The organism is Burkholderia sp. Bmkn7, from assembly GCF_041103175.1.
Lineage (GTDB): Bacteria > Pseudomonadota > Gammaproteobacteria > Burkholderiales > Burkholderiaceae > Burkholderia > Burkholderia cepacia.
Map to the genome: position 1 here is coordinate 734,436 of NZ_JBGCUH010000003.1, position 225,988 is coordinate 960,423.

General features: G+C 67.5%; 207 protein-coding genes, 1 tRNA gene, 1 other RNA gene and 2 pseudogenes (2 of these 211 only partly in view). 115 read left to right on the top strand and 96 right to left on the bottom strand.

Going from position 1 to position 225,988, the window contains the following annotated elements; genetic code table 11:
• The 8 genes from murG to lpxC all read left to right on the top strand — a co-directional run.
• Window positions 1–1,028, top strand: partial view of an undecaprenyldiphospho-muramoylpentapeptide beta-N-acetylglucosaminyltransferase gene (murG, locus tag AB3K92_RS24865; protein ID WP_124628025.1) — the 3' portion only. 76 nt of this gene lie to the left of the window's left edge; the window shows 1,028 of its 1,104 coding nt (coding positions 77–1,104); its start codon lies beyond the left edge, outside the window; its stop codon occupies window positions 1,026–1,028.
• On the top strand, window positions 1,025–2,422 hold the full coding sequence (gene murC / locus AB3K92_RS24870) for a UDP-N-acetylmuramate--L-alanine ligase (RefSeq protein WP_021159914.1): 1,398 nt from the start codon (window positions 1,025–1,027) through the stop codon (window positions 2,420–2,422). The genes murG and murC overlap by 4 nt, the downstream gene beginning before the upstream one ends.
• Window position 2,423: 1 nt before the next feature.
• Window positions 2,424–3,365 (top strand): D-alanine--D-alanine ligase, encoded by a 942-nt coding sequence (locus AB3K92_RS24875; RefSeq protein ID WP_021159913.1) that lies wholly within the window; start codon window positions 2,424–2,426, stop codon window positions 3,363–3,365.
• A 19-nt stretch (window positions 3,366–3,384) separates the two neighbouring features.
• On the top strand, window positions 3,385–4,137 hold the full coding sequence (locus tag AB3K92_RS24880) for a cell division protein FtsQ/DivIB (protein ID WP_021159912.1): 753 nt from the start codon (window positions 3,385–3,387) through the stop codon (window positions 4,135–4,137).
• A 26-nt stretch (window positions 4,138–4,163) separates the two neighbouring features.
• Entirely contained in the window at window positions 4,164–5,396 is a 1,233-nt protein-coding gene (gene ftsA / locus AB3K92_RS24885; protein WP_006487138.1) for a cell division protein FtsA, read from the top strand.
• 113 nt (window positions 5,397–5,509) lie between these two features.
• Window positions 5,510–6,706: a cell division protein FtsZ gene (gene ftsZ, locus AB3K92_RS24890; protein WP_021159911.1), complete on the top strand. Its 1,197-nt coding sequence runs from the start codon at window positions 5,510–5,512 to the stop codon at window positions 6,704–6,706.
• 188 nt (window positions 6,707–6,894) lie between these two features.
• The gene (locus AB3K92_RS24895) at window positions 6,895–7,401 is read left to right on the top strand and encodes a peroxiredoxin (protein WP_027788450.1); all 507 of its coding nucleotides are present in this window, start codon (window positions 6,895–6,897) and stop codon (window positions 7,399–7,401) included.
• Between the two features lie 240 nt (window positions 7,402–7,641).
• Window positions 7,642–8,559: a UDP-3-O-acyl-N-acetylglucosamine deacetylase gene (gene lpxC / locus AB3K92_RS24900; RefSeq protein ID WP_027788449.1), complete on the top strand. Its 918-nt coding sequence runs from the start codon at window positions 7,642–7,644 to the stop codon at window positions 8,557–8,559.
• A gap of 80 nt (window positions 8,560–8,639) precedes the next feature.
• Here lpxC and AB3K92_RS24905 read toward each other — a convergent pair whose 3' ends face one another.
• Window positions 8,640–9,116 carry a DUF721 domain-containing protein gene (locus AB3K92_RS24905; RefSeq protein WP_021159908.1) on the bottom strand — a complete coding sequence of 159 codons (477 nt, stop codon included), beginning with the start codon at window positions 9,114–9,116 and terminating at the stop codon, window positions 8,640–8,642.
• A gap of 256 nt (window positions 9,117–9,372) precedes the next feature.
• Here AB3K92_RS24905 and secA point away from each other — a divergent pair, with 256 nt between their 5' ends.
• The 4 genes from secA to AB3K92_RS24925 all read left to right on the top strand — a co-directional run bounded on the left by secA (window position 9,373) and on the right by AB3K92_RS24925 (window position 14,884).
• Window positions 9,373–12,171, top strand: a complete 2,799-nt coding sequence (gene secA, locus AB3K92_RS24910; RefSeq protein WP_369466022.1) for a preprotein translocase subunit SecA — start codon at window positions 9,373–9,375, stop codon at window positions 12,169–12,171.
• Between the two features lie 142 nt (window positions 12,172–12,313).
• Window positions 12,314–13,555, top strand: a complete 1,242-nt coding sequence (argJ, locus tag AB3K92_RS24915) for a bifunctional glutamate N-acetyltransferase/amino-acid acetyltransferase ArgJ (protein ID WP_048026081.1) — start codon at window positions 12,314–12,316, stop codon at window positions 13,553–13,555.
• A 19-nt stretch (window positions 13,556–13,574) separates the two neighbouring features.
• On the top strand, window positions 13,575–14,444 hold the full coding sequence (locus tag AB3K92_RS24920; protein WP_021159904.1) for an ATP-binding protein: 870 nt from the start codon (window positions 13,575–13,577) through the stop codon (window positions 14,442–14,444).
• Window positions 14,441–14,884, top strand: coding sequence for an NUDIX domain-containing protein (locus AB3K92_RS24925; RefSeq protein ID WP_021159903.1), 444 nt, complete (start codon window positions 14,441–14,443; stop codon window positions 14,882–14,884). Before AB3K92_RS24920 ends, AB3K92_RS24925 begins: the two co-directional genes overlap by 4 nt.
• Before the next feature lie 72 nt (window positions 14,885–14,956).
• Here AB3K92_RS24925 and AB3K92_RS24930 read toward each other — a convergent pair whose 3' ends face one another.
• The 9 genes from AB3K92_RS24930 to AB3K92_RS24970 form a co-directional block, all read right to left on the bottom strand.
• Entirely contained in the window at window positions 14,957–15,157 is a 201-nt protein-coding gene (locus tag AB3K92_RS24930) for a DNA gyrase inhibitor YacG (RefSeq protein WP_021159902.1), read from the bottom strand.
• A 28-nt stretch (window positions 15,158–15,185) separates the two neighbouring features.
• Window positions 15,186–15,941: a cell division protein ZapD gene (zapD, locus tag AB3K92_RS24935; protein WP_021159901.1), complete on the bottom strand. Its 756-nt coding sequence runs from the start codon at window positions 15,939–15,941 to the stop codon at window positions 15,186–15,188.
• 109 nt (window positions 15,942–16,050) lie between these two features.
• Window positions 16,051–16,659 carry a dephospho-CoA kinase gene (gene coaE / locus AB3K92_RS24940; protein ID WP_059484638.1) on the bottom strand — a complete coding sequence of 203 codons (609 nt, stop codon included), beginning with the start codon at window positions 16,657–16,659 and terminating at the stop codon, window positions 16,051–16,053.
• A gap of 1 nt (window position 16,660) precedes the next feature.
• Entirely contained in the window at window positions 16,661–17,572 is a 912-nt protein-coding gene (locus AB3K92_RS24945) for an A24 family peptidase (protein ID WP_059493387.1), read from the bottom strand.
• A gap of 46 nt (window positions 17,573–17,618) precedes the next feature.
• Window positions 17,619–18,830: a type II secretion system F family protein gene (locus AB3K92_RS24950; RefSeq protein ID WP_059860620.1), complete on the bottom strand. Its 1,212-nt coding sequence runs from the start codon at window positions 18,828–18,830 to the stop codon at window positions 17,619–17,621.
• Window positions 18,827–20,104: a GspE/PulE family protein gene (locus tag AB3K92_RS24955; RefSeq protein ID WP_021159897.1), complete on the bottom strand. Its 1,278-nt coding sequence runs from the start codon at window positions 20,102–20,104 to the stop codon at window positions 18,827–18,829. Before AB3K92_RS24955 ends, AB3K92_RS24950 begins: the two co-directional genes overlap by 4 nt.
• Window positions 20,105–20,187: 83 nt before the next feature.
• On the bottom strand, window positions 20,188–21,480 hold the full coding sequence (locus tag AB3K92_RS24960; RefSeq protein WP_021159896.1) for an HlyC/CorC family transporter: 1,293 nt from the start codon (window positions 21,478–21,480) through the stop codon (window positions 20,188–20,190).
• A 141-nt stretch (window positions 21,481–21,621) separates the two neighbouring features.
• Window positions 21,622–21,698 (bottom strand) — tRNA-Pro (locus AB3K92_RS24965).
• A 177-nt stretch (window positions 21,699–21,875) separates the two neighbouring features.
• A complete protein-coding gene (locus AB3K92_RS24970) occupies window positions 21,876–22,871 on the bottom strand; it encodes a polyprenyl synthetase family protein (RefSeq protein ID WP_042975355.1) in 996 nt (331 codons plus the stop codon).
• Window positions 22,872–23,081: 210 nt separating this feature from the next.
• Between AB3K92_RS24970 and rplU the strand changes: the two genes are divergently transcribed.
• From rplU to proB, 4 genes are all read left to right on the top strand, one after another.
• On the top strand, window positions 23,082–23,393 hold the full coding sequence (gene rplU, locus AB3K92_RS24975; RefSeq protein ID WP_006025184.1) for a 50S ribosomal protein L21: 312 nt from the start codon (window positions 23,082–23,084) through the stop codon (window positions 23,391–23,393).
• Window positions 23,394–23,417: 24 nt separating this feature from the next.
• Window positions 23,418–23,681: a 50S ribosomal protein L27 gene (gene rpmA / locus AB3K92_RS24980; protein WP_006476999.1), complete on the top strand. Its 264-nt coding sequence runs from the start codon at window positions 23,418–23,420 to the stop codon at window positions 23,679–23,681.
• 188 nt (window positions 23,682–23,869) lie between these two features.
• The gene (gene obgE, locus AB3K92_RS24985; protein WP_042975354.1) at window positions 23,870–24,982 is read left to right on the top strand and encodes a GTPase ObgE; all 1,113 of its coding nucleotides are present in this window, start codon (window positions 23,870–23,872) and stop codon (window positions 24,980–24,982) included.
• 90 nt (window positions 24,983–25,072) lie between these two features.
• Window positions 25,073–26,191, top strand: a complete 1,119-nt coding sequence (gene proB / locus AB3K92_RS24990; protein WP_042975353.1) for a glutamate 5-kinase — start codon at window positions 25,073–25,075, stop codon at window positions 26,189–26,191.
• A 104-nt stretch (window positions 26,192–26,295) separates the two neighbouring features.
• Here the strand turns inward: proB and AB3K92_RS24995 are convergent, their stop codons facing one another.
• A complete protein-coding gene (locus AB3K92_RS24995; RefSeq protein ID WP_027788435.1) occupies window positions 26,296–26,853 on the bottom strand; it encodes a CNP1-like family protein in 558 nt (185 codons plus the stop codon).
• A 65-nt stretch (window positions 26,854–26,918) separates the two neighbouring features.
• Complete coding sequence (locus AB3K92_RS25000; RefSeq protein WP_048026088.1) at window positions 26,919–27,566, bottom strand: RNA pyrophosphohydrolase; 648 nt, start codon at window positions 27,564–27,566, stop codon at window positions 26,919–26,921.
• 228 nt (window positions 27,567–27,794) lie between these two features.
• On the opposite strand from AB3K92_RS25000, the gene AB3K92_RS25005 reads away from it, so the two are divergent.
• Together AB3K92_RS25005 and AB3K92_RS25010 are read left to right on the top strand one after the other, a co-directional pair.
• The gene (locus tag AB3K92_RS25005) at window positions 27,795–29,531 is read left to right on the top strand and encodes a proline--tRNA ligase (protein ID WP_021159892.1); all 1,737 of its coding nucleotides are present in this window, start codon (window positions 27,795–27,797) and stop codon (window positions 29,529–29,531) included.
• Window positions 29,532–29,552: 21 nt separating this feature from the next.
• A complete protein-coding gene (locus tag AB3K92_RS25010; RefSeq protein WP_009688453.1) occupies window positions 29,553–30,155 on the top strand; it encodes a MarC family protein in 603 nt (200 codons plus the stop codon).
• A gap of 85 nt (window positions 30,156–30,240) precedes the next feature.
• Here AB3K92_RS25010 and AB3K92_RS25015 read toward each other — a convergent pair whose 3' ends face one another.
• Together AB3K92_RS25015 and ffh are read right to left on the bottom strand one after the other, a co-directional pair.
• Window positions 30,241–30,792: a hypoxanthine-guanine phosphoribosyltransferase gene (locus AB3K92_RS25015; protein ID WP_021159891.1), complete on the bottom strand. Its 552-nt coding sequence runs from the start codon at window positions 30,790–30,792 to the stop codon at window positions 30,241–30,243.
• Window positions 30,793–30,886: 94 nt separating this feature from the next.
• On the bottom strand, window positions 30,887–32,254 hold the full coding sequence (gene ffh, locus AB3K92_RS25020) for a signal recognition particle protein (protein WP_369466023.1): 1,368 nt from the start codon (window positions 32,252–32,254) through the stop codon (window positions 30,887–30,889).
• A gap of 89 nt (window positions 32,255–32,343) precedes the next feature.
• Here ffh and AB3K92_RS25025 point away from each other — a divergent pair, with 89 nt between their 5' ends.
• From AB3K92_RS25025 to AB3K92_RS25055, 7 genes are all read left to right on the top strand, one after another.
• Window positions 32,344–33,237, top strand: coding sequence for a cytochrome c biogenesis protein CcsA (locus AB3K92_RS25025; protein WP_318826456.1), 894 nt, complete (start codon window positions 32,344–32,346; stop codon window positions 33,235–33,237).
• Between the two features lie 13 nt (window positions 33,238–33,250).
• On the top strand, window positions 33,251–33,571 hold the full coding sequence (locus tag AB3K92_RS25030) for a PP0621 family protein (RefSeq protein ID WP_027788431.1): 321 nt from the start codon (window positions 33,251–33,253) through the stop codon (window positions 33,569–33,571).
• The gene (ampD, locus tag AB3K92_RS25035; RefSeq protein WP_021161899.1) at window positions 33,568–34,158 is read left to right on the top strand and encodes a 1,6-anhydro-N-acetylmuramyl-L-alanine amidase AmpD; all 591 of its coding nucleotides are present in this window, start codon (window positions 33,568–33,570) and stop codon (window positions 34,156–34,158) included. Before AB3K92_RS25030 ends, ampD begins: the two co-directional genes overlap by 4 nt.
• Window positions 34,159–34,609: 451 nt before the next feature.
• Window positions 34,610–37,603: a ribonucleoside-diphosphate reductase subunit alpha gene (locus AB3K92_RS25040; RefSeq protein ID WP_369466024.1), complete on the top strand. Its 2,994-nt coding sequence runs from the start codon at window positions 34,610–34,612 to the stop codon at window positions 37,601–37,603.
• A gap of 365 nt (window positions 37,604–37,968) precedes the next feature.
• Window positions 37,969–39,180, top strand: a complete 1,212-nt coding sequence (locus tag AB3K92_RS25045; RefSeq protein ID WP_014898151.1) for a ribonucleotide-diphosphate reductase subunit beta — start codon at window positions 37,969–37,971, stop codon at window positions 39,178–39,180.
• Window positions 39,181–39,263: 83 nt separating this feature from the next.
• Window positions 39,264–39,590: a hypothetical protein gene (locus AB3K92_RS25050; protein WP_080982133.1), complete on the top strand. Its 327-nt coding sequence runs from the start codon at window positions 39,264–39,266 to the stop codon at window positions 39,588–39,590.
• Between the two features lie 28 nt (window positions 39,591–39,618).
• Window positions 39,619–40,287: a histone H1-like DNA-binding protein gene (locus AB3K92_RS25055; RefSeq protein ID WP_021161894.1), complete on the top strand. Its 669-nt coding sequence runs from the start codon at window positions 39,619–39,621 to the stop codon at window positions 40,285–40,287.
• A gap of 235 nt (window positions 40,288–40,522) precedes the next feature.
• Here AB3K92_RS25055 and AB3K92_RS25060 read toward each other — a convergent pair whose 3' ends face one another.
• From AB3K92_RS25060 to AB3K92_RS25105, 10 genes are all read right to left on the bottom strand, one after another.
• Window positions 40,523–40,996 carry a glycine zipper 2TM domain-containing protein gene (locus AB3K92_RS25060; RefSeq protein ID WP_021161893.1) on the bottom strand — a complete coding sequence of 158 codons (474 nt, stop codon included), beginning with the start codon at window positions 40,994–40,996 and terminating at the stop codon, window positions 40,523–40,525.
• A 19-nt stretch (window positions 40,997–41,015) separates the two neighbouring features.
• A complete protein-coding gene (locus AB3K92_RS25065) occupies window positions 41,016–41,954 on the bottom strand; it encodes a carbohydrate kinase family protein (protein WP_318826457.1) in 939 nt (312 codons plus the stop codon).
• Between the two features lie 85 nt (window positions 41,955–42,039).
• Window positions 42,040–42,543 (bottom strand): thiol peroxidase, encoded by a 504-nt coding sequence (gene tpx, locus AB3K92_RS25070; RefSeq protein ID WP_027783488.1) that lies wholly within the window; start codon window positions 42,541–42,543, stop codon window positions 42,040–42,042.
• A gap of 73 nt (window positions 42,544–42,616) precedes the next feature.
• The gene (locus AB3K92_RS25075; RefSeq protein WP_369466025.1) at window positions 42,617–43,966 is read right to left on the bottom strand and encodes a zinc-ribbon and DUF3426 domain-containing protein; all 1,350 of its coding nucleotides are present in this window, start codon (window positions 43,964–43,966) and stop codon (window positions 42,617–42,619) included.
• Window positions 43,967–44,011: 45 nt separating this feature from the next.
• Complete coding sequence (gene prmA / locus AB3K92_RS25080) at window positions 44,012–44,914, bottom strand: 50S ribosomal protein L11 methyltransferase (protein WP_059493399.1); 903 nt, start codon at window positions 44,912–44,914, stop codon at window positions 44,012–44,014.
• Window positions 44,915–44,916: 2 nt separating this feature from the next.
• The gene (gene accC, locus AB3K92_RS25085) at window positions 44,917–46,284 is read right to left on the bottom strand and encodes an acetyl-CoA carboxylase biotin carboxylase subunit (protein WP_369466026.1); all 1,368 of its coding nucleotides are present in this window, start codon (window positions 46,282–46,284) and stop codon (window positions 44,917–44,919) included.
• Window positions 46,285–46,368: 84 nt separating this feature from the next.
• Window positions 46,369–46,842 carry an acetyl-CoA carboxylase biotin carboxyl carrier protein gene (accB, locus tag AB3K92_RS25090; protein ID WP_021161889.1) on the bottom strand — a complete coding sequence of 158 codons (474 nt, stop codon included), beginning with the start codon at window positions 46,840–46,842 and terminating at the stop codon, window positions 46,369–46,371.
• A 66-nt stretch (window positions 46,843–46,908) separates the two neighbouring features.
• Window positions 46,909–47,361, bottom strand: a complete 453-nt coding sequence (gene aroQ / locus AB3K92_RS25095) for a type II 3-dehydroquinate dehydratase (protein ID WP_011350880.1) — start codon at window positions 47,359–47,361, stop codon at window positions 46,909–46,911.
• A gap of 194 nt (window positions 47,362–47,555) precedes the next feature.
• Window positions 47,556–48,107 carry a TlpA family protein disulfide reductase gene (locus AB3K92_RS25100; protein ID WP_369466028.1) on the bottom strand — a complete coding sequence of 184 codons (552 nt, stop codon included), beginning with the start codon at window positions 48,105–48,107 and terminating at the stop codon, window positions 47,556–47,558.
• Between the two features lie 7 nt (window positions 48,108–48,114).
• On the bottom strand, window positions 48,115–48,759 hold the full coding sequence (locus AB3K92_RS25105; protein ID WP_042976655.1) for a hypothetical protein: 645 nt from the start codon (window positions 48,757–48,759) through the stop codon (window positions 48,115–48,117).
• A 42-nt stretch (window positions 48,760–48,801) separates the two neighbouring features.
• Between AB3K92_RS25105 and mpl the strand changes: the two genes are divergently transcribed.
• The 18 genes from mpl to AB3K92_RS25195 all read left to right on the top strand — a co-directional run bounded on the left by mpl (window position 48,802) and on the right by AB3K92_RS25195 (window position 68,931).
• On the top strand, window positions 48,802–50,391 hold the full coding sequence (gene mpl, locus AB3K92_RS25110) for a UDP-N-acetylmuramate:L-alanyl-gamma-D-glutamyl-meso-diaminopimelate ligase (RefSeq protein ID WP_226204842.1): 1,590 nt from the start codon (window positions 48,802–48,804) through the stop codon (window positions 50,389–50,391).
• Window positions 50,388–50,957 carry a YqiA/YcfP family alpha/beta fold hydrolase gene (locus tag AB3K92_RS25115; protein WP_369466030.1) on the top strand — a complete coding sequence of 190 codons (570 nt, stop codon included), beginning with the start codon at window positions 50,388–50,390 and terminating at the stop codon, window positions 50,955–50,957. The genes mpl and AB3K92_RS25115 overlap by 4 nt, the downstream gene beginning before the upstream one ends.
• A gap of 80 nt (window positions 50,958–51,037) precedes the next feature.
• Window positions 51,038–53,143 carry a ribonuclease catalytic domain-containing protein gene (locus AB3K92_RS25120; protein ID WP_059675911.1) on the top strand — a complete coding sequence of 702 codons (2,106 nt, stop codon included), beginning with the start codon at window positions 51,038–51,040 and terminating at the stop codon, window positions 53,141–53,143.
• Window positions 53,140–54,006 carry a shikimate dehydrogenase gene (gene aroE / locus AB3K92_RS25125; RefSeq protein ID WP_021161883.1) on the top strand — a complete coding sequence of 289 codons (867 nt, stop codon included), beginning with the start codon at window positions 53,140–53,142 and terminating at the stop codon, window positions 54,004–54,006. Before AB3K92_RS25120 ends, aroE begins: the two co-directional genes overlap by 4 nt.
• A gap of 14 nt (window positions 54,007–54,020) precedes the next feature.
• Window positions 54,021–54,758 (top strand): monofunctional biosynthetic peptidoglycan transglycosylase, encoded by a 738-nt coding sequence (gene mtgA, locus AB3K92_RS25130; protein WP_042976647.1) that lies wholly within the window; start codon window positions 54,021–54,023, stop codon window positions 54,756–54,758.
• A 448-nt stretch (window positions 54,759–55,206) separates the two neighbouring features.
• Entirely contained in the window at window positions 55,207–56,817 is a 1,611-nt protein-coding gene (locus AB3K92_RS25135; RefSeq protein ID WP_059675912.1) for a S10 family peptidase, read from the top strand.
• 79 nt (window positions 56,818–56,896) lie between these two features.
• Window positions 56,897–57,295 (top strand): EF-hand domain-containing protein, encoded by a 399-nt coding sequence (locus tag AB3K92_RS25140; protein ID WP_021161880.1) that lies wholly within the window; start codon window positions 56,897–56,899, stop codon window positions 57,293–57,295.
• A gap of 349 nt (window positions 57,296–57,644) precedes the next feature.
• A complete protein-coding gene (locus AB3K92_RS25145; protein ID WP_069253203.1) occupies window positions 57,645–58,544 on the top strand; it encodes an IclR family transcriptional regulator in 900 nt (299 codons plus the stop codon).
• Window positions 58,541–59,566, top strand: coding sequence for a 2-dehydro-3-deoxygalactonokinase (locus AB3K92_RS25150; protein ID WP_369466032.1), 1,026 nt, complete (start codon window positions 58,541–58,543; stop codon window positions 59,564–59,566). Before AB3K92_RS25145 ends, AB3K92_RS25150 begins: the two co-directional genes overlap by 4 nt.
• A 22-nt stretch (window positions 59,567–59,588) precedes the next feature.
• Window positions 59,589–60,266 (top strand): 2-dehydro-3-deoxy-6-phosphogalactonate aldolase, encoded by a 678-nt coding sequence (locus tag AB3K92_RS25155; RefSeq protein ID WP_369466033.1) that lies wholly within the window; start codon window positions 59,589–59,591, stop codon window positions 60,264–60,266.
• A complete protein-coding gene (locus AB3K92_RS25160; RefSeq protein WP_059649683.1) occupies window positions 60,266–61,045 on the top strand; it encodes an SDR family oxidoreductase in 780 nt (259 codons plus the stop codon). Before AB3K92_RS25155 ends, AB3K92_RS25160 begins: the two co-directional genes overlap by 1 nt.
• 110 nt (window positions 61,046–61,155) lie before the next feature.
• Complete coding sequence (locus tag AB3K92_RS25165) at window positions 61,156–62,151, top strand: arabinose ABC transporter substrate-binding protein (protein WP_027788415.1); 996 nt, start codon at window positions 61,156–61,158, stop codon at window positions 62,149–62,151.
• Between the two features lie 68 nt (window positions 62,152–62,219).
• Entirely contained in the window at window positions 62,220–63,731 is a 1,512-nt protein-coding gene (gene araG / locus AB3K92_RS25170; RefSeq protein ID WP_021161874.1) for an L-arabinose ABC transporter ATP-binding protein AraG, read from the top strand.
• 70 nt (window positions 63,732–63,801) lie between these two features.
• Window positions 63,802–64,818 (top strand): L-arabinose ABC transporter permease AraH, encoded by a 1,017-nt coding sequence (araH, locus tag AB3K92_RS25175; protein ID WP_048026113.1) that lies wholly within the window; start codon window positions 63,802–63,804, stop codon window positions 64,816–64,818.
• 29 nt (window positions 64,819–64,847) lie between these two features.
• On the top strand, window positions 64,848–65,654 hold the full coding sequence (locus tag AB3K92_RS25180) for an SDR family NAD(P)-dependent oxidoreductase (RefSeq protein ID WP_021161872.1): 807 nt from the start codon (window positions 64,848–64,850) through the stop codon (window positions 65,652–65,654).
• A 49-nt stretch (window positions 65,655–65,703) separates the two neighbouring features.
• On the top strand, window positions 65,704–66,765 hold the full coding sequence (locus AB3K92_RS25185; RefSeq protein WP_369466035.1) for an aldose 1-epimerase: 1,062 nt from the start codon (window positions 65,704–65,706) through the stop codon (window positions 66,763–66,765).
• Window positions 66,766–66,804: 39 nt separating this feature from the next.
• The gene (pyrF, locus tag AB3K92_RS25190) at window positions 66,805–67,632 is read left to right on the top strand and encodes an orotidine-5'-phosphate decarboxylase (protein ID WP_021161870.1); all 828 of its coding nucleotides are present in this window, start codon (window positions 66,805–66,807) and stop codon (window positions 67,630–67,632) included.
• A 240-nt stretch (window positions 67,633–67,872) separates the two neighbouring features.
• Window positions 67,873–68,931 (top strand): hypothetical protein, encoded by a 1,059-nt coding sequence (locus tag AB3K92_RS25195; protein WP_048026119.1) that lies wholly within the window; start codon window positions 67,873–67,875, stop codon window positions 68,929–68,931.
• Between the two features lie 38 nt (window positions 68,932–68,969).
• On the opposite strand, the gene AB3K92_RS25200 is transcribed toward AB3K92_RS25195, so the two are convergent.
• The 3 genes from AB3K92_RS25200 to thiL are packed head-to-tail and all read right to left on the bottom strand — an operon-like array spanning window position 68,970 to window position 71,041.
• Window positions 68,970–69,470, bottom strand: a complete 501-nt coding sequence (locus tag AB3K92_RS25200) for a CinA family protein (protein ID WP_021161868.1) — start codon at window positions 69,468–69,470, stop codon at window positions 68,970–68,972.
• A gap of 31 nt (window positions 69,471–69,501) precedes the next feature.
• Window positions 69,502–70,053 (bottom strand): phosphatidylglycerophosphatase A, encoded by a 552-nt coding sequence (locus tag AB3K92_RS25205; RefSeq protein WP_369466038.1) that lies wholly within the window; start codon window positions 70,051–70,053, stop codon window positions 69,502–69,504.
• Window positions 70,043–71,041 carry a thiamine-phosphate kinase gene (thiL, locus tag AB3K92_RS25210; protein WP_369466040.1) on the bottom strand — a complete coding sequence of 333 codons (999 nt, stop codon included), beginning with the start codon at window positions 71,039–71,041 and terminating at the stop codon, window positions 70,043–70,045. The genes AB3K92_RS25205 and thiL overlap by 11 nt, the downstream gene beginning before the upstream one ends.
• A gap of 134 nt (window positions 71,042–71,175) precedes the next feature.
• Between thiL and AB3K92_RS25215 the strand changes: the two genes are divergently transcribed.
• The 6 genes from AB3K92_RS25215 (at window position 71,176) to AB3K92_RS25240 (ending at window position 77,528) form a co-directional block, all read left to right on the top strand.
• Entirely contained in the window at window positions 71,176–73,518 is a 2,343-nt protein-coding gene (locus tag AB3K92_RS25215; protein ID WP_269150515.1) for an NADP-dependent malic enzyme, read from the top strand.
• Between the two features lie 376 nt (window positions 73,519–73,894).
• The gene (locus tag AB3K92_RS25220; RefSeq protein ID WP_021159265.1) at window positions 73,895–74,326 is read left to right on the top strand and encodes a ribonuclease domain-containing protein; all 432 of its coding nucleotides are present in this window, start codon (window positions 73,895–73,897) and stop codon (window positions 74,324–74,326) included.
• A 16-nt stretch (window positions 74,327–74,342) separates the two neighbouring features.
• A complete protein-coding gene (locus AB3K92_RS25225; protein WP_021159266.1) occupies window positions 74,343–74,906 on the top strand; it encodes a barstar family protein in 564 nt (187 codons plus the stop codon).
• A 251-nt stretch (window positions 74,907–75,157) separates the two neighbouring features.
• Window positions 75,158–75,847, top strand: coding sequence for a hypothetical protein (locus AB3K92_RS25230; protein ID WP_124590439.1), 690 nt, complete (start codon window positions 75,158–75,160; stop codon window positions 75,845–75,847).
• Between the two features lie 47 nt (window positions 75,848–75,894).
• Window positions 75,895–76,638 carry a hypothetical protein gene (locus AB3K92_RS25235; RefSeq protein ID WP_369466041.1) on the top strand — a complete coding sequence of 248 codons (744 nt, stop codon included), beginning with the start codon at window positions 75,895–75,897 and terminating at the stop codon, window positions 76,636–76,638.
• Window positions 76,639–76,700: 62 nt separating this feature from the next.
• Window positions 76,701–77,528 carry a hypothetical protein gene (locus tag AB3K92_RS25240; RefSeq protein WP_369466042.1) on the top strand — a complete coding sequence of 276 codons (828 nt, stop codon included), beginning with the start codon at window positions 76,701–76,703 and terminating at the stop codon, window positions 77,526–77,528.
• Window positions 77,529–77,585: 57 nt separating this feature from the next.
• Here AB3K92_RS25240 and AB3K92_RS25245 read toward each other — a convergent pair whose 3' ends face one another.
• From AB3K92_RS25245 to speE, 3 genes are all read right to left on the bottom strand, one after another.
• The gene (locus AB3K92_RS25245) at window positions 77,586–78,353 is read right to left on the bottom strand and encodes a 16S rRNA (uracil(1498)-N(3))-methyltransferase (protein ID WP_059818229.1); all 768 of its coding nucleotides are present in this window, start codon (window positions 78,351–78,353) and stop codon (window positions 77,586–77,588) included.
• Window positions 78,354–78,370: 17 nt separating this feature from the next.
• Window positions 78,371–78,787 (bottom strand): glyoxalase/bleomycin resistance/extradiol dioxygenase family protein, encoded by a 417-nt coding sequence (locus AB3K92_RS25250; protein ID WP_021159271.1) that lies wholly within the window; start codon window positions 78,785–78,787, stop codon window positions 78,371–78,373.
• 156 nt (window positions 78,788–78,943) lie between these two features.
• A complete protein-coding gene (gene speE / locus AB3K92_RS25255; protein ID WP_021159272.1) occupies window positions 78,944–79,801 on the bottom strand; it encodes a polyamine aminopropyltransferase in 858 nt (285 codons plus the stop codon).
• A gap of 259 nt (window positions 79,802–80,060) precedes the next feature.
• Here speE and tkt point away from each other — a divergent pair, with 259 nt between their 5' ends.
• Together tkt and gap are read left to right on the top strand one after the other, a co-directional pair.
• Window positions 80,061–82,088, top strand: a complete 2,028-nt coding sequence (gene tkt / locus AB3K92_RS25260) for a transketolase (RefSeq protein WP_048026127.1) — start codon at window positions 80,061–80,063, stop codon at window positions 82,086–82,088.
• A gap of 86 nt (window positions 82,089–82,174) precedes the next feature.
• Window positions 82,175–83,185 (top strand): type I glyceraldehyde-3-phosphate dehydrogenase, encoded by a 1,011-nt coding sequence (gene gap / locus AB3K92_RS25265; RefSeq protein ID WP_006485712.1) that lies wholly within the window; start codon window positions 82,175–82,177, stop codon window positions 83,183–83,185.
• Between the two features lie 75 nt (window positions 83,186–83,260).
• Here gap and AB3K92_RS25270 read toward each other — a convergent pair whose 3' ends face one another.
• Window positions 83,261–84,151 carry a LysR substrate-binding domain-containing protein gene (locus AB3K92_RS25270; protein WP_021159274.1) on the bottom strand — a complete coding sequence of 297 codons (891 nt, stop codon included), beginning with the start codon at window positions 84,149–84,151 and terminating at the stop codon, window positions 83,261–83,263.
• A gap of 151 nt (window positions 84,152–84,302) precedes the next feature.
• Here AB3K92_RS25270 and AB3K92_RS25275 point away from each other — a divergent pair, with 151 nt between their 5' ends.
• The 4 genes from AB3K92_RS25275 (at window position 84,303) to AB3K92_RS25290 (ending at window position 88,774) form a co-directional block, all read left to right on the top strand.
• The gene (locus AB3K92_RS25275; protein WP_111998926.1) at window positions 84,303–85,076 is read left to right on the top strand and encodes an SDR family NAD(P)-dependent oxidoreductase; all 774 of its coding nucleotides are present in this window, start codon (window positions 84,303–84,305) and stop codon (window positions 85,074–85,076) included.
• A 154-nt stretch (window positions 85,077–85,230) separates the two neighbouring features.
• A complete protein-coding gene (locus AB3K92_RS25280) occupies window positions 85,231–86,679 on the top strand; it encodes an MFS transporter (protein WP_060304876.1) in 1,449 nt (482 codons plus the stop codon).
• A 69-nt stretch (window positions 86,680–86,748) separates the two neighbouring features.
• The gene (locus tag AB3K92_RS25285) at window positions 86,749–87,705 is read left to right on the top strand and encodes a 2-hydroxyacid dehydrogenase (RefSeq protein WP_369466043.1); all 957 of its coding nucleotides are present in this window, start codon (window positions 86,749–86,751) and stop codon (window positions 87,703–87,705) included.
• A 10-nt stretch (window positions 87,706–87,715) separates the two neighbouring features.
• Window positions 87,716–88,774, top strand: a complete 1,059-nt coding sequence (locus AB3K92_RS25290) for an L-idonate 5-dehydrogenase (protein ID WP_369466044.1) — start codon at window positions 87,716–87,718, stop codon at window positions 88,772–88,774.
• Between the two features lie 107 nt (window positions 88,775–88,881).
• Here the strand turns inward: AB3K92_RS25290 and AB3K92_RS25295 are convergent, their stop codons facing one another.
• Window positions 88,882–90,081, bottom strand: coding sequence for an MFS transporter (locus AB3K92_RS25295; protein ID WP_369466046.1), 1,200 nt, complete (start codon window positions 90,079–90,081; stop codon window positions 88,882–88,884).
• A 312-nt stretch (window positions 90,082–90,393) separates the two neighbouring features.
• On the opposite strand from AB3K92_RS25295, the gene cynR reads away from it, so the two are divergent.
• Window positions 90,394–91,284 carry a transcriptional regulator CynR gene (gene cynR / locus AB3K92_RS25300; RefSeq protein ID WP_059493445.1) on the top strand — a complete coding sequence of 297 codons (891 nt, stop codon included), beginning with the start codon at window positions 90,394–90,396 and terminating at the stop codon, window positions 91,282–91,284.
• 36 nt (window positions 91,285–91,320) lie between these two features.
• Here cynR and AB3K92_RS25305 read toward each other — a convergent pair whose 3' ends face one another.
• Window positions 91,321–92,043, bottom strand: coding sequence for a FadR/GntR family transcriptional regulator (locus AB3K92_RS25305; RefSeq protein ID WP_081052479.1), 723 nt, complete (start codon window positions 92,041–92,043; stop codon window positions 91,321–91,323).
• A gap of 213 nt (window positions 92,044–92,256) precedes the next feature.
• Here AB3K92_RS25305 and AB3K92_RS25310 point away from each other — a divergent pair, with 213 nt between their 5' ends.
• From AB3K92_RS25310 to AB3K92_RS25320, 3 genes are all read left to right on the top strand, one after another.
• Window positions 92,257–93,579, top strand: a complete 1,323-nt coding sequence (locus tag AB3K92_RS25310; RefSeq protein ID WP_021159282.1) for a C4-dicarboxylate transporter DctA — start codon at window positions 92,257–92,259, stop codon at window positions 93,577–93,579.
• A gap of 106 nt (window positions 93,580–93,685) precedes the next feature.
• Window positions 93,686–94,693 (top strand): allantoicase, encoded by a 1,008-nt coding sequence (gene alc / locus AB3K92_RS25315; RefSeq protein ID WP_369466047.1) that lies wholly within the window; start codon window positions 93,686–93,688, stop codon window positions 94,691–94,693.
• Between the two features lie 14 nt (window positions 94,694–94,707).
• On the top strand, window positions 94,708–95,232 hold the full coding sequence (locus tag AB3K92_RS25320; protein WP_021159284.1) for an ureidoglycolate lyase: 525 nt from the start codon (window positions 94,708–94,710) through the stop codon (window positions 95,230–95,232).
• Window positions 95,233–95,452: 220 nt separating this feature from the next.
• Here the strand turns inward: AB3K92_RS25320 and fur are convergent, their stop codons facing one another.
• Window positions 95,453–95,881, bottom strand: coding sequence for a ferric iron uptake transcriptional regulator (gene fur, locus AB3K92_RS25325; RefSeq protein WP_006400349.1), 429 nt, complete (start codon window positions 95,879–95,881; stop codon window positions 95,453–95,455).
• Between the two features lie 142 nt (window positions 95,882–96,023).
• Here fur and bamE point away from each other — a divergent pair, with 142 nt between their 5' ends.
• From bamE to AB3K92_RS25370, 9 genes are all read left to right on the top strand, one after another.
• Window positions 96,024–96,839, top strand: coding sequence for an outer membrane protein assembly factor BamE (gene bamE, locus AB3K92_RS25330; protein WP_021159285.1), 816 nt, complete (start codon window positions 96,024–96,026; stop codon window positions 96,837–96,839).
• Window positions 96,840–96,901: 62 nt separating this feature from the next.
• Window positions 96,902–97,699 (top strand): 4-hydroxy-tetrahydrodipicolinate reductase, encoded by a 798-nt coding sequence (gene dapB, locus AB3K92_RS25335; protein ID WP_021159286.1) that lies wholly within the window; start codon window positions 96,902–96,904, stop codon window positions 97,697–97,699.
• Window positions 97,700–97,717: 18 nt separating this feature from the next.
• Window positions 97,718–98,386, top strand: coding sequence for a MotA/TolQ/ExbB proton channel family protein (locus tag AB3K92_RS25340; RefSeq protein ID WP_048026132.1), 669 nt, complete (start codon window positions 97,718–97,720; stop codon window positions 98,384–98,386).
• 24 nt (window positions 98,387–98,410) lie between these two features.
• Window positions 98,411–98,872 carry a biopolymer transporter ExbD gene (locus AB3K92_RS25345; RefSeq protein ID WP_059484611.1) on the top strand — a complete coding sequence of 154 codons (462 nt, stop codon included), beginning with the start codon at window positions 98,411–98,413 and terminating at the stop codon, window positions 98,870–98,872.
• 289 nt (window positions 98,873–99,161) lie between these two features.
• Window positions 99,162–101,756, top strand: coding sequence for a leucine--tRNA ligase (gene leuS / locus AB3K92_RS25350; protein WP_369466048.1), 2,595 nt, complete (start codon window positions 99,162–99,164; stop codon window positions 101,754–101,756).
• Window positions 101,757–101,794: 38 nt separating this feature from the next.
• Window positions 101,795–102,349: an LPS assembly lipoprotein LptE gene (gene lptE, locus AB3K92_RS25355; protein WP_059493432.1), complete on the top strand. Its 555-nt coding sequence runs from the start codon at window positions 101,795–101,797 to the stop codon at window positions 102,347–102,349.
• An 18-nt stretch (window positions 102,350–102,367) separates the two neighbouring features.
• The gene (holA, locus tag AB3K92_RS25360; protein WP_027788384.1) at window positions 102,368–103,462 is read left to right on the top strand and encodes a DNA polymerase III subunit delta; all 1,095 of its coding nucleotides are present in this window, start codon (window positions 102,368–102,370) and stop codon (window positions 103,460–103,462) included.
• 135 nt (window positions 103,463–103,597) lie between these two features.
• Window positions 103,598–104,869 (top strand): glutamate-5-semialdehyde dehydrogenase, encoded by a 1,272-nt coding sequence (locus AB3K92_RS25365; protein WP_042974307.1) that lies wholly within the window; start codon window positions 103,598–103,600, stop codon window positions 104,867–104,869.
• A 19-nt stretch (window positions 104,870–104,888) separates the two neighbouring features.
• Window positions 104,889–105,311, top strand: a complete 423-nt coding sequence (locus AB3K92_RS25370) for a CopD family protein (protein WP_011350935.1) — start codon at window positions 104,889–104,891, stop codon at window positions 105,309–105,311.
• A gap of 96 nt (window positions 105,312–105,407) precedes the next feature.
• Here the strand turns inward: AB3K92_RS25370 and AB3K92_RS25375 are convergent, their stop codons facing one another.
• Window positions 105,408–106,256, bottom strand: a complete 849-nt coding sequence (locus AB3K92_RS25375) for a MurR/RpiR family transcriptional regulator (RefSeq protein ID WP_021158790.1) — start codon at window positions 106,254–106,256, stop codon at window positions 105,408–105,410.
• A gap of 294 nt (window positions 106,257–106,550) precedes the next feature.
• Here AB3K92_RS25375 and edd point away from each other — a divergent pair, with 294 nt between their 5' ends.
• From edd to AB3K92_RS25395, 4 genes are all read left to right on the top strand, one after another.
• Window positions 106,551–108,407 (top strand): phosphogluconate dehydratase, encoded by a 1,857-nt coding sequence (edd, locus tag AB3K92_RS25380; protein ID WP_021158788.1) that lies wholly within the window; start codon window positions 106,551–106,553, stop codon window positions 108,405–108,407.
• A gap of 19 nt (window positions 108,408–108,426) precedes the next feature.
• A complete protein-coding gene (gene eda / locus AB3K92_RS25385) occupies window positions 108,427–109,053 on the top strand; it encodes a bifunctional 4-hydroxy-2-oxoglutarate aldolase/2-dehydro-3-deoxy-phosphogluconate aldolase (protein ID WP_011350938.1) in 627 nt (208 codons plus the stop codon).
• 220 nt (window positions 109,054–109,273) lie between these two features.
• Complete coding sequence (locus AB3K92_RS25390) at window positions 109,274–110,635, top strand: GntP family permease (RefSeq protein ID WP_042974304.1); 1,362 nt, start codon at window positions 109,274–109,276, stop codon at window positions 110,633–110,635.
• Window positions 110,636–110,648: 13 nt separating this feature from the next.
• On the top strand, window positions 110,649–111,152 hold the full coding sequence (locus tag AB3K92_RS25395; RefSeq protein ID WP_042974301.1) for a gluconokinase: 504 nt from the start codon (window positions 110,649–110,651) through the stop codon (window positions 111,150–111,152).
• Window positions 111,153–111,225: 73 nt separating this feature from the next.
• Here the strand turns inward: AB3K92_RS25395 and AB3K92_RS25400 are convergent, their stop codons facing one another.
• Window positions 111,226–111,873, bottom strand: a complete 648-nt coding sequence (locus tag AB3K92_RS25400) for a TetR/AcrR family transcriptional regulator (protein WP_021158784.1) — start codon at window positions 111,871–111,873, stop codon at window positions 111,226–111,228.
• Between the two features lie 274 nt (window positions 111,874–112,147).
• Between AB3K92_RS25400 and AB3K92_RS25405 the strand changes: the two genes are divergently transcribed.
• Entirely contained in the window at window positions 112,148–113,569 is a 1,422-nt protein-coding gene (locus AB3K92_RS25405; RefSeq protein ID WP_059706687.1) for an FAD-binding oxidoreductase, read from the top strand.
• A gap of 75 nt (window positions 113,570–113,644) precedes the next feature.
• Here AB3K92_RS25405 and purB read toward each other — a convergent pair whose 3' ends face one another.
• On the bottom strand, window positions 113,645–115,033 hold the full coding sequence (purB, locus tag AB3K92_RS25410) for an adenylosuccinate lyase (protein ID WP_027788377.1): 1,389 nt from the start codon (window positions 115,031–115,033) through the stop codon (window positions 113,645–113,647).
• Between the two features lie 196 nt (window positions 115,034–115,229).
• Between purB and AB3K92_RS25415 the strand changes: the two genes are divergently transcribed.
• The 6 genes from AB3K92_RS25415 to AB3K92_RS25440 all read left to right on the top strand — a co-directional run bounded on the left by AB3K92_RS25415 (window position 115,230) and on the right by AB3K92_RS25440 (window position 121,084).
• Window positions 115,230–116,183 (top strand): LysR substrate-binding domain-containing protein, encoded by a 954-nt coding sequence (locus AB3K92_RS25415; RefSeq protein WP_059484606.1) that lies wholly within the window; start codon window positions 115,230–115,232, stop codon window positions 116,181–116,183.
• Window positions 116,184–116,461: 278 nt separating this feature from the next.
• Window positions 116,462–117,748, top strand: a complete 1,287-nt coding sequence (locus AB3K92_RS25420) for a Glu/Leu/Phe/Val dehydrogenase (protein WP_021163078.1) — start codon at window positions 116,462–116,464, stop codon at window positions 117,746–117,748.
• A 218-nt stretch (window positions 117,749–117,966) separates the two neighbouring features.
• Window positions 117,967–118,860: a glutamate/aspartate ABC transporter substrate-binding protein gene (locus AB3K92_RS25425; protein ID WP_048026334.1), complete on the top strand. Its 894-nt coding sequence runs from the start codon at window positions 117,967–117,969 to the stop codon at window positions 118,858–118,860.
• Window positions 118,861–118,944: 84 nt separating this feature from the next.
• On the top strand, window positions 118,945–119,685 hold the full coding sequence (locus AB3K92_RS25430) for an amino acid ABC transporter permease (RefSeq protein ID WP_027788374.1): 741 nt from the start codon (window positions 118,945–118,947) through the stop codon (window positions 119,683–119,685).
• Window positions 119,685–120,362 carry a glutamate/aspartate ABC transporter permease GltK gene (gltK, locus tag AB3K92_RS25435; RefSeq protein ID WP_042977589.1) on the top strand — a complete coding sequence of 226 codons (678 nt, stop codon included), beginning with the start codon at window positions 119,685–119,687 and terminating at the stop codon, window positions 120,360–120,362. The genes AB3K92_RS25430 and gltK overlap by 1 nt, the downstream gene beginning before the upstream one ends.
• Entirely contained in the window at window positions 120,359–121,084 is a 726-nt protein-coding gene (locus AB3K92_RS25440) for an amino acid ABC transporter ATP-binding protein (RefSeq protein ID WP_027788372.1), read from the top strand. The genes gltK and AB3K92_RS25440 overlap by 4 nt, the downstream gene beginning before the upstream one ends.
• A 99-nt stretch (window positions 121,085–121,183) precedes the next feature.
• Here the strand turns inward: AB3K92_RS25440 and AB3K92_RS25445 are convergent, their stop codons facing one another.
• Both AB3K92_RS25445 and AB3K92_RS25450 read right to left on the bottom strand, forming a co-directional pair.
• Entirely contained in the window at window positions 121,184–126,451 is a 5,268-nt protein-coding gene (locus tag AB3K92_RS25445) for an autotransporter outer membrane beta-barrel domain-containing protein (RefSeq protein WP_369466053.1), read from the bottom strand.
• Window positions 126,452–127,032: 581 nt separating this feature from the next.
• The gene (locus tag AB3K92_RS25450; protein ID WP_081052699.1) at window positions 127,033–127,944 is read right to left on the bottom strand and encodes a class II glutamine amidotransferase; all 912 of its coding nucleotides are present in this window, start codon (window positions 127,942–127,944) and stop codon (window positions 127,033–127,035) included.
• Between the two features lie 205 nt (window positions 127,945–128,149).
• Between AB3K92_RS25450 and pyrC the strand changes: the two genes are divergently transcribed.
• From pyrC to rnpB, 3 genes are all read left to right on the top strand, one after another.
• Window positions 128,150–129,214, top strand: a complete 1,065-nt coding sequence (gene pyrC, locus AB3K92_RS25455; protein ID WP_027788369.1) for a dihydroorotase — start codon at window positions 128,150–128,152, stop codon at window positions 129,212–129,214.
• On the top strand, window positions 129,211–130,113 hold the full coding sequence (locus AB3K92_RS25460; protein WP_369466056.1) for a DUF3025 domain-containing protein: 903 nt from the start codon (window positions 129,211–129,213) through the stop codon (window positions 130,111–130,113). Before pyrC ends, AB3K92_RS25460 begins: the two co-directional genes overlap by 4 nt.
• A gap of 12 nt (window positions 130,114–130,125) precedes the next feature.
• Window positions 130,126–130,536, top strand: an RNA gene (gene rnpB, locus AB3K92_RS25465) — RNase P RNA component class A.
• Between the two features lie 70 nt (window positions 130,537–130,606).
• Here the strand turns inward: rnpB and AB3K92_RS25470 are convergent.
• The gene (locus AB3K92_RS25470) at window positions 130,607–131,071 is read right to left on the bottom strand and encodes an OsmC family protein (protein ID WP_027788367.1); all 465 of its coding nucleotides are present in this window, start codon (window positions 131,069–131,071) and stop codon (window positions 130,607–130,609) included.
• A 410-nt stretch (window positions 131,072–131,481) separates the two neighbouring features.
• Complete coding sequence (locus AB3K92_RS25475) at window positions 131,482–131,787, bottom strand: DUF1090 family protein (protein ID WP_059487098.1); 306 nt, start codon at window positions 131,785–131,787, stop codon at window positions 131,482–131,484.
• Window positions 131,788–132,098: 311 nt separating this feature from the next.
• Here AB3K92_RS25475 and rplM point away from each other — a divergent pair, with 311 nt between their 5' ends.
• The 3 genes from rplM to erpA all read left to right on the top strand — a co-directional run bounded on the left by rplM (window position 132,099) and on the right by erpA (window position 133,520).
• Entirely contained in the window at window positions 132,099–132,527 is a 429-nt protein-coding gene (gene rplM / locus AB3K92_RS25480) for a 50S ribosomal protein L13 (RefSeq protein WP_009687896.1), read from the top strand.
• 10 nt (window positions 132,528–132,537) lie between these two features.
• A complete protein-coding gene (rpsI, locus tag AB3K92_RS25485) occupies window positions 132,538–132,930 on the top strand; it encodes a 30S ribosomal protein S9 (protein ID WP_011883283.1) in 393 nt (130 codons plus the stop codon).
• 218 nt (window positions 132,931–133,148) lie between these two features.
• Window positions 133,149–133,520, top strand: a complete 372-nt coding sequence (erpA, locus tag AB3K92_RS25490) for an iron-sulfur cluster insertion protein ErpA (protein WP_006751888.1) — start codon at window positions 133,149–133,151, stop codon at window positions 133,518–133,520.
• Window positions 133,521–133,627: 107 nt separating this feature from the next.
• On the opposite strand, the gene AB3K92_RS25495 is transcribed toward erpA, so the two are convergent.
• Window positions 133,628–134,776 (bottom strand): anhydro-N-acetylmuramic acid kinase, encoded by a 1,149-nt coding sequence (locus tag AB3K92_RS25495; protein ID WP_048024141.1) that lies wholly within the window; start codon window positions 134,774–134,776, stop codon window positions 133,628–133,630.
• 142 nt (window positions 134,777–134,918) lie between these two features.
• Between AB3K92_RS25495 and tyrS the strand changes: the two genes are divergently transcribed.
• Genes tyrS through AB3K92_RS25510 form a run of 3 tightly spaced genes read left to right on the top strand, consistent with a single transcriptional unit; the run spans window position 134,919 to window position 137,301 of the window.
• Complete coding sequence (gene tyrS / locus AB3K92_RS25500; RefSeq protein ID WP_021163702.1) at window positions 134,919–136,160, top strand: tyrosine--tRNA ligase; 1,242 nt, start codon at window positions 134,919–134,921, stop codon at window positions 136,158–136,160.
• Window positions 136,157–136,615, top strand: a complete 459-nt coding sequence (gene dtd / locus AB3K92_RS25505) for a D-aminoacyl-tRNA deacylase (protein WP_011350959.1) — start codon at window positions 136,157–136,159, stop codon at window positions 136,613–136,615. Before tyrS ends, dtd begins: the two co-directional genes overlap by 4 nt.
• 23 nt (window positions 136,616–136,638) lie before the next feature.
• A complete protein-coding gene (locus tag AB3K92_RS25510; RefSeq protein ID WP_059487104.1) occupies window positions 136,639–137,301 on the top strand; it encodes a histidine phosphatase family protein in 663 nt (220 codons plus the stop codon).
• A 60-nt stretch (window positions 137,302–137,361) separates the two neighbouring features.
• Here the strand turns inward: AB3K92_RS25510 and AB3K92_RS25515 are convergent, their stop codons facing one another.
• From AB3K92_RS25515 to AB3K92_RS25560, 10 genes are all read right to left on the bottom strand, one after another.
• Entirely contained in the window at window positions 137,362–138,501 is a 1,140-nt protein-coding gene (locus AB3K92_RS25515; RefSeq protein WP_369466855.1) for a ParB/Srx family N-terminal domain-containing protein, read from the bottom strand.
• A 152-nt stretch (window positions 138,502–138,653) separates the two neighbouring features.
• Entirely contained in the window at window positions 138,654–139,607 is a 954-nt protein-coding gene (locus AB3K92_RS25520; protein WP_059497173.1) for an oxygenase MpaB family protein, read from the bottom strand.
• A gap of 24 nt (window positions 139,608–139,631) precedes the next feature.
• A complete protein-coding gene (ruvB, locus tag AB3K92_RS25525; RefSeq protein ID WP_021162489.1) occupies window positions 139,632–140,702 on the bottom strand; it encodes a Holliday junction branch migration DNA helicase RuvB in 1,071 nt (356 codons plus the stop codon).
• Between the two features lie 108 nt (window positions 140,703–140,810).
• A complete protein-coding gene (gene ruvA / locus AB3K92_RS25530) occupies window positions 140,811–141,392 on the bottom strand; it encodes a Holliday junction branch migration protein RuvA (protein WP_031402135.1) in 582 nt (193 codons plus the stop codon).
• A 164-nt stretch (window positions 141,393–141,556) separates the two neighbouring features.
• The gene (gene ruvC / locus AB3K92_RS25535; RefSeq protein ID WP_021162491.1) at window positions 141,557–142,099 is read right to left on the bottom strand and encodes a crossover junction endodeoxyribonuclease RuvC; all 543 of its coding nucleotides are present in this window, start codon (window positions 142,097–142,099) and stop codon (window positions 141,557–141,559) included.
• A 154-nt stretch (window positions 142,100–142,253) separates the two neighbouring features.
• On the bottom strand, window positions 142,254–143,819 hold the full coding sequence (purH, locus tag AB3K92_RS25540) for a bifunctional phosphoribosylaminoimidazolecarboxamide formyltransferase/IMP cyclohydrolase (RefSeq protein WP_021162493.1): 1,566 nt from the start codon (window positions 143,817–143,819) through the stop codon (window positions 142,254–142,256).
• 44 nt (window positions 143,820–143,863) lie between these two features.
• A complete protein-coding gene (locus AB3K92_RS25545) occupies window positions 143,864–144,097 on the bottom strand; it encodes a Fis family transcriptional regulator (protein ID WP_006476892.1) in 234 nt (77 codons plus the stop codon).
• Window positions 144,094–145,161, bottom strand: a complete 1,068-nt coding sequence (gene dusB / locus AB3K92_RS25550) for a tRNA dihydrouridine synthase DusB (RefSeq protein WP_042977079.1) — start codon at window positions 145,159–145,161, stop codon at window positions 144,094–144,096. Before dusB ends, AB3K92_RS25545 begins: the two co-directional genes overlap by 4 nt.
• 124 nt (window positions 145,162–145,285) lie before the next feature.
• Window positions 145,286–146,473, bottom strand: a complete 1,188-nt coding sequence (locus AB3K92_RS25555) for a UbiH/UbiF/VisC/COQ6 family ubiquinone biosynthesis hydroxylase (protein WP_369466065.1) — start codon at window positions 146,471–146,473, stop codon at window positions 145,286–145,288.
• A gap of 40 nt (window positions 146,474–146,513) precedes the next feature.
• Window positions 146,514–147,899: an aminopeptidase P N-terminal domain-containing protein gene (locus tag AB3K92_RS25560; RefSeq protein WP_027788358.1), complete on the bottom strand. Its 1,386-nt coding sequence runs from the start codon at window positions 147,897–147,899 to the stop codon at window positions 146,514–146,516.
• A gap of 187 nt (window positions 147,900–148,086) precedes the next feature.
• On the opposite strand from AB3K92_RS25560, the gene AB3K92_RS25565 reads away from it, so the two are divergent.
• Window positions 148,087–148,698, top strand: a complete 612-nt coding sequence (locus AB3K92_RS25565) for a glutathione S-transferase family protein (protein WP_021162497.1) — start codon at window positions 148,087–148,089, stop codon at window positions 148,696–148,698.
• A 118-nt stretch (window positions 148,699–148,816) separates the two neighbouring features.
• Here the strand turns inward: AB3K92_RS25565 and AB3K92_RS25570 are convergent, their stop codons facing one another.
• On the bottom strand, window positions 148,817–150,436 hold the full coding sequence (locus tag AB3K92_RS25570; protein ID WP_021162498.1) for an FMN-binding glutamate synthase family protein: 1,620 nt from the start codon (window positions 150,434–150,436) through the stop codon (window positions 148,817–148,819).
• Window positions 150,437–150,633: 197 nt separating this feature from the next.
• Window positions 150,634–151,398 (bottom strand): NAD(P)H-dependent oxidoreductase, encoded by a 765-nt coding sequence (locus tag AB3K92_RS25575; RefSeq protein WP_369466068.1) that lies wholly within the window; start codon window positions 151,396–151,398, stop codon window positions 150,634–150,636.
• A gap of 74 nt (window positions 151,399–151,472) precedes the next feature.
• Between AB3K92_RS25575 and AB3K92_RS25580 the strand changes: the two genes are divergently transcribed.
• Window positions 151,473–151,847 carry a helix-turn-helix domain-containing protein gene (locus AB3K92_RS25580; protein ID WP_059497181.1) on the top strand — a complete coding sequence of 125 codons (375 nt, stop codon included), beginning with the start codon at window positions 151,473–151,475 and terminating at the stop codon, window positions 151,845–151,847.
• Between the two features lie 65 nt (window positions 151,848–151,912).
• On the opposite strand, the gene mnmA is transcribed toward AB3K92_RS25580, so the two are convergent.
• Both mnmA and AB3K92_RS25590 read right to left on the bottom strand, forming a co-directional pair.
• Window positions 151,913–153,061, bottom strand: a complete 1,149-nt coding sequence (gene mnmA, locus AB3K92_RS25585) for a tRNA 2-thiouridine(34) synthase MnmA (protein ID WP_059487115.1) — start codon at window positions 153,059–153,061, stop codon at window positions 151,913–151,915.
• On the bottom strand, window positions 153,058–153,567 hold the full coding sequence (locus tag AB3K92_RS25590) for an NUDIX hydrolase (RefSeq protein WP_021164203.1): 510 nt from the start codon (window positions 153,565–153,567) through the stop codon (window positions 153,058–153,060). The genes mnmA and AB3K92_RS25590 overlap by 4 nt, the downstream gene beginning before the upstream one ends.
• Window positions 153,568–153,651: 84 nt before the next feature.
• Between AB3K92_RS25590 and AB3K92_RS25595 the strand changes: the two genes are divergently transcribed.
• On the top strand, window positions 153,652–153,783 hold the full coding sequence (locus AB3K92_RS25595; protein ID WP_269114123.1) for a hypothetical protein: 132 nt from the start codon (window positions 153,652–153,654) through the stop codon (window positions 153,781–153,783).
• A gap of 88 nt (window positions 153,784–153,871) precedes the next feature.
• Here the strand turns inward: AB3K92_RS25595 and AB3K92_RS25600 are convergent, their stop codons facing one another.
• Window positions 153,872–154,792, bottom strand: a complete 921-nt coding sequence (locus tag AB3K92_RS25600; protein WP_059497184.1) for a LysR family transcriptional regulator — start codon at window positions 154,790–154,792, stop codon at window positions 153,872–153,874.
• Window positions 154,793–154,872: 80 nt separating this feature from the next.
• On the opposite strand from AB3K92_RS25600, the gene AB3K92_RS25605 reads away from it, so the two are divergent.
• Window positions 154,873–155,796, top strand: coding sequence for a carbon-nitrogen hydrolase family protein (locus tag AB3K92_RS25605; protein WP_021164200.1), 924 nt, complete (start codon window positions 154,873–154,875; stop codon window positions 155,794–155,796).
• A gap of 80 nt (window positions 155,797–155,876) precedes the next feature.
• Here the strand turns inward: AB3K92_RS25605 and AB3K92_RS25610 are convergent, their stop codons facing one another.
• The 9 genes from AB3K92_RS25610 to AB3K92_RS25650 all read right to left on the bottom strand — a co-directional run bounded on the left by AB3K92_RS25610 (window position 155,877) and on the right by AB3K92_RS25650 (window position 165,212).
• Window positions 155,877–156,563 (bottom strand): YafY family protein, encoded by a 687-nt coding sequence (locus tag AB3K92_RS25610; RefSeq protein ID WP_021164199.1) that lies wholly within the window; start codon window positions 156,561–156,563, stop codon window positions 155,877–155,879.
• A gap of 73 nt (window positions 156,564–156,636) precedes the next feature.
• The gene (locus AB3K92_RS25615) at window positions 156,637–157,047 is read right to left on the bottom strand and encodes a VOC family protein (protein WP_021164198.1); all 411 of its coding nucleotides are present in this window, start codon (window positions 157,045–157,047) and stop codon (window positions 156,637–156,639) included.
• Between the two features lie 100 nt (window positions 157,048–157,147).
• The gene (locus AB3K92_RS25620) at window positions 157,148–157,357 is read right to left on the bottom strand and encodes a hypothetical protein (protein WP_369466069.1); all 210 of its coding nucleotides are present in this window, start codon (window positions 157,355–157,357) and stop codon (window positions 157,148–157,150) included.
• A 163-nt stretch (window positions 157,358–157,520) separates the two neighbouring features.
• A complete protein-coding gene (locus tag AB3K92_RS25625) occupies window positions 157,521–158,822 on the bottom strand; it encodes a class I SAM-dependent RNA methyltransferase (RefSeq protein WP_369466070.1) in 1,302 nt (433 codons plus the stop codon).
• Between the two features lie 162 nt (window positions 158,823–158,984).
• Window positions 158,985–161,099 carry a site-specific recombinase gene (locus AB3K92_RS25630; protein ID WP_048024165.1) on the bottom strand — a complete coding sequence of 705 codons (2,115 nt, stop codon included), beginning with the start codon at window positions 161,097–161,099 and terminating at the stop codon, window positions 158,985–158,987.
• A gap of 490 nt (window positions 161,100–161,589) precedes the next feature.
• A complete protein-coding gene (locus tag AB3K92_RS25635) occupies window positions 161,590–162,315 on the bottom strand; it encodes a membrane integrity-associated transporter subunit PqiC (protein WP_369466071.1) in 726 nt (241 codons plus the stop codon).
• Window positions 162,312–163,931 carry an intermembrane transport protein PqiB gene (locus AB3K92_RS25640; RefSeq protein ID WP_027788344.1) on the bottom strand — a complete coding sequence of 540 codons (1,620 nt, stop codon included), beginning with the start codon at window positions 163,929–163,931 and terminating at the stop codon, window positions 162,312–162,314. The genes AB3K92_RS25635 and AB3K92_RS25640 overlap by 4 nt, the downstream gene beginning before the upstream one ends.
• On the bottom strand, window positions 163,924–164,553 hold the full coding sequence (locus AB3K92_RS25645) for a paraquat-inducible protein A (RefSeq protein WP_021156371.1): 630 nt from the start codon (window positions 164,551–164,553) through the stop codon (window positions 163,924–163,926). The genes AB3K92_RS25640 and AB3K92_RS25645 overlap by 8 nt, the downstream gene beginning before the upstream one ends.
• A complete protein-coding gene (locus AB3K92_RS25650; RefSeq protein ID WP_021156370.1) occupies window positions 164,550–165,212 on the bottom strand; it encodes a paraquat-inducible protein A in 663 nt (220 codons plus the stop codon). The genes AB3K92_RS25645 and AB3K92_RS25650 overlap by 4 nt, the downstream gene beginning before the upstream one ends.
• A 258-nt stretch (window positions 165,213–165,470) precedes the next feature.
• Here AB3K92_RS25650 and AB3K92_RS25655 point away from each other — a divergent pair, with 258 nt between their 5' ends.
• The 4 genes from AB3K92_RS25655 (at window position 165,471) to AB3K92_RS25670 (ending at window position 168,728) form a co-directional block, all read left to right on the top strand.
• Entirely contained in the window at window positions 165,471–166,031 is a 561-nt protein-coding gene (locus AB3K92_RS25655) for a cytochrome b (RefSeq protein WP_021156369.1), read from the top strand.
• 8 nt (window positions 166,032–166,039) lie between these two features.
• The gene (locus AB3K92_RS25660; protein WP_042972699.1) at window positions 166,040–166,600 is read left to right on the top strand and encodes a YceI family protein; all 561 of its coding nucleotides are present in this window, start codon (window positions 166,040–166,042) and stop codon (window positions 166,598–166,600) included.
• 64 nt (window positions 166,601–166,664) lie between these two features.
• A complete protein-coding gene (locus tag AB3K92_RS25665; RefSeq protein WP_021156367.1) occupies window positions 166,665–167,246 on the top strand; it encodes a YceI family protein in 582 nt (193 codons plus the stop codon).
• A gap of 204 nt (window positions 167,247–167,450) precedes the next feature.
• On the top strand, window positions 167,451–168,728 hold the full coding sequence (locus AB3K92_RS25670) for an MFS transporter (protein WP_048024169.1): 1,278 nt from the start codon (window positions 167,451–167,453) through the stop codon (window positions 168,726–168,728).
• A 19-nt stretch (window positions 168,729–168,747) separates the two neighbouring features.
• On the opposite strand, the gene AB3K92_RS25675 is transcribed toward AB3K92_RS25670, so the two are convergent.
• The 6 genes from AB3K92_RS25675 to queA form a co-directional block, all read right to left on the bottom strand.
• On the bottom strand, window positions 168,748–170,319 hold the full coding sequence (locus AB3K92_RS25675; RefSeq protein ID WP_369466072.1) for a S41 family peptidase: 1,572 nt from the start codon (window positions 170,317–170,319) through the stop codon (window positions 168,748–168,750).
• A gap of 216 nt (window positions 170,320–170,535) precedes the next feature.
• Window positions 170,536–171,486, bottom strand: coding sequence for a protein translocase subunit SecF (secF, locus tag AB3K92_RS25680; protein ID WP_021163787.1), 951 nt, complete (start codon window positions 171,484–171,486; stop codon window positions 170,536–170,538).
• Between the two features lie 16 nt (window positions 171,487–171,502).
• Window positions 171,503–173,524, bottom strand: coding sequence for a protein translocase subunit SecD (gene secD / locus AB3K92_RS25685; RefSeq protein ID WP_021163786.1), 2,022 nt, complete (start codon window positions 173,522–173,524; stop codon window positions 171,503–171,505).
• A gap of 106 nt (window positions 173,525–173,630) precedes the next feature.
• On the bottom strand, window positions 173,631–173,954 hold the full coding sequence (yajC, locus tag AB3K92_RS25690; protein ID WP_006476868.1) for a preprotein translocase subunit YajC: 324 nt from the start codon (window positions 173,952–173,954) through the stop codon (window positions 173,631–173,633).
• 233 nt (window positions 173,955–174,187) lie between these two features.
• Window positions 174,188–175,393 (bottom strand): tRNA guanosine(34) transglycosylase Tgt, encoded by a 1,206-nt coding sequence (gene tgt, locus AB3K92_RS25695; RefSeq protein ID WP_059487125.1) that lies wholly within the window; start codon window positions 175,391–175,393, stop codon window positions 174,188–174,190.
• Between the two features lie 234 nt (window positions 175,394–175,627).
• Window positions 175,628–176,695 (bottom strand): tRNA preQ1(34) S-adenosylmethionine ribosyltransferase-isomerase QueA, encoded by a 1,068-nt coding sequence (gene queA, locus AB3K92_RS25700; RefSeq protein WP_175850374.1) that lies wholly within the window; start codon window positions 176,693–176,695, stop codon window positions 175,628–175,630.
• Between the two features lie 167 nt (window positions 176,696–176,862).
• Here queA and recG point away from each other — a divergent pair, with 167 nt between their 5' ends.
• The 5 genes from recG to AB3K92_RS25725 all read left to right on the top strand — a co-directional run bounded on the left by recG (window position 176,863) and on the right by AB3K92_RS25725 (window position 183,359).
• Window positions 176,863–179,187, top strand: coding sequence for an ATP-dependent DNA helicase RecG (recG, locus tag AB3K92_RS25705; protein ID WP_369466073.1), 2,325 nt, complete (start codon window positions 176,863–176,865; stop codon window positions 179,185–179,187).
• 124 nt (window positions 179,188–179,311) lie between these two features.
• Window positions 179,312–180,271 (top strand): hydrogen peroxide-inducible genes activator, encoded by a 960-nt coding sequence (locus AB3K92_RS25710; RefSeq protein WP_021163869.1) that lies wholly within the window; start codon window positions 179,312–179,314, stop codon window positions 180,269–180,271.
• 394 nt (window positions 180,272–180,665) lie between these two features.
• Window positions 180,666–180,794, top strand: coding sequence for a hypothetical protein (locus AB3K92_RS25715; protein WP_263869988.1), 129 nt, complete (start codon window positions 180,666–180,668; stop codon window positions 180,792–180,794).
• 120 nt (window positions 180,795–180,914) lie between these two features.
• Window positions 180,915–183,101, top strand: coding sequence for a catalase/peroxidase HPI (gene katG / locus AB3K92_RS25720; RefSeq protein WP_021163865.1), 2,187 nt, complete (start codon window positions 180,915–180,917; stop codon window positions 183,099–183,101).
• A 102-nt stretch (window positions 183,102–183,203) separates the two neighbouring features.
• Window positions 183,204–183,359, top strand: a complete 156-nt coding sequence (locus AB3K92_RS25725; RefSeq protein WP_021163864.1) for a hypothetical protein — start codon at window positions 183,204–183,206, stop codon at window positions 183,357–183,359.
• 157 nt (window positions 183,360–183,516) lie between these two features.
• Here AB3K92_RS25725 and AB3K92_RS25730 read toward each other — a convergent pair.
• Window positions 183,517–183,693 (bottom strand): annotated as a pseudogene (locus AB3K92_RS25730) (transposase); the annotation flags it as partial.
• Between the two features lie 422 nt (window positions 183,694–184,115).
• Between AB3K92_RS25730 and AB3K92_RS25735 the strand changes: the two are divergent.
• The 3 genes and pseudogenes from AB3K92_RS25735 (at window position 184,116) to ubiA (ending at window position 186,303) form a co-directional block, all read left to right on the top strand.
• Window positions 184,116–184,985 carry an LD-carboxypeptidase gene (locus AB3K92_RS25735; protein WP_059649539.1) on the top strand — a complete coding sequence of 290 codons (870 nt, stop codon included), beginning with the start codon at window positions 184,116–184,118 and terminating at the stop codon, window positions 184,983–184,985.
• Window positions 184,986–185,013: 28 nt separating this feature from the next.
• Window positions 185,014–185,222, top strand: a pseudogene (locus AB3K92_RS25740) (DNA starvation/stationary phase protection protein); the annotation flags it as partial.
• A 208-nt stretch (window positions 185,223–185,430) separates the two neighbouring features.
• A complete protein-coding gene (gene ubiA, locus AB3K92_RS25745) occupies window positions 185,431–186,303 on the top strand; it encodes a 4-hydroxybenzoate octaprenyltransferase (protein WP_048022305.1) in 873 nt (290 codons plus the stop codon).
• Between the two features lie 109 nt (window positions 186,304–186,412).
• On the opposite strand, the gene proC is transcribed toward ubiA, so the two are convergent.
• The 6 genes from proC to AB3K92_RS25775 all read right to left on the bottom strand — a co-directional run bounded on the left by proC (window position 186,413) and on the right by AB3K92_RS25775 (window position 193,837).
• On the bottom strand, window positions 186,413–187,225 hold the full coding sequence (proC, locus tag AB3K92_RS25750) for a pyrroline-5-carboxylate reductase (protein WP_059620928.1): 813 nt from the start codon (window positions 187,223–187,225) through the stop codon (window positions 186,413–186,415).
• Window positions 187,226–187,276: 51 nt separating this feature from the next.
• Window positions 187,277–187,975, bottom strand: a complete 699-nt coding sequence (locus tag AB3K92_RS25755; protein ID WP_027788328.1) for a YggS family pyridoxal phosphate-dependent enzyme — start codon at window positions 187,973–187,975, stop codon at window positions 187,277–187,279.
• Between the two features lie 131 nt (window positions 187,976–188,106).
• Entirely contained in the window at window positions 188,107–189,333 is a 1,227-nt protein-coding gene (glcF, locus tag AB3K92_RS25760; protein WP_021163859.1) for a glycolate oxidase subunit GlcF, read from the bottom strand.
• A 285-nt stretch (window positions 189,334–189,618) separates the two neighbouring features.
• The gene (glcE, locus tag AB3K92_RS25765) at window positions 189,619–190,707 is read right to left on the bottom strand and encodes a glycolate oxidase subunit GlcE (protein ID WP_021163858.1); all 1,089 of its coding nucleotides are present in this window, start codon (window positions 190,705–190,707) and stop codon (window positions 189,619–189,621) included.
• 185 nt (window positions 190,708–190,892) lie between these two features.
• On the bottom strand, window positions 190,893–192,386 hold the full coding sequence (locus tag AB3K92_RS25770) for an FAD-linked oxidase C-terminal domain-containing protein (RefSeq protein WP_021163857.1): 1,494 nt from the start codon (window positions 192,384–192,386) through the stop codon (window positions 190,893–190,895).
• Between the two features lie 41 nt (window positions 192,387–192,427).
• Complete coding sequence (locus tag AB3K92_RS25775) at window positions 192,428–193,837, bottom strand: FAD-binding oxidoreductase (RefSeq protein WP_176131696.1); 1,410 nt, start codon at window positions 193,835–193,837, stop codon at window positions 192,428–192,430.
• Window positions 193,838–194,010: 173 nt separating this feature from the next.
• Here AB3K92_RS25775 and AB3K92_RS25780 point away from each other — a divergent pair, with 173 nt between their 5' ends.
• Both AB3K92_RS25780 and hmpA read left to right on the top strand, forming a co-directional pair.
• The gene (locus AB3K92_RS25780; protein ID WP_027788325.1) at window positions 194,011–194,562 is read left to right on the top strand and encodes a cob(I)yrinic acid a,c-diamide adenosyltransferase; all 552 of its coding nucleotides are present in this window, start codon (window positions 194,011–194,013) and stop codon (window positions 194,560–194,562) included.
• Window positions 194,563–194,668: 106 nt separating this feature from the next.
• Window positions 194,669–195,877: an NO-inducible flavohemoprotein gene (hmpA, locus tag AB3K92_RS25785; protein ID WP_369466074.1), complete on the top strand. Its 1,209-nt coding sequence runs from the start codon at window positions 194,669–194,671 to the stop codon at window positions 195,875–195,877.
• Between the two features lie 75 nt (window positions 195,878–195,952).
• On the opposite strand, the gene AB3K92_RS25790 is transcribed toward hmpA, so the two are convergent.
• The 6 genes from AB3K92_RS25790 to AB3K92_RS25815 all read right to left on the bottom strand — a co-directional run bounded on the left by AB3K92_RS25790 (window position 195,953) and on the right by AB3K92_RS25815 (window position 204,844).
• Window positions 195,953–196,342, bottom strand: coding sequence for a type II toxin-antitoxin system VapC family toxin (locus AB3K92_RS25790; protein ID WP_048022315.1), 390 nt, complete (start codon window positions 196,340–196,342; stop codon window positions 195,953–195,955).
• Window positions 196,339–196,608, bottom strand: coding sequence for a type II toxin-antitoxin system Phd/YefM family antitoxin (locus tag AB3K92_RS25795; RefSeq protein ID WP_059497209.1), 270 nt, complete (start codon window positions 196,606–196,608; stop codon window positions 196,339–196,341). Before AB3K92_RS25795 ends, AB3K92_RS25790 begins: the two co-directional genes overlap by 4 nt.
• Before the next feature lie 123 nt (window positions 196,609–196,731).
• Window positions 196,732–197,805: a 3-deoxy-7-phosphoheptulonate synthase AroG gene (gene aroG, locus AB3K92_RS25800; protein ID WP_027788323.1), complete on the bottom strand. Its 1,074-nt coding sequence runs from the start codon at window positions 197,803–197,805 to the stop codon at window positions 196,732–196,734.
• A 396-nt stretch (window positions 197,806–198,201) separates the two neighbouring features.
• The gene (tldD, locus tag AB3K92_RS25805) at window positions 198,202–199,668 is read right to left on the bottom strand and encodes a metalloprotease TldD (RefSeq protein WP_021163847.1); all 1,467 of its coding nucleotides are present in this window, start codon (window positions 199,666–199,668) and stop codon (window positions 198,202–198,204) included.
• Window positions 199,669–199,753: 85 nt separating this feature from the next.
• The gene (locus tag AB3K92_RS25810) at window positions 199,754–200,581 is read right to left on the bottom strand and encodes a carbon-nitrogen hydrolase family protein (protein ID WP_048022322.1); all 828 of its coding nucleotides are present in this window, start codon (window positions 200,579–200,581) and stop codon (window positions 199,754–199,756) included.
• Between the two features lie 63 nt (window positions 200,582–200,644).
• The gene (locus AB3K92_RS25815; RefSeq protein ID WP_369466075.1) at window positions 200,645–204,844 is read right to left on the bottom strand and encodes a YhdP family protein; all 4,200 of its coding nucleotides are present in this window, start codon (window positions 204,842–204,844) and stop codon (window positions 200,645–200,647) included.
• A 231-nt stretch (window positions 204,845–205,075) separates the two neighbouring features.
• Between AB3K92_RS25815 and glnE the strand changes: the two genes are divergently transcribed.
• Entirely contained in the window at window positions 205,076–207,880 is a 2,805-nt protein-coding gene (glnE, locus tag AB3K92_RS25820; RefSeq protein ID WP_059649546.1) for a bifunctional [glutamate--ammonia ligase]-adenylyl-L-tyrosine phosphorylase/[glutamate--ammonia-ligase] adenylyltransferase, read from the top strand.
• A gap of 127 nt (window positions 207,881–208,007) precedes the next feature.
• Here the strand turns inward: glnE and recN are convergent, their stop codons facing one another.
• Both recN and AB3K92_RS25830 read right to left on the bottom strand, forming a co-directional pair.
• Complete coding sequence (recN, locus tag AB3K92_RS25825; protein ID WP_219707377.1) at window positions 208,008–209,657, bottom strand: DNA repair protein RecN; 1,650 nt, start codon at window positions 209,655–209,657, stop codon at window positions 208,008–208,010.
• Between the two features lie 19 nt (window positions 209,658–209,676).
• Window positions 209,677–210,579, bottom strand: a complete 903-nt coding sequence (locus AB3K92_RS25830) for an NAD kinase (RefSeq protein WP_027788318.1) — start codon at window positions 210,577–210,579, stop codon at window positions 209,677–209,679.
• Window positions 210,580–210,710: 131 nt separating this feature from the next.
• Between AB3K92_RS25830 and hrcA the strand changes: the two genes are divergently transcribed.
• The 3 genes from hrcA (at window position 210,711) to AB3K92_RS25845 (ending at window position 213,358) form a co-directional block, all read left to right on the top strand.
• Window positions 210,711–211,733, top strand: coding sequence for a heat-inducible transcriptional repressor HrcA (gene hrcA, locus AB3K92_RS25835; RefSeq protein WP_021162218.1), 1,023 nt, complete (start codon window positions 210,711–210,713; stop codon window positions 211,731–211,733).
• A gap of 147 nt (window positions 211,734–211,880) precedes the next feature.
• Window positions 211,881–212,954 carry a ferrochelatase gene (hemH, locus tag AB3K92_RS25840; RefSeq protein WP_021162217.1) on the top strand — a complete coding sequence of 358 codons (1,074 nt, stop codon included), beginning with the start codon at window positions 211,881–211,883 and terminating at the stop codon, window positions 212,952–212,954.
• A complete protein-coding gene (locus AB3K92_RS25845) occupies window positions 212,951–213,358 on the top strand; it encodes an RNA-binding S4 domain-containing protein (RefSeq protein ID WP_021162216.1) in 408 nt (135 codons plus the stop codon). The genes hemH and AB3K92_RS25845 overlap by 4 nt, the downstream gene beginning before the upstream one ends.
• On the opposite strand, the gene AB3K92_RS25850 is transcribed toward AB3K92_RS25845, so the two are convergent.
• Entirely contained in the window at window positions 213,330–213,491 is a 162-nt protein-coding gene (locus AB3K92_RS25850) for a hypothetical protein (protein ID WP_006476841.1), read from the bottom strand. The two genes, AB3K92_RS25845 and AB3K92_RS25850, sit on opposite strands and share 29 nt — an antisense overlap.
• A 356-nt stretch (window positions 213,492–213,847) precedes the next feature.
• Here AB3K92_RS25850 and grpE point away from each other — a divergent pair, with 356 nt between their 5' ends.
• The 5 genes from grpE to AB3K92_RS25875 all read left to right on the top strand — a co-directional run bounded on the left by grpE (window position 213,848) and on the right by AB3K92_RS25875 (window position 220,286).
• The gene (gene grpE / locus AB3K92_RS25855; protein ID WP_021162215.1) at window positions 213,848–214,393 is read left to right on the top strand and encodes a nucleotide exchange factor GrpE; all 546 of its coding nucleotides are present in this window, start codon (window positions 213,848–213,850) and stop codon (window positions 214,391–214,393) included.
• 10 nt (window positions 214,394–214,403) lie between these two features.
• Complete coding sequence (locus AB3K92_RS25860; RefSeq protein WP_369466076.1) at window positions 214,404–214,814, top strand: thioredoxin family protein; 411 nt, start codon at window positions 214,404–214,406, stop codon at window positions 214,812–214,814.
• A 147-nt stretch (window positions 214,815–214,961) separates the two neighbouring features.
• Window positions 214,962–216,914: a molecular chaperone DnaK gene (dnaK, locus tag AB3K92_RS25865; protein ID WP_021162213.1), complete on the top strand. Its 1,953-nt coding sequence runs from the start codon at window positions 214,962–214,964 to the stop codon at window positions 216,912–216,914.
• A 269-nt stretch (window positions 216,915–217,183) separates the two neighbouring features.
• Window positions 217,184–218,320: a molecular chaperone DnaJ gene (gene dnaJ / locus AB3K92_RS25870; RefSeq protein WP_021162212.1), complete on the top strand. Its 1,137-nt coding sequence runs from the start codon at window positions 217,184–217,186 to the stop codon at window positions 218,318–218,320.
• A 13-nt stretch (window positions 218,321–218,333) separates the two neighbouring features.
• Complete coding sequence (locus tag AB3K92_RS25875) at window positions 218,334–220,286, top strand: chorismate-binding protein (RefSeq protein WP_369466077.1); 1,953 nt, start codon at window positions 218,334–218,336, stop codon at window positions 220,284–220,286.
• 19 nt (window positions 220,287–220,305) lie between these two features.
• On the opposite strand, the gene AB3K92_RS25880 is transcribed toward AB3K92_RS25875, so the two are convergent.
• The 8 genes from AB3K92_RS25880 to hda form a co-directional block, all read right to left on the bottom strand.
• Complete coding sequence (locus AB3K92_RS25880; protein WP_048022338.1) at window positions 220,306–220,755, bottom strand: STY0301 family protein; 450 nt, start codon at window positions 220,753–220,755, stop codon at window positions 220,306–220,308.
• Window positions 220,752–221,132, bottom strand: a complete 381-nt coding sequence (locus AB3K92_RS25885) for a BPSL0067 family protein (protein WP_369466078.1) — start codon at window positions 221,130–221,132, stop codon at window positions 220,752–220,754. Before AB3K92_RS25885 ends, AB3K92_RS25880 begins: the two co-directional genes overlap by 4 nt.
• Before the next feature lie 188 nt (window positions 221,133–221,320).
• Window positions 221,321–222,136: a 3-methyl-2-oxobutanoate hydroxymethyltransferase gene (gene panB, locus AB3K92_RS25890; RefSeq protein ID WP_021162210.1), complete on the bottom strand. Its 816-nt coding sequence runs from the start codon at window positions 222,134–222,136 to the stop codon at window positions 221,321–221,323.
• 44 nt (window positions 222,137–222,180) lie between these two features.
• A complete protein-coding gene (locus AB3K92_RS25895; protein WP_027788310.1) occupies window positions 222,181–222,867 on the bottom strand; it encodes a deoxynucleoside kinase in 687 nt (228 codons plus the stop codon).
• Window positions 222,864–223,406, bottom strand: coding sequence for a 2-amino-4-hydroxy-6-hydroxymethyldihydropteridine diphosphokinase (gene folK / locus AB3K92_RS25900; RefSeq protein WP_369466079.1), 543 nt, complete (start codon window positions 223,404–223,406; stop codon window positions 222,864–222,866). Before folK ends, AB3K92_RS25895 begins: the two co-directional genes overlap by 4 nt.
• Window positions 223,407–223,441: 35 nt before the next feature.
• Window positions 223,442–224,977: a polynucleotide adenylyltransferase PcnB gene (pcnB, locus tag AB3K92_RS25905; protein ID WP_021162207.1), complete on the bottom strand. Its 1,536-nt coding sequence runs from the start codon at window positions 224,975–224,977 to the stop codon at window positions 223,442–223,444.
• A gap of 5 nt (window positions 224,978–224,982) precedes the next feature.
• The gene (locus tag AB3K92_RS25910) at window positions 224,983–225,660 is read right to left on the bottom strand and encodes an HAD family phosphatase (protein WP_021162206.1); all 678 of its coding nucleotides are present in this window, start codon (window positions 225,658–225,660) and stop codon (window positions 224,983–224,985) included.
• 11 nt (window positions 225,661–225,671) lie between these two features.
• Window positions 225,672–225,988: the 3' end of a DnaA regulatory inactivator Hda gene (hda, locus tag AB3K92_RS25915; protein WP_006484992.1), read on the bottom strand. The gene runs 418 nt beyond the window's last position; the window shows 317 of its 735 coding nt (coding positions 419–735); its start codon lies off the right edge, out of view; it ends in the stop codon at window positions 225,672–225,674.

Genomic DNA, 225,988 nt, shown 5'->3' on the forward strand with positions numbered 1-225,988 from the left:
CGCACCGGATGGAGGCGGCGGGCTGGCGCGTCGTGTGGCTCGGCAATCCGGCCGGGATGGAGGCGACGCTCGTGCCGAAGCACGGCATTCCGATGGAATACGTGCGGTTCGGCGGGCTGCGCGGCAAGGGCCTGAAGACCAAGCTGACGTTGCCGTTCAACCTGCTGCGCGCTTGCGGGCAGAGCCTCGCCGCGCTGCGCCGCGTGCGGCCCGACGTCGTGCTCGGGATGGGCGGCTACATCACGTTCCCGGCGGGCGTGATGACCGCGCTGTCGGGGCGTCCGCTCGTGCTGCATGAACAGAATTCGATCGCGGGCCTGACGAACAAGGTGCTCGCGAAACTCGCGAAGCGCGTGCTCGTCGCATTCCCCGGCGCGCTGCCGCACGCGGATTGGACGGGTAACCCGATTCGCGCGGAACTTGCGCACACGGAACCGCCCCAAGCACGCTATGCGTCGCGCAGCGGCCCGCTGAACGTGCTGGTCGTCGGCGGCAGCCTCGGTGCGGCCGCGCTGAACGAAGTCGTGCCGCGCGCGCTGGCGATGCTGACGCCGGGTGAACGCCCGCGCATCGTGCATCAGGCCGGCGCGAAGCACATCGACGCGCTGAAGGCGAATTACGAAGCGGCCGGTTTCGCGGCCGGCGAAGACGTGCGGCTCGTGCCGTTCATCGACGACATGGCGGCCGCGTATGCGGCGGCGGATCTGGTGATCTGCCGGTCGGGCGCGATGACGGTGTCGGAGATCGCGGCGGTGGGCGTGGCGGCGCTGTTCGTGCCGTTCCCGTACGCGGTCGACGATCACCAGACGAGCAACGCCGCGTTCCTCGCCGATGCGGGCGCGGCCGTGCTGGTGCAACAACGCGACCTGTCGGCGGAACTGCTCGCCGACTGGCTGCGCGGCCAGTCGCGGGCATCGCTCGCGGACATGGCGGAACGTTCGCGCTCGCTGGCGAAGCCCGAAGCCACCGACGAAGTCGCGCGCGTGTGCGCGAAGGCGGCCGGCGCGAACCTGGAAATATTGCAATGAAACACATCGTCAAACACATTCATTTCGTCGGGATCGGCGGCGCGGGCATGAGCGGCATCGCCGAAGTGCTCGTCAACCTCGGCTACGAGGTCAGCGGCTCGGATCTCTCGCGCAACGCGGTGACCGATCGTCTCCAGGCGCTCGGCGCACGGATCGCGATCGGCCACGACGCGGCGAACATCGAGGGCGCGAACGCGGTCGTCGTATCGACGGCCGTGCGCTCGGACAACCCGGAAGTGCTGGCCGCGCGCGCGAAGCGCGTGCCGATCGTGCAGCGCGCGGTGATGCTGGCGGAGTTGATGCGCCTCAAGCAGGGCATCGCGATCGCCGGCACGCACGGCAAGACCACCACGACGAGCCTCGTCGCGAGCGTGCTCGCCGCGGGCGGCCTCGACCCGACTTTCGTGATCGGCGGGCGGCTGATCAGCGCCGGCGCGAACGCGCGGCTCGGCACGGGCGACTTCATCGTCGCCGAGGCCGACGAGTCGGACGCGTCGTTCCTGAACCTGTATCCGGTGATCGAAGTCATCACGAACATCGATGCCGACCACATGGACACCTACGGCCACGATTTCGCACGGCTCAAGCAGGCGTTCATCGAATTCACGCAGCGCCTGCCGTTCTACGGCAGCGCGGTCGTGTGCGTCGACGATCCGAACGTGCGGCAGATCATCCCGTTCATCTCGAAGCCGGTCGTGCGCTACGGGCTGTCGCCGGACGCGCAGGTGCGCGCGGAAGACATCGACGCGCGCGATGGCCGGATGCACTTCACGGTGATCCGCGAAGGTCGCGCGCCGCTCGCGGTCGTACTGAACATGCCGGGCCTGCACAACGTGCAGAACGCGCTCGCGGCGATCGCGATCGCAACCGACCTCGGCGTGACGGATGACGCGATCCAGCAGGCACTGGCCGAATTCAACGGCGTCGGCCGGCGTTTCCAGCGCTACGGCGAGGTGCCGACCGCTGACGGCGGCCAGTACACGCTGATCGACGACTACGGCCATCACCCGGTCGAGATGGCCGCGACGATCGCGGCCGCGCGCGGCGCATTCCCGGGGCGTCGCCTCGTGCTGGCGTTCCAGCCGCACCGCTACACGCGCACGCGCGATTGCTTCGACGATTTCGTCAACGTGCTGTCGACGGTCGATGCGCTGGTGCTGACGGAAGTCTACGCGGCCGGCGAGGCCGCGATCTCGACCGCCAACGGCGAAGCGCTGTCGCGCGCGTTGCGCGGGGCAGGAAAGGTTGACCCGGTGTTCGTCGCGACGGTCGACGACGTGCCGGACGCATTGGCGAAGGTCGCGCAGAACGGCGACGTGGTGATCACGATGGGCGCGGGTTCGATCGGCGGCGTGCCGGCGAAGGTCGCGCAGCACACTCAACAGAAGGCATGACATGAGCGGGATTGATCCGAAACGTTTCGGCAAGGTGGCGGTGTTGTTCGGCGGCGAGTCCTCGGAGCGCGAGGTCTCGCTCACGTCCGGCCAGCTCGTGCTGCAGGGCCTGCGGGACGCAGGCATCGACGCGCACCTGTTCGACCCGGCCGAGCGCCCGCTGGCGGCGCTGAAGGACGAAGGGTTCGTGCGTGCGTTCAACGCGCTGCACGGCGGTTACGGCGAGAACGGCCAGATCCAGGGCGCGCTCGATTTCTACGGGATCCGTTACACGGGCAGCGGTGTGCTCGGGTCGGCGCTCGGCCTCGACAAGTTCCGCACGAAGCTTGTCTGGCAGCAGACGGGCGTGCCGACGCCGCCGTTCGAGACGGTGCTGCGTGGCGACGACCTCGCGGCGCGCGCGACGGACATCGTCGCGAAGCTCGGCCTGCCGCTGTTCGTGAAGCCGGCGAGCGAGGGCTCGAGCGTCGCGGTGCTGAAGGTGAAGACGGCCGATGCGCTGCCGGCTGCGCTCGAGGAAGCCGCGAAGCACGACCCGATCGTGATCGTCGAGAAGAGTATCGAAGGCGGCGGCGAATACACCGCATGCATCGCCGGCGATCTCGACCTGCCGGTGATCAAGATCGTGCCGGCCGGCGAGTTCTACGACTATCACGCGAAGTACATCGCCAACGACACGCAATACCTGATCCCGTGCGGGCTGCCCGCCGACAAGGAAGCGGAGCTCAAGCGCGTCGCGCGCCGTGCGTTCGACGTGCTCGGCTGCACCGACTGGGGCCGCGCGGATTTCATGCTCGACGCCGATGGGAATGCGTACTTCCTGGAAGTGAACACCGCGCCGGGCATGACCGACCACTCGCTGCCGCCGAAGGCCGCGCGCGCGGTCGGCATCAGCTATTCGGAGCTTGTCGTGAAGGTGCTGTCGCTCACGCTCAACGACTGACGCAGGAACGGAACGACGTATGTGGAACAACGTTCGCCAACTCAACCTTGCCGCCAGCGCGCTGTACGCGCTGCTGCTGCTCGTGTTGGCGGCGGCCGGTTGCTACTGGCTGATCCAGCGCCCGACGTTCGCGTTGCGGGAAATCCGGATCGACGGCGACACCGAGCACATCAATTCGCCGACGGTGCGCGCGGGCGTGGTCGGCCGGCTGAAGGGCAATTTCTTCACGGTCGATCTCGACGCCGCGCGCGCCGCGTTCGAGCAGATGCCCTGGGTGCGCCATGCGAGCGTGCGCCGGGTGTGGCCGAATGCGCTGGCTGTCACGCTCGAGGAGTACAAACCGCTCGGGACCTGGGGCAGCGACCAGCTCGTGAGCGTCGACGGCGAGCTGTTCACTGCGAACCAGGGCGAGCTGGATCAGGAACTGCCGGCGTTCGACGGCCCGGAGGGCAGTGCGAAGGAAGTCGTCACGCGGTATCGCGACTTCGGGAAATGGTTTGCGCCGCTGAAGGCGGCGCCGGAAGAAGTGACGCTGTCGGCGCGGTACGCGTGGACGGTGAAGCTGTCGAACGGCATGCAGGTCGAGCTGGGCAAGGAACGCAACAGCGAGTCGCTGCATGACCGGAGCCAGCGCCTGGTCGCCGCCTGGCCGGCGGTTACGGAGCGCTGGGGCAACGACATCGAGTACGCGGACCTGCGTTATCCGAACGGATTCGCGATTCGCGCGGCAGGCATGCGGTTCCTGACCGATACCGACAAGCGCAAGAAGTAACGAGAGATCACACGCAAGAGCACTTTATGAGCAAAGACTACAAGGATCTGCTGGTTTCCCTCGACATCGGCACGTCGAAGGTGGTGGCCATCGTCGCCGAGCTGAAGGGCGAAGGTCACTACGAGGTGATCGGTCTCGGCCAGAGCGAGTCGAAGGGTCTGAAGAAAGGTGTGGTGGTCAACATCGAGGCCACCGTGCAGTCGATCCAGCGCGCGCTCGAGGAAGCCGAGCTGATGGCCGACTGCAAGATTACCAACGTGTTCACGGGGATCGCCGGCAGCCACATCCGCAGCTTCAACTCGAGCGGGATGGTCGCGATCAAGGACAAGGAAGTCACGCAGACCGACGTCGCGCGCGTGATCGAGACCGCGAAAGCGATCAACATCCCGACCGACCAGCAGGTGCTGCACATCCTCACGCAGGAATTCATCATCGACGGCCAGGAAGACGTGCGCGAGCCGATCGGGATGAGCGGCATCCGCCTCGAGGTGAAGGTGCACATCGTGACGGGCGCGGTGAGCGCCGCGCAGAACATCGTCAAGTGCGTGCGCCGCTGCGGGCTGGAAGTGAACGACCTGATCCTGCAGCCGCTCGCGTCGTCGCTGGCGGTGCTGACGGAAGACGAGAAGGATCTCGGCGTGGTGCTGGTCGACATCGGCGGCGGCACGACGGACATCGCGATCTTCGCCGAAGGCGCGATCCGCCACACCGCGGTGATTCCGATCGCTGGCGACCAGATCACGAGCGACATCGCGATGGCGCTGCGCACGCCGACGCCGGATGCGGAAGACATCAAGGTCGGCTACGGGATCGCGAAGCAGGCGCTCGCCGATCCGGACGAAATGGTGGAAGTGCCGGGCCTCGGTGAACGCGGCCCGCGCACGCTGTCGCGCCAGGCGCTCGCGGCCGTGATCGAGCCGCGCGTCGAGGAACTGTTCTCGCTCGTGCAGCAGGTCGTGCGCGAATCCGGTTACGAAGAACTCCTGAGCTCCGGCGTGGTCATTACCGGCGGTGCGTCGATGATGCCCGGCATGGTCGAGCTCGGCGAAGACATTTTCCTGAAACCGGTGCGCATCGGCGCGCCGGAGTATGCAGGCGGCCTCTCCGACGTCGTGCGCAATCCGCGCTACTCGACGGCGATGGGGCTGCTCGTCGAAGGCAGTGCCCAGCGCATGCGCGGCCGCAAGGTCGCTGTGCAGTCCGGCAACGCGGGGCAGGTGTTCTCGCGGATGAAGGAATGGTTCCTGAGCAACTTCTGACAAACCGAATCTCGAAATTCGCGCTGGTGCCGGCGGCTGGCGCGCGACAGGGGGTTGCCCGATCTCCTGCCGAATAACGGCCGATTAGCAGTTTTTCTCTTGACGGAGGCAACATGGAATTCGAAATGCTGGAAACCGAGACCAACGGCACCATCATCAAGGTGGTCGGCGTTGGCGGCGCTGGCGGCAATGCCGTCCAGCACATGATCAACCGCGGCGTGCAGGGCGTCGATTTCATCGTGATGAACACGGATGCGCAGGCGCTGTCGCGTTCGCGCGCATCGTCGGTGATCCAGCTCGGCAACACGGGCCTCGGCGCCGGTGCGAAGCCGGAAATGGGCCGTGCGGCAGCGGAAGAAGCGCGTGAGCGCATCGCCGACGCACTGCGCGGCGCGCACATGGTGTTCATCACGGCCGGCATGGGCGGCGGCACGGGCACGGGCGCGGCACCGGTGGTCGCGCAGATCGCGAAGGAGATGGGCATCCTGACGGTCGGTGTCGTCAGCAAGCCGTTCGAGTTCGAAGGCGGCAAGCGCATGCGCGTCGCTGAAGCCGGTTCGCAGCAACTGGAGGATCACGTCGACTCGCTGATCGTCGTGCTGAACGACAAGCTGTTCGACGTGATGGGCGACGACGCCGAGATGGACAAGTGCTTCCAGTGCGCGGACGACGTGTTGAACAACGCGGTTGCAGGCATCGCTGAAATCATCAACGTCGATGGCCTCGTGAACGTCGACTTCGAAGACGTGAAGACGGTGATGGGCGAGCAGGGCAAGGCGATGATGGGCACGGCGACGGTCGCCGGCGTCGATCGCGCGCGCCTCGCGGCGGAACAGGCCGTGGCGAGCCCGCTGCTCGAAGGCGTCGATCTGTCGGGCGCGCGCGGCGTGCTGGTCAACATCACGTCGAGCCGTTCGCTGCGCCTGTCGGAAACGCGCGAAGTGATGAACACGATCAAGAGCTACGCGGCGGAAGATGCGACGGTGATCTTCGGTGCGGTGTACGACGACGCGATGGGCGATGCGTTGCGCGTGACGGTCGTGGCAACGGGTCTGGGCCGTGCGGCGAAGAAGCAGCAGTCGGCACCGATGACGCTGCTGCGCACCGGTACGGACAACCAGCCGGTCAGCGCGGTGTCGCACGGCTATGCACCGGCGCATCACGTCAGCACGGCCGACTACGGCGCACTCGATACGCCGGCGGTGTGGCGCAATTCGCGTGAAACCGCGGCATCGCACGTGCAGGCGCTGCAGGAGAAGGGTGTCGACACGTACGACATCCCGGCTTTCCTGCGCAAGCAGGCTGACTGACGCAAACACAGGCGAAGCCGCGGCGAAACTGCCGCGGTATCGCCGGCGTGACGGATGCTACGGACCTCGACAGGCCGCGTCGGCTGCGACGCCGGGCCGGGAAACGTGCCCTCTCCGCACAAGCGGGGCGGGATGGGCCGTGCTGTCCGCGACACGCTGAAAAACCGTATCGCTATGAGGGACCAGCCATGATTCAAGTGGGCGACGCGCTGCCCGACGCGCAACTGTTCGAGTACATCGACGACGCGCGCGAAGGGTGCACGCTGGGGCCGAACGCCTGCAGCGTGCGCGATCAGGTTGCGGGAAAGCGGGTGGTGATCTTCGGATTGCCGGGCGCTTTCACGCCGACCTGTTCGGCGCAGCATGTGCCGGGCTACGTCGAACACGCCGAGCAACTGCGCGCGGCGGGTATCGACGAGATCTGGTGCGTGTCCGTCAACGACGCATTCGTGATGGGCGCATGGGGACGTGATCTGCACACCGCGGGCAAGGTGCGCATGATGGCGGACGGCAGCGCGGCTTTCACTCATGCGCTGGGGCTGACACAGGATTTGTCCGCGCGTGGCATGGGGATTCGTTCCCTGCGCTACGCGATGGTGATTGACGGCGGTGTGGTCAAGACGCTGGCCGTCGAGGCGCCGGGCAAATTCGAAGTGAGCGATGCGGCGAGTGTTCTCGCGACGTTGACGTCCTGATCGTGCGGTGCGCCGTTGCCTGCCGGCAACGCTGCTCACCGGCCTCAGGGCAGTTGTAACACGGGCTGATGACCGGAAACGCCTCCGTTCCGGGCATCGGCCCGTCCCGTATCGGCAGGGGTAAACAGCCGAAACAGATTGATACGCAGTTTCAAACTGCGTTGAATAGGGAATTACGCTATAATCCCTCCTATCGAATATAACTCCTGATTGATATCTTCAATCACGACGAAGAACATCATGCTGAAGCAGCGCACCATCAAATCCATCGTGAAGACCGTGGGTATCGGTGTCCACTCGGGCCGCAAGATCGAGCTGACGCTCCGTCCTGCCGCACCGGGCACGGGCATCGTGTTCTCCCGCGTCGACCTTCCCACGCCCGTCGACATTCCCGCCGCGGCGACGTCGATCGGCGATACGCGGCTCGCGTCGGTGCTGCAGAAGGATGGCGTGCGTGTGTCGACCGTCGAGCACCTGATGTCGGCATGCGCCGGTCTCGGCATCGACAACCTCTATGTCGACGTGACGGCCGAGGAAATCCCGATCATGGACGGCAGCGCGGCGACTTTCGTGTTCCTGATCCAGTCCGCCGGGATCGAGGAACAGAACGCGCCGAAGCGTTTCGTCAAGGTGAAGAAGACGGTCGAAATCCGTGACGGCGACAAGTTCGCGCGTCTCGATCCGTACTTCGGCTTCAAGCTGAAATTCTCGATCGACTTCCGTCACCCGGCCGTCGACAAGACCGGCCAGGAGCTCGAGGTCGATTTCGCGAATACGTCGTATGTGCGCGAGATCGCGCGCGCACGCACGTTCGGTTTCGCGCACGAGGCCGAGATGCTGCGCGAGATGGGCCTCGCCCGCGGCGGCAGCATGGAAAATGCGATCGTGCTCGACGAGTACCGCATCCTGAACAACGACGGGCTGCGCTATGACGACGAGTTCGTGAAGCACAAGATGCTCGATGCAATCGGCGACCTGTACGTGATCGGCCATCCGCTGCTGGCGTCGTACACGGCGTACAAGTCGGGCCATGGGCTGAACAACGCGCTGCTGCGCGAGCTGCTCGCGAACGAAGATGCGTACGAGATCGTCACGTTCGACGATCCGCAAGCCGCGCCGAAGGGTTTCGCGTTCGACGCGCAGACGGCCTTCGCCTGAACTGCGTTCGGCGCAAGCAACAAAAAAGCAGCCTTCGGGCTGCTTTTTTGTTGGCCGGACGATGCCGGCGGCGCAGGCCGTCAGCGCGGCTTTGCGCCGTGCCGGGCCGCCATTCGCGCAAGCGCGGCCTGCAGCGGCGACGGTTCGAGATGATCGGCCAGATCCCGCAACGCGGCCGCGCCGACCGACGTCATCCGCGCCTGCTTCACGTGCGGCGGCTCCGGCGCATCCTTCGGGCGCACGCGCACGCGCAGCGTCGAGACCGGCCAGCCGCGCTTTTGCAGATCGCCGAGCAGCCGCGGTTCGACCTGCCGCAGCCGCGCGGCCAGCGCATTGTGCGCGGCAAAGAGGGTCAGGGTGCCGTCCTTCACGAAGCCGGGTTCGACGTGGTTCGCCAGGTAATCGGGCAGGAGCGCGGCAAGATCGCGCTGCAGCGACGCGATCTGCTCGACGCCGGCGCGCAGTGCCGCGAACGCGTCGGTGCGGCCGAGCACTTCGGACACGGGTTGCGGGCGATAGGCGGCGAGCGGGCCGAAACGCTTGGAAAATCGGTTCATCGAGACATTCTTCGGGCGCGCACGCGCGCGGACGTTGACGCCGATTGTACCCGCGCGGGCCCGTGCACGGGCGGCTTTCGCCCCGTGGGCCCGGCCGTCGGCGCGCAGTGCCCGTCCGGCCGAGACACGGGCGCGCGCTTCCCCGCGTGCTAAAATTCGATGTTTGAGTCCACTAATTCGCTAAGCCGCCGAGGCTCGGGCGTCGGGGCGCGCAACACGCGCCGGGCGCCGGTGCTGCGACGCAGGATCCGATCCGATGACAACCGGTTTTCTCCAGAAAATTTTTGGCAGCCGCAACCAGCGGCTCGTCAAGCAATACCAAAAGACCGTCGCGACGATCAATGCGCTCGAAACGCAGATCGAGAAGCTGACGGACGACCAGTTGCGCGGCAAGACGGATGAATTCCGCCAGCGGGTCGCGGCCGGCGAGTCGCTCGACAAGCTGCTGCCCGAGGCGTTCGCGGTCTGTCGCGAGGCCAGCCGCCGCGTGCTGAAGATGCGGCACTTCGACGTGCAGATGATTGGCGGCATGGTGCTCCACTACGGCAAGATCGCGGAAATGCGCACCGGCGAAGGCAAGACGCTCGTCGCGACGCTGCCCGTGTACCTGAATGCGCTGGCCGGCCGCGGCGTGCACGTCGTGACCGTCAACGATTACCTCGCGCAGCGCGACGCCGAATGGATGGCGCGCCTCTACAACTTCCTCGGTCTGTCGGTCGGCATCAACCTGTCCGGCATGGAGCACGACCAGAAGCAGCAGGCTTACGCGGCGGACATCACGTACGGCACGAACAACGAGTTCGGCTTCGACTACCTGCGCGACAACATGGTCTACGAGACCGACGCGCGTGTGCAGCGGGCACTGAACTTCGCGGTCGTCGACGAAGTGGACTCGATCCTGATCGACGAAGCGCGCACGCCGCTGATCATTTCGGGCCAGGCCGAGGATCACACCGAGCTGTACGTGCGGATGAACGCACTGCCGCCGCTGCTCGAGCGCCAGATCGGCGAAGAGAAGGCCGACGGCACGGGGGTCGAGAAGCCGGGCGACTACACGCTCGACGAGAAGGCCCGCCAGGTGTTCCTGACGGAATCGGGCCACGAGAAGGCCGAGCGCCTGCTCGCCGAATGGGGCCTGATCGGCGAGGGCGAGAGCCTGTACGCGCCGCAGAACATCACGCTGATGCACCACGTGTACGCGGCGCTGCGCGCACACACGCTGTTCCACAAGGATCAGCACTACGTCGTGCAGAACGGCGAAGTGGTCATCGTCGACGAATTCACGGGCCGCCTGATGGCCGGCCGCCGCTGGTCCGACGGCCTGCACCAGGCGGTCGAGGCGAAGGAACACGTGAAGATCCAGAGCGAGAACCAGACGCTCGCGTCCATCACGTTCCAGAACTACTTCCGGATGTACGCGAAGCTGGCTGGCATGACCGGTACCGCGGACACCGAAGCGTACGAATTCAACGAAATCTACGGCCTCGAGACGGTCGTGATCCCGACCAACCGCCCGCCGAAGCGGATCGACAAGCAGGACCAGATCTACAAGACGGCCAAGGAGCGCTACGACGCGGTGATCCGCGACATCCGCGACTGCTACGAGCGCGGCCAGCCGGTGCTGGTCGGCACGACGTCGATCGAGAACTCGGAACTGCTGTCGCACCTGCTGAAGCAGGCCGGGCTGCCGCATGAGGTGCTGAACGCGAAGCAGCACGAGCGCGAAGCGGCGATCGTCGCGGAAGCCGGCCGTCCGAAGCGCGTCACGATCGCGACCAACATGGCCGGCCGCGGTACCGACATCGTGCTCGGCGGCAATGCCGAGAAGCAGGCCGCGTTCATCGAGGCCGACGACGCGATCCCGGCCGACGAAAAAGCGCGCCGCATCCAGCAGTTGCACGACGAGTGGGAAACGCTGCACGAGCAGGTGAAGGCCGCTGGCGGCCTGCACATCATCGGCACCGAGCGCCACGAATCGCGCCGGATCGACAACCAGCTGCGCGGCCGTGCGGGCCGCCAGGGCGATCCGGGCTCGTCGCGCTTCTACCTGTCGCTCGACGATCCGCTGCTGCGCATCTTCGCGGGCGACCGTGTGCGCTCGATCATGGATCGCCTGAAGATGCCGGAAGGCGAGGCGATCGAAGCCGGCATCGTCACGCGCTCGATCGAGTCCGCGCAGCGCAAGGTCGAAGCGCGCAACTTCGACATCCGCAAGCAACTGCTCGAATACGACGACGTGTCGAACGACCAGCGCAAGGTCATCTACCAGCAGCGCAACGAGCTGCTCGAAGCGCACGACATCACCGAGACGATCTCCGCGATGCGTCACGGCGTGATCGCCGAAGTCGTCCGCCAGTTCGTGCCGGAAGGCAGCATCGAAGAGCAGTGGGACGTGCCCGAGCTCGAGGAAGCGCTGCGCAACGACTGGCAGCTCGACCTCGCGATCCAGGAAATGGTGAACGAGTCGTCGTCGATTACGGCCGAGGAGATTCTCGACGCCGTGATGACGGCCGCCGACGAGCAGTACGAGGCGAAGGTCGCGATGGTCGGCCGCGAATCGTTCAGCGCATTCGAGCGCTCGGTGATGCTGCAGACGGTCGACCGCCTGTGGCGCGAGCACCTCGCGGCGCTCGACCATCTGCGCCAGGGCATCCACCTGCGCGGCTATGCGCAGAAGAACCCGAAGCAGGAATACAAGCGCGAAGCGTTCGAGCTGTTCGCCGCGATGCTCGAGGCGATCAAGCAGGAAGTCACGCGCGTCGTGATGAACGTGCAGATCCAGTCGCCGGAACAGCTCGAGGAAGCGGCCGAGCAGATCGAGGAGCGCGCAGGTCATCTCGAGAACGTCGAGTACCAGCACGCCGATTACGCGGAAGCCGGTGCGCCGGTGGCGAGCGTCACGGCTGCCGCGGCGGCCACGGCAACGGCCGACATGGTCGGCAGCGCGATGACGCACAGCGGCCCCGGCGGCGAAATGCCGAAGGTCGGCCGCAACGACCCGTGCCCGTGCGGCAGCGGCAAGAAGTACAAGCAATGTCACGGGAAGCTGTCATGATCGGCGGCGGCGCGCGTCACGCGTGCCGCGTCGTTCGCAGCTTCGAGTCAGTGATGTGAGTTGTGGCGGCCCGCGTGGGGCCGCCGGTTCTTCCAATCGATGCCGGCACGTGCCGGCATTTTCCATCCGGCAGGTGTGCCCCATGGCTGTCAATTTTCCGTCGATCGATCCCGCCCAACTGCATCCCGTCGCCGGCGTCACGCTCGGCTGGGCGGAAGCGAACATCCGCAAGCCGAATCGCAAGGACGTGCTGGTCATCTCCGTCGACGAAGGCGCGACGGTCGCGGGCGTATTCACCGAAAACCGTTTCTGCGCGGCGCCGGTCACCGTCTGCCGCGAGCATCTGGCGAAGGTACGGGCGGGCGGCGCAGGCATCCGCGCGCTGGTCGTGAATACGGGCAATGCAAATGCGGGCACCGGCGAGCCGGGCCTCGTGAACGCACGCGAGACCTGCACGGAACTCGCGCGTCTCGCGGGCATCGAGCCGGCGCAGGTGCTGCCGTTCTCGACCGGCGTGATCCTCGAGCCGCTGCCGATCGACCGCCTGAAGGCCGGGCTGCCGGCCGCGCTCGCGAACCGCAAGGCCGCGAACTGGTTCGATGCCGCGCAGGCGATCATGACGACCGATACGCTGCCGAAGGCCACGTCCCGCCAGGTGACGATCGACGGTCACACGGTCACGCTGACGGGCATCAGCAAGGGCGCCGGCATGATCAAGCCGAACATGGCGACGATGCTGGGCTTCCTCGCGTTCGACGCGAACGTCGCGCAGCCGGTGCTCGACACGCTCGTGAAGGAAGTGGCCGACCGCTCGTTCAACTGCATCACGATCGACGGCGACACGTCGACGAACGACTCGTTCATCCTGATCGCGTCGGGCAAGAGCACGCTGCCGGCGATCACGTCGACGGATTCGCCGGCCTATGCGGCACTGCGCGATGCGGTGACGGAAGTCGCGCAGGTGCTGTCGCAGCTGATCGTGCGCGATGGCGAAGGTGCGACGAAATTCATGACGGTGCAGGTCGAAGGCGGCAAGAGCGTCGCGGAATGCCGCCAGATCGCTTACGCAATCGGCCATTCGCCGCTCGTGAAGACCGCCTTCTACGCATCCGACCCCAACCTCGGCCGGATTCTCGCGGCGATCGGCTACGCGGGCGTCGCCGATCTCGACGTCGGCAAGATCGACCTCTATCTCGACGATGTGCTCGTCGCGAAGGCGGGCGGCCGCAACCCGGCTTACCAGGAAGAGGACGGCCAGCGCGTGATGAAGCAGAGCGAAATCACGATCCGCGTGCTGCTTGCCCGAGGCGACGCACAGGCCACCATCTGGACGTGCGACCTGTCGCACGACTACGTGAGCATCAACGCGGATTACCGCTCCTGATCAGGAGTGCCTGAACGACATGGACAAGCTTGAACAGTTTCTGACGCGCGCGGAAGCGCTGCTCGGTCGTCTCGAGGGGATGTTGCCGCCCGCGCAGGCAGCGGTCGACTGGAATGCCGCACACGCATTCCGCTGGCGCAAGCGCCAGGGGCGCGGTTATCTGCAGCCGGTGCCGGCCGTGTCGTCGATCACGCTCGACGACCTCCACAATATCGATCGCCAGAAAGGGCTGATCGACCAGAACACGCGGCAGTTCGTGCAGCAGAAGCCGGCGAACAACGTGCTGCTGACCGGCGCGCGCGGTACCGGCAAGTCGTCGCTGATCAAGGCGTGCCTGAACGCGTATGCGAAGGACGGGCTGCGTCTGATCGAAGTCGACAAGGACGACTTGCACGATCTCGGCGACATCGTCGACCTGATCTCGCAGCGTCCCGAGCGTTTCATCGTGTTCTGCGACGACCTGTCGTTCGAGGAAGGCGAGTCGGGCTACAAGGCGCTGAAGGTTGCGCTCGACGGCTCGATCGCCGCGCAGTCGGACAACGTGCTGATCTACGCGACGTCGAACCGCCGCCATCTGCTGCCCGAGTACATGAGCGACAACGAGACGTACAAGCATCTCCCGGATGGCGAGATTCACCCCGGCGAAGTCGTCGAGGAGAAGATCTCGCTGTCGGAGCGCTTCGGTCTGTGGGTCAGCTTCTATCCGTTCAAGCAGGACGACTATCTCGACATCGTCGGGCACTGGCTGCGTCATTTCGGTTGCCCGGATGCGGAGATCGAGTCCGCGCGCGGCGATGCGCTCGTGTGGGCGCTCGAGCGCGGCTCGCGGTCGGGGCGCGTCGCGTGGCAGTTTGCGCGTGACTGGTCGGGTCGCAAGGAGCAAGCATGAGCGCGGATCAGGCGCAGGGCGCCGTGCGGGCGCCGGACGGCCGCAAGGTGACGGAAGTCGCGGTCGGCGTGATGGTGCAGCCGGACGGCCGGTATCTGCTCGCGCAGCGGCTGAAGGGCAAGCCGTATGAAGGTTACTGGGAGTTCCCGGGCGGCAAGCTGGAGGCCGGCGAAAGCGTCGAGGACGCGCTGGCGCGCGAGCTGCACGAGGAACTCGGCATCGAAGTCACTGCCAGCCACCGCTGGCACACGCTCGAGCACGATTATCCGCATGCGTACGTGCGGCTCTATTTCTGCAAGGTGACGGGCTGGACGGGCGAGCCGCACAGCAAGGAAGGGCAGGCGTTCGTGTGGCAGCAACTGCCGGTCGAAGTCGCGCCGCTGTTGCCGGCGGCGCTGCCGGTGCTCGAACTGCTCGAGAAGGAAGCGGCGTCGCAATGACGCCGTGGCGGCCCACCTGAAACGCGGGCCAGATCGGCGGGCGGCACGGCGGACGGCGGCGCTGCGCGCCGCTCAGCTGTCGCGGCGGTTGTCCGTGCCGTCTTCTTCCGATGACGGACCCTCGTCGGAGGAACCGCCGATCCGATACTTTTCCGCGGCCCATGCGCCGAGGTCGAGCTGCTTGCAGCGGGCCGAACAGAAGGGACGGAACTTGTTTTCAGGCGTCCAGCGCACTTCCGCGCCGCACGAAGGACATTTCACGACGGTAGTCATACGAAAGCGTTGAACCGGCACGCGGCCGTTACAGATTGCACAGTGTCAGATGGAACGGCACGTCGATGTCCACCGCGCGCGGCCGCACGTCGCCGTCCTGCATGGTGAACCGTACCCACAGCATGTATTTGTTGGCGCTTGCCTCGGGGATGACGCGCAATTCCGGCGCCACGCGCACCTGCATCAACTGGTAGGTGCGGCCGGACAGCATCTGCTGGTAGCTGCCCTGCATCGCCATGACCTTCGACGCCTGGCCCGATTCGCGCGCGAGGCGCAGCACGATCGCAGCGGCATCGCGCAGCGGCAGCATCGGCAGGATCCATTTCGCGATGTCCTGGCGCCGCTGCTCGGCGGGCCATTGCTGCCATGCGTAGTACGACGGCAGGTCGAACTTGCACGTGCCGCCCGGAATCACCGCACGGCTGCGGATGCTGGCGAGCCACTCGTTGTCGACGAGGTGCTGACCGGTCTTGCCCTGCATCTGCGCGAGATTCGCGAGCGTCTGCTCGATTTCGCCGAGCACGGCTTCGAGCGCGTTCTGCTCGATGCCCGGATTGCCGCGAAAGGGGGCGAGCGTCTGGCGTTGACGTTCGAGCTCCTTCATCAGATCCGATTTCAGGTCCGCGCGGCCCGTTACCTCGGCAATTTCGAACAGCGTCGTCAGCGCGACGTGGTGTTCACGCGGGTCCTCCTGAGCCAAAAAGAACGCGAAGCGCTCGAAGAGATCTTCGAGGCGCAACAGCGTGCGAATTCGCTCGTTGAACGGATACTCGTAAAGAATCAAGCGCGCTCGCCTCTTGGGTAGGGATGGAAACAATGCAGGACATTCTAATGCCCACGCTCTACCCTAGCAACGCGCCAATTTCGTACACCATCACGATCGCGCGCGAGGCTCAGTGCGCAGCGAGCGCGAACCCGAGATAGCGTTGGTGCAGTGCATCGACCTGCGCGGCAAGCGCATCGGGCGTCGTCGCGTCGTTGACGATAACGTCGTCGGCCGCCGCGAGGCGGGCCTCCCGCGACGCCTGCCGCGCGATGATCGCCTCGACCTGCTCGCGCGTGAAGCCGTTGCGCTGCATCACGCGTGCGATCTGCGTTTCGACCGGACAGTCGACGACGAGCACGCGATCGCAGCGCGCCTTCCAGTTGCCGGATTCGACGAGCAGCGGCACGACGAACATCACGTATGGGCCCTGCGCTTCGCGCGCCTCACGATCGGTCTCCGCCCGGATCAGCGGGTGCGTGATCGCTTCGAGGCGCCGGCGCGCGTCGTCGTCGCTGAAGATCAGTGCGCGCATCTGCGCGCGGTCGAGCGAGCCGTCGGCAGCAACGAAGCCGCGGCCGAATGCCTGTTCGATCGCGGGCATCGCGAGGCCGCCCGGCGCGGTGATGCGATGGGCGATCAGATCGGTATCGACCAGCGATGCGCCTCGGGCGGCAAACAGGTCGGCGACGGTCGTCTTGCCGCTGCCGATGCCGCCGGTGAGTCCAATTGCGAACATGTCAGCCTCCGAGCGCCGAATAGAAAGGGGTGCCGAAAAACAGCGTCGCGACACCGCCTGCCGCGAGGAACGGGCCGAACGGAATCGGCTCCTCGAAGCGCATGCGACCGCGCCAGGTCGCGACGAGCCCGACGATCGCGCCCGTCACCGCGGCGAACAGCACGACCTGCGGCAGTGCGGCCCAGCCCATCCATGCGCCGAGCGCGGCGAGCAGTTTCAGGTCGCCGAAACCGATGCCCTCGATGCCGCGCAGCCATTTGAACAGCCAGTAGACCGACCACAGGAACAGGTAGCCGGCCATGGCCCCGATCACGGCCGAGCGCAGCGATGTGAACGTGCCGCCGAGGTTCAGCACGAGCCCGGCCCAGAGGAGCGGCAGCGTCATCGAGTCGGGCAGGTAGCCTGTGCGGATATCGATCGCGCTCATCGCGAGCAGCGCGGCGCACAGCGCGAACGCGGCGAGCGCGGCGACGGTCGGGCCGAATGCCGCGAGCGAGCCGGCGGCGAGCAGCGCGCATGCGAGTTCGACGAGCGGATAACGGATGCCGATCGCGTGGCCGCAGCGTCGGCAGCGCCCGCGCAGGATCAGGTAGCTGACGAGCGGGATGTTTTCCCATGCGCGCAGCACGTGGCCGCAATGCGGGCAAGCGCTGCGCGGGCGCCACAGATCGTAGCGCGGCGGGTAGCCGTCTTCTGGCGTGGCACTCGTGTTGCCGGTCGCTTCGTCGATCTCGGCCTGCCATGCGCGCTGCATCATCACGGGCAGCCGGTGCACGACCACGTTCAGGAAGCTGCCGACGCACAGGCCGATGACGACCGCGAACGCGTACTGCAGCGCGGGCGGCAGCATCGCCAGCGCGAGCAGCGTGCTCTCGGGCGAATCGGTAACGGCGGACAAGGGCGCTGGCGTCATGAGGCTCAAGGTTCGGACTTAAAAGGCGACAGAATCGGTTGCGATGCTACACCACGTTGCCGAGCTGAAGGATGGGCAGGTACATCGCGATCACGAGGCCGCCGACGAGTGCGCCCAGTACGATCACGATCAGCGGCTCGCCGAGCGCGGCGAGCGTATCGAGATGCGCGTCGAGCTGGCGCTCGCACAGCGCGGCGATGTCGGCGAGCATCGTGTCGAGCGCACCGGTCTCCTCGGCGACGGCGATCGGCTGCACGACGTCGTCCGGAAAGCAGCCGGCCGACTGCATCGCGTCCGCGAGACGCGCGCCGCGCAGCACGTGGGCGGCGATGTGGACGGTAGCGCGCTCGAACACGGGATGGCCGGCCGTGCGTTCGAGCGTGGCGAAGGCGTCTGCGAGCGGCACGCCGGCGCCGAGCAGCGTCGCCAGCGATCGGCACCAGCGCGCGGCCGCGAACCGGCTCATCGCGCTCCCCGCGAGCGGGACGTGCAGCAGGCGCCGCGCGACGGCGTGGCGCAGCGGTGCCGACAGCCGTAGCGCGCGATGGGCGGCCAGCGCGACTGCCGCCGTACCGGCAACCAGCACACCGCCCCACGCCGACAGTGCCGAGGACAACGCGAGCAGCGCACGGGTCGGTGCCGGCAGCGCGGCGCCGAAACCGTCGAAGATCTGGCGGAACGTCGGTACGACCCACACCATCAACGCGGCCGAGATCGCGAGCCCGAACAGGATGACGGCCGCCGGATAGGCAAGCGCGGCCCGCAGCTTGCGCCATTGCGCGTCGGCGCGCTCGCGGTGCTCCGCGACCCGGGTCAGCACGACCCCGAGCGAGCCTGACGCTTCGCCGACCTCGATCAACTGGCGATACAGTGTGCCGAACTGCGCCGGATAGCGTGCGAGTGCATCGGCGAAGCGATGGCCGCCGACGATCTCGCGTGCGAGACCGGCGGCGATGCGCGGCAGGCCGTCGCGTGGCCGCGTGCGCGCGAGCATCTCGAGCGACGGCGCGAGCGGCAACCCGGCCTGCAGGAGGCTCGCGAGCTGGCGCGTGAAGCGCGTGACGTCCCGCGTGCCGGCCGTTGGCGGCCGGGCCGGCCCGCGGATGTCGAGCGACAGGACTGCGATGCCGTCGCGTGCGAGCGCGGCGCGTGCATTCGCGGCGTCGAACGCGATGATGATCCCGCGGCGTGGCGTGCCGTCGCGATGGCGGCCGCGCCATGCGAAGCGGCTTTCGCGCGGCGTTGCGCGCATGCTCATGCCGCAGGTGTCGCGGCGATGGCTTCCGCGATGCTCGTCGTGCCGTCCCGGACACGCGCGAACGCCGCGTCGCGCAAACTGCGCACGCCTTCGGCCGCCGCGCATTGCGCGAGTTCGCCGACGCTTGCCCGGGCGACGATGCGTTCCGCCAGCCGGGGCGATACCGGCATCGTCTGATGCAGGCCGATGCGGCCGCGATAGCCGATGCCGTGACAGGCCGAACAGCCTCGCGCGACGAACGGCCGCCATCCCGCGGCGAGAGCAGCCGGGTCGCAGCCGGCGTCGTGCAATACGGGCACCGGTGCGTCCGAGTGCATGCGGCAGGTAGTGCACAGCCGCCGGACGAGGCGCTGCGCGGTGACGAGGTGTAGCGCAGCCGCGAGGTTGTATGGAGCGACCCCGATGTCGAGCAGCCGCGCGACGGCGGCCGGCGCGTCGTTCGTGTGCAGCGTCGACAGCACAAGATGGCCGGTCTGCGCGGCCTTGATCGCGACGTCGGCCGTCTCCGCATCGCGAATCTCGCCGACCATGATGATGTCCGGATCCTGCCGCAGCAGCGCGCGCAGTGCCGTCGCGAACGTGAGCCCCGCCTTTTCGGCGACGCCGACTTGGCTGATGCCGTCGAGCTGGATCTCGGCGGGATCCTCCACCGTGCAGACGTTGTGCGCGTCGCGATCGAGCATCTGCAGCGCGCAGTAGAGCGACAGCGTCTTGCCGCTGCCGGTCGGGCCCGTGACGAGCACGAGGCCATGCGGTGCGCGTATCGCGGCTTCCATCGCGGCCGCCTGTTGCGCGTCGAAGCCGAGACGGGCGAGCGTGAGGTCGGTCGGCAGGGTTTCGAGGCGCCGCAGCACGAGTTTTTCACCGAACAACGTCGGCAGCGAACTGACGCGGTAGTCGCCGCGCGTACCACCGTCGATCGCGATGCGCAGCCTGCCGTCCTGCGGGAGCCGTCGCTCGGCGATGTCCATGCGTGCGAGCACCTTGATCCGCGTGACGAGCGCGTCGCGCAGATGAAGAGGTGGCCGCGCATGTTCGTGCAGCACGCCGTCGATGCGCAGGCGGATGCGCCAGCCGGCTTCGAACGGTTCGACGTGGATGTCGGATGCGTCGCGCACGCGTGCCGCGTGAAGCGTGTCCGTCAGCAGCCGCACGGCCGGCGCGTCGTCGAGCTGGGCCGCGTCGAGCGCGCGCGGTGCGGTGACGGGCGTTGCATCGGAATGAGCGGGTGGCGGCTGCGTGCGCAGCGGCGCCCCGGGAGGAGTGAAATGCATGTGTGCCGGCACGCTGGCCGCCAGTTGACCGTGACCAGCAGATGGTCGCGCGTCGTGGGCGGCGCCGGCAGTCGGCCGTTCGGCTAACGCGCGGCGGCGCGTGCGGTGCGCGAGCCGCGCGGCTTGAAGAGCTTGACGGTGCGCACGGCCTGATCGTCGCTGCGCATCACCTCGAGCATCACGTCGCCGATTTTCAGGCACACGTCGTCTTCCGGAATTTCCTCGAGGATTTCGAGGACCAGTCCGTTCAGCGTCTTCGGCCCGTCGGTCGGCAGTTTCAGGTGCAGCCAGCGGTTCAGTTCGCGCAGCGGCATGCTGGCCGACACGATGCATTCGCCGTTCTCGTCCCAGCCGCCCGCGCGTTCGCTGCGCGGCATCGATGTCGTGAATTCGCCGATCAGCTCCTCGATGATGTCTTCGGGCGTGACGAGCCCTTCGAGTTCGCCGTACTCGTTGACGACGAGCGCGGTCCGCTGCCGCGTTTCCTGGAAAAACTGGAGCTGCTGGACCACCGGCGTGCCCGAAGGCACGTAGTACGGCTCGGCGAGCAGCGTGCGCAGCGTCTCGCGGTCGAACTCCTGGTTGTGCAGCGCGGTCAGCGTCTTGCGGACGTGCAGCACGCCGAGCACCTTGTCGATGTCGCCTTCGTAGACGACAAGCCGGTTGTGATAGCAGGTTTCGAGCTGGTGCAGGACGTCGTCGAGCGGCGCGTAGAAGTTGAGCGACTCGATCTGGCGGCGCGGCACCATCACGTCGTCGACCGTGATGTTCTCGAGGTCGAACAGGTTGAGCAGGATGCTGCGGTGCTTGGTCGGCATGAAACTGCTCGACTCGAGCACGATGGCCCGCAGCTCGTCGGCCGACATCCGCTGGTCGCGGCCCTTCTTCGTGTTGATGCGCAGCACCCACAGCACGCCGTTCGCGAGTGCGTTGACGAACCAGACGACCGGCTTGAACACGCGCATCAGCGGCGCGATCACGAGGCTCGCGGGCAGTGCGATGCGTTCGGGGAACGTCGCGCCGACGATCTTCGGCGCGATTTCGGCGAACACGATGATCAGGAACGCGACGATGCCGGTCGCGATCGACAGCGCGAGGTTGTTGCGGCCGAACGTATGGAGCGCGAGCGACGTCGTCAGGACCGGGATGATCGTGTTGAACAGGTTGTTGCCGATCAGGATCACGCTGAGCAGCAGGTCAGTGCGCGTCAGCAACCCCTGCGTGGTTTTCGCGCCGAGCGCACCCTGGCCGGCGAGATGCTTCAGCCGATGGCGATTGAGCGCCATCATCGCGGTCTCGGAAATGGAAAAGAAGCTGGAACAGAGGAGAAGCAGGAAGACGGCGCCGATTTGCGCCCATAAGGGAATTTGGTCCACGCGTTGGAAGGAGCAGTGAAGGACAGGGATGGGGGAAATATAGCAGAGGCCGGCGACCGTGATGTGTCGTGCGCGACACGAGGGGCCGCGGCGGCCGGACGAAAAAAAACCGTGCACATGGTGCACGGTTTTTTCAAAATCTGGTCGGGGTGAGAGGATTCGAACCTCCGGCCTCTACGTCCCGAACGTAGCGCTCTACCAGGCTAAGCTACACCCCGATTTCTACTCTTCCGATTTCGCCGTCTTCTTCAAGACCGCTGCGTCGTCAAGCAAGAACATAACTATAACGACGTTTCTTCAAGAAGGGAAGCCCTTGGAGAAAAAAATTTTCGAGACAGGTGATTTTCCCGTGTCGAACATGTGTCGCAGCCGTGGCGGCGACACGTGACATGCAATCAGGACTGCCGCGACGTCGAGTAAGAGCACAGCGCGAGCAGGCTCTCCTTGTAGATCGAATCGGGGAATGCGGCGATCGCGGCCGCTGCCGCCTGCGCTTCCTGGCGCGCGCATTCGAGCGTGTGATCCAGTGCGCCCGAGCGCGTGATCGCTTCGAAAATCGTGTCGAAGCGATCGGTGCCGCCCTGTTCGATCGCCTCGCGTGCCAGCGCTGCCTGCTCGGGCGTGCCGCGCTCGATCAGATAGATGAGCGGCAGCGTCGGCTTGCCTTCGCGGAGGTCGTCGCCGGCATTCTTGCCCATTGCCTCGACGGTGCCCGCGTAGTCGAGCCAGTCGTCCATGATCTGGAATGCGGTGCCTATCCGGCGGCCGTATTCGGCGGCGGCGGCCTCGGTCGGCGCATCGGCGCCCGCGAGCACCGCGCCCAGGCGTGCCGATGCCTCGAACAGCTTGGCCGTCTTGTAGCGGATCACCTGCATGTAGCGCGCTTCGTCGACGTCCGCGTCGTGCATGTTGAGGAGCTGCAGCACCTCGCCTTCGGAAATGATCGTCGTCGCTTCGGACAGGATCTCCATCACGCGCATCTTGCCGACGCCGACCATCATCTCGAACGAGCGCGAATAGAGGTAGTCGCCTACCAGCACGCTCGCCGCGTTGCCGAACAGCGCATTGGCGGTCTGGCGGCCGCGGCGCAGCTCGGATTCGTCGACGACGTCGTCGTGCAGTAGCGTGGCCGTGTGGATGAACTCGACGACGGCGGCCAGCACGTGTCGCTGGTGCGACGTCTCGCCGAGTGCACCGGCGACGAGCAGCAGCAACGCCGGGCGCAGCCGCTTGCCGCCCGCGCCGATGATGTACTCGGCGATCTGGTTGATCAACAGCACGTCGGACGCGAGGCTTTGCCGGATAACGCGATTCACCTGCTCCATGTCGCTGGTGATCGGAGCGAGCAGGTGGGCGGCGCTGAGGGTGGGGGAGGCGGTGGACGACGACATGATGATGGAATTGGGTGATGCCGCGGATTATAAGTCGAATCCGAGATATCCCGGTCTGTCACACGTGCCGCAGCCGCGAATTTGGCCGTTCGGCCGAGGCCCGCGCGTGGCAATCGTCGATCGGTTTTGACTTCGGTGCTAACCCCATGTATAATCACGTGTTTTCCGCGCGTGGTGTGCGGAAAAATTGGATCCAGAGTGAGGTTCTCAATGTACGCGGTCATAAAAACCGGCGGCAAGCAGTACAAGGTTGCCGTTGGCGAAAAACTCAAAGTAGAACAGATACCGGCTGACATTGACGCTGAAATCACGCTCGACCAGGTTCTCGCAGTGGGCGAAGGCGAATCGATTAAGTTCGGTACGCCGCTGGTCAGTGGGGCTTCCGTCAAGGCCACCGTTGTGTCGCACGGTCGTCATGCCAAGGTCACCATCTTCAAGATGCGTCGCCGGAAGCACTACCAAAAGCACGGCGGCCACCGCCAGAACTACACTGAGCTGCGCATCGACGCGATCAACGCGTAAGCGCCTCGGTAAAGGAGCAATCAGATGGCACACAAAAAGGCAGGCGGCTCTTCCCGGAACGGCCGCGACTCCGAGTCGAAACGTCTCGGCGTGAAAGTGTACGGCGGCCAGGCAATCAATGCCGGCGGCATCATCGTGCGTCAGCGCGGTACGCGCATGCACGCAGGCGAGAACGTCGGCATGGGCAAGGATCACACCCTGTTCGCGCTGGTCGACGGTCACGTCAAGTTCGCGACGAAGGGCGCGGACAAGAAGCATCTGGTCATCGTCGTCCCGGCGGCTGCCTAAGTTCAGGCACCCACGGGCTTCGTAGCCGAAAGGCCCCGCAGTCTTCGCGGGGCCTTTTTTTATTTGGCCGCCGGGCGCGTGCGCGTTCCGGCGACCGTTGCGCAACCGGCGTACGATCGGCCGAACGGCAGATTGTTCAAGCGTGCCGGCGCGCGGCACAATAGCGGAAATACTGGGCGGAGTGACGAATGAAGTTCATTGACGAAGCACGAATCGAAGTCATCGCCGGCGACGGAGGCGATGGCAGTGCGTCGATGCGCCGCGAGAAATTCGTCCCGTTCGGCGGGCCGGACGGCGGCGACGGCGGTCGGGGCGGTAGCGTGTACGCGATCGCCGACCGCAACATCAACACGCTGATCGACTACCGTTACGCGAAGAAGCATCTGGCGCGCAACGGCGAAAACGGGCGAGGCTCGGATTGCTACGGCAAGGGTGGCGACGACGTCACGCTGCGCATGCCGGTCGGCACGATCATCAGCGACATGGATACCGGCGAGCTGATCGCCGACCTGACCGAGCACGACCAGCAGGTGATGCTTGCGCAGGGCGGCGCCGGCGGGCTCGGCAACCTGCATTTCAAGTCGAGCACGAACCGCGCGCCGCGCCAGAAGACGGACGGCAAGCCCGGCGAACGCCGCATGCTGAAGCTCGAGCTGAAGGTACTCGCCGATGTCGGCCTGCTCGGCATGCCGAACGCAGGCAAGTCGACGTTCATCTCGTCGGTGTCGAATGCGCGGCCGAAGATCGCCGACTACCCGTTCACGACGCTTGCGCCGAATCTCGGCGTGGTCCGGGTCGGCCCGAGCAAGAGCTTCGTGATCGCCGACATCCCGGGGCTGATCGAGGGTGCCGCCGAAGGCGCGGGCCTCGGCCATCAGTTTCTGCGCCATCTGCAGCGCACCGGCGTGCTGCTGCATCTGGTCGATCTCGCGCCGTTCGACGAAAGCGTCGATCCGGTTGCCGAAGCGACGGCGATCGTCGGCGAGCTGCGCAAATACGACGAGGCGCTCTACGAGAAGCCGCGCTGGCTCGTGCTCAACAAGCTCGACATGGTGCCGGAAGACGAGCGCAAGGCGCGCGTCGCGGATTTCCTCGAGCGCTTCGAGTGGGACGGCCCGGTGTTCGAGATTTCGGCACTGACGGGCCAGGGCTGTGAAGCACTGTGCTACGCGATCTACGACTACCTCTCCGAACATTCAGACGCGCATCGCGCGGCGGAGGCGGAAGATCTCGCGGCGGACGTGCGTTTCCGCGACGCGCCGCCTGCGAAGGGCGAGGCCGCGCCGGGCGACGACGCCTGAGTGGTTCCGGAGTGCGCCGGGCGCGCCGCCCGGCGTCGGCGCTCGATCGCGCCCGGCCGGGCAGGCATCAGATACAGGAGACAGTGCAGGATGCGTTCGATCATCGCGGATTCGAAGCGATTGGTGGTGAAGGTGGGCTCCAGCCTCGTGACCAACGACGGCAAGGGGCTCGATCATGCTGCAATCGGCCGCTGGGCGGCCCAGATCGCTGCGTTGCGCGCCCAGGGCAAGGAAGTCGTGCTCGTCAGCTCGGGCGCGATTGCCGAAGGGATGCAGCGGCTCGGCTGGAGCAAGCGGCCGCGGGAAATCGACGAGTTGCAGGCGGCGGCCGCGGTCGGCCAGATGGGGCTTGCGCAGGTCTACGAGAGCCGCTTCACCGAGCACGACATCCGCACCGCGCAGATCCTGCTGACGCATGCCGACCTGGCGGATCGCGAGCGCTACCTGAATGCGCGATCGACGCTGCTGACGCTGTTGCGGCTCGGCGTCGTGCCGATCATCAACGAGAACGACACGGTCGTCACCGATGAAATCAAGTTCGGCGACAACGACACGCTCGGCGCGCTCGTTGCAAACCTGATCGAAGGCGATGCGCTGATCATCCTGACCGACCAGTCGGGGCTGTTTACGGCCGATCCGCGCAAGGATCCGAGCGCGACGCTCGTCGCGGAAGCGAATGCGGGCGCGCCGGAACTCGAGGCGATGGCGGGCGGTGCGGGCTCGAGCCTTGGCCGCGGCGGGATGCTGACGAAGATCCTCGCGGCGAAGCGCGCGGCGCACAGCGGCGCAAATACGGTGATCGCGAGCGGCCGGGAGTCCGACGTGCTCGTGCGTCTGGCGGCCGGCGAGGCGATCGGCACGCAACTGATCGCACGTACCGCGCGGATGGCGGCGCGCAAGCAGTGGATGGCCGACCACCTGCAGGTGCGCGGCCATGTCGTGATCGATGCGGGCGCGGTCGAGAAACTGACGGCCGGCGGCAAGAGCCTGCTGCCGATCGGCGTGATCGACGTACAGGGTGCGTTCGCGCGCGGCGAAGTCATCGCGTGTGTCGGCCCCGACGGGCGCGAAGTGGCGCGCGGGCTCACGAACTACAGCAGCGCGGAGACGAAACTGATTCACCGCAAGCCGAGCGGCGAGATCGAATCCGTGCTCGGCTACATGCTGGAGCCCGAACTGATCCATCGCGACAATCTGGTGCTGGTGTGATCATTTGCGTTGCCGGTTCAGGCCGTCAAATGAAAAAGCCCGCGTGATGCGGGCTTTTTCATGCAGCGGACGGCAGAGAGTGCGGCGGCGGGCGCCGCGCGCCATCAGCGCAACTGGCTCATCGCGGTACGGTGAAACCGGATGTTCTCGAGGATCTGCCGGGTCGAGCCTTGCGGCATCTTGTTCGCGCAGAAGTAATCCTGATACAGCGCCGAGTGGTAGGCATTCAGCTCGCCGTTCTCGATGCGCTGCCAATCGTTCTCGACCGTGCGATCCCAGCCGTCGTGGTCCGAATTCAGGCCGGCATACTGGCGCCATTCATAGGTGTCGCAGCGGATGCCCTCGTAGTTCACGTTGCGCGCGCCGGCCGGGCTCGTGACGACGACCGCGTAGCGCACGACGCCGTCGGTGCCGACCGCGAGCGACTTCGCATCGACGAAGAACTTGAGCGGCGTGTTCTGCGATACGTTGAACGGCAGCAGGTCGCTCGCCTGCGGCAGCGGCGGCAGCGAGTCGACCGTGTTTTCCTTCCAGGTTCCCTGGCGGTCCAGCAGATACACGAACTCGCTGTCATCCTTGTTGGTCGGTGTCTTCGAATTCGCGCAACCTGCCAGCGTGGCCACCGCGGCAATCGATGCGAGCGCGAGAGCAATCGCTTTCAATATGCATTCCTCGTAAAAAAAGGGCGCGACACCAAGGTCGCGCCCGGGTCATGCAGTTCGATTCGTCATTTGCCGACGATCACGTGGGGCGGCATCTCGTCGAGCGTGCTCGCTTCCACTTCGATCTCCGAACAGACTACCGATGCGTCGACAATCGTCAGCGTCTGCTGGGCCTGTGCGCCAATGACGCGCGGATAGCGCGACAGACGCGGCCCACGCGGCTTCTCGGCTCGCTGCGCCGGGCGGCGCAGGAAGCGCGACAGTTCCGTCAGCGCCAACTGATAGACATCCCGCTTGAACTCGATCACCGCATCGAGCGGCACCCAGTACTCGTTCCAGCGCCACGCATCGAACTCCGGGTGGTCGGTCGCGCGCAAGCAAATGTCGCAATCGCGTCCGACCATCCGCAGCAGGAACCAGATCTGCTTCTGGCCGCGGTAATGACCGCGTACTTCGCGTTTGATGAACTTGTCAGGCACCTCATAACGCAACCAGTCGCGAGTGCGGCCGATTATCTTGACGTGTTCCGGATGCAGGCCCGTTTCCTCGTGCAGCTCCCGGTACATCGCCTGCATGGGGGTCTCGCCGTACTTGATCCCACCTTGAGGAAACTGCCAGGAATGCTCGCGGAGCCGCTTGCCCCAAAACACCTCGTTGCGCGCGTTCAAGAGGATGATGCCGACGTTCGGGCGAAAGCCTTCACGATCCAGCATACAACCACCTTCGAATCCTTTAAAATTGCTTTGATTATAAACAGATAACGGGCGCTGCGCACCGTAGCGGAGCGAATCCGCGCGGGGTACACCGGCTGAATTGTCCCTGATTAGTCTGCTACGTCGTCTGCGCCATCGTCGTCCATTGCTGTTCGCCGCGCGCAGCTTTTTCACCTTGAAACTTTTTCGGGCGCCCCGCCTGGGGGCGCCGTTTTTGGAACCGTCCGCATGAAAGCTTCCCGTTTCTTTATCGGCACCCTGAAAGAAGCACCCGCCGACGCAGAGATCGTCAGCCACAAGCTGATGGTGCGCGCCGGCATGATCCGTCGCGTCGCCGGCGGCATCTATAACTACCTGCCGGTCGGCCTGCGTTCGATTCGCAAGGTCGAGGCGATCGTGCGCGAGGAAATGAACCGGGCGGGCGCCATCGAGCTGCTGATGCCGGCCGTGCAGCCGGCCGAGCTGTGGCAGGAATCGGGCCGCTGGGAACAGTACGGCCCCGAGCTGCTGCGCTTCAAGGACCGCAAGGACAACGACTTCGTGATCGGGCCGACGCACGAGGAAGTCATCACCGACATCGCGCGCAACCAGATCAAGAGTTACCGGCAGATGCCGGTGAACTTCTACCAGATCCAGACGAAGTTCCGCGACGAGATCCGTCCGCGCTTCGGCGTGATGCGCGGCCGCGAATTCATCATGAAAGACGCGTACTCGTTCGACAAGGATGCGGCCGGCCTGAACGAGTCGTATCGCAAGATGTACGACGCGTACGTGCGCATCTTCACGCGTCTCGGCCTCGAGTTCCGCGCGGTCGCGGCCGACAGCGGCTCGATCGGCGGCAACTTCTCGCACGAATTCCACGTGATCGCCGACACCGGTGAGGACGCGATCGCGTACTGCCCGACGTCCGAGTTCGCGGCGAACGTCGAGGCGGCCGAAGCGCTGCCGCTGATCGCCGAACGCGCGGCGCCGGCCGAAGCGATGGAAAAGGTCGCGACGCCGGGCAAGGCGAAGTGCGAAGCCGTCGCCGAACTGCTGGCCATCCCGCTCGAGCGCACGATCAAGTCGATCGTGCTCGCGACCGACAACGAAGGCGCCGAGCCGACCATCTGGCTCGTGATGCTGCGCGGCGACCACGACCTGAACGAGATCAAGGTGTCGAAGCTGCCGGGCCTGAAGAACCACCGCTTCGCGACCGAGCAGGAAATCGTCGAGTGGTTCGGCACGCCGCCGGGCTATCTCGGGCCGGTCGGCACGAAGAAGCCGGTCAAGGTGATCGCCGATCGCACGGTCGCGAACATGAGCGACTTCGTCGTCGGTGCGAACGAGGTCGACTATCACATCGCCGGCGTGAACTGGGGCCGCGACCTGCCCGAGCCGGACGTCGCCGACGTGCGCAACGTGAAGAAGGGCGACCCGTCGCCGGACGGCAAGGGCGTGATCGACATCTGCCGCGGCATCGAGGTCGGCCATGTGTTCCAGCTCGGCACCAAGTACTCGGAAGCGATGGGCGCGACGTTCCTCGACGAGTCGGGCAAGCCGCAGCCGATGCTGATGGGCTGCTACGGCGTCGGCGTCACGCGCATTCTCGGCGCGGCGATCGAACAGAACTTCGACGACCGCGGCATCATCTGGCCCGAATCGATCGCGCCGTTCGAAGTCGTGCTGTGCCCGATGGGCTATGACCGCAGCGACATGGTGCGCGAGACCGCCGACAAGCTGTACGCGGAACTCGCCGCGGCCGGCATCGACGTGATCCTCGACGATCGCGGCGAGCGCCCGGGCGTGATGTTCGCCGACTGGGAGCTGATCGGCGTGCCGCATCGTCTCGTGATCGGCGAGCGCGGCCTGAAGGAAGGCAAGATCGAGTATCAGGGCCGCCGCGACGCCGAAGCGACGCTGCTGCCGGCCGACGCGGCTGCGGCGACGGTCGTGGAGAAGATCCGCGCCGCGCTCGCGCGCTAAGCGCACCGACCGGGGAACGCGGTGGAATACACCTTCCTGTCGGCCACCGTGCTCCTGGTGCTGATCACCGATCCGCTCGGCAACATCCCGCTGTTCATTTCGGCCATGCGGGATGTGCCGCGCGAGCGGCGCGTGAAGCTGATCCTGCGTGAAGTGGGGATCGCGTTCGTGATCCTGCTGTTCTTCATGCTGGTCGGCGACCGCTTCCTGCGGATGATGAGCCTCACCGACCTGTCGTTGCGGCTCGGCGGCGGGATCGTGCTGTTCCTGATCGCGCTGCGGATGATCTTCCCGCATCCGGACGGCGCACTCGGCAACGATCCGCGCGCGGGCGGCGAGCCGTTCATCGTGCCGCTCGCGATTCCGGCGCTCGCCGGGCCGTCGGCGCTCGCGACGGTGATGCTGCTGACGTCGCAGGGGCCCGGCAAGATGCTCGAGTGGGTCGGCGCGCTGACGGTCACGATGATCGTCTGCGCGGTGACGCTCGTGCTGGCCGAGCGGATCCAGCAATGGATCGGCGAACGGACCGTCGCGGCGTTCGAGCGGTTGATGGGCCTCGTGCTCGTCGCGATTTCGGTCGAGATGATGCTGGGCGGCATCCGCGCATTCGTGCACCAGCTGTAGGCGGCGCGGTGCGTGCCCACAAAAAAAGCGGCGCTCCGGGAAACCGGAGCGCCGCTTTCTATTTATATAGTGCGGAGCGGGGCGCTCAGACGTTCGTGGTCAGCGCGCGGATCGTCGGCAGGTTGCGCCAGTAGCCCTTCGCATCCATCCCGCAGCCGAACACGTAGCGATCCGGCACCGCGAAGCCGCAGAAGTCGGGGTGCAGCGGCTTCGCCTTCGCGAGCGTCTTCTCGCACAGCACGGCCGACATGAAGCGCTTCGCGCCCATGTCGAGGATGCGGTCGCGGATCGCGGCCATCGTCTCGCCTTCGTCGAGGATGTCGTCGAGCACGAGCACGATCCGGTCTTTCACCGATTCGCGCGGCGCGACGCGCCAGTGCATTTCCGGGCTGCCCTGCGTCGTGTTGCGGTAGCGGGTCAGGTGGATGTAGTCGAATTCGAGCGGGAAATCGAGATGCGGCAGCAGCATCCCGGTAAACACCGCGGCGCCGCCCATCACCGAGAGAACGAGCGGGAACGCATCGCCGATCTCGGCGCGGATCGCGTCGGCCATCCGGGAGATCGACGCATTGACGGCATCGGCCGAGACGATCTCTTCGGAGTGGTTGAAAATGTGGAGGGCTTCTTCGCGGTTCATGTGTTCTGGCGGGCAGTCGGTATACAAATAAGAATGAAGCAGAACGGCCGGCGCGCGCTACAGCAAAAACCCGCGCGCCGGCCGATCGGCGGAATCAGCGCATGCCGGGCATCATGCCCTTCAGGCCGCGCATCATCTTCTGCATGTTGCCGCCCTTCAGCTTCTTCATCATCGTACGCATCTGGTCGTACTGGTTCAGCATCCGGTTGACTTCCTGCACCGGCACGCCCGCGCCGGCTGCAATGCGGCGCTTGCGCGTCGCCTTGATGATCTCGGGTTTCGCGCGCTCGGCGGGCGTCATCGAGCTGATGATGCCTTCCATCCGGCGGATCGACTTCTCGGCCTGTCCCATGTCGGCGCCGGCCGCCGCCTGCTGGAACTGCGCCGGAAGCTTATCCATCAGCGACGACAGGCCGCCCATGTTCTTCATCTGCGAGATCTGCGCGCGGAAATCGTTCAGGTCGAAGTCGCCGCCTTTCTTGACCTTGTCGGCGAGCTTCTGCGCGGCCTGCACGTCGACGCCGCGCTGCGCCTCCTCGACGAGGGCGAGGATGTCGCCCATGCCGAGAATCCGGTTTGCCATCCGGTCGGGGTGGAACACCTCGAGACCGTCGAGCTTCTCGGCCAAGCCGACGAACTTGATCGGCTTGCCCGTGACGTGACGCACCGACAGCGCGGCACCGCCGCGCGAATCGCCGTCGAGCTTGGTCAGCACGACGCCGGTCAGCGGCAGCGTGTCGTTGAACGCCTTCGCGGTGTTGACCGCGTCCTGGCCGAGCATCGCGTCGACGACGAACAGCGTTTCGGCCGGCTTCAGCGCGCCGTGCAGCGCGGCGATTTCCTGCATCATCGCTTCATCGATGCCGAGGCGGCCGGCCGTGTCGACGAGCAGCACGTCATGGTAGTGGCGCTTCGCCCAGTCGACGGCGGCGAGCGCGATGTCGACGGGCTTCTGGTCCGGCGTGGACGGGAAGAAGTCGGCGCCGACCTGCTCGGTCACCGTTTTCAGCTGCATGATCGCGGCCGGGCGATACACGTCGCACGACACCGTGAGCACCTTCTTCTTGTACTTCTCGCGCAGCAGCTTCGCGAGCTTGCCGACGGTCGTGGTCTTGCCCGCGCCCTGCAGGCCGGCCATCAGGATCACGGCGGGCGGCGTGACCGCGAGGTTCAGCTCGGCGGCCTTGCCTTCGTAGTCGCCGCCGATCACGGCGGTCAGTTCCTTCTGGACCACGCCGACGAGCGCCTGGCCTGGCGACAGGCTGCTGATCACTTCTTCGCCGAGCGCCTTTTCCTTGACCTTGGCGATGAATTCGCGGACGACCGGCAGCGACACGTCGGCTTCCAGCAGCGCGAGACGCACCTCGCGGAGCATCTCCTGCGTGTTCGCCTCGGTGAGCCGGGCTTCGCCGCGCAGCGTCTTGACGACGCGCGCCATCCGTTGAGTGAGATTGTCGAGCATGGGGAGCGATGGACAGTGGGGCCCGAAGGCGCGGCGGAACCGAACAAAGGGAGCCGTCGCGGGAAGGGGGCCTAGTGTAAACTTCGAACATGGATATTGTACTGTATGCCCTCACCGCATTCTTGTACGGCGGCCTCGCCGTCGCAGGCTGGCGCACGCACCGCCAGGGCGCGACGCCGCTCGTCGCGAGCGTGCCGGCCGTGCCGGTCCCCGCGTCCGCGGCGTCCGGGATGAGCGGGGCCGGCCGCGCGCTGCTGTTCGCCGCGCTCGTCGCGCACGGCGTGCTGCTCCATACGACCATCTTCCCGCACGACGCGATGGTGTTCGGCTTCGCGTTCGCGCTGTCCGCGATGTTCTGGCTCGGCGCCGGCATCTACTGGATCGAGAGCTTCTTCTTCCCGCTCGACAGCCTGCGCCTGCTCGTGCTGCCGCTCGCGTGCGGCGCGTCGCTGCTGCCGCTCGTGTTCGGCGGCGTGCGGGTGCTGCCTTATGCCGCAGCGCCGCTGTTCAAGCTGCATTTCCTGATCGCGAACATCGCGTACGGGTTGTTCGCGATCGCCGCGCTGCACGCGATCCTGATGCTGATGGTCGAGCGGCGCCTGCAGTCGCTGCGCAATGGCGGGCGCGACGGCTCGACCGGCTGGATCGCGAGCTGGCTCGAAACGCTGCCGCCGCTGCTCACGCTCGAGAAGCTGCTGTTTCGCCTGATCGGCGCCGGCTTCGTGCTGCTCACGCTGACGCTCGCGTCGGGCATCCTGTTCAGCGAGCAGGTCGACGCGCGCGCGCTGCGGCTCGACCACAAGACCGTATTCGCGATCCTGTCGTGGCTGATGTTCGGCGGCCTGCTGGTCGCCCGCAAGACGTCGGGCTGGCGTGGCCGCGGTGCTGCGCGCTGGGTGCTCGTGTCGTTCGCCGCGCTGCTGCTCGCGTATGTCGGCAGCCGGTTCGTTTTCGAGGTGCTGCTGCACCGTTCCGTGGTTTGAACGCAGGTTTCCGATGCGACAGATTCTTCTCCTGATCCTTCTCTTCTTCGCGGGTTCGTGGCTCGCGCGCAAGCTGCGCCAGGCGCAGGAGCACGCGCAGGCGCGCACCGGCCGCGGCGCCGGTTACGACGGCGCGCCCGGCACCGGCGGCCCCGGGGCTGCACGGCCGAACGGCGACGCCGCCCGCTCGCTGCCCGAGCCGATGGTGCGCTGCGCCGAATGCGGCGTGCATGCGCCGAAGGGCGATGCCGTCGTCGCGGGCGGCGAATACTTCTGCAGCACCGAGCACGCGCAGCGCCACGGCGCACGCGCGAGCGGCCACGACGCCCGATGAACGACGCAGCACGACTGTCGGTCGATGCACACGGCTGGGTGCGTGAAGCGCGTCACGCGCCGTCGCCGAATTACGAGGTGCGGCCCGCGGGCGCGGTGCCGACGCTCGTCGTCGTCCACAACATCAGCTTGCCGCCCGGCGAGTTCGGCGGCGACGCGATCGAGGCGCTGTTCCTGAATCGCCTCGACTGCGATGCGCACCCTTATTACCAGAGCCACCTGCGCGGCGTGCGCGTGTCCGCCCACTTCCTGATCCGCCGCAGCGGCGAACTCGTGCAGTTCGTGTCGTGCGACGAGCGCGCGTGGCACGCGGGCTCGTCCGAATTCTTCGGCCGGCCGCGCTGCAACGACTTCTCCATCGGCATCGAGCTCGAGGGCGCGGACGACGTGCCGTTCGACGACGCGCAGTACGCGACGCTCGCCGCACTCTCCCGCGCGCTCGCCGCACGTTACCCGGTCGACGCATTCGCGGGGCACTCGGACGTCGCGCCGGGCCGCAAGACCGACCCGGGCCCGCATTTCGATTGGCAACGCTTCGCGAGCGATGCCGGGTTTTCCGCCGAATACTTTCCTTTCCGTCAGCACTGATCGCGGGGTTTTTTGACCGGAGAAAGTTTTTTCTCCGACCAATGCCTTGTCGTGTCTGCGCGTGAGCGATGTCAAGACCTCCACCGCAAATTATCCGTTTGGACGTCCTCCGAATGTCCACTATACTTGGTGCCAGTTGAGCGGTTCTGCACTAGATATAGTGTGTGTCGCAGGGGAAACCCGAGCGGCACCGGCCGGCGGCCAACGCCGGCGGACAGGGTTCTCAGGGCGGCGCGTCAGGCCGGGCGGTCCAGGCGTCGCGATCAGCGCAGCGAACTTCGACGGGGCAGGGGATACATGACGAAGCACACGACCGGCTCGGTTGTCGCGCATCGACCGAACCGGCTTCCCCGGCGCATCGCTCGCCTCTTACCGCTCGCGCACCGCGTTGCGCAGCGTTCGTTTTAATCCGCGGTTCTCTCCGCACCATCCAACACCAGGAGCTTTGCACATGCAAACCACCGACAACGCGACGTCCCAGTACGAGAGCGCCTCGAGCCGTCCGCTCGGCGGGACCGAACAGGGCGCGAAGGCGCTCGCGCCGCAGGCCACGTTCGCCGACTACAAGGTGATCCGCCGCAACGGCAGCGTCGTATCGTTCGAACCTTCGAAGATCGCGATCGCGGTGACCAAGGCTTTCCTGGCCGTCAACGGCGGGCAGGGCGCGGCTTCGGCGCGCGTGCGCGAGCAGGTCGAACAGCTGACGCACAACGTCGTGCGCGCGCTCGTGCGCAGCCGCCCGAACGGCGGTACGTTCCATATCGAAGACATCCAGGACCAGGTCGAACTCGCGCTGATGCGCGGCGGCGAGCACAACGTCGCGCGTGCGTACGTGCTGTATCGCGAGAAGCGTCACCTGGAGCGCCAGCATGCGGGCGAGGAAGCAGCGGCAGCGGGCGGCGAATCGAGCACCGGCATCAACGTCGTCGACAACGGCGTCACGCGTCCGCTCGACCTGAACGCGCTGCGCGCGCTGATCGTGTCGGCATGCGACGGCCTCGGCGCTGCGGTTAACCCTGACCCGATCGTCGCCGAAACGGTGAAGAACCTGTACGACGGCGTGCCGATGAGCCAGGTCTACGACTCGGCGATCCTCGCAGCGCGCACGATGATCGAGAAGGACCCGGCATACAGCCAGGTCACGGCCCGCATCCTGCTGCACACGATCCGTCGCGAGATCCTCGGCGAGGAAGTCGTCCAGGCCGAGATGCCGGCCCGTTACGCGGAATACTTCCCGCAGTTCCTGAAGCGCGGCGTCGACGCCGGCCTGCTCGACGACAAGCTGTTGCAGTTCGACCTGAAGCGCCTCGGCGAAGCGCTCGACGCGAACCGCGACCTGCAGTTCGGCTACCTCGGCCTGCAGACGCTGTACGACCGTTACTTCCTGCACGTCGACGGCACCCGCATCGAAATGCCGCAGGCATTCTTCATGCGCGTCGCGATGGGCTTGTCGCTGAACGAGATCGACCGCGAGACGCGCGCGATCGAGTTCTACAACGTGCTGTCGAGCTTCGACTTCATGAGCTCGACGCCGACGCTGTTCAACTCGGGTACGCACCGCTCGCAGCTGTCGTCGTGCTACCTGACGACGGTCGCGGACGATCTCGACGGCATCTATGAAGCGCTGAAGGAAAACGCACTGCTGTCGAAATTCGCCGGCGGCCTGGGCAACGACTGGACGCGCGTGCGTGCACTCGGCTCGCATATCAAGGGCACGAACGGCAAGTCGCAAGGCGTGGTCCCGTTCCTGAAGGTCGTGAACGACACGGCCGTCGCGGTCAACCAGGGCGGCAAGCGCAAGGGCGCGGTCTGCGCGTACCTCGAATCGTGGCACCTCGACATCGAGGAATTCCTCGAGCTGCGCAAGAACACCGGCGACGACCGCCGCCGTACGCACGACATGAACACGGCGAACTGGATTCCCGACCTGTTCATGAAGCGCGTGATGGAAGGCGCCGACTGGACGCTGTTCTCGCCGTCGACCTGCCCGGACCTGCACGACAAGTTCGGCGCCGATTTCGAGAAGGCTTACACGGCTTACGAAGAGAGGGTCGCGCGTGGCGAGATCAAGCTGTTCAAGAAGATCCCGGCGCAGCAACTCTGGCGCAAGATGCTCGGCATGCTGTTCGAGACGGGCCACCCGTGGATCACGTTCAAGGATCCGTGCAACGTGCGCTCGCCGCAGCAGCACGTCGGCGTCGTCCACTCGTCGAACCTGTGCACGGAAATCACGCTGAACACGAGCGACACCGAAATCGCGGTGTGCAACCTCGGCTCGGTGAACCTCGTCGCCCACCTGGTGAAGCAGGCCGACGGCAGCTACGCGCTCGACCACGAGAAGCTGAAGCGCACGATCAGCGTCGCGATGCGCATGCTCGACAACGTGATCGACATCAACTACTACGCGGTGCCGAAGGCGCGTAACTCGAACCTGAAGCACCGTCCGGTCGGCATGGGCATCATGGGCTTCCAGGACTGCCTGCACCTGCTGCGCACGCCGTACGCGTCGGAAGCGGCGGTCGAGTTCGCCGATCGTTCGATGGAAGCGGTCTGCTACTACGCGTACTACGCGTCGACCGAGCTGGCCGAAGAGCGCGGCCGCTACTCGAGCTACCGCGGCTCGCTGTGGGATCGCGGCATCCTCCCGCAGGACACGCTGAAGCTGCTGACGGAAGCGCGCGGCGGCTACGTCGAGGTCGACACCTCGGAGTCGCTCGACTGGACGTCGCTGCGTTCGCGGATCGCCGCACACGGCATGCGCAACTCGAACTGCGTCGCGATCGCGCCGACGGCGACGATCTCGAACATCATCGGCGTGTCGGCCTGTATCGAGCCGACCTTCCAGAACCTGTACGTGAAGTCGAACCTGTCGGGCGAATTCACGGTGGTCAACGAGTACCTCGTCCGCGACCTGAAGGAACGCGGCCTGTGGGACGAAGTGATGGTCGCTGACCTGAAGTACTTCGACGGCATGCTGTCGCGCATCGACCGCATCCCGGCCGACCTGCGCGCGATCTACGCGACCGCGTTCGAAGTCGACCCGACGTGGCTGGTCGAAGCGGCATCGCGTCGCCAGAAGTGGATCGACCAGGCGCAGTCGCTGAACATCTACATGGGCGGCGCGTCGGGCAAGAAGCTCGACGAGGTCTACAAGCTCGCATGGTTGCGCGGCCTGAAGACGACCTACTACCTCCGCACGATGGCGGCGACGCACGTCGAGAAGTCGACGGTCGCGCACGGCGCACTGAACGCAGTGCCGACGAGCGGCGGCTCGAGCAGCGGCGGCGCGCAAGGCGCAGCGGGCGGCTTTGGTGCGGCGGGCGGCGATGCGTCGTCGGGCGCGGTCAACGCAGCGCCGGCACTCGCGCCGGTCGAGGCGGATGGTCCGGTGTGCACGATGCGTCCGGGCGATCCCGGCTTCGACGAGTGCGAAGCGTGCCAGTAACGCAGTGCGCCTGACCTGAGAAGCAGGCAAGGGCGGCGCACACGACGACCGATCGAGGTTGAAGTGTGCGCCGCTCTCAACTAAAAAAATGATAAGGAATCTGTAACGCGGCACCTGCGTTGCAGGCAGTGACAAGCGATCGAAACATCCCCGACGACGTCGCGTTTCGATCAGCGTTCGATGCGTCGAGCGCACCTCGCGATACACGCGCGACTCACATCGCGCGCTGCATGAATGACGATGCGTTGCTCAAAGTGTTGTATCGAGGTCGCAACGCGAATCGAAAAAAGGATTTTTCGTGAGCGAACCCTTTTATCGCTCAGGAAAAGATGGTACAAACCGTTCTAAATTGATGGTGAGAATTTATGCTCAACTGGGATGACGAGAAGACTGCCGTAACCCCCGCGAGCGGAGCGCAGCAAAACGCAATGCGCACCTCCGCCGGGATGGCTGTCGGAATGCAGGCTGCAACGCCTGCCGCCCATCAGGTCCGTGACATTTTCGAAGGCGATCTTGCGGTGCCGCCGCAAGCATCGGCTGTTCCCGCCGGCGGTTCGGAAGCGCGGGTCAATGTCGCCGACAAGCGCATCATCAACGGCCAGACTGACGTGAATCAGCTGGTGCCGTTCAAGTACAAGTGGGCGTGGGAAAAGTATCTGGCCGGTTGCGCGAACCACTGGATGCCGCAGGAAATCAACATGTCCCGCGACATCGCACTGTGGAAGGACCCGAACGGTCTGACCGAGGACGAGCGCCGCATCGTGAAGCGCAACCTCGGTTTCTTCGTGACGGCCGATTCGCTCGCGGCGAACAACATCGTGCTCGGCACGTACCGCCACATCACGGCGCCCGAGTGCCGGCAGTTCCTGCTGCGCCAGGCGTTCGAGGAAGCGATCCACACGCACGCGTACCAATATATTGTCGAATCGCTCGGTCTCGACGAAGGCGAGATCTTCAACGCGTACCACGAGGTCACGTCGATCCGCGCGAAGGACGAATTCCTGATCCCCTTCATCCACACGCTGACGGATCCGGCCTTCAAGACCGGCACGCTCGAAGCGGACCAGAAGCTGCTGAAGTCGCTGATCGTGTTCGCCTGCATCATGGAAGGCCTGTTCTTCTATGTCGGGTTCACGCAGATCCTCGCGCTCGGCCGCCAGAACAAGATGACGGGTGCTGCAGAGCAATATCAGTACATCCTGCGCGACGAGTCGATGCACTGCAATTTCGGCATCGACCTGATCAACCAGATCAAGCTCGAGAACCCGCATCTCTGGACCGCGGAATTCCGCGCCGAGATCCGCGAGCTGTTCAAGCAGGCTGTCGAACTCGAATACCGCTACGCCGAAGACACGATGCCGCGCGGCGTGCTGGGTTTGAACGCGTCGATGTTCAAGAGCTACCTGCGCTTCATCAGCAACCGCCGTTGCCAGCAGATCGGCCTCGATCCGCTGTACCCGAACGAGGAAAACCCGTTCCCGTGGATGAGCGAGATGATCGACCTGAAGAAGGAACGCAACTTCTTCGAGACGCGTGTGATCGAGTATCAGACGGGCGGTGCGCTGTCCTGGGAATAACCCGCAGCAGCGAACCCGTCACATGATGTGAGCAGCCGGTGGCCTCTCGGCCCCGGCCCAAGGTTTAGGAGCAAGAACGCCTGATGCAAAGCATGCCCGGTGCCTTAACGGCCCAACGACACGACAGGCACTTTGCGAACCCTTCAGTGGGATGGGCAAACTTCCCTCCGGAAAAAGCGGACGGCCGTGTGGCGGTCCGCTTGATCAAGCGATTAGGGGTAGCGGCGCGAGGTGCGCCGGCTACCGACTTGATTTGGCGCGCGAGGCCGGGTGGTCACGCGCGCCATACCGTATTCATTAGCGTAAGCGCGTGGTATCCGCGTACGCCGATGAATAGCCCGCTTCGAAGCGCACGTCCTGAACAGCGTCCGCGGGAAGCGGGTTTTGACGAAGGGTGTAGTTTGAACTGACTCTCATCTGAACCTGAAGGAGAACAACATGGCTACCGCCAAGAAGAAACCGGCTGCTAAGAAAGTTGCTGCCAAGAAGACCGTTGCGAAGAAGGCTGCTGCTCCGGCGAAGAAGGCTGCTGCAGTGAAGAAGGTTGCTGCGAAGAAGGTCGCGGTGAAGAAGGTTGCCGCGAAGAAGGCAGCACCGGCGAAGAAGGCCGCAGCGAAGAAGGTTGCAGCCAAGAAGGTCGCGGTGAAGAAGGTTGCCGCGAAGAAGGCAGCACCGGCGAAGAAGGCCGCAGCAAAGAAGGTTGCAGCCAAGAAAGTCGCAGTGAAGAAGGTTGCTGCGAAGAAGGCCGCACCGGCGAAGAAGGCTGCTGCGAAGAAGGCTGCACCGGCGAAGAAGGCTGCTGCGAAGAAGGCCGCGCCTGCTAAGAAGGCTGCTGCGAAGAAGGCCGCGCCTGCGAAGAAGGCTGCCGCGAAGAAGGCTGCGCCTGCTGCGAAGAAGGCTGCCGCTGCTCCTGCGAAGAAGGCCGCTGCTCCGGCGAAGAAGGCTGCTGCACCGGCCAAGAAGGCTGCAGCTCCGAAGAAGGCCGTCGTGAAGAAGGCTGCGCCGGCAACGACCGCGTCGACCGCATCGGTTGCGCCGGCATCGGGCGTGAAGACCGCGCTCAACCCGGCAGCGGCATGGCCGTTCCCGACCGGCAGCCGTCCGTAATCGAGGCTGAGCCGTACCACCCGGACACTCACATGGTGTCCGTGGGTTGAGTAGCGCTACTCAATCAGTCCCGCCATCTGGCTCAGGTGGCGGGATTTTTTTCGTCCGTGTTTGCCGATGTGCTGGGGAGCCGGCTGCCCGTATGCGGGCAGCGGCGAGTACGGACGAAAAAAAACGCATGTGCAGCTTCGCACATGCGTTCGACCGCGGCTTGCGCCGCGAGCTGAGGTACCTGTTAGTGCGTGACGCGCGTGACGCCGCCGCTCGACAGCAGTCGCACCCGCTCGCCGGCGCGGAACGCTTCGCCGCTTGCTGCCTGCGTGATCGAGCGCAGATCGCCGTTGTCGAGGCGCACGGTGATTTCGACACCGTTCGCCGTGCTGAGGTTTTCGCCGACCGCGTTGCCTGCGACCGCACCGACGAGACCGCCCGCGATCGCGGTCAGGATCGATCCCTTGCCGCCGCCGATCGCGCTGCCTGCCACCGCACCGAGTGCGCCGCCGCCGAGCGTGCCGATCGCACTGCCGCCGCCGTCGGACTGGATGCGCACTGCACGGACGCTTTCGACCGTGCCCATGCGAACCGTCTGTTCGCGCTGCGCCTGGCCGACGCTATAGACATCCGCCGAGCCCGGCGCGGTGAAGCAACCGGTGAGCGTCAGCGAGGCCGTCAGCATGGCCGCGAGCGTGAGGGTCTTTTTCGTCAACATCTTTGCTCTCCCACAATATTCATTTGAGACTGTAACCGAATGCAGTCTCGAAGCGCGCGTCGATCTCGCCGCGCGTCAGTACGTAAGTCTGGGGCCCCTGGTGGGCGATCTTGATCGAGCCCATCAGGCTCGCGAGGCGGCCCGTGGTTGCCCAGTCGAGGCCATGCTCGATGCCGTACAGCAGGCCGCCCCGGAAGGCATCGCCGCAGCCGGTCGGATCGGCGATGTGCTCGGCCGGTACGACCGGAATCTGCTCTGCACCCTGCTTGTGGCGGATGGTCGCGCCATGCTCGCCACGCGTGATGACGAGGGCGTCGACCCGGCTGGCGATTTCATCTTCGGACCATCCCGTCTTGTCGCTCACCAGCTTGGCCTCGTAGTCGTTGACCGCTACATAGGTCGCAAGTTCAATGCTGCGGCGCAGCGTCGCACCGTCGAACAGCGGCAGGCCCTGGCCCGGATCGAACACGAACGGCACACCGGCCTTGGCGAGTTCTTCCACGTGCTGGACCATCCCGTCGAAGCCGTCAGGGCCGACGATCGCGAGCTTGATGTCCGGCGCGTCGCCCGCGTGGTTCAGGTGCGACTGCATCATCGCGCCCGGGTGGAACGCCGCGATCTGGTTGTTGTCGAGATCGGTCGTGATCATCGCCTGCGCCGTATAGGTGTCGGGCAGCACGCGAACGTGGTCGCGGCGCAGGCCGAGCTGGTCGAGGCGGTCGAGATACGGCTGCGCGTCGAGCGCGCCCACCGTTCCCATCATGCGTGCATCGCCGCCGAGCAGGTGCAGTGCGTACGCGATGTTGCCCGCGCAGCCGCCGAATTCGCGGCGCATCGTCGGCACCAGGAAGCTCAGGTTGATGAGGTGCACCTGGTCGGGCAGGATGTGCTCGCGGAACCGCCCTTCGAAGGTCATGATGGAGTCGTAGGCGATCGAGCCGCAAATCAACGTAGCCAAGGTGTGCGTTCCTGTAGAAATGAGGGACCCTGCGCGACAACGCCGCGCGAAAGGCGCGGCGCGGCAGGGGAAAGCGAAAGAAAGCTTACTTCAGTGCGGCGAGCGCTGCATCGTAGTTCGGCTCGTCCTTGATTTCGCCGACGAGTTCCGCGTGGATCACCTTGTCCTGCGCGTCGAGCACGACGACGGCACGGGCGGTCAGGCCGTTCAGCGGGCCGCTCGTCACGTCGACGCCGTATGCGTTCGCGAATGCGCGGCCGGTGCGGAACGTCGAAGCCGTCACGACGTTCTCGAGGCCTTCGGTCGTGCAGAAGCGCGTCGCCGCGAACGGCAGGTCGGCCGACACGACGACGACAACCGTGTTGTCGAGCGACGATGCTGCTTCGTTGAACTTGCGGGTCGACGTCGCGCAGGTCGGCGTGTCGAGGCTCGGCACGATGTTCAGCACCTTGCGCTTGCCGGCGAAGCTGGCGAGCGACAGGTCGGCGAGGTCCTTGCCGACCAGCTTGAAATCGGCGGCTTGGGCGCCGACGGCCGGGAACGTGCCGGCGAGATCGATCGGGTTGCCACCCAGCGTAACTTTGCTCATGTTCGTGCTCCGAAATAGCGCGCCGCTCGGGCGCGCGGGTTGAGACGGGCGCGCATGCGCGCGCCGCGGTGCGTCACGGATAGAAGATCTGGACGCGGAAATTCGAGGCGGGCGTGCCGTTCGTTTCGAGGCGGACGACCATCGTCTGCGTCGTGCCGGGCGGCAACCCGGCGTCGATCGGCGTGCCCGGGCGCACGTAGTCGCGCGGCGCGAGCACGCGGCGCACGGTCACGTGGTTGGTGTCGTCCAGCAGCGTCAGTTCGAGCGACGGGTAGGCGAGCGCGACGCGGTAGCGGTTCGTCAGCGGTACCTTCAGCTCGAGCTCGCGCGGGCCGTCGAGCTGGCGCAGGTCGGTCGCGTCGAGCCGCAGGCCGTCGATTGCGCGCGGCGGCGCGACCGCGCAGCCGAGCGGCGCGCAGGCCTGCCGGAACCAGCCTTGCGTGACCGGCCAGTGGATCATCAGCGTTTCGCGTTGCCACCACGCGAGTTGCGCGACGAGCAGCACGGCCAGCACGGCGGCGACGAGGCCGCCGAAAAAGCCGCCGAGCATTCCGCGCCGCTGCGGGGCGCGCGTCTCGCGCGTGACGGCGAAGTGGGGGCGATCGTCGTCGGTCAGCGCAGCGGGGAACGGTGCGGCCGGCGCGCTGGCGGCCGCGGCTGGTTTCTCGTCGTGCGGTGCTTTTGCGTCGGTACCGGTGTCGGGTTCGGATCCGGCCGCGGCGATGGCCGGTGCCGGCGCGAATGCAAAACGCGGTTCGCGCGGCGCGCGTTCGTCGTCCGGCACGGCGAAGTGCGCGGTGCCGACGGGTTCGGCGGCATCGTGAGCGGTATCTGCGTCCGACGGGCGGTGTGCGACGAAGCGCGGCTCACGCGGGTCGCGCTCGACGGGTGCGGCCGATGATTCGGTATCCCGCGGTGTTTGTGTCTGCAGCGATTCGGCTGGTTGCGCGACGGCTGCGGAAGTGTCCAGCTCGGCCGGGGAGGGGGCGAACGGCGCGGGCGCACCCGACAAGTGAACGACGCCGGCGTCGGTGGACGGAAGGGCGAGCGGTATCAGCGGCTCGGTGCGCACGGTCTGCACGTTGTGTTGCAGCGACGGGTCGACGCCGGCGTCGAGCCACGGCGCCCACATGTCCCAGCCTTCCGGCTTGTAATCGGTGTCGGAAGATGCCCCGGCCGGCGCATCGGCAGTGAACAGCCGGGCCGGCGGGGCCGGATGGTGCGCGTTGCCTTCGTCCGGCGCGGCAGCCGGTTCGGTCAGGGCCGGCTCGGGCGGCTGCGCGTGCTCGGGAACGAGCGACTCGGATGCGTTGAAGACTTCATGGCAATGCCCGCAGCGCACGAGCCCTTGATGCAGCGAGAGCTGTTCCTGCTGCAGCCGGAAGACGGTTTCGCAATGAGGGCAGCGCGTCGCAAGAAGCATGTCGAGCCGGGCGGCCTGCTGGCCAGAGTGAAGGACAGCGCTATTCTAATGGCTTTCGCGCCGGGTTCCGGCGAGGCATACCCAACCTTCGTGTTCACGCCAGACCGAGATGTCGACGTAGCGCGCGTAGACGGCCGCGACTTCGTCCGCCTGGCGCGCGAGCACGCCCGACAGCGCGATGCGCCCGCCCGGCTTGACCTTCGATGCGAGCATCGACGCCATCAGCTTCAACGGATTCGACAGGATGTTCGCGACGACGATGTCGAATTCGCCGTCCGGGCACGCATCGGGCAGCCCGTACGTGACTTCCGCGCGGTTGCGTTCGCTGTTCTGCCGTGCCGATTCGACGGCTTGCGGATCGATGTCGATGCCGATGACGGGGTTCGCCCCGCATTTCTTCGCGAGGATCGCGAGAATGCCCGAGCCGCAACCGTAGTCGAGCACTGATTGGCCGGGTTTCACCGACTGCTCGAGCCATTCCATGCACAGACGCGTGGTCGGATGGCTGCCGGTGCCGAACGCGAGGCCCGGATCGAGTTCGAGGACGAGCGCATCGGGATCGGGCGCATCGTGCCACGACGGCACGACCCAGATCCGCTCGCCGATCGGGATCGGCTCGAACTGCGATTGCGTGAGTCGCACCCAGTCCTGTTCCTCGACTTCGCGGACGATAAACGTTGGCGTTTCAGCGATGCCGATCTCGTTGGCAGCCGCGGCGAGCAGCACGGCCGGCTCATGCTCGGCCGCGAGCAGCGCGACCACGCGCGAGTGCTGCCACGCGGTGCGGTCGGGCACGAGGCCCGGCTCGCCGAAGAGCGGCTGTTCGTCGGGCGTGTCGGCGTCGGCGTCTTCCACGGACACCGACAGCGCGCCGAGTTCGAGCAGCGCGTCGGACAGTGCCTCCGCATGCTCACGGGCCAGTTCGACGACGAGTTCGCGATAGCTCATGCTTACGCTTCTTCCGGTGCGACCTGCTGCTTCTGGGCGAGCCGGTTTTCGAGGTAGTGGATGCTGGTGCCGCCTTCGACGAACTTCGAATCGATCATCAGCTCGCGGTGCAGCGGGATGTTGGTCTGGATGCCTTCGACGACCATTTCGGACAGCGCGATGCGCATCCGGCTGATCGCCTGCTCGCGCGTCGCGCCGTAGGTGATCAGCTTGCCGATCATCGAATCATAGTTCGGCGGCACGAAATAGCCATTGTAGGCGTGCGAATCGACGCGCACGCCGGGGCCGCCCGGCGTATGCCACGACGTGATCCGGCCCGGCGACGGCGTGAACTTGAACGGATCTTCGGCGTTGATCCGGCATTCGATCGCATGTCCGCGGAACTGGATGTCGCGCTGGCGCAGCATGAGCTTCTCGCCGGCCGCGATGCGGATCTGTTCCTGCACGATGTCGACGCCCGTGATCAGCTCCGATACCGGATGCTCGACCTGTACGCGCGTGTTCATCTCGATGAAGTAGAACTCGCCGTTTTCATACAGGAATTCGAACGTGCCCGCGCCGAGATAGCCCATCTTCTTGCAGGCGTCCGCGCAGCGGTCGCCGATGCGGTCGATCAGGCGGCGCGGAATGCCGGGCGCCGGCGCTTCCTCGATCACCTTCTGGTGGCGGCGCTGCATCGAGCAATCGCGTTCGCCGAGCCAGATCGCGTTCTTGTACGCGTCGGACAGCACCTGGATTTCGATGTGGCGCGGGTTTTCGAGGAACTTCTCCATGTACACCTGCGGGTTGCCGAACGCACGGCCGGCTTCCTCGCGGGTCATGTTGACCGCGTTGACGAGCGCGGCCTCGGTGTGCACGACGCGCATCCCGCGCCCGCCACCGCCGCCCGCCGCCTTGATGATGACCGGATAGCCGATCGCGCGCGCAATCTTGACGATCTCCTTCGGATCGTCCGGCAACGCGCCTTCCGAGCCCGGCACGCACGGCACGCCGGTCTTGATCATCGTCTGCTTCGCGGTGACCTTGTCACCCATCATGCGGATCGTTTCCGGGCGCGGGCCGATGAACGTGAAGCCCGACTGCTCGACGCGTTCCGCGAAATCGGCGTTCTCCGACAGGAAGCCGTAGCCGGGGTGGATCGCTTCGGCGTCGGTGACTTCCGCGGCGCTGATCAGCGCCGGCATGTTCAGGTAGCTCAGGTTCGACGGGGCCGGGCCGATACAGACGGCTTCGTCCGCGAGGCGCACGTACTTGGCTTCCTTGTCGGCTTCCGAGTAGACGACCACCGTCTTGACGCCGAGCTCGCGGCACGCACGCTGGATGCGCAGCGCGATTTCACCGCGGTTGGCAATGAGGATTTTTTCAAACATAGCGAGTATTCGTCTCTTCGAGGGGCGCGCGAACGGCGCCTGGCGAGCATCGGCGGTGCGCGGCCCGCGGGCCGCGCGGCGGATTTAGCCGATCACGAAAAGCGGCTGGCCGTATTCGACGGCCTGGCCGTTCTCGACGAGGATTTCCTTGATCACGCCGGCCTTGTCCGACTCGATCTCGTTGAGCAGCTTCATCGCTTCGATGATGCAGATCGTCTGGCCTTCCTTGACCGTGTCGCCCACCTGGACGAACGGGTCCGCGCCCGGCGACGGCGCGCGATAGAACGTGCCGACCATCGGCGACGTCACGACGTGGCCCTGCGGGGCAGCCGGTGCGGCAGCGCCGCCAGCGGCCGGCGCGGCAGCGCCTTCGGTTGGCAGCGCGACCGACGGAGCGGGCGCGCTGACTTGCGGGGCATACCCAGCCGTCGGCTGCACGTAGACCGGCGGCGCGTTCTTGACGATGCGCACCTTGCCTTCGCCTTCCGTCACTTCCAGCTCGGAGATGCCGGATTCGGAAACGAGGTCGATCAGAGTTTTCAGCTTACGAAGATCCATCGGGAATTCCCCTTTCAATACGTGAAAGCGCCGGTTAGGGGCCGGCGCTGAATCTAGATCGCGAATTCAGCCGCGCGACGTGCCTTGCAGCTTGTCCAGCGCGTACTCGAGCGCGTACAGATAACCTTTCCAGCCGAGCCCGCAGATCACGCCTTCGGCCTGGTCGGAAAAGTAGGAGTGGTGCCTGAACGCTTCGCGGCGATGCACGTTCGACAAGTGAACCTCGACGAACGGGATGCCAACGCCGGCGATCGCGTCCCGGATCGCGACGCTCGTGTGCGTATACGCGGCCGGATTGATCAGGATGAAATCGGTCTGTTCCTCCCGCGCGGCCTGGATGCGGTCGACCAGCGCGCCTTCATGGTTGCTCTGGAACGACGACAGTTCGGCGCCGGCTTCCCGGGCACGCGCGGCAAGCGCCTGATCGATCTGTGCGAGCGTGACGCGGCCGTACACCTCCGGTTCCCGGGTGCCGAGAAGGTTCAGGTTGGGGCCGTGCAGCACCAGCAATCGTGTCATGGTCGCTTCTATTTCTGCGGAATTGCGCGAACTTTAGCGCTATTTAGAGAAATTTGTCTAGTTTTGCCGAACGGCCGAGCGCGCGGCACCTGCAAGAATTACCGGCGCGCATGCAAAGTAGCGGCGAATTCACGCGAAATTGCGGCGATCGACGGGCAAATCGCCCACAACGTCCGGGCCGCCGTTCGGGCAGGTTACAGCGCGTCGAGCGTCTTTTTCAGCTCGGCCGGCTGGATTTGTCCCAATTTTGTCTCGCGAATCTTGCCGGTCTGGTCGATGACGACCGTAAACGGCAACGCGCCGGCGGTATTCCCGAAATTACGGGCCAGATCGGCGCCCGCGTAACCGCTGACGAAGACGGGATAGTCGACCTTCACCTTCTGCAGAAAGTTCTTCACGTTCTGTTCGGAATCGACGCCGATCCCGATGAAACGGATGCCCTTCTGTTTGTACTCGTGCGACAGCGCGACGAGCTCCGGCATCTCCTCGACGCACGGGCCGCACCATGACGCCCAGAAATTGACGACGACCTTCTGGCCCTTGAAGGCGGACAGCGTGGCCGGCTTGCCGTCGACACCCGTCAGGGAGGCCGCCCACAACTGTTCGACCGGGCTGCCCTGCGCGGCGGGCGCGGCGACGGCAACCCCGTCATCGGCGGTGCCGCGGAACCAATGGCCGGCGGCGAGCCCGCCGGCAACGGCGGCGGCCGCGACGACCGCGAGCGCCAACATGCGTTTCATCATCATCGTTGAATCATTCCGGTTCGGAAGGGGCCTTGCCTGCTTCGACGAGCGCGCGCAGCGCGGCGGCGTCCGCACGGGCGACCCGGCCGCGCGCGTCGGCCTTGACCGCGCCGCGCAGGTCGTCGCTCGCATAGAGCGCGAGATGGATGCCGATCGCATCCACGTCGCGCCGCGGGCGCCACAGGAAACTGAGCGTCTCGACGTCGGCGCGGCCCGCGAAATGCCGCGTCTCGGACACGTCGTACTGGACGTTCTGGTTCAGCAGGTAGATCGCGACGTCCTTCGGGTTGTCGGTGAATGCCTGCAAATGGATATCCGAATGCGCGTTCGCGGTGCCGTTCAGCACGGCACCCGTCACATAAGGATGGAACTCGGCGAGCCGGCGCATCCAGTCGAGCGCGACTTCGCGCAGGCGGCGCAGTTCGTCCGGCTGCGTGTCGCTCTGGAACAGGGCGATGTATTCGCGCAGTTCCTCCTCGATCTGGTCGTTATCCGGCAGCCATTCGCCGGCAACGCGCGAGTCGCCCAGCAACTGGCGCGCGGCCTTGCGTTTTGCGCCGGCATAGTCGAGGCCGTCCTCCGCGATCAGGCGGGCGGCGGACTGGGCAATTTCCTCGCGGAGGCGCCGCGGGTCGACAAGAGGTTTGCGAGACATGATCCGGCAATCATACTCGATCGCCGCGGCGCCCGAGCACGGGTGCGGCGGCCTGCCGCCAGGCGTGCCGGCGCCGCCCGCGCGCATCGTTCGGGCCGCCGGGCACGGCAGGCCGTCAGTTACAATAGTGCTCTTTGTGTCGCGGCAAAAGCCGTTGGCCGGGCGCCGGCCGCGCGGCCCGTCCGGCGCGCCGCACACACATCCTTTCCGAATCGACGGCGCCCGGCGGCGCGAAAGCATTCATCTATGCACATCCACATTCTTGGCATCTGCGGCACCTTCATGGGCGGTCTCGCCGTACTCGCGCGCGAGGCGGGCCACACGGTGACGGGTTGCGACGCGGGCGTCTATCCGCCGATGAGCACGCAGCTCGAGGCGCAGGGCATCACGCTGATCGAGGGCTACGGCGCCGAGCAGATCGACCTGAAACCGGATCTGTTCGTGATCGGCAACGTCGTCACGCGCGGCAATCCGCTGATGGAGGCGATCCTCGATCGCGGCCTGCCTTATGTATCCGGCCCGCAATGGCTCGGCGAGCACGTGCTGGCCGGCAAGTGGGTGCTCGCGGTCGCGGGCACGCACGGCAAGACGACCACGTCGTCGATGCTCGCGTGGCTGCTGGAAGACTCCGGTCTGAACCCGGGCTTCCTGATCGGCGGTGTGCCGCTGAACTTCGGCGTGTCGGCGCGGCTCACCGATTCGAGCTTCTTCGTGATCGAGGCCGACGAATACGATACGGCGTTCTTCGACAAGCGCTCGAAGTTCGTCCACTACCGGCCGCGCACCGCCGTGCTGAACAACCTTGAATTCGATCACGCCGACATCTTCCCCGATCTCGCCGCGATCGAGACGCAATTCCACCATCTCGTGCGCACCGTGCCCGGTGTCGGCAGGATCGTCACGAACGGCCGTTCCGACGCGCTCGAGCGCGTGCTGGCGCGCGGCTGCTGGAGCGAGGTCGAGCGGTTCGGCGTCGACGGCGGCTGGCAGGCGCTGCCGGCCGAGGACGGCGTGCCGGTCGACGAGCGTTTCGCGGTGTATTCGCACGCGGAACGCGTCGGCGAAGTCGCATGGCAGGTGCAGGGCGATCACAACCGGATGAACGCGCTCGCGGCGATCGCGGCCGCGCGCCACGTCGGCGTGCCGCCCGCGCAGGCCGCCGCGTCCCTCGCGGCGTTCCGCAACGTGAAGCGTCGCATGGAAGTGCGCGGCAGCGTGGACGGCGTGACCGTCTACGACGACTTCGCGCACCATCCGACCGCGATCGAAACCACGATCGCCGGCCTTCGTGCACGCATCGGCCGCCAGAATTCCCGCATTCTCGCGGTGCTCGAGCCGCGCTCGAACACGATGAAGCTCGGCGTGATGAAGTCGCAATTGCCGGCGAGCCTGGCCGACGCCGATCTCGTGTTCGGTTACGGCGCACCGGCCGGCCGCGACGCGCTCGGCTGGAATCTGGCCGAGGCGCTGGCGCCGCTCGGCGATCGCGCGCATGCGTTCGACGACCTGCACCTGCTGGTGAAGTCCGTCGTCGCAGCCGCCCGTCCGGGCGACCACGTGCTCGTGATGAGCAACGGCGGTTTCGGCGGCGTTCATCAGAAGCTGCTCGATGCGCTCGGGAGCCGCACGTGATCCTGTATCTGCACGGCTTCCGGTCATCGCCGGAATCGCAGAAGTCGCGCCAGCTCGCCGTGCGCATGGCAGAGCTCGGCCGCAGCGGCGAGTGGCGGTGCCCGTCGCTGTCGGTGTCGCCGCTCGAAGCGATCGCGGTCGCGGAAGCCGAGGTGGCCGGCGCGCGTGACGTGACCGTCATCGGCAGCTCGCTCGGCGGCTATTACGCCACGTGGCTGGCCGAAAAACACGGCTGGAAGGCCGTGCTGCTGAATCCGGCCATCGTGCCGCAGCGCGATCTCGAGCAGCACCTCGGCGAACAGCCGCTGTGGCACGGCGGCGGCACGATCGTCGTCGAGCGCCATCACCTGCATGAACTCGACGCGCTGCGCGTGCCGGCAATCACGCGTGCCGAACGCTACTATCTGTTCGCGGCGACCGGTGACGAAGTGCTCGATTACCGCGAGATGCTCGCGCATTACCCGGGCGCGAAGACGCGCGTGATCGAAGGCAGCGATCACGGGATCAGCGAATTTGCCGACTATGTCGACGACGTTCTCGCGTTTTGCGACGGAAAGACGTCTTGATCCGGCCATGTGCCGATCGAATTCCCATCATCATGAGGCGCCGCGGACGCGGCGCCCGGCAGTCTGAACGAGAGTACTGAGTGAACGTTTTCTTCGAGGAATCGGGCAGTTTCAAGGCGGGCAGCGTGCTGTCGCGCCAGGGCGACGCATTTCAGGTCGAGTTGCCCGGCGGGCGGCGGGCCAAGGTGCGCGCGAAAGACGTGCTGATCGAATTCGACAAGCCGGCCGCGGGCGAACTGATGCAGGAAGCCGACTCGGCCGCGCAGCAGATCGATCTGGATTTCCTGTGGGAATGCGCGCCGGCCGACGAGTTCGCGTATACGGCGCTGGCCGCGGAATACTTCGGCGCGACGTACGGCCCGGTGGAGCGTGCGGCGCTGGTGTTGCGACTGCACGGCTCGCCCGTCTACTTCCGCCGCAAGGGGCGCGGCCAGTACCAGCGCGCGCCGGAAGAGCAACTCAAGATGGCGCTCGCGTCGCTCGAGCGCAAGCGCCAGCAGGCGCTCGTCCAGGCGCAGTACGAAGAGGAGCTGAAGGCCGGCAAGCTGCCGGAAGCGTTCGCGGGCAAGGTGCTCGGGCTGCTGACGCGGCCGGACAAGAACGCGATCGAATACAAGGCGATGGAAGCGGCGGCCGGTGCGCGCGGCGTGTCGCCGGCGCGGCTGATGCTCGACTGCGGCGGCATCGCGTCGCCGCGCGCGCTGCACGAGGCGCGCTTCCTCGCGGAGTTCTTCCCGCACGGCACGGGCTTTCCGGCCGTCACGGTCGGCCCGCTGCCGGACGACCTGCCGCGCGCGGACGTCGAGGCGTTCTCGATCGACGACATCACGACGACCGAAATCGACGACGCATTCTCGGTCGAGCATCTCTCCGACGGCCGCGTGCGCATCGGTGTGCACATCGCGGCGCCGGCGCTCGGCATCGTGCGCGGCGACGCGATCGACGCGATCGCGCGCACGCGCCTGTCGACCGTCTACATGCCGGGCGACAAGATCACGATGCTGCCGGACGACGTCGTCGACGTGTTCACGCTGAAAGAGGGCGACTACCGTCCGGCACTGTCGCTGTACATCATCGTCAACCGCGAAACGCAGGAGATCGTCGCGAACGAGACGCGCGCCGAGCTCGTGTTCGTGAAGAACAACCTGCGACACAACAACCTCGACGAGCTCGTCAACGAAGAGACGCTCGCGGCCGGCACCGGCGACTATCCGCACAAGGACGACATCGCCGTGCTGTGGCCGCTCGCGCAGGCGCTGTTCGAGAAGCGCCAGGTCGCGCGCGCGGGTTACGGCCTGAAGCGCGAGGTGCAGCGCAACACCGACTACAACTTCTACGTCGAAGGCGAGCACGTGACGATCACGCCGCGCCGGCGCGGCTCGCCGCTCGACCTGATCGTGTCGGAGCTCGCGATCCTCGCGAACTCGACGTGGGGCGCGTTCCTGCACGATCACACGGTGCCGGGCATCTACCGCTCGCAGCGCGGCTTCGGCGCACCGGGCCCGAAGCGCACGCGGATGCAGACGACGGCCGCGCCGCACGAAGGTCTCGGCGTCGCGCAGTACGCATGGAGCACGTCGCCGCTGCGCCGCTACGTCGACCTCGTGAACCAGTGGCAGCTGCTCGCGTGCGTGCAGCACGGCGTCACCGCGAAGCTCGCCGCACCGTTCAAGCCGAAGGACGCCGACCTGTACGCGGTCGTGCAGGGCTTCGACGACACGTATACGGCCTACGCCGACTACCAGCGCCGGATGGAGTACTTCTGGTGCCTGCGCTGGCTCGCGCAGGAGCAGAAGAAGCAGGTCGTCGCGAGCGTGGTGAAAGGCGATCTCGTGCGCCTCGAGGAAATTCCGCTGCTGCTGCACGTGCCGGGGCTCGGCGTGCATGCGCGCGGCACGCGCGTGCTGCTCGACGTGATGTCGCTCGACGAGCTGACGATCGAGGCATCGGTGCGGCTGCTGAACGTGCTCGATGCGCCGACCGTGACGAGCGGCGACGCGGCCGACGAAGAGGATGACGCCGAAAGCGGCGACGACACGCTGATCGACGCCGAAGACGCAACGGCCGAAACCGAGGCGGAAGCGCTGGCGGAGGCGGACGGCGCAGCAGCCGGCGAAGGTGGCGAAGGCGGTGAAGGCGGCGAAGCCACGGGCGGCAACGCCGAAGAAGAGGGGCGCGCATCATGACCGCAGCTGCGTCGACGAGCGGCGCCGACCGCTATGTCGTGTTCGGCAACCCGGTGGCGCACAGCAAGTCGCCGTTCATCCACGCGCAGTTCGCCGCGCAGACGGGTGAGCCGGTCGACTACGCGCACCGGCTCGCGCCGGTCGACGGCTTTGAAGCCGCCGTGCGCGCCTTCGTCGCCGAAGGCGGTCGCGGCGCGAACGTGACGGTGCCGTTCAAGCTCGAGGCGCATGCGCTCGCCGACACGCTGTCGCCGCGCGCGGCGGCGGCGGGCGCGGTGAATACGCTGCGCATCGACGCCGACGGCCGTATCCACGGCGACAACACCGACGGCGTCGGCCTCGTGCGCGACATCGAGGCGAATCTCGGCGTGTCGCTGGCGGGCGCGCGCATCCTGCTGCTCGGCGCGGGCGGTGCGGCGCGCGGTGTCGTGCTGCCGCTGCTCGACCGCGCGCCGCTGTCGATCACGATCGTGAACCGCACCGCGAGCAAGGCCGAGGCGCTCGTCGGCCAGTTCATGCAGGCCGCCCACGATGCAGGCTGCACGCTCGCGGGCGGCGGCCCGGACGTCGTGCGCGCGGAGCCATATGACGTGGTGATCAACGCGACGGCCGGCAGCCTCGATGCCGCGCTGCCGGAGTGCGACGCGGCCGCGTTCGGCGCGGGCACGCTCGCGTACGACATGATGTACGGCGCGCAGCCGACGGTGTTCATGCAGCATGCGGCGTCGCTCGGCGCGCGCACCGCCGACGGGCTCGGGATGCTCGTCGAGCAGGCGGCCGAATCGTTCTTCATCTGGCGCGGCGTGCGGCCGGACAGCGCGCCGGTGCTGGCCGCGCTGCGCCAGGCGCTCGCGGCGAGCTGAACGGGGCGCGGCACGTGGTGGCGGTGAGCGGCACGCAGCACACGCGGACGGTGAGCCCGACGCGCTGGATCGTCTATGCGGGATCGGTGTTCGCGGGTGCGTGGCTCGCGACGCAACTGTTCTATCTCGTACAGATCGCGCTGTGGTCGTTCGTGAACCCGGGCTCGACCGCGTTCATGCGCACCGACGCGTGGTGGCTGTCGCGCGACAAGCCGCCCGCGCAGATCCAGCACCAGTGGGTGCCTTACGACCAGATCTCGCGCAACCTGAAGCGCGCGCTGATCGCGTCGGAAGACTCGACCTTCGCGACCAACAACGGCTACGACGTCGACGCGATCCTGCAGGCGTGGGAGAAGAACAAGGCGCGCGGCCGGATCGTCGCGGGCGGCTCGACGATCACGCAGCAGCTCGCGCGCAACCTGTTCCTGTCGCGCGAGAAGAGCTACATCCGCAAGGGGCAGGAGCTCATCATCACGTGGATGCTCGAAACGGTGCTCGACAAGGAGCGGATCTTCGAGATCTACCTGAATTCCGTCGAGTGGGGACGCGGCGTGTACGGTGCCGAGGCGGCCGCACGCTATTACTACCGGATTCCCGCGAGCCGGCTCGGCGCGTGGCAGTCGGCGCGCCTCGCGGTGATGCTGCCGAAGCCGCGCTGGTTCGACGCGCACCGCGGCTCGGCCTACCAGGCGCAGCGCGCGGCAGTCATCGCCCGCCGGATGGGCGCGGCCGAACTGCCGCAATCGGAGTGAACGGCGCGAGCGCGCCGTCACATCGACCGTTTCGAGGCCCGTGCGCCGCACGCGGGTCGCTCGCGGGCCGTTTGTGCGCTGCAGCGCATGCGTGTCGCGCGCATTTCGGGTCACATCCATTAGACGAATCCGTCTATTTCGCTTTGCTGAGCAATGCTCGCGATCACGCGTGTTTGTTGGCTGATATGGCACGAAATCCTGGAATTTTTAGTATTCCCGGGTAAACGCGAAAGCCCGTGAAAGGTGCGTGAAATGCAACGTTTCGCAAACCGAAGCATTCCTGAAAGGTGTGCGCCGCACCGGCCGCCGGCCAAATATTTCAAAATTTTTCAAAGCTGACGGGCTCGCGTATATTGGCCAGCGCCTCGGCTTATCGGCCGCGATCGAGGCGGGGGGCGGCTTATCCGGCTGCTCGATACAAAAAACATCCGAGAGAAGGAAAGCAACGATGCCAGCGAGCAAAGCGAAGCTGTTGTTGGGAGTGGTGTTTTCTTCGCTGATTCTGACGGCCTGCAACGACGACGTGACATCGTCCGCCGCTGCCGGCGCCGACAACTCAGCCGATCCCGCCGGTCAGGTGGACAAGGCGTACAACGATCCGAACAGTTATTCGTCGAGCGCGAACGCGTCGCTCGACGCCTCCGCCGCGGTTGAAAAGGCCGCCGTCACGCATCACCAGATCACGCTGAACGGCAAGACGATCCGCTACACGGCCACGGCCGGCCACCTCGTCGCGCGCAATCCGCAGACGGGCGCGCCCGAAGCGTCGTTCTTCTATGTCGCCTATACGGCCGACAACCAGCCCGCGGCGAAGCGGCCCGTCACCTTCCTGTACAACGGCGGCCCCGGCTCGGCATCGGTGTGGCTGCACCTCGGCTCGTTCGGCCCGCGCCGGATCCAGACGGGCGACCCGAACGCGAACACGTCGACGTTCCCGTTCGTCGACAACCAGGAAAGCCTGCTCGACACGACCGACCTCGTGTTCGTCGATGCGATCGGCACCGGCTTCTCCGAAGCGATCGCGCCGAACACGAACCAGACGTTCTGGGGCGTCGACCAGGACGGCGGCGCGTTCCGCGATTTCGTCACGCGCTACCTCGCCGTGAACCAGCGCAGCGCATCGCCGAAATACCTGTTCGGCGAATCGTACGGCACGCCGCGCACCGACGTGCTCGCGAACCTGCTCGAGACGGCCGGCGTGAAGCTCGACGGCATCGTGCTGCAGTCGTCGATCCTGAACTACAACACGAACTGCGACATGGCGAGCGACTACATCGGCAACTCGAACAACGGGTCGAGCCCGGTGAGTTGCGCGGGTTTCGTGCCGTCGTATGGCACCGTCGGTGCGTACTACCAGCTCGACAACCCGAACCCGTCGAACCTGCCGCAGTATGCGGACCAGATGCGCCTGCTGACGGCCGGCAGCTACGCGCCCGCCGTGAACGCGTACCTCGCGAGCCATACGCCGCCGCCGCCGTCCCTCGTCACGACGATGGTGAATTCGACCGGCGTGAAGCAGTCGCTGTGGAATGCGGACTTCAACGTGATCCCGACCTTCTTCGACAACAGCTTCCAGCTGTCGCTGATCCCGGGCACGCTGATCGGCCGCTACGACGCGCGCGTGAACGTGCCGGTGTCGAGCCCGCTTGCCGCGGACGGCGATCCGTCTAGCTCGTTCATCACGAAGCCGTTCACCGACACGATCGGCCAGTACCTGCCGAACGAGCTCAAGTACACCGCGCAGTCGGCGTATTCGTTGAGCAGCAACGCGATCAACACGTGGGACTGGACGCACGACGGGCTCGCGATGCCCGACACGATCCCCGATCTCGCCGCGGCGCTGGCGCTGAACCCGCAACTGAAGGTGCTGTCGCTGAACGGGTATCACGACATCGCGACGCCGTTCTACCAGACCGAGCTCGACCTCGCGCGGCTGGGGACGCAACCGAACCTGACGATCAGGGACTATCAGGGCGGACACATGGTCTATCTCGACGATACGTCGCGTCCGCAGGAGAAAGCCGACCTCGTGACCTTCTACAACGCGGCCGCGCACTGATGCTGCGCCGGCCGTCGACCGGCGCCCGCGGTGGCGCCGTGCCGGCCGTCGACGACCTCATTCCAGACTGGAGCCTGATATGAAGAATCGTTTCATCGTCGTTGCCGCGGCGCTCGCATGTGTCGGCGCCGCAGCATCCGTATCCGCGTTCGCGCAGGCGAGCGACGCCGCCGCGCCAACGCGCGCGCGCCAGGCGCAGCTCGGCGATCCGTACGTGCCGCCGGCCGCGCGCAAGCCGACCGCCGGCACGCAGACGACGGGCGCCGCGCTGCATGCGCAGGTGGTGCGCAAGCTCGCGCGGCAGTTCAGCGCGGCCGACTCGCAGAACACGGGTTCGATCACCGAATCGCAGGCGCGCGCGGCCGGCCTCGGTTATGTCGCGAACCACTTCCGGCAGATCGACTCGAGCGGCAACGGCCGCGTGTCGTTCGCGGACGTACAGCGCTACATGCAGGCACGCAGCACGAGCCAGCAGTAAGCGCGGCGCGCGGTGAACCAAGGGGGGCGGAACCTGCGACACGGCGGGTTCCGCCCCCGTGCACATGGCGCGGCCGTTACGGCGTGCCTGCCGCGGATTCCAGTCGAATTCTCATTATCTGGGCAACGCATTCAAATATTGGAGACGAGTGCGTGCGCTCCTACAATCCGAAGCACATCGACAGCTTCGGACCCACGCATCGCGCGGCGCCCGACGCACACGGAGACACCTTCCATGAAGTTCGCAGGGCGCTTTATTCGGTGCATCGACCGCCGCCTCGCCGCGATGCCGGACGCAGTTCCGGCGTCGCGCGAACGGCTTCACCGGTTCCGTTGAAGAAGCCCGCCCCATGACCAAGATGCCCGACTCCCTTGCCCTCGACGCCCGGCGCGCGACGCCGGACGATGCGTCGCTGACCGACAGCATCGGCGCGACCAGCACGCCGCTCGATCTCGCTGCCCAGCAGGCCGGTACGCAGACGCTGCTGCGCGGTCTGGCGATCCTCGAGGCGATCGCGAACGGCGCGCGCGACATGCGCGCGATCGGCGCCGCACTCGGTACGACGCGCAGCACGACGCATCGCCTCGTCAGCAGCCTCGTGCAGGCGCGCTACCTGCGCCAGGTGCAGGGCGGCTACCTGCTCGGCCCGAAGCTGATCGAGCTCGGCACGATCGCGCTCGAGCAGATGCCGCTCACCGCGGTCGCGCGCCCGCACCTCGAAGCACTCGCGGAAGCGACGCTCGACACGATCCATCTCGGCGTGCGCGACGGCGACGACGTGCTGTACATCGACAAGATTCCCGGCACGCGCGGCCTCGAGATGCGCTCGCGCGTCGGCCACCGGATGCCGCTCGCGTCGACCGGCATCGGCAAGGCGATGATGCTCGACCTCGATCCCGACCTGTGGCGCTCGCTGTTCGAGGCCGCACGGCGCGCGCTGGCCGGCGTCAACTTCAAGCCCGACAACCGGCCCGAGACGAGCGCGTTCCTGCAGCGCATGGCCCATTACGCAGCAGGCGGCTATACGTTCGACCTCGAGGAGAACGAGGCGTCGATCCGCTGCGTGGCCGCGCCGATCCGCGACGCGTCGGGCGCGATCGTCGCGGCGGTGTCGGTGGCGAGCACGATTCCGTACATGCCGCACGACCGGATGGACGAACTGATTCCGCTCGTGCAGCGCGAAGCGCGAGCCATTTCCGCGGAACTGGGCTGGAGCCCGCCGCAGGGTACCCGCAGGATCAAAAGATGACGACTTCGACCCGGCCCGTTCCGGATGCCACCTCCGCCACCCCGTCGCTGATCGCGCTCGACTGGGGCACGACCTCGCTGCGCGCGTATCTGTACGACGCGCACGGCGCGCTCATCGACACGCGCAGCCGCCCGGCGGGCGTCATGCATGTGCCGGGCGGCGGCGCGCGCGCGTTCGACGCGGTGTTCGAGGAAGCCTGCGGCGACTGGCTCGACCGCTCGCCCGGCCTGCCGGTGCTCGCCGCCGGGATGGTCGGCAGCGCGCAGGGCTGGCGCGAGGCGCCGTATGTCGCGGTGCCGGCCGGCGCCGACGCGCTCGTCGCGGGCCTCATCACGGTGACGACCTTGCGCGGTACGACGGTCTCGATCGTGCCGGGCGTGATCGCCACGGGCGAACTGCCCGACGTGATGCGCGGCGAAGAGACGCAGATAGTCGGCGCACTCGCGAGCGATCCCACGCTTGGCGCAGATCGTTCAGGGGTACTGATCGGCTTGCCGGGCACGCATGCGAAATGGGCGTGGGTGACGGACGGGCTGATCGAGCGGTTCCAGACCTTCATGACAGGCGAGCTGTTCGCGGTGCTGCGCGACCACACGATCCTCGGCCGCACGATGCGCGCCGGTGCGTCGCCCGATCGCGCGGCGTTCGTGCGCGGCGTATCGGTCGCGCGCGGCGCGCGGCACACGGGGCTGCTCGCGACGATTTTCAGCACGCGCACGCTCGGCCTGACCGATCGGCTCGCGCCCGATGCGCAGGGCGACTACCTGTCCGGCCTGCTGATCGGCCATGAGCTCAACGCGCTCGACGCGATGCTCGCGGAGCGCGGCATCGCGCTCGCGGACCAGCCGCTGCTGCTGATCGGCGACGACGGCCTGTGCGCGCGCTACGCCGATGCGCTCCAGGAATTCGGCTACCCGCACGCGCGAGTCGTCGCGCATGCGACCGAGCGCGGCCTGTGGCGGATCGCGTCACGCGCCGGGCTCGTGCGCGCGGACGGCGAGCCCGTCCGCGCCGACCAATGAATCGATTGCAGAGGAACCCCTGATGCCGTCCGACCTTACGTTACCCGCGCCGTACACGCCTCACGCCGCACTGATGCGCGCGTTCGACGCGTGTCCGCTGATTGCGATCCTGCGCGGGATCACGCCCGCCGAAGCGGCCGACCACGGCCGTGCACTGTACGAAGTCGGCTTCCGGATCGTCGAGGTGCCGCTCAATTCGCCGGACCCGTTCGGCAGCATCGCGGCGCTGCGGCGCGCGCTGCCCGACGACGCGATTGTCGGCGCGGGCACGGTGCTGCGCGCGGAGTACGTCGATCGCGTGCAGGATGCGGGCGGTTCACTGATCGTGATGCCGCACAGCGATGCGGCCGTGATCCGCCGCGCACGCGAGCGCGGCCTCGCGAGCGCGCCGGGTGTCGCGACGCCGACCGAAGCGTTCGCGGCGCTTTCGAACGGCGCGGACGTGCTGAAGATGTTCCCGGCCGAGCAGTTGGGCGTGATCGTCGTGAAGGCGTGGCGCGCGGTGATCGACCGCGCGGTGCCGCTGATCCCGGTCGGCGGGATCGCACCCGACAACATGCAGCCGTTCCTCGCGGCCGGCGCGAACGGCTTCGGGCTCGGTTCGGCGCTGTACCGGCCCGGCCAGCCGGCCGACGAGACAGCCGCGAACGCGCGTGCGTTCCAGGCCGGCCTGCGCGCGGCGCGCGGCGGAGCCGCATGATGGGCCGCCTCGCGGACAAGGTCGCGATGGTTACGGGCGCGGGCCGAGGCATCGGCGCCGCGATCGCCCGCGCGTTCGTTCGCGAGGGCGCGGCCGTCGCGCTCGTCGATCTCGACCTCCCGCAGGCGCAGCGCACGGCCGCCGGGATTGCACACGACATCGCCGGCGCGCGCGTCCTGGCGCTGCAGGCGGATGTCGCGCGCCAGGATGCGGTGCGCGATGCCGTGGCGCGGACCGAGGCGGCGTTCGGCCCGCTCGACGTGCTGGTGAACAACGCGGGCATCAACGTGTTCGCCGATCCGCTGACGATGACCGACGACGACTGGCGCCGCTGCTTCGCCGTCGACCTCGACGGCGTGTGGCACGGCTGCCGGGCGGCGCTGGAAGGGATGGTCGAACGCGGTCGCGGCAGCATCGTGAACATCGCGTCGACGCATGCATTCAGGATCATCCCGGGCTGCTTTCCGTACCCGGTCGCGAAGCACGGCGTGCTCGGTCTCACGCGTGCGCTCGGCATCGAATACGCGGCGCGCAACGTGCGCGTGAACGCGATCGCGCCGGGCTACATCGAGACGCAGCTCACGCGCGAGTGGTGGGACGCGCAGCCCGATCCGGCCGCCGCGCGCGCCGACACGCTCGCGCTGCAGCCGATGAAGCGGATCGGCCGGCCCGAGGAGGTCGCGATGACGGCCGTGTTCCTGGCGTCCGACGAGGCGCCGTTCATCAATGCCGCATGCATCACCGTCGACGGCGGGCGTGCGGCGCTGTACCACGACTGACACGATTGACGTAGCGATTCGAAAGACCGCACGTGCGACGGCCGCGCGCACGCTGCGTCGAAACCAACAAGCGGCTGCATCCCGTTCGATGAAGAAAGGAGACACTGGAGATGAAACGCAGAACGTTCGTAACGCTGGCCGCTGCAGCTGCGGTGGTGATCGGGAGCCCGGTTGCGCATGCGGCCGATCCGGTCAAGATCGGCTTCCTGGTGAAGCAGCCGGAAGAGCCGTGGTTCCAGGACGAGTGGAAGTTCGCCGAGATGGCGGCGAAGGCGAAAGGCTTCACGCTCGTGAAGATCGGTGCGCCGTCCGGCGAAAAGGTGATGAGCGCGATCGACAACCTGTCGGCGCAGAAGGCGCAGGGCTTCATCATCTGCACGCCCGACGTGAAGCTCGGGCCGGGCATCGTCGCGAAGGCGAAGTCGCACAACCTGAAGATGATGACGGTCGACGACCGCCTCGTCGACGGCGCGGGCAAGCCGATCGAGTCGGTGCCGCACATGGGGATCTCCGCGTACAACATCGGCAAGCAGGTCGGTGACGGCATCGCGGCCGAGATCAAGAAGCGCGGCTGGGACATGAAGGATGTCGGTGCGATCGACATCACCTACGAGCAGCTGCCGACCGCGCACGACCGCACGAGCGGCGCGACCGACGCGCTGGTGGCCGCCGGCTTCCCGAAGGCGAACGTCATCGCCGCGCCGCAGGCGAAGACCGACACGGAGAACGCGTTCAACGCGGCGAACATCGCGCTCACGAAGAACCCGCAGTTCAAGCACTGGGTGGCGTACGGCCTGAACGACGAGGCCGTGCTCGGCGCGGTGCGCGCGGCCGAAGGGCGCGGCTTCAAGGCCGACAACATGATCGGCATCGGCATCGGCGGCTCCGATTCGGCGCTGAACGAGTTCAAGAAGCCGCAGCCGACGGGCTTCTACGGCACCGTGATCATCAGCCCGAAGCGCCACGGCGAGGAAACCTCGGACCTGATGTACGCGTGGATCACGCAGGGCAAGGCACCGCCGGCGCTGACGCTGACGACGGGCATGCTCGCGACGCGCGACAACGTGTCGAAGGTGCGCGACGAGATGGGGCTCGCGTCGAAGTAAGCGGCCCGCCGGCTGCCGCGGCGATGCGGCGGCCGGCGGTCGATCGATTCCGGAAGTGGAGAGGCGACGTGTCAGCGGCACTGCGTTTTGACAATATCGGCAAGGTATTTCCCGGCGTGCGCGCACTCGACGGCATCTCGTTCGACGTGCATGCGGGCGAGGTGCATGGCCTGATGGGCGAGAACGGCGCGGGCAAGTCGACGCTGCTGAAGATTCTCGGCGGCGAATACCAGCCCGATGCGGGCAGCGTGCTGGTCGACGGCCAGCCCGTGCAGTTCGCGAATGCGGCCGCGTCGATCGCGGCCGGCATCGCGGTGATTCACCAGGAGCTGCAGTACGTGCCCGACCTGACGGTCGCGGAAAACCTGCTGCTCGGCCGCCTGCCGAATGCGTTCGGCTGGGTGAGGAAGCGCGAGGCGAAGCGCTACGTGCGCGAGCGGCTCGCGGCGATGGGTGTCGATCTCGATCCCGATGCGAAGCTCGGGCGGCTGTCGATCGCGCAGCGGCAGATGGTCGAGATCTGCAAGGCGCTGATGCGCAATGCGCGCGTGATCGCGCTCGACGAACCGACCAGTTCGCTGTCGCATCGCGAGACCGAGGTGCTGTTCAAGCTCGTCGACGACCTGCGCGCGCAGGGCCGCGCGCTGATCTACATCTCGCACCGGATGGACGAGATCTACCGGCTCTGCAACGCGTGCACGATCTTCCGCGACGGGCGCAAGATCGCGTCGCACGAATCGCTCGCCGACGTGCCGCGCGAACGGCTCGTTGCCGAGATGGTCGGGCGCGAGATTTCGGACATCTACCATTACGCGCCGCGCGCGCTCGGCGACGTGCGGTTCTCCGCCGAAGGCGTCGACGGCCATGCGCTGCGCGAACCCGCGAGCTTCTCGGTGCGCGCGGGCGAGATCGTCGGCTTCTTCGGGCTGGTCGGCGCGGGCCGCAGCGAGCTGATGCGGCTCGTGTACGGCGCGGATCACCGGCGCGCGGGCGTGCTGACGCTCGACGGCGCGCGCATCGACGTGAAGCGCACCGGCGACGCGATCCGCCACGGCATCGTGCTGTGCCCCGAGGACCGCAAGGAAGAAGGGATCATCGCGATCGCGTCGGTGGCGGAGAACATCAACATCAGCTGCCGCCGCCATTCGCTGCGCGCGGGGCTGTTCATCAACCGCAAGGCCGAAAGCGAAACCGCCGACCGCTTCATCCAGCGGCTCAAGATCAAGACGCCGAACCGGCGCCAGAAGATCCGCTTCCTGTCGGGCGGCAACCAGCAGAAGGCGATCCTGTCGCGCTGGCTCGCGGAACCCGACCTGAAGGTCGTGATTCTCGACGAACCGACGCGCGGCATCGACGTCGGCGCGAAGCACGAGATCTACGACGTGATCTACCGGCTCGCGGAGCGCGGCTGCGCGATCGTGATGGTGTCGTCGGAGCTGCCGGAAGTGCTCGGCGTGTCCGATCGCATCGTCGTGATGCGCGAAGGCCGGATCGCGGGCGAGCTGCCGCGCGAACGGGCGAACGAGCACGCGGTGCTGAGCCTCGCGCTGCCGCAGACGAGCGCGGTCGAGGCGGCCTGACGTAGGCCCCGACATTCGAATCGAACACGCGCGGCACGGGCCGCGCGATGCAGGAGCAGGAGACACAATCATGCAAGTCAACGAAAACCTCGGCAGCGCCGCCGTGAAGCCCACGGCCGACGCACTGGTGCCGCAGCAGAGCGACCGCCAGAAGTGGTGGCAGCACCTGACCGAATACAGCCTGATCGCGATTTTCGCGGTGATGTTCATCACGATGTCGCTGACCGTCGATCACTTCTTCTCGATCGACAACATGCTCGGCCTCGCGCTGTCGATCTCTCAGATCGGCATGGTCGCGTGCACGATGATGTTCTGTCTCGCGTCGCGCGACTTCGACCTGTCGATCGGCTCGACCGTTGCGTTCTCCGGCGTGCTGTGCGCGATGGTGCTGAACGCGACCGACAACACGTTCGTCGCGATCGTCGCCGCGGTCGCGGCCGGCGCCGCCATCGGCTTCGTGAACGGCGCGGTGATCGCGTACCTGCGCATCAACGCGCTGATCACGACGCTCGCGACGATGGAGATCGTGCGCGGGCTCGGCTTCATCGTGTCGAAGGGGCAGGCGGTCGGCGTGTCGTCGGATACGTTCATCGCGCTCGGCGGGCTCACGCTGTTCGGCGTGTCGCTGCCGATCTGGGTCACGCTGCTGTGCTTCATCGCGTTCGGCGTGCTGCTGAACCAAACCGTGTACGGCCGCAACACGCTCGCGATCGGCGGCAACCCCGAGGCGTCGCGTCTCGCCGGGATCAACGTCGAACGCACGCGCGTGTACATCTTCCTGATCCAGGGCGCGGTGACGGCGCTCGCGGGCGTGATCCTCGCGTCGCGCATCACGTCGGGCCAGCCGAACGCCGCGCAGGGTTTCGAGCTGAACGTGATCTCCGCGTGCGTGCTCGGCGGCGTGTCGCTGATGGGCGGCCGCGCGACGATCTCCGGCGTCGTGATCGGCGTGCTGATCATGGGCACGGTCGAGAACGTGATGAACCTGCTGAACATCGACGCGTTCTACCAGTACCTCGTGCGCGGCGCGATCCTGCTCGCGGCCGTGCTGCTCGACCAGCTGAAGAACCGCGGCGTTCGCGACTGACCCGGCCTGCCCTGACGGAGACGAACCGCATGACCATCGACACTTCCGCGCACGACGCGCACACCACGAGCCACGCGCGCTATGCACGGTACCCGAGCCTGGAGGATCGCGCGGTGCTGATCACGGGCGGCGCGACCGGCATCGGCGCGGCGTTCGTCGAACACTTCGCGTTGCAGGGCGCACGCGTCGCGTTCGTCGACCTCGACGCGGCGGCCGGCGCCGCGCTGGCGGACAGCCTCGCGCACGTACGCCATGCGCCGCTGTTCATCCAGTGCGACCTGACCGACGTCGGCGCGCTGCGCCATGCGATCGACGCGATCCGCGCGCGCATCGGCGCGATCGCGGTGCTCGTGAACAACGCGGCGAACGACGCGCGCCACGCGATCGGCGACGTGACGCCCGAATCGTTCGACGCGGGCATCGCGGTGAACCTGCGTCACCAGTTCTTCGCCGCGCAGGCGGTGATCGACGACATGAAGCAGCAGGGCGGCGGCGCGATCATCAATCTCGGCTCGATCAGCTGGATGCTGAAGAACGGCGGTTATCCCGTCTACGTGATGGCGAAGGCGGCCGTGCAGGGGCTGACGCGCGGCCTCGCGCGCGATCTCGGCCCGTTCGGCATCCGCGTGAATTCGCTGGTGCCGGGCTGGGTGATGACCGACAAGCAGCGCCGGCTGTGGCTCGACGACGCGGGCCGCGCGGCGATCAAGGCCGGCCAGTGCATCGACGCCGAACTGCTGCCCGCCGATCTCGCGCGGATGGCGCTGTTCCTCGCGGCCGACGACAGCCGGATGATCACCGCGCAGGACGTGATCGTCGACGGCGGCTGGGCCTGACCGTTCGCACGACCCGCATCGTTTCTTCGACGAAGGAAAGGAGCTCACCATGACCGCCACGTCCTCGCGCGCATCGTCGTCCACCAGCCAGTCGCGCCGCGCGCGCCTGGCCGCCGCCGCGCAGCCGGTCAGCCCCGGCCCGCAGACGGCCGCCTTCGCGCAGGGCGTCGGCGCCGCGCATGCGGCGGCCGTCACGCTGTCGAACGCGGCGCTGCGGCTCGACGTGCTGCCGCATCTCGGCGGCGGCATCGCGCGCTTCGACTGGCGCGGCGACAACGGCGCGTTGGTGCCGGTGTTCCGCCGCTGCGAACACCCGGAGACGGCGACGGACCCGAACCAGCTCGCGTGCTACCCGCTGCTGCCTTACTCGAACCGCATCGGCGGCGCGCGTTTCGAATGCGACGGGCGCAGCGTCGCGGTGCCGCGCAACCGCCGCGACGAGCCGCTGCCGATCCATGGCGACGGCTGGCTCGCGCCATGGCAGGTGGACGATGCGACCTGCACGTCGCTGCAGCTGTCGCTCGATCGCACCGCCGGTGCGCCGTATGCGTTCCGCGCGATCCAGTCGTTCGAGCTCGACGATACGACGCTGTCGATCGCGCTGACGATCGAGAATGCGGGGCGCGCGCGATTGCCGTTCGGGCTCGGCGTGCATCCGTTCCTGGTGCGCGACGACGTGACCGAGCTGGCCGCGGCCGCCGGCGGGCTGTGGCTGTCGGGCGCCGATTTCCTGCCGGTGCGGCACGTGAGCGTGCCGCCGGCCTGGCAGTTCGGCGTCGCGTATCCGCTGCCGGCCGCGCTCGTCAATCATGCGTTCACCGGCTGGGGCGGCCACGCGACGGTGAGCTGGCCGCGCCGCGGACTGTCGCTGACGGTGGCGGCCGACGCCGATGCGTACGTGCTCTATACCCCGCCCGGCGAGGATTTCTTCTGCTTCGAGCCGGTCGATCATCCGATCAACGCGGTGAACTTGCCGGGCGGCGCGGCCGCGCACGGGATGACGCTGCTCGCGCCCGGCGAGCGGCTCACGCGGCGGTTCGCGTTCACCGTGGAACGCGCCGATGCGCGCGGCAACGGCGCGACACGCGAGGCGCGCCGGCGACGCGGGTAAAATACGCGGTCTACCAACGGTTTGCCGCGAGTACCCGCCATGTCTTCCCCGCTTAGTTTCATCGAATCGCTGCGCGCCGCGTGGCAGCGCACGAATTCGCTGCTGTGCGTCGGCCTCGATCCCGAGCCGTCGCGCTTTCCCGTGCAGTTCGACGGCCAGCCCGACGCGATCTTCGAATTCTGCCGGCAGATCGTCGACGCGACCGCGCAATACGCGAGCGCGTTCAAGCCGCAGATTGCCTACTTCGCCGCGCATCGCGCGGAAGACCAGCTCGAGCGCCTGATCGCGCACATCCACCTCCAGCATCCGGGCCTGCCCGTGATCCTCGACGCGAAGCGCGGCGACATCGGCAGCACGGCCGAGCAGTACGCGCGCGAAGCGTTCGAGCGCTATCGCGCGGACGCCGTCACGGTGAACCCGTACATGGGTTACGACTCGGTCGAGCCGTACTTCGAGCACGAAGGCAAGGGCGTGATCGTGCTGTGCCGCACGTCGAACCCGGGCGGCTCCGACCTGCAGTTCCTCGACACGAACGGCCGGCCGCTGTACCAGGTCGTGGCCGATCTCGCGGCGAACAAGTGGAACGCGAAGAACGGCCAGCTCGGCCTCGTGGTCGGCGCGACGTTCCCGAAGGAAATCGAGATCGTGCGCGGGATCGTCGGCGACATGCCGCTGCTGATCCCCGGCATCGGCGCGCAGGGCGGCGACGTGCAGGCGACCGTCAACGCAGGCCGCACGGCCGACGGCACCGGCATGATGATCAACTCGTCGCGCGCGATCCTGTACGCGAGCAAGGGCGAGGATTTCGCCGAAGCCGCGGCGCTCGCCGCGCAGAAGACCCGCGACACGATCAACGCGCATCGCTGATCGAGGCTCGCGCCGGCTGCCCGCGCGGGCAGCCGGTTCCGGCAGGCCCGCGTTCGCGGGCCCGTGCCGCTTCCACCGCGTTCTCCGCTTTAACGCCTCCGTTTCCCGCCCTCCCGGCCGCCGCACTGACGCGCACGGGCAACTTCCCGTCGTTTCCGCACCGCATGCCAGCGCGCCAATCGCGCGATGCTCCCGCTTGTCACCGATCTGTAACGAAACTGTCAAGAAGGGAGTGATGCCATGCCCAAGCTGTCCCGACGTCTTCTGAGCGCGCTTGCCGCGTCGTTGTGCATGAGCTTCGCCCACGCGGCGGACCTGTCGCACTGGCCGGCCGACAGCGCGAAGGCGTTGAACGCGATGATCGCCGCGCACGCGCATCGCGGCGACTATGCGGTGTTCGACGCGGACAACACGACCTACCGCTACGACCTCGAGGAGTCGCTGCTGCCGTACCTCGAGAACCGCGGCGTGCTGACGCGCGACACGCTCGACCCGTCGCTGAAGCTGATCCCGTTCAAGGATTCCGCCGACTACAAGGAATCGCTGACGAGCTATTACTACCGGCTCTGCGAGATCGACGACCTGGTCTGCTACCCATGGATCGCGCAGGCGTTCGCCGGGCAGTCGCTGGCCGACCTGAAGCGCCACGTCGACGCGATGCTCGCCGACGGCAAGCCGATCCCGATCCGCTACTGGCAGGGCGACAAGGTGGCCGACGGCACGGTGAACCCGCCGCGTTTCTTCCGCGGGATGCAGGAGCTGTACAACGCGCTGCGCGAGAACGGGATCGAGGTCTACGTGATGACGGCCGCGCACGAGGAGCTCGCGCGGCTCGTGCTGTCCGACCCGAAGTACGGCTACAACGTGAAGCCGCAGAACGTGATCGGCGTGACGACGCTGCTGCGCAACCCGGCGACCGGCGCGCTGACGACGTCCCGGTTGCAGATCAAGGCCGGCAAGTACGACGAGGCCGCGAACCGCAGCCTCGTGATCACGCCGTTCCTGATGAACCCGATGACGTGGTACGAAGGCAAGCTCGGCTCGATCGTCGGCTGGATCGACCAGTGGAAGAAGCCGGTGCTCGTCGCGGGCGACACGCCGACGTCCGACGGCTACATGCTGCTGAACGCGACCGACGTCGCGCGCGGCGGCGTGCGCGTGTGGGTGAACAAGAAGGACAAGCAGATGGCGCAGATCCGCGCGTGGTCGGATGAATCGGCCGCGCGGCAGAAGTCGCTCGGCCTGCCGGTCACGGCGGACAAGAACTGGATCGTCGTGAAGCCCGACGCGATCCAGTAAGCGGGCCGGCCGGGGCGCGGCGGGGCACCCCGGCCCGGTCAGCCCTCGCGCTCGTCGAGCAGCTTCAGCAGCCCGCGCAGGGCATGCGCGGCCGCCTGCGTGCGGATCTGATCGCGGTCGCCCTTGAACACGAGCGTCTCGACGTCGGTATGCAGCCGGTTGCTCCAGCCGAACGACACGGTGCCGACCGGTTTCTTCTCGCTGCCGCCGGCCGGGCCCGCGATGCCGGTGACGGACAGCGCGACCTGCGCGCGGCTGTTGCGCAGCGCGCCTTCGGCCATCGCGCGCGCGACGGGCTCGCTGACGGCGCCGTGCTTGTCGATCAGGTCGGGCGGCACGCCGATCATGTCGATCTTGGCCTGGTTCGAGTACGTGACGAAGCCGCGCTCGAACCACTGGCTGCTGCCGGAGATGTCGGTGATCGCGGTTGCGATCATGCCGCCGGTGCAGGATTCGGCGGTGGCGAGCGTCAGGTGCTCGTCACGCAGCTTGTTGCCTGCGCGGATCGCAAGCTGGTGGACGACGGAATCGGTTGGCATGCGCGTCGGGAAACGGGAGTCGGGAAATCGGTCAGCCGACGACGGAGCGCCACAGGGCGATCACGAGCAGCGTCATGAACGCTGCGACCAGGTCGTCGACCATGATGCCGAGCCCGCCTTTCAGACGGCGCTCGAAATAGCGGATCGGCGGCGGCTTGAGCATGTCGAAGATGCGGAACGCGACGAACGCCCATAACTGGCCGATGAAGGTCGCGGGCGTGACGAACAGCATCACGAGCCAGATCGCGACGATTTCGTCCCAGACGACGGCGCCCGGATCGGACCTGCCCATCTTTCTCGCGGTGAAACCGGTGAGCCACGTGCCCGCCACGAAGCCGACCGCGATCAGCGCCCACCATTCGGGCACCGTCAGGTAGCGGTTGAGCACGACGAACGTGAGCCAGCCGAACAGCGAGCCGAACGTGCCGGGCATGAGCGGCGCGAGCCCGCTGCCGAAGCCGAGCGACACGAGGTGCGCGGGGTGCGACAGCATGAAGCGCGCGGTCGCGCGCTGCGGCGCGTGTCCGCCCGGTGCGGCGCCGGGCTCGGCCGCGGGGTGCGCGGGCGTCGGGTCAGTCTGCATGGAAGTGGTCGAAGCCGTGCAACGTGAGGGCGAGGGGCGCGCCGGCGGCGTCGCGCCACGCGATCGCGGGCTGTTCCGACGGCGCGGACAACGCGCGTATTGTACCGATTCGCGTGACCGGCACGCCGGCCGTCAGGCCGGCCGCTTCGACCGCCGCGCGGGCCGCCGCCGGCGCGGTGAAGCACAGTTCGTAGTCGTCGCCGCCGGCCAGCGTGCAGCGTCGCTGCACGTCGGGCGGCAGCGTCGCGAGCGCGGCCGAGCGCGGCACCGCGTCGGCATCGATCTCGGCGCACACGTGCGAGCGGGAAAGGATGTGCTGCAGGTCGCCGGCGAGGCCGTCCGAGATGTCGAGCGCCGCGTGTGCGACGCCCGCGAGCGTCAGGCCGAGCGCGATGCGCGGCTCGGGGCGCTCGAGCGCACGCCGGAACGCAGCGGCTTCGGCCTCGCCGGCCGTCCATTCGCCGCGCGCGACGCCGAGGCCGGCGCGCGCGTCGCCGAGCGTGCCGGACACCCAGACGTCGTCGCCGTCGCGCGCGGCATCGCGCCGCAGTGCGGCGTCGGGCGCGACTTCGCCGAATACGGTGACGCACAGGTTCAGCGGGCCGCTCGTGGTGTCGCCGCCGATCAGCTCGCAGCCGTAGCGCTCGGCGAGCGCGAACAGCCCGTTGCTGAATGCTTCCAGCCACGCCGCGTCGGCACGCGGCAGCGCGCACGCGAGCGTGAAGGCACGCGGTTCGGCGCCCATCGCCGCGAGGTCGGACAGGTTGACCGCGAGCGTCTTGTGGCCGAGGGCGTCGGGCGCGACATCGGGAAAGAAGTGGCGGCCTTCCACCAGCATGTCCGTCGAAATGGCCAGCAATTTCCCGGATCGAGGTGCGATCAGCGCGCAATCGTCGCCGATACCGAGCGTCGACGCGCGCGCGCCCTGCGCGGCGCGGCGCGTGAAGAAGCGTTCGATCAGTGAAAACTCGGAGAGGGCGGCTGGCACGGCGGGCGATCCGGAACGGTTGAAGGAACGGCATTGTACGAGGCGAACGGCGGCGCTTCTGCACCATCCGGACCATTTTTGTCGCGGCTGTTGCACCCGAATCGCCGGTCTGGCGGCCGATGATTGGCGCTACAATGCCGTCGAACAGTTATTCTAATCCGCCCGTCACGAGACACATGTCCACCCAATCCTCCTCCAAAGCCAAGCTCCGCGAAGCCGCCCTCGACTATCACGAATTCCCGACCCCCGGGAAGATCGCGATCGCCCCGACCAAGCAGATGATCAACCAGCGCGACCTCGCGCTCGCGTATTCGCCGGGTGTGGCGTACGCGTGCGAGGAGATCGTCGAGAATCCGCTCAACGCGGCACGCTTCACCGCGCGCAGCAACCTGGTCGGCGTCGTCACGAACGGCACGGCGGTGCTCGGTCTCGGCAACATCGGGCCGCTCGCGTCGAAGCCGGTGATGGAAGGCAAGGCGGTGCTGTTCAAGAAGTTCGCGGGCATCGACGTGTTCGACATCGAGCTGAACGAGTCGGACCCGCACAAGCTCGTCGACGTGATCGCCGCGCTGGAGCCGACCTTCGGCGGGATCAACCTCGAAGACATCAAGGCGCCTGACTGCTTCATCGTCGAGCGCGAAGCGCGCAAGCGGATGAAGATTCCGGTGTTCCACGACGACCAGCACGGCACCGCGATCGTCGTGGCCGCGGCCGTCACGAACGGGCTGAAGGTCGTCGGCAAGGACATCAAGAAGGTCAAGCTCGTCGCGTCCGGCGCGGGCGCGGCCGCGCTCGCGTGTCTCGACCTGCTGGTCGACATCGGCCTGCCGCTCGAGAACATCACGGTGACCGACCTGGCCGGTGTCGTCTACAAGGGCCGCACCGAGCTGATGGACCCGGACAAGGAGCGTTTCGCCCGCGAAACGGAAGCCCGGACGCTGGCCGAAGTGATCGACGGCGCGGACATCTTCCTCGGCCTGTCGGCTGCCGGCGTGCTGAAGCCGGAGATGGTGAAGGGCATGGCCGAGCGCCCGCTGATCCTCGCGCTCGCGAACCCGACGCCGGAAATCCTGCCGGAAGCGGCGCTCGAAGTGCGCCCCGACGCGATCCTCGCGACCGGCCGCACCGACTACCCGAACCAGGTCAACAACGTCCTGTGCTTCCCGTTCATCTTCCGTGGCGCACTCGACGTCGGCGCGACGACGATCACGCGTGAAATGGAGATCGCGGCCGTCAACGCGATCGCCGAGCTCGCGCAGCACGAGCAGAGCGACATCGTCGCGACCGCATACGGCATCCAGGATCTGTCGTTCGGGCCCGAATACCTGATTCCGAAGCCGTTCGATCCGCGCCTGATCGTGAAGATCGCGCCGGCCGTCGCGCAGGCCGCGATGGACGGCGGCGTCGCGACGCGCCCGATCGAGGACATGGACGCGTACAAGCAGCACCTGCAGCAGTTCGTGTACCACAGCGGCACGACGATGAAGCCGATCTTCCAGATCGCGCGCGCCGCGCCGGAAGAGAAGAAGCGCGTTGTATTCGCGGAAGGCGAAGAAGAGCGCGTGTTGCGTGCCGTTCAGATCATCGTCGACGAAAAACTCGCGAAGCCGATCCTGATCGGCCGCCCGTCGGTGATCGAGCACCGTATCCAGCGCTATGGCCTGCGCCTGACGCCGGGCACCGATTTCACGGTCGTCAACACCGAGCACGACGAGCGCTACCGCGACTTCTGGCAGACGTACTACAAGATGATGGCGCGCAAGGGCATCAGCGAGCAGCTCGCGCGCGTCGAGATGCGCCGCCGCACCACGCTGATTGGCTCGATGCTGGTGAAGAAGGGCGAAGCGGACGGGATGATCTGCGGCACGATCAGCACCACGCACCGCCACCTGCACTTCATCGACCAGGTGATCGGCAAGCGCCCGGGCTGCAGCGTGTACGCGGCGATGAACGGCCTCGTGCTGCCGGGCCGCCAGATCTTCCTCGTCGACACGCACGTGAACGTCGATCCGACCCCGGAGGAACTGGCCGAGATCACGATCATGGCCGCGGAAGAAGTGCGCCGCTTCGGCATCGAGCCGAAGGTCGCGCTGGTGTCGCACTCGAATTTCGGCACGAGCAACGCACCTTCGGCGAAGAAGATGCGCGATACGCTCGCGATCCTGCAGGAACATGCGCCGGAGCTGAAGGTCGACGGCGAGATGCACGGCGACGTCGCGCTCGACGCGGCGCTGCGCAAGGAAATCCTGCCGGAATCGACGCTGGAAGGCGAAGCGAACCTGCTGATCCTGCCGAACATCGACGCCGCGAACATCGCGTACAACCTGCTGAAGACGGCTGCGGGCAATAACATCGCGATCGGGCCGATCCTGCTGGGTGCCGCGCAGCCGGTGCACGTGCTGACCGAATCGGCGACCGTTCGTCGCATCGTCAACATGGCGGCGCTGCTGGTCGCCGACGTGAACGCCACGCGCTGAGCCAAAACGAACGCGCCAGGCCGGTCGAACCGGCGTGGCGCGTCGGGCGAAATTGTAAACAAAAGCAAAAAGAGGCGTGCCCGCAAAGGGCACGCCGCGGGCAGGGCGCAAACGCGCTTCCCTCAAGGCAACAGCAGCATCCCTCCACTCCTGGTAGCGAGCGTGGCAAGGAGGCAGGTCTTGCCATACGAGCGATGCCGTCTTTATTTTATCCTGTGTAAGATAAATGTAGTGTAATTTCGGTAAAAAATGCGCCGTTCCGGGCATCGCGATGCTTTCGATTCCCAAACGGACATTGATTCGCGCGGACAATAACGCTACGCTAACGCCTTTGTTGGTCGTCAACTACTTGATTTAACAGCGGGAACCCTGGTTCATGGCACGCAAGTGGCTCCGCAACGGCGCGCTCGCGTCCGTCTTCGCGATGTTCGCGATGGGTATCGTCGGCACGCCGACGGGCAGTCTGGTTTCCGCCGCTTACGCACGGGAGGCCGTTGCGGCCGACGTCGCGGCGAGCGGGCTCGATACGATCCCGACCGCCAGTCTTCCGCGCGAGGCCGTGACCACGCTGGGCCTGATCGGCGCTGGCGGCCCCTATCCGTACGAGAAAGACGGCGTCGTGTTTGGCAACCGCGAGCGGATCCTGCCAAAAGCGAAGCGCGGCTACTACCATGAGTACACGGTACCGACGCCGCGTGCCCGCAATCGCGGCGCGCGCCGGATCGTCTGTGGCGGGCCGTTGCGCCGGATCGACAACTGTTATTACACGGGCGACCACTACAACAGTTTTAAACGTATTGTTGAATGACTTCGGGACGAATGGCATGAGCGACTCCATCTACGCGCACGAAACGGCGGCGGCGGAACTGTTCGCGGCCGGCGACGGCAATCTGTTTCAGCGCGTGATTCAACTGCACGCGGCGGCGCAGGCCGGCGGCACGCCGGAGCAACAGGAAGCCGAGCCCGGGCTTTCATCGAACGAGGAGCCTATGAGCCTTTTCACGACCGTGCGACCCAATCTCGTGCAGTCGATCCGCGCGTTCCGCGTGCAGGATCTTGCCGACGAAGCCGGCCGGCTCGGCCAGCATTTCCTGTATGCGTATTGCGGCGCCGCGCAGTCGAAGCAGGAAGTGATGGAAACGATCGCGACGTCGTTCCTGTTCCCGAAGCATTTCGGGAAGAACTACGACGCGCTGTACGACTGCCTGACCGACCTCGTCGCGAAGGCCGGCGCGCAGCCCGGTTTCGTGATCGTCCTCGAAGGGCTGCCGATCGCGCAGAAATTCGACAAGGAAGGGCGCGAGACGCTGCTCGACGTGTTCCGCGAGGCGGCCGAGTTCTGGGCCGAGCGCAAGGTCGCGTTCCGCGTGTTCTACTCGTTCGCGTAAGCACGGGGCGGCCAACGGCCGATCCGGCGAGCCTCCGTCAAAAGCCCGCTTCGAGCGGGCTTTTTTGCGTCCGCGCGTGATGCGTGGGCGGCGTCCGGCCCGACAAAGACCTTTCATCGCGCACTTTTTTCCGCGACAATCGATCGGCCCGGCCGCCGCGGCCGGGCGCACAACACCAATCATTCGAGAGAGGGCCGTTTCCCATGACCGCTACCCGATTCGCGGCGCCCGCCCGTGCGCGCCGTCCGCTCGTGCACGCGCTGGCCGCGTGCGCCCTGTCGCTCGGCATCCCGCTGGCCGCGCAGGCCGCGCCACTCACACCCGAACAGACCGTCGACATTTATCTGGGCGCCATCGTCAACAACGACGCGGCCAAGGTCGAGCAATTCAACGACTCGGTGCGTGCGAGCGCCGATCCGAAGGATGCCCGGAACATGTTGTTGCCGGCCGACATGTACGGCGACATGCGTGAACAGATGCTCGGGCAGGTGATGGCGATGCTGTCGGAATCCGGGCGCGAGGCGCTGGCGCCGTCGCTCGACTCGATGGTGGTCGCGTACACGGGCGCGTTGCGGCGCTCGCAATGCAACGCCACCGGTGTAAAGCGCACGCCGGGCGCAGGCGGGAATGGGCAGGACCGTGTCACGGTCAGTTTCGAGTGCAAGGTGGCCGACGTCACGCCGCCGGGAGACGAGGCCATGAAAGCGCGCGCGAGCGCGAAAACCGACCCGCAGCGCTTCGCGGCGGCCAAAACGATATACACGGGCCTGGCGCGGGCATTTAACGACGCACCGGTCAGCCGGCGCATCACGGGGCAGGTGGAGATGGTCGGTTCGGACAGCAAGGGCTGGACGACCGACAGCCCCGAAAGCCTGCTGAAGCCCGTCGTCGACGCGCTGTCCGGCCCGGTCGTCGCGGCGATCGCCGCCAGCCAGCAATGAGGCCGCCGCGCCGGCCCGATCGATTCGACACCGACATGACCCGACCGATGAACGTTACCCTTCATGCGCGCCGCGGCGCGCGTTTTCCGTTGTTCCAGGCCGCGCGGGCGGCCGTGCTGTCCGCGCTCGTCGCGGCCGGTGCCGCGCACGCGGCGGTGCTGACGCCCGAGCAGACCACCGATCTGTATCTCGGTACCTTCGTCAACGGCGACGTCGCCAAGGCGGTGCAGTTCAACGATGCAATGCGCACGCGCTTCAAAGGCAAGGACGCGCTCGACGTCGCGGCCATCCCGAAGCTCGGCGACACGATGCGCGACAACATGATCGCCGCGCTGCTGTCGAAGATGCCGGCCAGGTCTCGCGCGGCGTTGCGCGCACCGGTCAGCGCGTCGATCACGTCGTATCAGCATGTGCTGGCCCGTTCCGAATGCAAGGCGACCGGTTCGACGCAGAAGCCGAACGAGTATGTGGAGGGCGAATCCATCGCGACGGTCGATTTTTCGTGCCGTGTCGTGGACGTGGGGCCCGGCGTGAAGGCGCTGAAGGAGAAGCTGGGCAACCCGCGCCTGAAAACCGACAAGGCCCGGACGGCCTTCCTCGCCGAGTTTTTCTCCGGCATGGCGCACATCTACGACGAGGCGCCGATGGGCCACACCGTGACGGGGCAGGTCGATCTCTACGGCACGAACGAGAAGGGCTGGCTCACGGGCTCTCCGGGTGACGTGCTGTCGCCGCTGGTCGACGCACTGCTGGATCCGATCGGCTCGGCGGGCGGCGAAGCCGGCAAGTAAGCGGCTTGATCGCGGCCGCTGCACATGGCCGGCGTGCCGCGCATTCGAACGGGGAGTGAACGATGGGAATCCTCACACGAGGGATGCGGGTTGCCGCGGTGGTTGTTGCGGTGTGCGGCGCGGCCGTGGCGGGGGCGAGTGCCGCCGAACCGGCCTCGTTGCCGGGTTCGCCGGCGGCGCACGTGGCCGTCGAGCGGCTGCTCGCCGATCTGCGCACGCGCTCGACGCCAGGCCAGTATGCTGCGGTGGCCCGCGCGATTCACGCGTCGCCGGCGCTGGCGGCGCAACTGGACGAGCTGGTCGAGGCCGGCCTGCTGACGCGCATCGCGGTCGACAGCGGCGAGCCCGCGCTCGGCAGGACGACCGGCGCGTTGCGCAACGGGAGCGCGTGGATCCTGACGCCGGCGTTCGTCGCGAACCAGGCGCCGCGGCGCCTGTTCGACGTCGTGGAGGCCGACGACATCCTGCCGGACAACATGGTGTTCGCGCTCGGCTACATGGCATGGCGCGCGAAGCACGATGCCGACGTGAGCCGCGCGGCCGACGCGCTGCGGGCGTCGGACGACAGCGCGGACGCGAAGAAGCAGCAATGGATCGACCTGAACACGCGGATCGACGCCGGCGGCTTCATCCAGGGCTGGAACGACACGGTGGACGCGGCCACGTTCCAGCATGACGGCCGGCCGATCGGCATCGTGCCGGCGGTACAGATGATGAACCTGCGCTATCGCGGCCCGCTGCTCAAGGCGATCCGGGCGACACCACCGGCCCGGACGCTGCGGATCACCGGGCCGGCGCTCGCGCTCGACGCGGACAACCTCGACGCGCTGGCGTCGGCGCTCAAGACTTCCCCCGTCATCGATATCGAGCCGTTGAGCGTGGCGCGCTGACCCGCGTCGCCGTGCGCCGTCGTCATGCCGCGGCGCGTGCCCGGCCGCGCATCGCCATCACCACCCGCCCCAGCGCGCCGCGAGCGCCGCGAGCACCGCCGCACCGGCCGTCTCGGTGCGCAGCACGCGGGGCCCGAGCGACAGCGCGGTGAACCCGCGTGCGCGGGCCGCGTTTTCCTCGTCCGGCGACAGCCCGCCTTCCGGCCCGATCAGCAGCGTGACGGTTGCCGCAGGCGGCGCGTCGGGCAGCGACGCGAACGGGATGCTCGCGCGCGGCGACAACAGCAGCCGCAGTTCGCCGTCGGCCGGTGCGGCCGGCAGCGTATCGAGCCACGCGTTGAAGCCGGTGACCTGCGCGACGTCGGGCACGCGGTTGCGCCCGCATTGTTCGCACGACGCGCGCACGACGCCGCGCCAGTGCGCGACACGCTTGTCCGCGCGCTCGCCGGCGAGCTTCACGACGCCGCGCGCGGTCGACAGCGGCACGACCGCGGCAACGCCGAGCTCGACGGCTTTCTCGATCACCCAGTCCATCTTGTCGCCGCCGGCGATGCCTTGCGCGAGTGTCACGCGATAAGGCGGCTCGGCTTCGGCCGGCTCGAACGTGTCGATCTGTGCGAGCGCGCTGCGCTTGTCGATCTCGACGAGCCGCGCGCGGTACTGGCCGCCCGTGCCGTCGAACAGCGCGAGCACGTCGCCGGGCTGCAGGCGCAGCACCTGAGCGTGGCGTGCGACCTCGGCCGGCAACGCGAGCGTGGCGTCGGCGCGCAGTGCCGCGTCGACGAAAAAGCGCGGCACGGCCGCGGTGGTGGTGGCTTCGTTCATGCGTGTAGCGGTTGGGGTCATGCGTCGAGACGGCGCCCGAGCGCCCATCGGTAGCCGTCGAGATCCTCGATCTGCGCGAACCGGTCGCCCCAGAACTGATCCTGCGGCGGGCTCAGCGATTTCGCGCCCGCGTCGAGCGCGCGCTGCCAGGTGGCGTCGACGTCGTCGACATACAGGTAGAACGACTGCGGCGCGGTGGCGTTCGCGCTCTTCGGCGTGAGTGCGGTCGAGCCGAACGCACCCTCGGGCGCGAACATCACGATCAGCTGGCCGCGGTAGGCCATCTCGACGTGCATGATCGCGCCGTCCTCGTCGTGCACGTCGCGCAGCTCGAAGCCGAATGCGGCCTTGAAGAAATCGATGGCCGCGCGCGCGTTGCGTACGGCCAGGTAGGGTGTCAACCAAGGCACGTTGGCCGGACGTGGATCGGTCATGAAAATCTCCTGTGTGGGCGCTTCGGCGCGTGCGCTGATTCCATGCTTCGGCGTTCGTTCAGGGGGCGGCGCGGCGTCCGGGGCGACTCGCCCCGGTGCTGCACGTCACGCATTTTGCGAAGACCCGACGAGAAAGCGAGGCGGCCGCGCCGACGCTCAGCGGCGAACGCCCAGTGTATCGCGCAGCGCGCGCGGCAGGGCAAAGAGGGACGCATGCAGCCGGGCGTCGTAGTAGCGCAAACCCTGGACGCGGCGGGCCGCGAGCCGTTCGTCGACGTCGTGCGCGAACAGCGCCGCCGCATCGAGCGTGTCGCTCGCGATCGCCATCAGCCACTGCGAGCCGTATAGCGGCACGTGCGCGGACAACGGATCGACGACCGAGAAGCTCGCGCGCAGGTCGTCGAGCAGCGCGGCGATGCGCGCCGCGTGGAACAGCGGCGAGCCGAGGTGCATCGAGATCGCGCCGCGCGGCGTCAGGATCCGCTTGAGCCGCGCATAGAACTCGCGCGTGTAGAGGCCGGCCGCCGGCGAATCGGGCGGCGTGAGGTCGAACACGACGAGATCGAAGTGCTCGACGGTCGACGTGACGAAATGCGCGGCGTCGCCGATCACGACCTCGACGCGCGGGTCGTCGAGCGCGCCCTGGTGCACGTCGTCGAGATAACGGCGCGCCATGCCGACCACTTCGTCGTCGAGCTCCGCGACGACGATCCGCTCGATGCATGCGTGCTTGAGCAACTGGCGCGCGGCGCCGCCGTCGCCGCCGCCGAGCACGAGCGCCTTCCTCGGGCACGGATGCGCGAGCGCGGCCGGGTGCGTCATGCACTCGTGGTACACGTATTCGTCGCCGACCGACGTCATCGGCCGGCCGTCCAGCGTAAACAGGCGGCCGAGCTGCGGCGTTTCCCAGACTTCGATCTGCTGGTGCGGCGACGCGACGTGCGCGAGCCGACGGGCGTTCGGGAAGCCGTACGTGGCGTCGGGCGTGGGATGAAAAAGAAGGGTCGTGCTCACGGGCGGGCCGCCAGGGCAGGGAGTTCCGACGTCTGAATTATAGGAGGCGGGCGGTTTGACGGAAAACCGTGCCGGAACACTACGCGCCGACAAGGGAAATGTCAGGCCATCTGTTAAAATGACGAGCTTTGCAGCCTCGTCCGTAGGCTCCGTCCGCTTCGCGTCCGTCAGGCGCCGCACCGCGCGCCGGGAACGATCGACGCCCGAGCTTCCGGATGCCGCCGTGCCCCGTTTCCTCGACTCGTTCTCCGGACTCGACATGACGACTTCGTCTCCCGCCTCTACCACCCTGATGGCCAACGCGATCCGCGCGCTCGCGATGGACGCCGTCCAGCAAGCGAACTCCGGCCACCCCGGCATGCCGATGGGCATGGCCGAAATCGGCGTCGCGCTCTGGTCGCGCCACCTGAAGCACAACCCGACGAACCCGCACTGGGCCGACCGCGACCGCTTCGTGCTGTCGAACGGCCATGGCTCGATGCTGCTGTACTCGCTGCTGCACCTGACCGGCTACGACCTGCCGATCGAAGAGCTGAAGAACTTCCGCCAGCTGCACTCGAAGACGCCGGGCCACCCGGAATACGGCATCACGCCGGGCGTCGAGACGACCACCGGCCCGCTCGGCCAGGGTCTCGCGAACGCGGTCGGCATGGCGCTCGGCGAAGCGCTGATGGCCGACGAGTTCAACCGTGACGGCGCGAAGATCGTCGATCACCACACGTACGTGTTCCTCGGCGACGGCTGCCTGATGGAAGGCATCTCGCACGAAGCCTGCTCGCTCGCCGGCACGCTGAAGCTGAACAAGCTGATCGCGCTGTACGACGACAACGGCATCTCGATCGACGGCGACGTCGTGAACTGGTTCCACGACGACACCCCGAAGCGCTTCGAAGCGTACGGCTGGAACGTGATCCCGAACGTGAACGGCCATGACGTCGACGCGGTCGACGCGGCCATCGCGAAGGCGAAGCTGTCGGACAAGCCGACGCTGATCTGCTGCAAGACGGTGATCGGCCAGGGCGCGGCGACCAAGGCCGGCGGCCACGACGTGCACGGCGCGGCACTCGGCGCGGAAGAAATCGCGAAGACGCGCGAAGCGCTCGGCTGGAAGTGGGAGCCGTTCGTGATCCCGCAGGAAGTCTACGCGGCATGGGATGCGAAGGAAGCCGGCAAGCGCGCCGAAACCGAATGGGACGCGACGTTCGCCGCCTATCGCGCGAAGTTCCCGGCAGAAGCCGCCGAATTCGAGCGCCGGATGGCCAACAAGCTGCCGGCCGACTGGGCTGAAAAGGCTGCGGCGATCATCGCCGGCGCGAACGAGCGCGCCGAGACGGTCGCGACCCGCAAGGCGTCGCAGCAGGCGATCGAAGGGCTGGCTGCCGCGCTGCCGGAGCTGCTCGGCGGCTCGGCCGACCTGACCGGCTCGAACCTGACCAACTGGAAGGCGTCGAAGGCCGTCCGCGCGAATCCGGAAGGCCCGGGCGTCGTGCTGGGCAACCACATCAACTACGGCGTGCGCGAATTCGGCATGAGCGCCGCGATCAACGGCCTTGCGCTGCACGGCGGCCACAAGCCGTTCGGCGGCACGTTCCTGACGTTCTCCGACTACAGCCGCAACGCGCTGCGCGTGGCCGCGCTGATGAAGGTGCCGTCGATCTTCGTGTTCACGCACGATTCGATCGGCCTCGGCGAAGACGGCCCGACGCACCAGTCGATCGAGCACGTGTCGAGCCTGCGCCTGATCCCGAACCACGACGTGTGGCGTCCGGCCGACACGGTCGAGACGGCCGTCGCGTGGACCCACGCGGTCGCCGCCGACCGTCCGTCGAGCCTGATCTTCAGCCGCCAGAACCTGGCATTCAACCCGCGTACCGATGCGCAGATCGCGAACATCGAGAAGGGCGGCTACGTGCTGAAGGACTGGGACGAAGAGATCGTCGCGCGCAAGATCATCCTGATCGCGACGGGCTCGGAAGTCGAGCTCGCGATGAAGGCTGTCGAGCCGCTCGCGCAGCAAGGCATCGCGGCACGCGTCGTGTCGATGCCGTCGACCAACGTGTTCGACCGCCAGGACGCCGAATACCGTGAACGCGTGCTGCCGCACGGCGTGCGCCGTGTCGCGATCGAAGCGGGCGTGACGTCGTTCTGGCACAAGTACGTCGGCCTCGAGGGCGGCGTCGTCGGGATCGACACGTTCGGCGAATCGGCACCGGCCGGCGTACTGTTCAAGTACTTCGGCTTCACCGTCGAGCACGTCGTCGAGACCGCCAAGGCCGTGCTGGCCTAAAGACATACGCGACGCGCGCCACCCCTCGCGCGCGTCGCACGTGAAGCTGCACGAAACGAATTTTTTCAGCCATCAGGAGATAGACCATGACGATTCGCGTCGCAATCAACGGCTACGGCCGTATCGGCCGCAACACGCTGCGCGCGTTCTATGAAAACGGCAAGAAGCACGATCTCGAGATCGTCGCGATCAACGACCTGGGCGATGCGAAGACCAACGCGCACCTGACCCAGTACGACACCGCGCACGGCAAGTTCCCGGGCGAAGTGTCGGTCGACGGCGATTACCTCGTCGTGAACGGCGACAAGATCCGCGTGCTGGCGAACCGCAACCCGGCAGAACTGCCGTGGGGCGAGCTGGGCGTCGACGTCGTGATGGAATGCACGGGCTTCTTCACGACGAAGGAAAAGGCGAGCGCGCACCTGAAGGGCGGCGCGAAGAAGGTCATCATCTCGGCACCGGGCGGCAAGGACGTCGACGCGACGATCGTCTACGGCGTGAACCACGACGTGCTGAAGGCCGAGCACACCGTCATCTCGAACGCATCGTGCACGACGAACTGCCTCGCGCCGCTCGTCAAGCCGCTGAACGACAAGATCGGCCTCGAAACCGGCCTGATGACGACGATCCACGCTTACACCAACGACCAGGTGCTGACGGACGTCTATCACGAAGACCTGCGCCGCGCGCGTTCGGCTACCCACAGCCAGATCCCGACGAAGACGGGTGCGGCTTCGGCCGTCGGCCTCGTGCTGCCGGAACTGAACGGCAAGCTCGACGGTTACGCGATCCGCGTCCCGACGATCAACGTGTCGATCGTCGACCTGTCGTTCATCGCGAAGCGCGACACGACGGTCGAGGAAGTCAACGCGATCATGAAGGAAGCATCGGAAGGCGCGCTGAAGGGCATCCTCGGCTACAACGACGCACCGCTGGTGTCGATCGACTTCAACCACAACCCGGCTTCGTCGACGTTCGACGCAACGCTGACCAAGGTGTCGGGCCGCCTCGTGAAGGTGTCGAGCTGGTACGACAACGAGTGGGGTTTCTCGAACCGCATGCTGGATACGGCTGTCGCATTCGCGAACGCGAAGTAATCCCGCACGTTGCGCGGCCGCCGCAAGGCGGCCGGCGTGGCGAACGAGCCCGGCCCGGTTTTCCGGCCGGGTTTTTTATTGCCCGGCGTTCGCCGTCACGTGTTCGAGCGCGTCGACGAACGCGCGCTTCAGCGGGCTGTCGAGATCGGTCCACGCGAGGCCGATACCGGTGCGGTGCCCGGCCAGGTCGAGCGGCCGCGCGAGCACGTTCGGCGGCAGCGCGCTGGCAGCCTCCGCCGGCATCAGCCCGATCCCCATCCCCGCCGCGACGAGCGCGAGCATCGTCGTGAACTCCCCGAACTCCTGCGCGATCTCGAGCGTCGTGCCCGCGCGGCTCAGCGCGAGCAGCATGTCGTCGTGAAAACCCGGCGCGTAGCGGCGCGCGAGCACGAACGCGGGCTGGCCGCGCAGCGCGGCCGGCGGGATGGCGTCGTGCGCGGCGAGCGGATGGTCGAGCGGCAGCGCGACGACGAAGCCTTCCTCGAGCACCACGCGCGTGTCGATGCCCGCATACGCGGCCGGCAGCCGGATCATCCCGAAATCGATCCGCCGGTCGCGCAGCGCGGCGACCTGGTCGGGCGTCGGCATGTCCTTCAGTTCGAGCGTGATCAGCGGATAGCGCTCGCGCATCGTGCGCAGCACGGCCGGCAGCAGCGCGGGCAGCACCGACGACACGAACGCGATCCGCAGCGTGCCGATCTCGCCGCGGCTCGACAGCCGCGCCATCTGTTCCGCGCGCGCGGCCTGCTGCAGCGTGGCGCGTGCCTCGGGCAGGAACACGCGCCCCGTCTCGCTCAGTTCGACCTTGTGCCGGTCGCGCTCGAACAGGCGTGCGCCGAGTTCTTCTTCGAGCGCCTTGATCTGCATGCTCAGCGCGGGTTGCACGATGAACAGGCGTTGCGCGGCGCGCCCGAAATGCAGTTCTTCCGCGAGCGTGACGAAGGCGCGCAATTGCTTGAGTTCCATGGGCGGCGGGCAGGCGTGGGCGGTAATCAGATTTCATGATAACCGGATCAAAAAAGACCATTGGCGCGGTGCCCGGCCGGCGGCCGAAGATACCGTCAACGCGAGACCGGCCGCGATGGGCCGCCGGCTCGACTGGCACGAGGAGACACGCATGACTCACGCGCTCGAACGGTTCCGCCTTGACCGCCGCCGCGCATTGATTACCGGTTCCGGACGCGGGATCGGGCTGACGCTCGCCCGCGGGCTGGCCGAAGCCGGCGCGGCGATCGTCATCAACGATCGCAATGAGGAGAAGGCCGCGACGCTCGTGCGGCATCTGCGCGAGGAAGGTTTCACGGCCGACTACGCGGTATTCGACGTCGCCGAGCACGCGCAGGTGCGTGCGGCGATCGACGATTTCGAGGCGCGCGTCGGCGCGATCGACATCCTCGTGAACAACGCGGGCATCCAGCGCCGCGCGCCGCTCGACGCATTCGAACCCGACGACTGGCAGGCACTGATGCGCGTGAACCTCGACGGCGTGTTCAACGTCGCGCAGGCGGTGGCGCGGCACATGATCGCGCGCGGCCGCGGGAAGATCATCAACATCTGCTCGGTGCAGAGCGAGCTCGCGCGGCCGACGATCGCGCCGTATGCCGCGACCAAGGGCGCGGTGCGGATGCTGACCAAAGGAATGTGCGCCGATTGGGCGCGCCACGGCATCCAGGCGAACGGCCTCGCGCCCGGCTATTTCGAAACCGAACTCAACCGCGCGCTGGTCGACGACGCCGCGTTCTCCGACTGGCTGTGCAAGCGCACGCCGGCCGGCCGCTGGGGGCGCGTCGACGAGCTGTGCGGGGCGGCGATCTTCCTCGCATCGGCCGCGTCCGATTTCGTGAACGGCCAGACGCTGTTCGTCGACGGCGGCCTGACCAGCGCCGTCTGAGCGGCGGCGCGAGCGCGCCATGCGCGCAGCGCCGTTGCGCCGGCCGCGGCCAGCATCCGAATTCCCAGAAGAGCCCGCCGCACGAGCGGGCCGATGTCCCGGTCGCGGTACGCGGCCGGGTTCCGGAACGGAAGGCAGGAGACAGGAGACAACGATGGATCGCATTTCCCCGCCGCCCGCGCGGCACGATGCAGGGTCCGTTGCGCCGGGCGAGACCGTCGAGCGCCGCGGCGTCGACACGAAGCAGCTCAACCGCGCGGCATGGACCTGCTCGCTCGGCAGCGCGCTCGAATACTACGATTTCGCGTTGTACACGCTCGCATCGGCGCTGGTTTTCGGGCCGCTGTTCTTTCCCGCGCAGACCGCCGAGATGCGGCTGATCGCGAGCTTCGGCACCTACTTCGTCGGCTTTGCGGTGCGCCCGCTCGGCGGGGTCGTGTTCGGTGTGCTCGGCGACCGGATCGGCCGCAAGTTCGTGCTGACGGCGACGGTGCTGCTGATGGGCGTCGCAAGCACGCTGATCGGCGTGCTGCCGACCTTCGAAACGGCGGGCTACTGGGCCCCCGGGCTGCTCGTGCTGCTGCGCATCCTGCAGGGCCTCGGTGCCGGTGCCGAGCAGGCCGGCGCCGCGGTGCTGATGACCGAATACGCGCCGCCCGGCAAGCGCGGCTTCTATGCGTCGCTGCCGTTCCTGGGCATCCAGCTCGGCACGGTGCTGGCGGCCGCGGTCTATTTCCTGCTGCTCGCCAACCTCGACCGCGTCACCGACGGCTGGGGCTGGCGCGTGCCGTTCCTGTTCAGCGCGGTGATCGTCGCGGTCGGGATCTACATGCGCGTGCGGCTGCACGAGTCGCCGACCTTCGTGCGGCTCGAGAAGCGTGCGCAGGTATCGGCGAATCCGCTGAAAAGCGCCGTGCAGCATTCGAAGCGCTCGCTGCTGATCGGCATCGGCCTGCGGATGGCCGAGAACGGCGGCTCGTCGATCTACCAGGCGCTCGCCGTCAGCTATCTCGCGGGCGTGATCGGCATGAAGGGGCCGATCGGCGCGCTCGCGCTGGTGTGCGCGGCGACCGTCGGCGCATGTACGGTGCCGCTGGCGGGCCGGCTCAGCGACCGCTTCGGCCGCGTGCGCGTGTATCGCGCGTTCGCGTGGCTTCAGCTCGCGCTCGCGTTCCCGGTGTGGTGGATCTTCAGCCAGGGGAACGTGGTCGCGAGCGTGATCGCGATCTCGGTCGCGCAGGGCTTCGCGAACTGGGGGATGCTCGGCGCGCAGGCCGCGCTGCTGCCCGAACTGTTCGGCGCGCGCCATCGCTACATGGGCGTGTCGTTCTCGCGCGAAGTGTCGGCCGTGCTCGCGGGCGGGATCGCACCGCTCGTCGGCGCGACGATCATCGCGACCGTGATCGCGCTGCACGGCGGCGATCACGCGGCCGGCGTGCGCGCCTGGGTGCCGATCGCCGCGTACCTGGTGCTGCTGACGCTGATCACGCTGTTCACGACGTCGCGGATGCCCGAAACGCTGAACCGCGATCTCGACGATCCGCTCGACGCGGCGCAGGTGGCGCAGGCCCCGGGCGCCGATGCGCTCGCGCGGCACGCATGAACGGGCCGGGCGGCTGACGCGGCCCGGCATGCCTTCGCATTCAACTGACATCGACAGGAGCTAGCGCAGATGGCGCACGAATCGACCCAGCGGCCCGAACTGCTGATGACGGGCCCTTACCAGCCGTGGGACGACGCATGGCTGTCGGCAGGTTATGACGTCCACCGGCTGTGGGAAGCCACCGACCGCGCGGCGTTCCTCGCCGAACACGGCGCCGGCGTGCGCGCGATCGCGACACGCGGCGATCTCGGCGCGAATGCCGCGCTGATCGCCGCGCTGCCGAAGCTCGAGATCATCGCGTGCTACGGCGTCGGCACCGATGCGATCGACCTGGCCGCCGCGCGCGAGCGCGGCATCCGCGTGACGAACACGCCCGACGTGCTGACCGGCGACGTGGCCGACCTCGGTGTCGGGCTCGCGCTCGCGCTGATGCGTCGCATCGGCGCCGGCGACGCGTACGTGCGTTCCGGCGCCTGGCGCGACGGCGACATGCCGCTCGTCACGCGGCTGTATGGCAAGCGCGTCGGCGTGGTCGGCTTCGGCCGGATCGGCTCGACGGTTGCGCGCCGGCTGTCGGGCTTCGACGTCGAGCTCGGCTACTTCGACGTCGCGCCGTGCGCGGACAGCCCGCACCGCTTTTTCGGCGACCTCGCCGAGCTGGCCGGCTGGTGCGACCTGCTGATCGTCACGCTCGCGGGCGGGCCGGCGACGCGTCACCTCGTCGGCGCCGCCGTGCTCGACGCACTCGGGCCGCAAGGCTATCTGGTGAACGTGTCGCGTGGCACGACCGTCGACGAACCCGCGCTGCTCGACGCGCTCGAGCGCGGTGCGATCGCCGGTGCGGCGCTCGACGTGTTCTGGAACGAGCCGCGCATCGACCCGCGTTTCCTCGCGTTGCCGAACGTGCTGCTGCAGCCGCACCATGCGAGCGGCACGATCGAGACGCGCCAGGCGATGGGCTGGCTGGTGCGCGACAACCTTGCCGCGCACTTCGCCGGCGTGCCGCTGGTCACGCCGGTCGTCTGAGGAGGCTGTCATGCGTATGCGTTGCATGTGTGTCGTGATCCACGGGCCGAACGACCTGCGGGTGGAAGAGCAGGACGCGGGCGAGATCGGCCCGGGGCAGGTGCGCGTCGAGGTCGCGATGGGCGGCATCTGCGGCTCCGATCTCCATTACTTCCGGCACGGCGGCTTCGGTGCGATCCGGCTGCAGCAGCCGATGGTGCTCGGCCACGAGGTTGCCGGCACGGTCGCGGAAGTCGCGCCGGACGTGACGTCGGTGAAGGTCGGCGATCGCGTCGCGGTCAATCCGAGCCGGCCGTGCGGTGCGTGCCGCTACTGCCTCGAAGGGCTGCCGAACCAGTGCCTCGACATGCGCTTCTACGGCAGCGCGATGCGGATGCCGCACGTGCAGGGCGCATTCCGCAACGCGCTCGTGTGCGACGCGGTGCAGTGCGTGAAGGTCGCCGATCACGTGCCGATGTCGCTCGCGGCGCTCGCCGAACCGTTCGCGGTCGGGCTGCACGCGGTGTCGCGCGCGGGCCCGCTGATCGGCAAGCGCGTGCTCGTGTCGGGCTGCGGGCCGATCGGCGTGCTCGCGGTCGCGGCGGCGCGCGTGCACGGCGCGGCGGAGATCGTCGCGACCGACGTCGTCGAGGCGCCGCTGGAAGTGGCGAGCGCGCTCGGCGCCGACCGCACGATCAACGCGGCGGCCGACGCCGGATGGGTCGAGCGCTACAGCGCCGACAAGGGCACGTTCGACGTGGTGATCGAGTGTTCGGGCAATGCGCGCGCGCTGCGCGACGGGCTGGACGTGATGCGTCCGCGCGGGGTCGTCGTGCAGCTCGGGCTCGGCGGCGACGTCAGCCTGCCGCAGAACGTCGTGGTCGCGAAGGAGCTGTCGATCTGCGGTTCGTTCCGCTTTCACGCGGAATTCGCGCTCGCGGTGCAGCTCATCAATGCGGGGCGCGTCGACCTGCGGCCGGCCGTCACGCGCGTGTTCCCGATGCGCGACGCGAACCTCGCGTTCGAACTGGCCGGCGACCGGCAGCGTGCGATGAAGGTGCTGATCGATTTCGTCGACGAGGCTGCGTGACGGTCGCGCACCGGCGCGCGACTGTCTCGACGCGATCGTGAAAAGGGCACGCCCGCGCTTCGCGGGGCGTGCCCTTTTTCAGGGTGACGAGAAAACGCCCCGCTGAATTACTGCGTGACCTGCCGCACGCCGACGCGCTGCGACGCGAGCCACAACACGACCAGCACGCCCGCGAGCGCCGCGCCCGCGATGCACACGCCGCGCCAGCCGTCGATGCCGTACGCGATGCTCGCCGCAAACGACCCGAGCGCGCCGCCGATGAAGTAGCTCGTCAGGTAGATCGTCGTCACGCGGCTGCGCGCGTTGCCGGCCAGCGCATAGATCACGCTCTGGTTCGAGATGTGGACGCCCTGCACGCCGACGTCGAGCAGCAGGATGCCCGCGATCAGCGCCGCGAGCGAGTGCGCGCCGGCCGCGATCAGCGCGAACGACGCGAGCACGGCCGCCGCGAACAACCCCGTCGCCGCATTGCCGTGTCCGCGATCGACCAGCCGGCCGGCCGACGTCGCCGCGAGCGCGCCCACCGCGCCGACGACGCCGAACAGGCCGATCTGCCCTTCGGAATAGCTGTACGGCGGCTGGCTCAGCAGGAACGTGAGGCCCGTCCACAGCAGGCTGAAGCACGCGAACACGAGCGCGCCGTAGGCGGAGCGCAGCGCGATCAGCGGTTGCGCGCGCACCAGCGCGACGAGCGACTTCATCAGCGCCGCATAGTCGACGCGCGCGTCGCGGCGATCCTTCGGCAGCTTCACGGCGAGCACGGCCGTCAGCGCGAGCACCATCACCGCGGCGATGCCGTACACGGCCCGCCAGCCGAACCCGTCGGCGATCGCACCGGCCGCGACGCGCGCGAGCAGGATGCCGAGCAGCAGCCCGCTCATCACGGTGCCGACCGCGCGGCCGCGCGAGCGCGCGTCGGCGAGCGACGCCGCGAACGGCACCAGCAGCTGCGTCGAACAGGTGACGAAGCCGACCGCGACGTTCGCGACGACGAACATCGTGAAGTTCGTGCTGAACGTGACCGCGGCCAGCGCGACGACGTTGAGCATCAGCAGCCGCACGATCAGCGTGTGGCGGTTGACCGCGTCGCCGAGCGGGACGATCAGCAGCAGGCTCGCCGCATACCCGAGCTGCGTCAGCGTGACGAGATAGCCGAGTTCGGTCGGCGCGCGGCCGAAGCTGTGCGCGATCGCGGCGAGCAGCGGCTGCGCGTAGTAGATGTTGCCGATGACGATGCCGCACGCGCACGCGAACAGCAGCGTCATGCCGCGGGTCAGGGGAGGATGGTTGTCTTGATGCGGTTCCATGGTCGCGAAAAACAGCGGCGCCGGCCGGCGGCACGGGGCCGTCGGCTGCGCGGGGTGGCGGAAATCGGGGCCGGCGTCAACGGATCGGCGGTGAACCGATGCGCGCCGGGCGGATCGCGGCCGGGCCCGGATCGGGCGGGCGGCGGATCGTCGTGCGGCGGGCGCAGGCAGGCGGGCCCGGGCGGGCCGTTCCGGTGCGGAAAGCAGGTGCGATGTGCCGGAACGGATGTGCGTATGATGCGGGAATCGAACCATAGCGTCCAAGACTGGATCGTTATGGTCTTCATTGGCAAAACCAATACAACGGCCGCCATGCTACTGCGCCACATCCGCTATTTCCTGGCCGTCGCCGAGCAGCGCAGTTTCACGCGCGCGGCCGACGCGCTGCACGTGTCGCAGCCGACGCTGTCGCAGCAGGTCCGCCAGCTCGAGGACACGCTCGGCGTGCAGCTGTTCGACCGCTCGGGCCGCGCGGTGCAGCTCACCGAGTTCGGCGAGGTCTATGCGCGCCACGCGCGTGCCGCGCTGCATGAGCTCGATACGGGGCAGCGCGCGCTGCACGACGTCGCCGGCCTCGGCAGCGGGTCGTTGCGGCTCGCGATGATGCCGACCTTCGCGGCCTACCTGAGCGGCTCGCTGATCGACGCGTTCCATGCCGACTATCCGAACGTCGCGCTGACGATCGACGCGATGCCGCAGGAACGCATCGAGGCGCTGCTCGCCGACGACCGGCTCGACGCGGGCTTCGCGTTCATGCCGCCGCGCGCGCCGGACGTCGACGCACTGCCGCTGTGGGACGAGCCGCTCGCGCTCGTGACGGGCCGCACGCACCGTCTTGCGCGGCGGCGCCGCGCGCTGACGCCGGCCGAGCTCGGCGGCGAGCCGCTGGTGCTGCTGAGCCGCGCGTTCGCGACGCGCGAGAGCATCGACCGCTATTTCATCGAGCACGGCGCGAGGCCGAAGATCGCGATCGAGACGAATACGGTCAGCGCGGTGCTGGAGCTCGTGCGGTGCGGCCGGCTCGCGACGGTGCTGCCCGACGCGGTCGCGCGCGAGAGTGCCGACCTGTGCGCGCTGGAGATCGATCCGCCGCTGCCCGCGCGCACGGCTGCGCTGCTGACACGCAAGGGCGCGTACCGCAGCGTCGCGGCGCGCGCGTTCATCGAGCGTGCGCTCGCGTATCGGGATCCGTCGGGAGGCTGACCGGTACGACGGGGCGGCGCGCGGCCGCCCGGGCCGTCAGATGCGCGGTGTCGGGAAGAAGATGCCCGCGCGCTGCGCGGCGTTCGCGATGTGCGTTTCGATCGCGGTGCCCGCGGCGGCGGCATCGCGTGCGATCAGCGCGTCGACGATCGCGCGGTGCTCGGTCCACGTCGACAGCAGCAGCTCGCGCCGGTAGAACGGCATGCGCTGGCTTTCCTTCATGATGTCGGCGCTGCTGCGCAGGATCGATTCGATCGCCGCGTTGCCCGCGAGATGGATGATCCGCATGTGGAAGTCGAAGTCGAGCTGCGATGCCGCGTCGAGCTCGCTTTCGGTGAGCGCGACGTGCAGGTCGGCGAGATTGTCCTCGAACCACGCGATGTCGTCGTCGGTGACGACGTGCGCGGCCATTCGCGCGGCGAATCCTTCGAGCGCGTAGCGCATCTGGTAGGTATCGGGCGGCGACGACTGCTCGGCGAATCGCCACGCATGGGCGGCCGTGGCCTGCGCGCTTTCGACATACACGCCCTTGCCCGCGCGGATGCGCAGCATCCCGAGCGCCTCGAGCGTCGACAGCGCCTCGCGCAGCGACGCGCGGCTGATCTCCAGCTCCTCGGAGAGCTGGCGCTGGGCCGGCAGCAGGCTGCCGACCGGATACACGCCTGCCTCGATCCGGTCGCGGATCGTCGCGATGGCGGCGTCGGTCACGGTGTGCGGAACGTTTTTCATGAGATGAACTTTGGCCGGTCTGACCGGCATTGTAATCCGCACGCAGGCGGTGCATGAACGCCCTACGGGAAAGCCACGATCTGCCCCTGTCCGGTGCGTGTCGGGCGGGCGGGGAGGGGGTGGGAAATCCCTATTTTGTCCGTCCTTGACGCCACTATATCGGCTTCCTACTATCCACCATAACATCACTGGTCTTACCAGTATGAACAGACGAAACTGCAACCGTTGGATCGGGAGAGCGCCGTGTCGAAATTCCTTAATTCGCTGTTTGGCCGGGTAGTCGTCGCACTTATCCTAGGGATCGCGCTGGGCGCGTTCTTCCCGCATTTCGCCGAGTCGTTGCGACCGCTCGGCGACGGCTTCCTGAAGCTCATCAAGATGGTGATCGGGCCGATCGTGTTCTGCGTCGTGGTCAGCGGGATGGCGAACGCGGGCGACCTGAAGAAGGTCGGCCGGGTCGGCCTGAAGGCCGTCATCTACTTCGAGGTGATGACGACGCTCGCGCTCGGCATCGGCCTCGTGCTCGCGTGGGTCACGCGCCCGGGCGTCGGGATGAACATCGACCTGCGCTCGCTCGACGCGTCGTCGCTCGCGTCGTACGCGAAGAACGCCGAGAGCCTGAAGGACACGGCCGGCTACCTGATGAAGATCATCCCCGAGACCGCGATCGACGCGTTCGCGAAGGGCGACATCCTGCAGATCCTCGTGTTCGCGGTGCTGTTCGGTTCCGCGCTGTCGCTGCTCGGCGACAAGGCGCAACGCGTCAACTCGCTGATCGAGGAACTGTCGCACGTGTTCTTCCGGATCATCGGCTTCATCATCAAGCTCGCGCCGCTCGGCGTGCTCGGCGCGATCGCGTTCACGACCGGCAAGTACGGCGTCGCGTCGCTCAAGCAGCTCGGCTACCTGGTGGCGGTGTTCTACCTGAGCTGCTTCGTGTTCGTCACGGTCGTGCTCGGCGTGGTGATGCGGCTCGCGGGATTCTCGGTGTTCAAGCTGATCCGCTACCTGCGCGAGGAACTGTCGATCGTGCTCGGCACGGCGTCGTCGGACGCGGTGCTGCCGCAGGTGATGCGCAAGCTCGAATACATGGGCGTGAAGGATTCGACGGTCGGCCTCGTGATCCCGACCGGCTATTCGTTCAACCTCGACGGCTTCTCGATCTACCTGACGCTCGCCGTGCTGTTCATCGCACAGGCCACCAACACGCCGCTGTCGACGCATGACCTGATCGTCGTGCTGCTCGTGTCGCTCGTCACGTCGAAGGGCGCGCACGGGATTCCGGGCTCGGCGATCGTGATCCTCGCGGCGACGCTGTCGGCGATCCCCGCGATTCCCGTGCTCGGCCTCGTGCTGATCCTGCCGGTCGACTGGTTCGTCGGCATCGCCCGTGCGCTGACCAACCTGATCGGCAACTGCGTCGCGACGGTGGTCGTCGCGGTGTGGGAGAACGACATCGACCGGGCCCGCGCGAAGCGCGTGCTGAACCGCGAGCTGCGCTACGTGCCGGCCGAAGAGGAAGACCGCACGGCACCGGTTGCCGGCGACCAGGCTCACGCGCTCTGAGCGCGACCCCGCGCGGGCGGCTTTGCCCCAGGCCGCCCCGCGCACCACGCATTCATGTGGCCGGCGCCTCGATGCGCCGGCCCTTCATCAAACTACAGGAGACGACATGGCAGCCCCCATCCTCGATCCGGATGCGCCGGCGTTTACGCAGCGTTACATGAACCTCGCCGACCCGCGCCTCGGGGCGCAGGCGCTCTTTGCCAGCGACGAGTTCTTCGCGCCGAAGGAGCGCATGCTCAATCCCGAGCCGGCCGTGTTCATCCCCGGCAAGTACGACGACCACGGCAAGTGGATGGACGGCTGGGAAACGCGCCGCAAGCGCACGACCGGCCACGACTTCTGCGTGGTGCGGCTCGCGCGGCCGGGCGTGATTCACGGCGTCGACCTCGACACGAGCCATTTCACCGGCAACTTCCCGCCGGCCGCGTCGATCGACGCGTGCGTCGCCGAAGGCGACACGCCGTCCGACAACGCCGAGTGGCGCACGATCGTCCCGGCGACGACGCTGCAGGGCAATTCGCATCACTACGTGAGCGTCGACGATGCGCAACCGTATACGCACCTGCGCGTGAACCTGTACCCGGACGGCGGCCTCGCGCGGCTGCGCGTGTACGGCCAGCCGCAGCGCGACTGGCGCCAGGTGCCGGCCGGCGAGCTCGTCGACCTCGCGGCGATCGAGAACGGCGGTTACCTGGTGGCCGCGAACAACCAGCACTTCGGCCCGGCATCGCAGATGCTGATGCCGGGGCGCGGCGCGAACATGGGCGACGGCTGGGAAACGCGGCGCCGCCGCGAGCCCGGCAACGACTGGGCGATCGTCGCGCTCGCGCGGCCGGGCATCATCCGGCGCGTCGAGGTCGATACCGCGTTCTTCAAGGGCAATTTCCCCGACCGCTGCTCGCTGCAGGCCGCGAGGGTGGCGGGCGGCACCGACGATTCGCTCGTCACGCAGGCGATGTTCTGGGCCGAACTGCTCGGCGAGCAGAAGCTGTCGATGGACCACGTCCACACGTTCGACCAGCTTGCGGCGCTCGGCCCCGTCACGCACGTGCGTTTCAACATCTTCCCGGACGGCGGCGTGTCGCGCCTGCGTCTGTGGGGCGAACCGGCTTGAAGGAGGGCAACGGCATGAGCGGATCCCGTATCCTGCGCGTCGAGCGCCTGACCCGCGAAGCGTTCGCGCCGTTCGGCGACGTGATCGCGCTCGAAGGCGCGCGCCATTTCCCGATCAACGGCGGCACGACCGAGCGCTTCCACGATCTCGCGACGATCGACGTGTGCGCGGACGGCGGCCGCCCGCTCGTCAGCGTATTCCGCGCGCAGCCGCGTGCGCTGCCGGTCGCGGTCACGCTGATGGAGCGCCATCCGCATGGCAGCCAGGCGTTCATCCCGCTCGCCGCGGTGTCGCGTTACGCGATCGTCGTCGCGCCGGCCGGCGAGTTCCGGCCCGACGCGATGCGCGCGTTCCTCGCGGAAGGCTGGCAGGGCGTGAACTATGCGAAGGGCGTCTGGCACCATCCGCTGCTCGCGCTGGATGCGGTCAGCGATTTCGTGATCGTCGATCGCGGCGGCCCGCAGCCGAACTGCGATGAAATCCCGCTCGAGCACGCATGGGCGCTCGAGTTCGAACCGGCCTGCGCGGGCGCGGCATGACGAAGGCGGGCAGGCGGCCCCCTCCGGCGGCCTGATGTCACCCGGGGCCGGCCGGGCAGGCAGCGCGAAGGGTGTGCGAAAGCCTGGGCGGGCCCGCCCGTGGGGCGGCGGCGCGCCGCCGGTTTCCCCGGGGCGACTCTTGCGTATCCCGAAAAGAAGACGGCCCGGAAGGCGAATTGCCGTCCGGGCCGTGTTGCATGCGCCGCGTGCGCGGTGGATCTCAGTGCTTGCGGTGCGGGCAGTTCTCGGTCGTGCAGGAACCGTACATCGCCAGCGAGTGCTCCTGGAGCCGGAAGCCGCGCTCCTTCGCGATCGCCTGCTGGCGGCTTTCGATCTCGGCGTCGAAGAATTCCTCGACCCGGCCGCAATCGAGGCACACGAGGTGGTCGTGGTGCGAGCCTTCGTTCAGTTCGAACACGGCCTTGCCGGATTCGAAGTTGCTGCGCGACAGCAGGCCGGCCTGCTCGAACTGCGTCAGCACGCGGTAGACGGTGGCAAGCCCGATGTCGAGCTGCTCGTTGAGCAGGTTCCGGTAGACGTCTTCTGCGGTCAGATGGCGCACCGGGCTTTGCTGGAAGATCTCGAGAATCTTGAGGCGCGGTAGGGTGGCCTTTAGCCCGATATTCTTGAGATCCGTCGGATTGGTCATGGCTAGGCATCCCTAGAGTACAATGCAGGGCTTCAATGTTACCGGCTTTTCGCCGTTCCAGAAACACGCGCGGCCTGCGACGCGGGCCTGCACGGTGAGGGAAATGATTCCAGAATCTCTTTCGCACTTTCAGAGGAGCCGCATGCGGAGTGTCATCATCGCTGCCGCCGCCGTTGCCGCGCTGGCTGGTTGTTCGTCGTACGACAGCGTGACGCAGCGCATCGCGCAGAGCATCACCCCCTACCGGATCACCGTCGTGCAAGGCAACTTCGTGTCGCAGGAGAAAGCCTCGCAGCTGCAGGTCGGCATGTCGCGCGAGCAGGTACGCGCGCTGCTCGGCACCCCGCTGCTGGCGGACATGTTCCACGCCGACCGCTGGGATTACCTCTTCTACTTCAAGCGCGGCTCGACGGCGGTCGTCCAGCAGCGCGATCTCGTCGTGACGTTCTCGGGCGATCGCGTCGCGGGCTGGACGGGGGCGGACAACCTGCCTTCGGAACTCGACCTGCTGGCCGACATCGACGGCGACCGTGGCGGCAAGAAGGCGAAGGCGGCCGCAGCGGCGAAGAAGGCCGCCGAGGCTGCCGCCGCCGCGAGCGCCGCACAGGCGGCGAGCGCGCCGGCGCCGGAGACGGTCGCGAGCCCGTCCACCGTGCCGGCGTCCGGCGCGGTGGTCGACCAGGATGCGAACGCGCAGGCCGCCCGCGCGGCGAACCGCGCGACCAACCAGGTGTCGGGCCAGGGCACGGCCGCGCGGCGGTTCACGCCGTCCACGCAGGCTTCCGGCGGTGCGCCGGTGCCGGGCGGCCAGCCGCCGGGCGCGGTTCCGGCGATCCAGCCGCAGTTCCAGTTCCATCGTCCGCCGCCGCCGAACGCGTCGAACGAGGCGTCGCCGCCGGTCGGCCCGCAAGGTTCCGACACGCTGCAGAACCAGCCGCTCACCGCGCCGGCGCAGTAAACCCGCGCGCGGAAACAGGGCGGCATGCGCCGCCCGCCTTTAGACCTGTCGTGTAGAAAGCCATGAAGATTGCGATTGCCGGCGCATCGGGCCGTATGGGCCGGATGCTGATCGAAGCCGTTCTCAACGATTCCGACGCGCAGCTCGTCGGCGCGCTCGACCGCGCCGATTCGCCGTTCCTCGGCCAGGACGCCGGCGCGTTCCTCGGCAAGGAAACCGGGGTCAGGCTGACAGCCGATCTCGACGCCGTGTTCGCGCAGGCCGACTACCTGATCGACTTCACGCGTCCGGAAGGCACGATGGCCCATATCGAGGCCGCGCTGCGCCACGACGTGAAGCTCGTGATCGGCACGACCGGCTTCACCGCCGAGCAGAAGGCCGGGCTGCAGGCCGCGGCGGGCAAGATCGGCATCGTGTTCGCGGCGAACATGAGCGTCGGCGTGAACGTCACGCTGAAGCTGCTCGAATTCGCGGCGAAGCACTTCTCGCACGGCTACGACATCGAGATCATCGAGGCGCATCACCGCCACAAGGTCGACGCGCCGTCGGGCACCGCGCTGATGATGGGCGAAGCGGTCGCCGGCGCGCTCGGGCGCTCGCTCGACGATTGCGCGGTGTACGGCCGCCACGGCGTGACGGGCGAACGCGATCCGTCGTCGATCGGCTTCGCGGCGGTGCGCGGCGGCGACATCGTCGGCGATCACACCGTGCTGTTCGCCGGGATCGGCGAGCGCATCGAGATCACGCACAAGTCGTCGAGCCGCGTGTCGTATGCGCAGGGCGCGCTGCGCGCGGTCCGCTTCCTGTCGGCGCGCGGCGCCGGCCTGTTCGACATGCAGGACGTGCTCGGCCTGCGCTGACCTCACGGGGAAACTCCGATGGCGATACCCACCGGCGTTGTCCACTACCTCGAAAGCGGCGATGCGATCACGCATGCCGTCGCCTATGTGCTGCTGGCGATGTCCGTCGCCAGCTGGTGCTTCCTGCTCATGAAAGCCTGGCTGCTGGTCCGCGCGAAGCGGCAGGGGCCGCGCGCGCTCGCCGCGTTCTGGCGCGCGCCGTCGCTCGACGCGGGCATCACCGCGCTCGCCGGCGCCGATCGCGAGCGCGTGTTCGTGCCGCTCGCCGAAGCCGCGCGCGATGCGGCCGACGAGCACGACCCGGCCGCGCTGGCCGCGCGCGTCGAGCGCAGCGAACGCGTGCTGCGTGCGTTGCGGCACGCGATGCTGCGCTCGCAGCGGCGCCTCGAGTTCGGCCAGGTGCTGCTCGCGTCGATCGGCAGCACCGCGCCGTTCGTCGGGCTGCTCGGCACCGTGTGGGGCATCTATCACGCGCTCGGCAGCATCGCCGCGAGCGGGCAGGCGCAGATCGAGAACGTCGCGGGGCCGGTCGGCGAGGCGCTGATCATGACCGCGTTCGGGCTCGTGGTCGCGATTCCCGCGGTACTGGCCTACAACATCCTCGGGCGGCTCGTGCGGCAGCTCGCCGAGGAACTCGACGGTTTCGCGCGCGACCTGCACGTGTTCGTGTGCGCGCAGGAAGCCTGACGCGTCCATTCCGGAGGAGCGACCATGGCATTCGGCGGACTCGAGCACCACAAGACGTCCGCGCCGATGGCGGAGATCAACATGACGCCGCTGATCGACGTGATGCTGGTGCTGCTCGTCATTTTCATCATCACCGCGCCGCTGATGACGCATGCGATCCGGCTCGACCTGCCGAAGGTCGCGGCCAGCGTCGCGCGCGACACGCCGCAATCCGTCACCCTGTCGATCGACGACGCGGGCAAGCTGTACTGGGACGACGCGCCGGTGGCGCTCGACGCGCTGCCCGCGCGCTTCCGGGCCGCCGCCGCGGGCGGTGCGCCGCCCGAGCTGCGGCTGCGCGCGTCGCGCGCGACCCGCTACGACGTGATTGCGCAGGTGATGGGCGCCGCGCAGGCCGCCGGCCTCACGCGGATCGGCTTCGTGACCGACGTGCCGCCGCAGGCGGGCGGTGCCGCGGCGGCGCCTGCCGTGCCGGCCAACCGCTGAGCGGAGCCGGCGGGCCCGTCCCTGGCACGGGATCGGGCCGCACGCCGCAAGACCGGTCGAATGGGCCGGCGCGGGCGGTATAATCAACGTTTTTCCCGGTTGGCAGGCTCTTTTCAGGTAACCCGGAATTTTCCAGGCTACCCGGGCATGCCGCGGGTTGCCCGGAAAATTCCCGGAAACCGTGAACAGGTCGGCAACAGCGAACCTGCAGGTCCGCCGGGCAAGCACGATTTTCGATCCACTCCTGCGCGCGCCGTCGCGCCGCTTAAAGCCTAGTCCGAACCACACCATGCACGAGAGATACGTACCCGCCGACGTCGAAGCCGCCGCCCAGGGCGACTGGCGCGCAGCCGATGCCTACAAGACGCAGGAAGATTCGCAGAAGCCGAAGTTCTACTGCGTGTCGATGCTGCCGTACCCGTCCGGCAAGCTGCACATGGGTCACGTGCGCAACTACACGATCAACGACGTGATGTACCGCTATCTGCGGATGAACGGCTACAACACGCTGATGCCGATGGGCTGGGACGCGTTCGGGATGCCGGCCGAGAACGCCGCGATGGCGAACGGCGTGCCGCCCGCGAAGTGGACCTACGACAACATCGACTACATGAAGGGCCAGATGCAGTCGATGGGCCTCGCGATCGACTGGTCGCGCGAGATCGCGACGTGCAAGCCGGACTACTACAAGTGGAACCAGTGGCTGTTCCTGAAGATGCTCGAGAAGGGCATCGCGTACAAGAAGACGGGCACCGTGAACTGGGACCCGGTCGACCAGACCGTGCTCGCGAACGAGCAGGTGATCGACGGCCGCGGCTGGCGCTCGGGCGCGCTCGTCGAGAAGCGCGAGATCCCGATGTACTACCTGCGCATCACGCAGTACGCGGATGAGCTGCTGAACGACCTCGACGGCCTCGGCTGGCCCGAGCGCGTGAAGATCATGCAGCAGAACTGGATCGGCAAGAGCTTCGGCGTGAACTTCGGCTTCCCGTACGAACTCGACGGCGAGAAGAAACTGTTGCGCGTGTTCACGACCCGCGCCGATACCATCATGGGCGTCACGTTCTGCGCGATCGCGGCCGAGCATCCGCTGGCCACGCGCCTCGCGCAGGACAAGCCCGAGCTGCTCGCGTTCATCGACGAATGCAAGCGCGGCGGGGTCGCCGAGGCCGACGTCGCGACGATGGAGAAGAAGGGCGTCGCGACCGGCTTCTCGGTCACGCACCCGCTGACCGGCGAGCCGGTCGAGGTGTGGATCGGCAACTACGTGCTGATGAGCTATGGCGAAGGCGCGGTGATGGGCGTGCCGGGCCACGACGAGCGCGATTTCGCGTTCGCGAAGAAATACGACCTGCCGATCAAGCAGGTGATCGCGAGCGAAGGGCAGACGTACTCGCTCGACGCATGGCAGGAGTGGTACGGCGACAAGGAAACCGCGGTCTGCGTGAACAGCGGCAAGTACGACGGCCTGCGCTACACGGAAGCCGTCGACGCGGTCGCGGCCGACCTGAACGCCGGCGGTTTCGGCGACAAGCAGGTCACGTGGCGCCTGCGCGACTGGGGCGTGTCGCGCCAGCGCTACTGGGGCACGCCGATCCCGATCATCCACTGCCCGTCGTGCGGCGACGTGCCGGTGCCCGAGCAGGATCTGCCCGTCGTGCTGCCGGAAGACCTCGTGCCGGACGGCTCGGGCAACCCGCTCGCGAAGTCGGAAGCGTTCCTGAACTGTTCGTGCCCGAAGTGCGGCGCGGCCGCGAAGCGCGAAACCGACACGATGGACACCTTCGTCGATTCGTCGTGGTACTTCTCGCGCTACACGGCGCCGGACGCCGAGACGATGGTCGACGCGCGCACCGACTACTGGATGCCGATGGATCAGTACATCGGCGGCATCGAGCACGCGATCCTGCACCTGCTGTATTCGCGCTTCTGGACCAAGGTGATGCGCGACCTCGGCCTCGTGAAGTTCGGCGAGCCGGCGAAGAACCTGCTCACGCAGGGGATGGTGCTGAACGAGACGTTCTACCGTGAAGACGCTTCCGGCAAGAAGACCTGGTACAACCCGGCCGACGTGACGGTCACGCACGACGACAAGGGCCGCCCGGTCGGCGCGACGCTGAACACGGACGGCCAGCCGGTCGTGCTCGGCGGCATCGAGAAGATGTCGAAGTCGAAGAACAACGGTGTCGATCCGCAGGTGCTGATCGACCAGTACGGCGCCGACACCGCGCGCCTGTTCACGATGTTTGCCGCGCCGCCCGAGCAGCAGCTCGAATGGTCGGGTGCGGGCGTCGAGGGCGCGAGCCGCTTCCTGCGCCGCGTGTGGAGCTTCGGTGCGACGAACCGTGAAGCGCTCGCCGCGCGCGCGGGCTTCGATGCGGCCGCGCTCGGCGAAGCCGACAAGGCGCTGCGCCGCGAAATCTACAGCGTGCTGAAGCAGGCCGATTTCGATTACCAGCGCCTGCAGTACAACACGGTCGTGTCGGCCGCGATGAAGATGCTGAACGCGATCGACGGCGCGAAGGGCGCGACGCCCGGCGTGCTGCGCGAAACGTACGGCGTGCTGCTGCGCGTGCTGTACCCGGTCGTGCCGCACGTCACGTTCGAGCTGTGGAAGGCGCTCGGCTATGCGGACGAATTCGGCCCGCTGCTCGACGCACCGTGGCCGAAGGTCGACGAGGCCGCGCTCGAGCAGGCCGAGATCGAACTCGTGCTGCAGGTGAACGGCAAGGTGCGCGGCGCGCTGAAGGTCGCGAAGGACGCGAGCCGCGAGGCGATCGAAGCTGCGGCGGTGGCCGACGAAGCGTTCGCGAAGTTCAGCGACGGCAAGCCGGCGAAGAAGATCGTCGTCGTGCCGGGCCGCCTCGTGAACATCGTCGTCTGACGGCCGCCGGCCGTCGGACGTACCCAGAAGGAGCGAAGGTGATCCGCAGATCGTTTTTGATGCTCGCCGTCGGCAGCGCGGTCGCGCTGTCGGCATGCGGCTTCCAGTTGCGCGGCCAGCAGGACTACGCGTTCAAGCACCTGCTGATCGTCGGCGCGCCGGCGCCGGTCGAGGCGCGCTTCGTGCGCCTCGTCGAGGCCGGCAGCGACACGAAGATCGTCAAGTCGGCGGACGACGCCGACGCCGTGCTGCGCATGTCGGAGTCGCGCGGTCAGAATACGCTGACGCTCAACAAGTTCGGCTCGGCGCAGGAATACGCACTGTTCTATACGCTGACTTACACGCTCACGAGCAAGGACGGCACCGTGCTGATCCCGCCGAGCGCGATCGCGCTGAACCGCGCGATGACGTACAGCGACCAGTACACGAACGCGAAGGCGCAGGAAGCCGACATCCTGTACGGCGACATGCAGAACGATGCGGTCGACCAGCTGATGCGGCGTCTTGCGATCGTCCACTCGCTGACACCGGCGCCGGAAGACGTGGTGCCGGGCGTCGCGCCGCGCGCGCCGTTGCCGCCGCCGCCGCTCTGATCGACGGCATACGCACCGATGCAACTGCGACTTGATGCACTGGAGCCGCACCTCGCGAAGGGGTTGGCCGGGCTCTATACCGTGTACGGCGACGAGCCGCTGCTCGCGCAGGAGGCGTGCGACCGCATTCGTGCGGCTGCACGCGCGGCCGGCTTCACCGAGCGTTCGGTGCATACCGTCGAGCGCGGTTTCGACTGGAGCGTGCTGCTCGGCGCGACCCAGGCGATGTCGCTGTTCGGCGAGCGCCAGCTGATCGAGCTGCGCATTCCGTCGGGCAAGCCCGGCAAGGAAGGCGCCGACGCACTGAAGACGCTCGCGGCCACGCCCAACCCCGACGCGCTGATGCTCGTCACGTTGCCGCGCCTCGACGCGGCCACGCAGAAATCCGCCTGGTTTACCGCGCTGCAGAACGGCGGCGTCGCGCTGAAGATCGATCCGGTCGACCGCGCGCAACTGCCGAACTGGATCGGCCAGCGTCTCGCGATGCAGGGCCAGCGCGCCGCGCCCGGCGAGGACGGGCGGCGCGCGCTGCAGTTCATCGCCGAGCGCGTCGAAGGCAACCTGCTCGCCGCGCACCAGGAAATCCAGAAGCTCGGGCTGCTGTATCCGCAGGGCGCGCTGTCGTTCGAACAGGTGCACGACGCGGTGCTGAACGTCGCGCGTTACGACGTCTTCAAGCTGAACGAAGCGATGCTCGCCGGCGACGCCGCGCGGCTCGCGCGGATGATCGACGGGCTGAAGGGCGAGGGCGAGGCGATCGTGCTGGTGATGTGGGCCGTCGTCGAGGAACTGCGTACGCTGCTGCGGATCAAGCGCGGCACGACGGCCGGCAAGCCGCTGGCAACGTTGCTGCGCGAGAACCGCGTATGGGGGCCGCGCGAGCGGCTGATCGGCCCCGCGCTGAACCGGGTGTCGGAAGCCGTGCTCGAGAAGGCACTCGCGTTTGCCGCGAAGCTCGACCGGCAGGTCAAGGGGCTCACGGCCGTCGTGCCGGGCCGCCGCACGCAGGACGAACCGCCGCCCGATCCGTGGGACGGGCTGTTCCAGCTCGCGATGACGGTGGCCGGTGCCCGCGGCGAGCGACCGCCGACCGCGGGTCGCGTGCGACGCTAAGTCCCGTCCGGGCCTTCAGCGCGCGCTGCGCAACCCGCATACAATGTTTCGATCACGGGCGCGGCTCTCCGGCCGCCGTCCACGCTTCCCCACGAATTCATGCCGCCCAGCGCGGCGCGCTTCTCGAGTCACACGATGGATATCGATCAGTACATGACCGACCTGGGCCGTCGCGCCCGGCACGCTTCCCGCGCGATGGCGCGCGCCAGCACGGCCGCGAAGAACGCGGCACTCGACGCCGTGGCGCGCGCGATCGAACGCGACGCGCAGGCACTGAAGGACGCAAATGCCCGCGATGTCGCCCGTGCCCGTGAAAAGGGGCTCGATGCAGCGTTCGTCGATCGCCTGACGCTGTCGGACAAGGCGCTGAAGACGATGGTCGAGGGCTTGCGCCAGGTTGCGTCGCTGGCCGATCCGATCGGCGAGATCGGCAACCTCAAGTACCGCCCGAGCGGAATCCAGGTGGGCCAGATGCGGGTGCCGCTCGGCGTGATCGGCATCATCTACGAATCGCGCCCGAACGTGACGATCGACGCGGCCGCGCTGTGCCTGAAGTCGGGCAACGCGACGATCCTGCGCGGCGGCTCCGAAGCGCTCGAATCGAACGCGGCGCTCGCGAAGCTGATCGGCGAAGGGCTCGAAGCCGCCGGCCTGCCGCAGGACGCGGTGCAGGTCGTCGCGACGGCCGATCGCGCGGCGGTCGGCAAGCTGATCACGATGACCGAATACGTCGACGTGATCGTGCCGCGCGGCGGCAAGAGCCTGATCGAGCGCCTGATCAACGAGGCGCGCGTGCCGATGATCAAGCACCTCGACGGCATTTGCCACGTGTACGTCGACGATCGCGCCGACCTCGGCAAGGCGCTGACCGTCTGCGACAACGCGAAGACGCACCGCTACGGCACCTGCAACACGATGGAGACGCTGCTTGTCGCGAGCGGTGTCGCGGCGACGCTGCTGCCGCCGCTCGGCAAGCTGTATCGCGACAAGCAGGTCGAGCTGCGCGTCGATGCGGCCGCGCGCGCGGTGCTCGCCGATGCGGGCGTCGGCCCGCTCGTCGATGCCACCGAGGAAGACTGGCACACCGAGTATCTCGCGCCGGTGCTCGCGATCAAGGTCGTCGACGGCCTCGATGCCGCGATCGAGCACATCAACCATTACGGCTCGCATCACACGGATGCGATCGTCACCGAGGATCACGACCGCGCGATGCGGTTCCTGCGCGAAGTCGATTCGGCGAGCGTGATGGTCAACGCGTCGACGCGTTTCGCGGACGGTTTCGAATTCGGCCTCGGCGCGGAAATCGGCATCTCGAACGACAAGCTGCACGCACGCGGCCCCGTCGGCCTGGAAGGGCTGACGTCGCTGAAGTACGTCGTGCTCGGGCACGGCGAAGGCCGCCAATAACAAGCGAGGCACACAACCGATGGCGATGCTCTGGGTCAAGACGTTCCATATCGTACTGATCGCCGCGTGGTTCGCGGGGCTCTTCTATCTGCCGCGCATCTACGTGAACCTGGCGATGGAAACCGATCCGGCCGCCGTGCGGCGCCTGTTGCTGATGGCGCGCAAGCTGTTCCGCTTCATGACGATGATCGCGGTGCCGGCGCTGGCCTGCGGGTTGTGGCTGTGGCTCTCGATCGGCATCGGGCAGGGGCAGGGCTGGATCCACGCGAAGGTGACGGTCGTGCTGCTGCTCATCGTCTATCACGCCTATTGCGGGCACCTGCTGCGGGTGTTCGAGCGTGGCGAGAACCGTCGCACCGACAAGTGGTATCGCGTGTTCAACGAGCTGCCGGTGCTCGGCATGCTCGCGGCGGTCGCGCTGGTCGTGATCAAGCCGTTTTGAGCGGCGCGGCCGGCGCGGTTGCCGGTGCGGGACCCTGCGCAACGGCGCCCCTCGGGGCGCCGTTCGTCGTTTACGTGCGCTCTGCCTGCCGCCTGCTCAATCCTTCGTGCCGTCGTCGATCCGGCGGCGCGTGATCGCCTCCTTCGCGCGGCCGACCCGTTCCATGAGCGCGGGGCCGCGCGACAGCGCGACGCCGACCGCGAGGATGTCGCCGATCGCGAGATGCGACATCCGCGACGTCATCGGCGAGAACACGTCGGTTTCCTCCGCGACGTTCGACGCGAGGCTCACCGTCGCGAGCTTCGCGAGCGGCGAATGGCTCTGCGTGATCGCGACGACTTTCGCGCCGCACGCGAGCGCGGAGCGCGCGGCGTCGACGATGTCGCGTGTGCGGCCGGTGTTCGAGATCGCGACGACGACGTCGTGCGGCCCGAGCAGCGCCGACGACATCGAGAACGTGTGCGGGTCCGAATACGCGACGCTCGGCACGCCGAGCCGGAAGAACTTGTGCTGGATGTCCTGCGCGGCGATGCCGGAGCCGCCGGCGCCGTAGAACTCGATCCGCGATGCGTTCGACAGCAGCGCGATCGCTTCGGCGACGCTGCCGGCCGACAGGCTGTTGCGCACCTCGATCAGCGCGCCGATCGTGCGGTCGAACACCTTGCCGATGATGCCGGGCGCCGGTTCGTCGGGCTCGACGTCGCGATAGACCGACGACACGCCCGGCGCGACGCTCTGCGCGAGCCGGATCTTGAATTCGCGGAAGCCGCTGCAGCCGAGCGCCTGGCAGAACCGCGCGATCGTCGGCTGGCTGACGCCCGCGCGCGTCGACAGCTCGGTCATCGCGAGGTCGAGCACCTCGCGCGGCGCGGCGAGGATGTAGTCGGCGAGCTTGCGCTCGGACGGGCGCAACTCGGCGCGGATCGCTTCAATGCGGGGCAGCATGGGACGGGCGGGCAGAAATCGGGTTCGGATGAGCGAGTGTATCGCAATCGAATTGTAGAAAATCTACATGGAATTACTAGCTGATTCGTCGTTGTTTCATCGCGTGCGGGATACCGGAGATTAGGGTTTTCACTAGGTAAAGCCTTGCTGGTGGCGGGAATAGGGGTTGCGCGCATGCGGATCGACATTGCGCGCTTGTAGTTTTTCTACTAGACTGGCTTCGTTCGTTCGATGCACTCGATCGTCCCCACGATTCCAACCGCCGGTGTCGGCCGGCATACAGGAGCGCCCAGCATGACATCGCTGCACCCCACTCTGGCGAAGGTCACCGAACGCGTGATCGCCCGCAGCCAATCGACCCGTTCCGCCTATCTGCAGCGCATCGACGGCGCGCAGGGCAAGTTCCCGGCACGCGGCGCGCTGTCGTGCGCGAACCTCGCGCACGGCTTCGCGGGCCTCGAGGGCAACGACAAGTTCTCGATCAAGGCGATCCGCGAGCCGAACATCGGCATCGTGTCCTCGTACAACGAGATGCTGTCCGCGCACGCGCCGTACAAGGATTTCCCCGAGATCATCAAGGCGGCCGCGCGCGAGAACGGCGGCGTCGCGCAGTTCGCGGGCGGCGTGCCGGCGATGTGCGACGGCGTCACGCAGGGCAACCCGGGGATGGAGCTGTCGCTGTTCTCGCGCGAGGCAATCGCGATGGGCACGGCGATCGCGCTCACGCACAACATGTTCGACGCGGCGCTCTGCCTCGGCATCTGCGACAAGATCGTGCCGGGCCTGCTGATCGGCGCGCTGCAGTTCGGCCACCTGCCGACGATCTTCGTGCCGGCCGGCCCGATGACGAGTGGCCTGTCGAACGACGACAAGGCGAAGATCCGCCAGCAGTTCGCGACCGGCCAGGTCGGCCGCGACGCACTGCTCGAAGCCGAATCGGCCGCGTATCACGGCCACGGCACCTGCACGTTCTACGGCACCGCGAACAGCAACCAGATGCTGATGGAGCTGATGGGGCTGCACCTGCCGGGCTCGGCATTCGTTCATCCGCACACGCCGCTGCGCACCGCGCTGACGGCCGAGGCCGCGCGCCGCGTGCTCGACCTGACCGTCGAACGCGGCCACTACACGCCGATCGGCCATGTGATCGACGAGAAGGCGATCGTCAACGGGATCGTCGCGCTGCTCGCCACGGGCGGCTCGACCAACCACACGCTGCACCTCGTCGCGATCGCGCGTGCGGCCGGCATCCTGATCGACTGGAACGACTTCGACGAACTGTCGGCCGTCGTGCCGCTGCTCGCGAAGATCTACCCGAACGGCAAGGCCGACGTGAACCATTTCCACGCGGCGGGCGGCGTGGCCTTCCTGGTGCGCAACCTGCTCGAAGGCGGGCTGCTGCATGAAGACGTGACGACCGTCGCGGGCAAGGGCCTGTCGCACTACACGAAGGAGCCGAAGCTGATCGACGGCAAGCTGACGTGGGTCGACGGCGCGGCCGAGAGCCACGACACGAAGGTGCTGCGCGGCATCCGCGACCCGTTCCAGCCGGACGGCGGCCTGCGCCTGATGCAGGGCCGGCTCGGCCGCGGCGTGATCAAGATTTCGGCGGTCGCGCCCGAGCACCGCAAGGTGACGGCGCCCGCGATCGTGTTCGATTCGCAGGAAGCCGTGCAGGAGGCCTTCGATCGCGGCGAGCTGAAGCGCGATTTCGTCGCGGTCGTGCGCTTCCAGGGCGCGCGCGCGAACGGGATGCCCGAGCTGCACCGTTTGACGCCGCTGCTCGGCGTGCTGCAGGATCAGGGCTTCCACGTCGCGCTCGTCACCGACGGCCGCATGTCGGGCGCGTCGGGCAAGGTGCCGGCCGTGATCCACGTGTCGCCGGAAGCGCTGCTGGCCGGCCCGCTCGGCAAGGTGAAGACGGGCGATACGCTCGTGATCGACGCCGAAGCCGGCGTGCTGGACATCGAGGTCGACGCCGCCGAGTGGCAGGCGCGCCCGGTCGCGCAGCCGCTGCACCAGGCCGAGAACGAGGTCGGTTTCGGGCGTGAATTGTTCGGCGTGTTCCGCGCGGCCGCCGCGCCGGCCGAGCAGGGCGCATCGGTTTTCGGCGCGCTGGTCGGCGAATCGGCCGCCCACGTCGCCGCATGAATTTCAAGGAGCCAATTCAATGAAGACGATTGCTGAAATCGTGAAGCTGGGCCCGGTCATCCCGGTGCTCGCGTTCGACTCGGTCGAGCAGGGTGAACACGTGTCGCGCGCGTTGCACGCGGGCGGCGTGAAGGTACTCGAGATCACGCTGCGCACGCCGGCTGGCCTGGAAGCGATCCAGCGCGCGAGCCAGCTCGCGGACGACATCGTCGTCGGCGTCGGCACGATCACGAAGCCCGAGCATTGCGAGCAGGCGAAGCGTGCGGGCGCGAAGTTCGGCGTGTCGCCGGGCCTGACGAAAGAGCTGCACCTCGCGTCGCTCGACGCGGGCCTGCCGCTGCTGCCGGGCGTGATGACGCCGAGCGACATCATCCAGGCACTCGAATTCGGCTACGAGATCGTGAAGTTCTTCCCCGCTCAACAAGCGGGCGGCGTGCCGATGCTGCAGGCGTTCCACGGCCCGTTCCCGGCGCTGAAGTTCTGCCCGACCGGCGGCATCACGGTCGAAACCGCGCCGAATTTCCTGAAGCTGCCGAACGTGGTGTGCGTCGGCGGCTCGTGGCTCACGCCGAAGGCCGCGCTCGCCGCGCAGGACTGGGCCGAAGTCACGCGCCTCGCGCAAGCCGCGAGCCAGCTTCCCCGTTAAGACTTGTACGAGATGACGGTTTGACCCTCGGAAGACAAGCGCTTAGTGCTTGTTTTACCGAGGGTTTTTGCTGATGGAACCGGTTCTATCCGCGGACCGTAAAGATAAGTAAAATTCAGCGTCCTGACGGGGTGGGTACCCCCCCGTGTTCCGGAGACCTGCATAGCCGGGCATACTCGCAACAACGCGCCCGGTTCGAACAATTCTAGGAGGAGTCCACATGGGGGCTGTCCAAGGCAGCATGCTGCTCGTATTCACGCTGATCGCGATTGCCGCGCTGATCCTGATGATCGCGCGCTACAAGATCTACCCGTTCCTGGTGCTGATCATCGTCTCGCTCGGCCTCGGCCTCGTCGTCGGCATGCCGATGGACAAGATCGTCAAGTCGTTCGAGGCGGGCACGGGCGGTACGCTCGGCCACATCGCGATCGTCGTCGGCCTCGGCACGATGCTCGGCAAGATGATGGCCGAATCGGGCGGCGCCGAACGGATCGCGACCACGCTGATCGACTGGTTCGGTGAAAAGAACATCCACTGGGCGATGATGTTCGTCGCGATCATCGTCGGCCTGCCGGTGTTCTTCGAAGTCGGCTTCGTGCTGCTGATCCCGATCGCGTTCAACGTCGCGAAGCGCACCGGCAAGTCGCTGCTCGTCGTCGGCCTGCCGATGGTGGCCGGCCTGTCCGTCGTGCACGGCCTGATCCCGCCGCACCCGGCCGCGCTGCTGGCCGTCCAGCAATACGGCGCCGATATCGGCAAGACGATCGCGTTCGGCCTGATCGTCGGCGTGCCGACCGCGATCATCGCGGGCCCGCTTTTCGCGCTGACGATCTCGAAGTTCGTGAAGCTGCCGGAAAACAACCCGCTCGCGTCGCAGTTCGTCGACTCGCATGCGGACGGCCGCAAGCGCGAACTGCCGAGCTTCGGCATCACGCTGTTCACGATCCTGCTGCCCGTCGTGCTGATGCTCGTCGGCAGCTGGGCCGACCTGCTGTTCACGCCGAAATCGCTGCCGAACAACCTGCTGCGCTTTGCCGGCAACTCGGACGTCGCGCTGCTGATCGCCGTGCTCGTGAGCTTCTTCACGTTCGGCAAGCTGCAGGGCTTCAACCGCGACCAGATCCAGAAGTTCTGCGGCGAGTGTCTCGCACCGATCGCCGGCATCACGCTGATCGTCGGCGCGGGCGGCGGCTTCGGCGGCGTCCTGCGCGACAGCGGGATCTCGCAGCAGATCGTCGAGACCGCGAAGCATGCGCACCTGTCGCCGCTGTTGCTCGGCTGGTTCGTCGCGGCGCTGATGCGTCTCGCGACGGGGTCGGCGACGGTCGCGATGACGACGGCCTGCGGCATCGTCGCGCCGATCGCGGCGGCAGCCGGCACGACGGTCAGCCCGGAGCTGCTGGTGCTCGCCACGGGCTCGGGCTCGCTGATCTTCTCGCACGTGAACGACGGCGGCTTCTGGCTGATCAAGGAATACTTCGGGATGACGGTCGGTCAGACGTTCAAGACCTGGTCGTTGCTCGAAACGATCATCTCGGTGCTCGGCCTCGGCTTTACACTGCTGCTGAGCATGGTTCTGTAACAAGGGGTAGTCAATGATTCTGATCGCAATGGGCGTGTCGGGCGCGGGCAAGTCGCGAATCGGCGAAATGCTGGCGGAACGCCTGTCGTGCAGCTATACCGACGGCGACGCGTTTCACAGCGCGGCGAACAAGGAAAAGATGCATCACGGCATTCCGCTGACCGACGACGACCGCTGGCCGTGGCTGCGCACGATTCGCGCTGCCATCGAGGAAAAGCAGCGCGCGGGCGAGACGGCCGTGTTCACGTGCTCGTCGCTGAAGCGGTCGTACCGCGACGTGCTGCGCGGCACCGACACCGACGTGCGGTTCGTGTATCTGAAGGGTTCGTTCGAGGTGTTGCACGAGCGCCTGAAGAGCCGCACCGGCCATTTCTTCGATCCGTCGCTGCTGAAGAGCCAGCTCGACACGCTCGAGGAACCGGGCCCGGACGAAGCGATCCAGGTCAGCATCGAGCTGACGCCCGAACAGATCGTCGACCAGGTCATGCTGAAGATCGGCATCGCGCAGCAGCACTGAGCGCGGTTCGCGGCAATCATCACGCAAAAGGCGCCCCTCGGGGCGCCTTTTGCATTGGTGGCCGGCGTGCCGGTCAGGTGGCGGGCGCCTGTTTCGCGATGCCGTCGAGCAGCACGTCGAGCATCGTGTCGTGCACGGCTGCCGGATCGAGCTGCGCATAGAGCGGGGCGGCCGCCTTGACGAGCGGATGCGCGGCGTCCGACAGCGCCGCCATTTCCGCGAGCTCGACGTCGTTCGCGGCGCGCGTGAGGCCGCCGGCTTCGGCCGCGGCAAGCCCGATCACGCTCGCATACCAGCCGACGCAAACCGATGGCAGCGCCGCGCGCGGGATGCCGGCGTCGGCCAGCGCGCGATGCACGGCCTCGATGTGCGCGAGATCGGCCGGCCCGGTACTCATGTGCCGCTGCAGCAGTGCGAACGCGGCCGGGTAGCGCAGCGCGAGCGCGCGGTACTGGCGCGCGAGGTCTCGCAGCCGTTCGCGCCACGGCAGCGTGGCGTCGACCGGCACCAGCGAGCGCGACAGCGCGTTCGCGATCGCGCGACTCAGGCCTTCCTTCGACTTGAAGTGGTACAGCACGCTCATCGGGTCACAGCCGACCGACTGCGCGAGCTTGCGCACGCTGAACGCGGCTTCGCCGACGTCTTCGAGCAGCGCGAGCGCGGCCGCGACGATCGCATCCTTGTCGAGGCCGCGCGGGCCCTGGGCGGGTTTGTCTTTCATCGATACGGGCCGGCGTGCCGGTGCGGCACCGGCTGTAAACTCGACGAAAGCTGATTTTACACTGTAGAATTATTTCTGCGGTGTAGAAATTGGGTGTCCCGGCACCTTTCAATACGTGCTTTCGCACAGTCCGGGATCCAGGCGGCACGAGCGTGCCCGCCGTCAACACGGGCCATCGCGCCCCTTTTCTCGTTGACACCCATGTGGAACCGGCTGCCCCACCCGCGAAGCCAGAAGGCTCTTCGACAGGCGGCCCTACCATGCAAGTGCAATCATGACTTTCAATAACCAACCCCTGATCCAGGGCGAATCGCGTTTCGAGCAAACGCAACTGAACATCGAAAAAGACAACTGGAACTGGTGCGATCCGGCCCGCTACGACGGCGAGCGCCCGGCGAACTGGTACGAGGCGTCGTTGTCGCGCCATGAAAACACCGTGCCGCTCGCGCACGACGCGGTATGCGACGTGCTCGTGATCGGCGCGGGTCTGCTCGGCGCATCGGCCGCATTGCATCTCGCCGAAGCGGGCGTCGACACGATCCTCGTCGACAAGCACCACGTCGGCTCGGCCGCATCGGGTCGAAACGGTGGGCAACTGACGCCCGGCCTCGCGCGCTGGGAAGCGGCCGACATGATCGACCACCTGTCGCACGACGACGCGAAGCGGCTGTGGCGCTTCGCGTCGGCTGAATCGATGGACCTGATCGATACGATCGGTGCGCGTTACGCGCTCGAACTCGACCGCAAACGCGGGCACATCACGGCCGCTGTCCACCCCGGCCACATGAGTGCGCTGCTGGACGGCGCGGATGCGCGCCGTCATCTCGGCGACGCGGGCGTGACGCTCGTCGGCCGCCATCAGCTGAACGACGAATACGTGCGTTCGGGGCTGTACCACGGCGCGGCGATCGATGCGATCGGCGGCCAGATCCATCCGCTCGCACTGGTGCGCGGGCTCGTTCATGGTTTCCGGCTTAACGGCGGCACGCTGTACGAAGGCACCGAGGTGGTCGAGCTCGACGAGACGCCCGCGGGCGTCGTCGCGACGACGCCGGGCGGCACGATCACCGCCCGCAAGGGCGTCGTGCTCGCGCTGCACAACACGACGTTCCGGCTGCTCGACGACGGCGCCGCGACGACCGTGCCGTTCTTTACCTATGTGAGCGTGACGGCACCGCTCGACGTCGACGTCGCGACGCTGATGCCGGCCGGCATGCCCGTGTACGACACGCAGTTCCAGATCGACTACTACCGGCCGGTACGCGGCAACCGCCTGCTGTTCGGCGGGCAGGGCACCGGTACGTGCTGGGCGCAGCCCGACGTCAACGCGTATCTGCTGACGCGGCTGAACACGGTGTTCCCGCAGGTCGACGGCCGGTTCGCGCTCGATTACTGCTGGAGCGGCGTCAGCGACTTCACGCTGAACGGCGCGACCGACAGCCGCAAGACCGACGGCCGCGTGCCGATGTACATGGTGCAGGGCTGGAGCGGCCACGGCGTCGCGCAGACGGTGCGGATCGGCAAGGCGATCTGCGACGATTTCGTCGGACGCAACGACGATTTCTCGATGCTGACCGGCATCGACCATCGCGCGATTCCGCTTGGACGCCAGTTGTCGCCGATCGCGATTCCGGCGGCGAAGGCGGCGATGAGCGTGATGAGCGCGCTCAATCCGGGGCGGATGATTTCGTTCTGAGCGGACGCGGCATGCAAATGAAAAAGCCCGATGCGATTGCTCGCATCGGGCTTTTTTACGTACGGAGACGGGCGCTTACGCGATCCGCTTCGCGAGTTCGACGGCCTTGCCGATGTACGACGCAGGCGTCATCGCGAGCAGGCGATCCTTCGCGTCCTGCGGGATCGCGAGCGTGCCGACGAATTCCTGCAGCGCTTCGCGCGTGATGCCCTTGCCGCGCGTCAGTTCCTTCAGCTGCTCGTACGGGTTCTCGATGCCATAGCGGCGCATCACCGTCTGCACCGGCTCCGCGAGCACTTCCCAGCAGTTGTCGAGATCTTCGTTCAGGCGCTGCGGGTTCACTTCGAGCTTGTCGAGGCCGCGGATCAGCGAGTCGTATGCGAGCAGCGAGTAGCCGAGCGCGACGCCCATGTTGCGCAGCACCGTCGAGTCGGTCAGGTCGCGCTGCCAGCGCGACACCGGCAGCTTGTCGGCGAGGTGGCGCAGCGTCGCGTTCGCGAGGCCGAGGTTGCCTTCCGAGTTCTCGAAGTCGATCGGGTTGACCTTGTGCGGCATCGTCGACGAGCCGATCTCGCCGGCCTTCGTCTTCTGCTTGAAGTAGCCGACCGAGATGTAGCCCCACACGTCGCGGTCGAGGTCGAGCAGGATCGTGTTCGCGCGTGCGACCGCGTCGAACAGCTCGGCCATGTAGTCGTGCGGCTCGATCTGGATCGTGTACGGGTTGAACGTGAGCTTCAGGCGGTTCTCGATCACGTCGCGCGAGAACGCTTCCCAGTCGAATTCCGGATACGCGGACAGGTGCGCGTTGAAGTTGCCGACCGCGCCGTTCATCTTGCCGAGGATCTCGACCTTCTCGATGCGCGCGATCGCGCGGTCGAGACGGGCCGCGACGTTCGCGAGCTCCTTGCCGAGCGTCGTCGGGCTGGCCGGCTGGCCGTGCGTGCGCGACAGCATCGGCTGGTCGGCCAGCGCGTGCGCGAGCGCGACGAGGCGCTGGTGGACCGTGCGCAGCGCCGGCACGATCACGTGCGTGCGCGCACCGGCAAGCATCATCCCGTGCGACGTGTTGTTGATGTCCTCGGACGTGCACGCGAAGTGGATGAATTCGCTGGCCTTCTCGAGTTCTTCCTGGCCCTTCACCGATTCCTTCAGCCAGTATTCGACGGCCTTCACGTCGTGGTTCGTCACGCGCTCGATTTCCTTGATGCGCGCGGCGTCGTGGGCGGTGAAGCGCTCGGCGAGCTGCAGCAGGAACTGCTCGGAGGCTTCCGAGAAGCGCGGGACTTCCGCGAAGCCGGCGCGCGACAGCGCGATCAGCCAGTGCACCTCGACGGTGACACGGTGGCGCATGAAGGCGGCTTCGGAGAGCCAGTCGCGCAGCGCTTCGGTCTTGCTGGCGTAGCGGCCGTCGATGGGCGAGAGCGCGGTGAGGGCGAAAAGCGTATCGGGACGAGTGTCGGACATGATCGGGCGGGCTTTGAGGGCCGGGTCGAGCGAGGAGGGAGAATCCGGCATTTTACCATCGGCGCGGGACGATTCCGGCCGCGCCCGGCGAGCCGCATCCGGCCGCGCGCCGGGCCGCTTGCGTAGCCGCCGGCCGGGCCCGCCCGCCGGTAGAATGCAGGCTTCTTCCCGACCGCCGCCCGCCGCGCCCGCCTGCATGGAACTGAAATGGCTCGAAGACTTCGTTTCGCTCGCGGAAACGCGCAGCTTTAGCCGGTCCGCCGAGCTGCGGCACGTGTCGCAGCCGGCGTTTTCGCGGCGCATCCAGGCGCTCGAGGCATGGCTCGCGACCGAACTGATCGATCGTTCGGTCTATCCGACGCGGCTGACGCAGGCCGGGCAGATCTTCTACGAGCAGGCGCTGACGATGCTGTCGCAGGCGCACGAGGCGCGCACGCTGCTGCGCGGCCACGTCGGCGCGCCGGTGCCGACGATCGAGTTCGCGGTGCCGCACACGCTGTCGCTCACGTATTTCCCGCGCTGGCTGCAGCGGATCGAGGCGAAGATGGGCCAGGTCCACACGCGGCTGCGCGCGCTGAACGTGCACGACGCGGTGCTGTCGCTCGTCGAGGGCGGCTGCGATCTCGTGATGGGCTACCACCACCCGAGCCACCCCGTCGCGCTCGACCCGGCGCGCTACGACATGCTGATCCTCGGCAGCGAGCCGATCAGCCCGTTCTCGGCGCCGGGCCGCGCGGGGCGGCCGCGCTATACGCTGCCCGGCACGGCCGACGCGCGCGTGCCGTACCTGTCATATACGCCGAACGCGTATCTCGGCCGGATGACGGAGGTCATCGTCGCGAATGCGTCGACGCCGCTGTTCCTCGATCGCGTCTATGAAACCGACATGGCCGAAGGGTTGAAGGCGATGGCGCTCGCGGGCCACGGCATCGCGTTCCTGCCGCACAGCGCGGTCGAGGATGCGGTGGCGGGCGGCCGCCTGATCCGGCTCGACCGGTCGGTGCGCGGCGGCGCGCATCCGTTCACGCTGACGATGGAGATCCGGCTGTACTGCGACAAGCTCGCGCTGCAGGGCGACGATCCGCGACAGAAGCTCGTGCGTGCGCTGTGGGACGTCGTGCGCGACGAACTGCGCGAATCCGCGGGTTAACCGTGGGCGGTTAACCGTCGATCGTCCGGCCCGGCCGGCTGACGTCGGGCTTGCGGTGCCTGTCGGGCGCCTGCCCGGCGGCCGGCCCGCGCCCGCGCAACACGATTTTTCAAGCACGTGATGCACGGCCGATCGCGGGCGTTCTTGCGCAAATCGACCGCGGATTTGCGAAAAATCGCGATCATGCAAGAAACGCATAATCGAATAAGCAAACGGCATTGGATAAAAAAAACGGGTTTTTCGACAATGTGCGCACTTCGTTGAACGTTGGAGCATCCATGTCTTCGCAACAGCAGTCCATCCCGTCCTACCTGCACGCCGACGATCTCGGCCCGTGGGGCAACTACCTTCAGCAGGTCGATCGCGTCGCGCCGTACCTCGGCTCGCTGTCGCGCTGGCTCGAAACGCTGAAGCGTCCGAAGCGCATCCTGATCGTCGACTGCCCCATCGAGCTCGACAACGGTACCGTCGCGCACTTCGAAGGCTATCGCGTGCAGCACAACGTGTCGCGCGGCCCGGGCAAGGGCGGCGTGCGCTACCACCAGGACGTGACGCTGTCGGAAGTGATGGCGCTGTCGGCATGGATGTCCGTGAAGAACGCAGCAGTGAACGTGCCGTACGGCGGCGCGAAGGGCGGCATCCGTGTCGACCCGCGCAAGCTGTCGCGTGGTGAGCTCGAGCGCGTCACGCGCCGCTACACCAGCGAAATCGGCATCATCATCGGCCCGAACACCGACATTCCGGCACCGGACGTCAACACCAACGAACAGGTGATGGCGTGGATGATGGACACGTACTCGATGAACCAGGGCCAGACGTCGACCGGCGTCGTGACCGGCAAGCCGATCGCGCTCGGCGGTTCGCTCGGCCGCAAGGAAGCAACGGGCCGCGGCGTGTTCGTCGTCGGCTCCGAAGCGGCGAAGAAGAAGGGCCTGGAAATCGAAGGCGCGCGCATCGCGGTGCAGGGCTTCGGCAACGTCGGCGGCATCGCGGCGAAGCTGTTCCAGGAAGCGGGCTCGAAGGTGATCGCGGTGCAGGATCACACGGGCACGATCTACCAGCCGGCCGGCCTCGATTCGAACAAGCTGCTCGACCACGTTGCCCGCACGGGCGGCGTCGCGGGCTTCGAAGGCGCGGAGCCGATGCCGAACGACGAATTCTGGACGGTCGAAACCGACATCCTGATCCCGGCGGCACTGGAAAACCAGATCACCGAGAAGAACGCAGCGAAGATCCGCACGAAGATCATCGTCGAAGGCGCGAACGGCCCGACGACGACGGCGGCGGACGACATCCTGACCGCGAACGGCGTGCTCGTGATCCCGGACGTGATCGCGAACGCGGGCGGCGTGACCGTTTCGTACTTCGAGTGGGTGCAGGATTTCTCGAGCTTCTTCTGGACGGAAGACGAGATCAACCACCGTCTCGAGCGCGTGATGCGCGAAGCGTTCTCCGGCGTGTGGGCGGTCGCGGAAGAGCACAAGGTGTCGGTGCGTACGGCGGCGTTCATCGTGGCGTGCAAGCGCATCCTGATGGCGCGCGAAATGCGTGGCCTCTACCCCTGATCATTGACTATGATCCATTCATGACGCAATCCACCCGGTTGCGGATATGAACCCTCGCGGGCGGTGCCGAATCCGGCATCGCCCGCGCGCGCATTCGGGGCGCCTGGAGCCGGGAGGAAGGCTTTGCCAGGGGCGCTGCGATGTGCGGTAAACAACAGTACTTTCAAAAATATTACTTTGATACACTGGCGCGGGTTTTAGCCAAGGAGATGACCAAAATGAAATACCAAAAGGCAGTCCTGATGGTCGCGGCGCTTTGCGCGTTCGCAAGCGGCGCGCATGCTCAGGAGACGGGCACGCTGAAGAAGATCAAGGACACGGGCGTGATCGCGCTGGGCCATCGCGAATCGTCGATTCCGTTCTCCTACTACGACCAGAACCAGCAGGTGGTCGGCTATTCGCGCGAATTCCAGCTGAAGGTGGTCGACGCGGTGAAGAAGAAGCTGAACCTGCCGAACCTGCAGGTGAAGAACATCCCGGTCACGTCGCAGAACCGCATCCCGCTCGTGCAGAACGGCACGGTGGACATCGAGTGCGGCTCGACGACCAACAACACCGAGCGCCAGCAGCAGGCTGCGTTCTCCGACACGATCTTCGTGATCGGCACGCGCCTGATGACGAAGAAGGATTCGGGCGTCAAGGATTTCGCCGACCTGAAGGGCAAGACGGTCGTGACGACTGCCGGCACGACGTCGGAGCGCCTGCTGCGCAAGATGAACAACGACAAGCAGCTCGGCATGAACATCATCAGCGCGAAGGATCACGGCGATTCGTTTAACACGCTGGAATCGGGCCGCGCGGTCGCGTTCATGATGGACGACGCGCTGCTCGCGGGCGAGCGCGCGAAGGCGAAGCAGCCGGGCGAGTGGGTGATCGTCGGCACGCCGCAATCGGAAGAAGCGTACGGCTGCATGATGCGCAAGGGCGATACGGACTTCAAGAAGGTCGTCGACGACGCGATCTCGCAAGTCGAGAAGTCGGGCGAAGCCGCGAAGATCTACGCGAAGTGGTTCGAGAACCCGATCCCGCCGAAGGGGCTGAACCTGAACTTCCCGCTGTCCGATTCGATGAAGAAGCTGTACGCGAACCCGAACGACAAGGCGCTCGACTGACCGCACGGCCGTTGATGCAGAAATGACGCTAATGAGACGGAAGAGGCCACGCTTCTTCCGTCTCTTTTTGCTGGAGTCTTGCCCATGTCTTACCACTGGAACTGGGGCATCTTCCTGAGCCCCGTGTCGACCGGCGAGCCGACGACTTATTTCGGATGGCTGATGTCCGGCTTCTGGGTGACGATCGAAGTGTCGCTCGTCGCCTGGGTCATCGCGCTGATCGTCGGATCGCTGTTCGGCGTGTTGCGCACCGTGCCGAACAAATGGCTGTCCGCGATCGGCACCGTGTACGTGTCGATCTTCCGGAACATTCCGCTGATCGTGCAGTTCTTCGTCTGGTATCTCGTGATACCCGAGCTGCTGCCCGCGTCGATCGGCACCTGGATCAAGCAGTTGCCGCCCACCACGCAGTTCTTCACCGCGTCGATCATCTGTCTCGGCCTGTTCACGGGCGCGCGCGTGTGCGAACAGGTGCGCTCGGGGATCAACGCGCTGCCGAAGGGCCAGCGCGCCGCCGGCCTCGCGATGGGCTTCACGCAATGGCAGACGTACCGTTACGTGCTGCTGCCCGTTGCGTACCGGATCATCGTGCCGCCGCTCACGTCGGAATTCCTGAACATCTTCAAGAACTCCGCGGTCGCGTCGACGATCGGCCTGCTCGACCTGTCCGCGCAAGCGCGCCAGCTCGTCGACTACACCGCGCAGACGTATGAATCCTTCATCGCGGTGACGCTCGCCTACGTGATCATCAACCTCGTCGTGATGGCGTTCATGCGCTGGATCGAAGGCCGCACGCGGCTGCCCGGCTATATCGGAGGCAAGTGATGCATCAGTTCGACTGGAGTAGTATTCCCGGCGCGATACCGACGCTGTGGACGGGCGCGATCGTCACGTTCAAGATCACGCTGATCGCGATCGTTGTCGGCATCGTCTGGGGCACGCTGCTGGCGCTGCTGCGGCTGTCCGGCGTGAAGCCGCTCGCGTGGTTCGCGAAGGCGTACGTGACGGTGTTCCGCTCGATCCCGCTCGTGATGGTGCTGCTGTGGTTCTTCCTGATCGTGCCGCAGGTGCTGCAGGGCGTGCTCGGGCTGTCGCCGACGATCGACATCCGGCTTGCATCGGCGATGGTCGCGTTCTCGCTGTTCGAAGCCGCGTATTATTCCGAGATCATCCGCGCCGGTATCCAGGCGGTGCCGCGCGGGCAGGTGAACGCCGCGTTCGCGCTCGGCATGAACTACGCGCAGGCGATGCGCCTCGTGATCCTGCCGCAGGCGTTCCGCGCGATGGTGCCGCTGCTGCTCACGCAGGCGATCGTCCTGTTCCAGGATACGTCGCTCGTATACGTGATCAGCCTCGCGGACTTCTTCCGCACGGCCGCCAACGTCGGCGATCGCGACGGCACGACCGTCGAGATGGTCCTGTTCGCCGGCGCATGCTATTTCGTGATTTGCTCGTTGGCGTCTGCTCTCGTCAAGGGTCTCCAGAAAAAGGTCACAAGATGATTTCCATCAAGAACGTTTCGAAGTGGTACGGCCAGTTTCAGGTCCTCACCGACTGCACGACCGAGGTCAAGAAAGGCGAAGTGGTCGTCGTGTGCGGCCCGTCGGGCTCGGGCAAGTCGACGCTGATCAAGACCGTGAACGGCCTCGAGCCGTTCCAGCAGGGCGAGATCCTCGTGAACGGCCAGTCGGTCGGCGACAAGAAGACGAACCTGTCGAAGCTGCGCTCGAAGGTCGGGATGGTGTTCCAGCATTTCGAGCTGTTCCCGCACCTGTCGATCACCGAGAACCTGACGCTCGCGCAGATCAAGGTGCTCGGCCGCGGCAAGGACGAGGCGAACGAGAAGGGCCTGAAGCTGCTCGACCGCGTCGGCCTGAAAGCGCACGCGCACAAGTTCCCGGGCCAGCTGTCGGGCGGCCAGCAACAGCGTGTCGCGATCGCGCGCGCGCTGTCGATGGATCCGATCGCGATGCTGTTCGACGAGCCGACATCCGCGCTCGACCCCGAGATGATCAACGAAGTGCTCGACGTGATGGTCGAACTCGCGCAGGAAGGGATGACGATGATGGTCGTCACGCACGAGATGGGCTTCGCGAAGAAGGTCGCGCATCGCGTGATCTTCATGGACAAGGGCGCGATCGTCGAGGACGACCGCAAGGACGATTTCTTCTCGAATCCGAAATCGGAACGCGCGAAGGACTTCCTCGCGAAGATCCTGCACTGAGCGTTCACGCGGGTCACGCGCTTCACGCGCGTCGATGCGGACACCGCCCGGCCGAGCGCCGGGCGGTTTTTTTCGTCCGCTGTCCGCCGCTCGCGGGCGTTACCAGCTGTAGCGGTAGCCGACCTGCCCGACGATGCCGCGGCGATAGTCGCCGCCGATGTTGCGCGCGATCTTCGCGTTCGCGTACAGCTCGCCCGACTTGCCGAAGCCCGCGGTCACGCCGACGCCGAGCTCGTACCACGTGCGGCCGAGATGCGTCGCGAACGGCGTGCCGCCGACGACGGTCTGGCCCGGCGACAGGAAGTCGTGCAGCACGTCGGCCGTGAAGTACGGCGTGGCAGCGCTGCCGCCCGAACCGGACTGCAGGTTCGGCCGGAAGATGCGCACCCCGACGCGGCCGCGCAGCGCGTTCGTCGTCGTACCCGATACCGCCGATACGTTGTCGTTGAACCCGTTCAGCTTCAGGTACTGGTACATCAGCTGCGCCTGCGGCTCGACCGCGACGGGCAGGCCGCCGATCGCGAAGGGTTTGCCGACTTCCTGCGACAGCGCGACGCCGAAGCCGTTTTGCGACGCCTCGTTGCCGTAGCTGTCGCGATAGCGGTTGCCGTAGTGCGTGACCTGCCCGACGCTGTCGAAGTACGTGCCGTCGGACAGGTACTTCGTCCAGTAGCCGCCGACGCTCTGCGCGTGCATCTCGACCGAGCCCGTCGACGTCGACAGGTTGGCCGTATCGGCGCGTGCCATGTCGCTGAAGCTCGCGTTCGACACGCCGATGCTGGCCGTCACGCCCGCATGCGTGCTGGCGCCGCCGTTCGGCGCCTGGTCGAGCGTCCAGTCCTTGCCGAACTGCGCGAAGAAGGTGCGCTCGTCGGCCGAGAAGCGGCCCGCGTTCGCGTCGAGGCTCTGGCCGCCGATGCGCCCCCACACGCCGTCGCGATTGCCGGGCTGCTGCTTGTCGAGGTTGGCGATGTCGCCGACGCGCTCGTGCAGCTTGCCGAGCGTCGAGAAGCCGTAGTCGGCGTTCAGCAGCGGCGTGAGCGCGTAGCCGGCGACACCGGGGCGATACGCGAGCGTGCCGCCGCTGCCGTTGCCGTTCCCGCCGCCGTCGCCGCCACCGGACGGGTGGATCGGGTCGCCCGGGTCCGACGGATCGAGTTGCGAGCGCAGGTACCAGCCGTTCGCGTCGCCTTGCCCGCCGCGATAGAGCCGGTATTCGTACGCGCCCGCCTGCACGGGCCCGGCGAGCTGGAATGCCGATGCGGTGGTCGTGCCGCCGTTGGTCGTGACGACCACCGGAATCCCGTCGCCCTTCGTCTGCGCGCCGGTGCCGGCCGTGTTGGCGATCTTCAGGCCCGTCGTGCCGCTCGCCGTGCCGCCGTTCACGATCACCCGGTCGGTCGGCGATGCGTCGGCGCCGAGGAACGTGTTGAGCGCGATCGTGCCGCCGTTGCCGACGTAGCTGCCGGTCGTGAGCGTCTTGTAGCTGCCCGCGAGCGTCGGCGAACCGGTCGGCGCGGCGAACGCGACCAGGCCCGCGTTGTTCAGGCTGCTCAGCACGGAGCTGCCCGTCATGCGCCACGTGCTGGTGGGGTCGACGGTCAGTGCGACCGGGTCGATCTTGCCGGTCAGCGTCGTGCCGTTCGCGAGGAGCACGTTGCCGGTGCTCGAGGCGTCCGAGACGATGTCGCCGGCCAGGTTCACGGCCGAGGCGGTGAAGGTGGCGTTGCTGCCGTTCGACAGGTCGAGCAGCGTACCGTTGCCGGCCGTCACGACCGTGCCGTTGCGCACCGCGATGTCGGCCGTGCCGCCGCGCGCGGCGAAGGCCGGGCCGGTCGCGGACGACACGCTGCCGCCGTCGACGAGCACCGAACTCGTCGCGCCGTTTGCGAGCGTATCGGACGTCAGCACGCCGGCCGCCGCGCCCTTGAGCGTCGTGCCGGTCAGTGCGAGCACGCCGCCGCTGTCGGCGGTTGCGCCGTTGCCGGCGGCGCTGGCGATCGTCGAGCCCGTATCGCCGATGCGGCCGCCGTTGCGTGCGACGATGCCGTCGGCCAGGCTGCCCGATGCGGCGATCTTCGCGGCCGACAGCAGGGCCGTCGCGCCGCCATCCATGACGATCGCGTGTGCGCCGGCACCCGTCGTCGCGACGGTCGTGCCGGTCGCCGCGAGCGTCGAATCCGCGCCCGTCACGTGGATGCCGAGCGCGTTGCTGCCGGCGGTGCGCACGACCGTCGCCGCATCGGCCGCGATGCGCGCGCCGCCGCCCGTCGACACGATGCCGCTCGCGCCGCCGCCGGTCGTCGTGACCTGTGTGCCGGACAGCGCGATCGTCGTATTCGTGCCGAGGTTGTGAATCCCGCTGCCCGAACCGCCGGCCGCGATCGACGTCGCACCGGCCGCGATCCCGCCGCCTGATACGGTCGAGTCGATCAGCACGCCGTCGGCGCTGCCGTTCGCGATCACGGTGCCGGTGCCCGACAGCGCGACCGATGCGCCGGCACCCGTCAGACGCACGCCCGCGACGCCGTCGTCGGCTTCGATCGAACCCGCGTTGGCCAGCGTGGCCGACGCGCCCTGCACGAGCGCACCGGTGCCGTTCGAGACGCGGATCGTCGACGCGTTGTTCACCGTGCCGAGCGTGCCGACCACGACGCCCGTCGAGCCGGCGCCCGTCAGCAGCACCGAGTCGCGGTTCTCGAGCGTGCCGAGGTTCTGCGCGACGAAGCCCGTCACGCCCGCGGTCGACGACGTAACGGCCGCGTCGTTGGTCAGCGTCGTCGCGACCGGCGCGCCGGCATTGGCGCCGGCGAGGTCGTGCGCCTGGCCGTCGACGACGCCTGCGATCGCGCCTGCGGCATTCAGGTTGATCGTCGCGCCCGCGTCGATCGTGCCTTGCGCGCCGCCCTCGACTCCGATCGCGATCCCGTTCGCGCCGTTGACGTTGTAGATCGCGTTACCGGTCGACAGCGCGGTGCCGGCGTCGGTCGCGAGCACGCCGTGCGCGCGCTGGCCGTTGACGTCGGTCGTCAGCGTTCCGGCTGCCGACGCGCCCGTGTAGGCAGCGCCGCCCGCGACTCGGAACAGCGTCGAATCGTCGGTGTCGACGCTCAGGTGCTGCGCGGCGACGTTGATCTTCGAGCCGGCGCCATACGCATAGAAGCCGATCTGGCTGGTGCCCGACATGAACGCCGGCACCGCGTTGGCGCCGACGTCGATCGTTGCGCCCGAGCGCGCGTGCACGCCGATCGCGCCGGTGCCCGTCAGGTTGAGTGCGCCGTCGAGCGTGGCTTTCGCGTGCGGCCCCTCGGCCCACACGCCGTAGTTTCGTGTGCCCGATGCGGGATCGAGGCTGCCGGCCACGTTGATCGTGCCGGTCGAGGTCGCGGCCGTCGCGTTCGTGCCGGTCCCGACGACCATGATGCCGATGCCGTTTACGCCGTTCAGCGTGATGGTGCCGGTGTTGGTCACGGTCGCCGCCGTGTTGGCCGCGAGCATGCCGACGTCGGCGAGCGGCGTGCCGGGCGCCGCACCGTTGACGACGATCGAGCCCGCGTTGGTCAGCGTGCCCGACGACGAGTTGATGCTTGCCATGGCGGCGCCGTTCTGCGTCTGCGATCCGATCACGATCGTGCCGAGGTTGTTCGCGGTGCCCGACGGGCCGAGCAGGATGCCGTATGAGTGCGCGGACAGCGCGACGTCGTTCGCGGCCTCCGGCGTGCCGGCATCGTACTGGGCCGCGCGGCCGAGATAGATCGTGCCGCCGGCTTCGTTCGTGAAGCTGCCGCCGGCGACGAGGCCGCCGATCACCTGGCTGTCGAGCGTCGTCGCGTTGACGCCGACGTTGATCGTGCCGGCGTTCGATGCGCTCGCACCGTCGGTCGCGGCGATCGCGTAGTTCTGCAGGTCGAGCCGGTTGTGGTCGAGATTCCACGCACCGACGTTCATCACGCCGTTGTTGACGAACGTGGTGCCCGTGCCGTTGGCATACACGCCGCTGCCTTCGACGTACGTATTGAGGCCGAAATTGTCGGGTGATGCGGTGCCGCCCGTGCCGAAATTGTCGCCCGCCGTGTAACCGGACGAAATCACGCCGTTGTTGACGCCGCTTGCGCCGCTCAACAGGCGCACCAGGTTGAAGTCGCCCGACAGGCGCCCGTCGTTGACGAAGTGCGCGTCGTTTTCCGCGACGACGGCCGCGCTCGCGTCGATCGTATTGGCGCCGCGGAAGTCGATCTGCCCGTCCTTGCCGATGTGCAGCGTCGCGTTCGCGCCCGTGCCGTGCATCACCGACGGATAGTTTCTGGGGAGCGCGTTCTTGTCGTCGGGCGACACGTTGTTCGCATACTCGAAGGTTTGCGTGGCGAACGTCACGGCCTGGCCGAACGCATTGTCGTAGGCTGCCTGCGAGCCGAGTGCGCCGCTCTGGACCGAACGCACGAGAAAGTTGTTGTACGCGGCGAGCGACGCGGCGTCGGTGACGGTCCACTTGCTGCCGTCGAACGCGGTGAAGGTGCCCGCGTAGGTCGGCACGTCGAGCTCGACGCGGCCGACGGGGCCGCCGCTTGCCAGATAGTCGCCGGTGATGAACCAGACCTGGTTCCGCGAATTCCAGTTGATGACGCTCGGTGTCGAGCCGGTGCCGTCCGCGTAGGTCAGGTCGGTCTGCTTGGCCGCGATCGTGATCGCGTTGCCGGTCGCCGCGGGCGCGTTCGCGGGGTTGCCGATCGATACGTCGAGCGTGCCGCCCGAATTCGCGACCGTGCCGATGCGCGTGTTCACGTACTGGTCGCCGTTCACGTCGTGATAGACCTGCACGACGGTCGAGCCCGCGTTCGACGCGACGAACGCGGCCGAGTCGTAAGTGGCGACGGACGTATGGCCGCCCGTGATCGAGTCGGGGGTGCCGACGCTCTGCGTCTTGCCGCCGAGCGACACCAGCGGCTGATCCGGATTACCTGAAATGATGGGCGTGTTGGCGAACGGCATCGGCGTGTAGCCCATGTCGCCGGTTGCGCCGGTCCATGCGCCCGTCAGGCCGACGCGGTCGCCGCCCGAGACGGTCGTGGCGCCGGCGAGGTCGTCATTGACGGTCGGGCTGAAGCTGCCGAGCGCGCAGGTACCGCCGCTCGCGACGGCCGCGCCGCTGCCGCACGTCGATGCGTACGCGGAGCTTGCCGACAGCATGGCCAGCACGGCACCGAGTGCCGCGGCGCGAAGCGGCGTCCGGCGCGCTGCCGTGTGGGCGGCGCGCAGGCCTGCGCCGGATGGGCTGCCCGACCGCTTGCCGCGCGCCCGCGCCGTTTCCGCAACCGCGACCCAGCAGCCGGTGGTCTCGCTCCATATCGATCGAAATGAGTGATTCACGACAAGCCCCTCTCTCTTGTTTTCATGTGGTTTTCACCGCGGTGCAGTGAAATCGCAATCCGCGGTGAGGAATGACGTGAATGGATGCGCGGCGGCCGTGGCCGTATCTCCGCCATTCGCGATTCGTTACACCGAGGATGAGCGGACTCTACTGATCGGGAAGGAGGTGAATTGTCGGGAAGCTAACAAATGCGGCAATAGTGCTGTTTTTATTCTGTATTTCTTGATTGTGTGACGAATCGAACTGAAAGCCTTGCGGGGTAAGGATTCTGCCGATTATTTACGTGCGGGTTCGTGATCGCGGGATCAGTGGGGTGGCGCACGGTTTGCATCAGGTTGGTGCGTTAAAATGCGGTTTCCGGATTGTCTGCATTCCGATTGGGTGATTTATTATTTTCTCGCCTGGATCGTTTTATATTGAAACGAATCGAATCGGGCGAATGTTGTGTTGTTTCGCTTCGATATACGGGAATTTGGCCCGGATGAACCGGAATCGGCAGCCGGCGAGTGATATACCCCGGCGGCGAGCCGTCGACTCGCCGGGCAGTGGCTGACAGGGGAGGGGCGCCAGCGCGCCGGGCTCAGAAGTCGATCGCGTCGTCGGAATCGACGTCGGCGGCAGTGGCGAGCGCCTCGCGCGTGTCACGCGGCGCCGACGCCGATGCGTCGAGCGCCGGATTGCGCAGCTTCTCGAGCACGCGTTCGGGCACCGGGATCCGCATCCGCGCGGCGACGTCGCCGCACTGGAACATGATCAGTTCGCCCGGCTCGAACGCGGTCCAGACTTCGTTGTCGGTGAGCGGCTGCGTCGCGATCACCGCGACGCGATCCTCGGGCGTCGTGTATTTCGCGAAGTCGATCGACAGGTCTTCGTCGACGAGATGCGCGGTCGAGAACGGCCAGCGCCGCACGAGGTAGTGCAGCCGCGTCGAGCAGTGCGCGAACAGCGCCTGGCCGTTCGACATCAGGAAATTGAACACGCCGTGATCGGTGATGCCGCGTGTCAGCTCGCCGACGCGCTCGAACAGTTCGGGCAGCGGCGGCTGCGCGCCGGGAAACGTTTCGCGCAGCCCCTGCATCAGCACGCAGAACGCCTGTTCGCTGTCGGTCGTGCCGACCGGATGATAGACGCTGCCGTCCATGTCCGGTGCGTAGTCCTGGAGGTCGCCGTTATGCGCGAAGATCCAGTGCCGGCCCCACAGCTCGCGCATGAACGGATGGCTGTTCTCGAGCAGGATGTGGCCCTGCGTCGCCTTGCGGATGTGCGCGATGGTGTTCTTGGACTTGATCGGGTAGCGCTTCACCATTTCGGCGATCGGCGACGTGGCCGATGCCTGGTGATCGATGAACAGGCGGCAGGCCTTGTCCTCGAAGAACGCGATGCCCCAGCCGTCGGCATGGTGATCGGTGAGCCCGCCCCGGGCCGCGAAACCTGTGAAGGAGAATGTGACGTCCGTCGGCGCGGCGCAGTTCATTCCTAAGAGTTGGCACATTTTACTTGGGGCAGCAGGCTGAGGCGGGGGGTAACGAACCGGGCGAACCCCGGTACAATGCGGCTTCTAGCATATCACCGAGCCCTGAGCGGTAAAAAGCGGATTCCGCTGGCCAAAGGCCCCGTGTTGCGGTTTGCCGTCAGTCGGCCCGCGCACGCGCGTTCCGGCCCCGCCGATGGCCCGGCCGTTCCTCACGACGCCTCCTATGACTGCCTCGAACGCTTCCTCCCCGGCGACGCTCTCGCTCGCCCGTCCCGACGACTGGCACCTGCACCTGCGAGACGGCGACATGCTGGCCGCCGTGCTGCCGCATACCGCGCGCCAGTTCGGCCGCGCGATCGTCATGCCGAACCTGAAGCCGCCGGTGACGACCACCGCGCAGGCGCAGGCCTATCGCGAGCGCATCCTCGCCGCGCTGCCGGCCGGGATGACGTTCGAACCGCTGATGACGCTGTACCTGACCGACAACACGCCGCCCGACGAGATCCGCCGCGCGCGCGAAAGCGGCTTCGTGCACGGCGTGAAGCTGTATCCGGCCGGTGCGACGACGAATTCCGACCACGGTGTCACCGATCTCGCGAAATGCGCGAAGACGCTCGAGGCGATGCAGGAAACCGGCATGCCGCTGCTCGTGCACGGCGAGGTGACCGATGCATCGATCGACCTGTTCGACCGCGAGAAGGTCTTCATCGACCGCGTGATGACGCCGCTGCGCCGCGATTTCCCGGGCCTGAAGGTCGTGTTCGAGCACATCACGACGAAGGACGCGGCCGACTACGTGCGCGACGCCGATGCGGCGCCCGGCCTGCTCGGCGCGACGATCACCGCGCATCACCTGCTGTACAACCGCAATGCGCTGTTCGTCGGCGGGATTCGCCCGCATTACTACTGCCTGCCGGTGCTGAAGCGCGAGACGCATCGCGTCGCGCTGGTCGAGGCCGCGACGTCGGGCAACCCGCGCTTCTTCCTCGGTACCGACAGCGCGCCGCATGCGCGCGACGCGAAGGAAACCGCGTGCGGCTGCGCAGGCTGCTATACGGCGCTGCATGCGCTCGAACTGTATGCGGAAGCGTTCGACCACGCCGGTGCGCTCGACAAGCTGGAAGGCTTCGCGAGCTTCTTCGGCGCCGATTTCTACGGGCTGCCGCGCAGCGCCGAGACGGTCACGCTGCGTCGCGAGGCATGGGAGTTGCCGCGCGAGATCTTCGCGGGCGATACGCCCGTCGTGCCGCTGCGCGGCGGCGAGACGATCGGCTGGAAACTGGCGTGACCTTCGCGCCGCCGCGCGAACCTGGCCAGGCGGCCGGTAGCGGGGCGGCGGATTTTGCGCGGATCGACTGGTCCGTGCCGTGGCTCGCGCCCTACGCGGGCCCCGGCCGCGTCGTACAGGCGGCTGCAAGGGCGGGCGAGGCCGCGCTGCTCGACGCGCTGAACGGCGCCCTGAATGATGCCCCGAGCGATCCCGTGCCAGACGGCCCGCGCATCAGCGGCCGTGGCCGGCCGCTGCGGTTCGTGCCGCAGGCCGCATTGCCGCCCGGCGTCGCGTACGAGACCCATATCGCGGAGACGGGCGGTGTCCCGACCCGCCCCAATCTTCACGACTTCTTCAACGCGCTCGTCTGGTTCGCGTATCCGCGCATCAAGGCCGCACTGAACGCGCGCCAGGCCGCGGCGATCGACGCGGCGGGCGGGGTCGGCCCCGTGCGCGGCACGTTGCGCGACGCGCTCACGCTGTTCGACGAGAACGCCGCGTTGTTCGTGACGGCCGACCGTGCGCTCGCCGACGCGCTGCGCGGGTTCGACTGGCCGCGGCTGCTGGTCGCCGCGCGCGAGGCGTGGGGCACGCGCTGCGAGGCGCGGCTGGTCGGTCATGCGCTGCTCGAGAAACTCGTCGCGCCTTACAAATCCTGCACCGCGCACACGTGGATCGTCGAAGTGGGCGCCGACTATTTTTCGTGGCCCGACGCGCAACGCGTCGCGCATGTCGACGCCCGTGTCGCCGCGGAACTCGCGACGCGCGCGCTGACGAGCCGCGATTTCGCGCCGCTCCCGGTGCTCGGCGTGCCGGGCTGGTGCGATGCGAATGCCGAGCCCGCGTTCTACGACGATCCGGCCGTGTTTCGCAGCGGCCGCCGCTCGCGCGCTGCCGGCGGCGGCGCGCAGTGCTAGAATGCGCGTCGCAAAGCAGGCCAGGCAGTCGCGGCCTCGCCGCCTTCGGGCGCGCGGGGCGAGGAAAGTCCGGACTCCACAGGGCAGGGTGATGGCTAACGGCCATCCGTGGCGACACGCGGAACAGGGCAACAGAAAGCAAACCGCCGATGGCCCGGCGCAAGCCGGGATCAGGTAAGGGTGAAACGGTGCGGTAAGAGCGCACCGCGGCGACGGCGACGTTCGCCGGCACGGTAACCTCCACCCGGAGCAATTCCAAGTAGGCAGGCGCGCATCTTCGGATGCAGGACGGGGCCCCCGTCTCGTCTGCGGGTAGGAAGCTTGAGCGCGTCAGCAATGGCGCGCCTAGAGGAATGGCTGCCACGCGTTGCGTGCTTCGGCGCGCAGCGTGCACAGAATCCGGCTTATCGGCCTGCTTTGCCGTTCGAATGCGAAAGGGCCGGCGTCTCCCAACGGAGCGCCGGCCCTTTTTTCATGTGCGCTCGCCGTGCGTTCAGCCGGCGACGATGTCGAACGAATGCGTGAGTTCGGCCGTCTTCGCGATCATGATCGACGCGGAGCAATACTTGTCGTGCGACAGGTTGATCGCGCGTTCGACCGTGGCCGGGTTCAGGTTGCGGCCGGTGACCGTGAAGTGGAAGTGCACTTTCGTGAACACCTTCGGGTCTTCGCTCGCGCGTTCGGCCTTCAGCGTGACCGAGCAGCCGCTGACTTCCTGGCGGCTCTTCTTCAGGATCAGCACGACGTCATAGGCCGTGCAGCCGCCGGTGCCGAGCAGCACCATCTCCATCGGGCGCGGCGCGAGGTTGTGACCGCCGCCTTCGGGCGCGCCATCCATCGCGACGAGGTGGCCGCTGCCGGTCTCGGCGGAAAACGCCATGCCGTCCTGGCCCATCCAGCTTACTTTGCATTCCATGCTTGCACTCCAGCGTTGCCTGATTCGGATTCGATCCGGCATTGTAGCCCGCGGCGCAACGGTCGGCTGATGCGGTGCACGACGCGCAACGCGGGCGCCGCCTGAGCGGCGCCCCGGACATTCAATTCCCCACCGGACTTAGGGGTTTTGCTCTAGACGAGGGCGGCTCCTGATCGTGCCTTCCGGAATCAGGTCATTGATTTAAAAGAGAAAAGCAGCGATTCAAACGCGCCGCATTAAATTTCATATTGTGGCGTTTGATTTCGCAATGCAAATTTTCTTGTGGAGTCGACGACGCGTTCGTATAATGAGCCTCATTGGTTGTCGCGCTGCGGCAACCTCCGAATGTCTCCTCCACCCTCCTCCTATGGTGGATTAAGCCCGAACCAGCCGTTCGGGCTTTTTTTCGTCCCATGCAAACATCGGCGCGCGGTTTGCGCGCTCCGGCAAGGTTACGCGGGTTGCCTGGCGGCAGGCTGCGAGGTCGCGTCGGGCGGCGTGCCGCGCGGGCGCGCATCGGGCGCCGGCGCGTGGACGGCCGACGCATGGCCGTGAGCGCGTGCGCAGAAGTGGCGGACGCGTTCGCGCACCGCGCGCAGGCGGGCGACGCGATCCTCGGCATGCGCGGCACGGGCTTCGGCAACGCGTGTATCGAGGGCTTCGAGCTTGGCTTCGCAGTCGGCGCGGGCGGCGACGGCAGGTGCCGCGGCGGCCAGCATCACGACCGCGAGGAAGGGTGTAAGTCGTTGATTCATCATGCTTGTTTGTTGTTTTCCGTGTTCGGCCGGTCTGGCGCGGCAAGGTCATGTGCCGCGCTTCGATGGGTGCCTCCCCGGGCGCTCGGTTCGCCTGGCTTGTCGGGGCACGACCGGATTTTGGCCCATTTCGGCCGCCGTGGACACGGTGAGCGGATTCCCTTTGACCGCGTTGCGGTATTTCCTTTATAATTCAGGGCTTTTCCGCATTCATGCCCACGGAAAAAGAACAGGGAGAGCCTGCACCGCGCCTCGAAGCGCACACAGACAAGCAGGAAGAACACATCGGGCAAAGCAATTTTTTTGGATCGATCATGAAGACGTTTTCCGCAAAAGCCCATGAGGTGACGCGCGAATGGTACGTGATTGACGCGACGGATAAGGTTCTCGGCCGTGTTGCCAGCGAAGTGGCACGCCGTCTGCGCGGCAAGCACAAGCCTGAGTTCACCCCGCACGTCGACACTGGTGATTTCATCATCATCATCAACGCGAGCAAGTTGAAGGTCACGGGCAACAAGACTCTGGACAAGAAGTACTACCGTCACTCGGGCTACCCGGGCGGTATCTATGAAACGACGTTCGGCAAGATGCAGGAACGCTTCCCGGGCCGCGCGCTCGAGAAGGCGGTCAAGGGCATGCTGCCGAAGGGCCCGCTCGGTTACGCGATGATCAAGAAGCTGAAGGTCTACGCAGAAGCGACGCATCCGCACTCGGCTCAACAGCCGAAGGCGCTCGAGATCTAAGGGGACCCACATGATCGGTAACTGGAACTACGGTACGGGCCGCCGCAAGAGCGCAGTCGCACGTGTCTTCATCAAGGCTGGCAAGGGCGACATCATCGTCAACGGCAAGCCCATCGCTGACTACTTCTCGCGCGAAACGTCGCTGATGATCGTGCGTCAACCGCTGGAACTCACGAACCACGGCCAGACGTTCGACATCAAGGTGAACGTGAACGGCGGCGGCGAAACGGGTCAGGCAGGTGCAGTGCGCCACGGCATCACCCGTGCACTGATCGACTACGATGCGACGCTGAAGCCGTCGCTGTCGAACGCAGGCTTCGTCACGCGCGATGCACGTGAAGTCGAGCGTAAGAAGGTCGGTCTGCGCAAGGCACGCCGCGCCAAGCAGTTCTCGAAGCGTTAATTCCGCTTCATGGCCGCGCCGCTCCCGGGCGGCGTCCGCCGGAAAAACCGCCAGCTTTCGCGCTGGCGGTTTTTTTATGTCCGCTTCCAGGCGCGTGCTGCCGCGGCCTGCGCATGCGTGTTTGATGAAATCGACAAGAACCTATTGATTTCATGGACATCAGCACGATCTTCTGATCGGCCCTACAATAGCGGCTAAAGCTTTTTGGAGAGTTCGCAATGAACGCTGTTACCGAATCCGCAGCAACGACGGCCGAAATGCCGGTTCCGTTCGTCTTCACCGACGCCGCAGCCGACAAGGTCAAGCAACTGATCGACGAAGAGGGCAATCCCGACCTGAAGCTGCGCGTGTTCGTGCAGGGCGGCGGCTGCTCCGGCTTCCAGTATGGCTTCACGTTCGACGAGGAAGTCAACGAGGACGACACCGTGATGAACAAGAACGGCGTCCAGCTCCTGATCGACTCGATGAGCTACCAGTACCTGGTCGGCGCCGAGATCGACTACAAGGACGACCTCAACGGCGCCCAGTTCGTGATCAAGAACCCGAACGCGACCACCACCTGCGGGTGCGGCTCGTCGTTCTCGGTCTGAGCGCACGACAGATCCACGCCGGTTCGCCGGAATGAAAAACGGGGCATCATGCCCCGTTTTTTTGTGCCCATTTTTCATGCGGCGCTCGCCGCGCGGGCGGCCATGCGTCAGCGCGGATAGAGCGCGCCGAGCACGCGGTTGCCGGCCGCACCGGTAACCGTCGCGAGATTGCCGGGCTGGCGCGCGGTGAAACGGTACGCGAGCCACGCGAACGCGAGTGCCTCGACCTGCTGAGGCGGCACGCCGAGTGCCGCTGTCGTATCGACCGTGGCCGGCACGCCGGCCTCGCGCAGCGCGTGCCGGAGCGCATCGAGCAGCACCGGATTGCGTGCGCCGCCGCCGCATACGAACACGGCCTTGCAGCCCGCTGCATGCTGTGCGATCTCGCGCGCGACCGAAACGGCCGTGAGCGCGGTGAGGGTGGCCTGCACGTCCTGCGACGCGACGTGTGAGAACGCGGCGAGCTTCGCGTCGAGCCACGCGGGATTGAACAGGTCGCGCCCGGTGCTTTTCGGCGGCGGTGCGGCGAAATAGGGTTCGTCGAGCAGCGCGTCGAGCAGCGCTGCATGGACGGTGCCGCGCGCCGCGAACTTGCCGCCGTCATCGTACGGCTTGCCCAGATGGCGGGTCGCCCATTCGTCGAGTAGCGCATTCGCGGGGCCGCAGTCGAAACCGCGCACGTCGCCGCCTTCGCCGGGCAGGATCGTGATGTTGCTGATTCCGCCGAGATTGCAGACGACGCGCGTCTCGCCCGCTGCGCCGAACACCGTTGCGTGGAAGCCCGGCGCGAGCGGCGCCCCGTGGCCGCCTGCCGCGACGTCGCGGCTGCGGAAATCGGCGATCACGTCGACCTGGGTCAGCTCGGCGAGCAGTGCCGGGTTGTTGATCTGCCGCGTATAACCGCGCTCGGGGCGATGGCGCACGGTCTGGCCGTGCACGCCGATCGCGCGGATCTCGTCGCGCGACAGCCCGGCCGTGCGCTGCAATTCGTGGCAGCACACCGCATAGCGCGCGACCAGCGCGTTCGCGGCGAGCGATTCGCGGTCGATCTCGTCGTCGCCGGGCTGCTGCAACGCGAACAGCGCATCGCGCAGCGATTGCGCGAAGCCGACGAACGCTTCCGCGAGCACGACCGGCGCCTTGCCGGCCTCGAAACGCACGGCGACGCCATCGACGCCGTCCATGCTGGTTCCCGACATCAGCCCGAAGTAGATGCCGTCGGCCGGATGAGCGTTTTGCGGCTGTCGTTGCGGCACGTTGGGTTCTCCTGGATCGTGCGGCGCGGGCCGGTGCCGCGCGCCTTGCGCCCGATTATCCGCGCAACGCGGCGCGCCGTTAAGCGATGGGCGCGCAAGTTATGGGAAAATCCCTGTTTTTGCGACATTCTTCCTGGCACCGATGAGCACCGAACCCAGTTCCAAGCCTGTTTTCCCGATCACCGACGAAGTCCGGCATGCGCTCGCCGTCACGAAGCGCGGCGTCGACGAGCTGCTGATCGAGGAAGAGTTCGCGCAGAAGCTCGCGCGCAGCGCGGCCACGGGCACGCCGCTTCGCATCAAGCTCGGCCTCGACCCGACCGCACCCGACATCCACATCGGCCACACCGTCGTGCTGAACAAGATGCGTCAGCTGCAGGACCTCGGCCACACGGTGATCTTCCTGATCGGCGATTTCACGTCGCTGATCGGCGATCCGTCGGGCCGCAACGCGACGCGCCCGCCGCTCACGCGCGAGCAGATCGAGTCGAACGCGAAGACCTATTTCGAGCAGGCCGCGCTCGTGCTCGATCGCGCGAAGACCGAGATCCGCTACAACAGCGAATGGTCGATGCCGCTCGGCGCGGACGGGATGATCAAGCTCGCGTCGCGCTACACGGTTGCGCGGATCCTCGAACGCGAGGATTTCACGAAGCGCTTCCAGGGCGGCGTGCCGATCTCGATCCACGAATTCCTGTATCCGCTGATGCAGGGCTACGATTCGGTCGCGCTGAACGCCGATCTCGAGCTGGGCGGCACCGACCAGAAGTTCAACCTGCTGGTCGGCCGCGAGCTGCAGAAGCAGTACGGCCAGGAACAGCAGTGCATTCTCACGATGCCGTTGCTCGAAGGCCTCGACGGCGTCGAGAAGATGTCGAAGTCGAAGGGCAACTACGTCGGCATCAGCGAGAAGCCGACCGACATGTTCGGCAAGCTGATGAGCATCTCGGACACGCTGATGTGGCGTTACTTCGAACTGCTGTCGTTCCGCGGCCTCGACGAGATCGCCGGCTTCAAGCGCGAGGCCGAAGGCGGCCGCAACCCGCGCGACTTCAAGGTGCTGCTCGCGCAGGAAATCGTCGCGCGGTTCCACTCGCAGGCCGACGCCGAACGTGCGCTCGAGGACTTCAACCACCGCGCGAAGGGCGGCGTGCCGGACGACATCCCGTCGGTCACGCTCGCGGGCGCACCGCTCGCGATCGGCCAGCTGCTGAAGCAGGCGGGCCTCGTGCCGTCGACGAGCGAAGCGCTGCGCAATATCGAGCAGGGCGGCGTGAAGATCGATGGCGCGACCGTGTCGGACAAGGGCCTGAAGGTCGAAGCCGGCGAGTTCGTCGTCCAGGTCGGCAAGCGCCGCTTCGCGCGCGTCACGCTGACCGCATGATCGCGCTGATCCAGCGCGTGAAGCGCGCCGACGTGCGCGTCGGCGACCGCACGACGGGCGAGATCGGCGCGGGCCTGCTCGCGCTCGTCTGCGCGGAGCGCGGCGATACCGATGCGGCGGCCGACAAGCTGCTCGCGAAAATGCTCGGCTACCGCGTGTTCAGCGACGCCGCCGGCAAGATGAACCTGCCGGTGTCGAATATCGACGGCGAGGGCCGCGCAGGCGGCCTGCTGCTCGTGTCGCAGTTCACGCTGGCCGCCGATACCAACAGCGGGCTGCGTCCGAGCTTCACGCCGGCCGCGCCGCCCGACGAAGGCGCGCGGCTGTTCGACTATTTCGTCGCGGCCGCCCGGGCGCGCCATCCGGTCGTCGAGACGGGCGAGTTCGGCGCCGACATGCAGGTGTCGCTCGTCAACGACGGCCCCGTGACATTCTGGCTGCAAGTTCGGCCCTGATTCTTCCCCGGAGACGCCTCGCGATGGCCACCACGCAGATTCTTTTCATCCGCCACGGCGAGACGGCCTGGAATCGCATCAAGCGCATCCAGGGCCATATCGACATCCCGCTGGCCGACACGGGGCTCGCGCAGGCCCAAAAGCTGGCCGCGCGGCTCGCACGCGACGCGCGTGACGGTGCACGGATTGACGCGGTCTATTCGAGCGACCTGATGCGCGCGCAACAGACCGCGCAGCCCTTCGCCGATGCGCTCGGGTTGCCGCTGCTGCTGCGGGAAGGGCTGCGGGAACGCTCGTACGGCGCATTCCAGGGGCACGACAGCACCGAGATCGAGGCGTTGTTTCCGGACGCATACGCGGCGTGGCAGACGCGCGATCCGGGTTTCGCGCCGGAAGGCGGCGAGTCGCAGCGTGAGTTCTATCACCGCGTGCTGCACGCGCTCGAGCCGATCGTGGCTGCGCACCCGGGCGGCCGGATCGCATGTGTCGCGCATGGCGGCGTGCTCGACAGCGTGTACCGGTTTGCGAACGGCATCGAACTGTCGGCGCCGCGCAGTTATCAGCTGCTCAACACGAGCATCAACGTCGTCGATTACGTGGATGGCCGTGCGCAGGTCGTGCAGTGGGCCGACGTGTCGCACCTCGACGCCGCAAGCGACGACGACGGGTACCGCAAGGTGCTTTGAGCCAGCAGGCCCCGTCCGTCATGGCCGGCCGGGGCTTCCTTCCCGCGTGGCGCCCGCCGCTTACTGCGGCAGTGCGTGGCGGGTCTTGTAGTCGAGCGCGTACGCGACCTTGCCGGGCTTGTCCGCCGCGATCGGCTGGCGCAGCTTGTCGAATTCCCCCTTGTTGTATTTCTTCCCGCCGTTGATCGCGTCCGCGCGCCCGAGGTCGGCGCCCGTCTTGCCGTCGATCACGGGATCCGTGGCCGCGACCATGCGCGCCGACGCATTCCAGACCGCGTTCAGGTACCCCGTGTCGGCCTTTGCCGGATCGGGGTCGGTTGCGCCGGCGCGCGTCAGGTCGTAGCCGGCGAGCGAGAACGTGCCCGGTTGCGCGCGCAGCCAGTCGGCCCAGTAGAACTCGAGGTAGTCGGTGGCTTGTGCGGGCTTGCTGTAGGCGATGTCGCGCGTGAAATAGACGAGCGAGCGGTAGCGGTCGTTCGTCATCCCGAGTTTCAGGCCGAGCCCGGTCGGCAGTTGGGCGGTCGTGATCGGCTTGCCTTCCCCGTTCTTGAGGCGCAGATAACCGCGGCTCTGCATCTGCTGCCAGAACGCGTCGCCCGAGTAGTCGCTGAGGTTGTCCTTGACGACGACGTGCACGTGCAGCGCCGGGCCGCCGTCGGGCGTCTCGTAGTAGGTGGACAGGCCGTGGTGGCCGTCGGTCAGGTACAGCGCATCGCCGTTCGGGCCGATCACGACCGGGTTCAGCACCGACCGGTCGCGGGCGTTCGCGTCGGTCGTCGTGCATGCGTAGCTGGCGGGATCGCGCAGCACCGACCTGGCCGTGTAGCCCGCCGAAGCGACACCGCCGAGGCCTTCGTCCGCACAGAAGTCGTCGAATTTCTTGTCGGGCTGCAGTTCGTAGCGGCCGAGCTTGTAGTAGATCTGGTCGTAACCGATTGCACCCTGCGTCGGATGGAGGTCGCCGAGCGTCACGTCGATCAGGTCGCCCGCACGGGCGGCCTTCCACTTGCCCGGTTGCGGCGTGACGGTGGCGGGCGGCGCCGGCGCAGGCGCAGGCGCAGGCGCGGTCGGGGTGCCGCCGGACGGCGTTTGCGCGTCCGAACGCGCGACGGCGGCGACATCGTCGCCTCCACAGGCGCCGAGGGCGAGGACGGCGGACAGGCTGGCGGCGAGGGCGAAACGGATCGGCAGGTGTGGCATCGCGGGCATCGGGTGTCGGTCGGATTGGCGGAGCACCGCGCGGGTCACGGACAGGCGGGACGGACGGCGCGTGCGACCGTGCGCGGGTGCAAGCCCGTCAGCTTGTCACAGGTATTTGACAGCAAATTGAAATGAAAGGAAGAGGCGGATCGTCAGGCGGGCGGGGTGCCGTCGGACGGTGCTGCCGTCGCGCGGCGGCGCGCACGCTTTGACGCGCCGTTCACGAGCGCCCAGCGCAGCACGGGCGCGACGACCCGTATGCCGGGCCGGACCACCGCGCGCCGCAGCGGAGCGAACGTCGACACGCCGAGCATGCGCTGCGCCCACGGCGGCAGCAGGTCGATTCCGGCATGCATCACCAGTGATGCGGCCGGTCGCAGCGCAGGCTTCGCGACCGGCACGTTCAGCAGGATGGACATCACGTCGAACGTACGCGGCCCGGCCTCGAGTTCGGGCTGCATGCGCGCGAGATACGCGGCCACCTCGGCACGCGAACGGGGAACCTCGTGTGCGCCGAGCAGTTCGGCGACCCGTGCCGTCTCGGCGTAGTAGCGATCCTGCAATTCGCCCGGCAGGGCCGGATTCACGTAGCGCAGATGCGCGGCGAGGAAACTCGATACTTCCGCGACGTGCACCCAGGTCAGCAATGCAGGATCGTCGGCGCGATACGGCCGTCCGTCCGGTGCGGTGCCCGATATGTGCGTGTGGATCGATTTCACGCGCTCGATCAGTGCGAGTGCGTCCGCGCGACTGCCGAAGGTCGTACCGGTGATGAACGTGGCGGTGCGCCGCAAGCGACCCAGGATGTCGGTGCGAAACGACGAGTGATCCCAGACGCCCGCGAGGGCGAGCGGATGGAGCGCCTGCAGCAGCAGTGCAGCGATGCCGCCCGTCATCATCGACGTGAAATCGGCATGCACGCGCCAGCAGACGGCGTCGGGGCCGAACAGCCCCGGATCTCCGGGCGGGGAGGAGAGGTCGAGCGACGGGCCGCCGCCGCCCGCCGTCAGGTGCGTGACGCCGGCCACGAGCCGCTTGCGGATCGGCTCGGCCCAGCGCGGGCCCGGTGCGGGTGCGGCGGGGTGGCGGCTGGGCGGCGTCGTCATGGCGGGTGCGGCTCGGGCGACGGGTTACTTCCCGTCGGGGGTATCCCACTCGCCGCGTTCGGTGCGGCCGGCGTCGGGCACGGAAAGCCCGAAGTGGCGATACGTGAGCAGCGTCGCGACGCGCCCGCGCGGCGTGCGCTGCAGGAAGCCCTGCTGGATCAGGTAGGGCTCGAGTACGTCCTCGATCGTGTCGCGCTCTTCGCCGATCGCCGCCGCGAGGTTGTCGATACCGACCGGGCCGCCGTCGAACTTGTACAGGATCGCCTCGAGCAGCTTGCGGTCCATCAGGTCGAAGCCGACCGGATCGACGTCGAGCATCGCGAGCGCGGCATCGGCGACGGCCGCGGTGATCTGGCCGTCGGCCTTCACTTCCGCGAAGTCGCGCACGCGGCGCAGCAGCCGGTTCGCAATCCGCGGCGTGCCGCGCGAGCGCTTCGCGATTTCCAGCGCACCGTTCGGATCGATCTGCGCGTTCAGCAGCGATGCCGAGCGCCGCACGATGCGCGACAGTTGATCGGCGTCGTAGAACTCGAGGCGCGCGACGATCCCGAAACGGTCGCGCAGCGGGTTGGTCAGCATCCCGGCGCGAGTGGTGGCGCCGACCAGCGTGAACGGCTGCAGGTCGAGCTTCACGCTGCGCGCGGCCGGGCCTTCGCCGATCATGATGTCGATCTGGTAATCCTCGAGTGCCGGATACAGGATTTCCTCGACGACCGGCGACAGCCGGTGGATTTCGTCGATGAACAGCACGTCGTTCGCCTCGAGGTTCGTCAGCAGCGCGGCGAGATCGCCCGCGCGCTCGAGCACGGGGCCCGACGTCTGGCGCAGGTTCACGCCCATCTCCCGCGCGATGATGTGCGCGAGCGTCGTCTTGCCGAGGCCCGGCGGCCCGAACAGCAGCACGTGGTCGAGCGGCTCGGAGCGGCGCTTGGCGGCTTCGATGAAGATCTCGAGCTGGCCGCGCACCTTTTCCTGGCCGACGTAGTCGTCGAGCTGGCGCGGCCGCAGCGCACGTTCGAACACCTCCTCGTGCGACGAGGCGGGCGTGGCGGCGATGATCCGCTGCTCGGTGGCGAGTTTGTCGGTTTCAATCATGCGGCCATTGTACCGCGCGCCGCACTCCGGCCAACCTGGCCGAACGGCCGACTGGCGCGCAATGCCGCGCCGCGCGACACTGGTTTCGACGGCCGGATTGAACGCGCGTTACGCCTTTGACAGCGCCTTCAGTGCGAGCTTGATGCCTTCGGATACACCGGTGCCGGCCGGCACGTTCTTGATCGCGGCCAGGCCTTCCTTTTCGGAATAGCCGAGCGCAAGCAGCGCGTTGAGGATGTCGGTTGCGTGGTCGGACGGGGACGCGGCGCCGGCGAGCGCGCCGAGATCGGCGCCGAGCTTGCCCTTCAATTCGAGCAGCAGGCGTTCGGCTGTCTTCTTGCCGATGCCGGGCAGGCGCGTGAGGCGTGCGGCGTCCTGCATCGTCACGGCCTGCGCGAGTTCCTGCACGCTCATGCCGGACAGCACGGCGAGCGCCATGCGCGCGCCGATGCCGGTGATCTTCAGCAGTTCGCGGAAGGTCGTGCGCTCTTGAGGCGTGAGGAAGCCGTACAGCAGGTGCGCGTCCTCGCGGACGATCTGCTGCGTGAGCAGCACAATGCGCTCACCCGTTTGCGGCAGGTTGTAGAAGGTGCTCATCGGCACGTCGATTTCGTAGCCGACGCCGTTGCAGTCGACGAGCAGGTGAGGCGGGTTCTTTTCGAGCAGGATGCCGGCGATGCGACCGATCATGGAGGGCGGGATGCGAGGAATAAAGCGCGAGTGTAGCGCACGTGCGGCGCAATGCCGACGGGATCGGCCGTCAGGCCGGGGCAACGGGTGTCGTGGGTGTGCCGCGTGCGGTCGAAATGGTCGACACGGTCGATCCGGCAGGCCGCACGCTGGCAAGCGCGATGTCAGCCGACCAGCCGCCCGCGCCGTACGCGCAGCCCTTTTTTCGCGAGCGCCGGCGCGAGGCCGCCGAGCGTGCTGAGCGTGTCGCCGCCGTGCGCGTGGCAGATCGCCATGCCGAGCGCGTCGGCCGCGTCGGAGCCCGGCTGTCCGGAGAGATTGAGCAGCCGCGTGACCATCTCCTGCATCTGCGTCTTGGTCGCGCGGCCGTAGCCGACCACGGCCTGCTTGAGCTGCAGCGCCGTGTATTCGGCGACAGGCAGGCCGCCCGCGACGAGGCCGCAGATCGCGGCGCCGCGCGCCTGGCCGAGCAGCAGCGTCGACTGCGGGTTCACGTTGACGAACACCTTTTCGATCGCGGCCTGATCAGGTGCGTGCTCGCGCACGATGGTCGAGACGCCCTGGAAGATCGTGCCGAGCCGGGTGGCCAGGTCGGCGGTCGGCGTGCGGATCACGCCGCTCGCGACATAGGCGAGCCGGTGGCCGCTGACGTCGATGATGCCGAAACCGGTGACGCGCAGGCCGGGGTCGATGCCGAGAATTCGCATGAGTGAGGAGAAAAACCTGATGCAGCGATACTACAACGAATGGTGCGCGGCGCCGGCCGCACGGTTGCGTGCGCCGGCGCAACGCAATAAAAAACCCGGCGGGTGCAATGCCGCCGGGTTGTCGTGCAGCGGCCGCGCGGGCCGCATGCCGCGATCAGTGACGGAAGTGACGCACGCCCGTCAGGATCATCGCGATGCCGTGCTCGTCGGCTGCCGCGATCACTTCGTCGTCGCGCATCGAGCCGCCCGGCTGGATCACGCAGGTCGCGCCGGCCGCCACGACGACGTCGAGGCCGTCGCGGAACGGGAAGAACGCATCCGACGCGACGGCCGAACCGGCCAGCGTCAGGCCCGCGTTCTGCGCCTTGATGCTTGCGATCCGCGCGGAATCGACGCGGCTCATCTGGCCGGCGCCGACGCCGAGCGTCATGCCGTTGCCGCAGAACACGATCGCGTTCGACTTCACGTACTTCGCGACGCGCCATGCGAACAGCAGGTCGTCCATTTCCTTCGCGGTCGGCTGGCGCTTCGTGACGACGCGCAACTCGCTCGGCTGCACGTTCTTCGAATCGAGCGACTGCACGAGCAGGCCGCCGCCCACGCGCTTCAGGTCGAATGCGTTGTGGCCGTCGCCCAGCGCGATCTCGAGCAGGCGCACGTTCTGCTTCGCGGCGAACACCTGCTTCGCGGCGTCGGAGAACGACGGGGCGATCAGCACTTCGACGAACTGCTTCGCGACGGCCTGGGCGGCCGCTTCGTCGACTTCGCGGTTGAACGCGATGATGCCGCCGAATGCGGAAGTCGGATCCGTCTGGAACGCCTTCGCGTACGCGTCGGCCGAATCGTTGCCCACTGCCACGCCGCACGGGTTCGCGTGCTTGATGATCACGCAGGCCGGTGCGTCGAACGTCTTCACGCATTCCCACGCCGCGTCCGAATCCGCGATGTTGTTGTACGACAGTTCCTTGCCCTGCAGCTGGCGGTAGTTCGCCAGCGCGCCAGCCGGCGTCGCGAGGTCGCGGTAGAACGCGGCGCTCTGGTGCGGGTTCTCGCCGTAGCGCAGGTCCTGCACCTTGTCGAACGCCAGGTTCAGCGTGGCCGGGTACGTGCTGCGCGACGCGTGCTTCAGCTCGTCGGTCAGGCTCGTCAGGTAGTTCGTGATCGCGCCGTCGTATTGCGCGGTGTGCGCGAACACCTTCGTCGCGAGGCGGAAGTTGGTCGCGTAGCCCACCGCGTTGCCGTTCGCCTTCATTTCATCGAGCACGACCGCGTAGTCGGCCGGATCGACGACGACCGTCACGTCGCGATGGTTCTTCGCGGCCGAGCGCAGCATCGTCGGGCCGCCGATGTCGATGTTCTCGATCGCGTCGGCGAGCGTGCAGTCGTCCTTCGCGATCGTCGCGACGAACGGATACAGGTTCACGACGAGCAGGTCGATCGTCGGGATGCCGTGCTGTTCCAGCGCCTGCATGTGCTCGGGCAGGTCGCGGCGGGCCAGGATGCCGCCGTGCACCTTCGGGTGGAGCGTCTTCACGCGCCCATCGAGCATCTCCGGGAAGCCCGTGTAATCAGCCACTTCGGTCACGGGCAGGCCGGCGTCGGCGAGGAGTTTCGCGGTGCCGCCCGTCGACAGCAGCTTGACGCCGAGGTCGGACAGCGACTTCGCGAAGTCGACAATGCCGGTCTTGTCGGAAACGGAAATGAGCGCTTGCTTGATCATGATGGAACCACCAATAGCCAGGGAAACGGGGACGGGACGGCCGCCTACAGCAGGCCGTGCTGCTGCAGCTTCTTGCGCAGCGTATTGCGATTGATGCCGAGGTACTCCGCGGCGAGCGACTGGTTGCCGCCTGCCTGTACGAGCACGACCTCGAGCATCGGCTTTTCGACGCAGGACATCACCATTTCATAGACGTCGTGCGGATTGGAGCCGTCTAGATCCCGGAAATACACGTCCAGGCTCTCGCGGACACATTGTTCGATGTTGTGCTTGCTCATGCTGCTAACTGGTTATGGTCGTCCGACTCGCCCTGGCCGTTTTCCTCTTCGTCGTCGACGTAGACGAGGTGGTCCGACAGCGCCTTTTGCGCCTCGAAGAATGCATTGACGGCGGCGAGCTGCTCGCGGGTGGAATCGAGCGTGTTCATCCTGTGCCGGAACCCGTTGGCACCGGAAAGGCCGCGAGTGTACCAGCCGATGTGCTTGCGCGCAGTACGGACTCCCGTGAATTCACCATAGAACGCGTAGTGGTCTTCCAGGTGTTCGTTCATCACGTGCTGGATCTCGTCGATCCGCGGCGGGGGCAGCAGCTCGCCGGTTTGCAGGAAATGATCGATTTCGCGGAACAACCACGGCCGGCCTTGCGCGGCGCGACCGATCATCAGGGCATCGGCGCCGGTCGCGTCGAGCACGGCCTTCGCCTTCGCGGGCGACGTGATGTCGCCGTTCGCGACCACCGGAATCCTCACCGCCGCCTTCACGGCCGCGATGGTGTCGTACTCGGCGTCGCCGCGGTACAGGTCGGCGCGCGTGCGGCCGTGCACGGTGAGCATCGAAATGCCGGCGGCTTCGGCCAGGCGCGCGACGGTGATCGCGTTCTTGTGCTCGCGATCCCAGCCGGTGCGGATCTTCAGCGTGACGGGCACCGCATCGGGCCCCGTGCCGACCGCCGCGACGACCGCCTCGACGATGCGCTGCACGAGCGGCTCGTTCTGCAGCAGCGCGGAGCCGGCCGCGACGTTGCAGACCTTCTTCGCCGGGCAGCCCATATTGATGTCGATGATCTGCGCGCCGTTGTCGACGTTGTAGCGGGCCGCTTCGGCCATCATCGCCGGATCGGCGCCCGCGATCTGGACCGCGATCGGCTCCACCTCGCCTTCGTGGTTCGCGCGCCGCATCGTCTTCGCGCTTTTCCACAGCTGCGCGTTGGACGCGACCATCTCGGACACGGCGTAACCGGCCCCCATCCGCTTGCAGAGCTGGCGGAACGGACGATCCGTCACGCCGGCCATCGGGGCGACGAACAGGTTGTTACGCAATACGTGAGAGCCGATAACGGGCATCGCAATGGCACCGCCCGCGGCGGGCGCGGGCATGAAAAGGGCAGACGGAAACGCGCATTTTACCGTATTCCCATGCCCCGCCGATTTGACCCGGTTTGAGTGGCGCGACTGTGCGCGCCGGGTGTCAGTTGCGCTGGCCGAACATCATCTGGCGCGCGATCACCTTCTTGAGCGGCGGCACGAACTCGAGCGCGGTCAGCGCGGCACCGCGCAGCAGCGGGAGCGGGCCCGAGTCGATCGTGAACAGGCGTGCCAGCGTGTCGGTCGCGCCGATCGTGAAACGCCGGTCGAGTGCGCGGCGCGCGTTGAAGGTGGCGAGTGCGGTCGATTCGAACCCTTGCGTGGACAGCGTGTCGACGAGCGTATGCGCATCGCGCAACCCGAGGTTGAGCCCCTGGCCCGCGACGGGGTGCAGGGTTTGCGCGGCATTGCCGACGATCGCGACGCGGCCGTTGACGAGCGTCTGCGCGGCGTTCAGGCCGAGCGGGAAAGACGCGCGGCCCGTGATCGCGACGAAGTCGCCCATGCGCGCGCCGAACGCGCTGCCGAGCTCGCGCAGGAACGCGTCGTCGGGCAGCGCGGCGCGGCGCGCCGCTTCGTCGGGCGTGCAGCACCACACGAGCGAATATTCGGCCTGGCGCGGGCCGCCGAGCGGCAGCAGCGCGAGCGGGCCTTCGTGCGTGAAGCGTTCCCATGCGACGTTCGGGCGCGGCGCCGATACCGTGACCGTGCCGACGATCGCGGTCTGGCCGTAGTCGCGGCGGTGCTTGCCGGTATCGGCCCGCTGTTCGTGGAACAGCCCGCCTTCGGCGTTGATGACGATGCGTGCGCGCAGCGTGCGCTCGCCTTGCGGGCCATCGAGCGTCAGCGTGACGCCGTCGGCATCCTGCTGCGGCGCGCGCGCGGTGGTCGACGTGAGCCAGTCGACGCGGGTGCCGCGCACGGCGCCCGCGAGCGCCTGCACGAGCGAGCCGAAGCGCACGACATAACCGAGCGCGGCGACGTCGTGTTCGTCGCGGTCGATCAGCGTGCGGCCGAAATGGCCGCGCTGCGATACGTGGATGTGTTCGATCGGCGTCGCGTCGGCGGGCCACGCGAGCGTGTCGAGCAGCACGCGGCTGCCGTGCGACACGGCGATCGCGCGCGGATCGTTTGCGCTCGCGGCCGGTTCACGCGCATCGATCAGCGCGATCGATGCGTGCTGCGTGGCGCTGCGGCGCGCAAGCCAGCCGGCGAGCGCGAGCCCGACGGGGCCCGCGCCGACGATGGCGAGGTCGTAGTCCGGCGTGGCCGGGGAGGAGGCGGTCGTCATCTTGATTCGTGAAACGGAGGTAACGGTCGGCGGCAGCCGGTCATGCGAGTGCGCGCATCAGCGCTTCGATCTCGTCCGCCGCGACGGGCACGCCGCGCGTGATCAGCTCGCAGCCCTGCTCGCGCACGATCGCGTCGTCCTCGATGCGGATGCCGATGTTCCAGTACTCGGGCGGCACGTCGTCGGCGGCGCGCACATACAGGCCGGGTTCGACCGTCAGCGTCATGCCGGCCTTCAGCGTGCGCCATGGCAGCGCGCCGTTGCCGTCGCGCTCGGCGAGCCGCTCGCGGTAGTCGCCGCAATCGTGCACGTCCATGCCGATCCAGTGGCCGGTGCGGTGCATGTAGAAGCGCGTGTACGCACGCTCGGCGATCACGTCGTCGACGTTCGAGAAGCGCGTTTTCGGGATGATGCCGGTGTCGAGCAGCCCCTGCGCGAGCACGCGCACGGCGGCGTCGTGCGGTGCTTCGAACGGCACGCCGGCGCGCGTCGCGTCGATCGCGGCCTGCTGGGCGGCGAGCACGATGTCGTACAGCGTGCGTTGCGCGGGCGAGAAGCGCCCGTTGGCCGGGAACGTGCGCGTGATGTCCGACGCGTAGCCGTCGAGTTCGCACGCGGCGTCGATCAGGATCAGGTCGCCGTCCTTCGCGGTTGCGTTGCCGGCCGGGTAGTGCAGCACGCACGCGTTCGCGCCGGCCGCGACGATCGAGCCGTACGCGGGCGACTGCGCGCCGTGCTTGCGGAACACATACAGCAGCTCCGCTTCGAGTTCGTATTCGCGGATGCCGGGGCGGCATGCCTGCATCGCGCGGCGGTGCGCGAGCGCGGAGATGTGCGCGGCGCGCATCATGATCGCGAGTTCGTGCTCGTCCTTCACGAGCCGCATGTCGTCGAGGAGCGGCGTGAGGTCGAGCATCGCGTCCGGTGCGGCGACGCCCGTGCGCGCCAGCGCGCGTACCGCGTCGATCCAGCCCGCGAGCCGGCGGTCGAAGTCGGCCGATGCGCCAAACCGGTAGTGCACGGTGCCGGAGTCGGCGAGCAGGCGCGGCATCTCCGTATCGATCACGTCGACCGCGAACGCCGCGTCGAAGCCGAACGCATCGCGCGCGGCTTCGGGCCCGTAATGGAAGCCTTCCCAGATCTCGCGGTCGGCATTCTTGCCGCGGCAGAACAGGATCGACTCCGGCGCGCCGTGCGGCGCGGCCGCGTTCAGCACGAGCACCGCATCCGGCTCGGTGAAGCCCGTCAGGTAATGGAAGTAGCTGTCGTACCGGTACGGGTAGGCCGTATCGCGGTTGCGCAGCAGTTCCGGCGCGGTGGGGACGATGGCGACGCCGCCGCCGGCGGCACGCAGTGCGGCAAGCACGCGTTCACGGCGCTGGCGGTAGACGTCGACGGCGATGGCGGTATCGAGGGGCGCGTTCATTCGTGCGATTGTAGCGCCGCGTGACGCCGCGCGTGAGAGAGGGGGCGGGAAGCCGCGCCGGGCGGCCCGCGTGACGGTTGTTGCAAACCATCCACAGGCCGGTCGGGCGATTTTCTGTCGCGCGACGCCGGCCGGTTATGATCGGCGACAACGTATACTCTCGGCGGTTCCCTTAAAAAGGCAGATGATGAAATTAATCGGTTCGCTCAGCAGCCCGTACGTCCGCAAGGCGCGGATCGTGCTGGCTGAAAAGAAGATCGACTACAAGCTGGAGCTCGAGAACGTGTGGGCGCCGGAGACGGATATTCATGCTTCGAATCCGCTCGGCAAGGTCCCGTGCCTCGTGATGGAGGATGGTGCCGCGGTGTTCGATTCCCGCGTGATCTGCGAATACGTCGACACGCTGTCGCCGGTCGGCAAGCTGATTCCGCCGTCGGGGCGCGAGCGCGTCGAAGTGCGTTGCTGGGAAGCGCTGGGCGACGGCGTGCTCGACGCGGCCGTGGCAATTCGTCTCGAATACACGCTGCGGGACGAAGCGCAGCGCAGCGCGAGCTGGATCGCGCGCCAGCAGCGCAAGATCGACGACGCGCTCGTCGCGATGTCGCAAGGGCTCGGCGGCAAGACGTGGTGCGTCGGTAATCATTACACGCTCGCCGATATCGCACTCGGCTGCGCGCTCGGCTATCTCGACTTCCGGATGCCCGAGCTCAACTGGCGCGACCGCCACCCGAACCTCGACAAGCACTTCGTGAAGCTGCTGCAGCGCCAGTCGTTCGCCGATACGCTGCCGCAGAACTGAGCCGCGCGCGACGCGTACACGCTTCGCGCATTCACGCATTCGGCAGACGAAAGAAAAGCGCCCCGCGGGGCGCTTTCTTTTTGCCGGGCCGCCCCCGCGGCGGAGGCGCTCGCCTGCGTCATTCGATCGACGCGTAGACGGCCTCGCCGAGCGTGAACGAATCGCTGCGCGAAATCGGCCACCACTTGTCGTACAGCGTAAAGCCGCAGGTGTTGCCGTCGAGCAGCGCGCCGGGCTTCAGGTACTTCAGCAGCTGCGACATCAGCCGGACCTCGTGCGGCGCGATGCGCTGCACGATGTGATGCGCGCGCAGCTCCGACGGATGCGCGAGGCCGGCCGCCTGCACGAGCTCCTGCAGCGCGTGCAGCGTGTTGCGGTGGAAGTTGTACACGCGGTCGGCCTTGTCGGGCACGACGAGCGCGCGCTGGCGCACCGGGTCCTGCGTCGCGACGCCGGTCGGGCAGCGGCCCGTGTGGCAGGTCTGCGCCTGGATGCAGCCGACCGCGAACATGAAGCCGCGCGCCGAGTTCACCCAGTCCGCGCCGATCGCGAGCGTGCGGGCGACGTCGAACGCGGTGATGATCTTGCCGCTCGCGCCGATCTTCACGCGGTCGCGCACGCCGATCCCGACGAGCGTGTTGTGCACGAGCAGCAGCCCTTCCTGCAGCGGCACGCCGACGTGGTCGGTGAATTCGAGCGGCGCCGCACCCGTGCCGCCTTCCGCGCCGTCGACGACGATGAAGTCCGGCACGATGCCGGTCTCGAGCATCGCCTTCGCGATCCCGAAGAATTCCCACGGATGGCCGACGCACAGCTTGAAGCCGGTCGGCTTGCCGCCCGACAGCGTGCGCAGCCGTTCGACGAATTCGAGCAGCCCGCGCGGGGTCGAGAATTCCGAGTGCGTCGCGGGCGAGATGCAGTCCTTGCCCATCGGCACGCCGCGCGTCTCGGCGATCTCCGGCGTGATCTTCGCGGCCGGCAGCACGCCGCCGTGGCCGGGCTTCGCGCCCTGCGACAGCTTGACCTCGATCATCTTGACCTGCGGATCGGCGGCCTGCTTCGCGAACTTGTCGGGGTTGAAGGTGCCGTCGTCGTTGCGGCAGCCGAAGTAGCCGGACGCGATTTCCCAGATGATGTCGCCGCCGTTCTCGCGGTGGTACTTCGACAGCGAGCCTTCGCCCGTGTCGTGCGCGAAACCGCCTTTCTTCGCGCCGAGGTTCAGCGAGCGGATCGCGTTCGCGGACAGCGAGCCGAAGCTCATCGCCGAGATGTTGAAGATCGAAATGTCGTACGGTTGCGCGCGATTCGCGCCGACGCGGACGCGGAAATCATGGTTCGGCAGCTTCGTCGGCGCGAGCGAGTGGCTGATCCATTCGTGCGCGACGGCCTTCACGTTCAGCTCGGTGCCGTACGGCCGGTTGTCGGCGACGTTCTTCGCGCGCTGGTAGACGAGGCTGCGCTGCGCGCGCGAGAACGGTTTCTCGTCGGTGTCGTCCTCGACGAAATACTGGCGGATTTCAGGTCGGATGAATTCGAACAGGAAGCGGAAGTGGCCCCAGAGCGGGTAGTTGCGCAGGATCGCGTGGCGGTCCTGCTTCAGGTCGTACAGGCCGAGCGCGACGAGGGCGGCGGGAATCAGGATCCACAGCCACGCGATCGCGTGCCGCGCGGCGAGTGCCGCGACGGCCACGAACAGCAGGACCGCGCACCACATCGCGAGATAGCGTCGGGAAAACATGGGGACTCCGTCGTAATTATCTGGATGGCCATCGCTCGCGAGCGGTCGCGCGGCGGCCGGCAGGTCGGCGCCCTCGGCGTTGCGCCGGGCCGGCGGGCAGGGTGCCCGAGCCGTGCCTGGCCGCTGCCGGCGCCCACGATGGTCGAGAGTCTACTACGGGTCCCGTGAAGCTCGCGTTGCCGAGCCGGCCCGCCGCGTCAGGGGCCCGCGTGACGGATGAACGGGCCGTATGCGGGCGCGTCGGGCTTCAGCCTGACGCCGGCTTCGAAGTCCGAGTCGCGGTTGAACGGCACCCGCGGCCACGTGTGCCAGGCGCGCAGTCGCGCGCGGTAGTCCGCGAGCGCTTGCGCGAGGCGCGCGTCGTCGAGCCGCGCGTTGTCGCCGGCCGGATCGCTGCGAACCGCGTGGATCAGGTGCGGTTCGAGCACGTCGAAGCCGACGTAGCGCAGCGCATGCATGAGCGGCCACAGCAGCAGGCGCGTGTCGCCCTCGCGGCCGTCGGGCGCGCAGGCGGCGGCCGACGATCCGGTCGTCACGCTCAGCAGCGCGCGGCGCCCGTGCAATACGCCGCTGTCATGACGCCGGCGGCTGCTGTAGAGGCCGCCGTAGACGAACACGCGATCCATCCAGCCCTTCAGGATCGCCGGTGCGCCGAACCACCACAGCGGGAACTGCAGGATCAGCGCGTCGGCCTGTTGCAGCAGCTCGACGTGATGCCCGACCTCCGGCGCGAGCGTGCCGCGCTCCCAGTGGTGGCGCTGCTCGCGTTGCGCGTCGAAGCGTGCCGTGTCGAGCCGATCGGCGTAATGGCGCGGCGCCTCGCACGGGTCGAAGCCGTCGGCGTACAGGTCCGCGACGGTCGCGGTATGGCCGGCGGCGCGCCACGCATCGGCCGCCGCATGGGAGAGGGCCGCGTTGAACGACTGCGGTTCGGGATGGGCGACGACGATCAGCGCATGCATGGCGGGCTCCGTGAGTGTGCGACGATGATGGCCGGCGGCAGCGGGGCCGCGCAATCACGCACCCGGAGGTAACCATGGCATTTCCCGGCGACGTCTATGCGGCGGACTGTTCGGCGCGCGATGCGCTCGCGCTGATCGCCGGCAAATGGACGCTGCTGATCCTGCCGGCGCTGGCCGAGCGGCCGCTGCGCAACGGCGAGCTGCTGCGGCGCATCGGCGGCATCTCGCAGAAGGTGCTCACGCAGACGCTGCGCGAGCTGGAGCGCAACGGGCTGATCGAACGGATCGCGATCGCCGCGCGGCGATCGCATGTCGAATACCGGCTGACGCCGGTGGCGGAATCGCTGGTGGACACGCTCGTGGCGCTCGATCGCTGGGCCGAGCGCCATTTCCCGGTGCTCGACGCGGCGCGCGAGCGCTACGACGCGGCCGTGCGGCACATGCGCTGAACAGGCGGGCGGCCGCGGGCGCGACCGCTTTCGGCCGGCACCGCCCGCGCGGCGCCGGCGGCGCGTCAGCGCGCGGCCGCGAGCGCCGGCGCGTCGAGCGCCTGCCGGTCGCTGGTTGCCGCGCTTTCGATGATGCCGCCGCCGAGACAGATCTCGCCGTCGTACAGCACGGCCGACTGGCCGGGCGTGACGGCCCACTGCGCATCGTCGAACGCGAGCGAGAAGCGTGCTTCGCCTGCCGGGCCGGGCACGGCGGCGCCGAAGGCGCATGCCGCGTCGGCCTGCCGGTAGCGCGTCTTCGCGCCGCACGCGAAGCCCTCGGCCGGCGGCTCGCCGGCGACCCAGCTCACGTTGCCGGCGACGAGTTCGCGCGACAGCAGCCACGGATGATCGTGGCCCTGCACGACGTACAGCGTGTTCGACGCGATGTCCTTCGCGGCGACGAACCACGGTTCACCGCTGCCGCTCTTGCTGCCGCCCAGGCCGATGCCCTTGCGCTGGCCGAACGTGTAGAACGCGAGGCCGATGTGCTCGCCGACGACCTTGCCGTCCGGCGTCTTCATCGGGCCGGGTTTGGTCGGAAGATAGCGGTTCAGGAAATCGCGGAACGGCCGTTCGCCGATGAAGCAGATGCCGGTCGAATCCTTCTTCTTCGCGTTCGGCAGCCCGATCTGCGCGGCGATCTCGCGCACCTTCGTCTTCGGGATCTCGCCGAGCGGGAACATCGTCTTCGACAGTTGCGCCTGGTTCAGCCGGTGCAGGAAGTACGACTGGTCTTTCGTATGGTCGAAGGCCTTCAGCAGCTCGAAACGCCCGTCGCGCTCGCGCACGCGCGCATAGTGGCCCGTCGCGATCATTTCCGCGTCGAGCGACATCGCGTGATCGAGGAACGCCTTGAACTTGATTTCGGCGTTGCACAGCACGTCGGGGTTCGGCGTGCGGCCGGCCGAGTATTCGCGCAGGAACTCGGCGAACACGCGATCCTTGTATTCCGCCGCGAAGTTGACGGCTTCCACGTCGATGCCGATCAGGTCGGCCACCGACACGACGTCGATCCAGTCCTGGCGCGTCGAGCAGTATTCGCCGTCGTCGTCGTCTTCCCAGTTCTTCATGAACAGGCCGACCACGTCGTAACCCTGTTCCTTCAGCAGCCACGCGGTCACCGACGAATCGACGCCGCCCGACATGCCCACCACTACACGGCGCTTGCTCATTTGTTGACCGCCTGACGTTCGAATGCTTCGGGGCGCGGCGCGACCGAATGCGTATGCACGAAATCGAGCGGAATGCGCCGCCCGGCGAGGTAATCGTCGACGCAGCGCATCACCGCGGGCGAGCGATGGCGCTCGCTGCACGCGCGCAGTTCGTCGGCGGTCATCCACAGCGTGCGGACGATGCCGTCGTCGAGCGCGTGGCCCGCGACCGGCTCGCCGGCCGTGCCGCAGAAAGTGAAGCGCAGGTAGGTCGCGCCGGCGGTGCCGGGACGGTCGTAGTGCGCCAGATAGACGCCGACGAGCGCGTCGGGCGTGAACGGGTGCGCGGTTTCCTCGAGCGTCTCTCGGATCACGGCGTCGGCCAGCGTTTCGCCGGCTTCGAGATGGCCTGCCGGCTGGTTGATGCGCAGGCCCGACGAGGTTTCTTCCTCGATCACGAGAAAGCGGCCGGCGTGCTCGACGAGCGCCGCGACCGTCACATGCGGGGTCCAGATTTCGGGTTTCATGGTTCGGCATTTTACCGGTTGCGCCCGAACGCTGCCCGGCGTTCGGTCAGACGAATCCGACCCTCGTAATCGTCCGTCGTGCCGGTGCGCGGCCACGCCGGCCAGGCTCACGCGCCGATCTCGCGCGATCGTGCGCAAAGCTACCTGGACAAGACGATGATGGTGTTCGGCGATGCGAAGAAGGTCATCGAGGACATGGTGAAGGCGGTCGACTGACGCATGCGCCGGCAACGCAGGCCGCCTGCCTCGATTCGCGGGCGGCCTCAAGGGACAGGCCCGACCGGCGCAAGCCGGCCGGGCCGTTTCATGGTGCGACGAGGTTCGCGATGCACGCGGCGATCGTGTCGCGTACGCGCACGATCGCCGGGTCGCGCTGCGTGCTCGTGCGCCAGCCGATTTCGACCGGGTAGTGCGGCAAGTCGACCGGGCAGGCGAGCGCGCGCAGCGGCGTGGATCGCGCGATCGCGCGCGCCGCGTGCGAGGGAATCGTCGCCACCGCGTCGGAGCCGGCGAGCAGGTACGGCAACGCGGCGAAATGCGTGGTCGACGCCGCGACGCGCCGCTTGTGGCCGAGCGTGGCCAGCGCCTCGTCGACGATCCCGATCACGCCGCCCGACGACACGAGCAGGTGGTCGCGCTGCAGGAAATCGGCGAGCGTGAGCGTGCGCGGCGGCCGGGGGCGGGCGGCCGGGTCGATCAGGCACGCGTAGCCGCCCGTCGCGACCGCACGCCGGCTGAGCCCGTTCGCCGAGAAGCCGCCCGATGCGATCGCGAGGTCGACGCCGTGGCGCAGCAGCGCGTCGCCAGCGATGCCGCTGTGCGTCTGCCGGAAGATCAGCCGGATGCCGGCGGCTTCCCGTGCAACGGCGTCGATCAGCGCGCGGCCGAGCGCGATCTCGAAGTCGTCCGACAGCCCGATCGAGATCGTGCGGCCGATGCGGTCGCCGCCGTCGGCCGCGATCGCGAGGCTTTCGCGGCAACGGTCGAGCGCGTCGGACAGGATCGGTTTCAGTTCGTCTGCGCGCGGCGTCGGCGCGAGCCCGCGGCCGGTGCGCACGAACAGCGGATCGGCATAGATCACGCGCAGCCGCGCGAGCGCCGCGCTCACCGCCGACTGCGTGAGGCCGAGCCGCAGCGCCGCCCGGCTCGCGCCGCCTTCCTCGTACAGCGCCTCGAACACTTTCAGCAGGTTCAGGTCGAGGCTGGCGATATCATCCACATTCATGTCACTTATCGTTCTATCGATTTGATCGATGACATCATATCGATAAAGATGGCGTTACCCCATTCACCGGAGACGCCTTCATGTCCACGTCAGTCATCGCCGCGCTGCAGATCGGCGCTTCGCCCGCCGGCACGCGCGCCACGCTCGACACGATCCTCGGCTACGAAACCGCGATCCGCGACAGCGGCGCGTCGCTCGTCGTGCTGCCCGAGGCCGTGCTCGGCGGCTATCCGAAAGGCGAGATCTTCGGCACGCGGCTCGGCTACCGGCTGCCCGAGGGCCGCGACGCGTATGCGCGCTACGCCGCGCAGGCGATCGACGTGCCGGGGCCGGAAACCGATGAGCTGGCCGCGCTGTCGCAGCGCACGGGCGCGAGCCTCGTGGTCGGCGTGATCGAGCGCGGCGGCAGCACGCTGTACTGCACGGCGCTGTTCTTCGATCCGCGCGATGGGCTCGTCGCGAAGCACCGCAAGCTGATGCCGACCGGCACCGAGCGGCTGATCTGGGGGCAGGGCGACGGCTCGACGCTGCCCGTCGTCGACACGGCCGCGGGCCGCGCGGGCGCCGCGGTCTGCTGGGAGAACCACATGCCGTTGCTGCGCTGCGCGATGTACGCGAAAGGCGTGCAGATCTGGTGCGCGCCGACCGTCGACGAGCGCGACGTGTGGCAGAGCTCGATGCGGCATATCGCGCACGAGGGGCGCTGCTTCGTCGTCAGCGCGTGCCAGGTGCAGCCGTCGCCGCGCGCGCTCGGGATCGACGTGCCGGGCTGGGATCCGGAGCGGCCGCTGATCCGCGGCGGCAGCGTGATCGTCGGGCCGCTCGGCGACCTGCTGACGGAGCCGCTGATCGGCACGGCCGGGCTCGTGACCGCGCGTATCGATACCGACGAACTCGTGCGGGCGCGTTACGACTTCGACGTGGTCGGGCATTACGCGCGGCCCGATGTGTTCTCGCTGCACGTCGACGAGCGGCCGAAGCGCACGGTGGTGTTCGGCGCGTAGGGAAAGGCGGGCCGGGCGCCGCACGGCGGCCCGGAACGTGAACGGCGGCGGTGTGCCCGCCGCCGTGCCGTATCGGCGCGTCAGCGCATCGGCGCTTCCGCGATCCGCATGTAATCGGCGATGCGCCGCCCTTCCATGTCCGGAAATTGCTCGTGCACGACGATGTCGCCCATCCGCGCGATGTCGAAGGTGCGGAAATCGCCGCGCAGCTCGCACCACGCGCCGATCGTCCAGCGCCCGCCCCAGTAGACGAGCCCGAGCGGCCACACGCGGCGTTGCGAATGCGCGCCGAGCCGGTCGCGGTAGTCGAAGCTGACGACGTGGCGCGTATCGATGGCCTGGTGGATCGCATCGACCTTCGCGCAAAACGTCTCGTCGATGTGGAACGACGGCGCGAACACGGGCAGGCGGTCGAGCGCCGTGCGCTTGTCGGCCGGCATCGCCGACGCGATCTTCGCGAGCGCCGAGCGTGCGCCGCTCGCGAAGCGCGCACCGCCCCAGGTTTCGAGCATGCGTGCGCCGGTGGCGAGCGCCGCGAGCTCCTCGGCCGTGAACGTGAGCGGCGGCAGGCTCGCGTTGCGGTTCAGCCGGTAGCCGATGCCGGCTTCACCTTCGATCGGTACCCCTGACAGTTGCAGGTCGCGCACGTCGCGATAGACCGTGCGCGGCGACACCGACAGCCAGTCGGCCAGCTGCTGCGCGGTCGTGAGACGACGCCCGCGCAGCAGCTCGGCGATCTGGAACAGGCGGTCGGCACGGCGCGTCATGACGGCACCTCGGCTCCAACGGCAATGGGGACTTCGCGATGATAGCGCCGTGCGCGCCCGATGGCCGCTGCGCTCAGTGGCATTTCGGCGCGTGCAGGCCGACGCGGTTGCCTTCGGTGTCGATCAGGTAGCCGACGTAGCCGTAGTTGTTCGGCAGCTCGACGACGGAGCCCTGCACGACGCCGCCCGCGCGCTTCGCGCGTTCCAGCGCCGCGACGACCGATTCGCCGGCGTTCAGGTAGACGAGCACGCCGTTCGCGCTCGGCTTGATCTGCTGCGGATCGAACACGATGCTGCCGCCCGTGCTCGATGCGTCGCGGTCGAACGTGGCCATCGGCACGCCGCCGATGACTTCGCGCTGCAGCGTCGTTTGCAGCACGGTTTCGTAGAAGCGGATCGCCCGGTCGAAATCGAGGGACGGAATGTCGAACCACGCGATCGCGCGCTCGGGGGTGGCAGTGGCGGTGGCAGTTGCGGACGTCATGACGCGCTCCTTGTTGCGTTGTTGTTCGGGTTCGGTGCGGAAACCAGCGTTGCATTGCGCCGGGATTGCAGTGTGATCGCAGCCTGCTGACACCGTATTGTCAGTAGAGGTCGGGAACGATCCGCCAGCGCCGCCTGATCGTCACGTGGCGCACGCCGTCGAGGGAGAGTGGGGAATTGCGCGTGATCTGCGTCGTCGAGCCGCGCGACGGCGCCGTGAAGCCGGCTGTCACGCACGACGGGCTGGTGCCGGGCTCGGAGATGGATCGCGGGATTCGCGTCGGGTAGCCGCTCGTGCTGTCGAGCCGCAAGACGCCGCTCGAGACGGGGCAGGCGCTGCCGTTCACGACGGGGCGCCCGGAGAAGTCGAAGCATTGAAGCGGAACGCCGCCGTTGCCGCGGATGCGGTAACGGCGGCGTTCCGGTCGCCGCGCAGGGGCCGTATCGGCGGCCCCGTCGCGACCATGATGCGGATTACGCGTCGCCTTCCGGCGTGGCCGGGCGCGCCTTCACGCTGCCGGCGATCAGGTCGAAGCGGAACAGCCGGCATTCGAGCGCGCCGTTGAACAGCGGCGTCTTGGCTGATTCGCGCAACCGCAGCTGGCCGGGCAGCGAACGGTCGGACGTCAGCAGGAACGCCTGCCAGCCCGTGAAGCGCTGCTTCAGCGCATCGCCGAGCGCGTTGAAGAACTCGCTGTCCGGCGCGTCGGTGTGGGTGCGGCGGAATGCGTCGTCGTTGCCGCGGTTGCGGCCCGTCTCGCGCACCTCGCCGCGCGCGCTGCGGCCGCGCACCTCGATCCGCTCGCCGTACGGCGGGTTCGCGAGGATGATGCCCGGGCCGTCGCACGGCGGCGTCATCCCGCGCGCGTCGACCTGCTTGAGCCACACCGACGGCACGCCCGCGCGCTCGAGGTTCGCGCGTGCCTTCTCGAGCATGTCGCCGGAGATGTCGCTGCCGTACACGCCGAGCGCTTCGCCGCGTTTGCCGCGCGCCGCGCGCTTCGCGTCCAGCGCCGGGACCTTCAGCCCCTGCCATGCGGTGATGTCGTATTGCTTGAGTTTCTCGAAGCCGAACCGGCGCTCGACGCCGGGTGCGACGCCGAGCGCGATCTGCGCGGCTTCCGCGAGGAACGTGCCGCTGCCGCACATCGGGTCGTACAGCGCCGTGCCGGGCGTCCAGCCCGTCAGGCGCAGGATGCCGGCCGCGAGGTTCTCGCGCAGCGGCGCCGCGCCCTTGTCGAGACGCCAGCCGCGCTTGAACAGCGGCTCGCCCGACGTGTCGAGGTACAGCGTGCACTCGTTGGCCGTCAGGAACGCGAACACGCGCACGTCGGGCGCACCGGTGTCGATGCTCGGGCGCGCGCCGGTCTTCTCGCGCATCCGGTCGCAGATCGCGTCCTTCACGCGCAACGTCGCGAATTCGAGGCTCTTCAGCGGCGACTTGATCGCGGTGACGTCGACGCGCAGCGTCTGCGTCGCCGCGAACCAGCGCTCCCACGGCTGCTCGAGCGCGAGCGCGTAGACGTCCTGCTCGTTGCGGTAGGCGCGGTGCGCGATCTTCAGCAGGACCCGGCTCGCGATCCGCGAATGGAGGTTCGCGGCCATGCCGGCGGCCCAGCCGCCGCTGAAGTGGACGCCGCCCGGCACCTGCGCGCCCGCGGTGAACGGCGCGCCGTTCAGGTGGCGGCCGGCGATTTCGGCCAGCTCGGCGGCAAGCGCCGCTTCGAGGCCGCGCGGGCAGGGGGCGAAGAATTCGTACAGGGTGGGCGAGGACATAAGGCGGGTGAGGACGTGCAAAAGTCCACTATTGTACGCGGCGCGGGCGGCCGGGGCCGGCGTTGCGTCGCGTTTCGGTGCCGCGGCGCGGGCCCGGGCGCCGCGCATGCGTGCCGGGGGCGGCCCGGCGGCGCCCGGGCGGGCACCGCCAGGCCCGCGGGCTCAGTGCGAGCCCGGCTGGCCGGCGCGGGCGGCCGGGCTGCTGCCCGGCCAGAACAGCGCGAGCGGATTCGACAGCACCGTGCGGACGATCGCGGCGACGAGCGCGCGCACCTTGGTCGGGCGCAGGCTGCGCGAGCGCACGGCCATCGTGAACGCGAGCGCGAAGCTCACGAGCACGTTGAGGATCGCCATGCTGAGCACGCCGGCGCCGGCCCACCACAGCTCGGGGGTGCCCAGCGCGTCCTTGCCCAGCACGCCGAGCGCGATCCCGATCGAGCCGGCCGACAGCGTCACGTGCCGCACCTCGAACGGGAACATGAACACGGTGACGATCGCCGGGATGAGGCCGAGCATCAGGCCGAGGCCCACGTTCGCGACCACGCCGGCCACGTTCGACCGGCAGAAATGCGCGAGCTTCGCGGCGCCGGCCGCGCCGAGCGTGAGGCGCAGCCGGCGGTTGTACGTGAGCGCGTCGCCGACCCGGTGCAGCACGAACCAGTTGTCGGCCCAGCCCGCGAGCAGGCTCGACGCCCACAGCAGCACGCCGGTCAGCGCCGCGTAGAGCGGCGTCGGGCCGAGCAGCGAGAACGAGTGCAGCGTCGCGTGCGCCTTCTCCGGCGAGATCAGGTTCGCATGCAGCAGGTTGCCGGCGAACAGCTGCACCAGCAGGCACACGGGCAGCACGACGAGCACGTTGCCCGAAATCGCGGCGGCCTGCGTGCGGATCAGCGCGATCACCGATGCCACGAACGCCTTCACGCCTTCGTCGTGGCCCGTGTCGTCCAGCTCGCGCGCGAGCGTCGGTGCGGTCATCGCAGGCTGCTTGGTCGCGAGCGTGAAGTGCAGGAAGTGCATCAGCATGAAGCTGGCCGCGTAGTTGATGCCCGCGAGCAGCCCTTCGAGCATCGACTGCAGGTGCGCGCCCGTGATCGCGAACTTCACGCACACCGTCACGACGGTGACGAGGCCGCCGCCCGCGGCCATCCGCAGCATCTTCAGGTACTCGGCGCGGCCGCGCGAGATGTAGTGCTCGCCGGTGTCCGCGTTGGTTTCGACGAGCTTGCGCGCGAACAGCGAGAAGTTGCTGCGCACGAGGTGCGACACGCTCTGGCTGTTGTGGTTCGCGTCGACGAGCTCGGCCGTCAGGTGCGCCATCCCGTGCAGGTCGTCGCGCGCCATCCACGCGTTGAGCAGCATCTCGGCGCGCAGGATGCGCATGCGCATCCGCTCGACCTGGAACACGATGTCGACCGACACGCCGTTGCGGTACAGGTGCGAGAACACCTCGTCGACGGCGATCCGGCATTCGTCGAGCAGCACGCGCAGGTAGTTGACCTCGTGCAGCAGCTTGCTCGGGTCGCCGCCGTCCTCGACGGCCGCGTGCGCGGTCTCGACCGCGAGCATCGCGCGCGTGAGGCGGTAGAACGGCTGCGTTTCCAGCGGTTTGCGCGCGTCGTCGTCGGAGAGCCGGCTGCGCACCGTCTGCGACAGGCCGGTCGAGCTGATCTGGCAGGTCAGGTTGTGCAGCGCGGCCAGCAGGTCGCGCGAGAACGAGCCCGGCTCGTGGCGCTCTTCGTCGGTGACGTCGAACGAGAACAGGTCGGCGAGGCGCGTGAGGAGATCGTCGGGCAGCGCGTCGATCCATTGCGCGTCTTCCGGCGTCGGGAACATCAGCGTGAAGAGTGCCGACAGCTCGCGGCGGTTCGGCGCCGGCGGGATCAGCGACGAGTCGATCCGCTCGAACAGCGCGCCGAAGAAGCCCGAGTGCACGGGCATGCCGGCGTCGCACAGGAGCGAGATGCCGTCGCACTCGCGCAGGATGCCGCGCAGGATGCGCGCGGCGTGTGCCTTCCATGCGGGGTTGCGATCGAGCACGTGGAACAGGTAGCGCAACCGCGCGTGGGCCGGATACGCGCGCGCATCGGCGTCGCGATCGGCCGGCGCGTCCTGCATCGTGCCGGTGCGGCGCAGCCAGTGCGCGAGCTCGATCAGCCATTCGCTGCGCTCGGCGTACGACGCATCGGCGTCGGCGTGCGCGAGCAGGGCATCGAGCTGGTGACCGGCATTGCGCGACGCGCGCCACTTCTTGATCAGGGTCGTCAGGGAACGAAACATAAACGGAATAACGAAAGCCCTCGGCGGGCGGGTTCGGGATGCCGGCCGGGAAACGGCGCGGCGCCGGGGAGAACGGGTGAGACGGGGCAGGTTGCCGGACGATGCGAGGCGACCCGCGATGCGGCTGCCCTGCTCGGTGCACGGTGCGGGCGCCGGGCGGCACGGCGGTCGGGCCGAACGCGGCCCGGCGCCGCTGGCTGGCGCGCACGACGAGCGGCGCGGGCCTGAAAGTGCGTAGGATCGTCAATCGGGCCGGAAAACGCAAGCCGACCGCGTTGCACGAAGCCGGTTCCGGCCGACTTTGACAAACAATGTCATGGCCGTCCGGCCGGGGAGCGCGATGCGGGGCCGGGGCCGGCCGCGGCAGCGCATCGCCGGTGGCGGCCGGCGGGCGCTATCGGACGCGACGCGCTGGACGAAGCCGCGCAGGTGTGTACGCCGTCGAGCGTTCGCCCGCGCGCCGCCCGCCCGCCGCCCGCGCGCCGCCCGCTTATGCGCCGGACTTGCCCGTCGCGCCGGCGCCGCCGCCCGGCGCCGGATTGGCCGGGCACGGCACGACCGGCGCGGCGGCCGTCTTGCCGCCGGCCGCGGGTGCCGTGACAGCCGAAGCGCCACGGCGCGCGGCCATGGCACGCACGCCGGCCGCGGCTTGCGTGGCGATCACGTCGAGCGCGCGCCGGTGGCCGGCGACGAGTGCGTCGTAGCCGTCGGCGACCGGTTCGGCGACGCTCGTGCGGCAGGTCATCACGGCCTGCGTGGCGAGCGAGCGCACGCTCCACACGGCATCGACCGCCGCGCGTTTGCCCGGCCACGACTCGAAGCGCTGCACGTTCACGCTGATGCGATACACGGGCACGCCGGGCGGAGTCGCGGAATTCGCGACGTCGATCGTGCCGAGCTGCGCGGCGAGATCGTCCGACAGCGCGCGGCGGATCTCGTCGGCGGGCGGCGACGCCCAGCGTTCCTGCTCGAGCACGTCGACCTGCGCGGCGTTCTTCTGCACGACCAGCTGGTTCTTCGCGACCTGCTCGGGCACGCCGACCGACGGCACCTCGATCAGGAACGCCGGGTTGGCCGGCGCGGTGCGCAGCGGCGCAGCGGCATCGGCCGGGCTGAGCGTGTAGAACCGCGCGGGCGGCGAGCTGCACGCGGCGAGCGCGAGGGCGGCGGCAACCGCCGCCGCACCGCTCGCGAAACCGTTCACGCGTGTCGTCATGGTTGATCTCCTGGCTTGCCCTTGAGCAGCGATTCGGGGTGACGCTCGAGGTAGTCGGCGAGCGCGTTCAGCGATTGCAGCGTGCGCGTGAGCTCCTTCAGCGCGCCGCGCACGTCGGACTGCAGCGGCGAATCCTGCTGCAGCGTCGCTTCGGCGGTCGAGAAGGTCTGCTTCGCGGCCGACAGCGTGTCGCGCGCTTCCGGCGCGACCTGCGTGTCGAGCTGCTTGAACAGCTTGTCGGCGTTCGCGAGCGCGCTGTTCAGGTTCGCGCCGATCTGGTCGAACGGCACCTTGTCGAGCTTCTTCGCGATGTCGGCGACCTGCAGCTGCAGCTCGTCGAGCGTATTCGGCACGGTCGGCAGCTCGAGCGGCTGGCGTGCCGTGTCGATCTTCACGGCCGGTGCCTTCGGGAAGAAGTCGAGCGCGACGTACAGCTGGCTCGTCAGCAGGTTGCCGGTGCGCAACTGGCCGCGCAGCCCGTGCTGGACGAGCCGCTCGACGATCTCGCGGCGGGCCGGTTCGCCCTTGCTCTCGATCGTTTCGCGGAAGCGCCGGCCGAGGCGTTCCGGATAGATGTTCATCGTCACCGGCATCAGGAAGTTCTTCGTCTTCGGATCGAAGTCGATACCGATGTTCGTCACTTCGCCGAGCACGATGCCGCGGAAGTCGACCGTCGCGCCGACGGCGAGCCCGCGCAGCGACTGGTTGAAGTTCATCACGACCTGCAGCGGCTGGCCGTCCGGGTCGCGCATCGCGTCGCCCTCGTCGGACGCAAGGCGGAACGTCGTGTTGTTCGGCGCCGTCGTGCCGGAGCCCTGGTTCGGCGGCGTCTGGAACGCGATGCCGCCGAGGATCACCGTCGCGAGCGACTGCGTGTTCAGCTTCAGGCCGCTCGAATCGAGCCGCAGATCGACGCCGCTCGCCTGCCACCAGCGCGAGTTGATGCCGACGTACTGGTCGTACGGCGCGTTGACGAACACGTTGAACGTGACGCCCGTGCCGTCCTTGTCGAGCGAGAAACCGACCACCTGGCCGACCTGCACGCGGCGGTAGTAGACCGGCGAGCCGATGTCGACCGAGCCGAGCGAATCGCCGCGCAGCACGTACTGCGTGCCTTTCTGGTCGCCCGTGACGGCCGGCGGCGTCTCGAGGCCCGTGAAATCGGTCAGCGTGTCCTGGCCGCGGCCGGCGTCGACGCCGATGTACGCGCCCGACAGCAGCGTGCCGAGCCCCGACACGCCGGTCGCGCCGACGCGTGGCCGCACGATCCAGAAGCGCGAGCCCTTGACCGCGAAGTCCTCGGCTTCCTTCTTGAGCTGCACCTGGACGAGCACGCGCGACAGGTCTTTCGACAGCTTGATCGTCTTGACCATGCCGATCTCGACGTCCTTGTACTTGACCTGGGTCTTGCCGGGCTCGAGCCCTTCGGCGCTGTGGAAGCTGATCGTGATTTCCGGGCCGCGTTCGCGCACGGACTTGATCACGAGGCCGATGCCGATCAGCGCGGCGATCAGCGGCACGAGCCAGACGAGCGACGGCAGCCAGCCGCTTTTCGTCGAGATCGTCGGATCGGGCGGCCGGGGCGCGTCGTGCTGCGGGCCTTGTGGACTATTCATGGTGATTCCCTGAGGTTTCGACTGGATCCCAGATCAGGCGGGGATCGAACTGCATCGACGCGAGCATCGTCAGGATCACGACCGAACCGAACGCGAGCGCGCCGGGGCCGGCCGTGATGACGGCGAGCGAACGGAAATGGACGAGCGCGACGGTCAGCGTCACGACGAAGATGTCGAGCATCGACCAGCGGCCGATGCGCTCGACGATCCGGAACAGCCGCGTGCGCTGCTGCGGCCGCCACGCGGTGCGGCGCTGCGCGCTGATCACGAGGATCAGCAGCACGCCGAGCTTGAGCATCGGCACGAGGATGCTCGCGACGAACACGACGACGGCGAGCGGCCAGTCGCCCGACACCCAGAAATAGATGACGCCGCTCATGATCGTGTCTTCCTGCGAGCCGACGATCGACGCGGTGCGCATGATCGGCAGCAGGTTCGCCGGAATGTACAGGATCGCGGCCGCGAGCAGCAGCGCCCACGTGCGCATCAGGCTGTTCGGCGTGCGGAAATGGAGCGCGCTGCCGCAGCGCGCGCAATGCGCGTGCGGATGGTCGAGCGTCTGCACGAGCCCGCACGTGTGGCAGCTGACGTAGCCCTCGCGGGCGGCGGTCGGGATCGTCATCGGCGGGCGGCTTCCGGCAGCGGGGCGGCGTCGGGCTGCCCGGGCGAGCGCCCGGCGCGCAGGTCGTCGGCGATGTCCCACAGCGTGCGCGGATCGAACATCAGCACCACGGCGATCATCAGCGTGAGCGCGGCGAACGCGAACAGCGCGGCGTCGGGCACGACGCGCGCGAGGCTCACCATCTTGACGATCGTGACGAGGATCCCGAGCATGAACACCTCGATCATCCCCCACGGCCGCACCAGCTCGATCGCGCGCAGCACGAGGTTGAAACCGGGCGGCACGACGCCGCGGCGGATCGGCAGCAGCAGGTACAGCAGCGCGGACATCTCGACGAGCGGGAACAGCACGGTCGAGCAGAACACCATCACGCCGACGATCGCCATGTCCTGGCGCCACAGCGAGTCGATCGCGCCGATCAGCGTGGTCTGCACGCGGTTGCCGTTCACGTCCATTTCGAGGATCGGGAACGCCTGGGCAATCGTGAACGTGATCAGTGCCGCGAGCGCGAGCGCGCAGATCCGCTCGATCTGCGCCGCGCTGTTGCGATAAAGCAGCGCGTCGCAGCGCGGGCAACGCGCGATTTCGCGGCCGCTCAGGCGCGGTTTGTGCAACAGTGCGTCGCACTCGTGACAGGCAATCAGGTCGTATCGTTGCATGGAAAAGGCAGTTGTGCGACGGCCGGGGACACGCGTCGACGGGGCCGGAACCCGCGCCAATCTTACCAAAAGGGCCTTTTCGGCGTGTCAAGGATCGTGCGGTTTGTGACCGGCCGGTAACATGACGGGAAGCTGTCGGCCGGCTGACATGCCTGTCCTCAGAGTCCGCGCGCGTCAAAAGGTTGCGGTAGCATGGCGCCCTTGACAAGCGTCGGACGAATGGCCGGCGCGGCTGTTCGCTGAACTGAGGAATCCAGGATGGTATCGAAATCGCCGCCGGCCGTGCCGGCACGTTATGCGCATACCGCGATCGCGCTGCACTGGCTGATCGCGCTGCTGATCATCTGCGGCTTCGCGCTCGGCTGGGTGATGACCGACATCCCCGGCTTCACGCCGACCAAGCTGAAGTACTTCTCGTGGCACAAGTGGATCGGCGTGACGGTGTTCGCGCTGGCGGTCATCCGCGTGCTGTGGCGGGCGACGCACGTGCCGCCGCCGCTGCCGGCCGACACGCCGGCGTGGCAGCGCGCGGTATCGCATGGCGTGCACATGCTGCTGTACGTGCTGATGATCGTGATCCCCGTGACGGGCTACCTGTACAGCTCGGCCTCGAACATCCCGGTCGTCTACCTCGGCATCGTGCCGCTGCCGCGCCTGATCGACCCCGATCCGGTGCTGAAGGAAACCTTCAAGACGCTCCACGTGTCGTTGAATTACATACTGCTTGCGCTCGTCGCGATGCACGTGCTCGCGGCGCTCAAGCACCAGTTGTTGGACCGCGACGGCCTGCTGTCGCGGATGCTTCCCTCCGCCAAATGAAGGATCCCATGAAAGTGTCTTTCTCCCGCTCCATGCTGACCGCGTTCGCCGCGGTGTCACTTGTCGCGTCGGGCGCGGCGCACGCCGATGTCGATCTCGCGAAGAGCAAGGTGTCTGCCGTGTCGAAGCAGATGAACGTGCCGACCGAAGGCGCGTTCAAGAAGTTTTCCGCGCAGGTGAAGTTCGATCCGGCGAAGGCCGCGCAGGGCAGCGCCCAGATGACGATCGACGTCGCGAGTTATGACCTCGGCGACAAGATGTACAACGACCAGGTCGCCGGCAAGGACTGGTTCGACGCGAAGGCTTTCCCGCAGGCGACGTTCGTGTCGTCGGCGATCGCACCGGCCGGCGGCAACAAGTACAACGTGACCGGCAAGCTGACGATCAAGGGCAAGGCCGAAACCGTCACGGTGCCCGTCACGGTCACGCAGAACGGCGCGACGCAGACGTTCGACGGCGTGCTGCCGATCAAGCGTTCGGCCTTCAACGTCGGCACCGGCGAATGGAAGGACACGTCGGTCGTCGCGGACGAAGTGCAGATCAAGTTCCATCTCGTCGCCACGAAGTAAGCGGCGAACCATCGCATCACCCGAATGCCGCGCGAGGGCGCGGCGCCGTTCCAAGGAGAAAGAGTTGAAAAAGCATCTGATGATCGCCGCGGGCGCACTGGCTGCCACGCTGTCGTTCTCGGCATTCGCCGACAGCGCAACCTACCAGTTCGATCCGTCCCACACGTACCCGAGCTTCGAGGCCGACCACTTCGGCGGCCTGTCGGTCTGGCGCGGCAAGTTCGACAAGTCGAGCGGCACCGTGACGCTCGATCGCGCGGCGAAGACGGGTACGGTCGACGTGACGACCGACATCGCGTCGATCCACACCGGCAGCGCGAAGCTCGACGAGCATCTGCAGACGAACGAATTCTTCGACGTCGCGAAGTTCCCGCAGGCGAACTACAAGGGCACGATCAAGTTCGACGGCGACAAGCCGGTGTCGGTGGTCGGCAACCTGACGCTGCATGGCGTCACGAAGCCGGTGACGCTGAAGATCGACTCGTTCAAGTGCATGCCGCATCCGATGCTCAAGCGTGAAGTGTGCGGCGTCGACGCGGTGGGCGAATTCAGCCGCGACGATTTCGGCCTCGACTACGGCAAGCAGTACGGCTTCAAGATGAAGACGAAGCTGCTGATCACGGCCGAAGCCGTCAAGCAGCAGTAACCCCGCCAGCCGGGCCGGCCGCCGCGCCGGCCCGGTGCGCGCCAACCGCCGCGTTCCCGTTCCACGGGCGCGGCGGTTTTTTTTGCGCGCCTATAATCGCCCGAGCGCCGCTTGCGGCGCCCGGGCGGCGCCCGGGCGGCGCCGACGGCGCGCGCGTGGCCGCGGCCGCCTCGAACAGAACGTACAACGACAAGGAGATCGCCGATGCATGCCGTCACGCAGTCCCGCCCCATTGCCTCGTCGCCGCGCGTGTGGCGCGCGGTGGTCGCCGCGTCGATCGGCAATGCGCTCGAGTGGTTCGATCTCGTCGTCTACGGTTTTTTCGCGGTGACGATCTCGAAGCTGTTCTTCCCGGCCGGCAACGACACCGTGTCGCTGCTGCTCACGCTCGGCACGTTCGGCGTGTCGTTCTTCATGCGCCCGCTCGGCGCGATCGTGCTCGGCGCGTACGCCGACCGCGCGGGCCGCAAGGCCGCGCTCACACTGTCGATCCTGCTGATGATGGCCGGCACGCTGATCATCGCGGTGCTGCCGACCTACGGGGCGATCGGCGTCGCGGCCCCGGTGATCCTCGTCGCCGCGCGGCTGATGCAGGGCTTCTCGGCCGGCGGCGAATTCGGCAGCGCGACCGCGTTCCTCGCCGAACACGTGCCGGGCCGGCGCGGCTTCTTCGCGAGCTGGCAGGTCGCGAGCCAGGGGCTCACGACGCTGCTCGCCGCCGGCTTCGGCACCGTGCTGAACGCACAGCTCTCGGCCGCGCAGATGGCGTCGTGGGGCTGGCGCGTGCCGTTCTTCTTCGGCCTGCTGCTCGGGCCGGTCGCTTACTACATCCGCACGAAGGTCGACGAGACGCCCGAATTCCTCGCGGCGGAAGGCACCGCGAACCCGCTGCGGGACACGTTCGCGTCGCACAAGGCGCGTCTCGTCGCCGCGATGGGCGTCGTCGTGCTCGGCACCGTCGCGACCTATCTCGTGCTGTTCATGCCGACCTACGGCGTGAAGCAGCTCGGCCTCGCGCCGTCGGCCGCGTTCGCGGCGATCCTCGTCGTCGGCGTGATCCAGATGGTGTTCGCACCGCTCGTCGGCCACTGGTCGGATACTTACGGCCGCGTGCGCGTGATGATCGCGCCGGCGGTCGGCATCCTCGTGCTGATCTATCCGGCATTCGCGTACCTGGTCGCCCATCCGGGCTTCGGCACGCTGATCGCGCTGCAGGTGCTGCTCGCATTCCTGATGACGGGTTACTTCGCGGCGCTGCCGGGTTTGTTGTCCGAAGTGTTCCCGGTGCAGACGCGCACGACCGGGATGTCGCTCGCCTATAACGTCGCGGTGACGATCTTCGGCGGCTTCGGGCCGTTCATCATCGCGTGGCTGATCAAGGCGACCGGGATGAAGACGGCACCGAGCTTCTACCTGATGTTCGCGGCCGTGCTGAGCCTCGCGGCGCTGGTCGTGCTGCGCCGGCGGTTCGGCTTCCGGTAACAGGGGCAGGCGGCGCGCGTCAGTTGCCGGCGCGCTCGCACACGGGCTGCGCGGGCATCAGTTGCGGCCTGGCGTCGACCGTTCGCACGGGGCGCCCCGCGAGCGCGGCAAGGGCTTGCCCGAGCTGCCAGTCGGACGCCGTGCCGAACTCGCGCTGCGGCAGCGCCGCGCTCTTCGCCGAGTCGATCTTTGCAAGCGCACGCTGCTCGCGCAGCTTCTGCCGTTCCTTGCGCACCTTCGCGAACGGGTCGGGCGCCAGCCGGTCCGCATACGGCGCGCGCGGGAGATCGGCTTCGCGATACCACAGCAGCACGCCGTCGACGTCCGAGTCGCGGCGCGGCGGCACCAGCCAGTCGGGCACCACGCCGTAGCCGTCCATCGGGCAGCCGTTCGGCCGCAGGTTGCGCGCGAACGTGAAATTCAGGCGCGTACCGTCGATCAGGTCGACGCCCGTCTGCGCGAGCCCCTTTCCGTAGGTCGGCATGCCGAGCAGCTTCGCGCGGCCGAGATCCTTCAGCGCCGCCGCGGTCGCTTCGGCGGCCGACGCGCTCTGTCCGTCGACGAGCACGACGAGCGGCACGGTGCGCCACCAGTCGTCGGCCTGCAACGGCGCGAGCGGATCCTGTCCGTGCATGACCGGCAACGCGTAGTCGGGCCAGTTGGTCGTGTAGCGGCGACGGTTGGCGTCGCCGCGCTCGACCGTCACCATCGCGGTGCGATCGCGGCCCGCGTACAGCGCGGTGATGCCGATCGCCGCATTGAGCGCGCCGCCGCCGTTGATGCGCAGGTCGAGAATCACGCCTTTCACGGGCGGCCCCGCGCGGCGTGCGGCCTGCACCGCGTCGATGTAGGCGCCGACCGCGGGCTCCGGAAAGCTCGACAGGCGCGTGTACAGGATGTCGCCGGCGAGCCGTTTCGCGGTCGCAGGGTGCGGCTTGAGGATCGTCCGCACGGGCGCGAAGCTCAGCATCGCGTGCGACGGGCCGCGCTGTACCGTGAGCTTCAGCGGCACGCCCGCGTCGCCCTTGGCGAGCTTGGTCAGGTCGGCGGCGTCGATGCCGACGACGCTCGTATCGTTCATCGCGACGACGAGATCGTCGGGGCGCACGCCGGCCTGTTCCGCGGGCGCGTCGGGAATCACGTCGACGATGTGCAGCCCGTCGGGCCGCGTCTCGAAGACGATGCCGATGCCGGGCGTGCCGTCGCGCGCATGCCGTTCGTCTTCGCTTCGCTCCTGCTCCTCCTTCGCATCGAAGAACCGCGCGTACGGCAGCGTCCTGATTCCCGCGTGGGTCGTGGCATCGAGCAGCGCGCCGATGTCGACGTCGGTCAGGTGCTGCCGCTTCAGCACTTCCACCGCCGCCTTGAGCTCGCAGATCTGCGGCTCCCAGTCGGGCGGGCAAGGCGAAGGCGGCCGGGCGGTGGCGGGTGAGGCGGGTGAGGCGGATGACGAGGACGAGGCGGCGGGAGCAGAGGCGGGCGGGGCGGGTGCCGGTTGTTGCGCACCGACCGGTGACGCGCACGGCAGGAACGCGGCCGTGACGGCTGCGCAAACGGCAAGGTGAAGAACGGCACGCTTGGAAGGCATCATCGGGACCGCACGTTGGAACGGAGGGCGAAGGTGCTGTCCCGCCGGCGCATGGCCGGCGGGCGGCGCGGCGGGACGGTCACGATTGTAGCCGACGCGAGTGACCGGGCAGGGCGAGCGGGCCGCGCGCTCCACGCCGGCGGGACGGGCGAAAACACGGGCGAAAAAAAACCGGCCCAACCGGGCCGGTTTTTCGTCCGTGCCGAAGCAGCGTGGCGCTTAAACCTGCGCGCCTGCGTTGGGATCGTCCGGATCGTGCGCGGTCTTCTTTTCCTTGATCAGGTCTTCGCGCTTGATGCCGAGCCACATCGCGAGCGAGCCCGCGACGAACACCGACGAGTAGATGCCGAACATGATGCCGACCGTCAGCGCGAGGGCGAAGTAGTGCAGCGTCGGGCCGCCGAAGAAGAACATCGACAGCACCATCATTTCGGTCGACGTGTGCGTGATGATCGTACGCGACATCGTGGTCGTGATCGCGTGGTTGATCACTTCCTGCACGGTCATCTTGCGTTCGCGGCGGAACGTTTCGCGGATCCGGTCGAAGATGACGACCGACTCGTTGACCGAGTAGCCGAGCACCGCGAGGATCGCCGCGAGCACCGCCAGCGAGAACTCCCACTGGAAGAACGCGAAGAAGCCGAGAATGATCACGACGTCGTGCAGGTTGGCGATGATGCCGGCCACCGCGTACTTCCACTCGAAGCGGAACGACAGGTAGATCACGATGCCGATCACGACGCACGCGAGCGCGAGCAGGCCGTCGGTCGCGAGTTCGCGGCCGACCTGCGGGCCGACGAATTCGACGCGTTGCAGCGTGACGTCCGGGCTCTGTGCCTTCAGCGCGCTCATCACCTGGTCGCTCTGCTGGGCGGACGTGAGGCCTTCCTTCAGCTGCAGCCGGATCAGCACGTTGCGCGACGTGCCGAAGTTCTGCACCTGCGCGTCGGCGTAGCCGAGCTTGCCGAGCGTTGCGCGCACGGGTTCGAGTTCGGCGGCCTGCTGGTACTGCACCTCGATCACCGTCCCGCCGGTGAATTCGACGGACAGGTGCAGCCCGCGGTGGAACAGGAAGAACACGGCGGCGAGGAACGTGACCAGCGAGATCACGTTGAACACCAGCGCGTGCCGCATGAACGGAATGTCTTTACGGATGCGGAAAAATTCCATGGTCTTCTCCGGGGCCTTATTGGGTCGAGCCCGGTTTCTTCGGCGACACGCCTTGCTGCGCGCGGTTGCGCAGCTGCGGCTTGCCGGTGCGCGGCGCGTTGCCCTTCGCGGGCGCGGCGAGCTTCGCGGCACGCGCGGTGTCGGTCGCATCGTCCGCCTCGGCGAACGGTGCGGCGGCAGCGGCGCCTTCCGGCTTCCACACCTGGCCGATCGCGAGCGACTTCAGCTTCTTGCGGCCGCCGTACCAGAGGTTGACGATCCCGCGCGAGAAGAACACCGCGGAGAACATCGACGTCAGGATGCCGAGGCAGTGCACGATCGCGAACGCGCGAACCGGGCCCGAGCCGAACGCGAGCAGCGCGAGGCCGGCGATCAGCGTCGTGACGTTCGAGTCGAGAATCGTCGCCCATGCGTGCGCGTAGCCCGACTGGATCGCGAGCTGCGGCGGCTGGCCCGCGCGCAGTTCCTCACGCACGCGCTCGTTGATCAGCACGTTCGAGTCGATCGCCATACCGAGCGCGAGCGCGATAGCGGCGATACCGGGCAGCGTCAGCGTGGCCTGCATCAGCGACAGCACGGCGACGAGCAGCAGCAGGTTCACCGACAGGCCGATCACCGAGATCACGCCGAACAGCATGTAGTACGCGATCATGAACACGGCGATCGCGCAGAAGCCCCAGATCACCGAGTGGACGCCCATCTTGATGTTGTCGGCGCCGAGGCTCGGGCCGATCGTGCGTTCCTCGATGATGTCCATCGGCGCCGCGAGCGAACCGGCGCGCAGCAGCAGCGCGAGGTCGGCCGCGGCCTGCGGCGTCGGCTGGCCCGTGATCTGGAAGCGGTCGCCGAGCTCCGACTGGATCGTCGCGACCGTCAGCACCTCGCCCTTGCCCTTCTCGAACAGCACCATCGCCATCGGCTTGCCGATGTTTTCGCGCGACACCGCGCGCACCGAGCGGCCGCCCGCCGAATCGAGGCGGATGTTGACCGACGGACGCTGGTGATCGTCGAAACCGGCCGATGCATCGATGATGCGGTCGCCCGTGAAGATCACTTCCTTCTTCAGCAGCACCGGCGCCTGGTTGCCCTGCGTGAACAGTTCTTCACCCGGCGGCACAGGGTCGTTCGGGTTCGGGTGCGTGTTGATCGGGTCGGCGAGGCGCGCTTCGAGCGTCGCGGTGCGGCCGATGATGTCCTTCGCCTTCGCGGTGTCCTGCACGCCCGGCAGCTCGACGACGATACGGTCGCTGCCCTGCTGCTGCAGGATCGGCTCCGACACGCCGAGTTCGTTCACGCGGTTGTGGAGCGTCGTCAGGTTCTGCTTGAGCGCGGCGTCCTCGACGGACTTCTGCACGGCCGGCGTAAACGTGCCGACGACCTGCGTGCCGCCGCCGCCGGGCTGGGTCGCCCATTGCAGTTCGGTGATCGACAGCGCGAGCACCTTGCGGGCGTCTTCCGCCGTCTGCGCATCGCTGAAATTGACGACCACGGACTGGTCGACGCGGCTCACGCCGCCGTCGCGGATGTTCTTGTCGCGCAGCAGCGTGCGCGCGTCGGACGCGTCGGAATCGAGCTTCTTCGTGAGCGCGCCCGTCATGTCGACCTGGAGCAGGAAGTGGACGCCGCCACGCAGGTCGAGGCCCAGATACATCGGCAGCGCGTGCAGCGCGGTCAGCCAGCGCGGCGACGCGCTCTGCAGGTTCAGCGCGACGACGTACTGCGGATCGTTCGGGTCGGCGTTCAGCGACTTCTGCAGCAGGTCCTTGACGCGCAGCTGCGTGTCGGTGTCCTTCAGGCGCACGCGGATGTTCGCGTTCGTCGCCGTGTTCTCGAAGGTGACGTCGTCCGGCGTGATCTGCGCGGCGGCGAGCGCCGATTCGACCTGGGTCAGCGTGGTCGAGTCGAGCTTGACCGTGGCCTTGCCGCTCGACACCTGCACCGCCGGCGCTTCGCCGAAGAAGTTGGGCAATGTGTACAGAAGGCCGATGGCGAGCGCCACGACCATCACGACATATTTCCAGAGTGGATAACGATTCATGAGGGAGCCGAACGGGTGGTTGGCGTGAAAGCGTCGCGTCCGGCGCCGCGGCGGCCCGCTCTCTCAGGCGGGCACGGCGCGGGAAGCCGGACGCTCGGTGAAGGGCTTACAGCGACTTGATCGTGCCCTTCGGCAGAATGGTCGTGACCGCGGCCTTCTGCACGGTGATTTCGGTGCCTTCGGCGATCTCGACGCCGATGTAGCCTTCGGTGACCTTCGTCACCTTGCCCACGAGGCCGCCGCTCGTGACGACTTCGTCGCCCTTGGCCATGGCCGCGAGCATGTTGCGGTGCTCCTTCTGACGCTTCATCTGCGGACGGATCATGATGAAGTAGAGCACGGCAAACATCAGGATGAGCGGCAGGAAGCTCATCAGGCTCGATTCGGCGCCACCGGCACCTTGGGCGAACGCGTTGGAAATGAACGGCACGTTGGTCTCTCCGTAGGGGAAGATCGAAAAATAAGCCGGTTATTCTACCACCGGCCCCATGCGCAAACGGCTCGGCAAATGCGCTTTCGGATCAAGCTGTTAAAGCGCGAACCGGTGCTGTTGCGACTCGTTTGGAAAGGCAATTGTAATGTTTGGCGGCCGGATTCGACCGTCGGGACGCATTATTTAGTACACGTCCTATGTGACGGGCCGCGGCGCGGGCAGCCGGCCCGTCAGTCGACCCCTCTCGCGCGATCCTCCGCGAAGCGCTGGCGGAACGCGTCGAACGTATGGGTCTCGATCGCGTCGCGGATCTCGCTCATCAGCTGCAGGTAGTAGTGCAGGTTGTGGATCGTGTTGAGCTGCGCGCCGAGGATCTCGCCGACGCGGTGCAGGTGATGCAGGTAGCCGCGCGAGAAGTTCTGGCACGTGTAGCACGTGCAGCTTGCGTCGAGCGGCTTCAGCGAGTTCTTGTGCGTCGCGTTGCGGATCTTCACGTCGCCGAAGCGCGTGAAGAGCCAGCCGTTGCGCGCGTTGCGGGTCGGCATCACGCAGTCGAACATGTCGACGCCGTTCGCGACGCCCTCGACCAGGTCCTCCGGCGTGCCGACACCCATCAGGTAGTGCGGCTTGTTGGCCGGCAGCTTCGGGCCCACGTGGCGCAGCACGCGCATCATGTCTTCCTTCGGCTCGCCGACCGACAGCCCGCCGATCGCGAGGCCGTGGAAGCCGAGTTCCGCGAGGCCCGCGAGCGATTCGTCGCGCAGGTCCTCGAACATGCCGCCCTGGACGATCCCGAACAGCGCGTTCGGGTTGCCGAGCCGGTTGAATTCGTCGAGCGAGCGCTTCGCCCAGCGCAGCGACATGCGCATCGAGTCGGCCGCTTCCTTGTGCGTGGTCGGCACGCCGTTGGTTGCGTACGGCGTGCACTCGTCGAACTGCATCACGACGTCGGAGTTCAGCACCTTCTGGATCTGCATCGACACTTCCGGCGACAGGAACAGCTTGTCGCCGTTGATCGGCGACGCGAACGTGACGCCGTCCTCGGTGATCTTGCGCAGGTCGCCGAGCGAGAACACCTGGAAGCCGCCCGAGTCGGTCAGGATCGGCTTGTTCCAGCCCATGAAGCCGTGCAGGCCGCCGTGCGCGTCGATCGTGTCGAGGCCCGGGCGCAGCCACAGGTGGAACGTGTTGCCGAGAATGATCTGGGCCTTGATCTCGTGCAGCTCGCGCGGCTGGATCGCCTTCACGGTGCCGTACGTGCCGACCGGCATGAAGATCGGCGTCTCGACCACGCCGTGATTGAGCTTCACGCGGCCGCGGCGCGCATGGCCGTCGGTCGTCAGCAGTTCGAATTCGAGCCCGTTTGCGGGGCGGTCCTGCACGGGGGCGTGCGCATCGTGCGTATCGTGCGTATCGTGGGATGAACCTTCGGTCATCGCTTTATTCTCCTTGCCACCGGAGAACAGTCCGGCGCATGTTGGAAACGCCGTCGGCAGGCCGGCGGCGGGGAAAAACAGGTGCGCGCCATCGTAGCGCGTACCGCGGGAAAAGGGGCAACCGCGGGGCAACCGCGGGGGCAACAGCGCGGAGCCACCCACGCGGCGTGCGGCAGCGCGAAGCGCAACGGCCGCCGCGCAATCACGGGCCGCTGCATGTTCGCGCCTGGCGTGCTACGCGCGCGGCGTCTCCGGCGTGTCGCGCCGCGTGAGCAGCATCGCGTCGCCGTAGCTGAAGAAGCGGTAGCGTTGTTCGATCGCGTGACGGTACGCGGCCCGGATCGTCTCGACGCCCGCGAACGCGGACACCAGCATCAGCAGCGTCGACTTCGGCAGGTGGAAATTCGTCACGAGCCGGTCGACCACGCGGAAACGATAGCCCGGCGTGATGAAGATGTCGGTCTCGGCCTGCGTCGCCGCGAGCGGGCGGCCCGCTTCGTCGGCGGTGCGCGCCGCGGCTTCGAGCGCGCGCATCGACGTCGTGCCGACCGCGATCACGCTGCCGCCGCGCGCGCGTGTCGCGGCGATCTTGTCGACGAGCGACTGCGGCAGCTCGTACCACTCGCTGTGCATCTTGTGCTCGGCGATGTTGTCGACGCGCACCGGCTGGAACGTGCCGGCACCGACGTGCAGCGTCAGTGTCGCGCGTTCGACGCCCATCGCGTCGAGCCGGTCGAGCATCGGCTGGTCGAAGTGCAGGCCGGCCGTGGGTGCGGCGACCGCCCCCGGATTGCTCGCATAGACGGTCTGGTAGCGCGTTTCGTCGGTCGCGTCGGGATCGTGCTCGATATAGGGCGGCAGCGGCAGGCGGCCGTACTGCTCGATCAGGTCGAGGCACGGTTCGGGGAAGACCAGCGTGAAGAACGGCTCGACGCGCTCGCCGACGGTCACGTCGAACGCATCGGCGAGACGCAGCGTCGTGCCGGCCCCCGGCGACTTGCTTGCGCGGATCTGCGCGAGCGCCGTGTGCGTGCCGGTCACGCGCTCGACCAGCACCTCGATCTTGCCGCCGCTGGCCTTCTGGCCGAAGAACCGCGCCTTCAGCACCTTGGTATCGTTGAAGACGAGCAGGTCGCCGGGTGCGATGCACGACGGCAGCTCGGCGAAGCGGCGGTCGACGAGGCGCGCGGGCTCGACGGTGCCGTCGACCTCGAGCAGGCGGCTCGCGGTGCGGTCGGGCAGCGCGGTTTGCGCAATCAGCTCGGGCGGCAGATTGAAATCGAAATCGGAAAGCGTGAACATGCGGGCTGGTTCGAAACGGCCGGCGAGCGTTGCCGGCAGGGCGGAAACGCGTAAATGGGGCGCGCGAGCCGCTATGATGACGGGATGCGCGGCCTGGCCGGCGTCGTTCGTTCGGACGACGTGAAAGCCGCTATTGTACTTGCCTTGCGAAGCACCCAGACGATCCGATGCCTGTGTCACCACGCCGTTCCTCCGCTGCCGTTGCCGATTCCGCCGATCCGTTCGACGCGGAGGATGCCGCGCCGCCCGTGCACGACACGGCGGCGCGTACCGTGCCGCGCCGTGCCGGCCCGAAGCGCGGCGCCGACGGCAGGCTCGCGCAGCCGGCGGCGGCCGCGCCCGATGCCGACGGCGCCGCCGCGGGCGATGCAGCGGGCGAGGCCGGCGCATCCGGCACGAAGCGCAAGAAGAAGCCGGCCGCCGACAAGCCCGTGAAGACCGCCGACAAGCTCGCGAAGCTCGGCCTCACGCGCTCGATCGATCTCGTGCTGCATCTGCCGATGCGCTACGAGGACGAAACCACGCTCACGCCGATCGGCGAGCTGCTGCCGGGCGGCATCGCGCAGACCGAAGGGGTCGTGTTCGACAACGAGGTCGCGTATCGCCCGCGCCGCCAGCTCGTCGTGAAGATCCAGGACGACGACGGCGAGCAGCTCGTGCTGCGCTTCCTCAATTTCTACGGCTCGCAGGTCAAGCAGATGGCCGTCGGCCAGCGGCTGCGCGTGCGCGGCGACGTGCGCGGCGGCTTTTTCGGGATGGAGATGGTGCATCCGGCCGTGCGCGTCGTCGAAGCCGATGCGCCGTTGCCGCAGGTGCTCACGCCCGTCTATCCGAGCACGGCCGGCGTGTCGCAGGCGTACCTGCGCAAGGCGATCGAGAACGCGGTGGAGCGCACGCCGCTGCCCGAGCTGCTGCCGCCCGAGATCCAGCGCGACTACCTGAAGCCGCTCGACGTGCCGACGCTCGAGCAGGCCGTGCGCATCCTGCATCACCCGCGTGTCGATTCCGACGAAGCCGCGCTGATGGACGGCTCGCATCCGGCGTGGACGCGCATCAAGTTCGAGGAACTGCTCGCGCAGCAGCTGTCGCTCAAGCGCGCGCACGAGGAGCGCCGCACGCGCGCGGCGCCCGCGATGCCGCGCCGCACGGCGAGCGATGCCGATGCGCTGACGACCCGGCTCTATGCCGCGCTGCCGTTCACGCTGACGGGCGCGCAGGCGCGCGTCGTCGACGAGATCGCGCGCGACCTCACGCTCGCGCACCCGATGCAGCGGCTGCTGCAGGGCGACGTCGGCAGCGGCAAGACGGTGGTCGCGGCGCTGGCCGCCACGCAGGCGATCGACGCCGGCTACCAGGCCGCGCTGATGGCGCCCACCGAAATCCTCGCGGAGCAGCACGCGCGCAAGCTGCGCGCGTGGCTCGAGCCGCTCGGCGTCACGGTGGCGTGGCTCGCGGGCAGCCTGAAGGCGAAAGAGAAACGCGCGGCGATCGAGGCGGCCGCGCTCGGCACCGCGCAGCTCGTGATCGGCACGCACGCGATCATCCAGGACACGGTCGAATTCGCCCGGCTCGGCCTCGTGATCGTCGACGAGCAGCACCGCTTCGGCGTCGAGCAGCGGCTCGCGCTGCGGGCGAAGGCCGCGAACGCGGCCAACGGCGCGCGCGACTTCCAGCCGCACCAGTTGATGATGTCGGCCACGCCGATCCCGCGCACGCTCGCGATGACGTATTACGCGGATCTCGAGGTGTCGACGATCGACGAGCTGCCGCCGGGCCGCACGCCGGTGCTGACGCGCCTCGTCGGCGACGCGCGGCGCGATGAGGTGATCGCCCGCGTGCGCGAGGCCGCGCTGACCGGGCGCCAGGTGTACTGGGTGTGCCCGCTGATCGAGGAGAGCGAGACGCTGCAGCTGCAGACGGCTGTCGAGACTTACGAGACGCTCGCCGCCGCGCTCCCGGAGCTGACGGTCGGGCTCGTGCACGGCCGGCTGTCGCCGGCCGACAAGGCGGCCGTGATGGAAGCGTTCACGCGCAACGAAGTGCAGCTGCTCGTCGCGACGACCGTGATCGAGGTCGGCGTCGACGTGCCGAACGCGTCGCTGATGGTGATCGAGCACGCAGAGCGCTTCGGCCTCGCGCAGCTGCACCAGTTGCGCGGCCGGGTCGGGCGCGGCACCGCGGCGTCGGTGTGCGTGCTGCTGTACACGGGGCCGCTGTCGCTCACCGGCCGCGAGCGGCTGAAGACGATGCGCGAGACGACCGACGGCTTCGAGATCGCGCGGCGCGACCTCGAGATCCGCGGCCCCGGCGAATTCCTCGGCGCCCGCCAGTCGGGCGCGGCGATGCTGCGCTTCGCGAACCTCGAGACCGACGGCTGGCTGATCGATCCGGCCCGCGAAGCCGCGACGCGGCTGATTGCCGCGTATCCCGAAATCGTCACGCAGCATCTCGCGCGCTGGCTCGGTGCGCGGGAGCAGTATCTGAAGGCCTGATCCGCGGGTTGGGGCGGATCCGGAGTCGCCGTTCGACGCATCCCGATGCAGAGAAACTTGGCGAACCGGTGTCACAGGGTGTATAAATTAAACCTATCGCCTGTATATCTCTGATTGACCCACAATGACGCTGACTGAATTGAAATACATCGTCGCGGTCGCGCGCGAACGGCATTTCGGCCGTGCGGCCGAAGCCTGCTTCGTGAGCCAGCCGACGCTGTCGGTGGCGATCAAGAAGCTCGAAGACGAGCTGAACGTGCAGATTTTCGAGCGCGGCGCGAGCGAAGTGAGCGTGACGCCGATCGGTGACCAGATCGTCACGCAGGCGCAGCGCGTACTCGAGCAGACTTTCGCGATCAAGGAGATCGCGAAGCAGGGCAAGGATCCGCTGGTCGGCCCGTTCCGCCTTGGCGTGATCTATACGATCGGGCCGTACCTGCTGCCGACGCTCGTCAAGCAGATGATCCAGCGTGTCCCGCAGATGCCGCTGATGCTGCAGGAAAACTACACGCTCAAGCTGCTCGAACTGCTGAAGCAGGGCGAGATCGACGCCGCGATCATGGCGCTGCCGTTTCCGGAAACCGGCCTGATGGTGCGCCCGCTGTACGACGAACCGTTCGTCGTCGCGCTGCCGGCCGGCCATCCGTGGGAGAAGCGCGACGAAATCGACGCCGAGGACCTGAAGCAGGAAACCATGCTGCTGCTCGGCAACGGTCACTGCTTCCGCGATCACGTGCTCGGCGTGTGCCCGGAGCTGATGCGCTTCTCGCAGACGGCCGACGGCATCCAGAAGACCTTCGAGGGCTCGTCGCTCGAGACGATCCGCCACATGGTCGCGAGCGGCGTCGGCATTACGGTGCTGCCGCGAATGTCGGTTGCCGAGGTCGGCCCGCGCGCGAACGGCCCCGATGCCGAACTGCTGTCGTACGTGCCGTTCAACGAGCCGGTACCCGACCGCCGCGTGGTGCTCGTGTGGCGCAAGAGCTTCACGCGGATGCCCGCGATCGACGCGATCAGCGACGCGATTTCCGCCTGCGAGCTGCCGGGTGTCGCGAAGCTCGACATGCCGGCGACGATGAACTGAGCACGCTGCGGCATGCGCGTGTGGCAGTCCGATGAACGGGGTCTTGCGACCCCGTTTATTTTTCTCTATCGCATAGATGAAATTAATCAAATTCAAGTAATCGATAGACTTATATAGAATCCTCTCCATGGATCGGCGTCCTGTCGACGACCGGTCTGCACGTTGAGTGCAAGCGTCAAAGGAGGATGTCATGATGCGGTCGGTATTGCAGCACGCGCAGCGGAACATCCCGTCGCGCGACGCGGTCGTACATCGCGCCAGGGCGGCGGTTCGCAGCCTGCGTCCGATTGCGTTCGCGTACCTCGCGGACCGTGTGTATGGCGGTTGAACGCCGCCGCGCGCTGGTTCAGTGTTCCCCCGATTCACCCGCCATCAAGCCATGAGGGAGCATCGCATGTCCGAAAGCTGGAATTCCGCCCGCAGCGTCGTCACGACGCCTGCCGGCAGCCGGTTCCCCGAGCGTGCCGCCCGCGGCGCGGCGCAGCGGGAACGCGCGTCACAGGCCCCGCGCGATATCCCGTAGTACGACAGGAGAATCAACCTGTTCCGTTTCCCATCCCCGCAATGACACTCCACCAACCGCATCCGGCATGCCGCCGGAGCGAACCGGCGGAGTCATACGAGCAAGCCAAGGAGAAATCGCATGTCGAACGAAACGAAGTGCCCGTTCAACCACACCGCTGGTGGCGGCACGACGAACAAGGACTGGTGGCCGAATCAGCTCAACCTGAACATCCTGCACCGCCATTCGGCGCTGTCCGATCCGATGGACAAGGATTTCGACTACGCGGAAGCGTTCAGCAAGCTGGACCTCGCGGCGGTGAAGAAGGACCTGCACGCACTGATGACGATGTCGCAGGACTGGTGGCCGGCCGACTTCGGCCACTATGGCGGCCTGTTCATCCGCATGGCCTGGCACAGCGCCGGCACGTACCGCACGGCCGACGGCCGCGGCGGCGCGGGCGGCGGGCAGCAGCGCTTCGCGCCGCTCAACAGCTGGCCGGACAACGTCAGCCTCGACAAGGCTCGCCGGTTGCTGTGGCCGATCAAGCAGAAGTACGGCCGCAACATCTCGTGGGCCGACCTGCTGATCCTGACCGGCAACGTCGCGCTCGAATCGATGGGCTTCAAGACCTTCGGTTATGCCGGCGGCCGCGTCGACACGTGGGAACCGGACGACGTCTACTGGGGCTCGGAAAAGATCTGGCTGGAACTGAGCGGCGGCCCGAACAGCCGCTACTCGGGCAAGCGTGAGCTCGAAAGCCCGCTCGCTGCCGTGCAGATGGGCCTCATCTACGTGAACCCGGAAGGCCCGGACGGCAACCCCGACCCGGTCGCCGCCGCGCATGACATCCGCGAGACGTTCGCGCGGATGGCGATGAACGACGAAGAGACGGTCGCGCTGATCGCGGGCGGCCACACGTTCGGCAAGACGCACGGTGCCGGTCCGGCGTCGAACGTCGGCCCCGAGCCGGAAGCCGCGGGCCTCGAGGAGCAGGGTCTCGGCTGGAAGAGCACGTTCGGCACGGGCAAGGGCAAGGACGCGATCACGAGCGGCCTCGAAGTCACGTGGACGTCGACGCCGACGCAGTGGAGCAACGACTTCTTCAAGCACCTGTTCAGCTACGAGTGGGAGCTCACGAAGAGCCCGGCCGGTGCGCACCAGTGGGTCGCGAAGGACGCCGGCGAAGTGATTCCCGATGCGTTCGACGCGTCGAAGAAGCATCGCCCGACGATGCTGACGACCGACCTGTCGCTGCGTTTCGACCCGGCCTACGAAAAGATCTCGCGCCGTTTCTACGAGAACCCGGCCGAGTTCGCCGATGCGTTCGCGCGTGCGTGGTTCAAGCTCACGCACCGCGACATGGGCCCGCGCTCCCGTTATCTCGGCCCGGAAGTGCCGGCGGAACACCTGCTGTGGCAGGACCCGATCCCGGCAGTCGACCACCCGCTGATCGACGACGCCGACGTTGCCGCGCTGAAGGCGAAGGTGCTGGCAACGGGCCTGTCGGTGTCGCAGCTCGTGTCGACGGCATGGGCGTCGGCCGCGACGTTCCGCGGATCGGACAAGCGCGGCGGCGCGAACGGTGCGCGTATCCGCCTGGCGCCGCAGAAGGACTGGGAAGTGAATCGTCCGGCTGAACTCGCGAAGGTGCTCGCGACGCTCGAAGGCGTGCAGAAGGCGTTCAACGACGCGCAGACGGGCGGCAAGAAGGTGTCGCTCGCCGACCTGATCGTGCTGGCCGGTGCGGCCGGCGTCGAGCAGGCCGCGAAGAACGCGGGCGTCGCGGTGACGGTGCCATTCGCACCGGGCCGTGCGGATGCATCGCAGGAAGAGACCGATGTCGAAGCGATGGCCGTGCTCGAGCCGGTCGCGGACGGCTTCCGCAACTACCTGAAGCACGCGTACAAGACGCCGGCCGAGGCGCTGCTGGTCGACAAGGCGCAACTGCTGACGCTGAGCGCGCCCGAGATGACGGTGCTCGTCGGTGGCCTGCGCGTACTCGGTGCGAACGCCGGCGAGGCGAAGCATGGCGTGTTCACCGACCGTCCGGAAGCGCTGACGAACGACTTCTTCGTGAACCTGCTCGACATGGGCACGGAATGGAAGCCGGTGTCGGCCGCGAACGACGTGTTCGAAGGGCGCGATCGCGCGACGGGCAAGGTGAAGTGGACCGGCACGCGCGTCGACCTGATCTTTGGCTCGCATGCGCAGCTGCGTGCGCTGGCCGAGGTGTACGGCAGCGCGGATGCGAAGGAGAAGTTCGCGCGCGACTTCGTCGCGGCCTGGAACAAGGTGATGAACCTCGACCGCTTCGACCTCGCGTGAGCGTTGCCGTGCAGTAGCACGGTGAGGCAGTAACGGGAAACGGCCGGTCGTCCGGCCGGCCGTTTCGTCCCGATCCTGGATTTCATTGAAGGAGTGACGATCATGACGCAAATGATGCTGAACATGCGCGCCGCGCTGGCGGCACCGAAGGTGCGGGCGCCGGCCGAGATCGCGCGGTACGTAGTCGGATTCGCGATCGTCGTCGGCGGTGCGGCCGAACTGGTGTCGCAGGCGCTGCACGCGATCGCCGCCGCCTGAGCGCGGCGGGCGTACGCCACGCTGCAGTGGCGAGTCATACGGGTGGTGCGATGTCGGCATGCAGGGCAACAGATTCGCTTGAATGGCTCCGGTCGATTGAGTGAGGAGTCCGTAACATGTCCACGAAGACCCGCGATCCATCCGGATCTACCCGGTTGAGGGTGCCCTGACGATATTGCTTGCGCCATCCGGACACCACATTGGCGTTGATGTCGTGCCGGCGCGCAACAATCGACACCGACATGCCGGGCGCCAATGTCTCCCTGATCACCTGCTGCCTGAATGCTTGCGCGTACGTCCGATGGGGATGGGTACGATTCGCTGCGTTCGATATGGCTGACTGGCTCCGTCAATCCAAACGTGCCCATCATGCTTTGGAAAAGTGAGCGTCGGAAACGGTCCGGTCGAGGCGCTTGCGATGAAGCGTGCGCTGTCGTCGTTTTCGCGGATTCGACAGCGATGCGATCGCCGCGGTACCGGCCGACGCGTTGACGCCGGGAAGGGCCCGCAACGCCGGCGGCTCCGAGGTGCATCCGCTCGACGTGCTGCCTGGTTCGTCGATCGAACGGGATCCGCATCGATCGGTCGGCGATTTTGCCGCGATGGCGATTCTCAGGCGGCGCCGGCAACACGGCGGTTTCGCGGACGCAGGCGATCGTCATCCCCGCGCGCACGACGCTGCGTGACAAGGCCGAGCCGTCAGCAAGCGGTGTCGGATATATTCGGCAGGTTCTCCATCATCCAGGTAGCCATTCAATGGAATCACGACGCAAGGCAGTGGGCGTGGTCGCGCCTGCGGGTGTGCCCGATCCGGAAGGCATCGCGCGTGGCATTGCGCTCGTCGAAAGCTGGGGCTTCGAGGTCAGGGCGGGCGCGCATCTCGGCAGCCGGTACCGCTATTTCGCCGGTACCGCCGAGGAGCGCGCGGACGACCTGCGGCGCACCCTGATGGATCCGTCGATCGATATCGTGTGGCTCGCGCGCGGGGGATTCGGTTGCGCGCATTTGCTCGAGCACTTGCCCGACGAGATCGCAACGCCGAAGACGATCATCGGCTTTTCCGACGCGACGTCACTGTTCTGCGCCCTCGCGGATCGGCCCGGCGTGCGTTTGCTGCATGGCCCGACATTTCACAGCCTGGCGACCAAGGTCGACGACGCGACGCGCGCCGACATTCGCGCTGTGCTGACCGGCGGCGAACGCGACGCGCTGAGTCTGCGGCATTTGGCCGGCGCCGCTGGTGCCGTGCGGGGACGTCTGTGCGGCGGCAACGTGACGGTGCTCGCGAGCGTCGCGGGTACGCGCTGGTCGCTTCGCTCACGCGACGCGATCGTACTGCTGGAGGACGTGACGGAGTTCGGCTACCGTCTCGACCGCAGCCTGACGCAACTGCGTCTGAGCGGCGCGTTCGACGGAGCCCGTGCGTTCGTGCTCGGGCAATTCACGCGCTGCCCGATCCCGGACGGCGCGGATTTCACGCTCGAGCAGATGCTTGTCGACGTGCTGGGCGGCTTCGGCCTGCCGATCTACTCGGGTCTGCCGATCGGACATGAACACCGTAACATCACCTGGCAATACGGCAGCCAGGCTGCCATCGAGAACGGCGCGATCCGGTTCGGCGCGTAGCGTCGAATCGGGAAGGACAGGAACGCTTACCTTCGGCGATTTCGCGAAACTGTCGTCGGTGCCGGAAGCGAAGGGCGTGCGGGCGGCGGAAGACATGATCCGCGAGCCCGTCGAAGGGCACGAGGCCGTCGTGCGAACCTGCGCGCGCGATCTTTCCGATTGCCGACGCGGCGAGCCCACCACCGACCTGCTGACGCATGAAAAACCGCGTGGATGCTGCGCTCGTTGCTCGCGTAAGTGCGATGCGGCTGGGGACGGCGCGCTGACTCGCCCGATCCGGAGCGATCGAATCCGTCCCTTGATTGGCGCAAAGCGGGGCCCGGCCATGCGCAGCGGGCCCGGGTGGCCCGTGCGCGCCGGGCGGCTGCCGCCGCGGGCCGCCCCGACATGACGCGAAGCACCGCTCGGCTCTAAAATGCCGGGGTTATCTTCCCGGTGCCTCGCCATGCTTGCCCGCTTTCCCCTGTATCTGCGGCTCGTCCGGATGGACAAGCCGATCGGCAGCCTGCTGCTGCTGTGGCCGACGCTCAACGCGCTGTGGATCGCGTCCGATGGCCATCCGCGCTGGCCGCTGCTCGTGATCTTCTCGCTCGGCACGTTGCTGATGCGCTCGGCCGGCTGCGCGATGAACGACTACGCCGACCGCGATTTCGACCGCCACGTGAAGCGCACGGCCGACCGGCCGCTGACGTCGGGCAAGATCCGTGCGTGGGAAGCCGTTGCGATCGCCGTCGGGCTCGCATTCATCTCGTTCCTGCTGATCCTGCCGCTCAACACGCTGACGAAGGAGCTGTCCGTCGTCGCGCTGTTCGTCGCGGGTTCGTATCCGTTCATGAAGCGTTTCTTCGCGATTCCGCAGGCGTATCTCGGCATCGCGTTCGGCTTCGGCATTCCGATGGCGTTCGCGGCCGTGCAGGACACGGTGCCGACGATCGCGTGGGTGATGCTGGTCGCGAACATTTTCTGGTCGGTCGCGTACGACACCGAATACGCGATGGTCGATCGCGACGACGACATCAAGATCGGGATCCGCACGTCGGCGCTGACGTTCGGCCGCTTCGACGTCGCGGCCGTGATGGCGTGTTATGCGGCGACGCTCGGCATCTACGTGTGGATCGGCGTGACGCTCGGCTTCGGCCTCGCGTACTGGGCCGGCTGGGCGGCGGCGGTCGGCTGCGCGCTGTATCACTACACGCTGATCAAGGGCCGCGAGCGGATGCCGTGCTTCGCCGCGTTCCGGCACAACAACTGGCTCGGCGGCGTGCTGTTCGCGGGGATCGCCGCGCATTACCTGCTGGCGGGTCCGGCGGCCAACTGAAGCGGTCGCGCGCCGGCGCGCGACGCGATGCGCGATGCCAACAAAAAAGCGGCCGAGGCCGCTTTTTTGTTGGCGGTGCCCGGGGGGAGGCCCGGAGCGGGCGCCGCGCTTACGCGCGACCGAGTTCGTCGCCCATTTCCTTCGCACGCGCTTCGGCCGCGAGCGCGCCGCGCACGATCGCGTCCTTCACGCCCTGCGCGTCGAACGATGCGAGCGCGGCGGCCGTCGTGCCGCCCTTCGACGTCACGCGCTCGCGCAGCACGCTCGCCGGCTCGCCCGATTGCGCGGCGAGTTGCGCGGCGCCCGTGAACGTCGCGACCGCGAGCGCGCGGCCCTGTTCGTCGTTCATGCCGAGCTGGCGCGCGGCTTCCTGCAGCGCTTCGATGAAATAGAACACGTACGCGGGGCCGCTGCCCGAAATGGCCGTGACGGCATCGAGCTTCGACTCGTCGTCGAACCACACGGTCTCGCCGACCGCGCCGAGCACGTTCGACGCGAGTTCGCGGCCCGCCGCATCGACGCCCGGCAGTGCGGCGAGGCCCGTCACGCCCATGCCGACGAGTGCGGGCGTGTTCGGCATCGTGCGCACGACGCGTGCGTAGTCGCCGAGCCAGCGCGCGAGATCGCTGCCGCGGATGCCGGCCGCGATGCTGATCACGAGCTGTGTCTTCAGGTGCGGCGCGAGCGTCTGCGCGACGTCCTTCAGCACCTGCGGCTTCACCGCGAGCACGATCGCGTCGTAGTCGGCGAGCGTTGCGTCGACGGCCGCGCCGGTGCGGATGCCGAATTGCTGCGCGGCGCGTGCGCGCACTTCTTCGTTGACGTCGATGGCATACAGGCCGTCAGCGGCGACGCCGCGCTTGATCAGGCCGCCGATCAGGGCCGCGGCCATGTTGCCGCCGCCGATGAATGCGATTTTCATGATGTTCGATTGAGCGAGTGAGTGAACGGGAGGGCGGAAAGGGCGCGGCGTTCAGTGCGAATAATCGCGCGCGCCGAAGATCGCGGTGCCGACGCGCACGATCGTCGCGCCTTCGAGCACGGCCGCGTCGAGATCGGCGGACATGCCCATCGACAGCGTGTCGAGCGGCAGGCCGTCGGCGCGCAATGCGTCGAACAGCGTGCGCAGCGCGCGATGCGGCACGCGTTGCGCGTCGGTGTCGCCGGCCGGTTCGGGAATCGCCATCAGGCCGCGCAGCCGCAGCGACGGCAGCGCGGCGACCGCGCGCGCGACCTCGGCCACGTCGGCCGGTGCGACGCCGCTCTTCGACGCCTCGCCGCTGATGTTCACCTGCACGCACACGTTGAGCGGCGGCAGGTGCGCGGGGCGCTGTTCCGACAGGCGCTGCGCGATCTTCAGCCGGTCGACCGAATGGACCCAGTCGAAGCGTTCGGCAACCGGGCGCGTCTTGTTCGATTGCAGCGGCCCGATGAAATGCCATTCGAGGCTCGCGCGCAGGTCGGCGAGCGCGTCGATCTTGTCGATCGATTCCTGCACGTAGTTTTCGCCGAATGCGCGCTGCCCGGCCGCATGCGCGGCGCGCACGTCGGCGGCGGGAAACGTCTTCGAGACGGCGAGCAGCGATACGGTGGCGGGATCGCGGCCGGCCGCGCGGGCGGCGTCGGCGATGCGGCGATGAACGGATTCGAGGCGGGCGGCGAGATCGGACATGGCGGGCACGAAAGCAGGCACGGAAGCAGGCATGTAGCGGATGCGCCGCGGCACGCGGCGCATCGATCCGCCCATTATACGGACGCCGGGCGCGAGGCCCAGGGCCCGCCCGTCATTCGTATGAACAGGCCCTAGCCATACAGCAGGTGCTCGACGAGCTGGATCCAGTGGGCCACCGGAATCTGCGTGCCGCTCTGCAGGTGGGCGATGCAGCCGACGTTGCCGGAGACGATCATCTGCGGCTCGAGCGCCTGCAGCTTCAGCAGCTTCTGCTTGCGCAACCGGTACGACAGCGACGGCTGCGTCAGCGAATAGGTGCCGGCCGAGCCGCAACACAGATGGCTGTCGGCCGGCAGCCGCACGTCGATGCCGAGAGTCTCGAGCAGGCGTTCGACCTTGCCGCGCGACTGCTGGCCGTGCTGCAGCGTGCACGGCGGGTGGTACGCGACCGTATGGACCGCGCGGCGGCGCGCGAGTGTCGCGAGCTCGGCCTCGAACGCGAGCAGCACGTCGGAGATGTCGCGCGTCAGCGACACGATGCGCTGCGCCTTCTCCGCGTAGGCCGGGTCGTCGCGCAGCAGGTGCGCGTATTCGAGCACCGTCGCGCCGCAGCCCGACGCGTTCATCACGATCGCCTCGACACCCTGTTCGACATGGGGCCACCACGCGTCGATGTTGCGGCGCGCGTCGTCGAGCGCTTCGTCGTGATAGTTCAGGTGCAGGCGGATCGCGCCGCAGCAGCCGGCATCGGGCGCGACGACGGTCTCGATGCCGAGCGCGTCGAGCACGCGCGCGGTCGCGATATTGATGTTCGGCAGCATCGACGGCTGCACGCAGCCGCCGAGCATCAGCATCTTGCGCGTATGCGTCAGGTGCGGCCATTCGAGCAGCCGCGTGCGCGGCGGCACCTTGTCGCGCAGCCGCTTCGGCAGCAGCGGACGGACGTGCTGGCCGAGCCGCATCACCGGCGAGAACAGCGCGGCGTTCGGCACGAGGCTCGCGAGCACGCGGCGCACGAGACGCTGCTGCACGGGGCGCTGAACCTGTGCCTCGACGTGCTTGCGGCCGATCTCGACGAGCCGGCCGTACTGGACGCCGGACGGGCAGGTCGTCTCGCAACTGCGGCACGTGAGGCAGCGGTCGAGGTGCTGCTGCGTGCTGCGCGTGACGGGCGCGCCTTCGACCATCTGCTTGATCAGGTAGATGCGGCCGCGCGGGCCGTCGAGTTCGTCGCCGAGCAGCTGGTAGGTCGGGCAGGTCGCGGTGCAGAACCCGCAATGCACGCACTTGCGCAATATCGCGTCGGCTTCGTCGCCGTCGGGCGTATTGCGGATGAAATCGGCGAGGTTCGTCTGCATTTAGGGTCTGTTTACCTATGGAGCGCGCATGCGTTGCCACGAGAACGGCCGCTCGCGAGGCGCGTGACGCCGCGAATACTGACGTATTCGCAAGGAGCGCAACGCGGCGAGCGGCCGTTCTCGTGGCAACCCCAATTTAAAAAATCCATGTCACGGGAATGCCCGAAATCGCCCGCATGGCGGCGTCGCTCGTCCCTTGTTTGGCTCGGCCAAACGGCGCTCCTCACTTCTTGCCCTGCGAGCGATTTCGGGCATTCGCATGTACGTTCCATAGGTAAACAGACCCTAAAGATCCGGGTAGAGCCGGCCGCGGTTGAAGATGCGCGCGGGATCGAACGCGGCTTTCAACCCGCGGTGGATTTTCATCATCGGGGCGGGGAGCGGCGTGAACACACCCGCGCTGCGGTCGTACGCGTCGCCCGCGCGGAACAGCGTCGCGTGGCCGCCGGCCTGCTTGGCGCTCATCCGCACGGTCTGCGCATCGGCATCGGTGATCCACCAGCGCTGCGCGCCGCCCCATTCCATCAACTGGGTGCCGGGCAGGTGCATCGGTTCGGTGATCGACGGCAGCGCGAGACGCCACAGCGCATAACCGGGCGGGATGCCGTGGAAGAACGGGTCGGTATGCTCGCGCAGGCCGGCCCAGAAGCGCTCGGCCTCGACCGCGTCGACGACTTCGCCACCGAGCAGCGTCTTCGCGGATTTCACGGCCGCTTCGGCGCCCGACAGGCGCAGGACGAGCGTGCCGTTGCGCCACCCGCTCGCGCTGACGGGCAGCGGATGGCCGCCCCATTCGTTGAGCTTGCGCACCGCGTCGGTCGCGGTCATCTCGAACTTCAGCGTGACTTCGGCGACGGGCATCGGCAGCACCTTGAGCGACAGGTCGAGCATCAGCCCGAGCGTGCCGAGCGCGCCGGCCATCAGCCGCGACACGTCGTAGCCGGCGACGTTCTTCACGACCTGGCCGCCGAAGCGCAGCAGTTCGCCGCGGCCGTTCATCAGCGTGACGCCGAGCATGAAATCGCGGGGCGCACCGCAGGTGGCCCGCCGCGGGCCCGCGAGGCCGGCCGCGACGCAGCCGCCGACGGTGGCCGCGCGGCCGAAGTGCGGCGGCTCGAACGGCAGCATCTGGCCGCACTCGGCGAGGACGGTTTCAAGCTGCGCGAGCGGCGTGCCCGCGCGGACCGTGACGACGAGTTCGGCCGGGTCGTACGACACGACGCCCTGAAACGCGCGCGTGTCGAGAATTTCGCCCTCGAGCGCCTGGCCGTACCAGTCCTTGGTGCCGCCGCCGCGAATCCGCAGCGGCCGGCCGTCGGCGCTGGCGGCGCGGACGCGGTCGGCCCATCCGGCGACGATGTCGTCCTCTTCCATGTTCTGTTGCTGCCTCGACTTGTTGTTCGGTCGATTGTACCGGGGTGGCGCGATTCCACATCGCGACTATCCCTAAGCCCGGTATCGCGGGCCGTCTGCCCGCGTCGCCGCATGAACGGGCCGCGCGGGCACGGTCGAACGCCGCGGCCCGGCCGCGGGCACCGGCCGCGACCCGCACGGGCCGCTCAGAAGCGCGGCAGGTCGGGGTGCGGCAGCAGCCCGCCGCGCACGTGCTGGCGACCGTATTCGGCGCAGCGCGCGCGGGTCGGGATGCCCTTGTCCGGGTTCAGCAGCCCGGCCGGATCGAACGCGCGCTTGACCGCGAAGAACGCGTCGCGCTCCTGCGGCGAGAACTGTACGCACATCGAATTGAGCTTCTCGATGCCGACGCCGTGCTCGCCCGTCACGCTGCCGCCGAATTCCACGCAGCACTCGAGGATTTCCGCGCCGAACTGCTCGGCGCGGTGCAGTTCGTCCGGATCGTTCGCGTTGTAGAGGATCAGCGGATGCATGTTGCCGTCGCCTGCGTGGAACACGTTGATGCAGCGCAGCCCGTAGCGCGTCTCGAGCTGTTCGATGCGCGCGAGCAGCGGGCCGATCGCGCGGCGCGGCACGGTGCCGTCCATGCAGTAGTAGTCGGCCGAAATGCGGCCGGCGGCCGGGAACGCGTTCTTGCGGCCCGACCAGAAGCGCAGCCGCTCGTGCTCGTTGCGCGATACCTGGATGCGGGTCGCGCCATGCTCGCGCAGCACGGCCGTCATCCGCACGATTTCTTCCGCGACTTCTTCCGGCGTGCCGTCCGATTCGCACAGCAGGATCGCCTTCGCGTCGAGATCGTAGCCCGCATGCGTGAACGCCTCGACGGCCTGCGTGGCCGGCTTGTCCATCATTTCGAGCCCGGCCGGGATGATCCCCGACGCGATGATCGCCGCGACGGCCTCGCCGCCCTTCACGACGTCGTCGAAGCTCGCCATCACGAGCTGGGCCGTCTGCGGCTTCGGGATCAGCTTCACCGTGACCTCGGTGACGATCGCGAACATCCCTTCGCTGCCGATCATCACGGCGAGCAGGTCGAGGCCCGGCATGTCGAGCGCAAGCGAACCGAATTCGACGATCTCGCCGTCGATCGTCACCGCGCGCACGCGCATCACGTTGTGCACGGTCAGCCCGTATTTCAGGCAATGGACGCCGCCGGAATTTTCCGCGACGTTGCCGCCGATCGTGCACGCGATCTGCGACGACGGATCGGGCGCGTAGTACAGGCCGTACGGCGCGGCGGCCTCCGAGATCGCGAGGTTGCGCACGCCGGGCTGCACGGTCGCCGTGCGCGCGTACGGATCGACTTCGACGATGCGCGTGAAGCGCGCAAGCGACAGCACGACGCCGAGCGCGATCGGCAACGCGCCGCCCGACAGGCTCGTGCCCGCGCCGCGCGGCACGATCGGCACCTCCATGCGGCGGCAGATCTGCACGATCCGCTGCACCTGCGATTCCGTTTCGGGCAGCGCGACCGCGAGCGGCAGGCGGCGGTACGCGGACAGGCCGTCGCATTCGTACGGCGCCGTGTCTTCGTCGCGGTACAGCAGGCAGTGCGTCGGCAGCACGGCCATCAGCGCCTGCACGACTTCGCGCTGGCGCTGCGCGCGTGCCGCGCTCGACAGTTCGACGGGAGCGTTCATTGGGTCTCCTGCAGCGGGTGGCGCGGCGTCGCGCCGCCGTGTCAGCACGTGAAAATCTTGCCCGGATTCATCAGGTTGCGCGGATCGAGCGCAAGCTTGATCGCACGCATCGTGTCGATCGCGTTGTCGCCGTGCTCCTTCGGCAGGAAGCGCATCTTGTGCAGCCCGACGCCGTGCTCGCCCGTGCAGGTGCCGCCGAGGCGCAGCGCGCGCTCGACGATCCGGTCGTTGATGTGCTCGGCTTCCGCGATTTCCTCGGGCTTGTCGGGGTCGATCAGGATCGCGACGTGGAAATTGCCGTCGCCGACGTGGCCGACGATCGGGCAGGGCAGCGACGAGGCGCGCAGGTCGACTTCGGTTTCCTCGACGCACGCGGCGAGCTGCGAGATCGGCACGCAGACGTCGGTCGTCACCGCGCGGCAGCCGGGTTTCAATTGCAGCATCGCGAAATACGCGTTGTGGCGTGCGGCCCAGAGGCGCGTGCGGTCTTCGGGGCGGGTTGCCCATTCGAAACCCTGGCCGTTGTTCTGGCCCGCGAGTGCCTGCACGAGCTCCGCCTGTTCCTTCACGCCGGCCTCGGTGCCGTGGAATTCGAAGAACAGCGTCGGCGCTTCGGTGAGCGTCAGGTTCGAATGGCGGTTGATCGAGCGCACGGCGAGCGCATCGACGAATTCGACACGCGCGATCGGCACGCCGATCTGGATCGTCTCGATCACGGTGCGCACCGCGTCGCCCATCGACGGGAACGTGCAGATCGCGGCCGATACGGCTTCGGGCAGCGGATGCAGGCGCAGCGTGATCTCGGTGATCACGCCGAGCGTGCCTTCGGAGCCGACGAACAGGCGCGTGAGGTCGTAGCCGGCCGACGACTTGCGGGCGCGCGAGCCGGTCTTCACCACACGGCCGTCGGCGAGCACCGCGGTCAGGCCGAGCACGTTCTCGCGCATCGTGCCGTAGCGCACGGCGTTGGTGCCCGACGCACGCGTGGCGGTCATCCCGCCGATGCTGGCGTCGGCGCCCGGGTCGATCGGGAAGAACAGACCGGTGTCGCGCAGCGCCTCGTTAAGCGCCTTGCGTGTGATGCCCGGCTCGACCGTCACGGTCAGGTCTTCGGCGTTGATCGACAGCACGCGGTTCATTTCCGACAGGTCGAGCGAGATGCCGCCGCGCACCGCGAGCAGGTGGCCTTCGAGTGACGAACCGGCGCCGTACGGGATCAGCGGGACGCTGTACAGCGAGCACAGCGACACGACTTCGCGCACGTCGTCCGCGCTGTGCGCGAACACGACGGCGTCGGGCAGTTGCGGATCGAACGGCGATTCGTCGCGGCCGTGGTGGGTGCGGACGGCGTCGGCGGTCGACACGCGCTCGCCGAAGGCGGCGCGCAGCGCATCGAGCATGGCGGGTGGAAGGGGGCGGCGCGTGGCGGCCGGCGGGGCAGGGTGATTCACGAACGTCTCCTTGTCGATCCGGATGAACGCGTTGGCGTCGCTCCGGCTCCCGTGCTGCTGGGTTTCGGCCCATTCTACGCTGTAACGCCTGCTGCGCCTGCCGTCGCGGGCTGCGATAATCGCGTTCGAACGCAACCGGGCCGCGTCGCGGCCGCGCACGAGAGGACATCCGCATGGGCAACCGCTTGAGCAAGATCGCCACGCGCACCGGCGACGACGGCACCACCGGCCTCGGCGATGGCCGGCGTATCGGCAAGGACGATACGCGGATCGCCGCGATCGGCGACGTCGACGAGCTGAACTCGAACCTCGGCGTGCTGCTCGCCGAAACGCTGCCGGACGATATCCGCACGGCGCTCGTGACGATCCAGCATGACCTGTTCGATCTCGGCGGCGAATTGTGCATTCCCGGCCATACGGTGCTCGACGACACGCATCTCGCGCGGCTCGATCGCTGGCTCGCCGACTACAACGCGACGCTGCCGCCGCTGAAGGAATTCATCCTGCCGGCCGGCTCGCGCGCGGCGTCGCTCGCGCACGTGTGTCGAACCGTATGCCGTCGCGCGGAGCGTTCGATCGTCGCGCTCGGGCGTACCGAAACGCTCAACGATGCGCCGCGGCGCTACGTGAACCGGCTGTCGGACCTGCTGTTCGTGCTGGCGCGCGTGCTGAACCGTGCCGACGGCGGATCGGACGTGCTGTGGGAACGCGGCCGGGTCCGCTGACCGCTGACGATTCGCCCCCTTACCCTTGCCGCGCTGCGACAATATGCCCGAGAGGCATCGAATTTTTAAAAAGGTATTGTGTGTGCATGTTTAACGGAGAACGAACATGACCCACATCACCGCTGACCAGATGGCTCGCGTGAAGGCCACTGCCCCTGTCCTCGCCGTGCACGGCGCGACGATCACGAAGCACTTCTACCAGCGCATGTTCGCGCGCCATCCGGAACTGAAGAACCTGTTCAACCAGACGCACCAGAAGACGGGCAGCCAGCCGGAAACGCTTGCGAAGGCCGTCTACGCGTATGCGGCGAACATCGACAATCTCGGTGCGCTGGGCGGGGCGGTGTCGCACATCGCGCACAAGCACGCGAGCCTGAACATCCGCCCCGAGCATTACCCGATCGTCGGCGAGAACCTGCTCGCATCGATCGTCGAGGTGCTGGGCGACGCGGTCGATGCCGACACGCTCGAGGCGTGGCGCGTGGCTTACGGCCAGCTCGCGCAGATCCTGATCGGCGCCGAGGCCGACCTGTACGCGGGCGCCGCCTGGAGCGGGTTCCGCCCGTTCAAGGTCGAGCGCAAGGTGCTCGAAAGCGACGAGATCACGTCGTTCTACCTGACGCCCGCCGACGGCGGCGCGGCGCCGACGTTCGAGCCCGGCCAGTACGTCACGGTGAAGCGTTTCGTCGGCGATCTCGGCGTCGACCAGCCGCGCCAGTACAGCCTGTCCGACGCGCCGCACGGCAAGTGGCTGCGCATCTCGGTGAAGCGCGAAGCCGGCAAGCCGGAAGTCGTTCCGGCCGGCAAGGTGTCGACGCTGATGCACGACGGCGTGGAAGAGGGCGCGATCGTCGAGGTCACCGCGCCGATGGGCGAATTCTCGCTGAAGCGTGGCGTCGAGACGCCGGTGGTGCTGATTTCCGGCGGCGTCGGCCTGACGCCGATGGTGTCGATGGCGTCGACGCTGGTCGACGAAGGCAGCAAGCGTGACGTGCGGTTCGTCCATGCATGCCGCTCGGGCGCGGTGCACGCGTTCCGCGACTGGCTGAACGACACGGTGCGCGAGCATGCGAACGTCAAGCGCACGGTGCTGTACGAGCTGGTCGGCCCGAACGATCGCGTCGGCGTCGACCACGACCTGGAAGGGCGCCTCACGCCGGAGCGCGTGCGGCACTACGCGCTGGTGCCGCACGCCGACTACTACGTCTGCGGCCCGATCGCATTCATGAAGGCACAACGCGATGCGCTGGTCGCGCTCGGCGTCGCGCCGGAACGCATCAATACCGAGATCTTCGGTTCGGGCGCGCTCGAGTGATGCTTGCGCGCAAGACCTGCGGTGCATGAAAAAGCCCGGTGCGGGCCGGGCTTTGATTTTGTAGCGGGATGAGCGTCATGCTCGCAGCATCAGCGTCGCGTGATAGCGCCATATTTTGGCATCGGCGCTGATGAGCGGCATGCCTTCATGGAGTGCCTGAGCGATCATCACGCGGTCGAACGGATCGGCGTGATCCGGAAAATCCGGCAGTGCGGCGACGCCTTCGACGTGATCGCTGCTGATTGGCAACTCCGCAAAACCTGCGAGTCGGAATGCCGAACGTGCATCGCGCGGATGGACCGGCAGATTGCCTTTGCGGTATTTGATCGCAATCTCCCAGATGGACGCGGCGCTGACGTACAGCGTGTTTTCGGGATGTTCGATCAACGCGGCCGCAGTCGCGGAAAGTTGAGGTGCGCCTTCGGCTGCCCATAGCGCGATGTGCGTGTCGAGCAGCAGCTTCACGGGGCGAGTCGCTGTTCCGAGCTGGCATCGAAGTCGGCGGCGATCGATTCATCGCCGGCATTGAATGCCTCGACGGTTGTCGGGATGTTCAACCCGGCAAGCAACTGACGGGCTGCGCCGATCCGCTTCGGTGGGGCATAAGGAACAATCCGGGCGACCGGATGACCGTTGCGGGCGATGACGACTTCCGATTCGCGCCCCGATTCAAGCGCTTCGACGAGGCTTGAGAGCCGCGACTTGGCATCGTGCATGTTGACGGTCGGCATGGGCGCCCCCTTGGTTAGCTAGATAACGTTAGCTAGTCTAGCAGGGCGACGCGACGACCGCCAGCTAACCGCATGGCCAACCCGCCACGGGGCGGTGCCATGCGACCGGCCGGTTTGCGTCCGTCAGTTCCCGCTGCCGCGCGTGACGCGGCGTGCCTTCACCGATTCCGCGAGGCCTTCGAGCACCTTCACGCTGTCGTCCCATGCGATGCAGGCGTCGGTGATGCTCTGGCCGTAGGTCAGTTCACAGCCTTCCTTCAGGTCCTGGCGCCCCTCGACGAGATGCGACTCGATCATCACACCGACGATGCGGGCGTCACCGGCCGCGATCTGGCGGCCGATGTCGGCACAGACGGGGATCTGGTTCTCATGTTTCTTCGAGCTGTTCGCGTGGCTCGCGTCGATCATCAGGCGTGCGGCGAGGCCGGCCTTGCCGATGTCCGCGCACGCGGCGTTCACGCTTTCCGCGTCGTAGTTCGGCGTCTTGCCGCCGCGCAGGATCACGTGGCAATCCTCGTTGCCGGCCGTCGACACGATCGCCGAATGGCCGCCCTTCGTCACCGACAGGAAATGGTGCGGCTGCGATGCGGCCTTGATCGCGTCGACCGCGATCTTCACGTTGCCGTCGGTGCCGTTCTTGAAGCCGACCGGGCACGACAGCCCCGACGCGAGCTCGCGGTGCACTTGCGATTCGGTCGTGCGCGCGCCGATCGCGCCCCACGAGATCAGGTCGGCGATGTACTGCGGGCTGATCATGTCGAGGTATTCGGTCGCGGCCGGCAGGCCCATCTCGTTGATCTGGAGCAGCAGCTCGCGCGCGGTGCGCAGCCCTTCGTTGATCTTGAAGCTGTTGTCGAGGTGCGGATCGTTGATGAGCCCCTTCCAGCCGACCGTCGTGCGCGGCTTCTCGAAGTACACGCGCATCACGATTTCCAGCTCGCCCTTGAAGCGCTCGCGCTCCTTCACGAGCCGCCCCGCGTACTCGATCGCCGCCTTCGTGTCATGGATCGAGCACGGCCCGATCACCACGATCAGCCGGTCGTCCATCCCGTGCAGGATGCGGTGCATCGACTGGCGCGAGTTGTAGATCAGCTCGGACGCGGCTTCGGAGCACGCGAATTCGCGGATCAGGTGGGCGGGCGGCGTCAGTTCCTTGAGTTCGCGAATGCGGACGTCGTCGGTATTGTGCGGGGGCATGCTGTTTCTCCTTGGTTCCGGGCGCCGTTCGATCAGTGGGCGTGCGGCAGATTCATCAATTCAAGCGATTCAGTGATTTCGGTCGGGGTCGCGGAACCGCTGCGGCGGCGACCGGGAAGCGAAGGGCAAAAAAAAACCGCCGGGTTCGCCGGCGGTTTTTTCGGGAATTTCGGTTGCGCTTTACGCGCCATCAACCCTCTCGATCCGCCAGCGGTCTGAGATGCCAAAAAAAGTAAAAGTAAAACTTGGCGGACATGACGGAGATTCGGTTCGTCAAAAAAGTTGATTCGGAATTTATACCCCGTCGCCGGGCGGCTGGCAACCGGGGAGCGTCGAAAATGCGGATATTCCGCGCGTTTTCTTCAAAATGCGCGGAATGTCTGCGCCATGATGCGGTTATGCCGTACCGCCGACCGTCATCTTGTCGATCCGCAGGGTCGGCTGGCCGACGCCGACCGGCACGCTCTGGCCTTCCTTGCCGCACACGCCGACACCCGTGTCGAGCGACATGTCGTTGCCGATCATGCTCACGTACTTCAGCGATTCGGGGCCGCTGCCGATCAGCGTCGCGCCCTTCACCGGGTAGGTGATCTTGCCGTTCTCGATCATGTACGCCTCGGACGCCGAGAACACGAACTTGCCGTTCGTGATGTCGACCTGGCCGCCGCCGAAGTTCACCGCGTACAGGCCGTTCTTCACCGACGCGATGATTTCCTGCGGATCCTTGTCGCCGTTCAGCATGTACGTGTTGGTCATGCGCGGCATCGGCAGCGCCGCGTAAGATTCGCGCCGCGCGTTGCCCGTGACCGGCATCTTCATCAGGCGCGCGTTCAGCGTGTCCTGGATGTAGCCCTTCAGGATGCCGTCCTCGATCAGCGTCGTGCACTGCGTCGGGTTGCCTTCGTCGTCGATGTTCAGCGAGCCGCGGCGGTTCGGCAGCGTGCCGTCGTCGACCACCGTCACGCCCTTCGCGGCGACCTGCTCGCCGATCCGGCCGGCGAACGCGGACGAACCCTTGCGGTTGAAGTCGCCCTCGAGGCCGTGGCCGATCGCTTCGTGCAGCAGCACGCCCGGCCAGCCCGGCCCGAGCACGACCGTCATCGCGCCGGCCGGCGCGGGGCGTGCGTCGAGGTTCACGAGCGCCGCATGCACGGCGTCGTCGACGTAGCGCGACAGGACTTCGTCGGTGAAGTAGCCGTAGTCGAAGCGGCCGCCGCCGCCGCCGGAGCCGATCTCGCGGCGGCCGTTCTGCTCGGCGATCACCGTGACCGACACGCGCACGAGCGGGCGGATGTCGGCCGCGAGTGCGCCGTCGCTGCGTGCGACCAGCACGACGTCGTATTCGCCGGCGAGGCCGGCCATCACCTGCGTGACGCGCGGGTCGCGGCCGCGCGCCATCTGCTCGATGCGCTCGAGCAGCTTGACCTTGGCCGTCGCGTCGAGCGACGCGAGCGGATCGGACGGCAGGTACAGGTCGCGGCCCGAGATGCCCTTCAGCGACGTGGCCGCCTTGATCTTCTGGCGGCCGCCGCCGGCCGCCGCGATCGCCTTGGTGGCCGCGGCCGCCTGCGCGATCGCTTCCGGGGACAGGTCGTCCGAGTACGCGAACGCGGTGCGGTCGCCGGCGACCGCGCGCACGCCGACGCCCTGGTCGATGCTGAAGCTGCCCGATTTGACGATGCCTTCCTCGAGGCTCCACGCTTCGCTGCGGGTCGCCTGGAAGTACAGGTCCGCATAGTCGACGCGATGCGTGAAGATGTCGGCGATCGTGCGCGTGAGCAGGCTTTCGTCGAGGCCGTACGGCGTGAGCAGGATGTCCTTCGCCAGCGCGAGGTTGCGGATGCCGGGTTCGATGATGTTCATGCGGATATCGGGGTTTCTCAAAAAGTTGTCGGGTGCTTCTGGGCAGATGGGTTGGCCGCGCGGTGTTTCAAGCGGTGCGGCCGATTCAGGTCAGCACGCGGTGCCGCCACGCGGGCAGGCTCTGGCGCACGTCGGCGATGCGCTGCGGATCGAGCGCGCCGAGCACGACGCTTGCGCCCACGTCGCGAACCGCGACGATTTCGCCCCACGGGTCGATCAGCATGCTGTGGCCCCAGGTGCGCCGGCCGTTCTCGTGCTTGCCGCCCTGCGCGGCCGCGAGCACGTAGCACTGGTTCTCGACGGCCCGCGCGCGCAGCAGCGTTTCCCAGTGCGCGCGGCCGGTCGTATACGTAAATGCCGACGGTACGACGATCAGTGCGCAGTCGCCCATCCTGCGATACAGCTCCGGAAAGCGGAGATCGTAACAGACGGACAGGCCGACCCGCCCGAACGGCGCGTCGAACGTGACGACCGTATCGCCCGCGCGGATCGTACGCGCCTCGTCGAACGACTCGTCGCCTTTCTCGAAGTTGAACAGGTGGATCTTGTCGTAGCGCGCGGCTTCGTTGCCGGATGGATCGAACACGAGCGTCGTGTTGAGCACGCGATCGGGCTCCGGGGCCTTCAGCGGCAGCGTGCCGCCGATCACCCAGATGCCGTGGCGACGCGCGGCGTCCGCGAGGAAATGCTGGATCGGGCCGTCCCGGTAAGGTTCGGCGAGCGCGAGCTTGTCGGTGTCGCGGTGACCCATGAAGCAGAAGTACTCGGGCAGCAGCACGAGCTGCGCGCCTTCGCCGGCGGCTTCCGCGATCAGGCGGCGCGCCTCGGCGAGATTGCGCGCGACATCCGGCGTGCTCACCATCTGCAGCGCGGCGACCTGGAAGGGCGTGGCGGAACGGGTGTGGTCGGTCATCGCTGGATCGGTTGCGTCATAAATGGGGTGCGGCCCGGCACCGTGCGCGGCCCGACGCGCGGCTCAATGGCTCGCCGCATCGGCCGGACCGTGATTCATCTTACCCTGATCGCCCCGCACCCGCTCGATGTGCGGGTGCGCCCACGAGCCGGTGATCGTGTAGTCGAGCGCGAACGCGCGCGACAGCGTCTCCGACAGCGCGTAGTTCGCGGCCAGCACGCCGACGCCGAGCAGCGGGTTGATGATGGCCGCCCCGATCGCGGCCGCGCCCGCGCTGATTTTCGGCGCGACGTGCGCGTGCAGGTCCTGCGTCTCGGTGCCGAGATCCACCGCGCCGCGCACGGTGACGTTCGCGGGCCCGGTCATCATCGAGAAGTCGTCGGTGCGGGCGATCCCGTTCGAGATCCGGCCGGTGCCCGTGATCTTGTCGAACGGCAGCCCCTTGCCGATCACGTCGCGGAAATTCAGCGTCAGGAAACGCGCGAGGCTCTGCAGGCTCAGCACGCCGAGGAGCTTCGCCGCGCCCGGATCGACCTTCAGGATCTGGCCGTGTTCGAGGTCGAGCGCGATCTGGCCGCCGAGCGACGGCAAGTCGACCGCGGTCGGGCCGCCGCGCCAGCCGACCTTGCCGGTGACCGTGCCGTGACCGTTCGCGAGCGTGCGCGGCAGGCCGACGCGGTCGAGCAGCGCGCCCGCGTTGTCGATGTCGAGCTTGAAGTCGAACACGGTGCGGCGCGGTGCGTCGTTTTCATCGGCACCGCGGGCAAGTGCGCGGCGCGAGGTGCGCCAGTTGCCGGTCGCCGTCAGCTTCGCGGCCGGGTTCGACAGCTCCAGCTTGTCGAGCTGCCAGACCGGCGTGCCGGCTTCGTCGATGTTGCGCGCGTTGACGACGAGTCGGCCGATGTCATGGTTGCGCGCGACGACCTGGTCGACGATCAGGTCGATCGACGGCATCGGGCGGTCGGTCGGCGTCGGCAGGTTCATCGCGCGGCCGACGAGATCGTGCTGCGCGCTGTCGGGCACCACGAGCTTCGCGAGCCGCGCGTTCAGCACGCCCGCGCCGTTGTGGCCGCCGCCCGGCGCCCATGACAGGTAGCCCGACACCTGGTTCGACGCGATGTTCGCCTGCCAGAGCTCGTCGACGTGCGACGCGCCGACGATCACGTTTTCCCAGTTGCGCTTGAGCAGCTTCAGCGTGCCGAAATGGAGCGCGAAACGCTTCGGCGCGAAGCTCGCGAAATCGACGCGCGGCGCGGCTTGCGGCTCCTGCGCGTGCGGCGTGTCGGGCTTCAGCGTATGGGCCAGCGCGAGCCACGCATCGGCGTCCAGTTCGTTGACGTCGACGGCCGCGCTCACGCCGTCCTGCGGCATGTCGGGCATCCGGTGGATGCCCATCGCGCCGCGCACCGCGCGCAGCGGCTGGCCGCGCGTCGCGTCGAGCAGGTAGGTTGCGGACACGGGGCCGAGCGTCAGGTCGGCGTGCTCGAGGCGCTTGCCGTCCGCCTGCGGCGCCGGCTGCAGCGTGAAGCTGAACGGCATCGGCGTGCCGGCCGGTTTTGCGAACGGCGCGGGGAAATTCAGTGCCACGCCGGTCAGGTCGGAATGCGCGCTGATGTCGGGCAGGCGGCCCGGCGCGCCGCGCACGGCGACCTTGTACGGCGCGTCGCCGACCACGTGCTCGAGCAGTGCGGCTGCCGGGCCATGCAGGTTCAGGCCGCGCGCGGCGTCGAGCGCGAGCCGGCCGTCGACGTCCACCGTATACGGGCCGTGCGACTGGAAGTTGCCGCTCGCGCGCACCGGGCCGCCGAGGAAGCGCCCCGACAGGTCGTGCAGCGATGCGCCGGCCTCGGTGAACCGGACACTGCCGCGCAGCGCGGACAGCGGCGGCACGCCGCTGGTCGTCAGTGTGTTGCCGCCGAATGCGAGCGCGCCTTCGACGTGCGTGTGCGGATGCGGGACGTGCTGCGGAATCATGATCTTGAGCGCGAGCGACGCGGGCCCCTGCGCATCGATCCGCTGGCCGATATGCCCGCTCATCGTGCCGAGCGAGCTGTTGTCCGCGTAGTCGATCAGGTCGGCGAGCGGGCCCTGCGCATGACCGTCGATGACCAGCGGCGAGTGCGACGGATTGCCGAGATCGTCGATGCGGCCCGTGACCTTCGTCAGCGCGACGCGCTTGTAGTGCGCACGATCGATGTCGAAGCGCAGCTTGTTCTGCGCGAGCTCGAACACGCCGTCGATCCCGTCGAGTGCCGGCCAGACGCTCGGCGTGCCGTTTGCGAGCTTGCGCGGCGGGTACGGCGTCGGTTCGAAGCGGCCGCCGGTGAACGGCGCGACGATGTGGAACACGCCGGCGTCCGGCTCGTGTTCGAACGGGAATTTCTCGAGCGGGCCGCGAGCGACGATCGACGCACCCTTGGTCACCTGGCCGGCCTGCAGCGCGTGGCCGAGATAGTCGCGCAGGTGTTCGGACATCCCGGTCGGCAGGTAGCGCGGAATGCGTGCCACCGACGCACGCGCGAAATCGGCACGCAGGTCGAGCGAGCCGCGGCCGTGGCCGGGGTTCGTGTACGAGCCGGATACCGCGATTTCGGCATCGGGGTTCGAGACGAGCAGGTCGGGCAGGGTCACTTCGACGCGCGCATGCTTTTCGCCGGCCGCGGGCGTGATCGCCCACTTTGCGTTGCCGCGCAACCGGTCGAACGTCAGGCGCGGCTCGTCGAATTCGCCGGGTACCGTGACCGCCGCGTTGACCGTATCGAAATGCGCGCTGCCGCCCGTTTCGTTCGCATCGACGCGGCCCCACAGGTTCTCGACGCCCGGCCAGCCGGCCCGCGGGTGGCCACGCGGCGACAGCCCGGGCGGCGGCTCCTGCGCGGCGAAGCTGATGCCTTGCAGATCGCCGAGGAAACGATAGCGGACGATCGGCGCGGCGCCCATGCGCCGCTCCTCGTCGGCGAGGTCGGCCCGCGCAGGCTTCGCGCGTTCGACCTCGATGTGATAGTTCGACACCATCCCGCGCGGGTCGATCTTGATCAGCTCGTTGCGCAGGCGCGCCGGCAGCGGCAGCCCGCGAATGAACTCGCTGAGAATGCCGAGATCGACGCGGTCGCCGACGACGCTCAACAGCTGCCCCTGGCTGGCGGTCGGCACACGGTAGCGGGCCGTCAGCGTCGACAGCGCGAGCGAGCGGGCGAGCGGTGTGCCGTCCGGCAGCGGCGGCTGGCCGAGTTCCGCGTTGAAGCGCGTCAGGTGCAGCGTGTAGTCGTGGCCGGCATCGAGCTGCATGTCCCAGCCGAAGCCGACCGTCGGCACGTCGAGCCGTGGCTGCGTCGGGCGCACGCGCAGCGCGACGTCCGCGCCCTGCAGGTCGCCGCCCGCCGAATGCAGGTGGCCGTCGCTGAAGGTGGCCCAGATCGCGTTGTCGATCCGGCCCGCGTGGATCGTGAGCGGCATGTCGAGGTAGCGCCCGAGCGTCTGCAGGTCGACCGGGCCCGTCGACAGGTACGCGTCGCCCGACCAGTTCGACGGCTTGCCGACCGGGGCGAGCGGCTTGTGCCTGAAGCGCGCGCGGAAATCGAGCGGGCCGAGCAGCAGCGTGCCGTTCGCGGGCGCCTGCAGCGCGGCCTTGTGCACGCGGCCGTCGTTGAGCACCGCGAGCCGGATGCCCGACAGCACGAGCTCCGGCGCGTCGTGCTGCGCGTCGCGCCAGCGCAGCGTGCCGCCGCGCAACACGATCGCTTCCTGCTTCAGCAGCCACGTGCCGAACGTGTCGTTGCCGCCGTGGGTGGTTGCCACGCCGACGCCCGCGACGCTCAGCGAGCCGTCGGCCGCCCGCGCGACGACGAGGTCGGGCTGGTCGACGATCAGGCTCGACAGCGCGGGCGACAGCCGCAGCAGCGACATCCACGACAGCGCGGCCGTTGCGTGCGGCACCGCCAGCGCGACCTTGCCGTCGTGGCCGCGGATCGTCAGGTTCGTGAGTTCGACGCCCGGCTGCATGCCGGACCAGTTCGGGGAAAGCTTGCCGATCGAAAGCTGCGCATGGAGCTTGTCGGACACCGCGCGCTCGATGCGCGGGCGGAATTCGTCGATGCGGGGCAGCAGCACGTAGCGCAGCCCGAGGAACGCGCCGGACGCGACGAAGTAGGTGCCGAGCCCGACTGCCAGCGTCACCCGGAACACGCGGCGCAGGACCGGATGATCGTGCTTCGGAGGTCCCGCTTCGGGCGCAGCTACGGCGGATTCCTGACGGTCGGACATGCGGCGGACGGGCGGCGATATGGTAGTTTTGCAGACTGACGTTGAAATGTATCACACGGGTTCGTGCCGGCGGCCGTTGCGGCAGCGCGGCACGGGCTTTCCGGCGCGCGGTTTCGCGGCGGGCGCACACGCGCCCCGCGATGCCGCGCCGAATCCATGGGGCCGGCCGGTAGCGGGGCGCGCACGCGCCGGCCCGCTGCCGGCCGGCCTTTCCGCCAGGCCCGCTTCTCGATGACCGACGCTTCCGCCCTGATCAGCACGTCCTATTCCCGATACCTTGCTCGCGCGGCTGCCGCGCGGCCCGCGCTGGCCGAACAGGTCGCCGCGTGGGCAGCCGCGCCGCTCGGCCGCGCGCAGCTCGACGCGCGCCTCACCGAGCTGCTGGCGACGCCGGCCGGCACGGCCGCGCCGACCGAGGAGCAACTGAAGCGCGCGCTGCGGCAGTTGCGTGCCGAGGCGTTCGGCGCGGTCGCGGAACGCGACCTGCGCGGGCTGGCGGACGTCGCCGAGGTCACGGGCGCGATGACCGATCTCGCCGAAGTGGCCGTGCAGCGCTCGCTCGCGCTGCTGTCGGTTGAACTCGAGGCGCTGTACGGCGAGCCGCGCGGCGCCGACGGCCAGCGGGTCGTGCTCGGCGTGGTCGGGATGGGCAAGCTGGGCGGCCGCGAGCTGAACGTGTCGTCGGACATCGACCTGATCTTCGTGTACGAGGACGACGGCGAGACGACCGGCGGCGCGCGTTCGCCGCTGTCCACGCAGGAATACTTCACGCGGCTCGGCCGGCGCCTGATCGGCGTGCTGTCCGAGGTCACGGCCGACGGCTACGTGTTTCGCGTCGACATGCGGCTGCGTCCGAACGGCGATTCGGGGCCGCTCGTCTGCAGCCTCGGCATGCTCGAGGAATATTTCTACGTGCAGGGGCGCGAGTGGGAGCGCTATGCATGGATCAAGGGGCGGCTCGTGTCGGAAGGCGACAGCGACGCGGCGCGACGGCTGGAGTCGCAGCTCGAGTCGATCGTCAAGCCGTTCGTGTATCGCCGCTATCTCGATTTCGGCGTGATCGGCGCGATCCGCTCGCTGCACCAGCAGATCCGGCAGGAAGCCGCGCGCCGTGCGTCGATGCGGCCCGACAAGTCCGACGACATCAAGCTCGGGCGCGGCGGGATCCGCGAGATCGAGTTCAGCGCGCAGGTATTCCAGCTGATCCGGGGCGGCCAGGATGCGGAATTCCGCGTGCGGCCGACGCTCGCGGTGCTGCGCCATGCGCAGGCGCGCGGGCTGATCGGCGAGGACGTGCGCGCGCGCCTCGCCGATGCCTACAACTTCCTGCGCACGCTCGAGCACCGGCTGCAGTACCGCAACGACGCGCAGACGCACGCGATGCCGGTCGAGCCGGATGAACGCGCGGCGCTGGCCGCGTCGCTCGGCTTTGCCGACTATGCGGCGCTGATGACGGTGCTGGATGAGCACCGGAACTTCGTTGAGGCGCAGTTCGACCAGATCTTCGCGGACAAGGTGAAGGGCGGCGGCCCTTGCGCGGCGGGTGACGACACGGCCGCCGCATGGATCTGGAGCGGCGCGCTGGGCGACGACGGCGAGGACGATGCGCTGGTCGCGCGCCTCGACGGCCTCGGCTTCGCCGATCCGGCCGCCGTGCTCGCGCGGCTGCGTGCGATCTGGCAATCGACGCGCTATGCGGGCCTGCCGGAAAAGAGCCGGCAGCGCTTCGACCGCGTCGCGCAGCGGGCGCTCGACGCCGCGCCGAACATCGACGCCGCACGCCGCGACGACACGATCGTGCGCCTGTTCGACCTGCTCGAGACGGTCAGCCGGCGCGGCGTCTATCTCGCGCTGCTGACCGAGTATCCGGCCGCGCTCGACCGCGTGCTGTCGGTGCTCGGCGCGACGCGCTGGGGCGGCGGTTATCTGATCCGCCACCCGCAGTTGCTCGACGAACTGCTCGACGACGAGGCGATCGCGAGCCCGTTCGACTGGCCTGCGTTCAAGGACGCGCTGCGCGCGCGTCTCGCGGCGGCCGACGGCCCCGAGCAGCAGATGGACCTGCTGCGGCACGCGCAGCACGCGGAGGTGTTCCGGATCCTGCTGATCGACCTGGCCGGGCAGCTGTCGGTCGAGCACGTGAGCGACCGGCTGTCCGAGCTGGCCGATGCGGTGCTCGACGTGACGATCGAAGTCGTCTGGTCCCAGCTCGCGAAGCGTCATCGCGACGTGCCGAAGTTCGCGGTGATCGCGTACGGCAAGCTGGGCGGCAAGGAGCTCGGCTACGCATCCGATCTCGACCTGATCTTCCTGTATGACGACGCGGACGAGCGCTCGGCGGACGTCTACACGACCTTCACGCGGCGGCTCATCACGTGGCTCACCACGGCAACTGGGGCCGGCGCGCTGTTCGACATCGACCTGCGGCTGCGGCCGAACGGCGAGGCCGGGCTGCTCGTCACCGATCTCGATGCGTTCCGCCGCTACCAGCTGCGCGAGGGCGATGCCGCGAACACCGCGTGGGTGTGGGAGCACCAGGCGCTGACGCGTGCCCGCTACAGCGCGGGCGACGCGCAGATCGGCGCGGACTTCGAGGCGATCCGCCAGCAGGTGCTGACGACGCCGCGCGACGGCGGCGTGCTCGCGAAGGAGATCGTCGACATGCGCGGCAAGGTGTTTGCCGGCCATCCGAACCAGACCGAGCTGTTCGACCTGAAGCACGATCGCGGCGGGATGGTCGACATCGAATTCATCGTCCAGTACTGGGTGCTGCTGCACGCGTCGAGCGACGCCGAGCTGATCCGCAACACGGGCAACATCGCGCTGCTGCGCGAGGTCGCGCGCTTCGGACTGATGGGCGAGGACGAGGCCGAGCGCGTCGGCGCGGCCTACCGGAAGTACCGGAAGCTGCAGCACAAGCTGCGGCTCGACGGGATGGAGAAGGCGCGGGTCGATCCGGCCGTGGTCGCCGACGAGCGCGCAGCCGTGACGGCGCTGTGGGCGCGCGTGTTCGGGACGGCTGAAACGGGCGTTTGAGTCGATCGTTCGAATCGGGCGTTCGAATTCGCCGAGCAGGGCGGGCGCGATCGGGCGAGCGGCCGTGCGGCAAAAAAAGACCGGCGCATGCGCCGGTCTTTTTGCATTCGGCCGACGGGTGCCCGCGTCAGGCCGCCAGCATTTCCTTCGCGTGCTTGCGCGTCGTGGCCGTGATCTCGAGCCCGCCGAGCATCCGCGCGACTTCCTCGATCCGGTTGGCGCGGTCGAGCGCGACGACCGTCGACACCGTGCCGCCGTGCTCGTCGGCGCCCTTCGCGACCTGGAAGTGGTGGTCGCCGCGCGCGGCGACCTGCGGCAGGTGCGTCACGCACAGCACCTGGCGATCGCGCCCGAGCTGGTGCAGCAGGCGGCCGACCACTTCGGCGACGCCGCCGCCGATCCCCGTATCGACTTCGTCGAAGATCAGCGTCGGCGTCGGGCTCGCCGCGCTTGCGATCACTGCGAGCGCGAGGCTGATCCGCGCGAGTTCGCCGCCCGACGCGACCTTCGCGAGCGGCCGCAGCGGCACGCCGGGGTGGCCGGCGACCCGGAATTCGACCTGCTCGAGCCCGTGCGGGCCGCCGTCGGCGAGCGGGACGAGCGCGACTTCGAAGCTTCCGCCCGCCATCGACAGTTCCTGCATGCCGGCCGTGACGGCCGTGCCGAGCGCCTTGGCGGCCTGCGCGCGCGCCTTCGACAGATGCCTGGCATCGGCGAGATAGGCCTCCCGCGCCTTGGCCTGCGTCGCCTCGAGCGCACCGAGATCGGCGGCCGCGTCGAGCGCGGCGAGCTGCGCGCGGCGCGCCGCGTGTTCTTCGTGCAGCGTGTCGGGCGGCAACCGGAACTTGCGGGCGGTCGAATGCAGCGCATCGAGGCGCGTTTCGACCTGCGCGAGCCGCTCGGGATCGAGATCGACGCGCTGCGCATAGTGGGACAGCGAGTAGACGGCTTCCTGCAGCTGGATCTCGGCCGGTTCGAGCGACGCGAGCGCGTCGCCGAGCGCGGTGTCGTAGTCGGCCAGGCTGCGCAGCTTCGACACGATCGCGCCGAGCTGCGCGAGCATCGCGTCGTCGGCCTCGGACAACGCGTTGAGTGCGCCGCGCACGCCGTCGATCAGGTTCGCCGAGTGCGACAGGCGCTTGTGCTCGTTGCTGACCTCGTCCCATTCGCCGGGCTGCGGCGCGAGCTTGTCGAGCTCGGCGAGCTGCCACGCGAGCTTTTCGCGTTCGAGCTGCAGCTCCCGCTCGTGCGCCTTCGCGGCCTCGATCGCCTGCGTCGCGTCGCGCCACACGCGCCACGCGCGCGCGACGTTCGCGGCATCGGCGACGAGCCCCGCGTGCGTGTCGAACAGCTCGCGCTGCGCGTCGGGCCGCATCAGCAGCTGGTGCGCATGCTGGCCGTGGATGTCGACGAGCATTTCGCCGAGTTCACGCAGCTGCGCGAGCGTCGCGCTGGTGCCGTTGATGAACGCGCGCGACCGTCCGTTCGCATCGATCACGCGGCGCAGCATCACGGTGTCCTCGGTGTCGAACGCGTGTTCGTCGAGCCACCGCGCGACGCGGTCGTGCGGCGTGAATTCGGCGGTGATGTCGGCGCGGCCGCAGCCGGTGCGCACGACGCTCGCGTCGGCACGTTCGCCGAGCGCGAGGGCGAGGGCGTCGATCAGGATCGATTTCCCGGCGCCGGTTTCACCGGAAAAGACGGAAAAGCCGCTGTCGAATTCGAGATCGAGCGCGGCGACGATGACGAAGTCGCGGATCGAGAGGTGGCGGAGCATGGTGTCGGGCGGAGCGGCGTCAGGACGCCTTGTCGTCTTCGTTCGAGGCGTGTTCGTTCCAGTGCAGCTTCTTGCGCAGCGTCGCGTAGTAGCTGTAGCCGATCGGGTGCAGGAACGGCACCGTGTGCTTCGAGCGGCGCACCTCGATCGTGTCGTTCAGTTCGAGCGACGTGAACGACTGCATGTCGAAGTTCACGTTGACGTCGCGCCCGCCGACGATCTGGATCGCGATCTTCGAATCGTCGGGCAGTACGATCGGCCGGTTCGACAGCGCGTGCGGAGCGATCGGCACGAGCACGATGCCCTGCAACTGCGGGTGGAGGATCGGGCCGGCCGACGACAGCGCGTAAGCGGTCGAGCCGGTCGGCGTGGCGACGATCAGGCCGTCCGAACGCTGGTTGTACATGTACCGGCCGTCGACCGACGCGCGCAGCTCGACCATCCCGGAGAAGCCGCTGCGGTTCACGACGACGTCGTTGAACGCGAGCGCGTGGTAGATCGGTTCGCCGTCGCGCATGATCCGGGCCTCGAGCAGCGAGCGCTCCTCGCGCTCGAACTTGCCCGACAGGATCACCGGGACGAGTGCCTGCATGTCGGCCGCCGCGATATCGGTGATGAAGCCGAGCCGCCCGTGGTTGATCCCGATCAGCGGTGTCTTGTACGGCGCGAGCTGACGGCCGATGCCGAGCATCGTCCCGTCGCCGCCCAGTACGACCGCCACGTCGGCGCGCGCCCCGATTTCGGCCGGGGTCAGCGCCGGGTAGCCGGTGATGCCGATCTCGCGCGCGGTCTCGGCTTCGAAGACGACCTCGAAGCCCCGCTTGGCGATGCAGGCGGCCAGCGTGGCGAGCGGCTCGGCGATGTTCGGCGTGTTGCTCCGGCCGACGAGCGCGACAGTGTTGAACTGATTACCGGTTTTCATGCCGGCATTACACCATAGCTCGTTGACGAAAAGAACCGGCTGTTTGCTGACGGGGCCGGATCGGGTCGGCCCGCGCATCGGTGGCCGACGCCACTCGCCGCGGTCGCGCGGTTGCGCTAAAATTTTCCACCATGCTAGATCCTCGCGCACGAACCCTCCTGAAAACCCTGATCGAACGGTATATCGCCGACGGTCAGCCAGTCGGATCGCGCACGTTGTCCCGTTACTCCGGGCTCGAGCTGAGCCCGGCGACGATCCGCAACGTGATGTCCGACCTGGAGGAGCTCGGCCTCGTGTCGAGCCCGCACACGTCGGCCGGCCGCGTGCCGACGCCGCGCGGCTACCGGCTGTTCGTCGACACGATGCTGACGGTCGAGGTGCCGATCGACGCCGAGGCCGTCGCGCGGCAGGTGCAGAACACGCTGCAGGCCGGCGAGCCGCAGCAGCGCGTCGTGGCGGCCGCCGCGAGCGTGCTGTCGAACCTGTCGCAGTTCGCGGGCGTCGTGCTGACGCCGCGCCGCAGCCACGTGTTCAAGCAGATCGAGTTCATGCGCCTGTCGGACAAGCGCATCCTGCTGATCATCGTGACGCCCGAGGGCGACGTGCAGAACCGGATGCTCGCGACGCCGCGCGACTACTCGCCGTCGCAACTGACCGAGGCGTCCAACTACATCAACGCGCATTTCGCCGGGCTGTCGTTCGACGAGGTGCGCCGTCGCCTGCGCGACGAGATCGACCAGTTGCGCGGCGACATGACCACGCTGATGCATGCGGCCGTGACGGCCAGCACCGAGGTGCCCGACACCGAGGACACCGTGCTGATTTCCGGCGAGCGCAACCTGCTCGAGGTGGCGGATCTGTCGTCCGACATGGCCCGGCTGCGCAAGCTGTTCGACGTATTCGACCAAAAGACGGGCCTCCTGCAACTGCTCGACGTGTCGAGCCACGCCCAGGGCGTGCAGATCTTCATCGGCGGCGAATCGACACTCGTGCCGATCGAGGAAATGAGCGTCGTTACCGCCCCTTACGAGGTGAACGGGCAGATCGTCGGCACGCTCGGCGTGATCGGCCCGACCCGCATGGCGTACAACCGTGTGATCCCGATCGTCGACATCACCGCGCGGCTGCTGTCGCTCACGCTGAGCCAGCAGTAGCCTGCGCGCGCCAGCCCGATCCCGCCCCGTCATCGTGCCGCGGCGCCGCGTGCGCCGACAGTCGGCCGAACGGCCAGCCGACCGGCGCGAGGCGGCCCGCTATAATTGAGAGCCGTCCGGTCCCGTGCCCCGAGCACGTTCTTGCCCATGCGTTTCGATCTTGAGCCGCCTTCGAGTATCGCGGCCGCCCATCGCATCGGTGTGCTGCTGATCAATCTCGGCACGCCCGATGCGCCCACGCCGCGTGCCGTGCGGCGCTATCTGGCCGAATTCCTGTCGGATCCGCGGGTCGTCGAGATTCCGCAGGCCGTCTGGCAGGTGCTGCTGCGCACGCTGATCCTGCCGCTGCGCGGCCGCGCGTCCGCGAAGAAATACGCGGCCGTCTGGATGCCCGAGGGCTCGCCGCTGCGCGTGCATACCGTGCGCCAGACCGACGGCGTGCGGCACCTGCTCGCGTCGAACGGTTATCAAGTGCAGGTCGACTACGCGATGCGCTACGGCAGTCCGAACATCTCGCACGCGCTCGCGCAGTTCAAGCGCGCCGGCGTCGAGCGCGTACTGCTGATGCCGATGTATCCGCAATACTCGGCGTCGACCACGGCCACCGCATTCGACGCCGCATTCGATGCCCTCTCGCGCATGCGCAACCAGCCGGAGGTGCGCACGATACGGCACTACGCCGACCATCCGGCCTATATCCACGCGCTGGCCGAGCAGGTGCGCCAGTATTGGGCGCAGCACGGCCGGCCGGATTTCGCGGCCGGCGACAAGCTCGTGCTGAGCTTTCACGGCGTGCCGAAGCGCACGCTCGACCTCGGCGATCCCTATCACGACCAGTGCCAGCAGACGGGCGCGCTGCTGATGGCCGCGCTCGGGCTGTCGACGACCGAGTGCCGCGTCACGTTCCAGTCGCGTTTCGGCAAGGCCGAATGGCTGCAGCCTTATACCGCGCCGACGTTGCGCGAGTTCGGCGAGGCCGGCGTACAGCGGGCCGACGTGTTCTGTCCCGGTTTCACGGCCGATTGCCTGGAGACGATCGAGGAGATCGGCATGGAAGTGCGCGACGAGTTCCTCGCCGGCGGCGGCAAGGCGTTCCACCGGATTCCGTGCCTGAACGGCGCGCCCGCGTGGATCGGCGCGCTCGGCGAGATCGTCGCCGAGAATCTGCAGGGCTGGCCGGTCAAGGCCGCGCAGCCCGAAACGGCGGGTGAGGTGCGATGAACTACAAGATTTCGACCGAACCGGGCGCGAAGCTGCGCATCGACAAATGGCTGTGGGCGGCCCGGTTCTTCAAGACGCGCTCGCTTGCGACCGATGCGGTCGACAAGGGGCACGTGAAGATCGGCGGGGCTGCAGTCAAGCCGGCGAAGGAAGTGCGCGTGGGCGACGAGGTCGAAATTGCGATCGACGGCATCGTCTGGCACATTGCCGTCCTCGGCGTGTGCGACGTGCGCGGGCCGGCGAGCGTCGCGCAGACGCTTTACGAGGAAACGGAAGCGGGGCGGGCCGCACGGCTCGCCGAACTGGAGCGGCGCCGCACGTATCGCGAGCCGGCGGCCGAATTGCACGGCCGGCCGACGAAGCGCGACCGGCGCATCATCGACAGATTTTCTGGTGGGAGCTGAACATCTGGTCGAACGTCGCCCGCGCGCTCCCGTATTCGGTCGTGCGGTCGGTCACGGCTCCCGACAGGCAGATGGTGGTGGTGCCGGCAATGAGTACCAGCGCGACCACCGATATCGCAAAGGTCAGTTTCACGGTACTCCCCTCGAGAAGGGGTGAAAACGGCGCCAGGTGGTGGTTGTAAGGCGTCGGTCAGCTAAGGGTAAACACGCTTTTCCGACGCTTGAGTGGAGTGTAGTGCAGCGGGACTGTGCCAAGCTAGTACTTGCCAGGTAAGCGTTGTTACAGCCCGTTTCGCCTGCCGTGGCGGACTATGCGGGCGATGCACCGGTGCGACGCGCGGTTGTTTCGCTGCATTGGAGAATGCCGGCGGATAACCCTCTTGAAATCGCAGTTTTCACCCTTATTTGCACCAGCAATGTGCGGTGCCGCCGGGTATACGGTCCGGCGGTTGCCGATTTGGCTTCAACCTCTAATCGACTTTCAGCGACATGGAAAACACGCAAGAGAACCCGTCTACCCAATCGGCCGAAGATACCGGCAGCGAGAAGCAGGCGGCGCAAGGCGCTGCTCCCGCCGCCGAAGCAGCCGACGCGGCGCTCGCGGAGGCTCAAGCCAAGGTCGCCGAGCTGCAGGAGAGCTACCTGCGGGCGAAGGCCGAGACCGAGAACGTCCGCCGCCGTGCGCAGGACGACGTCTCGAAGGCGCACAAGTTCGCGATCGAGAGCTTTGCGGAGCACCTGCTGCCCGTGCTGGACAGCCTGGAAGCGGCCGTCAACGATACGTCCGGCGATATCGCGAAGGTGCGCGAAGGCGTCGAGCTGACGCTGCGCCAGCTGACGAGCGCACTCGAGAAGGGCCGCGTCGTCGCGATCAACCCGGTCGGCGAGAAGTTCGATCCGCACCAGCACCAGGCAATTTCGATGGTGCCGGCCGAGCAGGAGCCGAACACCGTCGTCACGGTGCTGCAGAAGGGCTACACGATCGCCGACCGCGTGCTGCGTCCGGCGCTCGTCACCGTCGCGCAGCCGAAGTAAGGGCGTCGCGATGGTGCCCGCCGGCGTCGATCCGGCCGCATTTGACGCGTTCGACATGCAGGCGCTGGAGGCCGGTACGTTCGACGCGGCGATCGACGGCGCGGGGGACGCGCTTGCGGTGGTGTTCTTCTGGGGCGTCGACTGCTTCAACTGCGAGATCGCGAAAAAGGCGATGCTCGCCCAGCCCGACGCCATCCGCGCGCTGGGCTTGAAGTGGTTCCATTGCAACGTGTACGAACACCACCACCTGGGGCGCCGCTTCGGGCTGCACGGTGTGCCGACGTGGTTCTTCTTCCACCGCGGCAAGCGGCTCGGCCGCGCCACGGGCTGGCATGGCCTCGCTCAGTTCGAGGCGGCCGTGTCGGCGGCACGCGCGAAAATCGCGGCGGCGGGTAGCGATCCCCTAGCCGGCGGCGATTGAAAAAATTTAATATCCGCATCGCTCGGCGGGTCTTGAAAACGGACCGGCCGGACGCATTTCGGGAACAGAGTTGAATTCTGGCGCGCGAAACCGCCCCAAAACGCGGGGTTTTGCGCAGCAAACAAGCATTTCTGGAGATTAGGAAAAATGGGAAAGATCATCGGTATTGACCTCGGCACCACGAACTCGTGCGTCGCCATCATGGAAGGCAACCAGGTCAAGGTCATCGAGAACTCGGAAGGCACGCGCACCACGCCGTCGATCATCGCCTACATGGACGACAACGAAGTGCTCGTCGGCGCGCCGGCCAAGCGTCAATCGGTGACCAACCCGAAGAACACGCTGTTCGCAGTGAAGCGCCTGATCGGCCGCCGCTTCGAAGAGAAGGAAGTCCAGAAGGACATCGGCCTGATGCCTTACAGCATCATCAAGGCCGACAACGGCGATGCATGGGTCGAAGCGCACGGCGAAAAGCTCGCGCCGCCGCAGGTTTCGGCGGAAGTGCTGCGCAAGATGAAGAAGACGGCCGAAGACTACCTCGGCGAGCCGGTCACGGAAGCCGTGATCACGGTGCCGGCGTACTTCAACGACAGCCAGCGCCAGGCAACCAAGGATGCCGGCCGCATCGCGGGCCTCGAAGTCAAGCGGATCATCAACGAGCCGACCGCAGCCGCGCTCGCGTTCGGCCTCGACAAGGCCGAGAAGGGCGACCGCAAGATCGCCGTGTATGACCTCGGCGGCGGTACGTTCGACGTGTCGATCATCGAGATCGCGGACGTCGACGGCGAAATGCAGTTCGAAGTGCTGTCGACCAACGGCGACACGTTCCTCGGCGGCGAAGACTTCGACCAGCGCATCATCGATTACATCATCGGCGAGTTCAAGAAGGAGCAGGGCGTCGACCTGTCGAAGGACGTGCTCGCGCTGCAGCGCCTGAAGGAAGCCGCTGAAAAGGCGAAGATCGAGCTGTCGTCGAGCCAGCAGACCGAAATCAACCTGCCGTACATCACGGCGGACGCGTCGGGCCCGAAGCACTTGAACCTGAAGATCACCCGCGCGAAGCTGGAAGCGCTGGTGGAAGACCTCGTCGAGCGCACGATCGAACCGTGCCGCATCGCGATCAAGGACGCAGGCGTCAAGGTGTCGGACATCGACGACGTGATCCTGGTCGGCGGCCAGACGCGCATGCCGAAGGTCATGGAGAAGGTGAAGGAGTTCTTCGGCAAGGATCCGCGCCGTGACGTGAACCCGGACGAAGCCGTCGCGGTTGGCGCGGCGATCCAGGGCCAGGTCCTGTCGGGCGACCGCAAGGACGTGCTGCTGCTCGACGTGACCCCGCTGTCGCTCGGTATCGAGACGCTCGGCGGCGTGATGACGAAGATGATCAGCAAGAACACGACGATCCCGACGAAGCACGCGCAAGTGTATTCGACGGCGGACGACAACCAGGGCGCCGTGACGATCAAGGTGTTCCAGGGCGAACGCGAAATGGCAGCCGGCAACAAGCTGCTCGGCGAGTTCAACCTCGAAGGCATCCCGCCCGCACCGCGTGGCGTGCCGCAGATCGAAGTGACCTTCGACATCGACGCGAACGGCATCCTGCACGTCGGCGCGAAGGACAAGGCGACCGGCAAGGAAAACAAGATCACGATCAAGGCGAACTCGGGTCTGTCCGAGGCTGAAATCGACCAGATGATCAAGGACGCGGAAGCGAACGCAGCGGAAGATCACAAGCTGCGCGAGCTGGCCGATTCGCGCAACCAGGGCGACGCGCTGGTCCACAGCACGAAGAAGGCGCTGACCGAGTACGGCGACAAGCTGGACGCGGGCGAGAAGGAAGCGATCGAAGCGTCGTTGAAGTCGCTCGAGGAAGTGCTGAAGGACACGTCGGCCGACAAGGCTGCGATCGACGCGAAGGTCGAGGAACTCGGCAAGGTTTCGCAGAAGCTCGGCGAAAAGATGTACGCCGACATGCAGGCCCAGCAAGCGGGTGCGGCCGGCGCAGCGGGTGCAGCGGAAGGTGCGGCCCACGCGGGCGGCGCGCAACAGGCTGCCGACGATGTCGTCGACGCCGAGTTCAAGGAAGTGAAGAAGGACTAAGCCGGGTTGCCCGGTGCCGCACGCCGCGCGCGCAACACGCGCGCGCGGCGCGGCTGACGGGCTGGCTGACAAGCGGTCTGTCTTTCCTTCCGGATGGCCGGATCGACTCCACGCCTGGCGGGCTTTGCGGCCCTCCGGGCACATTTGTTTTTTGGCGGGTGCTGCACGAGCCGTCCGCGGACGGGCGCAGCGCCAGACGAGTCGAGAGACTTTACTGCGGGCGAAAGGAGCCGCCGCGTGCGCGATGCGTGGCGGCACAGTGAATCGATATGGCGAAACGGGATTACTACGAGGTTCTGGGCGTCGCGAAGAATGCGAGCGACGACGAAATCAAGAAGGCATATCGCAAGCTTGCGATGAAGTATCACCCTGACCGCAATCCGGACAACAAGGATGCGGAAGAGCATTTCAAGGAGGTGAAGGAAGCCTACGAAATGCTCTCGGACAGCCAGAAGCGGGCCGCGTACGACCAGTACGGCCATGCGGGCGTCGATCCGAACATGGGCGGTGCGGGCGCACAGGGTTTCGGCGGCTTCGCGGATGCGTTCGGCGACATCTTCGGCGACATCTTCGGCCAGGCCGCGGGCGGCGCCGCGCGCGGCGGCCGTGGCGGCCCGCAGGTGTATCGCGGTGCCGACCTGCGCTACAGCATGGAAATCACGCTCGAGCAGGCCGCACACGGCTACGACACGCAGATCCGCGTGCCGAGCTGGGTGTCGTGCGAGGTCTGCCACGGGTCGGGTGCGAAGCCCGGCACGAAGCCGGAAACCTGCCCGACCTGTCATGGCCAGGGCACGGTGCGCATGTCGCAGGGCTTCTTCAGCATCCAGCAGACCTGCCCGAAGTGCCACGGCACGGGCACCTACATCCCCGAGCCGTGCGTGCATTGCCACGGGTCGGGCAAGGTGAAGGAAACCAAGACGCTCGAAGTGAAGATCCCGGCCGGGATCGACGACGGGATGCGCATCCGCTCGGCCGGCAACGGCGAGCCGGGCATCAACGGCGGGCCGCCGGGCGACCTGTACGTCGAGATCCACATCAAGCCGCACTCGGTGTTCGAGCGCGACGGCGACGATCTCCACTGCCAGATGCCGATCCCGTTCACGACCGCCGCGCTCGGCGGCGAGATCGAGGTGCCGACGCTGGCCGGCCGTGCATCGTTCCCGGTGCCGGAAGGCACGCAGTCGGGCAAGACGTTCCGGCTGCGCGGCAAGGGCATCAAGGGGCTGCGTTCGAGCATCGCGGGCGATCTGTACGTGCACGTGCAGGTCGAGACGCCCGTGAAGCTGACCGACAACCAGCGCGACCTGCTCAAGCAGTTCGAGAAGTCGCTGGCCGAGGGCGGTGCGCGTCACAGCCCGCAGAGCAAGAGCTGGTTCGACCGTGTGAAGAGCTTCTTCGAGTAACTCGAGTAACAGCATGACTGAAGGCAACGAGAGCGCGTCGTTCGCGCTCTTGGACGATTGCGACTCGACCGCGTCCGCGCGGTCGAGTCGTTTGTATTCGGGATTCGTGCGCGAACGCGTGTGCACGGATCCGGCGTGGCTCGACGCAGTCGATGCGGCGGTGGCGCAGGACCTGCGCGACGGGCTGCATGCGGTCGTCGTCGGCGATTACGAATTCGGACGCAACCTGCAACGGGCGCAGCCGGGCCATGCCCCGCTGCGCTTTTTGCTGTATGCGCGCTGCGAACGCCTGTCTCGCGACGAAGTCGACGCGTGGCTCGCGCAGCAGGACGGCGGCAGCGACGCGCCGTCGATCGCGGGTGTCGCGCACGTCGCGAAGAGCGTGTCGCGCGATGCGTTCGATGCGGCGATCGCCGCGGTGCACGACGCGCTGCGCGCGGGCGATTCGTATCAGGTCAACTACACGTACCGGCTGAACTTCGACGTGTTCGGCACGCCGCTCGCGCTGTACCGGCGGCTGCGTGCGCGCCAGCCGGTGCGCTACGGCGCGCTGGTCGCGTTGCCCGACGGTGCGTGGGTCGTGTCGTGTTCGCCCGAGCTGTTCGTCGAGAAGCACGGCGACGTGTTGCGCGCGCGGCCGATGAAGGGCACCGCGCCGCGTTCGGCCGACCCTCGCGACGATGCGGCGGCAGCCGCGTTCCTCGCGAACGATCCGAAGAACCGCGCGGAAAACGTGATGATCGTCGACCTGCTGCGCAACGACATATCGCGGATCGCACGCACCGGGACGGTTCGCGTGCCGGCGCTGTTCTCCGTCGAGCCGTATGCGTCGGTGTGGCAGATGACGTCGACGGTCGAGGCCGGCTGGCGCGAAGGGACGACGTTCGCGCAGATGCTGCGTGCGTTGTTTCCGTGCGGATCGATCACGGGCGCGCCGAAGTACAAGACGATGCAGTTGATCGATGCGATCGAGTCGACACCGCGCGGCCTCTATACGGGCGCGATCGGCTGGCTCGACGCCGCGAAGCAAGGTGCCGATTCCGACGTGCCGGGTGAGCGCCCGGCCGGTTGTGGCGATTTTTGCCTGTCGGTCGCGATCCGGACGCTGACGCTCGATGCTACCGGTGAAGGTACGGCGGGCGAAGGCGCTGACCGCGAAGGTGCGACCGGTGCCGAAGCACGCAGTCCGGCGACGCCAATCGCCGGCCGGCGCCGTGGCACGATGGGCGTCGGCGCGGGCATCGTGCTCGACAGTGTCGCGGCCGACGAATATGCGGAGTGCGAATTGAAAGCACGATTCCTGACGGATGCCGATCCCGGCTTCCAGCTGTTCGAAACGACCGCTGCCACGCGTGCGGACGGCATCCGGCACCTCGAGCGTCATCTCGCGCGGCTGCAGCGTAGCGCGGATGCGTTCGGCTTCCGCTTCGACGCCGAGGCGCTACGTCGCGAGATCGACGCGCGCTGCGCGGCGCTCGACGGCGACGACGCCTACCGGATGAAGCTTTCGCTCGCGAAGGATGGCGCCATCGAGATCATCGCGGCGCCGCTCAAGCCGCTGCCGGCGGGGCCGGTCGGCGTGTTGCTGGCGTCCGCGCACGGCTTCGCACCGACCCGCGCGAGCGATGCGCTGCTGCTGCACAAGACCACGCGCCGCGCCGAATATGATCGCGCGTGGCAGGCAGCCGAGGCGCTGGGCGGTTTCGACATGCTGTTCGTCAACGAACGCGGCGAGGTGACGGAAGGCGGGCGCTCGAATGTGTTCGTGAAGCTTGACGGCCAGTGGGTAACGCCGCCGCTGGCGTCCGGCGTGCTGCCGGGCGTGATGCGTGGTGTACTGCTCGACGATCCGGCACTAGGCGCAAAAGAGCGTGCGCTGACGCTCGACGATGTGCTGAACGCGGATGAGTTGATGATCTGCAACGCGTTGCGCGGGCCGATGGTGGCGCGGCTGATTCACGGCTGAACACCGACCTGAACGCGGATTATTTCCGCGGCGTACATTGCCAGCTTTGCACGATGGCGTGCCCGTGCCTGTAACGCGCGACGCAAGTCTGTGCCTGTTTGCCGAGCGGCCGTGCGATCACGACGCTCGTATTGCCGTAGTCACATGAAACCCAGTAGTCTTCACGGTTTTCGGCGAGCGACCAGACATAAATGTCGCTCTGGGACTCGGAGCGCGAGCGGTTCGGCAGCAACGATGTCATCCGGTCCGGTGGCCCCGACCAGAAGGTGACGCTGGCAAGCGGATAGGTGCTTTGCGTGTCGAAGTTTTTCCAGCCGTCGGGCGGTTGACCGTCGAGCTGCTGAGTAACGGCGACGCGTGCGGGGCAATCTGTTGTCGCAGCGGACGCAGGTAACGTGATGAGCGGACCGTATGCGAGCATGGCGATGGCGAGCAACCGATACGGTGCTTGGCGGATGCGCATCGTCATTTCACGACCGAAAATGCATCGGCGTTATTGCTCGGATCGATGTAACGGCCATTTTTGTCCTTGCCTTTGAACGGAACGCATCGTCTCTGAATTGCCTTGAGTGAGCGCCATTGTTCAACGACGTAGATACCGCGTACATCCTGGCTCAGATAGAACGCAGCATGATTGCCATGCGATCGGCTTGGGTAGCGATCGTTCTCGAAAGTTGCAATGACGGTCCCGACGCGGATACTCCGGTCGCCCGCGGCCTTCCTTTCCGGTCGCCAGATGGCGGTGGGGCCGACGGACGTATAAATTTTGACCAGTGCGACGCATTCTCCGTCGCCTGCCAGCTTTTGCCCGACGAGGTCAGCTGCCTTTTCATACACATGTGCCATCTTTCACACGCCTTCGATTGACGAAGGCTTGATGGTCGCAGCGACGAAGAAGAGCGGAAATAGGACGAGTTAGAAAGTACACGTTGTCCGACAATGCAGTATGAGAAACGGCGTATCGCATTGCCGGCCACGTCAGCGAGTGTGCGTCGGCGATCGCCGACAGCGCGCCCGCGGCGCTGCCCTCCCGATCAGAACGAATGTTCCGCCCCAGGGAACGAACCATCCTTCACCGCGTGCACATACGCTTCGACGGCCGCCTGGATGTTCGGCTGGCCCTGCATGAAATCCTTCACGAAGCGCGGCCGCTTGCCGGGGAACACGCCGAGCATGTCGTGCAGCACGAGCACCTGGCCCGAGCAGTCGACGCCCGCGCCGATGCCGATCGTCGGAACCTTGAGCATGTGCGTGACTTCGGAGGCGACGAGCGTCGGCACGGCTTCGAGCACGACGAGCTGCGCGCCCGCATCCTCGATCGCGCGCGCGTCGCGCAGCAACTGGGCGGCACCGGCTTCGGTCTTGCCTTGCACCTTGAAGCCGCCGAACGCGTGCACCGATTGCGGCGTGAGGCCCACGTGCGCGCATACGGGCACCGCGCGCTCGACGAGGAAGCGTATCGTCTCGGCGAGCCATTCGCCGCCCTCGAGCTTGACCATCTGCGCACCGGCACGCATCAGCTTGACGGCACTCGCGAACGCCTCGGCCGGCGTGCCGTACGTGCCGAACGGCAGATCGGCGACGACCAGTGCGCGCGGCTGCGCGCGGGCGACACAGGCGGTGTGATACGCGATGTCGTCGAGCGACACGGGCAGCGTGGTCGTGTGGCCCTGCAGCACGTTGCCGAGCGAATCGCCGATCAGCAGCACGTCGACGCCCGAACGGTCGAGCAGGGCGGCAAAGCTCGCGTCGTAGCAGGTGAGCATCGCGATCTTCTCGCCGGCGGCGCGCATTGCCTGCAGCTTGGGCACCGTCACGGCAGGCCGGCTCGATTCCTGGAGATAGGTCATGGGAAATCCGGTTCGGATGGTAAGGAACGACAGGCGAGGACGCGTCAGCGCGTCGTTTCGCCCTTGACGAAGAATTCCTTGCGGCCGCGCATCGTCTCGATGCGCTCGACCAGCAGGGCGAGATCTTCGGGGGAATCCTGCGGGTTCAGGTGTTCCGCGGCGACCGTCAGCACCGGCGTGCGGTCGTAGTGGTAGAAGAATTCGTTGTACGCGTCGACGAGCGAGCGCAGGTACGCGTCGCTGATCTGCAGCTCCATCGGCAGCCCGCGCTTCTGGATGCGCGAGAACAGCACTTCGGGGCTCGCCTGCAGGTAGACGACGAGGTCGGGCGACGGCGCCTGCGGCACGTCCACGTGCGTCGCGACCGAACGGTAGAGCTGCCACTCGTCTTCCGGCAGGTTCAGCCGCGCGAAGATGTCGTTTTTCTGCGGCATGAAATCGGCGATGACCGGGCGGCCCGTTTCGAGCGCACCGATCAGCTCGCGTGCCTGCTGCGCACGCTGCAGCGCGAACGACAGCTGCACGGGCAGCGCGTAGCGCGCGGTATCGCGATAGAAACGCTCGAGGAACGGGTTGTCCTGCGGGCGCTCGAGCAGCGTCTGCATCGACCAGCGTTCGGCGAGCAGGCGCGCGAGCGTCGTCTTGCCGACGCCGATCGGGCCTTCGATCACGAGATAGCGGTGCGGGGCGCGCAGGTCGGGCGCAGTGACGGTGAGGGGTGTCGGGGTCATCGGCAGCGGTTCTTGTCGGCGTCTTCGCTGGCGGCGAGCGCCTTCTGCATCAGGCACTGGCAGGTCTGCACCTTCTCGACACGCTGATCCGCGACGGCGGCGAGGAAGGCATCGGCACGGCCGCGCGCGGGAATGTCGAGTGCGGGCTCGATCTCCACGAGCGGCACGAGCGCGAATGCGCGATCGGTGAGGCGCGGGTGCGGGACGATCAGGTCGGGTTCGTCGATCGAGTCGGCGCCGAACAGCAGGATGTCGAGGTCGAGCGTGCGCGGCGCGTTGCGATACGGGCGCTCGCGGCCGAAGTGATGTTCGATCTTCTGGCAGAGCGCGAGCAGCTCGCGCGCCGACAGCGTCGTGTCGAGCTTGACGACGCAGTTGTAGTAGTCGTCGCCGCCCGCTTCGAAGGGCGCCGTGCGATACAGGCTCGATTTGCCGAGGATCGAGATGCTGCGCTGCTGCGCGAGGCACACCACCGCGTCCTTCAGGGTCTGGCGCGCATCGCCGAGATTCGCCCCCAGTCCGATATATGCAACCGTCATGGCATCACTTCCTACGTCGTTCGCCGTCGCGCGCGTCAGTCGTCGGAACCGCCCGAGGTGTCCGGTGCCTGCTCGGCGGCACCTTCACCCGGCTTGCGGTTTCGCGCACCGCCGCGGCGGCGCCGCTTGCGGGGCGATTTTTCCTTCGAGCCGCCCTGCGTGAGCAATGCCTCGCGAGCGGCCGCGTCGCCTTCGATGAAATCCGTCCACCACTGTCCGACTTCCGCATCGAGCTCGCCGGATTCGCAGCGTAACAGGAGGAAATCATACCCCGCTCTAAACCTTTGGTGTTCCAGCAGCCTCATCGCGCTGCGGCCCGAGCGTTTCTCGAGGCGCAGCTGCAGGCCCCAGATCTCGCGCATGTCGGCCGAGTAGCGCTTGTGGATCGCGAGTTTCTCGGTCTGCATGTCGAGCACGTCGTCCATCGCGCGATGGAGCGCCGGCACCGGGATTTCGCCTTCGGCCGTGTATTGCTCGAAGCGCTGGCGCATGTCGTGCCACAGCAGCGTCGCGAACAGGAAGCCCGGGGAAACCGGCTTGCCGGCGCGCACGCGTGCATCGGTGTTGTTCAGCGCGAGCGTGATGAACTTCTCGCCCTGCGGCTGTTCGAGCACGACGTCGAGCAGCGGCAGCAGCCCGTGGTGCAGGCCTTCCTTGCGCAGCCGCTGCAGGCACGCGAGCGCGTGGCCCGACAGCAGCAGCTTCAGCATTTCGTCGAACAGGCGCGCGGCCGGCACATTGTTGATCAGGTCGGCGAGCGCGTTGATCGGCTCGCGCGTGTGCGGCTCGATCTCGAAACCGAGCTTCGCCGCGAAGCGCACGACGCGCAGCATCCGCACCGGATCCTCGCGGAAGCGCGTGGCCGGATCGCCGATCATCCGCAACAGGCGGGCGCGCACGTCGGCCATCCCGTCGTGGTAGTCGAGCACCGTCTGCGTCGACGGGTCGTAGTACATCGCGTTGATCGTGAAGTCGCGGCGTGCGGCGTCTTCGTGCTGCTCGCCCCACACGTTGTCGCGCAGCACGCGGCCGCTCGCGTCGACCGCATGGGTGCGGCGATCGAGTTCGTCACGCTTCAGGCGCCTCGGCGGCTCGGCAGCGGCCGCCTCGGGCGGCGCATCGACCAGCGCGCGGAACGTCGACACCTCGATCAGCTCCTGGCCGAACTGCACGTGGACGATCTGGAAGCGGCGGCCGATCAGGCGCGCGCGGCGGAACAGGCGCTGCACCTCGGTGGGCGTTGCATCGGTCGCGACGTCGAAGTCCTTCGGCGCGATGCCGAGCAGCAGGTCGCGTACCGCACCGCCGACGATGAAGGCGCGGAAGCCCGCCTGCTGCAGCGTGTCGGTCACGCGCACGGCATTCTTCGAGATCAGTGCCGGGTTGATGCCGTGCACGCTGGCCGGCACGACGGTCGGCTCATGGTTGCTGCGCGGCTTTTTCGTGCCGCCGCGGGCGCCTTTCGGGGCACGCGGGGTAGCAGGGGCCGCTTCGTCGGCCGGGGCCGCTGCGGGAGAGGTTTGCTCGGTTTCGTCCTGGCCGAGCAGTTTGCGAATGAATTTTTTGATCACGACGTTCAGAAGAGATCGAGGATGCGCCAGCCGCGGTTGCTTGCATGCGCGCGCAGCGTGTCGTCAGGGTTGGTCGCGATCGGGTCGGTGACTTTCTCGAGCAACGGGATGTCGTTGTGCGAGTCGCTGTAGAAGTAGGTGTGCGTGAAGTCGCTCCATTGCTTGCCGAGCGACGCGAGCCACGCTTCGGTCCGCACGATCTTGCCTTCGCGATAGCTCGGCGTGCCGGTCGGCCGGCCCGTGTACGGCGAGTCGGGATGCCCGTCGGTCGTCTCGACCTCGCAGGCGATCAGCGTGTCGACGCCGAACGCGGTGGCGATCGGGCGCGTGATGAATTCGTTGGTCGCCGTCACGACGCAGCACAGGTCGCCCGCATCGAGATGCTTGCGCACGAGTTCGAGCGCGGCGGGCGTCATTGCGGGCCGGATCACCTCGTGCATGTACTGCTCGTGCCATTGCGCGAGCTGCGCACGCGAATACTTCGCGAGCGGCGTGAGCATCGCCGTGAGGTACGCGTGGATGTCGAGCTTGCCGGCCTTGTAGTCGGCGAAGAACTGGTCGTTCTGACGCGAGAAGCTTTCCGCGTCGACGATGCCGAGCTTCACCATGAAGCGGCCCCATTCGTGGTCGCTATCGGTCGGGATCAGCGTGTGATCGAGGTCAAAGAGTGCCAGATTAGTCATGGAAGCGCATTTTACTCGAAGCGGTTCGGGCCCGTGCCCGGTGGGGTGATGTCGTCGCCGGGACGCGCCAGCATGCGGCGCAGCAACGGCAGCGTGACGGCGCGTTTCTGCTCGAGCGAGAAGCGGTCGAGCGCGTCGAGCAGCGCCATCAGGCTCGGCATGTCGCGGCGGAAATGGGTCAGCAGGTACGCGGCGATGTCGTCGGTGAGCGCGATCCCGCGCTCCTTCGCCGCGAGCTTGAGCACGGCGATCTTGCCGGCATCGGACGGCGGCGACAGGTGGAACACGAGCCCCCAGCCGAGGCGCGTGCGGAGATCCTCGCGCACGT

What these genes read in the sequence shown, in the direction of transcription:
- murC (WP_021159914.1), top strand. Translation starts at nt 1,025, where the DNA reads ATGAAACACATCGTCAAACACATTCATTTCGTCGGGATCGGCGGCGCG.
- AB3K92_RS24875 (WP_021159913.1), top strand. Translation starts at nt 2,424, where the DNA reads ATGAGCGGGATTGATCCGAAACGTTTCGGCAAGGTGGCGGTGTTGTTC.
- AB3K92_RS24880 (WP_021159912.1), top strand. Translation starts at nt 3,385, where the DNA reads ATGTGGAACAACGTTCGCCAACTCAACCTTGCCGCCAGCGCGCTGTAC.
- ftsA (WP_006487138.1), top strand. Translation starts at nt 4,164, where the DNA reads ATGAGCAAAGACTACAAGGATCTGCTGGTTTCCCTCGACATCGGCACG.
- ftsZ (WP_021159911.1), top strand. Translation starts at nt 5,510, where the DNA reads ATGGAATTCGAAATGCTGGAAACCGAGACCAACGGCACCATCATCAAG.
- AB3K92_RS24895 (WP_027788450.1), top strand. Translation starts at nt 6,895, where the DNA reads ATGATTCAAGTGGGCGACGCGCTGCCCGACGCGCAACTGTTCGAGTAC.
- lpxC (WP_027788449.1), top strand. Translation starts at nt 7,642, where the DNA reads ATGCTGAAGCAGCGCACCATCAAATCCATCGTGAAGACCGTGGGTATC.
- AB3K92_RS24905 (WP_021159908.1), bottom strand. Translation starts at nt 9,116, where the DNA reads ATGAACCGATTTTCCAAGCGTTTCGGCCCGCTCGCCGCCTATCGCCCG.
- secA (WP_369466022.1), top strand. Translation starts at nt 9,373, where the DNA reads ATGACAACCGGTTTTCTCCAGAAAATTTTTGGCAGCCGCAACCAGCGG.
- argJ (WP_048026081.1), top strand. Translation starts at nt 12,314, where the DNA reads ATGGCTGTCAATTTTCCGTCGATCGATCCCGCCCAACTGCATCCCGTC.
- AB3K92_RS24920 (WP_021159904.1), top strand. Translation starts at nt 13,575, where the DNA reads ATGGACAAGCTTGAACAGTTTCTGACGCGCGCGGAAGCGCTGCTCGGT.
- AB3K92_RS24925 (WP_021159903.1), top strand. Translation starts at nt 14,441, where the DNA reads ATGAGCGCGGATCAGGCGCAGGGCGCCGTGCGGGCGCCGGACGGCCGC.
- AB3K92_RS24930 (WP_021159902.1), bottom strand. Translation starts at nt 15,157, where the DNA reads ATGACTACCGTCGTGAAATGTCCTTCGTGCGGCGCGGAAGTGCGCTGG.
- coaE (WP_059484638.1), bottom strand. Translation starts at nt 16,659, where the DNA reads ATGTTCGCAATTGGACTCACCGGCGGCATCGGCAGCGGCAAGACGACC.
- AB3K92_RS24945 (WP_059493387.1), bottom strand. Translation starts at nt 17,572, where the DNA reads ATGACGCCAGCGCCCTTGTCCGCCGTTACCGATTCGCCCGAGAGCACG.
- AB3K92_RS24950 (WP_059860620.1), bottom strand. Translation starts at nt 18,830, where the DNA reads ATGAGCATGCGCGCAACGCCGCGCGAAAGCCGCTTCGCATGGCGCGGC.
- AB3K92_RS24955 (WP_021159897.1), bottom strand. Translation starts at nt 20,104, where the DNA reads ATGCATTTCACTCCTCCCGGGGCGCCGCTGCGCACGCAGCCGCCACCC.
- AB3K92_RS24970 (WP_042975355.1), bottom strand. Translation starts at nt 22,871, where the DNA reads ATGTCGTCGTCCACCGCCTCCCCCACCCTCAGCGCCGCCCACCTGCTC.
- rplU (WP_006025184.1), top strand. Translation starts at nt 23,082, where the DNA reads ATGTACGCGGTCATAAAAACCGGCGGCAAGCAGTACAAGGTTGCCGTT.
- rpmA (WP_006476999.1), top strand. Translation starts at nt 23,418, where the DNA reads ATGGCACACAAAAAGGCAGGCGGCTCTTCCCGGAACGGCCGCGACTCC.
- obgE (WP_042975354.1), top strand. Translation starts at nt 23,870, where the DNA reads ATGAAGTTCATTGACGAAGCACGAATCGAAGTCATCGCCGGCGACGGA.
- proB (WP_042975353.1), top strand. Translation starts at nt 25,073, where the DNA reads ATGCGTTCGATCATCGCGGATTCGAAGCGATTGGTGGTGAAGGTGGGC.
- AB3K92_RS25000 (WP_048026088.1), bottom strand. Translation starts at nt 27,566, where the DNA reads ATGCTGGATCGTGAAGGCTTTCGCCCGAACGTCGGCATCATCCTCTTG.
- AB3K92_RS25005 (WP_021159892.1), top strand. Translation starts at nt 27,795, where the DNA reads ATGAAAGCTTCCCGTTTCTTTATCGGCACCCTGAAAGAAGCACCCGCC.
- AB3K92_RS25015 (WP_021159891.1), bottom strand. Translation starts at nt 30,792, where the DNA reads ATGAACCGCGAAGAAGCCCTCCACATTTTCAACCACTCCGAAGAGATC.
- ffh (WP_369466023.1), bottom strand. Translation starts at nt 32,254, where the DNA reads ATGCTCGACAATCTCACTCAACGGATGGCGCGCGTCGTCAAGACGCTG.
- AB3K92_RS25025 (WP_318826456.1), top strand. Translation starts at nt 32,344, where the DNA reads ATGGATATTGTACTGTATGCCCTCACCGCATTCTTGTACGGCGGCCTC.
- AB3K92_RS25030 (WP_027788431.1), top strand. Translation starts at nt 33,251, where the DNA reads ATGCGACAGATTCTTCTCCTGATCCTTCTCTTCTTCGCGGGTTCGTGG.
- ampD (WP_021161899.1), top strand. Translation starts at nt 33,568, where the DNA reads ATGAACGACGCAGCACGACTGTCGGTCGATGCACACGGCTGGGTGCGT.
- AB3K92_RS25040 (WP_369466024.1), top strand. Translation starts at nt 34,610, where the DNA reads ATGCAAACCACCGACAACGCGACGTCCCAGTACGAGAGCGCCTCGAGC.
- AB3K92_RS25045 (WP_014898151.1), top strand. Translation starts at nt 37,969, where the DNA reads ATGCTCAACTGGGATGACGAGAAGACTGCCGTAACCCCCGCGAGCGGA.
- AB3K92_RS25050 (WP_080982133.1), top strand. Translation starts at nt 39,264, where the DNA reads ATGCAAAGCATGCCCGGTGCCTTAACGGCCCAACGACACGACAGGCAC.
- AB3K92_RS25055 (WP_021161894.1), top strand. Translation starts at nt 39,619, where the DNA reads ATGGCTACCGCCAAGAAGAAACCGGCTGCTAAGAAAGTTGCTGCCAAG.
- AB3K92_RS25060 (WP_021161893.1), bottom strand. Translation starts at nt 40,996, where the DNA reads ATGTTGACGAAAAAGACCCTCACGCTCGCGGCCATGCTGACGGCCTCG.
- tpx (WP_027783488.1), bottom strand. Translation starts at nt 42,543, where the DNA reads ATGAGCAAAGTTACGCTGGGTGGCAACCCGATCGATCTCGCCGGCACG.
- AB3K92_RS25075 (WP_369466025.1), bottom strand. Translation starts at nt 43,966, where the DNA reads ATGCTTCTTGCGACGCGCTGCCCTCATTGCGAAACCGTCTTCCGGCTG.
- prmA (WP_059493399.1), bottom strand. Translation starts at nt 44,914, where the DNA reads ATGAGCTATCGCGAACTCGTCGTCGAACTGGCCCGTGAGCATGCGGAG.
- accC (WP_369466026.1), bottom strand. Translation starts at nt 46,284, where the DNA reads ATGTTTGAAAAAATCCTCATTGCCAACCGCGGTGAAATCGCGCTGCGC.
- accB (WP_021161889.1), bottom strand. Translation starts at nt 46,842, where the DNA reads ATGGATCTTCGTAAGCTGAAAACTCTGATCGACCTCGTTTCCGAATCC.
- aroQ (WP_011350880.1), bottom strand. Translation starts at nt 47,361, where the DNA reads ATGACACGATTGCTGGTGCTGCACGGCCCCAACCTGAACCTTCTCGGC.
- AB3K92_RS25100 (WP_369466028.1), bottom strand. Translation starts at nt 48,107, where the DNA reads ATGATGATGAAACGCATGTTGGCGCTCGCGGTCGTCGCGGCCGCCGCC.
- AB3K92_RS25105 (WP_042976655.1), bottom strand. Translation starts at nt 48,759, where the DNA reads ATGTCTCGCAAACCTCTTGTCGACCCGCGGCGCCTCCGCGAGGAAATT.
- aroE (WP_021161883.1), top strand. Translation starts at nt 53,140, where the DNA reads ATGACCGCAGCTGCGTCGACGAGCGGCGCCGACCGCTATGTCGTGTTC.
- AB3K92_RS25135 (WP_059675912.1), top strand. Translation starts at nt 55,207, where the DNA reads ATGCCAGCGAGCAAAGCGAAGCTGTTGTTGGGAGTGGTGTTTTCTTCG.
- AB3K92_RS25140 (WP_021161880.1), top strand. Translation starts at nt 56,897, where the DNA reads ATGAAGAATCGTTTCATCGTCGTTGCCGCGGCGCTCGCATGTGTCGGC.
- AB3K92_RS25145 (WP_069253203.1), top strand. Translation starts at nt 57,645, where the DNA reads ATGACCAAGATGCCCGACTCCCTTGCCCTCGACGCCCGGCGCGCGACG.
- AB3K92_RS25150 (WP_369466032.1), top strand. Translation starts at nt 58,541, where the DNA reads ATGACGACTTCGACCCGGCCCGTTCCGGATGCCACCTCCGCCACCCCG.
- AB3K92_RS25155 (WP_369466033.1), top strand. Translation starts at nt 59,589, where the DNA reads ATGCCGTCCGACCTTACGTTACCCGCGCCGTACACGCCTCACGCCGCA.
- AB3K92_RS25160 (WP_059649683.1), top strand. Translation starts at nt 60,266, where the DNA reads ATGGGCCGCCTCGCGGACAAGGTCGCGATGGTTACGGGCGCGGGCCGA.
- AB3K92_RS25165 (WP_027788415.1), top strand. Translation starts at nt 61,156, where the DNA reads ATGAAACGCAGAACGTTCGTAACGCTGGCCGCTGCAGCTGCGGTGGTG.
- araH (WP_048026113.1), top strand. Translation starts at nt 63,802, where the DNA reads ATGCAAGTCAACGAAAACCTCGGCAGCGCCGCCGTGAAGCCCACGGCC.
- AB3K92_RS25180 (WP_021161872.1), top strand. Translation starts at nt 64,848, where the DNA reads ATGACCATCGACACTTCCGCGCACGACGCGCACACCACGAGCCACGCG.
- AB3K92_RS25185 (WP_369466035.1), top strand. Translation starts at nt 65,704, where the DNA reads ATGACCGCCACGTCCTCGCGCGCATCGTCGTCCACCAGCCAGTCGCGC.
- pyrF (WP_021161870.1), top strand. Translation starts at nt 66,805, where the DNA reads ATGTCTTCCCCGCTTAGTTTCATCGAATCGCTGCGCGCCGCGTGGCAG.
- AB3K92_RS25195 (WP_048026119.1), top strand. Translation starts at nt 67,873, where the DNA reads ATGCCCAAGCTGTCCCGACGTCTTCTGAGCGCGCTTGCCGCGTCGTTG.
- AB3K92_RS25200 (WP_021161868.1), bottom strand. Translation starts at nt 69,470, where the DNA reads ATGCCAACCGATTCCGTCGTCCACCAGCTTGCGATCCGCGCAGGCAAC.
- AB3K92_RS25205 (WP_369466038.1), bottom strand. Translation starts at nt 70,053, where the DNA reads ATGCAGACTGACCCGACGCCCGCGCACCCCGCGGCCGAGCCCGGCGCC.
- AB3K92_RS25215 (WP_269150515.1), top strand. Translation starts at nt 71,176, where the DNA reads ATGCCGTCGAACAGTTATTCTAATCCGCCCGTCACGAGACACATGTCC.
- AB3K92_RS25220 (WP_021159265.1), top strand. Translation starts at nt 73,895, where the DNA reads ATGGCACGCAAGTGGCTCCGCAACGGCGCGCTCGCGTCCGTCTTCGCG.
- AB3K92_RS25225 (WP_021159266.1), top strand. Translation starts at nt 74,343, where the DNA reads ATGAGCGACTCCATCTACGCGCACGAAACGGCGGCGGCGGAACTGTTC.
- AB3K92_RS25235 (WP_369466041.1), top strand. Translation starts at nt 75,895, where the DNA reads ATGAACGTTACCCTTCATGCGCGCCGCGGCGCGCGTTTTCCGTTGTTC.
- AB3K92_RS25240 (WP_369466042.1), top strand. Translation starts at nt 76,701, where the DNA reads ATGGGAATCCTCACACGAGGGATGCGGGTTGCCGCGGTGGTTGTTGCG.
- AB3K92_RS25245 (WP_059818229.1), bottom strand. Translation starts at nt 78,353, where the DNA reads ATGAACGAAGCCACCACCACCGCGGCCGTGCCGCGCTTTTTCGTCGAC.
- AB3K92_RS25250 (WP_021159271.1), bottom strand. Translation starts at nt 78,787, where the DNA reads ATGACCGATCCACGTCCGGCCAACGTGCCTTGGTTGACACCCTACCTG.
- tkt (WP_048026127.1), top strand. Translation starts at nt 80,061, where the DNA reads ATGACGACTTCGTCTCCCGCCTCTACCACCCTGATGGCCAACGCGATC.
- gap (WP_006485712.1), top strand. Translation starts at nt 82,175, where the DNA reads ATGACGATTCGCGTCGCAATCAACGGCTACGGCCGTATCGGCCGCAAC.
- AB3K92_RS25270 (WP_021159274.1), bottom strand. Translation starts at nt 84,151, where the DNA reads ATGGAACTCAAGCAATTGCGCGCCTTCGTCACGCTCGCGGAAGAACTG.
- AB3K92_RS25275 (WP_111998926.1), top strand. Translation starts at nt 84,303, where the DNA reads ATGACTCACGCGCTCGAACGGTTCCGCCTTGACCGCCGCCGCGCATTG.
- AB3K92_RS25280 (WP_060304876.1), top strand. Translation starts at nt 85,231, where the DNA reads ATGGATCGCATTTCCCCGCCGCCCGCGCGGCACGATGCAGGGTCCGTT.
- AB3K92_RS25285 (WP_369466043.1), top strand. Translation starts at nt 86,749, where the DNA reads ATGGCGCACGAATCGACCCAGCGGCCCGAACTGCTGATGACGGGCCCT.
- AB3K92_RS25290 (WP_369466044.1), top strand. Translation starts at nt 87,716, where the DNA reads ATGCGTATGCGTTGCATGTGTGTCGTGATCCACGGGCCGAACGACCTG.
- AB3K92_RS25295 (WP_369466046.1), bottom strand. Translation starts at nt 90,081, where the DNA reads ATGGAACCGCATCAAGACAACCATCCTCCCCTGACCCGCGGCATGACG.
- cynR (WP_059493445.1), top strand. Translation starts at nt 90,394, where the DNA reads ATGCTACTGCGCCACATCCGCTATTTCCTGGCCGTCGCCGAGCAGCGC.
- AB3K92_RS25305 (WP_081052479.1), bottom strand. Translation starts at nt 92,043, where the DNA reads ATGCCGGTCAGACCGGCCAAAGTTCATCTCATGAAAAACGTTCCGCAC.
- alc (WP_369466047.1), top strand. Translation starts at nt 93,686, where the DNA reads ATGGCAGCCCCCATCCTCGATCCGGATGCGCCGGCGTTTACGCAGCGT.
- AB3K92_RS25320 (WP_021159284.1), top strand. Translation starts at nt 94,708, where the DNA reads ATGAGCGGATCCCGTATCCTGCGCGTCGAGCGCCTGACCCGCGAAGCG.
- fur (WP_006400349.1), bottom strand. Translation starts at nt 95,881, where the DNA reads ATGACCAATCCGACGGATCTCAAGAATATCGGGCTAAAGGCCACCCTA.
- bamE (WP_021159285.1), top strand. Translation starts at nt 96,024, where the DNA reads ATGCGGAGTGTCATCATCGCTGCCGCCGCCGTTGCCGCGCTGGCTGGT.
- dapB (WP_021159286.1), top strand. Translation starts at nt 96,902, where the DNA reads ATGAAGATTGCGATTGCCGGCGCATCGGGCCGTATGGGCCGGATGCTG.
- AB3K92_RS25340 (WP_048026132.1), top strand. Translation starts at nt 97,718, where the DNA reads ATGGCGATACCCACCGGCGTTGTCCACTACCTCGAAAGCGGCGATGCG.
- AB3K92_RS25345 (WP_059484611.1), top strand. Translation starts at nt 98,411, where the DNA reads ATGGCATTCGGCGGACTCGAGCACCACAAGACGTCCGCGCCGATGGCG.
- leuS (WP_369466048.1), top strand. Translation starts at nt 99,162, where the DNA reads ATGCACGAGAGATACGTACCCGCCGACGTCGAAGCCGCCGCCCAGGGC.
- holA (WP_027788384.1), top strand. Translation starts at nt 102,368, where the DNA reads ATGCAACTGCGACTTGATGCACTGGAGCCGCACCTCGCGAAGGGGTTG.
- AB3K92_RS25365 (WP_042974307.1), top strand. Translation starts at nt 103,598, where the DNA reads ATGGATATCGATCAGTACATGACCGACCTGGGCCGTCGCGCCCGGCAC.
- AB3K92_RS25370 (WP_011350935.1), top strand. Translation starts at nt 104,889, where the DNA reads ATGGCGATGCTCTGGGTCAAGACGTTCCATATCGTACTGATCGCCGCG.
- AB3K92_RS25375 (WP_021158790.1), bottom strand. Translation starts at nt 106,256, where the DNA reads ATGCTGCCCCGCATTGAAGCGATCCGCGCCGAGTTGCGCCCGTCCGAG.
- edd (WP_021158788.1), top strand. Translation starts at nt 106,551, where the DNA reads ATGACATCGCTGCACCCCACTCTGGCGAAGGTCACCGAACGCGTGATC.
- eda (WP_011350938.1), top strand. Translation starts at nt 108,427, where the DNA reads ATGAAGACGATTGCTGAAATCGTGAAGCTGGGCCCGGTCATCCCGGTG.
- AB3K92_RS25390 (WP_042974304.1), top strand. Translation starts at nt 109,274, where the DNA reads ATGGGGGCTGTCCAAGGCAGCATGCTGCTCGTATTCACGCTGATCGCG.
- AB3K92_RS25395 (WP_042974301.1), top strand. Translation starts at nt 110,649, where the DNA reads ATGATTCTGATCGCAATGGGCGTGTCGGGCGCGGGCAAGTCGCGAATC.
- AB3K92_RS25400 (WP_021158784.1), bottom strand. Translation starts at nt 111,873, where the DNA reads ATGAAAGACAAACCCGCCCAGGGCCCGCGCGGCCTCGACAAGGATGCG.
- AB3K92_RS25405 (WP_059706687.1), top strand. Translation starts at nt 112,148, where the DNA reads ATGACTTTCAATAACCAACCCCTGATCCAGGGCGAATCGCGTTTCGAG.
- purB (WP_027788377.1), bottom strand. Translation starts at nt 115,033, where the DNA reads ATGTCCGACACTCGTCCCGATACGCTTTTCGCCCTCACCGCGCTCTCG.
- AB3K92_RS25415 (WP_059484606.1), top strand. Translation starts at nt 115,230, where the DNA reads ATGGAACTGAAATGGCTCGAAGACTTCGTTTCGCTCGCGGAAACGCGC.
- AB3K92_RS25420 (WP_021163078.1), top strand. Translation starts at nt 116,462, where the DNA reads ATGTCTTCGCAACAGCAGTCCATCCCGTCCTACCTGCACGCCGACGAT.
- AB3K92_RS25425 (WP_048026334.1), top strand. Translation starts at nt 117,967, where the DNA reads ATGAAATACCAAAAGGCAGTCCTGATGGTCGCGGCGCTTTGCGCGTTC.
- AB3K92_RS25430 (WP_027788374.1), top strand. Translation starts at nt 118,945, where the DNA reads ATGTCTTACCACTGGAACTGGGGCATCTTCCTGAGCCCCGTGTCGACC.
- gltK (WP_042977589.1), top strand. Translation starts at nt 119,685, where the DNA reads ATGCATCAGTTCGACTGGAGTAGTATTCCCGGCGCGATACCGACGCTG.
- AB3K92_RS25440 (WP_027788372.1), top strand. Translation starts at nt 120,359, where the DNA reads ATGATTTCCATCAAGAACGTTTCGAAGTGGTACGGCCAGTTTCAGGTC.
- AB3K92_RS25450 (WP_081052699.1), bottom strand. Translation starts at nt 127,944, where the DNA reads ATGTGCCAACTCTTAGGAATGAACTGCGCCGCGCCGACGGACGTCACA.
- pyrC (WP_027788369.1), top strand. Translation starts at nt 128,150, where the DNA reads ATGACTGCCTCGAACGCTTCCTCCCCGGCGACGCTCTCGCTCGCCCGT.
- AB3K92_RS25470 (WP_027788367.1), bottom strand. Translation starts at nt 131,071, where the DNA reads ATGCCGGATCGAATCCGAATCAGGCAACGCTGGAGTGCAAGCATGGAA.
- AB3K92_RS25475 (WP_059487098.1), bottom strand. Translation starts at nt 131,787, where the DNA reads ATGATGAATCAACGACTTACACCCTTCCTCGCGGTCGTGATGCTGGCC.
- rplM (WP_009687896.1), top strand. Translation starts at nt 132,099, where the DNA reads ATGAAGACGTTTTCCGCAAAAGCCCATGAGGTGACGCGCGAATGGTAC.
- rpsI (WP_011883283.1), top strand. Translation starts at nt 132,538, where the DNA reads ATGATCGGTAACTGGAACTACGGTACGGGCCGCCGCAAGAGCGCAGTC.
- erpA (WP_006751888.1), top strand. Translation starts at nt 133,149, where the DNA reads ATGAACGCTGTTACCGAATCCGCAGCAACGACGGCCGAAATGCCGGTT.
- tyrS (WP_021163702.1), top strand. Translation starts at nt 134,919, where the DNA reads ATGAGCACCGAACCCAGTTCCAAGCCTGTTTTCCCGATCACCGACGAA.
- dtd (WP_011350959.1), top strand. Translation starts at nt 136,157, where the DNA reads ATGATCGCGCTGATCCAGCGCGTGAAGCGCGCCGACGTGCGCGTCGGC.
- AB3K92_RS25510 (WP_059487104.1), top strand. Translation starts at nt 136,639, where the DNA reads ATGGCCACCACGCAGATTCTTTTCATCCGCCACGGCGAGACGGCCTGG.
- AB3K92_RS25515 (WP_369466855.1), bottom strand. Translation starts at nt 138,501, where the DNA reads ATGCCACACCTGCCGATCCGTTTCGCCCTCGCCGCCAGCCTGTCCGCC.
- AB3K92_RS25520 (WP_059497173.1), bottom strand. Translation starts at nt 139,607, where the DNA reads ATGACGACGCCGCCCAGCCGCCACCCCGCCGCACCCGCACCGGGCCCG.
- ruvB (WP_021162489.1), bottom strand. Translation starts at nt 140,702, where the DNA reads ATGATTGAAACCGACAAACTCGCCACCGAGCAGCGGATCATCGCCGCC.
- ruvA (WP_031402135.1), bottom strand. Translation starts at nt 141,392, where the DNA reads ATGATCGGTCGCATCGCCGGCATCCTGCTCGAAAAGAACCCGCCTCAC.
- ruvC (WP_021162491.1), bottom strand. Translation starts at nt 142,099, where the DNA reads ATGCGAATTCTCGGCATCGACCCCGGCCTGCGCGTCACCGGTTTCGGC.
- purH (WP_021162493.1), bottom strand. Translation starts at nt 143,819, where the DNA reads ATGATCAAGCAAGCGCTCATTTCCGTTTCCGACAAGACCGGCATTGTC.
- AB3K92_RS25545 (WP_006476892.1), bottom strand. Translation starts at nt 144,097, where the DNA reads ATGAGCAAGCACAACATCGAACAATGTGTCCGCGAGAGCCTGGACGTG.
- dusB (WP_042977079.1), bottom strand. Translation starts at nt 145,161, where the DNA reads ATGCCCGTTATCGGCTCTCACGTATTGCGTAACAACCTGTTCGTCGCC.
- AB3K92_RS25555 (WP_369466065.1), bottom strand. Translation starts at nt 146,473, where the DNA reads ATGACGACCGCCTCCTCCCCGGCCACGCCGGACTACGACCTCGCCATC.
- AB3K92_RS25560 (WP_027788358.1), bottom strand. Translation starts at nt 147,899, where the DNA reads ATGAACGCGCCCCTCGATACCGCCATCGCCGTCGACGTCTACCGCCAG.
- AB3K92_RS25565 (WP_021162497.1), top strand. Translation starts at nt 148,087, where the DNA reads ATGAAATTAATCGGTTCGCTCAGCAGCCCGTACGTCCGCAAGGCGCGG.
- AB3K92_RS25570 (WP_021162498.1), bottom strand. Translation starts at nt 150,436, where the DNA reads ATGTTTTCCCGACGCTATCTCGCGATGTGGTGCGCGGTCCTGCTGTTC.
- AB3K92_RS25575 (WP_369466068.1), bottom strand. Translation starts at nt 151,398, where the DNA reads ATGCATGCGCTGATCGTCGTCGCCCATCCCGAACCGCAGTCGTTCAAC.
- AB3K92_RS25580 (WP_059497181.1), top strand. Translation starts at nt 151,473, where the DNA reads ATGGCATTTCCCGGCGACGTCTATGCGGCGGACTGTTCGGCGCGCGAT.
- mnmA (WP_059487115.1), bottom strand. Translation starts at nt 153,061, where the DNA reads ATGAGCAAGCGCCGTGTAGTGGTGGGCATGTCGGGCGGCGTCGATTCG.
- AB3K92_RS25590 (WP_021164203.1), bottom strand. Translation starts at nt 153,567, where the DNA reads ATGAAACCCGAAATCTGGACCCCGCATGTGACGGTCGCGGCGCTCGTC.
- AB3K92_RS25600 (WP_059497184.1), bottom strand. Translation starts at nt 154,792, where the DNA reads ATGAATGTGGATGATATCGCCAGCCTCGACCTGAACCTGCTGAAAGTG.
- AB3K92_RS25605 (WP_021164200.1), top strand. Translation starts at nt 154,873, where the DNA reads ATGTCCACGTCAGTCATCGCCGCGCTGCAGATCGGCGCTTCGCCCGCC.
- AB3K92_RS25610 (WP_021164199.1), bottom strand. Translation starts at nt 156,563, where the DNA reads ATGACGCGCCGTGCCGACCGCCTGTTCCAGATCGCCGAGCTGCTGCGC.
- AB3K92_RS25615 (WP_021164198.1), bottom strand. Translation starts at nt 157,047, where the DNA reads ATGACGTCCGCAACTGCCACCGCCACTGCCACCCCCGAGCGCGCGATC.
- AB3K92_RS25625 (WP_369466070.1), bottom strand. Translation starts at nt 158,822, where the DNA reads ATGTCCTCGCCCACCCTGTACGAATTCTTCGCCCCCTGCCCGCGCGGC.
- AB3K92_RS25630 (WP_048024165.1), bottom strand. Translation starts at nt 161,099, where the DNA reads ATGTTTCGTTCCCTGACGACCCTGATCAAGAAGTGGCGCGCGTCGCGC.
- AB3K92_RS25635 (WP_369466071.1), bottom strand. Translation starts at nt 162,315, where the DNA reads ATGACGACACGCGTGAACGGTTTCGCGAGCGGTGCGGCGGCGGTTGCC.
- AB3K92_RS25640 (WP_027788344.1), bottom strand. Translation starts at nt 163,931, where the DNA reads ATGAATAGTCCACAAGGCCCGCAGCACGACGCGCCCCGGCCGCCCGAT.
- AB3K92_RS25645 (WP_021156371.1), bottom strand. Translation starts at nt 164,553, where the DNA reads ATGACGATCCCGACCGCCGCCCGCGAGGGCTACGTCAGCTGCCACACG.
- AB3K92_RS25650 (WP_021156370.1), bottom strand. Translation starts at nt 165,212, where the DNA reads ATGCAACGATACGACCTGATTGCCTGTCACGAGTGCGACGCACTGTTG.
- AB3K92_RS25655 (WP_021156369.1), top strand. Translation starts at nt 165,471, where the DNA reads ATGGTATCGAAATCGCCGCCGGCCGTGCCGGCACGTTATGCGCATACC.
- AB3K92_RS25660 (WP_042972699.1), top strand. Translation starts at nt 166,040, where the DNA reads ATGAAAGTGTCTTTCTCCCGCTCCATGCTGACCGCGTTCGCCGCGGTG.
- AB3K92_RS25670 (WP_048024169.1), top strand. Translation starts at nt 167,451, where the DNA reads ATGCATGCCGTCACGCAGTCCCGCCCCATTGCCTCGTCGCCGCGCGTG.
- AB3K92_RS25675 (WP_369466072.1), bottom strand. Translation starts at nt 170,319, where the DNA reads ATGATGCCTTCCAAGCGTGCCGTTCTTCACCTTGCCGTTTGCGCAGCC.
- secF (WP_021163787.1), bottom strand. Translation starts at nt 171,486, where the DNA reads ATGGAATTTTTCCGCATCCGTAAAGACATTCCGTTCATGCGGCACGCG.
- secD (WP_021163786.1), bottom strand. Translation starts at nt 173,524, where the DNA reads ATGAATCGTTATCCACTCTGGAAATATGTCGTGATGGTCGTGGCGCTC.
- tgt (WP_059487125.1), bottom strand. Translation starts at nt 175,393, where the DNA reads ATGACCGAAGGTTCATCCCACGATACGCACGATACGCACGATGCGCAC.
- queA (WP_175850374.1), bottom strand. Translation starts at nt 176,695, where the DNA reads ATGTTCACGCTTTCCGATTTCGATTTCAATCTGCCGCCCGAGCTGATT.
- recG (WP_369466073.1), top strand. Translation starts at nt 176,863, where the DNA reads ATGCCTGTGTCACCACGCCGTTCCTCCGCTGCCGTTGCCGATTCCGCC.
- AB3K92_RS25710 (WP_021163869.1), top strand. Translation starts at nt 179,312, where the DNA reads ATGACGCTGACTGAATTGAAATACATCGTCGCGGTCGCGCGCGAACGG.
- AB3K92_RS25715 (WP_263869988.1), top strand. Translation starts at nt 180,666, where the DNA reads ATGTCCGAAAGCTGGAATTCCGCCCGCAGCGTCGTCACGACGCCTGCC.
- katG (WP_021163865.1), top strand. Translation starts at nt 180,915, where the DNA reads ATGTCGAACGAAACGAAGTGCCCGTTCAACCACACCGCTGGTGGCGGC.
- AB3K92_RS25725 (WP_021163864.1), top strand. Translation starts at nt 183,204, where the DNA reads ATGACGCAAATGATGCTGAACATGCGCGCCGCGCTGGCGGCACCGAAG.
- AB3K92_RS25735 (WP_059649539.1), top strand. Translation starts at nt 184,116, where the DNA reads ATGGAATCACGACGCAAGGCAGTGGGCGTGGTCGCGCCTGCGGGTGTG.
- ubiA (WP_048022305.1), top strand. Translation starts at nt 185,431, where the DNA reads ATGCTTGCCCGCTTTCCCCTGTATCTGCGGCTCGTCCGGATGGACAAG.
- proC (WP_059620928.1), bottom strand. Translation starts at nt 187,225, where the DNA reads ATGAAAATCGCATTCATCGGCGGCGGCAACATGGCCGCGGCCCTGATC.
- AB3K92_RS25755 (WP_027788328.1), bottom strand. Translation starts at nt 187,975, where the DNA reads ATGTCCGATCTCGCCGCCCGCCTCGAATCCGTTCATCGCCGCATCGCC.
- glcF (WP_021163859.1), bottom strand. Translation starts at nt 189,333, where the DNA reads ATGCAGACGAACCTCGCCGATTTCATCCGCAATACGCCCGACGGCGAC.
- glcE (WP_021163858.1), bottom strand. Translation starts at nt 190,707, where the DNA reads ATGGAAGAGGACGACATCGTCGCCGGATGGGCCGACCGCGTCCGCGCC.
- AB3K92_RS25770 (WP_021163857.1), bottom strand. Translation starts at nt 192,386, where the DNA reads ATGAACGCTCCCGTCGAACTGTCGAGCGCGGCACGCGCGCAGCGCCAG.
- AB3K92_RS25780 (WP_027788325.1), top strand. Translation starts at nt 194,011, where the DNA reads ATGGGCAACCGCTTGAGCAAGATCGCCACGCGCACCGGCGACGACGGC.
- hmpA (WP_369466074.1), top strand. Translation starts at nt 194,669, where the DNA reads ATGACCCACATCACCGCTGACCAGATGGCTCGCGTGAAGGCCACTGCC.
- AB3K92_RS25795 (WP_059497209.1), bottom strand. Translation starts at nt 196,608, where the DNA reads ATGCCGACCGTCAACATGCACGATGCCAAGTCGCGGCTCTCAAGCCTC.
- aroG (WP_027788323.1), bottom strand. Translation starts at nt 197,805, where the DNA reads ATGCCCCCGCACAATACCGACGACGTCCGCATTCGCGAACTCAAGGAA.
- tldD (WP_021163847.1), bottom strand. Translation starts at nt 199,668, where the DNA reads ATGAACATCATCGAACCCGGCATCCGCAACCTCGCGCTGGCGAAGGAC.
- AB3K92_RS25810 (WP_048022322.1), bottom strand. Translation starts at nt 200,581, where the DNA reads ATGACCGACCACACCCGTTCCGCCACGCCCTTCCAGGTCGCCGCGCTG.
- AB3K92_RS25815 (WP_369466075.1), bottom strand. Translation starts at nt 204,844, where the DNA reads ATGTCCGACCGTCAGGAATCCGCCGTAGCTGCGCCCGAAGCGGGACCT.
- glnE (WP_059649546.1), top strand. Translation starts at nt 205,076, where the DNA reads ATGACCGACGCTTCCGCCCTGATCAGCACGTCCTATTCCCGATACCTT.
- recN (WP_219707377.1), bottom strand. Translation starts at nt 209,657, where the DNA reads ATGCTCCGCCACCTCTCGATCCGCGACTTCGTCATCGTCGCCGCGCTC.
- AB3K92_RS25830 (WP_027788318.1), bottom strand. Translation starts at nt 210,579, where the DNA reads ATGAAAACCGGTAATCAGTTCAACACTGTCGCGCTCGTCGGCCGGAGC.
- hrcA (WP_021162218.1), top strand. Translation starts at nt 210,711, where the DNA reads ATGCTAGATCCTCGCGCACGAACCCTCCTGAAAACCCTGATCGAACGG.
- hemH (WP_021162217.1), top strand. Translation starts at nt 211,881, where the DNA reads ATGCGTTTCGATCTTGAGCCGCCTTCGAGTATCGCGGCCGCCCATCGC.
- AB3K92_RS25845 (WP_021162216.1), top strand. Translation starts at nt 212,951, where the DNA reads ATGAACTACAAGATTTCGACCGAACCGGGCGCGAAGCTGCGCATCGAC.
- grpE (WP_021162215.1), top strand. Translation starts at nt 213,848, where the DNA reads ATGGAAAACACGCAAGAGAACCCGTCTACCCAATCGGCCGAAGATACC.
- AB3K92_RS25860 (WP_369466076.1), top strand. Translation starts at nt 214,404, where the DNA reads ATGGTGCCCGCCGGCGTCGATCCGGCCGCATTTGACGCGTTCGACATG.
- dnaK (WP_021162213.1), top strand. Translation starts at nt 214,962, where the DNA reads ATGGGAAAGATCATCGGTATTGACCTCGGCACCACGAACTCGTGCGTC.
- dnaJ (WP_021162212.1), top strand. Translation starts at nt 217,184, where the DNA reads ATGGCGAAACGGGATTACTACGAGGTTCTGGGCGTCGCGAAGAATGCG.
- AB3K92_RS25875 (WP_369466077.1), top strand. Translation starts at nt 218,334, where the DNA reads ATGACTGAAGGCAACGAGAGCGCGTCGTTCGCGCTCTTGGACGATTGC.
- AB3K92_RS25880 (WP_048022338.1), bottom strand. Translation starts at nt 220,755, where the DNA reads ATGACGATGCGCATCCGCCAAGCACCGTATCGGTTGCTCGCCATCGCC.
- AB3K92_RS25885 (WP_369466078.1), bottom strand. Translation starts at nt 221,132, where the DNA reads ATGGCACATGTGTATGAAAAGGCAGCTGACCTCGTCGGGCAAAAGCTG.
- panB (WP_021162210.1), bottom strand. Translation starts at nt 222,136, where the DNA reads ATGACCTATCTCCAGGAATCGAGCCGGCCTGCCGTGACGGTGCCCAAG.
- AB3K92_RS25895 (WP_027788310.1), bottom strand. Translation starts at nt 222,867, where the DNA reads ATGACCCCGACACCCCTCACCGTCACTGCGCCCGACCTGCGCGCCCCG.
- folK (WP_369466079.1), bottom strand. Translation starts at nt 223,406, where the DNA reads ATGACGGTTGCATATATCGGACTGGGGGCGAATCTCGGCGATGCGCGC.
- AB3K92_RS25910 (WP_021162206.1), bottom strand. Translation starts at nt 225,660, where the DNA reads ATGACTAATCTGGCACTCTTTGACCTCGATCACACGCTGATCCCGACC.